Here is a 230,686-nt window from a genome sequence, read left to right as displayed (position 1 = left end):
CGGGCGGGGGCATTTGGACCGTGGGACCGGGCGCCGTGGTGAAGGCCGGACCGTCGGGCAAGCCGGCCGCCACGATCACCGGACGGGCCATCGATTTCCCGGAATGGTCCACCCACCGCGCCGACTGGCGCCATCGGGACCTGCGGATCTCCGGCGACGCCGACTACTCCGCCCGGTTCCTGGACTTCGTGAGGGTGGTATGAGCGTCTGCCCCTGACTCGGCAGTTGATCAGGCTCGGAATCCGGCCCATGGTCGGGGAGCCTCCCGTGAGGCCGAGTGAGGAGATGGATCCGCGCTGACGCTCCTCCAGCCCTTCTGCCCGTAGTTCTTTGCAGAAACTGGAGTTCGTCATGGATGGGTTTCATCCCTTCCGCGTGTTGCGGGCCCGCGGCCTGTGGATCGTCAACGGCGCCATCGCGGGCACCTTGGCCCTGCTGTTCGCGGTCCTCTATATCGGCGCCAACGTCGATCCGGTCCGCCACTTGCACAAGCTGCCCGTAGGCCTCGTCAACGCCGACCAAGGGGAGATCGTCGGAGGGGAACACGTCAACCTGGGGGCGCAGGCAATCCGATCGATCACGAAGTCCACCGTCGGTGGAGACAAGATCGAGTGGAAGGTGATGGACGAGAAGGAGATGAGGGAGGAACTCGGCCAGGGCAAGCTGTTCGGCGCGCTCGTCGTGTCCGCTGACTTCACCTCCTCCACCGTCGCGCTGACCAGCACCGCGGCCGACACGAACCCGACTCGCCCGCGGCTCAGGGTGTTGACCAACCAGTCCGCCAGCAGCCTGGGATCCAACATCGCGCGGTCGGCGGCGACGGAGGCGGCCGCTGACGTCTCACGCCAGGTGGGCCGGGAGTTGACCGCGCAGACTGCGGCGGAACAGACGAAGCCGACCGCCGCCGCGCGTCTGCTGTTGGCCGACCCGGCAGCCGTCACTGTGGAGGAAGGGCACCCGCTCAGCCCGCGCAGCGGCTTCGGCCTAACGGCGTTCTACTACGCGCTTGTCCTCGTGGTCGTCGGCATGCTGTCCGCCAACGTCATCAGCGGCCAGGTGGACCACGCCCTCGGCTATGCCGACAACGAGATGGGGCCACTTCGCATGGACCGCCCAGTGATCCGTGCGACCCGGGTGCAGACCCTCACCATCAGCAGCACCCTCATGGTCGGCCTCTCGCTGCTCATGGGCAGCCTGGTGCTGGCGGGCGCCGTCGGCCTCATGGGCATGGAGGCCTCTCACCTGCCGTTGCTGTGGCTGTACTCGGTATGCGCGATCGCGGTCGTCGGAATCGGCGCGCTCACCCTGCTCGCCGTCTTCGGCACGCCAGGCATGCTGCTCGTCACGCTGATCTTCATCGCTATGGCCGTGCCGACGGCCGGTGCCACCACGCCGATCGAGGCGCTGCCCGGCTTCTACCGCTTCCTCGCGGAGTTCGAGCCGCTGCGACAGATCACCGCCGGCGTCCGCTCGATCCTCTACTACGGCGCACAAGGCGACGCGGGCCTGACCCGGGGCTGGGTCATGATGGCCGTCGGTCTCGCACTGGCCGCGTTGTTCGGGTTCGGCGTGACCGGCTGGTACGACCGTAAGGGGCTGCACCGCATCCCCTCCGGCGAAGACAAATCGACACAGGCTGCGGTCCCGGCGGCCTGACCGGACATCGGTCGGGGAAGCGCTGCCAGGTCCGTTCTCGGGTGCAGTCGCGCGGTGGTTGGGCTTCGACTCAGGCGGGATGGATGACCTGTTCGGCCCATATGGTCTTGCCTGCGCGCGTATGGCGAGTGCCCCACCGCTCGGTGAGCTGGGCGACCAGGAGCAGGCCGCGGCCGCCCTCGTCGCTCAACCGGGCCCTGCGCAGGTGGGGGCTGGTACTGCTGCCGTCGGACACCTCACAGGTGAGAGTCCGGTCCTTGATCAGTCGCAGTCGGATCGGGCCGGTGCCGTAGCGGATGGCGTTCGTGACCAGCTCGCTGACGACGAGTTCTGTGACGAAGGAGGCATCCTCGAGCCCCCACTCGGTGAGACGGTCGCAGGTGCGTTTACGTGCCTCGGCCACGATCGCAGGGTCGCTGGGCAGGTCCCAGGAAGCCAGGCTCTCCGGGCGGAGGGTCCGGGTTCGGATCAGCAGCAGGGCGACGTCATCGCCGTCAACCGCGCGGTGTTGGCTGTCCAGGACCGTGTCGCAGAGGGCTTCGAGCGAGAGTCCCGTCCGGGCGAGTGCCTGGCACAGCCTGCGGTTGCCTTCGTCGAGGTCGTGACGGCGACTTTCGATGAGGCCGTCAGTGAACAGAGCCAGGAGGCTTCCTTCGGGCACCGTGAACTCCGCCGCTTCGAAGGGCAGGCTCCCCAGCCCGAGGGGAGGGCCGGCGGGCAGGTCGACGACACGGGCCGTTCCGTCCGGTCCCACCAGGATCGGGGCCGGATGGCCGGCACGGGCCAGCGAGCAGGTGCCGGAGACGGGGTCGTAGACGGCGTACAGGCAGGTGGCGCCGATGTCTCCGGGGATCTCCGACTCCGAGGGGGCGGAAGCGTCATCGATGTCCCCTGAGGGCCCGGAGTGGGTCACGATGTCGTCGAGGTGGGTGAGGAGCTCGTCAGGTGACAGGTCGATGTCGGCGAGGGTGCGCACCGCTGTGCGCAGGCGGCCCATGGTGGCTGAGGCGCTGATGCCGTGGCCCACGACGTCGCCAACGACGAGGCCTACTCGCGCGCCGGGGAGTGGGATCACGTCGAACCAGTCGCCGCCCACCCCGGCGCTGCCGCCCGCAGGAACATAACGGGACGCTGTCTCGACGGCAGGGTGGAGAGTCGGCCCCCGGGGCAGCAGGGACCGCTGGAGGGCCAGCGCGATGCCGCGCTCATGGGTGAACCGACGGGCGTTGTCCAGGCAGACGGCGACCCTGGCCACCAGGTCCTCGATGACGGTCAGGTCATCGGAGCCGAAGGGGTCCAGGGAGCCCGAGTCTCTGAGGAAGAGGGCGGCCCCGAGGATCACGCCATGAGCCCGGATGGGCACCGCGAGGACGGAGTGCGTCCCGAAGGCGCTGGCATACGCCGCATGGACGGGGTCCTCGGCAAGCCACCGAACGATGTCGGGGTCCTTGGCGCCACCAAGGACCGGACGGCCGTCGGCCTGGCAGCGGCCGATGGGGGACGACTGCGGATGTGTGTGGATCGCGCCGACGCCAAGCACCGCGTCGGGCGGGAGCGGACAGGTGCCACCCTGCGCCGCCCGTCGCAGCGAGACGGGTCCCGTGTGGGGGCCGGGACCGGGCAGCGCACCACGGAAGACGTCGTCCACCAGGTCGACGCTGACGAAGTCGGCGAAGCGGGACACCGTCACCGTCAGATCGACGAGTTCCTGGCTGGTGCCCGTCACATCCAGGCTCGCGCCGATACGCGTCCGGGCCTCGCTCAGCAGGGCCATGCGCTCGCGGCTCTGGTGCTGCTCCGAGTAGTCGCTTGCCACCAGGCCCACCGCGTGCACCCTGCCGTTCGCGTCCTTGAGAGGGAAGACGTCCACGGCCCAGGCGTGCGCTCTGGGTTCACGCGGGAACGCGTCGAAGAGTTCGGTGTACTCCGGCTCCCCGGTCTCACCGACCCGGAGGATCCGCCGCTCCGCCTCCTCGAACCCCGCACCTCGGAGGAACTCGGTGGGACGCCGACCGCGGACTTCACTCTGAACGAAGCCGACCGCCCGCCGGGTGGCCTCGTTCGCCCACAGCAGTCGCGCCTCACGGTCGTAGATCGAGAGGGACGGGGACTGCTGCTCCAGCATCCACCACATGAGGTCCTGAAGCTTGCCCGTCCCCGGTGACGGCACGGTTGTCACGAGGAAGTGCTGTTGCTGTGTCGTGCTGAGCAGTGGGCTCAGGTGGGCCCTCGTATCCAGCAGGCTGCCGTCGCGATGCCGGAACGTCGCGCCGTCGGCGGAGAAGAGGTCGTCCAAGGGGCGGCCGATAATCTCCGCAGGGGTGTACCCCAGAAGCTCCTGGGCCTCGCGGCTCCAGTAGGCCACACACGCGTTCCCGTCCGTCACGGCTATGGTGACGGACTCGTCGACGTGGGCCCCGTCCCGCTGACGTGCGCGTCGGTCGGGCGGCCCGCTGGTGCGATGCATGGCGCACCGGCCCTCCTACCTTGTGCCGAGGCACTGTCCACGATCGTCCCAGAAACGGCCGAGGGCAAGACGAGACGGGCGCCTTGCGTCCACCGGCCGGGGTGCGGTTCAGCCCTGCAGTCCTACGCCGCGCAGCAGCGTGTCGACGATGAGCGTGGCAAGTACGTCCGCGTTCTTTCGGACCTGATCCGGGTCCGGGTCTTGGTCCGCGCGGTTCCCATGCAGGGCCTCGTCGATGAGGGCGTAGTAGACCCGCTGTACCCATACAAGATCCGCGGTCGGGGCGAGGAGCCCCTCGCGCTGCGCCCGGGCAAGGAATTCGAGGGCGCCGTCGTTGATCTCGGACCAGATCATTGCGGTGAGCGGGGTGTCGGCCAGGGGGTGGCCGAGTGTGAACCGCCAGACGCTCTTGATCCGCAGTGTGTTCGCGGTGACGCGGTGCAGCGCCACGAGCGGAGGAGCGGTGTCCAGGTGAGCGTCCTCGATGGCCTCCATGAGCTGGCGCTTCGCCGAGGCGGCGAGTGCTTCGATGAGGGCCTGGCGGCTGGTGAACCGCCGGTGCACGGTCGTTCTGGCTACGCCGGCTGCCTCGGCGATCTGCTCCATGGACGCGCCGGGGTCTTCGGCGAGCACCCGCTCGGCCGCGTCCAGAATCGCGCGCACACTCCGCTCGGCATCGGCCCGCAGCGGTCGACCCATGACTCCTCCGATTCCGTTCTCTGCTCCTTGACTCAGCCAAAACCATACGCCTGAGCTGCAGTTTCTGAGGTATTGCGACCAACGTGTTGCGTGACAAACCAGAACTGCCACAGGTATGATGCAGGTACGCCGACTACCTGGTACCTTACTGTTTTAGATTATGGACCACTCTCTTGCGTTGGTTCCCCGGCTGACGATTCCTCAGGCAGCGGGGCGGGGTCCCTCTGGGCCTGCCGCAAGTGCCGGATGGCGACCCCCGAGGGGGCGAGTCTCACGGGCGAACCGGAGGAAAGACACGGTGGAGATCGAACTGCGGATCAACGCATGGGCAGAGGAAGACGTCCCGCCGCAGGTGAGCCCGCTTGACGCGCTGCGTGAGCATCTCGGCCTGAGGGGCACCAGGGCGGGTGCGGTGCCTGCACGGTGCTCGCCGACGGTCAGCGGATCAAGGTGCGCCTCGCGTCGGCGGTGCAGTACGAGGGGCGCGGGATCACGACCCTCGAGGGGGTCGACCACCTACCAACTGGCCGGCGACATTCCCCGCGAGCTGGAGCGCTTCGCTGCCGCCGTTGGCGGTCACCAGACCTCCACCCATCACGTGTAGGAGTATTGATGCGCAATTCGAGCCGAAACGTCTCGTCGTTGTTGACGGACTCCGCCGTTCTCTATCCGGAGCGTACGGCGATCGTGTTCGGTGAGGAGCGGATCTCCTATTCCGCTCTCGACTCATCGGCCAACCAAGTTGCGAACCTGCTCGTCGAGCGTGGTGTGCGGCCAGGGGACAAGGTGGCCCTCTCCTGCCCGAACATGCCGCACTTCACCACGATCTACTTCGGCATACTCAAGGCTGGCGCAGTCGTCGTGCCGCTGAACGTGCTGTTGACCGCGCGCGAGATCGCCTATCACCTCAAGGACTCGGATGTGAAGGCGTACTTCGCGTTCGAAGGCTCACCAGAGCTTCCCATGGGTGAGGCAGCCTGGGCGGGCTTCCAAGCAACTGACGGATGCACCGAGTTCATCCTCATTGGCACCGGCCGAACCTTGGCCGACTGCGTGACATCACAGCTCTATGGCCCGGCGGTCGCCGAACAGCCAGCACACTTTGAGACGGTTGAATGCGATGATGACGACACCGCCGTCATCCTCTACACCTCTGGCACGACGGGTCAGGCGAAAGGCGCCGAGCTCCGGCACCGCAACGTGTACGAAAACGCACGCGCGGGCCGCGACCTGTTCGCAGCGGATCCCCTGCGTCCAGACACTTACCTCTGCGTGCTACCTCTGTTCCATTCCTTCGGGCAGGTGGTGTTTCAGAACAGTGCACTCGCGTTCGGCGGTACGCTCGTCCTCCAGCCTAGATTCGAGCCGCGGGGTGCGTTGCAGCTCATGCTCGCCCACAACGTGACCTTCTTCGGCGGCGTTCCGACGATGTACTGGGGTCTTCTGTCGGCACTGGACGAGACGATCGACGTGGCCCGGGTGGCGGCGAATCTGCGAGTCGCCGTGGCTGGCGGCTCGGCCCTGCCGGCCGAGATCCACAAACAGTTTCAGGACCGATTCGGGATCACGATCCTCGAAGGCTATGGGCTCTCGGAGACCTCGCCAGTGGCGTCCTTCGCACGGTACGGAGAGGAACCTCGCGTCGGGTCGATCGGTGTGCCGATCACAGGCGTGGAAATGAAGCTGATAAACGACGACTGGTCCGACCTCAGCGGTTCATCCGATCAGATCGGAGAGATCGCGATCAGGGGCCACAATGTCATGAAGGGCTACTACAAACGTCCAGACGCCACGGCCGAAGCCATCCGTGACGGCTGGTTCCGTTCCGGCGACCTAGCCCGCAAGGACGAGGACGGGTTCTACTACATCGTCGACCGATCCAAGGACTTGGTCATTCGCGGTGGCTTCAACGTCTATCCGCGTGAGCTCGAAGAGGTGCTCATGCAACACCCGGCGGTCTCGCTGGTTGCGGTCATCGGCACGCCCCATAATTCGTTGGGCGAAGAGGTCAAGGCACTCGTGGTCAAGCAAGCTGGTGACAGCACTACTGAGGACGAGCTGGTGGCCTGGGGCAAGCAGCAGTTCGCTGCATACAAGTACCCCCGGATCGTGGAGTTCGTCGACTCCCTGCCAATGACCGCGACTGGCAAGATCCTCAAACGAGAGCTTTCCTGAGCTGTGAGGTAGCCGAATGCGGGGGCTTATCACTCGGCGCTTTCGAGCCGCAGGGCCGGCGATGCGTCGACCGGGACTGCGGGGAACATTAGCTCGATCGGGTCGAGCCTGCGGTGCAAGTCCCATTATCAACTACCCCTATTCATCTTGTTGACTACGAAAGGCGAGTTCATGCATCCCTTCTGCAAGGCTGTCGAGAGCGGTGACATGGATGCCGTGACCGCTCTGCTGGCCGACGACGTCGTCTTCACCAGCCCGGCCGCATTCAGGCCGTACCCGGGCAAGGCGATCACCGATCACATCCTGCGCAGCGTGACTGGCGTCTTCAAGGACTTCACCTACACTCGCGAGATCACCAATCCTGACGGCCGTGACCACGCCTTCGTCTTCACCGCCACCGTCTCGGGCAAGAACGTCCAGGGCTGCGACTTCATTCACTTCGACGAGAACGGCAAGATTGACGACATCACGGTGATGGTGCGCCCGCTTTCCGCCCTTCAGGCCCTGGCCGAGGCGATGGGTCCCCACTTCGAGCAGACCACCCTGGAGACTGCGAAGAAGTGAGCGCGGCAATCAACTCCAGCGCGATCGAACTGGAGCAGTGCCACCCACGCCGCAGCTCACAGAGCCCTGGCCCGTGCCGCAGTGGGCTCGCGGCTGCCAGCGCGAGTGTGGCCTGCGCTCGTCGTACTTCAGTGCGGTTGCTGGTAGTTCGTAAATCCGGCCGTAGAGATTAATGCCGTGTCTCCGGTGGTGACTGCGTCATCAGGCCTGGCATTCGGAGGGTGGGTCCTTGTCCATGCAGGCTTGCCACCACCGGTTCAGAGCGACGGTGGGGGTGAGCTAAGAACGAATCGCCCTTTCCACGGTCACGTGGAGCCGCCCGTCGATGATGCCGGAGCAGACCATGACACTCTCCCGATCGATCCTAAGCCCCACTGAGCTCCTGACAGCCGAAGAGGTCGACTTTCGCTGGAGGCTCGCCGTCCGTGACCGCCTTGCCGGCATGGACCTGCAGCCAAAAGGGCCACTGGAGGGCTTCGGATCGGTTCGGGAGCTGGACCTTGGAGACCTCCTCATCACCGACTGGGTGTGCCCGCAGGTCGAAGGGATCCGAGGCAGCAATTTCGTGCGCCACGACGATGACGCGCTGGTGCTCTTCACCGCTCACACCGGCCGGCAGATCATCGAGACTTCTGACGAGACAGTCATCCTCCAGCCAGGGACGCTTCTCCTCATGAGCACCCGCGCCACCGGACGGTTCGTGATCCCGGAGCACCTGAGCAAACGAACGGTCAGGGTGCCCATGACCGCCCTGTCCTCGTTCGACACGGGGGGCGGTCTGCCCGGTTGCCTGCTCCTGGAGACCGCTCAGAGCCCGCTGGCCAGCCTCCTCCAAGACTTTCTCATGAGCACGGACCGTCACGTCGGGCGGATGTCCGCGGCGGAGATCGAGGGCACACGCAACGCCCTCCTCGTCCTCATCGCCAGCGCGATCCGTGGCAATCGGCCCGACAGCGGTGACAGCGGGTTCCTGCAACTGCTCCGACGGCAGCTGGAGGCATGGATCGTCGACCACCTCACCGGTGGAGCGATCAGAGTCGCCGACCTCGCTGCCGCGCACAACGTAGCTCCGAGGACCGTCCACCGGGCTTTCGCATCGACCGAAGACACCGTCCAATCGGTCGTCCGCGCCCATCGCCTGGCAGCGGCCAGAGGTGACCTGGTGAACACGAACCTCTCTGTTGCCGCGATTGCCTACCGGTGGGGCTTCTGCGACGCGAGCCACCTCGGACGGGAGTTCCGTCGCAAGTTCTCGTTGTCGCCCAGCGACTACCGCGAAGCCCACGGATTCGCCTGACCGGCCTGATCACAGGCCGTGGCACAGCCATACCAGCACGCGGCGCAATCGTTCTATGTGCTCTGCCGGGCCGCACTCATAGAACATTTTCAGCGTGACCACCTATCAGGTGACAGCTCCGGCGCCTCTGGCGTCAAGCACTTGCCGGGGAGGCAGTCAGTTGAAAGCGTCGGTCATGCAGTCCACCCGGCAGTCGGCAGCCTCATAGCGCCGGCGGAGGGCGGCAGCTGCTTCTTCGCGCTCAACAAAGAGGTACCCGTACTGCTGGCGCGCCACCCTGGTCACGTCTCCGACCGTGACGATGGCCGGTTCGCCGTGTGCGGCCCCTCGACGCGCTCCGGCGATTGCCATGTCCGCAGAGCGCAGCAGGTTTCTGGAACGATCCCGGATCACGGCTGCCTGGGCGCGTTTCGCCGAGAGGGGACGCAGGACACGTCCTCTCCAGACGTAGCCGGCGGCGACAAGGATGAGACCGAGCGCTACGAACAGGAGTCCGCCTGGGGCGTGAGGTCGCATCTATCCAGTCTTCACCACTCGCGTGGTGATCGTCATGCCCGCGTCGGCGGCCGATTGTCGGAGCGACTTGGTGTCAGTGAGCCCTTGCGCAACGCACGAGGCTCCCGTGCCGTTGAGGGAGGTGTTCGAAGTCTCAACCCACAGGCACAGGAGCCGCGTTGGTTCCGTATTCTGCCGCACTCGACCCGCCTCACGCCCTGGTCGAGTGGGTCACCATGCTCATCGTCACCCGCGAGGGTGACCGCCGCTGCAAGCTCCCACGGCACCAGCGTGCCCTGGTCGGCCTGGTGTACCTGCGCCGGCACGACACCCTCGCCCAGCTCGCTGCCGGGTTCGGTATCTCCGTCGGCACCGCCCACGCCCACACGACAGCCGTCGTCGACCTGCTCGCCGACCGGGCTCCCGGCCTGCTGCGTGCTTGGCGCGAGACGGACCCGGACTACGTCCTGCTCGACGGCACCCTTGCCGAGTGCGACCGGGTCGGCGACAGCCGGGCCGACTACTCCTACAAGCACCGCCGACACGGGGTGAACGTGTAGGTGGTGACAGACCCCGCCGGGCGGCTGCTGTGGATCTCGCCGACGATGCCCGGCCGCGCGCACGATCTCACTGCGGCCCGCGCCCACAGGATCATCCGGATCTGTGAACGCCAGGGCGTCCCGATCCTCGCCGACCGCGCCTACATGGGAGCCGGCCCATGGGTGACAACACCCCTCAGACGCCTGCCGGGCCGTGACCTCACCCCGACCCAGCAAACCATCAGCCGAGCGCTGGCCACGGCACGGGCACCGGTCGAACGCGGCGTCGCACGGACTGAAGTCCTGGCGGATCTTCCGCAAGTCCCGGTGCAGTCCGAATCGAATGTCGTCAATCTCCGCGGCCGTGCTCACTCTGGAGCGGAGCGGCAACGCTGAAAGACCTCATAGATTGCGTCTGTCCGAGACCACAGCTTGAGAGACGGACCACTCCCAGGGCAAGAGGAGGCAGGCGCCCGACGTCCGCCGGTCGGCGTGTGGTTCAGCCCTGCGGTCCCACGCCGCGCAGCAGCGTGTCGACGATGAGCGTCGCCAGGGCGTCCGCGTTCTTTCGGACCTGATCCGGGTCCAGGTCTTGGTCCGCGCGGTTCCCGTGCAGGGCCTCGTCGATGAGGGCGTAGTAGACCCGCCGTGCCCATACAAGGTCCGCGGTCGAGGCGAGGAGCCCCTCCCGCTGCGCCCGGGCAAGGAATTCGAGGGCGCCGTCGTTGATCTCGGACCAAATCATCGCGGTGAGCGGGGTGTCGGCCAGGAGGTGGCCGAGTGTGGACTCGCACTAGCTGGTCTGAATGGAACGAGCCGTGTGAGTGGCCACAGCCATTCCTTGATGGCCGCTACGAGGACGGTCGCCACATAGCGGACCGCGAACTTGATGCCCCTATGGATGTCAAGCAACAGCTGCAACGCGGCCTTCGTGGTCACCAGTTGGACCGGTGGGGAATGATCAACGCCATGATCTCTATCGCCAGAATGAGCAGCAGCGACCAGACATGGGGGGTCATACGGGGATGCCCCTCGGATTCTGGCTGCGCACGAGTCGGGGGACTTGGAGAGCGGCGCGGCCCATGGACTGGTTCAGCGTGCTGATGCGACCGGCGGCGCGGGCGTTTCGTCCGCGGGGAGTGCGGGGGTGTCGAGTTCCTTGTGCGAGGTTTCGGGGAGAAGGGCGACGGCAAGGACGGCTATGCCGTAGGCGCTGCCCGCGAACAGGCCGATGCTGACCCCCATTCCGAGCCTGTCGCTGAGGAAACCGACGAGTGCAGGGAACGCCGCCGCGACGATGCGGCCGAAGTTGTAGCAGAAGCCCTGCCCGGTGCCGCGGATCGCGGTCGGGTACAGCTCAGCGAAGAGCGATCCGAGTCCGGCGGGGATGCCAGCGGAGAAGAAGCCGAGCGGAATGCCGAGGAAGAACATCTGGGTGTCGCTGATCGGCAGGAACAGGTAAGTCACGACCGAGATCAGGCACATCACCGCGAAGAACATGATGTTCCTGCGGCGGCCGATGCGGTCGGCCAGGGTTCCCGAGGCGAGGTATCCGAAGAAGGCGGCGGCGATGAAGACGGCCAGATATCCGCTGGTCTTGAGGACCGACAGGCCGTGGGTGGTCCGCAGGTATGTGGGCAGGAAGGTGGTCAGTGCGTAGTAGCCGCCGTGGCTGCCCAGGCCCAGCAGGGCGCCGAGCAGGGTGACCCGAAGCAGGTCCGGCTTGAAGATCCGCAGCAGGGACACGCGGTTCTCGGCCTTCGCGGCGCGCTGCTGGTAGAGCGGCGGGTCGGTGACCTTGCGGCGGATGACGAGGACCAGGGCGGCCGGGAGCGCGCCAAGCCAGAACATCGACCGCCAGGCCCACTCCTCCGGGATCAGGCTGAACAGGACGGTGTACGTCGCCAGGGCGAGGCCCCAGCCGAGCGCCCACCCGCTCTGTACGGTGCCCAGCGCCCGGCCGCGGTTGCGGGTTCCCATGTACTCGCTGACCAGGACAGCTCCCGCCGCCCACTCGCCGCCGAAGCCGAAGCCCTGAATGCTGCGCAGCACCATCAGCTGGGAGTAGTCGGTGGTGAAGCCGATGAGGACGGTGGCGGTGGAGTAGACGATGATCGTCCACTGCAGCACCCGGACGCGTCCGAAGCGGTCGGAGGCCCAGCCCGCGAGCCAGCCGCCGAACGCGGTGAAGATGAGGGTGACGGAGGCGAGAGTGCCGGCGGCTCCGGTGCTCAGATGCCAGGTGGCCAGCAGGGTCGGCAGGACGAGCCCGAACATCTGGGCGTCGGCGGCTTCGAGCGTCCAGCCTCCGAAGGCGGCCCAGAACGCTCGTTTTTGTGGTTTGTCGGTGTCCCGGTACCAAGCAAACATGGGGCGGCTCTTTCCGTGAGCGGGGAACGTGAGCGGAGCAGCGGGGATCAGCGGATGTCGATGCGGTAGCGGAAGGTGCGGGCCAGCCCGCGTGAACGGCGGTACTCCAGCGGCTTGGCGTCGTGAGAGCGAGCCACTCGTTCGACGATCGCGACGGGCTCCCCCCGTCCGCAGCCGAGAAGCAGCGCATCGGCCGCGGTGGCGGTCTCGATGGTGAGCTCCTCCGTGGCGGCCGCGACGATCTGTCCGCAGCAGCGTTCGTACGTCGGATACAGCAGGTCACCGAGGTCGTCGGTGCCGATGCGCTCCAGCGGCTCGAACAGGGGCAGCGGAAGCCAGATGTCCTCGACGAGGACGGGCTGCTCGTCGTAGAGCCTCAGCCGGTGAAAGTGCAGGACCTCGCTGCCGGCAGTGATGCGAAGGGCGGAGGCGATGGCCGGCGTGCTCACCTGCCGGGCGGCGGAGAGGATGCGGCTCTGGGGAAAGCCGCTCCCCGCGGTCCCGAACCGGAAGAAGCGGAAGAGGGAAGCGTCCAGGGACGCCCTCCGGATGAACGTCCCGGTCCCCTGGCGCCGCTCAAGTAGACCCTCGTCCACGAGATCGCGGAACACGCGCCTCATCGTCCCCAGGGACACCCCGTAGTACTCGACCAGGACGGACTCAGCGGGCAGCGGCTGATCGGGAGACCACTCCCCGGAGCGGATGCGCTCGGCAAGCACCTCCCGGAGCCGGGCGTGCAGCGGCAGGCGCGAGTCGGTCCGAGCGAGGTCGGCCGCTCCAGGACCCTCTGGCGTGGGCGAGATGGACTGCATGGCCAGAAAGCTAGGGCTTGAGTCCTACTGACGTCTAGTCCTTCATAGGACTATTCTTTGGTTTCGTGACTTCCACCGAACCTCAGTTGCCGCCCGCAGCTTTCGACACCCATGCCCACGTCTTCACACGCGGTCTGCTGCTGGCGGTTGAGCGGCGGTACACCCCGGACTACGACGCCGCGGTGGACGCCTACCTGTCACTTCTGGACGCTCATGGCCTTGCGGCAGGTGTTCTGGTGCAGCCAAGCTTTCTCGGAACGGACAACTCCTATCTGCTGAACGCCCTCGCCAAGGCGCCGGAACGCCTCCGCGGCGTGGCCGTCATCGACTCCCAAACGCCAGGGGAAGAACTTGACCGGCTCGCGGAGGCGGGCGTGTGCGGGATCCGCCTCAACTTGATCAGCCGCCCGGTGCCCCCGCTGGGCGAGCGACCCTGGCAGCGCCTGGCCCATGAACTCGCCACCCACGGTTTCCATTTGGAAGTGCAGGCGCAGCAGCGACAGTGGGAGGAGCTGGAGCCATGGCTGCTGCGCTGGCCCGGCGCGGTGGTCATCGATCATCTGGGACTGCCCGCGGCCTCGTCCCTGTCCTACCCCGGCTCGGCCGCGCTCTGTCGCCTGCTGGCCGCGCAGCACGTGTGGGTGAAGGCGTCCGCGCCCTATCGTTCAGCGCCGGAGGCGGCCACTGCGATGTTGCGAAGCCTGCTGTGCGCCGGAGGCGGCGAGCGGATGCTGTGGGGAAGCGACTGGCCCTGGACCCGCCATGAGGATGGCCGGGTCTATGGCACCACCCTGAGCTGGCTCACGGCGGAGCTCAGCGTCACCGAAGCCCAGCGGATCCTGTGCGCCAACCCGGCACGGCTGTTCGCCTGGACTCCTTGCATCGCGGGGGTCGACCGATGACGCACATCGCCGCACCTGGGCACAGCTGAGCAGGGGTGTACCGGCGACACAAAGACGGGCGGGGGCTGCGCGGACAACCTGGAAGGGTTCCGGAACTCGGATGATCGGAAAGATTCCCAGGCACCGATACTGGTGCCGCTACCCGGTTCCGCAAGCCGCAGCCTCGACCGCGGCCTTGAGGGCCTCGGCACCAACAAAGGAGCGGCAAGCCGTGCATCGAGCCTCGGCCGGCCCGACCGCCTGCTCCGGTTAGCCGACGTAACCACCGGCCTTCTCCGACCCGGACAACGGTCCCCCGTACTCGCCGACACGATTGCCTGCATCCAGGACGCGGATCGGGTTCCCGAAAGTGAGCCGACTGCGTCGCAGTTCATCGAGCACATGCGGAGCTGGTCATCGCCAGCGACCGGCGTCGGACCGGGTGGCCGCGGCGCGTCGAGCTTCCAGGGCCCTTCTGATGGTTCTTCGTTGGTGCAACACAGTGGGCATTTCATCAGAGGGCCGTACAACTGGAGCTCTAGCTTTCAGGGCTTGCGCCCGCGAGGCGGAGGGCGAAGTCGCCGTACTCCGGCTTCATACTCGGCGCGCAGGGCCAGTACGCGGCTGTGGTGCGGCTCGACGAGAGAGCGGATCTCACGGTTTCCGACGAAGGCATCGAGCCGGTGTCGGGCGTGGTAGCGAACGTGCGCCTCTGTGGCGCGGCGAAGGCGTGCCACAGAGCCTTCGCTGCTGGCGATGGCCGCGCCGCGGCACGGATGTCGTCGGCTCGACTCACCCTCACCTCCACTTTCAGGACTAACAAACGATAGCCGACTCGGTCAGCGACTGTGACATGCACCATGGTGCATGTCACCAAGCGACCTCTTAGAGTCTTGGCTAATACTCATTAGCCAAGACTGGGAGTCGCCATGGCAGTCGGCCTCACCCAGGATCCCGTCGCCGCGGACCTCGCGCGCCGCACCGCCGACTTCGTCCGCAACATGGTGATCCCGGCCGAGGAACAGCACCGTGGCGTCGCGCGGACCGAGAACGTCCGGATCGGGCTCCAGCGGGCCGCCAAGGATGCGGGTGTCTTCGCACCGCACGTCGGCACGGAGTTCGGCGGCCACGCCGTCGCGCCGCTCACCGCCGCCGGACTCCGTGCTCTGACCCACCTGGAGCCGCGATGACCAACGTTATCGATCTCTTCCGGCTCGACGGCAAGGTCGCCGTCGTCACCGGGGCGAGTTCCGGCCTCGGCGCCGGATTCGCCCGGGCGCTCGCAGAGGCGGGCGCCGACGTCGTCCTCGCCGCCCGCCGCCCTGACCGACTCACCGAGACTGCGAGGCAGGTCCAGGACACCGGCCGCCAAGCCGTTCGGGCCCGGTCAGCTGGCGGGAGGCGGATGATGTGACCGTCCCGGGGTCTCCAGGCAACCTGCCTGAGGCGTTCACCACATTCGTGGGCAGGCGTCACGACATCGCCGAGGTCTGCCGGATGCTCGGCTCGGTGCGGCTGGTGACGCTCACCGGGATGGGCGGCGTGGGCAAGACGCGGCTGGCGCTGGAAGCGGCCGCCGCGGCCAAGACTGCCTTTCCCGACGGGACGTGGCTGGTGGACCTGGCGCCGGTGCGGGACCCCTCGGCGGTGGCGGGCACGGCCGCCGCCGCGACAGGGATCACGGACCTGGGTGCCAGGCCGGCCCTCGACCAGCTTGCGGAGCAGCTGACCGGACGCCGGGCACTGATCGTGCTGGACAACTGCGAGCATCTGGTCGAGGCAGCCGCCGAGCTGACGGACACTTTGTTGTCGGCCTGCGCCGAACTGCGCGTCCTGGCGACGAGCCGCGAGACGCTCGGCATCGCCGGCGAGAACGTGTTCGCCGTGCTGCCCCTGAAAGTGCCGGACGAAGCGGTCGAACTCCTGCGGGACCGCGCCTGCGCCGTACGAGCGGACTTCCGGATCACCGACGCCAACTGGGACACGGTCACCCGGCTGTGTGCCGATCTGGACGGCTTGCCGCTGGCCATCGAGTTGACCGCGTCCCGGCTGCGTACGCTCACCGTCGAACAGGCCGTGGACCGGCTGGGGGATCGCTTCGCGCTGCTCACTGGCGGCAGTCGAACCGCCCGCCCTCGGCAGCGCTCGCTGCGCGCGGCGATGGAGTGGAGCTACGAGCTGTGCTCGCCGGCCGAGCGGCTGTTGTGGAACCGTCTGTCGGTCTTCGTCGGCGGCTTCGATCTGGACGCGGTCGAAGGCATCTGCGCCGGAGAGGGCATCCCCGTACGGGAGGTGCTGGACCTCCTGGACCGGCTGGTCGCCCAGTCCGTCGTCCTGCCCACGGAAGCCGAGGACGTGCCCCGTTACCGGCTTTTGGAGAGCGTCCGCGAGTACGGTGGGGAGCGGCTCGCCGAGTCGGGTGAGGAAGAGCGCCTGCTGTTGCGGCACCGTGACTTCTACCTCGCCCTCGCCACTCGTGTCGCCGACGGCTGGTACGGTCCCGGCCAGGAGAAGGCCCTGGTCGGCCTGCGTGTCGAGCACGCCAACCTGCTGGCCGCGCTGGCCCACGACGACGACCCGCAGGCTACGCTCGCGCTGGCGGCGGCACTGCGTTTCCACTGGTGCGCCGGTGGTTTCCTCGCCGAGGGGCGGCGGCAGCTCGACCGGGCGCTCGCCGCCGCGCCCGACCCCACCCCGGCTCGCGCCTGGGCGCTGTGCGCCGCATCCTGGGTGGCGCTGCTGCAGGGTGATCATGGGGCGGCCGACCGGTGGCTGGCCGAGGCCGGGGAACTGGGCGAGGAGCAGGACGATCGAGTGGTATGTGCGCATGTCGTGGGCTTTCGCGGCTCACTGACGGCGTTCCAGGGGCGGTTGGCGGAGGCCGTGCCGTTGCTCGAGCGCGCGGTCGAGGCGCACACGGCAGCCGAGGGAGAGGCCTCGGCGGTCTTCGCATTGTTCCAGTTGGCCGCGGTGCGGATGGAGCTGGGGAATCCGGCGGGGGCGGAGACCGCCCGACAGGTGGTCGCCTTCTCGGAGGCGCACGGCGAGCAGTGGGCACGCGCCCATGCGATGTGGACACTGAGCCGTTACGCCTGGAGACAGGGTGACCGCGCTGAGGCCCTGGCGCTGGTCCGGGCCGCGCTGGAGATCGAGCGGGGCTTCAACGAGCCGCTCAGCGCCGCGCTGATGATGGAGACACTCGCCTGGATCACCGCTTCCTACGGGGAGCACAAGCGTGCGGGCCTGCTCCTCGGCTCCGCCCGCAGGCTGTGGCGCGAAGTGGGTGCGGACCTTTCCGCGTTCGGCCCGCCGCTGGACGAGGACCACACCCGGTGCAAACAGTCGATCGTGCACGCTCTGGGCCCCGAGGCGTACGAGGGGGCACTCGCGGTCGGCGGCGGTTATGACAGTCCCCGTCAGGCCATCGACCACGCCCTGGGCGCCGAGGGCGGGTCGACTGTGCCGGCCCCCGCTCCCAACCCCTTGACGCGCCGGGAACGGGAGATCGCCGCGTTGGTGGCCAAGGGCATGAGCAACCGGCAGATCGCCACCAGGCTGTTCCTCTCGCCGCGCACGGTCGACTTCCACGTGGGGAACATCCGAGCGAAGCTCGGCTTCGGAACCCGCACCCAGGTCGCGGGCTGGTGGGTATCGACTCAGGGGCCGGTCGAGTGAGCGCGTTGAGGATCCCGTTGGTATCGGTCTCGTGCGACGTCCGCCGACGGAATCGGCGGATCATCGCGAGTGCCGGCTGACGCGTGATGGCGGAAGGGATGCAGACACGCCGTCCGGGTCTATCCGTCGGCCAGGACGATGTCCCACTGCTGGCAGGCGTGGTTGAGCTAGGAGCTGTCTTCAAATGTCACGCCCACATCAGGAGCGAGGCGAGGGTGACGGCTGCCTGGTAGGACTCGGCGGTCTTGTCGTAGCGGGTCGCGATGCCGCGCCACTGCTTGAGGCGGTTGAAGCACCGTTCCACGACGTTGCGCCGCTTGTAGAGCTGTTTGTCGAAGGCCGGCGGGCGCCCGCCTCGGCTGCCGCGCCGCAGCCGGTTGCGGATCTGGTCGGCCCGCTCGGGGATGGTGTGAGCGATGCCGCGGCGTCGCAGCCAGGTGCGTATCGCGCGGGAGCTGTAGCCCTTGTCGCCCAGCACATGAGCGGGCCGCACCCGCGGCCGTCCCGGACCGAGGCGGGGCACCCGGATTGCCTCCATCACGGTGGTGAACTGGGTGCAGTCGTTGGTGTTGCCGCCCGTGAGCACGAAGGCGAGCGGACGCCCGAAGGCATCGCAGGCCAGGTGTATTTTGCTGGTCAGGCCGCCCCGGGAGCGTCCGAGCGCGGGGCTGCGGCGCCCCCTTTTCGGGCCCCGGCGGCATGCTGGTGGGCGCGTACGACGGTGGAGTCGACCGACACCAGCCAGTCGATCTCTCCCGCCGCGTCCGCCCGGGCCTGGGCGGCCTGGAGCATCCGCTCGAAGGTGCCGTCCAGGGCCCACCGTCGAAAGCGGGTGTGCAGTGTGTGCCAGGGGCCGTACCGCTCGGGCACGTCCCGCCAGGCGGTGCCGGTCCGGAACTTCCACACGATCCCGTTGAGCACGGTGCGGTCGTCCAACCGCTTCCGCCCACGCAAGGACTCGGGCAGCAGCGGACGGAGGAACTCCCACTCCTCATCGGACAGTTCATGGCGACGTATCACCCGACCATGATCCACCACTCAAGATCAATTGAAGACACGACCTAGGTCCGCTGGTGCACCAGGGCATAATCGGCGGTTGAGCATTTACTCCCGGACACTGGACCTTCTACGAGGTCCGTGCCCGGATCGGGGCCCGTCCGGCGCGGGCCGCGAATCTCCCGAGCTGTAGGTCGGGACTGAACCGAGGCCGAGCGATTGGCTTCGGCACATACGCGGCGGCACCTGCCGAGCACGAGGAGACGCGGAACTGCGGCATGAAGGGAACCCTCATGCCGCAGCTCGAGAAGCGCGGGGCCTCAATAGGCCCGAGGCGGGGTCGCGAAGTCAGACCGGATTACTGGTCGTCCTTAGCCGTCGCTGGCCGTCGGCGTCGATGCCGGCTTGATCACGACCCGGTTTGGGTAAGTGGTCAGCAGCGGGTCGGTGACCGACGATGGGGCGTCGGTCTGCACCACGACGCGGTCGTTTGCTCCGTCGTAGTGGACGTCCACGCTGTAGTTGGTGGTGTCATTGCTGGCGCCCGCAATCTGGTCGACGGCCGCGGTCTGGATGCCCTTGATCTGGGCGAGGGTGAACTGGGGGCTTTTGGCGGTGGTCGGGCTCGGCCAGCTGACCGGGACCTGCCCGTACTGGTCGGTCCAGCCCGGCGGCTTCGTCAGATCGTTGATGTCGCCGGTGTAGTCGGAGGGGAAGATGACGACGGGCCCGATGTTGGGGTCATCGAATGCGGTGAGCGCGCAGTTGTAGTCGGCCAGAGCCTGGACCTGCTGCCACTGAAGCTGCGTCGTGACATCGTTGGTGCCGCTCGCGGGAGCCGCGTTCTCGCCGAGTGACTCGGCCATGGCGGTCTGGTGCGGCGCACACTTGCCGGACGCCACGGCGTCGCTCTTGACCACCAGCTGGCCGGCGTATTGGGTGGCCAGCGGGTCGGTGATCGACGAGGGGGCGTCGGTCTGCGCCACTACCTGGTCGTGCATACCGTCGTAGTAGATGTTCAGCCGGTAGTTGGTGCTGCCGTCCTCCGGCTGCACCGCCGTCATGACAGCGTCCTGGATGGTGGAGATCTGGCCGACCGTGAACTGCGGGCTCCTCGCTGTTGTAGGGGTGGGCCAGGAAGTGGGTGCGTTCCCGTACCCGTCGGTCCAGTTGGGCGGAGCCTCCAGGTTGTCGATGTCGCCCGTGTAGTCGGAGGGGAAGATGATGACGGGCCCGACGGTGGGGTCCTGGAATACATCAAGCGCCTGGTTGTGAGAGGCCAGGGCCTGGACCTGCGCCCACTCCTCCTCGGTCTCGTTCGCGACGGCCCGTACCTCGGCGGCCGGAAGCGCCCGGTCGTAGACGCGGAAGTCCCGCATACGGCCCTTGAAGTACTGGTCGTTCGCATACAGGGAACGGCCGATGTAGTCCGCGGTCGTTGTTCCGCCGCCGATCGCACCAGGGGTGATCGTCAGGTTGGACTTGCGGGCCTTCTCCACTCCGTTCTCGTACAGGATGCCCGTGGTGCCCGTCTGGGTGTACGTCACGTGCTTCCACATGCCGCGCGCCAGCTGGTAGGACGTGTTCGACGGCCAGATGTCCTGCTTGGCGGTGTAGTCGGTCATCGAGACCGATGCATGGAACGCATTACCGGTGGCGAACAGGTAGCCGTTGCCGTTGCTGCCGCTGGTGTTTCCGAAGCCGTAGAAAAAGTACGGCTTGCCCATGGCCGGGTCGATCCACACGTCGAAGTCGACAGTGATCGAGTTGAGCCCGGCCATGATGTTGTCGGGAACCTTGACGTAGGTGTTGCTGCCATTGAAGCTCAGCCCGGACGCGCCCTTCCAGTCGACGGTGCCGTTGACGGTGCCGTCGCGTCCGTTGCCGGAGGAGTCGTGGGCGACCGTGCCGGACGTCTCGTCCAGCTTGTAGCGCAACACCAGGCCGTCGGTGACATCCGCCTGCGCCGGCCCGGCAACCATCAGTGATCCCCCGCCGACCAGTGCCAGCGAGACGAAGGCGAGGAGACCGGCGGACAACCGCCGCCGTGCCGGGCGGGTCGGGCCGGAACCAGCTTGACGCACGGCGTCGGCCGGATTCTTTCTTCGCATGGTCTTCCCTTTCAAAGCTTTCGGTGGCTGTCCGCCTGGATGGCCGTGCTAAAGGGCTTTCTCGCCTCTCGAGGCGCACAAGAGGCCGGGGCGGGAGGCGCCCTTCGGGGGCCGCTGGCACCTTGCCCTGCGCAGGCATTGGTCTGTCGGCCCCGGTGCATGGGCAAGCGCCGTGTGCGGGAGTTGGATCAGCCGGAAGTCAGTTTCGTCCCTTGGACGTCCCGAGGATGTATCGCGCGTACTGGATCGCCGTGTAGAGGACGATCACCACGGCGCTGCCGTAGGCGTCCCGCCGGTAAGCAGTGAGGGGGTGGGGGTCACGGTAGCCCTGCGGGAAACCGAGAAGCCAGTTGAAGCGACCGCTCAGCCGGCCCCATTGATTCTCCTGCGCAGCGATCTGCGGTGGAATAGAGTAGATGCCGTTTGTGCCGATAACGGTGGAGATACTGTCCCGCAAGGGGCGGAATCGGGTGGCTTCGGCGACGAACTGGATCATCCTCAGCACTCCCCGCGCCATGTTCTGGGTGTTGTCGGAGTCGTAGAGGTACCAGGCGGCCGCGCTGATGGAGTCGCGGCTGATCGGCATGTTCGCGCGGCGTTCGTGAGCCGCGGTTTCGAGGCTGGGGTAGTCCTCCTGGAACGAGGCCCGGAACGCGTTGTCAGGAGGGCGGTTCTCACCGTTCTCCATCCGCTGGGCTTCCGCGCTGGTGCGTGTGACGGTGCGACTCCCCAGGTAGCGGTAGTTGTTGTTGCGGTCCCACCAGCCGAGCACGTACAGGTCCGACCGGCGCAGCTGCAGACGCACGAAGTGGGAGCTGCCCCACATCTGGATATCGACCTGGAGGTACGACGAGACGCTGTTGGGGTTGGTGTGCTGCACCATGTAGGTGCTACCAGCACCTGGCACCTGGCCAGTCTGGCCGTCGTTGACCCGTCGGCGGATGTCGTTGATGAACTCGATGTAGTCGTAGCCGAAGTCTTGCCCGACGCGGAACATCGGGTTGCCGTCGTTGGCACGCGCGGACTGCACCGTCCCCATGGGACCGACCAGTGTGGCAATCAGGGCTAGCACGAGGGCGGCCAGGACGGCGGCGGTCCGAGGCCTGGCGACGGCGCCATTGGCCAGGAACCAGAACCGGTTCGGTCCGACTGTCAGTTGGCTGCTTGGAGACTTCTCACGGGCTCTATTGCTTACCGGTTCGGCCATAGTTTCTGCACTCTCCAGATGGGTGGCATGCCACTTCGCGGATGGATGGGTAGCCGGTCGAGCCGGGACAGCTCTCCGTACTGGGCGCGGGCGAGTGGGGCCGCCGGGGAGTGACACATGAAACGACTCGGGCTGCGTGTGCGCGAACCCAGAGCCGTCGCGGTGGGCTTCAAGCCCGGCCGTGCGTCATAGCGACAATGATCAGGGCGGGGGTTCCCCGAGGGCTACCGGCTCTTTCGCCAGTGCGTCCTGTTCCGGGGCCCAGGTGGTTTTACGGGGTTGCCCTACGGGTGAGCGCATGATTCCCCGCCGAACGGGACGCCATCCGGGCGCCGGGTCCAGATGAGGATGGCGGCAAGGTGGAGTGCGGCCTGGTAGGAGATGGCGAGCTTGTCCGTCTGTATGGCGAGGTCGCGCCACTGCTTGAGTCGGGCGATGCACCGCTCGACAGTATTGCGCTCTGTGTATGTCTCGGCGTCGAAGCCGGGAGGGCGGTCTCCGGCGCGGTCTCGCCGCAGGCGGTGGCCGATCTGGTCGGAGAGCTGCGGGATGACCGCGCGGATAGCCGCGTCTGCAGAGGTGCCTGCAGATTGCGTGGGAGGAGTAGGCGCGATCCGCAAGGACAGACGTAGGGCGGGTTCTTGGCCTGCCGGGTCCTCCTCGCGGGGTCCGGATTCCGGCCCTGACCGCCTCGATGGCCGGCGCGTCGCCGGCCTGGCCTGCGGTGACGTGGATGGACAGAGGCCGTGCCCGGCTGTCACTGGCCAGGTGGACCTTCGTGCTCAAGCCACCACGAGAGCGTCCGAGTGCGTGGTCCTCAGGCTCCGATCGATCGGACACCCCGTTTTTTTTCCTGACTCCTGCCGAATGCTGGTGAGCCCGGCAGACAGTGGAGTCGACAGAGACTGTCCAGTCCGCGTCGTCATCGGCATCAGCCACTGAAAGGACCGCCGCGAGGACCTGTTCCCATGTGCCGTCCACGGCCCACCTGATCAGGTGTTTGTGGACGGTCTGAAACGGCTCGGGCTACTCCGGGAGGTCTCTCCAGGGTGAGCAGGTGCGGTACTTCCACGCGATGGCCTCCAAGGTGCGGCGGTGGTTGGCCCACCGTCGTCCACGGACCGGATCGGCCGGCATCAGCGGCTCGATCCGGTTCCCACATCGCATCAGTGATCAGTAACCGGACAGACACATCCGATCAAGGGATAGACCCGTCAAAAAGAGACACGCTCTAGGGCCATCACCGGGGTGTGCACCGCGGGTTCGCCCGGCAGGACTACCTGGAACCCTCTCGTCCGGGCTCACCTGCCGCTCGGCGGGCCTGTCGTGGTCGTCTGGGACAATCTGAATGTCCATCGCTGCAGCCTGACGGCAGCTCACCTGTCTGGCCAGGCGGGGAGCGAGGACTGCTGGAACGAAAAGCACGATCACCGTGGCGGACGGTCAGGCGGCTCGACCGCGTATCTGCCGGTCGCCAGTCTCGGATTCCTCTCAACACCGAGTGTTGTGCGAGGCGGCTCCGACAGGCTGCCGGGCTGGAGCTGACGCCTCATCAAGGGGCATGCGCGGTGGAACGCAACGACGGTCCGGAGCGTGAGATGTGGAACGAGGCGGGGTCAGCGAGAAGACGCCCCCGGCGTCGAGCTCACGCTGAAGCCCAGCCTGCCTATCGGACTGGTCTGCCGGACGAACGTCATGAGGCTTTCCGTAGGAATCGCGGCGGGGGTCATCTCAGCGGCGAAGTAGCCCGGCGCGACGGCATTGACGCCCGGCCGCCGCCACTCCCCTATCGGCTCTACGCGATGCAGACCGCCCCGCGTGACAGACGGTGTCAGTAGACACAAGAGCCATGGGCGGCTGTCACGCGGCGGCGGACGCCGAGCGGAATCGACCGGCGAAACGCGGATCCGGGGCGGCGGATCTCAGCGGCCGTCGGCGCTTCCGCTCGGGATGGGACTGCCTGGATGCGTGCCCAGGCGGCCCGGGGTCGGTTCGCCCTTAACCTCGCCGATGTACACCGTCATCTGCTGGCGGATGCGCTCGGCCGCGGCGCGGTCCCGCAGGAACGCGGGGAATCCGTCGATGCCGGCGTTGTCGTACTGCCAGACCTTCTTCAGTCCGGCGGGTGCGGCCACGTCGGTGCGGACCGACCAGAGGTCGCTGGTCTGCCGCTCCTTAGACAACTGCCAGTTGAGGAAGAGCTTGGCGGCGGCCGGATGACGGGCGTCCTTGAGAATCGACTCGCGCTGCCCCCAGGCGACGAACGGGTCGTCCGTGCGGGGAAGCATGCCGACCGTGGTGGCCTCGGGGTCGTCCCCGGAGTCGGGGGTGACCCAGCCGCCGAGGCCGATGGCCTTCTTCCCTTCCGCCATCTGGTTGCCGGCGGAGTCGGAGCCGCGCAGGAACTCGGTGTTGCCTGCCATTGCTGCCAGCCAGGCCCAGCCGAACTTCTTCACGTATCGGCTGTAGAGGTAGAGCGTCGCGTCGTCGTCGTTGGGGTACGCCGAGGCGATGCGGCCCTTCCACCGCGGGTCCGCGAAGTCCCGGACGCTGCGGGGCGCGCCCGTTCCCACGAGGTTCTTGTTGTAGGCCGCGCCGAAGGCCAGGACGTCTGTGGCGACCCAGGCGCCGTCCTTGTCCTTGAACTTGTTGTAGACCTTGCCGAAACCGGCGGGCTTGTACGGAAGCAGCACTCCCTCGCGCTTCCAGCGTTCGAAGTCGGGCAGCGTCTGCAACTGAACCACGTCGGGCACGAGGCTGTCCGTGGCGAGTTGGTTGTCGATGCGTGCGTTGTGATACTTGCTGTAGTCGACAACCATCTCCACCTTGATATTGGGGAAGCGCTTCTCGAACGCGTTCTTGGTGTCGTTCTGCTGATCTTTCCAGTCGCCGCCCGCGTAGACGACGAGCTTTCCGCCCTCGGCCTTGGCCTCGGCGTACAGCTGGTCGAGAGACCGGGTCTCCTCCCCACCGGTCCCGGCGTCGGAACGGGCGGTGCCGAGAGCCATTCCAGTGGCGACCACGCTCATCGTGACGGCGACCGACAGAAGAACGCGAGGAAGCAGCCGTCGAGGGCCGGGGTTCGGGCTAGAGAGAGGGCTGGACAGCATCGTGGAGCTCCGATCGCTCGAGTGAGGGGACAGGACGAGACAGGGGGCGCAGTGTGCTCAGCGGACGGTGGCCTTCCCCAGCACAGAGGGCCACGTCGGAAGAAGCGGGACCACAGCGTGGCGAACACGGTCACGGCGGCGATGAAGCTGAGCAGCACGTGCAGGGGCGAGCCAGGCAGTTCCTCGATGCCGAGAACCCGAATGCCGACGACGTGGAAGACGTACGCGGTCAGCGACATCGTGCCGACCGCAATGACCGGACGGGCCAGGCGGTGGACGCACGGGAAGGCGTCCACCGCAGCCAGGCATGCGACGAGGACGGCGAGCGCGACGCCAGTGTGGGCCAGCATCGACAGGGTCGTCTCACTGTGCGGCGAGGCCACCATCAGCTCTGCCAGCGTGACGCCGGACGGGAAGCTCCAGGTGTCGGACCACCAGGCCGAGGAGGCCGAGCCGGATCAGGCCCGCCACGCGCGGGTCATCTCTGGAGGCCGTGAACGCCGCACCGGTGCCGAAGGTGTCCTACGGCTTCATCGAAGGGGGCTCGTTTCTCTTGGTCAGGCTTGGCTTGGGCTACAGACGGTGACGGTCGTGGTGTTGGTGGCCGTGGTGCCCTTCGAGTTGATCAGTTCGGCCCGGTAGACGTAGGTGCCGTTGGGCTTATCCGTGAATGTCGTCTCGACTGACGAAGTGCCTCTGACCGCGTCGGGCACGCGCGCGGAGATGAGCTTGCCGTTCTCGTACAGGCGGTAGAAGCTGCCCCGGGTCCCGTGCCGGAGGTTCATCGTGACGCTGTAGTTGCCGTCGTGGCGGCCGTGCGTCCGTCGACTGGTGTTCGAGAGGGTTCCGGCGCCCGGTGCTGAAGTGTTCTCGACAAAGCTCTGCAGCGCGTCCCGGACGGCGAAGTAGGCCGGCTTGGGGTTGTAGTCCTCGTCGAACATGAGCGGCTTCGCGCCGGGCAGCCAGGTGTAGGCGTGCTTGTCGGTGAAGCCCCAGAAGCTGATGTCCCGGATTCCCGCCGCCAGTGCCTCGGCAACGATGTCCCCGTAGATCTGCGTCTGCTGGTCGACGTCGTAGGTGTGCACGTCGAGTTCAGTGATGGCGACGTCGAGTCCGAGAGCGTGGTAGGAGTTCGCCATCTGTGTGATGACCCCGGGCTCGGGGCCCGCCTGGGTCTCGTGCATCTCGAAGCCCACGCCGTCGATGGGGACGCCGTCGGCAACCAGGCCGGCAACGAGATCGTAGAGCTCTTGGCGCTTTTCCGGGTAGAACTCCACCAGGGATTCGTTGAGGAACAGCTTGGCCTCGGGATCGGCGGCGTGGGCGATGCGGAATGCTTCCGCGATGTAGTCCGCGCCGAGAACCTTGTAGAAGTCGTTCTTCTCTAGGCCCGTTCCGCCGAATGTGGAGAACGGCTCGGTCACGACGTCCCACCGGTCCATTTTGCCGGCGTAGCGGTCCATGATCGTGTTGAAGTGGGTGCTCATGACCGTGCGGAGTTCGTCCGGGTCGGTGATCGCGGTCACGTAGCCTGGGTTGCAGCAGCCTGAGATGAGGCCGTGACCCTTGACTACCATGTTGTTGTCTTCTGCGAAGCCGACGAGCCGGTCAAGGCCGGCGAAGTCGAAGCTGCCTTCCTGGGGTTGGACGAAGTTCCACTTGAGCTCGTTCTCGGGCGACAGGCTGGCGAACTGATCCGCCAGAACCTCGCCGAACTGAGATTCGTCGAGGTAGCTGGGGTTGATCGCCCCGGACCCGATGAGGATCCCCTCGCCCGCCGCTAGTTCTCGGAGAGTGGGGGACGAATTGGCTGAGGCGCTGGCGACTGGGATGGCCGCCGTCGCGAGTCCCATGGTCACGGTTACGAGCGCCGCAACGATGCGGTGCGTTCTCATTGAATGGTGCCTCACATTCATGTGTGATGGATGGCCCGAGAGCGCGGCAGCGATCCTGGGAGAATGGGTTGTTTCGCGGCAGGCGGTATCGCAAGCAGGTTTCGGCCGGGGGCCGCTACTCGGGGTTCGCCGGCTGCGGGAACTGACCTGATCAGTGCTGCGTCGGGCACATCGTAGTTATGCGGCTTCGTCATGTGGCCCCGACGTTGTGCAGGGTCCATCTGGACCCGCCCGGTCACCTCACTGATTGGCGAGGACCGGGACGACCTTCGTTGCACAGAACTCGGAGAGCCAGTGCGCGCTCAGCTTCGGAATGCGTTCTTGAGTGTCGTAGTCGACGCGGATGATTCCGAAGCGAGGACCGTACCCCTCAGCCCATTCGAAGTTGTCGAGCAGCGACCACACGAGGTATCCCACGACATTCGCGCCGCGCTCCCGAGCGCGGTGAGTCGCCGTTGCATGATCGATGAGGAACTGCGTCCGGTCGCGGTCCAGGACCATGCGCTGGCCGTTGGATTCGCTGACCACATCCGCGAATGCCGCACCGTTCTCCATGACCATGATGGGCAACTCGGGAAACTCCTTCGAGAGGGCGACCAGGTGGTCCTCCAGCCCTCGTGGCTCGATTCCCCAGTCCATGGCCGTTCGCTCCAGATCGCCTCGACGAACGATTTCGATGCGTTCCGAGCCAGGAAAGGCCGTACCGCCCGTGGCTTCGGTAGCGGGGTCGAAGTCCGGCTTCGCGCGTACGTGCATGACCTCGTAGTAGTTGACCCCGAGCAGGTCGATCGGTTGATGGCAGATCTTCACGTCGCCTGGGTGCACGAAGCTCCAGTCGGTGAAGGTACGGGTGTCGTCGAGAAGGTCGGCTGGGTACTCCCCGCAAAGCATCGGCCCTGTGAAGACGCGGTTGGCTACGGCATCGAAGCGACGCGCGGCCTCAGCATCCTCCGGGGTCTCGGCTTCGATGCGGAAGATGTTCAGCACAACGGAAATCTGAGCATCGGGGTGCTTCACGGTTCGCCGCAGCGCTGCCACCGCAAGCCCGTGCGAAAGGTTGAGATGGTGTGCGGCCTTGAGTGCATCCGCGTGGCTTTTCACACCGGGCGCGAACGCCCCACTGCCGTATCCGGCGAACGAGTTGTTCCACGGCTCGTTGTGCGTCGACCACATGGCGACCCGGTCTCCAAGGGCGGCGCCCACGATCTCCGCGTACTTCTCGAAGGCAAAGGCGGTCTCGCGTCCCCGCCAGCCGCCATAGCGGTCCTCCAGTACCTGGGGGAGATCCCAGTGGTTGAGCGTCACGATCGGTGTGATTCCGCGTGAGAGCAGGCCGTCGATGAGCCGGGAGTAGAACGCCAGGCCCTCTGGATTGACTGCACCTTCGCCCGTGGGCATCACGCGCGGCCAGGAGATGGAGAACCGGTAGGTGTCGAGGTTGAGGGAGGCCATCAGGTCGAGATCGATCTCGACCTGATGGTAGTGGTCCGCGGCGACGTCACCGGTTGCACCTTGGGCAGTCTTTCCCGGCGTGCGACTGAATGTGTCCCAGATGGACGGCCCCCGTCCGCCCTCGCCCACGCCGCCCTCGATCTGGTAAGCGGCGGTCGCGGCGCCAAGGATGAAGTCGGACGGGAACGTCAGGTGCCCGCGGGCGATCGAGTCGCGATACATGAAACAGCCTCTCTGGTGACGTGGCGCGCCAAAACCTAACACCTGAACTGTTATCGGCACAGGGGCTGAGCGAACTCTGGCGTCTCGCTCCCGGAAGGCCCGCACACTGCGGCTGCGTCCGGCGGCATCACAGCTGATCAGGGAAGCGTGAAGCCCGTTGCCTGAAAGGCATGACCGAGCGCCGTGGGCACGAACGGCCATTCCTTGAGGGGTGCTGCTCCAGCTAGTTGGAGCCTGGGGGCACTGAAGAGCGCGTGTAGGCGGAGGTGCGTGAGGTACTCCGCAAGCGCGACCCCAGTCGACGCCGACACTCTCTGGCTCAGTGCGTTGGAGGCTGCGGGCGTGCACATGACCCCGACTCCCTTGCAGGGTTCCGGCATGCGTCGGCAGTCCTGCCGTAGCTCCCTTCGACCGCGATCGCTGGCCAGCTCGTCAGGTAACCGAAGGGCGCAATAACGCGACTCGCCACTGCCACGGCGATGGAGGAATTGACCTAGCCGCCCCGACCTCAGCCGACGCGGTTCCTGCTAGCCGCGGGGCGGGTCCAACCTTGCCAGCTGCGCTCGCTTCGGACCACTCCCCCACCCCCAGCCGAGCACCAGCTCTGGACCGGTGCGCTTGCCCCAAACCAGCCCGACATCGCCTGCGCCGCGGGCCTCGACCACCATTCAGTCGGAGTCGTCGCCGTCGCCCCGGCCGGAATCTTCCGGCGCCGGGTGCTGCGACCAGTGCGCCCGGGCAGCTGCTACGAGGCGCCAGAAGGCGTCGACAGCCTCGACGACATCGAGGTCGTCCCGGTATCGCCGCTGGAGCTGCAGTCCATCCTGCACAGCGATTCCCAGGGTGGCGATCACCTCCGGGCTGACCAGGGCGTGCCCGGAAGTCTCGGGACCGGGATCGAGCGTCTGCGTCTGCGCCAAGCGGTAATGCTCGACGAAGTAGGTGTGCGCCGGGTGGTCGCGATCGATCGCCTCAGCGGAGAGGATGATGAACAGGGACGTCAGCCCCTCGTGCTCCGCGGAATGGCGCGCGACCTCCCGCGACCGGGTCGCGACATCGGTGGCATCGAGCTCCGACAGGTAGTCGGCGACCGACGAGTCGCGCAGACCGAGTACTTCTACAAGGAGTTCTTCCTTGTCGGCGAAGTGGTGAAGGACCCCTGTCTGCGTGAGGCGCATGCGCCTGGCGAGCTCGCGCATCGACGAGTGCGCGTATCCAGATTCAGCAAAGAGCTCGGCTGCAGCGGCGATGATCTCTCGGCGGCGCTGAAGCCCCTTGCGATAGGGCCCCCGAGGCCCGGTGCGTTCCGCCATGTCCTCAACATACAGCGAGGTGGTGTCGCGCTTGGCCTGGGTGCGGGCGTGACGATGAAACCTGAGCGAATACTTGTCACGTGAACTGTGTTACGTGATACTGGCCGCCACCGCGACATCCGAGACGACACCTCAGCTGGGGACGCAGCGGCTTGTGCGACCTTCGGGCGACAGGGTTCGGGCATGACGCAGGAGCGCGCAGCGGCCCAGGGCGGCCGCCTTGTCGCCGCGGAATCTAGGCACACCGCCTGAGACAAAAGGACTACAGATGCGATCCACCCAAAGAGCCATCGCTGTGCTTGCAGCGGCCTCGCTGACCGTCCTCGCTGCCGGTTGCGGATCCAGCGACAAGGGCGACGCTGACGGCAAGATCACCCTCAAGGTGTCGACGTTCAGCGAGTGGGGGTACGGCGACCTGCTGAAGGAGTACCAGAAGCTTCACCCCGAGATCACGATCAAGCACAACCGCTTCGCCACGAGCGATGCGGCCAAGGAACAGTTCCAGACCGCCCTCGGCGCGGGCTCGGGGCTCGCCGATGTGGTCGGTGTCGACAACAGCTGGCTCCCGCAGGTCTTGCAGCACCCGGACAACTTCGTGGACCTCTCCTCTTCGAAGGTCACGGGCCGCTGGAAGGACTGGACCACCAAGCTCGCATCCACCAACAACGGCAAGCTGCTCGGCTACGCGACGGACATAGGCCCGCAGTCCATCGCGTACCGCAGCGACCTGTTCAAGGCGGCCGGCCTGCCATCGGATCGCGAAGCGGTGGCCAAGCTGTTCGGGGGTGACAAGGCGACATGGGACGACTTCTTCGCCGTCGGCGAGAAGTTCAAGGCCGCCAAGACGGGCCCGGCGTTCTATGACGCATCAGCCTCGGTCGCGACCAGTTGGGGCGACCAGTACAAGGTGCTCTGGGAGGATCCCAAGACCGGCGACATCGTCGCAGGCCATAACAAGGATCTTCGGAACATCTACGACACGGTGACGTCGCACGAGAACCTCTCGGCTCACCTGGCGCGGTGGAGCGAGGACTGGGTGAGCGCGTTCCAGAAGGACAAGTTCGCGGTCATGCTCGCACCGTCGTGGATGCTGGGCGTGATCAAGGGCAACGCGGCCGGGGTCAAGGGATGGGACATCGCCGACGTCTTCCCCGGCGGCGGTGTCAACAGCGGCGGGTCGTACCTCACCGTGCCGACGCAGTCGGAGCACCCCAAGGAAGCGCAGGCGCTCGCGGAGTGGCTCACCGCCCCTGAGCAGCAGCTGAAGGCGTTCAAGGCGACGGGTAACTTCCCCAGCCAGGTCGAGGCCCAGAGCAGCGACCAGTTGCAGAAGGTGACCGATCCCTTCTTCAGCGATGCGCCCGTGGGGAAGATCCTCACCAACCGCGCGTCGGCGATCACCACGATTCCGTACAAGGGTGACAACTACTTCGCGATCACGGCGGCGTTCAACAACGCGATCAACCGTGTCTCGGTCGACAAGACCGACTCTCCGAAGAAGTCGTGGGACACGTTCGTCGACGAGCTGGACGCGCTGAAGTGACCGGTTCGTCCGCGCACTCGGGGAGGCCCGCCACGGCGGGCGTCCCCGAGTCACCACCGAAGGAAAGGCGCATGGTCCATTCGGCAGCGAGCGCGTCAACCCGCACAGGCGCCTCCCCTCCACGACTGCCCTCCTCCTGGCGTCAGCGTCTCGGCCGCTGGGACATGAAGGCGTCGCCGTACGCCTACATCTCACCGTTCTTCATCCTGTTCGGGCTCGTCGGCCTGTTCCCGCTCCTGTACACCGCGTACGTCTCGCTGCACGACTGGGACCTCATCGGCGGCCAGGGCGACTTCGTCGGGCTCGACAACTTCACCTTCGTCCTCGATCAGCCGGTCTTCTGGGACTCACTGGGCAACACTGTCAGTATCTTCCTGCTGTCGACGGTCCCTCAGATCGCGATCGCGATCGCACTCGCCAGTCTCCTGCATGCGAACATCCGCGCGCGGACCTTCTGGCGGATGGGGGTGTTGCTGCCGTACGTCATCGCCCCGGTCGCCGTGTCGCTGATCTTCTCGCGCATGTTCGCGGATCAGTCCGGCCTGGTCAACGCACTGCTTGAGCAACTGGGAATGGACCCGATCGGCTGGCACCGGGACAGCATGCCGGCGCACGTCGTCATCGCCAACATGGTCAACTTCCGGTGGACCGGCTTCAACACGCTCGTGCTGCTGGCCGCCATGCAGGCGATCTCCCGTGACCTGTACGAAGCGGCAATCCTCGACGGCGCGGGCCGGTTGCGGCAGTTCTTCTCCGTCACAGTGCCGTCCGTACGTCCGACGATCATCTTCGTCGTGATCACGTCCACGATCGGCGGCCTGCAGATCTTCGACGAGCCGCGGCTGTACGACACGCAGGGGCTCGGCGGGAGCTCGGGGCAGTGGAAGACGATCACTCTGTACCTGTACGAGCTCGGCTGGAATCAGCAAAGGCTGGGCCGTGCCGCAGCCGTCGCTTGGCTGCTCTTTCTGCTGATCGTCGTGTTCGCGCTGGTCAGCAACTGGCTGTCGCGCCGCATCGCCTCCGGCGACGATCCAGTCGCCGTCCCCCGAAAGGCGCGCCGCGCCGCCCGGCGAGACATGAGCGGGGCAGCAGCTGTCACGCCCGTCTCCTCCGCATCATCCGGTGACACTCCCGGGAGCAGCACGTGACCAGGCCCTCTATCCCGTACATCGAGCAGACATCCGGCCGCGGTGCCGCCCGGGCGGCACGCCGCCGTCGCGGGCGGGATCACGGTGCTGCGCGCCGCCCCGGATTGATGACCTACGTCGTCCTCACCGTGGTCGCGCTCATTTCGATCTTCCCGCTCTACTACACGCTCCTGCTTGCGTCGTCGACATCGGCGGAGGTCGCGCAGAACCCGATCCCCTCGCCGATCCCGGGCGGGCATCTGGGCGACAACCTCGTACGCGTCTTCGAGTCCGACATCGATCTGCCGCGCGCGGTCTGGAATTCCGTCTTCGTCTCGGTGACGACGGCGCTCGCGGTCGTGTTCCTGTCCACGCTGGCGGGCTTCGCCTTCGCGAAGCTTCGGTTCAAAGGGCGGGCAGGTCTTCTCGCGTTCGTCGTGGCCACCATGGCGGTCCCGACGCAGCTGGGCGTGGTGCCGCTGTTCATCGTCATGCGCGAGCTGGGACTGACGGGGAGCCTGTGGGCAGTGATCATCCCTGGTGTCGCATCCGCCTTCGGGGTTTTCTGGATGACGCAGTACCTTCAGGCGGCGCTGCCCTATGAGCTCATCGAAGCCGCACGTATCGACGGGGCATCGACGTTCCGGATCTTCCGATCCATTGTGCTGCCGGCCGCCAGGCCCGCGTTGGCGATGCTCGGACTGTTCACTTTCATCGGGGCGTGGACCAACTTCTTCTGGCCGTCGATCGTGCTCGGAACGACCAACCCGACGCTGCCCGTTGCGCTGCAGCTGCTGCAATCCGGGTTCTTCAAGGACATCCCCCTGATCATGACCGGTGTGCTCGTGTCGGTGGTGCCGCTGCTGGCGCTGTTCGTCCTTCTCGGCAAGCAGCTCGTCGCCGGCGTCATGCAGGGAGCCATCAAGGGGTGACGCTGGCGGCCGCAGCGCCCGACCGGATCGGAGTGCGCCATGGTGCGCTGCCGCTGAGTCCGAGCCCCCACCTTGCCGAGGCCGCCCCGAGGCCCCGGAGACGAAATTGAGAGGACCGACCGACCCCCCATGCACGACACGACCGCACCGGACCGCATCGAATTCCGCGACCTCAACGGCAACGGCCGCATGGACCCGTACGAGGACCCGCGGCTCAGCGCCGAGGACCGCACGGAGGACCTGTTGTCCCGGCTCTCGCTCGAAGAGAAGGTCGGTCTCCTCTTCCACACGGTCATCGAGATCGGCCCGCAGGGCACTGTCCTCGAAGAGCCCGGCGCGATCAGCAAGTCGCCCACCAGCGAGGTGATCCTCGACAGGGCGATGAACCACTTCAACGTGCACCGCATCGAAGACGCCCGGACAGCCGCACGATGGAACAACGCGATCCAGCGGCTGGCCGAGAAGACGCCGCACGGCATCCCGGTGACGATATCCACCGACCCGCGACACGGATTCCTGGAGAACGTCGGGGCGTCGTTCACGGCGGGCCCGTTCTCGCAGTGGCCCGACGGGCTCGGGCTCGCGGCGCTGCGCGACCCGGATGTGGTGCGCGAGTTCGCGCGACGGGCACGCGACGAGTACCGCGCGGTGGGAATCCGCATGGCGCTGCATCCCCAGGTCGACCTTGCCAGCGAGCCCAGGTGGGCACGTCAGCTCCAGACCTTCGGCGCTGACACCGATCTTGTGGTGGCGTACACGCGCGCGTACCTCGAAGGCTTCCAGGGCGACATTCTGGACTCGACGAGCGTCGCCTGCGTCACCAAGCACTTCCCCGGTGCCGGCGCGCAGCTGGACGGCGAGGACGCGCACTTCCCGTACGGCCGCGAGCAGGTCTACCCGGGCGGGGCGTTCGATGAGCACCTGCGTCCGTTCACCGCCGCCATCGAACACGGCACCGCCGCGATCATGCCGTACTACGGGATGCCCGTCGGGCTCGAGATCGACGGCGTACCGATCGAGGAAGTCGGGTTCGGGTACAACAAGCAGATCCTCACCGGACTGCTGCGCGACAAGCTCGGCTACGACGGGCTGATCATCACGGACTGGGAACTGGTGAACGACAACCCCGTCGGGGACCAGGTACTGCCTGCCCGCGCGTGGGGCGTCGAGGAGCTCGACGCCCGCAGGCGCCTGGTCAAGATCCTCGACGCAGGCGCGGACCAGTTCGGCGGCGAGCAGTGCACGGACCTGCTGCTCGAGCTCGTGCGGGACGGCGTCGTCGCGGAGAGCAGAATCGACGAGTCGGCGCGCCGCGTCCTCCTGGTCAAGTTCCGGCTCGGCCTTTTCGATGACCCCTTCGTCGACGAGGAGACTGCCGCGGCCATCGTGGGTAACGCTGAGACCCGTCGCGCCGGCTTGGAGGCGCAGTCCCGATCGGTCACCGTTCTCAAGAACTCCGTCGTCCACGGCTCGCCGCTGCTCCCCCTCTCTCGAGACGCGAGAGTGTACGCAGAAGGCATCGAACCGGAGGCCCTCGCACGGGCCGTCACTCCGGCGGCCATGCCACAGGAGGCGGACCTCGCCATCGTGCGCATCGACGCGCCCTTCGAGCCACGGGACGACCTGTTCCTGGAGTCGTACTTCCACCAGGGGTCTCTCGAACTGCCGCCCGGCCTCGTGCACCGACTGCGCATGATCGCCCAGCAGACCCCGCTTATCGTGGATGTCGCCCTGGACCGCCCCGCCATTCTCGCGCCGCTGATCGACGCCCTCGCAGGTCTCACGGTGACCTTCGGCGTCTCGGACGACGCCTTGCTCGCCGCCCTCACCGGGCGCATCGCCCCCCAGGGCAGGCTTCCCGTCGAGCTGCCACGATCGATGCAGGCCGTGCGAGAGTCCGCGCCTGACGCGCCGGCGAACACCCCCGACCCGCTGTTTCCCCTGGGATCCGGGCTGGAGATCTGATGTCCACTCGCGCGTGTGTATACAGAAGGAGCACATCATGACCGACGCACGGTCCCGGGCCCTCGAGTTGCTCGGTCGGATGACCATGCATGAGAAGGTCGCCCAGCTGACATCGCTCATACCGACGGTGCTCTTCGACGCGAAGGGCATCCGCCCGGAGGTCGCCGCGGCCAAGCTTGCGAACGGCATCGGCTACATCGAACCGCACATGGGCGGGTTCCCGGTGAACGCGGCTGAACTTGCCCGGCTGAACAACGCGGTGCAGCGCCATCTCGTGCAGGAGACCCGTCTGGGCATTCCGGCGATCATGCATATCGAGGCGCTCAACGGCGTGAACGCGCCCACCTTCACCTCGTTTCCCACCGCTATCGCTCTCGCCGCCACCTGGGACGCGGCCGGAGTCGGCGAGATGGCCGCCCTGACCCGCCGGCAAATGCGATCCGTGGGCCTGCACCACGCCCTGTCCCCGCTGCTCGACGTCGCCCGCGACGCGCGATGGGGCCGCGTACACGAGACCTACGGCGAGGATCCGTACCTGGTCAGTGCGCTCGGCGTGTCCTTCGTGCGCCACCTGCAGGGCGAGTCGTTCCAGGACGGCGTCATCGCCACCGGCAAGCACTTCCTCGGGTACGCCATGAGCGAGGCCGGTCTCAACATGGCGACCGTGCCGGTGGGAGCGCGCGAACTGCGGGAGGTGTACGCGCGGCCCTTCGCCGCCGCGATCCAGCTCGCCGGTCTCGGATCGATGATGAACTCGCTCGCCGACTGGGACGGAGTGCCCGCGGCCGCCGACCCTCGCGTCTTCCGCGAGATGCTGCGCGACGAGCTCGGCTTCGACGGCACCGTGGTGTCGGACTGGTCCTCGATCGAAAACCTCGTGACGCATCATCGCGCCGCGCGCGACGCACGCGAAGCCGGCGTACTGGGTCTACGGGCCGGCATCGACGTGGAGCTGCCCGAGCCGTTCGGCTACGGCGACAGCCTCGTCGAGGCCGTCCGCGCCGGCGAGATCCCCGAAACGACCGTCGACGAGTCGGTGGTGCGCGTACTGACGCACAAGTTCCAGCTGGGCCTGTTCGAGAACCCGTACGTGGAGAGCGACCCGGTCGAGATCATGTCCGTGGCTCAGGAAGGACGTGACCTCTCCCTGCGACTCGCGCGCGAGTCGGTCACCCTGCTCAAGAACGCCGGCGGAGTGCTTCCGCTGAGCGGCTCTCCCCGTATCGCCCTCATCGGGCCGCACGCCGACCGGATCGGCGCGGCCTTCGCGCCGTACACCTTCCCCTCCTTCATCGCGCTCACCCGTGCAATGCAGAACGGCGCGACGAGCTCCATGGTCGGTGTCGACGACATGGACTCCTTCGGCCCCGACGACGCCTACGTGCACCAGGAGATCGGCGACCTTCTCGCGATGGACGAGGACGAGTTCGCCCAGACGCAATACGGAGCGGTCTCCCTCGCAGATGCGCTGCGCGCCGCGCTCCCTGATGCGGACATAGTCGTTGCCGCAGGATGCGGCATCACCGATGGCGCCGAGAGGATCGAGGCCGCCGTCGAGGCCGCGCGTGAAGCCGACGTCGTGGTCCTGGCACTCGGCGGCCTGGCTCGGTGGTTCTTCAGCGAACGGACGGAGGGCGAAGGCGCGGACACAGCCGATGTGGGGCTGCCGGACGTGCAGCGCCGGCTCGTACGCGAGGTCGCCGCGCTCGGCCGGGCGACCGTCGGCGTGATCTTCTCCGGCCGTCCCGTCGCCCTCGGTGACGTCGAGCCGCAACTCGACGCGATCCTCCTCGGATACCACGGCTCGCAGTTCGGCACACGCGCCGTCGCGGACATCCTGACCGGCGCAGCCGAGCCGCAAGGACGACTGCCCTACACGATCCCCCGCTCCAGCGGACAGGTTCCCATCCACGCCGCCCAGCGGTTCGGCAGCGGATACCGTCGCCGCGAAGGCGACCCGCACGGCGGATACGTGGACGAGACGGCGGCACCGCTCTACCCGTTCGGCCACGGCCTCACGTACACACACTTCGCCTACTCCGACCTCAAGCTCAGCAGCACAGCGATCACGCCCGACGGCACCGTCGACGTCACCGTCACCGTCGAGAACAGCGGCGACCGCCCGGGTGTGGAGCTCGTCCAGCTCTACGTCGAAGACGACGCCCCCGGCATCGCGCGACCGGCACTCCAACTCACAGGGTTCCATCAGCTCGAACTGCAGCCAGGCGAGGAGGCAACGGTGACGTTCGCACTGGAGCTTCCTCTCCTGGCCTACCTGTCCCTGGACGACAGGTGGGTCGTGGACTCCGGACCAATGTGGATCTCTGTCGGCTCGTCGTCGAGCGACCTCCCCCTGCGGAGCCGCTTGGACGTCGTCGGTGACACCGCCGACGTCACCGAACGGAGGGTCTACCTGACCCGCTCCACCAAGGCCTCACGCCGCACGACCGGGACGTGACGCGCAGGGCCGTCGCCCGAAGCACCGCCGCATAGCCGGCCTACAGCAGCCCGTGGGGAGCGGCCCTGACACCGTTCCCCACGGGCCCTTGCGCACAGCGTGCGGGGCTGCGGCCAACCATCATCAAGGACAGTTGATGAGGCGCCAGACAGGGTCCCCGGGCCTGCCCACGACAGAGGATCTGACAGACGTCACGAGGTCTCCGTCCGCCTTTCGGGCGCGGCGCGCAGCAGGTCTCGGCCGCGTGTCTCGGACCGGCCGATGTCGGTCGGCCACTGAGGCGCAGTCCGCTTGGGCCGGTCGGCCAGAACACAACAAGTCAGGGCGACCGATCAACCTCGGTGGCGCACTGCTCGTAAAGCTCGGCCCAGGACTGGCTACTGTCGGGCTCCAGCACCGGCCGCTGTCGTCGCTGCTCGGGCACTGGCTGGTGCGGGTCTGCTGCTCGGGTGCGACTTGTCCTGCGGATCAGCCGAAGAGGCCACAACCTGGGGCTGATGCGAGAGCCGCTTTCATAAGCCCCAGGTATGCCGTTGCATCAGCTCCAGGGATGACGCCCCTGGTGAGACCCTTGGGAAACCGGGCCTGGCGTGGGCGCTGCCGTCCCCTCACCGCCCAGACGACCTCGTGCCAACACAACCCACCCGATCGCTGTATCGGCCATACGGCCGAGGCACAGCCAAGCCCAGCGATGCGATCCTCGTCCACGAGGCGAGCGAAGCGTGGTCCGCACGGCCCGCTGTCCTGTATCTCCTGCGCCACCGGCAGCCGGTCGGCACCCAGTGGTGTGGGCCTACCTAGCTGTTGTCGACACTGGCGGCCGCCCAACACCCCCCGCGGCCACTGTCTCACGTCGGCAAATCCCTGCTCCTCCCTCGCCCGCTACGGCCGAACACTCCTCACAGCCCGCTCGACTGACCCACAAGGGACCGATACTTGATCATCTTTGCTCCCGCGGGTGTCTTCTTCCTGGTGTTCGCCTGCAGCTTCCTGTACGACCGACGACTCGTACGCAACGGCGTCTACCTGTTCTTCTCACTCCTCTTCCTGGCCTTGGGGCTGCTGTACAAGCTGGCGTCAGTATCCGAGACCGCGACCCTGATATTGGTGTGGTCTCTCCACTTCCTCCTCGTCCTGCTGCCTTTCGTGCTCGCGGTCTTCCTGATCACGAACGGAATAACGATGCTCCGCCATGAGGGCAGGAGCCTGGCCAATCTGCTGTCGCTAGCGGCCGGCTTCGGCATCCTCATGTTTGTCATGCTGAAGGCGCTGGCCGACCGCACCCGATGGACGCTGCTGGACACCCCGATGGATGCGGTGGAGTTCGTCTTCGGTTACGTGTCACTGCTCTTCGTGTGCTTTCTGCTCTACTCGTTCGTCTACGGCAGGATCCGGCACCGCCGCGCTGTCGATTTCATCGTGGTTCTCGGCTCCGGGTTGATCGGAGGCTCGCGGGTCCCACCACTGCTCGCCAGCCGACTGGACCGGGGACGCGTCGCATTTGACGCCGAACGGGCCAAGAGTCCGGAGACGATGCTTCTGATGTCCGGTGGCCAGGGGCCGGACGAGGACCTTCCCGAAGCGCGTGCGATGGCCGACTACCTCATCGCGGCCGGCGTCCCGGCCGACCGGATCCTCATTGAGGACAAGTCCCGCACCACCCAGGAGAACCTGCGATACAGCAAAGCGCTGATGCAGGACCGCAAGTCCGACTACCGGGCCCTGGTGGTGACCAACAACTTCCATGTCATGCGTGCCGCGCAGATCGCGCGGAAGGAGAAAGTCACGGCACAGGTCATCGGCTCGCCGACGGCCCCCTACTTCTGGCCGAGCGCGACGATCCGCGAATTCGTGGCCATCTTCCTGTCCCACCGGTTCCTGAATTTCTGCATCTGCGCGCTACTGGCCGTCATCGGCTTGCTGGGCCCTTACTGATCCCACTTCTTTTGTGTGCCGTCGCTGGCATAAGGCCGCGACGCTGAGAGGAATCCGCTCGTGAGTACAAGGGTGGAGCCGGCCGTCTGGGCCGCCCTGTTGATGTCCGTGGCCGCGTTCGTACTGTTCGTGCCCTATATCGCCGTACGGTACCGGCGACGCGGCGAACTGGGCCTGGGCAACATGGCATTGGCGTTCGCCGGGCCTCTCTACGGCCTTGCTCTGTTCTTTTACGTGTTCGCCCCCTTCCCGCCCGTGGGGTCCGATTTCTGTGACGCCATCGGCGTTCGCCGACCGCAGATGATTCCCTTCAATTTCCTGCACGACATGGGGAAGTCGGCCACCGGCAGCGGCCCTATGGCCATGCTGCACAACCCAGCCCTGACGCAAGTGCTGCTGAACGTGGCGCTCTTCATACCGTTGGGCATGTTCGTCCGGTACATGTTCAGGCGCAGAGTGCCCGTCACCGCGGCCATCGGCCTGGGTGTGTCCCTGCTGATCGAGACGACACAACTGACCGGAGACTGGTTCATCTACCCGTGCCCGTACCGGCTGTTCGACGTGGATGACCTGATCGCGAACGGTCTGGGAGGTCTGATCGGCGCGCTGGCCGCCCCGTTGCTCAGTGCCGTGCCCGGTCAGCGGATGCACGCCGAACCGGGAGCACCGCGCACGATCACCTGGCGCAGGCGGCTGCTGGCCTCCGTGTGCGACCTGATGAGCTTCGGGTTCCTCTATCTGCAGACGGTCGCCGCCTGCGCGGCGATGGCGTGGGTATGGCACGGGGGCCTGTCCGCCGGGGGTACTTCTGCGTACTCGCATTTCCTCTTCGACGGGACCGTCGAACGTGTCGGATTCTGGGTGCCGTGGCTGATGCTCACAGTCGGAATCCCTCTGGCTGGCAGCGGGGCCAGTCTCGGGCAGCGCATCGTCAAGTTGCAGGCAGCCACCGCTGACGGCCGCCGGCCGGGCATGAAGGCGAGACTGGTACGCGGCCTGACGGGCGTCGGCGGTTTCCTGCTCCTCAACCACTTCGACTCGTTGACCGGTCCTGTCATCGTCCTGGCTGTGGTCTCGCTCATCGCGCTGTTCAAAACCTCTCAGCACCGCGGCTTCTCCTACCTCTGCGCGAGACTGACGATGACGGATTCCCGCAGGCCGAGCGGGCAAGCGGCATCGACCGACCTGGTGCATTGACTCGACCTTCCGAGTGAGGTACGTCGTCCAATGGCATCAATCGCTCGCGGCCTGCGCGCCTTGTCGGCGACCCGCCTGGCAGGCATCCACGCGAGGAGTCGAGTGCCACCCTGCCGGGATTCCCTCTGCTCACGGGCCTACATCTTCAGACGTATTCAACGCTCGCTGCTCGGCGACCGCCCGGCCTTCGACGAGCTGACCTTGTGCGGTACCGCGCGGTGCAAGCAACACCGCTTGCAAGGAGCACCACAGTTGCCCAAGCTAGGTCGCCGCGCGCGGCACCCTCTGGACATCGATGGAGGGGGAGGTGGTTAGCCGTCGGCTCCCGGCCCTCCCAGACGCCGTCCTGGTAGACGGCCATGTGATCGTGGAGGCTGACGGAGAGGCAGAGGGCCGCGTTGAGGGTGTGGTCCGGGTGGTGGCTGAAGATCGCGTCGGTGATTTACAAGGGCTCGACGCCGCACTCTATGAGGGGGTCGAGGATGAGCCTTCGGTTGGAGACCATGTCGGCCCAACGACGGCCATGGTGTCGCCCTCGCCGCGGCCGCCCCGCTCACGGTGATGGCCGGCGTTCCAACCATGCCGTTACCAGGTTGCAGGGACCGCTGACGATGGGGTCCCTGCATGTGTCGTCGGCCTAGCTGGCCGGCCGAGGCGCGGCTGACCAGTCCTTTTACAGTTATCGATGTGAACCTCCTGCTGGCGACAGACGCCCTCAACACGACGCGGACCCGACGGTTGGGCTGCCTGCGTGGGGTGGGCATCACCGCGCTGGTCCTGCTGGCCGTCGCGGACATGCTCATCGCCGTCGCCAACGGCACCCTCTGGCCGGTGCTCCTGCTCCTGTCGCTCGGCCTCGCGGCCGTCCTCTGGCCCTCCGCCCTACGGCCCGCGTGGCTCACTCCCAAACTGCGGGCCGCCGTACCAGCGGGCGCTTCCCTGGTCTTGACCGTCGTGGCCACGCTGACCGAGCACATGCGGACACTCGGCCCCGGTGAGGTGGCGGTGCTGCTCTGCCTGTTGTTGATCGGCGTCCGTACCTGCCCACCACGGTGGGCGTTACTGTGCGCCGTCCTCGCAGGCGGGGCGATCGTCGCGGCGCCGCTGCGCTTCCACGATGCCATCGCCAAGGAAGACGCGCTGCTGTTCATGCTGCCGTTGGCCCTGATGACCGGGATCACCGCCGGCGTTGGCGGATATCTGCGCACCCTGGACCTCAGGCGCGGCGTCGCGGTCGCAGAAACCCGCCGCTCAGAACGCCTCGCCATGGCGGCCGACCTGCACGACTTCGTCGCCCACCACGTCACCGGCATCCTGGTCCAGACACAGATGGCCCGCATGATGGCCACCACCGAACACGACCGCCTGGACCCCGTCCTGGCCGGTATCGAGCATGCCGCGGCGGAAGCGCTCAACTCCATGCGGCTGACCGTCGGCATTCTGCGCGAAGGACCACAGGGGACGCCCCGCCTGGACGCGGACGCGAACCGCCCGATGGACGACCTGACAGCCCTCGCGGACCTGGTCGACCGATTCGGCGGTCCAACCGGTCCGACGGTGGAACTGCGCCGCGACAACTCGGTGCCCCGCGACCTCCCCCATCCCGTGCAGGCTGCCGCCTACCGCGTCGTCCAGGAAGCCCTCACGAACGTACGCCGCCACGCCGCCGACGCGACCGAAGTCGCCGTCGCCCTTGCTCTTCGCGACGGCAACCTGCACGTGACGGTTCGCGACGACGGCCGCGGAGGCACGCCGATGCCGTACGCCGCCCGCGGTGGAGGCTTCGGCATCGTCGGCCTCACCGAACGCGTCACCGCCCTCGGCGGCACACTGCACAGCGGCCCGCGCAAGGATCACGGCTGGGAAGTCCTGGCACTCCTCCCCGCCAGGGGACGCACGGAGTGATCCGAGGGCATGCCTTAGGAGCATCGACCGGGGCCTGCCGCACCGTTCGTCGAGACGCCGGACCACTCCCCCGCTGGACCGCAACCTCAGGCACCGGGCTCCCTCGACGACGGGACAGACTCCCGTATGGCCCGGCGGGAGAGCGCCCGCCGGGCCATACGCCCGTACATCGAGGAAGGTCACGGCCGCTCGGACCAAAGCCGGTGTCTGTGTACATGCCGAAACGGCCTTCCCCGGGCAACCGCCCTCGCCGGCTTAGTTCGCCGACCCGCGCGGGACCGCAAGCACGGTATGCCTGCGGTCCCGAGGCGCCCCGCTCCGCCTATTCGGTCTTGATGGCGGTGAGCAGGTTCAGCCTTGCCGCGCTGCGGTCGGGCCACATGGCGGCCAGCAGGCCGACCAGCGCCGCCAGTAGCAGGAAGAGCCCGAATCGGCCCCACGGCAGCACCAGCGCGTATGCGGGGATGTCCGTCTTCATGCTCTCGCCGACGGCCCAGCCCAGAAAGGCACCGAGCCCGAGTCCGATCACCGCGCCGAAGAGGGAGATGACCACGGCCTCCAGCTGGATCATCCGTGTCACGCCCTGCCGGTCGAGCCCGACGGCTCGCAGCATTCCCACCTCCCGCTGCCGCTCAAAGACGGACATCGCGAGAGTGTTCACAACCCCCAGCACTGCGATGACCAAGGAGATCGCGAGCAGCCCGTACATGACGTTCAGCAGGGTGTCGAGGTACCCACTGAACTCGTCGCGGATGTCCTGCCGGTCGCCGATCTTGACCCCCGGGTCGCCGGCGAGGACGGCGGCGAGTGTGTCCTTGTTCGTGCTGCCATCCGCCTTGACGTAGATCTTTGTGATGGACGTCTTGTCCGCGTGCAGTCCGGTCACGTCCGTGGAAGCGACGACCGGCATGACGATGGTGTTGCTCTCGAAGACGGCCCCGACGGTCAGTTTGCCGCGCTTGGAGTCTTCGTACTCCACGGGCAGGGTGTCCCCCGCCTTCCAGCCGTGGGATCGCGCGACGTCATCGGCGACGGCGATCTGCCCCTTCGCGAGCGTGTCCAGCGAGCCGGAGACAACCGGGAGGTGGAGAGCCTTGTTGAAGTCCGCGGGAGTGACGCTGGTGACATCCTGCTGGCTCTGGTCGATCTGCATCCATGCCTGTTGCTCCTGCGACACGGCCCTGACGCCTGGGGTCTTCCGCAAGGCGGCGACCGCCGAGTCGTCCAAGCCCGCGCCGCTGTCCGTGACCATGTAGTCGGCCTTGACGACGTCCGTGGTCACCTTGTCCACAGCCTGACCAAGCGTGGCAGCGAGCACCGTCAGAGCGCTGACCAGCGTGAGCCCGATGGCCAGCGCCGATGCGGTGGCACCGGTACGGCGCGGGCTGCGTACCGCGTTCCGGCCCGCGAGCTTGCCGGAGACCCCGAAGCCGCCCTGCAGCAACGGCTGTACGACCGCGATCACGGGCCGGGACAGCAACGGGATCAGCACGAGGACACCCATCACCGCGAGGAACGCACCGGCCCCGACGATCACCGCGCCCTCGGAGTCACCGACCCCGGCGCCCGCGACGACGACCGTTCCGCCGAGCAGCGCGATGATGGCGCCAAGCACGTTCCGTAGCACCAGGGACCTGGTGGTGGCCGGCAGGTGCGCGCTGCCGATCGCCGCGACCGGCGGGATCTTCGCGGCGCGACGCGCGGGCAGCCAGGCGGCCACCATGGTGACCAGAACACCGACGACGACCGCGACCAAGAAGGTCGTCGACGTGATGATCAGCGCCCCGTCCGGGTTCTTCGCTCCGAAGACACCGACCGTGGAACGTGCTATGGCAGCGATGGCGGCGCCGAGCCCGAGCCCGGCGGCGGAGGCGACCGTGCCGACCACCATCGCCTCGATCAGTACGGACCGGGTGACCTGCCGACGGGAGGCGCCGACCGCGCGCAGCAGAGCAAGCTCGCGGGTGCGCTGGGCGGCCAGCATGGTGAAGGTGTTGGCGATCAGGAAGACACTGACGAAGAGCGCGACGCCGGCGAACGCGAGCAGGATCGCGCTGAGCGTCGACGCGTCACCTGCACCCCCCTTGGCCCTCTCCTCGGCGAGTTGCCGACCCGTCTTGACCTCCGCGTCGTCCGGAAGCAGCTTCCTGACGGAGGCGGCAAGCTCGGCGCTCGACGTGCCCGTGGCCGCGGTGACGGTGACGTACTCATAGAAGCCGGGCTGGAGGAAGAGCCGCTGAGCGACCGGCGTGTCGAAGAGCACCAGGCTGTCGCCCAGGGCCACCCAGGTGTCCTCGGTGGTGAAGATGCCGGAGAGCCTGTACGTCTTCGCCGGACCCTTGAGAGCGACGCGCACGGCGTCGCCGACATCGTAGCCGCCCTTCTCCGCGGTGTTCTTGTCGAGCGCGACCTGGCCGGGCTCGGCGGGTCCGCTGCCCTTGGCGAACACGTAAAGGGGGTCCTTGCCGTCCATCACCGGCGCGAAGTTGGCGCCCATGCCGGACGAGCCACTGCCGATGAGCCCGCCGTCCTTGTCTGCGACGCCGGCGATCCCGTTGACCCGCCCGGCAGCTGCAGCGACCCCATCAATTCGGGCGATCTCACCCAGCGCCTTCGCACTGATGCCGGGGACCTTGCCGGAGGGGTCGTAGGACCTGGCCTCGACGTCCACGTGGGCGTAACTCTTGGCCGTCTGCTCGCGGTAACCGTCGCTGAGGGTGTCGTTGAAGATCAGGGTGCCGGAGACGAATGCGACGCCGAGCATGACGGCGAGCACGGTCATCAGCAGTCTGGCCTTGTGCGCGAGGACATTGCGCAGGGCTGTGCGGAACATGATGGTGTGATCCTGGTGGGGTGAGGGGGGACGGAGCCGATCAGGGGCGGGTGTCGGTTCGACTCGGTTCGGCCGAGCCCGACTCAGCTCGTACGGAACTTGGGGGTGTCGAAGGACTTCATGAGTTCGAGGACCCCGTCCGCAGTGGGCTCGTACATCTCGTCGACGATCCGCCCGTCCGCGAGGAAGACGACCCGGTCCGCATAGGAGGCGGCGACCGGGTCATGGGTCACCATGACGACGGTCTGGCCCAGCTCCCGTACGGATGACCGCAGGAACCCCAGGACCTCCGCACCCGCACGCGAGTCCAGGTTCCCGGTCGGCTCGTCCCCGAAGACGATGTCCGGCCTGGACGCGAGCGCCCGGGCGACGGCCACACGCTGTTGCTGGCCGCCCGAGAGCTGGGCGGGGCGGTGAGTGAGCCGGCCCGACAGGCCGACCATCTGGATGACGCTGTCCAGCCACTCCTTGTCCGGGGTCCGGCCCGCGATGTCCATCGGGAGCGTGATGTTCTCGAGCGCGGTGAGGGTCGGCAGCAGATTGAACGCCTGGAAGATGAAACCGACCTTGTCCCGGCGGAGTTTGGTGAGCTGCCTGTCCGTCAGGGCTCCCAGCTCGGTGTCGCCGACGCGGACGGAGCCGGAGGAGAAGCTGTCCAGCCCGGCCACGCAGTGCATCAGCGTGGACTTGCCTGATCCGGAGGGCCCCATGATCGCGGTGAACTGGGACTGCCCGAAGCCGACACTGACCCGGTCGAGGGCGATCACCTGGGTATCGCCCTGCCCGTAGACCTTGGACAGGTCGGTGGCGCGGGCGGCCAGGGTGGGAGTGCGGGAAGCGGGCGGCAAGGTGGTCACGAGGTCGTGCTCCGATCGAGGCGCGGACAGCCCGGTGCGCGCGTACGGCGCGCACCGGGCTGGGGAGTCCTTCAATCGTCCGGTCCGCACCTCTCCCTCCGGATCAGCCGAACTACTGACCACCTCAAGCTGATGGCGGAACGGGCCTGGTCATCCTCAGGTATGGCGCTGCGTCAGCTCCGAGGATGACTCACAGGAGAAGCCGCCTGAAGGTGGAGGACCAAGAGCCTCAAACCGTCAAACTCGTCCCGTCGCCGTCTCAGCCATTCGGCCGATGCAGAGCCAAGCCAGAACGATCCGTCGGCCCGCGCGATCAGCAGCGTCACCGAACGGACCCCACCCCGCCTCGGCAGGGCATAGATACCTTTTCTGTTGGCGTGATTTTGCGGCGGTCTGATGGATCAACGAGCTTCTTCAGCGTTGCTGCTCCAGGGTGAGGACGGCAGCTAGCTAGAGGCCGCCGCCCTGGTAGGCGAGGTCTGCCAGGATGGGGATGCCCTGGCGCTCGCAGATGCGGATGATCCATCGGGTGTCGGCAGAGCTCAGGTCGTGAGTGTGGTCGGCCAGTGCGGGTGAGATCCACAGCAGCCAGCCGCCCGGATCGGTGACCACCTGCACGTTCACGCAGTGCTGGCGGTGCTTGTGGGAATAGTCGGCCCGTCCGTCGCCGCCCCGGTCGCACTTGGCGACGGTGCCGTCCAGCAGGACGAAGTCCGCCTCGGTCTCGCGCAGCCCCTTCAGCAGACCCGGCGAACGTTCGGCGAGCAGGTGGATGACCGTGCTCGTGTAGGCATGGGCGGTGGACTTGCTGATCCCGAACCTGGCAGCGATCTTCGCCAGGATGGTGTGTTCGCGCAGGCGCAGTCGCACCGGTGCGGCGTGCCTGTGCCGCGTAGCGCGTGTCGGTGCTCTCGATTATGCGGTGGGCGGCTGCGGCTACGGGTGGTGCTGGGGAGCGGCTGGCTGTTCATGGCCTGGAGGCTTCACTCGCCCTGGTGGGCCGCGCCGGCCGCCTGGCCGGCGGCTGGCAGCAGCGCGCGGACGGACTTGCCCGGTGTGCTTCCTTGGTCTCTAACGGGGCGGGGTGCCGTCGGGGTGGTCGTGGATCCAGGACAGCCCGCCCAGGTCGAGGCGCTGACGGGTGCGGGTGACGGCCACGTAGGCCAGGCGGGCTTCGGCGTCATCGATGGGGTCAGGTGGTGGTGTGTTGTCTGCCTGGTCGCTGGCGTTGTTGTCGTGGGCGCGCGCGAAGTCGTCCGCGATGAGCACGCGGGGCCATTCGCGCCCTTTGGCCTTGTGGGCGGTTGAGACGGTGACCTGGGCGTGCGGTTCGGGGGTGAGGTGGGCGACTGCTGTGAGGATGGCGTCGGTGCCGTGGGTGTCGACGAGGTGGACGAGCGGCTGCACGTCGCGGCCGGCCGGATCGTGTGCGGCGTAGTCCTGCAAGTCTCCCCAGCAGGGGAAGAGGATCAGTTCGGGGTGATGGGTGCGGCGGCCTTCTTTCAGGTCGCGGGCCGCGAGAGCCAGGGCCTGGAGGCTGTCTCCTCCCCCTGCCAGGGCGACCCGTTTGCCCGCCGCCATGAGGGTCATGACCTGGGCCATGGCGCCGACGTTGGTGCGGCACAGCACGGCGTCCGGCTGGGTGACGGGGCCGAGTTCGGTGGGCACGGTGGGGGTGCCGGTGAGGCGGATGGGGGCGTCGGCGAGGCGCAGCCAGCGGTTTGCCTCCGCGGCAAGGTCGGGGCCGAAGCGGAAGGACTGGGACAGGGCCAGCTGGGTGCCGTCGAAGCCGGTCATGACGTCTTTGGCGCCCCGCCACTGGTAGATGGCCTGGGCGGAGTCGCCGACCATGACCAGCTGGGTGTGGTCGCGCTGGGCGAGGAAGATCTGTTCGACGACGGGGTTGGTGTCCTGTGCCTCGTCCAGGAGCAGGAAGTGGGCGTCGATGCGGGGCCGGGTGAGTGCCCACATTTTCAGGTAGTGGTCGTGGTCGAATCGGACCGAACCGTCGTCGGGGTGCTGCAGGTCGGCCCAGGCTTTTTGAGCGAACGGCACGATGTGGCTGACGAGTTCGGCGTGGAGGTCTGTGTCTTCCAGGCCACGTAGACGGGGCACGTGGTGGCGGGTGATGGCCTCGTCCGCAGTGTGGCAGAAGCGGGTGACGGTGCGCAGGGTGGCATTGGCGAGGGCTTTCTGTGTCACGTCGCGTTCGCCGATGCGGATGTTCTTGGTGAGGCCGAGTGCTTGGCCGGTCTGCCACGCCGGGCGGCGGGGAGCGTTCAGGCGGCGGCTGTATTGGTGGCCGACGGCGGCGTAGGCGAGGGCGTGGGCGGTCTTGCACTGGACGGTGGCAGGGAAGCGTGCGCGTGCGTCCTGGGCGATGGCCCGGTTGTAGGCGAAGTAGCGGCCGCGGCGGGTGGTGCTGTGGGCGAGCAGGGCCAGGGTGGTGGTCTTGCCGGTGCCGGCGCCCGCCTGCAGGGCGAGGTGGTCCCCGGCATGGAAGGCGTCGGCGGCTGCGGTTTGTTCGTCGGTGGGTTTCATGGGGCGGGGCTTTCGGGGAGTCGGGTGAGCGCCTGGCCGACGGCGGACAGCAAGTAGGCGGGGTTGGTGTGGGCGAGGAGCCGGCGTACGGCGCGGTCGAGGCGGTCGGTCTCCTGGTCGGCGTGTTGGGCCAGGTCGCGGCGGACGGCCAGTTCCAGGAAGCGCTCGGGTGTCTGGGCTGCGTGTTGGGCCTGGGTCTTGAGGGCGGCGTGGACGGCCGGGGGGAAGGCCACGTTGAGCAGCACGGTGTGGTCGGTGTCCGGGTAGTGCGTGGTGATCACGTCGATGGGCAGCCGTGCCTCGAGGCGGTGGCGCAACCGGTGCAGGGCCCGGCTGGGGGTCTTGGCGGGCATGAGGGCCATGAGGCGGGTGGCGTCGTGGTTGGCCGCGAGCGGGAGGACGCGGGCGGCGCGGTGCAGGGCTGTCGGGGAGAGGGGGCGGGTGAGGGTGATCTCCAGGGCGTGGTGCGGCATGGTCATCCCTGCCGGCGCCGGCTGGCCGTGGGGTGGGGCAGGCGGGCGTGGATGTGGGCGGTGTGCCGGAGCGGGTCGAAGATCTGCCAGGTGGTCACGGTGAGGTCGGCGGCTGCGGTGAGGGCGGCATGGGCGGGGCAGTGTTGGGTGCGCCAGCGTCGCTGTTCGGTGTGGGGCAGGGAGCCGAGGTCGTAGACGGCCATCAGGGTGGCGGTAAGGGGCAGTTGGCGACGGTGCGGGCCGGTGGGCAGCAGTCTCCAGGTTCCGGCCGGGCTGGCGGGGTTCAGGACGGGCTGGGGGCATCGCTGCCGGTGGCGGGTCTGGGCCACGCAGCGGATGTGCTGGAGTGGGCCGTCGGCGAGGTAGCGGCCCAGCAGCATGTTCACGACCGGCCGGGGGGTGGGGTGGTCGGTGGCGGCGGGCAGGGTGTCGGGGGCCAGTGTGGTGGGGGTGAGGTGGCCGGTGTCGATCAGGCGACGGGTGCGGACGGCGAGGTGGCGGCGCAGCGCGTCGAGGTGTGGGCTGGCCTGGCAGTGGGGGGTGCGGGCCGGGCAGAGGGCGGCGTGGGGGATGCGGCACCAGTCGCTGCCGTCGTCGTGGGGGTGGGCGATGCCGCTGCTCAGGTGCCAGCGAGAGGCCGCCAGGACGCTCTGGGTGGTGAGTTCGGCGGGGTGCAGGGCGATGGGCCGCTGGTCGGGCCGCGGGTAGATGTCGATGCGGTGGCCGCATCTGCGACAGATGCCGCTTTGGCCGTGCCGCAGCAGGCGGCTGGGGCTGTGCGGGGCCACATGGAGGGAGCGGCGCGGAGGGATGGTGTGGGGGCTGCCGTCCCAGTGGCGGCTGGTGGGGGTGTGGTTGGGGCACATGGCAGGCACCGTGCCAGGCGGCATTCACCGGCGGGGCCTGTGGTGGCTGTGGTGTCCCCCGGACGGCCCCACCTGCTCGAACAGGTGAACTGACATGCTGTCACGTGTTCTAGCACGGTTCGCCGTTCGGGTGATTTTACGGTGCCCTGGTCGGTGAGGGGTGCGGGGTCAGGCGTCCTGCGTGCCAGGCGGGGTGTGGTTGTCGCAGAGGGCGCCGAGGAGTTCCCCGATGGGGACGTCGAAGGCGTGCGCGAGAGCGTGCCAGGTGGTGATGTTGCCGGCGCCGCGGCCGTGTTCGAGGTCGATGACGGTGCGCCGGGCCAGGCCGGTGCGGGCGGCGAGTTCGTCGAAGGTCCAGCCGCGGTCGTTCCTCAGACGCGCCAGTGTGACGCGCAGGGCGGTGAGGTCGGGCTCGGGCTGCAAGATCGGCACCCGACTATCCGACGGTCCCGTCCCCCGCGATGTCAGTGCGAATTTCTGCACTTTCGGTTTGTGCGAGAGGGTGCCGTTTACGATTTGGGAATCTGCCCGTCCGTGTGTCCGTCCAGGTGCCCTTCGCCGGCACGCACCGACCACGGCGGCAGTGAACGACAGGAGGGCAACCCGCCGATGAGGCTTGCCGGTGGGCACGTCGCGGTGCGGCGTATCTGGACGGTGCAACTGCACTCCCGGACAGGTGCGCCACGTCTTGTCTGTACGCGCTGTACCCAACAAGCGGCGCCTGTGGGGACGGTGTCCGCGCGGTCCGCCGCCCTGTCGCATCTGGCCTGCCATGCCAGCACCGATGTGCTGCCGGGACACCTGCGGATCTGCCAGTGCCGGGAGCGCGGGTGCTCGTGGCATCCGCGTCACCGCGGCTGCGCCGGCCCCGTTCTGCTCGCTCTCACCCGCGACCGCAGCGGCCGCACCTGGCGGCTGGCCGACGCCTGCGCCGCCTGCGCGGCCGCCACCAGCCACACCGCCATCGTGCCGGACACGACCCTCCTCCCCCGCCGGCCGCGGCCTTCCAGCTGCCCGCCGGCCCCCACACCCTCGAGGAGGCCCCCTGCATCCGATGAGCGGCTGCGCGTACGGGAGATGCTCACCTACCTGGCCACCGCACTGCCCAGGTTCTCCTCCCCCGGCGCCCGCCTTCTCGCCCTGCAATGCGCCCTGCGCGCCGACGCCCACGGTCGCCTGCTAGTGCCGCACGGCCTCCTGCGGGCCATGCGGCTGCGCGGGCACACAGAACTGTGGCAGGAGCTGGCCCAGGCCCACTGGCTTCATCTGCCCGACCTCAGATCGGCGCCGGTTCAGGTGCACCTGCGGGATGCCACACTCCTGGACCACGCTCCCGGCCGCCGCACACGCTGCCACGCCGCCCACTGGGCCCTGCACCCCGACCCGATGGCGGCGCCGGCCACCGCACCGCCGGCCGTGCGCCTGACCGCGCTCGTGCTGGCTGCTCACACCCCCGTCCGGGACCGCCACAGCGCCGACTTGGACGTCCTTGCCCGCCTGTGTGGACACTCTCCCCAGCAGACCACAGAACTTCTCGACCGGCTGGTCGCCGGCCGCACCCTGTCGGCCTGGCACCATCAGCGGGACACCGACGAAGTGCACTGGCAGCCGGCATCACATCACCACCCGCCCCTCGGCTCCGCCAGGACCTCTGCGCACTGAGGACTGAGTCTGCTCCGTCCCAGCAGACAACCGAGAACGGTGCAGGTGCCGTGCGTAGTATCACTGCGCAGACTGTGCGGCAGTAACTGCTACTGCACACGTTGGATTCGCAGACGCCGCGCACTCATCTGACCGCGGCGCCCAGAAAGGGTGTGAGCGCCATGTCCGAAACCACCGAACTGACCTCGCAGTACAGCGCGCAGGTGGCCGGCGACCTTGACCGCAACCTCAAGGAGCAAGACCGCCTCGACGGTGAAATCGAAGCGCTGCAGGCGCAGTTGGCCGCCCTGCGGCACGACCACACCGTCCTGGTGAACATCCAGCAGGCCCTCGGCATCCCCGCGACGACCGCCGCCCCTGAACCCGTCGCGACCGTGCCGAAGACCCGCAAGAAGGCAGCAGACGCAGCGGGCACGGCCAAGAAAGCGCCCGCGGCCGGGAAGCGGACCGGCAAGAGGGCCGCGAAGACGGCGGCCGCACCGTCAACATCGTCCACGCTCGTCGACCTCGTGCGCGAACACCTGGCGGGCCAGAGCGAACCCCGATCCGCTGCCGAGATCACCACCGCACTGGGACAGCAACACCCCCAGCGCACCGTCAAGACCACCGTCGTGCGCACCACGCTCGAAGGGCTCGTGGCCAAGAGCCAGGCCCAGCGCACCAAACAGGGTTCCTCCGTCTTCTACACGGCGCCCGACACGGCGCAGTCGGCACCCGCCGCCCAGAGCGAAAGCCAGCCCGAACCGGCCAACCCTTGAGCCGGGCCATCGATGCCACTCCCCTGCCGCCTGGCCCCTTTTATGCCGCAGTCTCCTGCACGGAATGCAAGGGAAGCCGACGAAGCAGCGATGCGCCGGGGGGCCTGCGAGGAGCGGCTCCCTTGTGTGCAGGCCGACATGATGATGCGCGCGAACGAGCCAGCGTCTGTGGCAACTTGGCAAGACCTTCGTGCCGCCCTCACCGATCCCGTCATCGGACTCGCCGGCGTCCTTGACCAACCCCGCCCACGAAGGGATGGCTCCTGCACTACGGCCGCGCCTGCCACCCGCCCCTGGGGGCGTACAGGCCCTGGAAGTCACGCCGAGGATCGGGCTGTGCCGCGCCGCAGCACCGCGGCCCGCAGTGCCGCCCTCGGGCAGGGGCGGCAGTCACGGCCCGGGGCTCTGCGCGGGCGGGGTCTGGAACCTGCCGAACTGGTAGGGCTGCAGGGCATGACCGATCCCGTACGCCCACGGGATGTCCTGGACCTCTCCCAGCACTGAATTGGTCACGTGGGCGAACAGGCGGGAGACGAGAACGCCCAGGGGCGACTCCGCCCGGTCGGGTGTGCCCTCGATGAGCATGAGCGGCTGTTGCAGGTCCTCGGGACCGAAGAAGGTGGCGACATTGGCTTCGCTGCTGCCCTGGGGGACCCATCCCCAGAGGTAGCAGACTTCGCCCAGGATGCACAGGCAGTGCACCATCTCCAGGCGGTTCAGGCGCCGGTTGACGGCCAGGAAGCGTTCGACGAGGTCGCTCAGCGGTGTGCCGGGGTCGCGCCGGGTGGCAACGATCGCGGAGAACAGGGGGTTGCCGATTCGGTTGCCGCCGCCTCCGAAACTCCGGTTCTCCACCATACGGCCCACCGGCATGAGCGGGCGATCAAGCCTGTGACAGGTGACGAGTTTTCCCAGCGCCTCGTCCAGGGAGCGCTGGGTGAGTGTCTGCTTCACCTCAATGACGGCGTAGGCGCCCTCGATCGGCATGACGTGCTGCCGGTCGTCCGCCGTGGCGCGCTGCTTGACGGTCGGGAACCAGGTGTCATTGAAGACGACAACGTCGCAGTCTCCTGCTGTGTTGCCCGAGCCGTCGGACAAGGTTCCGCAGGTCACCTGGTAGCGCCGGGGCAGGATCCTGCCGAGTTCTTCCCGGAAGATCGCTTCGATGGCCGGTCCCGACGAATAGTTGGCAGCCCTCATCCGGATCTCGGCCTCGGCGCGGACCTGGAGCATGGTCTCGACCCACCGGCAGCGCTCGGCGAAGGCACGTCGCATCACGTCGCTGGTCTGCTTGGGCTGCCAGGATTCCACCAGGGAATCCAGGTCGTCGTCTTCCACCGCTCACTCTCGCTTGCTCAAAGAGACAGCAGCGTAGCCGCCTCAAGCCAGGTCGGCCCTGCTGATGCTGTCGCCTGCATCCGGCGGCCGCCGGATGAGCCGGTGACACGGAAGCCGGGGGAACCAGCGGAGTCTGCGTCAGCGCTGGACAGTGTTTGTGCCGCGCCACTTCAGCGCTGCAACACCGGGGCGCAGTTGTGTCCGGCTGCAGCTGTCATCCGGCGTGGAGCTGGACATGCATCGCTGTGGTGATTTGCCCGCCCACTGGGCCCGTTGGACTGCTGGGGCGGTGGTTCGGGCTCACACGGCGCTGGTTTTGACGATGAGGTCGGCGAGTGGCTGCTGCTCGAGGTAGCGCAGGGCATTGTGCGGGTTGCTGAGGGCCGTTGCGGACGGGTTCGTCGCGGACGGCCGGAGCTACGGCCGCCAGTCCGCTCTGGGCAACAAGGTCACCGGCGGCGTGAAGGTTCCACCAGTCGATGCCGTCGGGCAGTTGAGTTGAAGGGAGCCGTCCTGTCCCAGTGAATGACGGATGGTGGGCCAGGCCAGGGGGGATCCGCAGGTGACGAGGGCGGTCAGGCCGTCGGGGCCGGGGCCGGTGTCGTCGCGGGTGAGCATGTCGAAGGCGATGACGCTGCCCAGGGAGTGCGCGATGACCAGTCGGGGCCCGGGGCGGTGCAGTTCGGTGCGGACCTCGGCGCGGATGCGCTCACCGATGTCGTGGTGCAGGTAGCGGTAGACCTGGCGGACGAAGGCCAGCAGGCGCCGCCCCATGTCACGGCCGATCTTGTGGTCGACGGCGACCACGGCCTGGGCGACGGGGCGGGGGATGTAGGGGATGCCCAGGCCGAGGGTTTCGGTCTCGAGCTGTTGGGGGTCGAGGTCGGGCGGGATGTACAGGGCGAGGGTGTCGAGGCCGGCGCCGGCTGACACGGCGAGGCCGGCGCTCTTGTCGTTGCGCACTGCGGTGATCCTTTTCATGGCCGCGGTCATCGGCGTCGGCGTGGGAGTGATCACCTTCTTCGCCAAGAAGTCGTGCCCCGAGGCTGTTCTTGCTGGTCTGTTCGCCACCGGAGCTTGCATGGTGGGCTGCACAACCTGGTCGGCTGACGCCCAGAGGGCGGTGGGAGGTTCTTGTGCCCGTCTTGTCCCGCGAGCCGCTGCCGAACCCCTGGGGTCGTCTCGTGAGCTGTGCAGGGCATACCGGTGGCGGGCGCTGGTGCTGGTTGCTGGGGCCCGGGCTGAAATGGGCAGGACAGTACAGGCACCGGCACGAGATCCTTGAGTGCATGACGTGGGCACCAGGCAGCAGGGCGGTTCGGGATCGGGAGTATGTGGCGCGGGTACGACGGCACCGACCCAGCGCCCTGCTGCCGCTGATCGCACAGGCATCGGCGTCCCATTCACTGGAGTCGTCGTGGCTGACCAGCCCGTCCCGCACGTACACGCCCTGGGCGCTGGCCGATGCCGCACGGGTATCGCTGGCGTGCGGGAACGAGTACCGCAAGGACGCGAGCGATGCGGACCTGCGGCAGATCTTGGACATGTACGTGCGGCTGGAGGACCACTTTCTGCACGACACCGACGAGGACGCTCTGGGCCGGTGGCTGCTGCGCGCCTCCGGGGAGCAGATGACCTATCAGGAGCCGGTGTACCAGGACTTGGCGCGGACCGCGGCGATGCTCACGCAGACGGCAGGGACGCGCCAGGCGCAGTGTCTGCGTCCGGGCTGGGAGGAGGAGCTGCTGGGTACGAGCCTGTCGCACTACGCCGGCATCGCCCAGTTGCTGTGGGCATCCGCGATCAGCTGCGGCGGCCGGTTCGACCCGGACTCGCTGGAGGCGCCCGGTGCAGAGCGGATCTGCGCGGAGATCCCGGCCACGACCATCCTGTCGGTGACCGAGGAGCACTTCGTGACCGATGCGGCAGCCTTCCGGCAGGACAACGAGCGGGCCCGGATGACCACCGATCCACTGCTGCGCCGCTATGAGTTCAACCCCCTGCGTGCCAAGCCCCTGGTGAAGGGATACGGCCCGGGTCTCCTCGCACCGGTCGGCCAGCTGATCGCGTCCAAGGCGAGCCCGCTGGGCATCTACTACACCGGCGTCGCCCGCTTCGGCGACGCCTTCGCGCAGGACCTGGGTGATCTGTTCGAGGCCTACGTCGGCCGCCAGCTGGGCCTGCTGCCCGACGCGACGGTCCGGCCGGAGATCGTCTACGGCCGGAACAAGGCCCGCAGCGTCGACTGGATCGTCGTCACCGCCGAGCTCGTGCTGCTGGTGGAGGTGAAGTCCGTGCGGCCCACCTGGCACCTGCGCCTGGCCACGGACAAGCGGGTGAAGGAGGTGAACCGGATGCTCGGCCGGGCCTACGAGCAGATCGACCACACCGCCGGCCTGATCGCGAGCGGGCAGAAGGAATTCGCCGAGGTGCCCACCGACCGGCCCGTGCACGGGCTGGTCGTGACGATGGAGCCGTTCCACATCGTCAACGCCCCCATGCAGCGACCCCAGTTGCCGGACACGACAGTGCCCGTCACGGTGTCCAGCATCAGCGAGCTGGAGAACATGGTCACCATCACCGACGCCCCCGTCGGCCAGCTGCTGCTGGAGCGGGCCGCCGACCCCCAGCGCTCCACCTACGCCCTGCGTGAGGCCCTGCCGGGACACACCCACCACCGCAACACCGTGCTGGACGCCGGCTGGGACAGCTACCCCTGGCGCCATGCCACGGCCGAGCAGGCGCCGTCCGAACCCGCCGCTCCGGCCCTGTAAGGAGGCGGGGTGGGAGCGAACACGGCCAAGGACCACCACCTGGTGCCGAAATACTTGCTGCGGGCCTTCGCCGAGGACGGGCACGTCCTCGGCCGGTGGCGCAGCGGCGCGGAGCATCGCACCCCTGTGCGGCGGGCAGCGGTGGCACGGCACTTCAACACCGACCCCCTCACCGAGGGCGAGCAGGGGACAGCGCTGGAGACGTATCTGGACCGCCACGTCGACAACCCGTCCGCGCCGGTTCTGCGTGCCCTGCGTGAGGGGCAGTGGCCACTGGAGCAGGCAAGGGAGGCGCTGGTCGTGGACTCGCTGGCCTGGCAGGTGGTCCGCACCCAGGCGTTCCGGTCCTTCGATACCCAGGTCGGCCGGCATGTGTTCCCGGCTGCGTGGGCGGCGGAAGCGGTCGACTACTTCGCGGAACGGATAGGGCGGCCGCTGTCGGAGGCAGAACGGATGGAGGTGTTCTGGGCGGCCCTGCGCACGGCTCCCGATCCCTCGGTGGTGGATGACCCGCGTTCGCCACTGCGTGCTTCGATCCGGGCGTTCGAACGCACCCGGGATGTCCTCGCAGCCCCGGGCCGGCGGCTGATGCTGCTGCACTCGGCCGAACCGCTGCTGCTGCTCCCCGACAGCGGCGTCGCTCTGCGCCACAAGGACGGCACCTTCTCCTTCACTCCCCCGCTGCTCCCAGGAGCAGTTGAGGTGTTCGCACCGCTGTCACCGACCTGCCTACTGATCTCCACGCCCCGCGCTCACTACCGCCCCCACCAGGGCCTCACCCGCAAGATCGCCGCCAAGGCCAACGCCGGGGCGGCAGCCTGGTGCCAGGACGCCGTCTACCGGCTGCCTTCCATGCCCTGGCCCGCCCGCCTGCGGCTCGCCCACACCCCGCTGCAGGTCCGGCCACCGCACCTGTCGGCCGCCCCCGCACAGCAGCAGTCCGGCCGCCCACCGTCTCACCCCGAGATCCGGCACAGCGAGCTGCGCGCCATCCTGGAACAACTCAGCCACACACCCGCACACCAGCCTCCAGCACGGCAAGACAGCTAGTCCGTGGGACAGTTCAGGGACCAGACCCTCACACCCGAAGCCGGCCCTCGCCGGGCGAGTCAGTCGTTGCCCGCAAGCGGCAGCGCCCTCCCGGCGCCAGTGGAATCGTGCGGAGTGGCGCGGCCCCGACGGCCTGACGACCGTTTGCGGCAACAGCGCCAACGGGTGGGTCCGTGCCGGCGGGATCGGGGGCGATGGCTGCCGGGATCGGCCGTCGCTCCTTGTCCCCGGCGGAGGGAGCGACCGCCCCTGGCCTCGTGGCCGAACACGAACTGATCCAGCTGCACGCCGAGTTCGCCCGCGTCCGCGTGCTTCCGCCGCCGGGCCTCATCGTGGCCGGTGCCGCCGGGCATCCGGCTGGGACATGCGCACGCCCGCTGGAGCCCAACCGCCCCACGCCAGCAGCCAGAGCAGTCCTCACCCTGGGGAGACAACGCTGAAATCGCTCAGTCACCGTAGTCCGGGGGCCAAGTTCAAGACGATGCGACACAGGAGCGCTCTGAGCGTGTCACGCTTCTTCTCAAGGGTGCGTCCTCGCCTCGCCCGGTCCGTGGGGCACCGAAGCAATGCGGCCACTGAGGTGACGCAATCCCCTCCTCGGATTCCGCTGGGCCATGGTCTTGCATCAGATCGGTGACACCGTTCCCGCTGGACGTCCGCGTGCGGCGCCCCGGAACTGCACCGTGCTCGGCCGACCGTCGGCCATCAACGCCTCCGACCGGTCGGGCAGTCGCGTCGGGGACAACGTCGTCCGCTCGACGTTCGCGGTGTCAGTCCGGTCATGGTCGTTCAGGGATCCTTCGTCGTCAGTTGTGCCTCCAGGATGCGGGGTCCCACTGACATCGGCCGACCGGATTTCATGCTGCCGGGTGGCGGGGCAGGCCCGCCACCTCACCACGACGGGAGCAAGTCACCGTCGGCGTCGGGGCCGTAGAGGGCCGCACCATCGTCGGGCGGTGCTCCTTGGCGCGGTGCGCCTGGCCTGCGAATCGCATCCGTGGAACCCCATGCGAGATGCCCCGGCGGACGGCTCCTGCCGCCGGGGCGTGATCTACTTGTCGCCCCCCGCGCCGGACTTGCGAGCGAGCAGCACGGCCACCGCCCGGGCGTGGTTGGCCATGGCGCGCAGGTGGTCGGTGATGGTCTTCGCCGGGTCCTTGGCGGACGGGCCGCAGGGGGCGATCGGATTGGACGCGAGAGCGACGAGCCAGAGGAACCCGAGCAGGGCGGGAACGATCTGGGCGAGGTCCGCGAGATGCGTCAACACGGTGGAGTCTTCCTCCCGTTGTCGTGATGTGGGTGCGCCGGGCGCCTCGGCACGGCTCAAGAATCACGACAGGGAAAACAAGATCGCAAACTGCGTTCCGGCAGGTCGCGGAGCCCTCTAAGGGGGTGGGGGTGGGTAGGTTCGCCCCCACCCAGTGGTTGGGGGCGAACCTACCCACCCCCACCCCCTAGGTCGTGTCTTCAATTGATCTTGAGTGGTGGATCATGGTCGGGTGATACGTCGCCATGAACTGTCCGATGAGGAGTGGGAGTTCCTCCGTCCGCTGCTGCCCGAGTCCTTGCGTGGGCGGAAGCGGTTGGACGACCGCACCGTGCTCAACGGGATCGTGTGGAAGTTCCGGACCGGCACCGCCTGGCGGGACGTGCCCGAGCGGTACGGCCCCTGGCACACACTGCACACCCGCTTTCGACGGTGGGCCCTGGACGGCACCTTCGAGCGGATGCTCCAGGCCGCCCAGGCCCGGGCGGACGCGGCGGGAGAGATCGACTGGCTGGTGTCGGTCGACTCCACCGTCGTACGCGCCCACCAGCATGCCGCCGGGGCCCGAAAAGGGGGCGCCGCAGCCCCGCGCTCGGACGCTCCCGGGGCGGCCTGACCAGCAAAATACACCTGGCCTGCGATGCCTTCGGGCGTCCGCTCGCCTTCGTGCTCACGGGCGGCAACACCAACGACTGCACCCAGTTCACCACCGTGATGGAGGCAATCCGGGTGCCCCGCCTCGGTCCGGGACGGCCGCGGGTGCGGCCCGCTCATGTGCTGGGCGACAAGGGCTACAGCTCCCGCGCGATACGCACCTGGCTGCGACGCCGCGGCATCGCTCACACCATCCCCGAGCGGGCCGACCAGATCCGCAACCGGCTGCGGCGCGGCAGCCGAGGCGGGCGCCCGCCGGCCTTCGACAAACAGCTCTACAAGCGGCGCAACGTCGTGGAACGGTGCTTCAACCGCCTCAAGCAGTGGCGCGGCATCGCGACCCGCTACGACAAGACCGCCGAGTCCTACCAGGCAGCCGTCACCCTCGCCTCGCTCCTGATGTGGGCGTGACATTTGAAGACAGCTCCTAGGACCCCACCCGCCACGCCGGTACGTGATACACCTCACATTGCGAGTTGAGGGAGCGTCAATAGATGTGCAGGTCAGGGCAGTTGGCCAGGACTTGGGCACACTGGTCCGCGCTGGGCCTGCCGGGCGGTTTCGGCCGCTCCGCTTCGGACTCCGACCGTACGCGCGGTGAACTCGGCCTGGATGACGCGAGGGCAAACTGCCACCTTCCGTGCTTCCGTGCACGGCAAACAGGGGTTCCCGGAGGTGCTCGAATGCGGCACGGAGCGGAAGGGAGAGGCGCCGCCTGCGCACTCACCGCGCGGTCAAGTGCTCACCTCGGCGATGGTGTCCGCGATCAGGACCGGCAGATGGGTGAGGGCGCGCTCCAGGAGCCGCTCGATCGGGACCGCGTGCTCGCTGTTGTCGACGCTGATGTTGGTCACCCAGCTCGCGGGTTCGTAGCGGGCAAGCATCGACAGGGCGTACAGCACAGCCCACCAGGCCATCAGCGGATGCAGCTCCCGCTTCAGCGAGGAGAGGACGGGCAGGAAGAACCGCAAGCCCACATAACCACGGGTCATGGCCCGCAGGTGCTTGCGGCGTTCTGCTGCGGTTGCCGACCCCTGGGGCATCGCCCAGTTGACCACCAGTTCGCCGCCGCCGTGGTCGTAGCGCGTGTAGTCGGGTGGTGCCGCCGGCCCGAGGCTGAGAGTGCGGATGGTCACGTAGCTGTCGTGCTGGGCGACGGCAGGGTATGCGGTGAGGAAGTCGGCCAGTGCCTCTCGGGTGCCGGCGTCGATGACTCGGTCGGGGATGTCGCACACGGGAACACTCAGCAGCGAGTGGTCCTCGTCGTGGATGCTGCTCGCGGCGGCGAAGAGCGGGGTGGTCCGCTCCCGGTTCGTGAGCGGATAAGTGAGATTCACTGGCAGCAGATCCCACAGGGCCTCAAGGCGCACCGGGTCCTTCTCCCACACCGGTGAGTCGAGTACCTGGCTGACCCGGACGAAGCTGCCATGGGTGCCTGGTGCGTCGGTGCGGAGCTCGATGTCGGGAAAGGGCTTGTCGAACCCGGAGGCCTTGATCCCGTGGGTGACGAGACGCCAGTCCTCGCCCCCGAGAGTCACCGCGGCGGCCGCGATGGCGCGCCCGGCCTGGCTGAGGCCGTAGAAGACCTGCAGGGGACGTGTCGCAGGTCCAACGGCCTTGGCCGCCCGGAACATCTGCTCGGCCTGTTCCAGGGCCGCTGCATATGTCTTGCGGCGGGATCCCGATCCGGCACGGCCGGGTGGATTCCAGCGGCTGGCCCGCAGCCGCTCCCACGCCCCATCGGCGTCCACATCGAGGTACATGGCCCGGGACGCTACCGGCCGCCGGGCAGCAACACGGGCGATTTTCCCCCTCGCGTACGCAGGCGCGGCCCGAGCGGACCCTGCCCCATGCCGGGATGACAGATGTCTAGCCGGCCAGAGGCTCAGCAGAAAGTCGAGACAGCACAGATCACTTCAGGATCGGTAGCGCGGCCAGGCTCGGCTGCGGCGGCCGCTTGCCGGCGCGCGGGGGTACGCCAGTAGGCGGCAGCGCACTCCCGGGCGCCAGCCTGATCGTGTGGAGTGGCACGGACTCGCGGCCTGACAACCGATTGCGCATCAACATCAACGCCTGACAGGCAAGAGCTACGGGCGGTTCCAGCAGTCGACGCCCGGTCCGGTGACGGACTCGAGGTTGAGCGGGTGACACGAGGGCGCCTGGGCCAGGTGGTGAGTCAGGGAGTCCTTGCGGTTGGCCAGATCGCGGATGACGCTCAGGGCCTCGCTTTCTGCCGCGCCCTGGGAGTACTGGATCTTGTGCCAGTTGCCCAGGAACTCCAGCAACATGTCGACGACTCCTCGTGCGGCGTGTGCGGTCATGGCGTCCGCTGGGGCCGTGAACTGCCCTCGGTGGATGGCGCTGTTCCGTGTGGCGTAGAGCCACTCAAGCAGTGCGTGAAGAACGTCTTGCTGGTCTTGGAGCCAGTCGGAAAGGAGCTTGGGGTCAGCCAGGCGAGCACGCCACAGTGCCAGGGTGTCTTGGGCGTACCCGCCGGCCAGCCGGGCCAGAGCGTCGATCGCCGCTTGTGCATCGAGTACGTCTTGTCCCGTCTTCGCCCGTGCGGGCAGCAGGACGTCGAGCCAGCCGTTGACATCGAGTTTCCAGCTTGTGAGGCGGAGGGGATGGCCGTTGTCTCCGTCTTTCAGCAGGACGCGGCGCACCACAGCAGCGTGCGAGGTCACGGTCTGTTCCAGCGACCGCACCGCCTGCTCCTGAGGGGCCAGCTGCTGTCGTGCCTGACGGGCCTGCTCGGCCAGCTGTGTGTGGGCTGCGCGTGCTGCGGGTTGGTCCTGCGTCTGTGTGCGTCCCACTGCCCGTTCCAGCTTGGCCAGGTCACTTGTGTCGTTGGCCAGCCGCATCTGCGCGGAGCGCAGGTGGTTGAGCGCCGAGTTCGTGACCGTCTGGTAGAGGGCGATGAGTAGCTGGCGGATGGAGTGCAGGGCGCAGGCCTTTGCGACGAGGTCGAGTTGTGTGGAGCCAACGTCCAACGAATCGATGGCGCTCCAGGCGAGAGCGGAGCTGGCCATTGGAGCGTCGAGTCGGGCAGCCAGGTGTGCGCTGCGCAGGGCAGGTCGTAGGGAGACGGGCCAGTGGGTGGTGAGTGGGCGGGCGATGGACGCCGAGGTACTCGTGAGGTCGTGCTGCTCTCGGCGTCCGGTGTCGTCGACGGTGATGTTGCGGGGGCCAAGGGTCAGGTCGACTAGCCGCTGACCGGCGGCGTACTGGTCGAGCGCTTCGCTGATCTGACGCCGCGCCCTGACGACAGCGGTCGCCGCATCGGCGGCGGCCACAGGCAGGTCGACCATGACTGCTGGCCCTTTGATGGCTGCAGCCCAGGCCGTCAGTTCTTGGGCCCCCACGGTGACGGGGCGGGAGGTGTGGAGCGGGCTTTGCCGTGCTCCCGGGAGGAGCTGGTCCAGGTGCTCGAGTTGGCTGGCACCTTGGACAAGGCTTGCGACGCGGTAGGTGCGCGAGGGCGGCCACAGCACTGCGGTGATCGAAGCGGCGCCCTGAACAGCTCTGGATCCCTTGCGGATCAGATCAACGTGCAGGGAGCGAGGATCTCGTCCGTCCAGGACTATGAGCGCGGCGACCTCTCCACGGGCTCGTGCCAGCACGTCGGGCGAAAGGACTGGACCGTCCCACACGGAGGTCACCCAGGTACGGATGTGGGCTGCCGTAGGGGCGATGTGAGCCTGGACGCGCAGAGCGTATGCGGCGGCCGTGGCCTTGCCGGCCGCGCCGGTGAGAAGGCCGGGGATCGAGGCAAGCAGCGTGTGGGCCTGCGTCGCCTGGTGCCCACCGCCCAGGGCCTGGTGCGCAGGGAGCCCCGCTGCCACGGTGGAGGCGGCCGTGGTCAGACACCGCCTGAGGAGTCCGAGTTGCGGCTGTCCGCTTGTGGCATGACCGGCAAGGGCCTGGTGCGCTCGTGTCAGGGCAACAACGGTGCTGTTAGCGGTGGAGACATGGTCGCTGAGGTAGGCGCCTGGTTCGAGGCAGAGCAAGAGCCCTTCAAGGAAGCTCCTTTGCTGACGCGTCAGCTGCCTGCGGTCAAAGTTGCTCCTGATCTCCTTGTCCCACACCGAGTAGCGCACGTGCGTACCTTAGTGCGATCGGCAGTGCGGGTTTGGCCTGAAGCGGTGAGTCCCACCAGCACCCCGCACGCCGCTCGCCACCCCAGGACGACCCCGCCGACCACCTACAGCGCTACGCGAACCCCGTCAACCACCACGAAGCGCTGGTGCGCGGGCCTTTCCCTGAACTCGGCCCCTCCAGCCCCTCATCGCGGACTTGCTGTCCCAGGCAGACGCCTCGTGTCTCGGCTCAAGTCCCGTAGAGGGCCGTTACTCTGGCGGCGCGCACGGCCAAGACCCCGCACGGCCAGCGACAGTGCCACGCTCCCCCACAGGTCTCGCACCTCTGACCAGCACAAACCCCGCACCTGCTATAGCAGTCGGCACGAGAATGACCTGGTCTTTCGTCACCCATGTCAGCAACAGGTGAGCACCATCCGTCAGCACCAACTACCAGGTCACTGAGGTTGCGCCACTGACATTCAGATGACGATGCCCAGCTGACACTTCCCCGCAGACTGTCAAACGGTCGGTGGAGCGCTATCGCAGAGGCGAACGCAAGCACCCGCCCCAGGCCATCGCCGAACGGATCGACGACGCGGTACGCCGGCGCTGGCAGCCCCGGGTACGCAGACGCCGCCGGAAGCAGGCCGCCGCCACCACGGGCATCACGGTGGAGACACGGGCCCGGTTCGGGTACACCGCACCCGTCGGCACCACCGACGACGGGCGCTTCCGCCGCCTGACCGTGCATCTCCCCCCGGCATACGCGCAGCGCCTGTTCGACGCCCGCAGCACCGGCGCCAGCGACCAGCAGATGCGCCAGATCATCGCCGAAGGACTGAAAGACATCTACTTCCAAGACGGCGGCAACCGCGCCCTCGGACTCTCCGACGTCACCCTCAACGACATCGACTACCTCGACCTCGACTACTGAACGCAGACTCGCCCTCGGCCGCCGTCCACCGACCGCTGAGCCGAAGCGCGATAGTCGTCACCAAGGCACGTTGTTGTCACCGCGGCCGACCCTCGCCGATCACAAACGGCAGATTGGGGGAATGTCTCTACTGATGCGCAGCTCGGAGGGCAGTGGGGGCCGGTGACACCCGTCAGCCGGTCGTTGAGCAGCGGCAGCAGGTCCGGCCGGCCGAGCGATGGCCGGATCGGCCGCGGCCCCGAGCGCGTACGGCAGGGCGGCCGGAGCCGAGGAGTAGACGCTGCCTCCCTGGTGGTGCAACACCATCAGGTCACCGGCCGCCCCGGCAGTCTTCTCCGGCCCGTGCGGGTCCCGCAGCATTCAGGGCACGTCCTCGACCGAACCGTAGGCGTGCCCCAGCCCCGCCTTGATGACCCGGGTGCCGTTCCGATCGCACGGCCGTGAACGTACGCTGGCTGCCTGTCAGACGCGTGCGAGTCACCGCTCGTATGGACGCACTGCCTTGGGGGAGACACGGTGCTCGACGAAACGCTGATGGCCTTGGCCGCGAGCGCGGGGACCGCGGTGGCCGCGGCCGCCGGTACGGATGTCTGGGAAAGCGTGCGGACGCGGCTCGGCGGTATCCTCCGGCGGGAGAACGAGGGTGACGCGGAGCTCGTCCTCGCCAGAGCCGACCGTGCGGCGGCGGAGCTGAGCGCTGCCGAAGACGAAGACGCCGAGCGGGCGCGCAGCCGTATCGAAGGTGTGTGGCGAGACCGGTTCGAAGACTTGCTGGGACGTCTGGACGCTGACGAGCGCGCGGAAGTGGCCGACCAGCTGACGAACCTGGCCTCACTTGCCCGCCCTGCCGGCGGAGTTTCGGCAGGGGACGACGGCCTGGCTGTCGGCGGGAACGTGAGCGTCCGGGCGGGCGACAGCTCGGTGGCCGCCGTCCGCATCGGGACGGTGAACATGGGAAACCCTCCCCCGCCGGGTGTGGAGTAGAGGCGACCACACCCGGTCTCGGTGTGCCGTCGCTCAATGCGCACACGGCGATCAGTGCTCAGCACGGTGGGCTGGCCGTGGGTAGCGTCGGAACTGTCATATTCCACGCGCCGCCGGTACGGGAAGTCTGGCCGCGCCAGATCGGGCTCGTCCCCGGCCAGGCGGACTGCTTCCAGCACCGGGAAGCCGCCGACCTACTGGACCAGGCAGTCGCCGAGGGCGGAACCGCCGTCGTGTGCCAGTTGCTCTCCGGGATGGGCGGAGTTGGCAAGACGCAACTCGCCGCGCACTACGCCCGCACGGCGTGGGAGGCGGGCGAGGTGGACCTGCTCATGTGGATCAACGCGACCAGCCGAGAAGCGATCACCGCGGCATACGCACGAGCGGGCACCCAAGTCGCCGACGCGGACCCCTCGGATCCCGAGGAGGCGGTGCGCCGGCTCCTGACCTGGCTGCAGACGACCGAGAGGAGATGGCTCGTCGTCTTGGACGACCTCGGCGATCCCGGCGCTCTCCAGGGCCTGTGGCCACCCGCGCGGCGCCACGGCCGAGCCCTGGTCACCACACGCCGACGCGACGCCGCGCTGAGCGGGCCGGGGCGCCGCCGCATCGATATTGGCCTGTTCTCCGCCGGGGAGTCCGTCGACTACCTGACCGCCAAGCTCGCCTCGGCACAGCGCGACGACGAGCCGCAGATCGCCGCCCTCGCCGAGGATCTCGGATACCTCCCGCTGGCGCTGGCCCAGGCGGTCACCTACCTGATCGATCTCGGCCTGAGCTGTGCCGAGTACCGGACCCGACTGGCCGACCGGACCCGGGAGCTGGCCAGCGTGGTGCCAGAGCGCGGGAACTTGCCCGACGACCACCACGACATCATCGCCGCAACGTGGTCCCTGTCCATCGAGCGTGCCAACGCCCTGCGCCCACAGGGGCTGGCCCGGCCCGTGCTGGAGCTGGCCTCGGTACTGGATCCCAACGGAATCCCGACCGAGGTCCTCACCGCACCACCAGTGCTCGACAGACTGGCGATCACCCGTAGAGCAATGATCCTCAAACGCGGGGACCGGAAGAAGGTGCCCAGGGTCGTCACGGAGCAGGAGGCGGCGGACGCGCTACGCTGCCTCCACCGGCTTAGTCTCGTCGACTTCGTCCCCGGTGCCCGCCATGAAACGGTGCGCGTCCATCACCTCGTGCAGCGGGCGACCAGGGAAGCCCACATGCAGGACGCCGAAGACGGTGCGGGTGGGCGGGAGCTGGGCGGTCTATTGGTCCGGATCGATGCCGAAACGGCTGCGGAGGCCGTGGAATACGTCTGGCCGGTCGAGGAGCGGGACGACACGCTCATGGCGGCGCTGCAGGCCAACGCCAAAGCGGTGGCCGAACACATGCCCGTGACGGCGGTAGTGGGAATCGACGGCTCCCACTACCGCCTCGGCCTGCGGCTGGGGGAGGCCGGACACGCTGCGGAGGCCCGGCACCACTTCGAGCGGCTCCTCGCCGGCCTCTCCGTCGGAGCAAAGCGAACCGAGCGAGGCAAGGGAATCGAGCAGCTCTTCGTCCGCCACAATATCGCGTGGTGGCAGATGGAGGCCGGTGACCCCGCAGGGGCGGCAACAGCCTTCGAGCGGCTCCTGGCGGACAAGGAGGACGTACTGGGAGCCCACCCGAGCACGTTCGCCACGCGTTACGGTCTGGCCCGGGCGCAGGGCGAAAGCGGAGACCCGGCGGCGGCCGTCGCGGCTTTCGAAGCACTGCTGGCCGACTGTCTGGACGCGTATACCTACCGGACCCGGTCCTTCTCGCTCCGCCGCACCGTCCGCTTCGCGCAAAGAGCCGCGGACCGGCAGATGGCAGTCCGCATAGAGGCGCTCAGCGGTGCGACCGACCGCAGTCCGGGCGCGCTGCCCAAGTGGGAGCCGCCCGCTCCGTCCGCCCGCTACGGCCTGGCCTGGTGGCGGGGTATGGCCGGGGAGCCGGTCAGAGCGGCGTGCGAGTTAGAAGAATTGCTCGCCGAACAGGGGGACCTACTCGCCGCCTTCGATCCGCTGCGACTGGCCACACGTCATGCCTTCGCCTACTGGAAGGCCGAGGCCGGCGATCCGGGCCGGGCGATCCCCCTGCTCACCGAGCTCTTGGCCGACCAGACCAGCATCCTGGGCCCCGAACACCCGCAGACCCTCACGACACGCCACACCCTCGCCCGCTGGAAGGGTGCGGTCGGCGACCGGGCCCGGGCGGTCGTTCTGCTTACCGAGCTCTTAGCCGACCAGACACGCATCCTGGGCTCTGAACACCCCCAGACCCTGGTGACGTGCCACACCCTCGCGCGCGGGCAGTCGCGGTCCGCTGGGGAGGATGTCTGAAGCGCTTCTCAGGGAAGCGTCAGCCGGGCACGGAAGCTGTCGGTGACAACGATTCTGCCGGTCCTGCCATTGGTGACAAGCAGCGTGCCGTTTCGGTGACTACTACGGTGCCTCGACGCCGGGAGGGCCACAGCTCAGTCGTCCTCTCTGGTGCCAACTATCGGGCTTCGGCACATCACGACCGACCGGCCGGGCAGCACCGCCAGCCCGGCCTCGCCGTCGCGCGCAAGCAGCCGGCGGGCGCCCGGTCCCGCGCAGCTCAGCCTGCGCCCCGGCCACGCCGTCAGCCGCCACGCGTCGTACAGGGCCGGGGCGTCAGCCGGCTCATCGGCCGGATCGATCAGTCCCGGCCGGTATCTATTGCTATGGCTTGTTTGTGCTGCATGGCGTGTGCAGGGCGCACCTCCTGCCCCATCGGCGAAGGAACTCCCCTCGCCGGGCCCTGCAGTTCCGTGGGCGGCGGGGCCCGCCGCGCCTCCCGGCTCCCCACGGGAGGCCACGCGGCTGCCCGTACGACGGTGCCCTACGTCCGCGGGCACCCCGACCATGGCAGGCCAGACCCTCATCTCTAGCTGGTCTCTTCCGGGACAACCGAGCATGGCGGAGTCAGCCGTGGGGGCGCGTCGTCGCGACACACCGCGGGCGACGGTGCAGAGCCGGAAGATCGACTAGACGTGATCAGGTTCGGAGCGGCGAAGCACCGGAGCGGGCTCCCGGTGTGCCGAGGGGCACCGGGAGCCCACTGTGTCAGCGGAAAGCGTTGAGGCGGGTGACGATGTGGGACGCGGCGCCCTCCATCAGGGTGTCGGCCACCGCCTCGACGGTTCGCGCCTGCCAGGGGTGCAGGCTCGTGCCGGCGACCACCTGGTTGAAGGCGCCCATCGCCGGTCCGCAGTGGACCAGGTAGTCGACCTGGGAGCGGGAGTCACCGGTCACGGCGAGACGGAAGCCGCGGTCGAAGTAGCCGCGCAGGACGGCCGTCAGCCGGGCCTTCGCGTCGATGTCGGCCGCCGTCGCCGCGGCCGGCGTCTCTCCGCCAAGGAAGCGGTCCATGATCTGGCCCCTGGTCGCCTCGTCGAGCTCGTCGAGTGAGGCGTGCCGACGCCACAGTTCGTGCAGGCGGGCCGCCCGGGCGGGGAAGAACAGCCCGCGCTTGAGGTAGCGCGCCCGTACGCCCAGCTCGAACATCTCCCCCCAGGGTGCGCTGTCCACGTCGTACTCGCGTGCCCTGACCAGCAGTTCCTTCACTTCAGCACTGGTGGCCGCCTCCACCGTGCACTGGTTCACCGATCCCGTCAGCACGAACTCCGCGCCGAGGAGGAACGCCGCCGCGGCCGCCTCAGGGGTGCCGATGCCGCCGGCGCAGCCGACGTGCACCCGCGGGCCGGGCAGCGCGTGCGCGTCCCGCAGCCGCAGTACCGCCGGGAGGAGGGCCAGCAGGTCCGCGTTGCCGCTCAGCCAGCCTCCCTCCGCCTCCACGCACAGGTCGTCCGCCATCGGCCGGGAGACCGCCGCCTCAGCCTCCTCCTCGCTAACCCTGCCCTCCGCGAGCAGACGCGCCACCATACGGGGCGGCGGCGGGACCAGGAACTCGGCGGCCACATCGGTCCGGGACACCTTCGCGAGGATCCGGCCGCCCTTCAGCCTGAACCGCACGAGAGCGGGCGTGACCAGCGGGAAGCCCGAAGCTTCCACGAGGTCCACGCCGTACCGCATGAGTACGTCGACCAGGGCGTCCTCCTGGTCCGGCGCGCCGTGCCGATAGAGGAGGTTGACGCCGAAGCCGCCGCCCGGGCCGAGGTCCCGCAGCATGGTCTCCACCTCGGCGAGGGGCAGGCCACCGGTCCCGAGGAAGCCCAGCAGCCCTGCCTTGTGCGCCGCGCGCAGCATCTGCGGGCCGGAAATCCCGCCGTACAGCGAGCCCAGCAGGTAGGCCTGGCTCAGCCCGTAGCGCTCGCGGAAGCTGCGGGCGCCGAGATCGCCGGCCTCGACGGTGGGGCTGGCCGGATCGGGCGCGGGGAACGCGGGCTGCTCGGGCACGGAGACAGCCGAAACGGTATGCGGATGCGCCGTGGCCTCCTGGCGGGCCGTGTCTCGCAGGGAGTTGGCCGGCAGCGGGTCCGCGTGGTCCCGGATGCGGGTGACCAGCTTGGTCAGCACCTGGCCGGGGCCCAGTTCCACGAACTCGAAGTCGCCCTGCCCCATCAGCCGGCGCACGGTGTCGGTCCAGCGCACCGGCGAGGCGATCTGGGCCGTGAGGGTCTCCTTGACGGCTTCGGGACGGTACGGCTGCGCGTCCACGTTGGCCAGCACCGGCACGGTAGGGGCACGCAACGTGAACCCGTCGAGGAAGCGGGCGAACTCCTCGGCCGCGCCGCGCATGTAGCGGGAGTGGAAGGGGGCGCTGACGTTGAGCCGTACCGCGCGGGCACCGGCGGCCTCGAAGGCGGCGCAGGCCGCGTCGATCGAGGCGGTGGGCCCGGAGAGCACCAGCTGGTCCGGGGCGTTGTCGTTGGCCACGTCCACGTCGTCGAGCCCGGAGTCGGCGAGGACGCGGGTGACGGTCGCCTCGCCGATGCCGACGACGGCGGCCATGGTGCCGCCGGTGGCCGCGGCCATCAGCTCACCCCTGCGCCGCACGATCCGCAGCCCCGTCTCGAAGTCGAAGACGCCCGCGGCGAACAGCGCGACGTACTCGCCGAGGCTGTGGCCCACCAGGAAGTCCGCCGGCGCCGGGTCCCGCTCCAGCCGGTCGAGGTAGGTCAGGGCGTTCACCACGTAGAGCGCGGGCTGGGTGAAGTCGGTGCGGGCCAGGCGGCGTTGCGGGTCGGTGGCGCACAGGTCGGCGATGGAGTAGCCGAGCACCCGGTCGGCTGTGGCGGTGTGCTCGGGGAACTTCTCGAACAGGCCCTGGCCCATCCCTCGCCGCTGCGAGCCCTGTCCGGGGAATCCGTAGACCTTCATGGCGGGTGCCCTCCTCTGGGCGGTGGGGGTGGCGGTGGGCCGTGGGGCCGCCGGGGCGGCCAGCTCCCGCGCCCTGGCCAGTGCGTCCGGGTCGTGTCCGAACGGGTTGAGCAGCGGCAGTGAGCGGGAACGCGTGCCCGGGGGAAGGCTGTTGCGGACGAAGTTGTGGAGGGTGCCGGAGGGGCCGAGGTCGAGGTAGAGGAAGTCTCCCCGGGCACGGAGCGCCGCCATGGCCCGTTCGAAGTCGATCGGCCGGCGGACGACCCGCCAGAAGTGGTCCGGATCGGGCCGCTCGACCGGTCCCCCGTCGACGCAGGACAGCCAGGGCAGACGCGGCGGCGCCATCCGCACTCCGTCGAAGACGGCGGCGGCCGCGTCCTGGATGTGGTCCATGAGGCGGGAGTGAAAGCCGTACTCGACCGGTACGCGTTGGTGCGGCACATTGGCGGCGAGCAGTTCGGTCTCGGCCCTGGCCAGGTCGGCCTCGGTGCCGGCGACCACGAAGTGGCCGGGGTAGTTGCGGGCGGCGATGTCGCAGGACCGCAGGGCGGGCGCCCGGTCCAGCGCTTCGGGGCCGGCGATCACGGCGAGCATGCCGCCGCGCGGCCCGCGCCGCAGGGCCTCGGCCTGCCGTACCAGCAGCCGCAGGCAGTCGGCGGCGTCGAGACTGCCCGCCTCGACGGCCGCCGCGTACTCGCCCAGACTGCACCCAAGGAGGTGGACCGGCTCGATGCCACAGGACCGCAGGGTCCTGGCCAGCGCCAGCTCCGTCATGACGATCGCCGGGTTGGTGAAACGGGTGTCGGTGAAGGGTTCGCTGCGAGCCCGCGCCGGGTCGAAGACGCGGTCCAGCACGGACTCGCCGAGTTCCTCTGCGACGACCGTGTCGTAGCCGCGCAGGGTCTCGCGGAACACCTCGTTGCCGTCGTAGAGCTCGCGGCCCATCTGGTGGTACTGCGATCCCTGCCCGGAGAACATGAAGACGGCGGGAAGGCCCTCGGCGGGCGCGGGAGTCATCTGCTCCTCCTCGGAATCGTCATGTCGGTGGCCTTCGTCATCGGTGGGCGTCCCAGAACAGGCCCGTGCCGGAGGGCGTGGTGTCGGGCCCGGGCGTACGGCGTCCCTCCCAGAAGAGGGCCCGGCCGGCTCCGCCCGCCTCGCCCCGGACCACGAGCCTGCGGTGCAGCGCGGGCTGCGGCAGCGGTGCACGGCCGCTCTCGCCGTCGGCGGGGGCGGGTGCGAGCAGCAGGTGGGCGTTGGTGCCGCCGTCCGCGAAGCAGTTCAGCGCGGCAAGCGGGGACGACGCCGGCCAGGGGGCGGTCTGTCGGGGGAAGTAGAGCGGTGAGGCGTTCAGGTCGAAGTGGGCCGGCGGCTCCTGACCCGACAGGAACGGCACCTGCTCGCCGTGGTGCAGCATCAGGACCACCTTGATGAACGCCGCGATGCCCTCCGCCGCGAGCGGGTGGCCGATGTTCGGCTTGACCGAGCCGAGCGCGACCCTGCGCGCCGGGTCCTTGCCGTAGACCGCCTCCACCGCCTTCAGCTCCAGCAGGTCGGTGACGACCGAGCCCGAGCCGTTCGCCTCCACCCAGCCGACGTCCTTCGGGTCGTGGCCGCTGCGCCGAAGCGCCTGGGTCATGACCGCCCGGTGTGCCTGGGGGTTGGGTGTGGCCGGGCCCGCCGTGCGGCCGTCGTTGTTGACCGCGAGGCCCTTCAGGACCGCGAGCACCCGGTCGCCGTCGGCACGCGCCGCGGCGAGCGGCTTGAGTACGACGACGCCGATGCCCTCGCCGAGTACCACGCCGGCCGCCCTGCGGTCGAACACGTGGAACCGCTCGCCCGGGTTCAGCAGGCCCCGTTGCCCGAAGACCCGGTGCGCCCTGTCGTCCGCGAGCAGACTCACCCCGGCGACGACCGCCGCCTCGATGTCGCCCGACCGCAGCGCCTGCACGGCCGTGTCCATGGCCACCAGAGCCGAGGAACAGGCGGTGTCGACGACCAGGCTCGGACCTTGGAGGTCGAAGAACTGCGAGACGTTGGCGGCGAGGTAGTTCTGGCCCGCGGCCACCACCGGGTTGGCCGCCGCCCGCAGTCTCCCTGCATCCGGAACCCGACTGGTGCGCCCTCCGACGTACACCCCGATGGGGCGCCCCTTCAGCTCGTCGGGACGGTGGCCCGCGTGGTGCAGCGCGCCGTTCACCTCCTCCAGGAGCAGCAGCGCCTGCGGGTCCATGGCCGCGGCGTCCGCCTCCGACAGCAGGAAGGCGTCCGGATCGACGCGCAGCACGTCCGGGAGCAGCCCGGCGTGGTGTCCGCCCGTGCCGGCGACCGACTCCGGAGCGGGCCGCAGGGCGCAACCGCCCTCCCGCAGCAGTTCCCAGTAGGCGTCCGCCGACTCCGCGCCGGGGAATCGGCACGACAGGCCGACGACCGCGACGTCCCCGGCGCCGCGGGCGGCCGGTGCGGCGGCGGGCGCAGGGACGGCGGGGCGGGCGACCACCGTGTCCGCACAGGACGCCGTGCTCCGGGAGTCCCGGTCGCCGGGGTCCGGAGCGAAGGCGGCCAGCAGCGCATCGGGATGGGACTGCGCCAGGTACTGGGTGAACGCGTCGGCCGTCGGGTGTTCCAGCAGGGCCGAGGGGTCGAGCGAGACGTCCAGCCGCTTCGCGGTCTCCTGGACGAGCTGGGCCACGACGATCGAGTCGACGCCGTAGTCCTGTACCGGCACATCGCCGGTCAGCCTGGAACGGTCGAACCGCAGTTCCGCCGCGAGCCGGCCCAGCAGCCAGTCCGCGGCCGCGTCGCTCACGGCCCGCAGCATCGTGTCCCCGGGCCCGGGTTTCGGCAGGCCGGCCGCAGTCTCCTCGGAAGCCACGGAAGCCTTTCCGCCTGGGTCCAGGTGGCGGTCCGTCAGCCGATCCGGCTGCCATACCGCGTCCGGCCGTGCCACGGCGGGCAGGACCACGCGGGCGCCGCTGCCCAGGGCCCGCTCCAGCAACGCGAGGCCCTGTTCATCGGAGAGCGCGGCCAGGCCGGCGACCCGGTAGGCGGCGGTGCGTACCTCGCCCATTCCGGTGTCCTTCCAGCTCGGCCACTGGATGCTCTGTATCGGCAGCCCGTGCGGCCGGGCCTCGGCGACCGCGTCCATATAGGCGTTGGCCATCGCGTAGTCGCTCTGTCCGACGGCCAGGGCGGGCACGGCGGCGGCGACCGAGGAGTACACGACGAACAGGCTCAGCGGCTCGTCGCGAAAACACTCCACGAGTGCGTCCAGACCGAACACCTTCGGGCCGACGACCCGGTCGACGACGGCCTGCGGCTTGCGGACGAACGCGGGGTTCTGGGCATCGTTGAAGCCCGCGCAGTGGATCACCCCGCCGGTCGGGCCCAGCCGTAGCCTGATGTCGGCGAGCGTCTTGGCCAGGGCCTCCTTCTCCTCCAGCCGGACGGCCAGAACCTCCAGCTCCACGCCCTGTTCCGCCAGTTCTACGAGCGGGCGCAGCCGCTGTCCGAGCGGCCCGCCCTCGGCGATGTGCGCGCCCCACTCCGCCCGGGGCGGCAGCTCCTCACGTCCGGTCAGGACGACCTTGCGCACGCCGTGCCGGGCGACGAAGTGCCGGGCCGTCAGCAGTCCGAGCCCACGGGTACCGCCGGTCACCCACAGCACATGCCCTTCGGGGAAGCTCAGCGGCGCGCGCGGGCCGTCCGGCAGGGGGCGGAGCGCGGCGCGGTGGCGTACGCCGTCGCGGTAGGCGATCTCGGCCGGGTCTTCGTCGCCGGCCAGTGCGCCGAGTTCGCCCACCATCCACCGGGACAGCTGCTCGTCGGTGCAGACTCCCGCGTCCAGGTGCCTGGAGCGGACATGCCCGTACTCGCTCTGCAGCATCCGGTACAGACCGGCCCGGGCCGCACCGCCCAGCAGGTTGGGGCCCCGCGAGACCAGCAGGGTACGGAGCTCCGGTCCGCCCCGGTCGACGAGGTGCTGCAGCCAGCGCAGCCAGACCGGCAGCGTGCCGTGCGCCGGGGGCAGCGCGGGATCGCCGCAGCCGGACAGGTCGGCCACGGCGTCATAGCGCTCCCAGCGGGTGCCGGGGTCGGCGAGGTCGGCCGCGAGGCGCTCCGGGATCAGCACCTCGCTCCCCGGGAGGGCGGCGCTCAGCCGGGCGGCCGCCGCCTCGGTGCCGGGCACCGTGAGGATCGCGGTCAGGCGGGGGAGTGCGGTGCCTCGTGCGGGCGGGGCCGGGATCCACTGCCGGGTCAGCAGCACTCCGGCGGCCGGGTCGGCGGGGGTGGTGTCCGGGACCCCGAGTTCGGCGTCGATCGCGGCGTGGCGGATGTGGTCGCCGGCGAAGGGATAGCCGGGCAGGGCCACCCTGCGGGGCAGCCCCGCCGGATACAGTGCCGGCCAGTCGACCGGCCGGCCCGCCATCCAGGCCTCGGCGTACACGGCCGGGTCGGCGGCCGGGGTGGCGGCCTCGACGGAGCGGCGCAGGTCCACCACTGCGCTGTGGCCGCCGGCCGGAGTACCGCCCGCCGCGAACTCCTCCAGACGGTCCGCCAGTTGAGGCAGGTCATCGAAGAGCACCGCGAACCGGTGCTCCATCGCCTCACGGCCCCATTGCAGGGTCCAGGCGACTTCCTGCGGAGCCGCCTGCGCGCCCTCGCCGCGCAGGTGTGCGGCCAGGCGGCGGGCCTGCGCCGCCAGGCGGTCGCCGTCGCGGGCGGAGAGTACGGCGAGATACGGGCCGGACCCAGCCCCCGGAACCGGTGCTCCCCCGTCACCGGACACGTCGAGGTGTTCCTGGAGGACGACGTGGGCGTTCGTGCCTCCGGCGCCGAAGGAGCTCACCCCGGCGGTTCGGGGACGGTGTGTGCCGTCGGCGAGGACGCGGCGCGGCCAGGGCGCCGCCTCGTTCTGCACGTGCAGCGGCGTGGCCGCGAAGTCGATGTTCGGGTTGAGCCGGTCCGCGTGCAGAGACGGGGCGAACTCGCCGTGCCGCATCTGCAGCAGCACCTTGGTCACGGCCCCGATGCCGGCGGCCGATTCGGCGTGGCCGATGTTCGACTTGACCGAGCCGATCGGCAGCCGTTCGGGCAGGTCGCCGCCGAAGGCGCTCAGCACTCCGGCGACCTCGATCGGATCGCCGAGGGCCGTTCCGGTGCCGTGCGCCTCCAGGTAGTCGAGGTCCGCGGGACGCATCCCGGACCGTTCCAGCGCGGTGCGCAGCAGCTCGCCCTGCGCCTTGGGGCTGGGCACGCTGAACCCCTTGGCCGTACCGCCGTGGTTGACGGCCGAACCCCTGATCACCGCGAGGATCCGGTCGCCGTCCGCCACCGCCCGGTCCAGCCGCTTGAGCAGGACCGCGCCCGATCCCTCGGCCGGCACGTATCCGGTGCCGCCCTCGCCGAAGCTGCGGCAGCGTCCGTCTTCTGCGAGGAAGCCGCGGTGTGCGAGCTGGAGGTATTTCACCGGGTGGGTGGAGACGTTGACGCCGCCCGCCACGGCCGCGTCGCAGTCGCCGTTGCGGATCGCCAGCCACGCCTGGTGCAGTGCGACGAGGGACGACGAGCACATCGTGTCCAGGGCGATGCTCGGTCCGGTGAAGCCGAAGAAGTACGACACGCGGTTGGCCACCGAGGCGTGCGACGAGGAGGCGGCCAGGCCGGTGCCGCGCAGCGCGTCCCGAACGCCGTACAGCTGGTAGTGGCCGTAGGTCACGCCGACGAACACACCGGTGCGGGTGGCACGCAGCCGCTCCCGCGTGCAGCCGGCGTCCTCCAGGAGGTGCCAGACGGTCTCGAGGAAGACACGCTCCTGGGGGTCGACGTGCTCGGCCTCCAGCTGGGACATCCGGAAGAACAGCGGGTCGAAGCGGTCGGCGCCGCGCAGGAAGCCGCCCCAACGGCCGTACGTCCTGCCGACGGCCGACTTGTCCGGATCGTAGAACCTGGCGTGGTCCCAGCGGTCGGCCGGGATCTCCTCGATGCAGTCCCGGCCCTCTCGCAGGTTCTGCCAGAACTCGTCGATGTCGTCGGCCTGCGGGTAGCGGCCGGCCACGCCGATGATCGCGACATCGGCCTGGGCCGTGGCGTCGACCACGGGAGCGGGCGCCGGCGGCTGCACGCCGACCGGATCCCCCGGTTCCCCCGGCTCCTCCCGCTCGGCGAACGCGTCCGGGCGGGCCGCCGCCAGATGGTCGGCCACCTCACGGACCGTCACGTACTCGAACAGCAGGGTCTTCGGCAGCGGGCCGACGTGTTCCTCGAGCCGTCGGACCAGGCTCATCGTGATGAGGGAGTCGACCCCGTAGTGGTCGAAGGGCTCGGTGACGGCGATCTCCCGCTCCGGGAGCCTCAGTTCGGCGGCGAGCAGCCGTAGGACCAGCCGCTCCGCCCGGAGGCGGAGCTCCGCCCCCGGTGCGGGCGCCGCAGACCGCGGCCCCGGGGAACGGTCGTCGAGCGCTGCCAGGATGCGCGCCGGGTCGCCCGGGGCGAGCAGCAGCCTGGGCGCGTTCCCCGCCAGCGCCCGCTCCAGCGCCACGAGACCGGCCGCCGTGCGCACCGGCCTCATGCCGAGTTCGCGCGCCATGTCCTGCTCGGCGGCTGCGGTGATCCGCATTCCACCGTCGGCCCAGACGGGCCAGGCGGCGGCGAGGGTACGGCCCCGTCGTGCCCCCTGAAGGCGCAGTTGTTCCCGCTGCTCGGCGAAGTGGTCGAGGAAGGCGTTGGCGAAGGCGTAGTCGGTCTGGCCGAGGTTGCCGAAGGCGGCGGCCGCGGAGGAGAACGCCACGAAGTAGTCCAGCGGTTCGTCCCGGGTGGCCTCGTCGAGCAGGACCGTGCCGTACACCTTGGCGGCGAGCACGGCCTCCGCGTCCGCGCGTGCCTTGCTGCGCAGCAGACCGTCCCGCAGCACTCCGGCCGCGTGGAGGACACCGCTGACCGAGCCGTACGTCGAACGGGCGTCGGCCACGAGTGCTCGAACCGAGCCGGGGTCGGCGACGTCGGCCAGGACCACGCGGGCTCCGGCCGCCTCGATGCGGGCGCGGGTCTCGGGGCCGGGCGCGGAACGGGCGACGAGCATGATCCCGGCGTCCGGCAGCCCGGCGGCCCGGCGGCCGGCGGCGATGTGCTCCGCCAACAGCAGGCCGAGGGCGCCGGCGCCGCCGGTGATGATGTGCGCGCCCTCGCCCGCGAACGCCGTCCCTGACGCGGCGGGCAGCGCCGTGTGCCGCCAGGCTCGTCGCGTACGGCCGTCCTCGCCGACGCGGACCTCCGGGGCGCCGTCGGCTCCGAGTTCGGCGGTCACGGCGTCGGCCACCGGACCGGCGGCGACGGCCAGGACCCGTACGTCGGCCGAGGGATGCTCGCGGCGCACCGAGCGGACGAAGCCCGCCATGGCGGGCTGGGCCGGCCCCGAGGCCGGGTCGCGGTGGACGTAGAGCAGATGCGGGGTGCTGCCCCGGCGGTGCCGCTGCCAGGCCCGCAACAAGTCCGAGGCGGCGTGGAACCCGTGCTCCACGGCCGCGGCCGTGCCGGTGTCCTCGCCCGCCAGCAGCACGACGTGAAGCCGGCCCGGCGGCACGGCGTCGAGCACGGCCCCCGGCTCGAACCCCGCGTTCAACGACACTCGCCGTACGACGGCCCCGACAGCGGTGAGCGCGGCGGCCACCCCCGCACCGTGTTCACCGGTGTCCAGAACCAGAACCGTGCCGGTGACGGCGTCGGCGGGGGTGTTACGCGGGTCGGGCTCCCAGACCGGGGCGAAGGCGGACACCTCGTCGGCGGGTGACCCGGCGCCGGCGAGCGATCCGGTGCCTGCGGCTGACCCTGTCGAGGCAGACGGCCCGGCGGGAACGGACGCCCCGGAGAGGGCGAGCGCTCCCCCGCCGACGGCTGACCCTGCCGGCGCAAGAGCCCCGGAGACGGCCGGTGATCCGGAGACGGCCGGTGATCCGGCGTCGGCGAATGCCTCGGCGCCGGGGGCCCCGGCGGGCTCGGTGGGCGGTGGGGTGGCCGGGGTCACCCAGTGGCGGGTCCGGGCGAACGGGTAGGTGGGCAGGTGTACCCGGCGTCGGACCTCGTGTCGGGGCGTCCAGTCGACCTCGGCCCCGGTGAGCCATGCGGAGGCGACCACGTGCGGCTCCGCCGTCGCGGCCACGGCCGGTGTCCGGCCGCCCGGCTGGACCAGGCCCGTGCGGACGGCGGATGGGCGGCCATCCAGGTGGGCGGTGAGTTCGGCGCGCAGGGCGTCCGTGTTCGGGGCGACGACGGCGAGGCGGTGGGCCATCGCCTCGCGGCCCGTCTGCAGGGTGTGGGCGAGGTCGCCCGCCGGGATGTCGTGGTGGGACAGGTGATCGACGAGCCGTCGCGCGGAGCGGCCCAGTGCCTCGGGGTCGCGAGCGGAGAGCACGAACACCTGCTCGTGCTCGGGTTCCTCGCAAGGCTCTGGCACGGTGGGCTCCTCCAGCACGATGTGCGCGCCGGCGCCGCCGAAGCCGAAGGAGCTGACGCCGCCGTTGCGGGGCAGTTCACGGCCGTCGGCGGCGCGCGGACGCGGCCAGGGACGAGTGGTGCGGGCGACCTCGAACGGGCCGCCGTCCAGCTCCAGATGGGGGTTCGGCTGTTCGAAGTGCAGGCTGGCGGGGATGGTGCCGCTCCGCAGCGCGAGCACCGTCTTCAGCAGCCCGGCGATCCCGGCGGCCGCCTCCAGGTGGCCGATGTTGGTCTTCACCGAGCCGATCGCGACAGCCGGTCGCCCGTCGGACTCGGCCTCGCCCCGGTTCGCGCGCAGCCGGCGGAAGGCGGAGCTCAGGCCGATCGTCTCGATGGGGTCGCCGAGCGCGGTGCCGGTGCCGTGCGCCTCGATGAGGCCGACCGTCCACGGCTCCACCCCGGCCCGGTGGTACGCCTCGACGAGCAGGTCCGCCTGGGCGTCCGGGTTGGGGGCGGTGAGCGAGGTCGTGCGGCCGCCGTGGTGGACCGCCACGGCCTTGATCACGGCGTGGACGGCGTCGCCGTCGCGGCGGGCCCGCTCGTCCGGCTTGAGCAGGACCAGACCGGCGCCCTCGCCTCGGACATAGCCGTCGGCCCGGCGGTCGAAGGCCTTGCAGCGGCCGTCGGGGCTGAGCATCTCGCCCCGGCTCAGCGCCTCGTACACGGTCGGCGCGAGCATGAGGCTGACGCCGCCCGCGAGCGCCAGGTCGCAGGTGCCGTCCCGCAGTGCCGCGACGGCCTGGTGGACGGCGGTGAGGGAACCGGAGCAGGCGGTGTCCACGGCGATGCTGGGGCCGCGCAGGTCCAGCAGGTAGGAGATGCGGTTGGGGATGACCGACAGCGCCGCGCCGGTCAGCGTGTGGCCCTCGATGCCCCGACCGGCGGCGCGCTGGACCTCCAGGTAGTCGGAGTTGGTGACGGCCACGAACACCCCGACGCGCTTGCCCGCGAGGTCGGAGGGCCGGTATCCGGCGTCCTCGATCGCCGACCATGCCGTCTCCAGCATGAGGCGCTGCTGGGGGTCCATCAGTTCCGCCTCGCGCGGAGAGATCCCGAAGAACGCGGCGTCGAAGCGGTCCACGTCCGGGACGAAGCCGCCCCAGCGGGAGCGGGAACCCGACTGGGCACGCCAGTCCCAGCGGTCGGCGGGGATCTCCGTCACCAGGTCGTCGCCGGCCACCAGATGGTCCCAGAACTCCTCCAGGTCCGTGGATCCGGGGAGCCGGCCGGCCATGCCGATGATCGCGACGTCCCCGCCACGCCGCTCCTCCCCCACGGGCTCGGCCGCGGCCACGGTGGGACGGGGCGCGGCGGCCGGACCGAAGTGAGCGCCCAGCGTGTCGGCGTGGTGTTCCCATAGGTGGTCGGCAAGCGCGGCGAGGGTGCTCCGGCGGTAGAAGAGGGTCGGCGGAACGTCGATGCCGTACGCGGTGCGCAGCTCCACGCTGAGCGTGGTGAAGGTCACCGACGTCATGCCGGCCTCGCCCAGCGGGGTGTGGGCGCCGATGTCGCGGGGGTTGGTCCCGGCCAGGCGGGCGACCGTGCCGGTGAGTTCGGCGAGCAGCGCCTCGACGCGGTCGCCGGTTTCCCCGGCCTCGGCGAGGGGCGCGGGAGGCGTGTGCGGTTCGGAGGTGGTCGTACCGAAGCGGGCCCGCAGTTCGGGCAGCGGCAGTGTGGCCAGGGCGGTGCGGTCGACCTTCTCGTTGAGGGTGCGGGGCAATCCACGCACCCGGACCAGCACGTCCGGAACCATGTGGGTCGGCAGCCAGGCCGCGAGCCGCTCACGCGTCGGCTCAGCGGCGCCCTCCTCGGAGACGAAGCAGGCGAGCAGCGTACGGTCGCCGCCGCTGCCGCGCGCCACGGCCACGGCCTCGCGCACCCCGTCGAGCCGCCGCAGCGTCGCCTCGATCTCCTCCAGTTCCACCCGGAAGCCGCGCACCTTCACCTGCGAGTCGATCCGGCCCAGGTAGACGAGCCGCCCGTCGGCAAGGCGGCGCACGAGGTCGCCGGTGCGGTACATGCGCCCGCGGGGCTGCGGGGCGAACGGGTCGGGCAGGAAGCGCTCGGCGGTCAGATCCGGACGGCCGAGGTAGCCGTCGGCCACGCCGTGGCCCGCGATGTACAGCTCCCCGGCCACGCCGGTCGGCACCGGTCGGCGCGAGCCGTCGAGCACGTACAGGGCGGTGTTGGCGATCGGGGCGCCGAGGGTCACGGGCTCATTCGGGACGAGTCGGCTCGCCGCCGACCAGATGGTCGTCTCGGTGGGCCCGTAGAGGTTCCAGACCTCGCCGTTGCCGGCGAGGAGCGCCTCGGCGGTCTCGGCGGGCAGTGCCTCCCCGCCGGACAGCACCTTCAGACCGGGGTGCCCGCGCCAGCCCGCTGCCAGCAGCATCGTCCAGGTCGCCGGGGTCGCCTGGACGATCGTGGGCGCGATGCGCTCGACCGCCTCCCGCAGCCGCAGTCCGTCGCGGGCGCTGTCGGCCGGCAGCACCTCGACCGTGCCGCCGGTGACGAGCGGCAGGTAGAGCTCCAGGCCCGAGATGTCGAAGCAGATGGTGGTCAGGGCCAGGAGCGTGTCACCCGGCCCGCATCCCGGTTCGCGGGCCATCGACCAGAGGAAGTTGGTGAGCGCGCGGTGGGGGACGCGCACCCCCTTGGGCCGGCCGGTGGAGCCGGAGGTGTAGATGACGTAGGCGGGGTCGTCGGGCCCGGCGGGTCCGGGTGAGGGGGCTGCGGGCGGTTCGTCGGCGCCGTCGGCGAGGAGACTCGGCGTGCTGCCGTAGGCGCCGGGCACGGTGGAGTGGGTGAGCATGAGGTGCAGCCCGGCGTCCTCGGCCATGTAGGCGAGCCGCTCGGTCGGGTAGGCCGGGTCGAGCGGGACATAGGCGCCGCCCGCGGCCTGGACGGCGAGCAGGGCCACCGGCAGATCCGCGTCGCGCGGCAAGAGGACACCGACGGTACGGCCCCGGCCGACGCCGGCCGCAGTGAGCCGGGCCGCGAGCGAGTCGACCCGCTCCTGGAGTTGACGGTACGTCAGTTCGGTGCCGTCGCACCGCACGGCGACCGCGTCCGGGCGGGCCTCGGCCTGGCGGCGCACCAGCTCCCAGACCAGCGTGTCCGACGGGTAGTCGGCGGCGGGCCCGGCCAGCGCCTCGTACTCCTCGGCGGTCAGCGGGTCGAGGCCGCCGACCGCCGTGCCGGGCGCGGCCACGGCGCCGGCCAGGAGTGTGGTGAAGTGGGCGCCGAAGCGCTCGGCCGTGGCCTCGTCGAACAGGTCCGGGTCGTACTTGATCGAGTAGCGGCAACCCTCCGCCGCTTCGACCACCTCCAGGGTCAGGTCGAACTCGCCCTCCTGGTGGACTCCGTCGACCGGGGCCAGCACCAGGCCGCTCTCTCCGAGTCCGCCGCGTGCCCAGTTCTGGAAGTAGAACGCCACGTTGAACGGCGCGGCCGGGGCCGCCGGGTCCGCTCGCTTCAGTTCCTCGGCGAGCGTGATCAGCGGGTACTCGCCATGCTCCAGCGCCTCCAGGACCGTACGGTGGACACGGCGGGTCAGGGCGCGGAAGGGCTCCTGCGGGTCGATGCGCTCGGCCAGCACCACCATGTTCATGAAGTAGCCGAGCACGTCCTCGAAGCCGTCAGCCGGACGGCCCGCGGTCGGGGTGCCGACAGCCAGGTCGCCCTGGTCGGTGTAGCGGTGCAGCACCGCGAAGAAGGCCGCGAGCAGGACGCCGAACAGGGAGGTCTGCTCCGCCGCGGCGAGCGCGCGGGCGCGCTCGGCCACGTCCGGGGGAATGTGTCCGTCCACGCTCGCGCCCCGGAATCCGGGCACGGGCGGACGCGGCCGGTCCAGCGGCAGCGCCACCGCGGTCTGCCGGCCGCGCAGCCGTCCCAGCCAGTAGGCGCGCAGGCGCTCGCCTCGGGCGCCGGCCAGTGTCTCCCGCTGGCGAGCCGTGAAATCGGCGTACGTCCGCGCCGGCCGGTCCGGCGGAAGGGGGCGGCCGTGGGTGACCGTGCGGTAGCCGCGCTCCAGTTCCTTCAGCAGCGCGGCGATGGACACCCCGTCGAACACCATGTGGTGAAAGGTCAGCAGCAGCGCCTGGCGGCCGTCGCCCAAAGTGTAGAGCGTGGCCCGCACCAGTGGTCCCCGGGCCAGGTCGAAGGGGACGCGCAGGTCGGTGCGCATCCGGTCGCGCAGGGCGTCGTCCGCGACGGCCGTCAGGAACACCTGCTGGAAGGGCAGTTCGGGCTCGGCGGCGATCGACACGACCGGACCGTCGGTGCTGGTGCGGACCGTGGCACGGAGTTCCGCGTGCCGGTCGACCAGGTCCTGCAGCACCACGCGCAGGGCGAGCAGGTCGGCGCCGGGGTCGAGCCACAGGGCGAGCGGCAGGTTGTACGCGTACGTGCCGGGCGCGATCTGTTCGATGACCCACAGCGCCCGCTGTCCCTCCGACAGGGGGTGCGTGGCGGCGACGGCGTCGGAGCGGGGGCGCAGCACGGCTTCGGCCGCGACGCCGGCGGTCGGCGAGGTGACGGCCCCCGCCGCGTCCTGGCTCTCCGGTACGGCGGTTCGCGTGACGTCGGCGAGCCAGGTGGCGGTCAGATGGGCGGACAGCTCGCGCAGCGTGGGGCGCTCGAAGAAGTCGCCGAGCGGAACGGTGACGCCGAAGGCCTCGTCTACGGCGGACACGATCTTCATGCCGCTGAGCGAGTCGAAGCCGTAGTCGGCCAGCGGACGGTCGGGGTCTATGCGCTCCTCCAGCTTCAGCACGCCCTCGACGAGCCCGCGCAGTCGCTCCGCCGCCTCGTCGGCGGCGGCGCCTCCAGCCGCGGGTGGCGTGGGCGCCAAAGCCGTGACCGGGTCAGGGGCCGGGGGCGCCGGCGGGGTCGCGGCGAGCACCAGGCCGTCGCTCTCGGCGACCAGCACACTCTGGCCCAGGGCGGTGTCGTCCGAGCCGAGCGCTCCGACCGGCGCGTAGCCCTCTTCGTGCAGCAGTCGGATCCAGGACTCGGGCGAGGCCAGCGGCGAGTCGGGCAGGCGCAGTTCGCCGTCCTCGAACGCCCACCAGCCCTCCAGCGGACCGCCGCCGATGGTCAGCAGCGGTCTGACTCCGGTGAGTTCGTTGAGGACGAGCCAGCCGCCGGGCCGCAGCAGGGCCTTCGCCCTGCGCAGGGTGGCGCGCAGGTTGCGGGTGGCGTGCACGACGTTGGTGGCCACGACCAGGTCCGCCGAGGCGGGGATGAAGTCCTGTTCCAGCAGGCCCCGTTCGAGGTTGAGCACCTGGAAACGGGCGAACGGGTAGCGAGCGGCGAAGCGTTCACGGCCGTGTTCCAGGAAGCGGGGCGAGATGTCGGTGAAGGTGTAGCCGACGCGGTCCGCGTGCTCGGCCAGGACCGGCAGCACCCGCTCGCTGGTGGCGCCGGTGCCGGCGCCCAGCTCGACGACATCGACCGTGGCGCCGGCCGGCAGGTGCGGCAGGCGCAGGTCCAGGAAGCGGCGGACGGTCTCGCCCACGAGCACGTTGAAGGAGTCGGTGAGCGGGTTGCCCTTGTAGAAGTTCTGCACGAGCTTCATCGACGAACCGGGGAACATGATCTCGGTGGCGCCGACCTCGCCGCGCAGGATCCTCGGGTACTCCTCCAGGAAAAGCCGGTTGAGGGTGACGGTCGGCTCGATGTCCGGGTAGGCCGCGCAGATCCGGCCGAACTCCGCCTCCCGGTCCCCAGGGGTCTTCTGCTCCACCGCGTCCACCGCGGCGGCGGTGACGACATGGTCGCCGTCGCGGGTGAGGTACCCGGCGTCGGTCAGGATGTTCAGCAGCGCCTCGTGCAGGCGCCGGTACTTGTCCTGGATGCGCAGCCGACCGTGCAGCTCCGCGCGCTGGTGGCGCTCACCCGCGTGCCGGAAGACGCCCATGCGCCGGTAGACGTCGAGGAGCGCGGGCGCGGAGACGGTCTCCAGTTCCTGGTAGCCGGCGACGACGCGGGCGGCGGCCGGATCGACACCGGTCTGCGAGCGCAGACCGGCGAACGCCTCGGCCAGGGCGGGCGCGTGGCCGCCGGCCATCGCCTCGCCGTCGTACGCCGGATCATGGCCCATGGCCTCGAGCGCGCGATGGCCCGCACGGATCGGCATGACCTGCGCCAGGCTGCTGTGAAGGACCCGGCGCAGCGCGGCGATCCCCTCCGCCGGGGTGAAGGAGCCGATGCCCAGGCCGGCGAAGATCTCGGCGAGCCCGGACCGGGTGCCGGAGCCGACCTGGCCCCAGTAGCCCTGGTTGACGACGGAGACCGGGAACGGCAGCCGGTCGCGCAGGAAGTGGGCGTAGGCGTCCTCGGTGGCGGACGCACAGGCGTAGGCGCCGTTGCCGGCGAAGCCGCCGAAGGAGCCTGCGGAGGAGAAGTAGGTGAGGAAGTCCAGCGGTTCGCCCGCGACGGCGGCGGCCAGCGCCGCGGCACCGACGCTCTTCACGGCGGTCACCGCGGTGAACGTCGGGTCGTCGAGATCGGCCAGGGCATGGTTGTCGAAGACCATCGCGGCGTGCACGACGCCGTGCACGACGCCGAAACGGGAGTGCGCCTCGGCCACGGCCGCCGCCAGGTCGGTGGCGGAGCAGGCGTCGCCCCGGACATGCGCGACCTCACCTCCGTACGCCCGGATCCGCGCGATGTCCGCCTCGAGTGCGGGCGTGAGCGCGCCGCGACTGAACCAGACCAGCCGGGCCCGGTGCCGTTCGGCGAGGTGCAGGCTCAGCTCGCGGGCGATGCCGCCGGTGCCGCCGACCAGCAGGTAGACGCCGCCGTCCCGGAACACCGGCTCCGCCTCGGGCAGTTCGACCCTGCCGAGCCGGCGCGTGTAGCGCACCCCGGCGCGCAGTGCCACGGTGCGGCCCGTGCCGTCGAGCGGTTCGGCAAGGAGGGCGTCGACCAGTGCTCCCGGGTCCCGTTCGGCGTCGGCCCAGGCGAAGTCGAGGCCGACCGCGCGGAGCCCGGGCCGTTCCTTGGGCGCGACCTGGAGCATGCCGTGCAGGCCGGCCGCGAAGGGGTTGCGCACCGTGCTGCCCGCGACCCCGTACGCGTCGCTGGTGACCACGACCTGCTGCCGCGCGCCGCCGTCCCGCAGCAGCCGCAGCAATGCGAGGGGGCCCGAGCGCATCTTTCGCGCGGCCTGTTCCTCGCCGAGCCCCTCCCCCGGTCCGGGGTGCACTCCGCCGAGGTGGTAGACGAGGTCGGCGCCGGTCGTGCGGGCCGTCCAGTGGTCGCCTGCCGGTCCGTCCAGCCTCACGCACTCCACCCGGCCGGCGGGCAGGCGCGCGGCGAGCGCCTCGCCCAGCCAGGCCGAGTCCTCGGTCGTCAGGACGACGACCCGCCGGGGCGGTAGCGGGGCCGGCTTGGCCGGCGCCTCGGCGCGCACCCATACGGGGCGGTAGAAGTCCGGTGGTTCCAGGGCGGATCGCGCGGGCTCCCGGGTCTCGGGACGCGGTGCCGACGGGGCCGGGATCCAGCACCGGCGACGGGCGAAGGGGTAGGTCGGCAGGGCGATCCTGCGTGCGCCGGGCGGGGTGACGCGCGACCAGTCGGGCTCGGCGCCCACCACCCAGTGCGCGGCCACGGCCGTCAGGTCACGGACGGTCAGCGCGCGGTCCAGGTCGGCCGTGTCGGCGGCGGAGCGCGACGTGCGGGTGGCCTCGGCCCGGCCGGTGACGAGCCGCGGGTCGGGGCGTCCCGCCGCGTACGTCTCCAGCAGGGCGGCGGCCTCGGCAGGCGAGGCGGTCGTCAGGGCCAGGCGGAACTCGTGGGCCGTCCGGCCCGACCGCAGGGTGTGCCCGATGTCCGCGAGGCATGGGCCGTCGTCGGTCGCGGGTGCTCCGGGGTGGAGCACGGCGACCGCCCGGGCCACGGCCTCGACGGTGTCCGCCGTGGTGGCGGCCGGGGGCAGCCCGGCCCCGAACTCGGCGGCGAGCAGGGCGTGGTAGCGGGCGCGCTCGGTCACGCCGAACCCGTACTCGGCGAGGTCGGCGGCGGGGCTGATCAACCGCGGCTCCACACAGACCGTTTCGGCCGCGAGGCGCAGGCAGACGGAGCGGACCTCCGCCGTCGCGTCCGGTTCCGTGACCGGGCCGCGCGCGGCGCTGCGGCGCAGCCAGGCCGCCAGGTCGGCCGTGTAGGCGCGCAGGCGCTCCTCGGTCTTCGCGGACAACACCAGCAGGTGTTCCCCGCCGTCCGCCGGGCGGTCCACCGATTCCGTCGGCAGGTACTCCTCGACGAGCACGCAGGCGTTGGCGCCGCCGCCGCCGAACGAGCTGACGAGCGCACGCCTCGGCAGCTCCCGCCCGTCGTCGGTCCCGTCCGGTCCGGGCAGGCGCGGCCACTCCGCGAGACTCTGCTGCACGTGGAAGGGCGTGGTGGTGAAGTCGATCGCCGGGTTGGGGCGCTGCGAGTGCAGCGACGGGGCCAGCTTGCCGTGCCCGAGTTGCAGCAGCACCTTGGTCAGGCCGGCGATGCCGGCGGCGGACTCCAGATGCCCGATGTTGGTCTTCACCGATCCCACCGCGACGGTGGGCCGTTCGGCACGCCGTCGCGGATCGATCCGCCCGCCGAAGGCCTCGACCAGGCCTGTGATCTCGATGGGATCGCCGAGCGGGGTGCCCGTGCCGTGAGCCTCCACGTAGCCGACCGTGTCGGCCGTGACGCCGGCGCGGCGCAGCGCGGCGCCGATCACCCGGGACTGGGCCGCCGAGCTGGGCACGGTGTAACCGCCCGTCTTTCCATTGGCGTTGACGGCCGAACCCCGGATCACGCCGAGAATCCGGTCCCCGTCCGCGACCGCTGCCCGCAGCGGCTTCAGCAGGACGGCGCCGACGCCCTCTCCGTCGACGAAGCCGTCGGCGTCCGCGCCGAAGGCCTTGAGCCGGTCGCCGCGCGAGATCATGCCGTGCTCTGCCAGCGAGCCCAGGTGTCCCGGATGCAGGATGAGGTTCACGCCGCCCGCGACCGCCGCGACGCAGTCCCCGCTGCGGATGCTCTCGCAGGCCAGGTGGACGGCGGTGAGCGAGGCGGAGCAGGCGGTGTCCACGGCCAGGCTCGGCCCGGTGAAGTCGAGGACATAGGAGACCCGGTTGGCCACCGAGTAGTGCGCGGAGCGGGCGCCGTTGGCAGCGCCCAGGGCGGTCGCCTCGCCGCCGAGCCATTCGTAGTCGTTGTTCATGACGCCGACGAACACACCGACCGGGCCCCGGGCGGCGAGGGTGGCCGCAGGGATGCCGGCGTCCTCCAGGGCGGCGGACGCGGTCTGCAGGAACAGCCGCTCCTGCGGGTCCATCGCCTCGGCCTCCGCGGGCGAGATGCGGAAGAACAAGGGGTCGAACATGTCGGCCTCGTCGATGAAGCCGGCCCACCTGCTGTCACCGCCGCGCGTCCCGCCGGGGCCGTGGTGCGCGTCGGCGTTCCAGCGGTCGGCGGGCACCTCGCGTATGCAGTGGCGGCCGTCGGCCAGGTTGTCCCACAGTTCGGTGACCGTGCCGGCCAGCGGATAGCGGCCGGCGACTCCTACGATCGCCACTCCCTCGCCCGCCGGGGCCGGGGCGGTGGCCTTCAAGAGGCTCAGCAGCAGCTTTCGCTTGTCGTCCACAGTTGCTCTCTCTCACGAACCTGGCGGGCAGATTTCTTGTTCACTTCGGCTTGCTCAGTTCGCAGAGCGCAGCCGTGAAAGTTCGGATTCCGGATGCGCCGCGATGTCCCGCAGCAGCCGTTCGTAGGACCGCGCCATCTCCTGTGCCGTGCTTCGGGCGAACAGGTCGGTGCTGTACTCCAGTTGTCCGAGCAGCCCGTCGGCGGTCTCCCGGACGACGAGGTTGAGGTCGAACCTTGCGGTGCCGGCGGTGGCCGGCAGGGGGACGATGCCGAGCTCCGCCGCGCCGCTCTCATCGCCGCCCGCTGTCGGGAGCAGGTTGAACATCACCTGGAACAGCGGGGGGTACGCCGCGTCCGGTTCCGGTACCAGGGCGCGGACCAGGTCGGCGAAGGGCAGGTCCTTGTGCTCGTGGGCCTCGGCGGTGACGCGTCGGGTCTCGGCCAGCAGGTCGGTGAAGGCGCGGTGCGGGGTCACGTCCAGCCGGAGCGCCAGCAGGTTGACGAAGTAGCCCACGACCTGGTCCAGGTCGGTCCGCGGCCGGTTGGTCACGGCGGCCCCGATGGCGATGTCCTCGTCCTGGGTGCGGCCGCCGAGCAGGACGGCGAAGGCCGACAGCAGGGTCGTGTAGAGGCTGACGCCTCGCTCCTTGCTCAACTGCTGGATCCGGGAGAGGAGTTCGGCGGGTACCCGCAGCTCCACCGAGGAGCCCTGGTGGGTGCGCACCGGGCAGCGCGGGAAGTCGGTGCGCAGGGACAGACACGCCGGCAGCCCGTCCAGCCGGTCACGCCAGTAGGTCTCCTGCCGGGCGAGTTCCGCGCCGTCGACGGTTCGTCGCTGCCAGCGGGCGAATTCGGCGTACTCCAGTGCCGGCGCGGGCAGTTGCGGATCCTTCCCACGGCTCAGCGTGCCGTACAGCAGCTGGAGTTCGGCGAGCAGGACGTTCACCGACCAGCCGTCGTACACGCCCCAGGGCCGGGTGAGCACGGCGATGTGCTCGTCGTCCGAGAGGGCCAGCAGATGGGCCCTGAGCATGTGCCGCCCGTCCGGGTCGAAGGGACGCAGCCGTTCGGCCCGGAGCCATTCGGAGATGTCGTCCTCGCCGGTGTGCAGCACGGTGACCTCGAAGCCGGATGCGTCGTGGACGCGCTGGACCACGCTGTCGCCGCGCCGGAGGTAGCCGGTTCGCAGCACCGCGTGGCGTTCCACCAGGGTCCGGACGCTGCGGACGTAGGCGTCGCGGTCCAGGCGTCCGCTCATGCGGAAGGCCTGCTGCACGTTGTCGTGGGCGGCGCCCAGGTGCGCGGGGCGGTGGAGGAACCACAGGTCGCTCTGTTGCAGGGAGATCGGCGCTGCCTCGGGTGTCGCATCGCGACCCTCCTCGGGCGCCTGTGCGGCCACCGGCTCCCCTTCGAGGAGAACGGCCAGTTCCGCCACGGTGGCCCCGCCGAAGACAAGATGCAGGGGCAGTTCGGCGCCCGTCTCCTTGCGGACCCGGAGGGTGAGACGGGTGGCCAGCAGGGAGTGGCCGCCCAGGTCGAAGAAGGTGTCCTGGAGGCCCACCTCGGTGAGCCCGAGCACCTCCCCCATGATCCGGCACAGGGTGCGCTCCGCGTCCGTGCGCGGCGCGACGTAGGCCTCCTTGGCGATGTCGTCCTCGTCCGGTTCGGGAAGCGCCCGCTTGTCGATCTTTCCGTTGATCGTGACGGGGAGTTCCTCCAGGAGCACGAAGACGCCGGGGACCATGTAGTGGGGCAGCAGTCGCGCCAGGTGGTCCTTCAGGTCCCGGGCCATGGCCGGGCCCAGCGCTCCGATCTGCGGGGAGTTGGCGAGCCGTGTCGCGCGGTAGGGGGCGCGGGCGCGGGCCCGCGGCGCTTCGCCGCGGGCGAACACGAGGTCCAGGCCGTCCAGGCGGTCCTGCGAGCAGGTGGCGGCGACCCGGTGGCCGAGGGTCTCGGCGTGCCGCAGGACGGCCGCGAGTTCCCGGGTCTGCGCGACGGCCCGGTGCGCGTCCGGGAGAGGTTCGGCCTCGTGGGCGGGCGACCGGCGCCGCAGGTCCTCCCAGGCCCGCACGTCGTCCGTGACGCGGGGATCGGTCAGCCCGCTCACGCCGAACTCGTCGGGGGCGCCGGCGTCCAGAAGGGCCCGCAGCCGGGCAGGGGTGGTGGCCTCCAGCCAGGTCAGGGGGGCGGCCTGGGGCACGGGTCCCTTGGTCAGGACGACGTCGTAGTGGTGAGCGGGCGTGTCCTCGTCGGCCGCGGCGCGTTCGAGCACGAGGTCGACGGCGCCGAGTTCCGGGAACCGTTCGGTCAGCGCGGCGAAGTACGTGGGGCTGACGAGGAGTGCGGTCTCCCGTCGCCGACGGCGCGCCGCGCGGGCGGCCAGTTCCCCGGCCGTGACACGGCCCTGCGCCCCGGCGCGTTCCGCCGCGTAGGCGCGGGCCGATGACAGGTCCAGGTTCTCCACGCCGCCGATGAGGAGGCGCCCGCCGTCCCCGAGGAGAGGCAGCAGACGTGCGAGGGCCTCCTCCAGGTACGGGAGGCTGGGGAAGTACCGCACCACCGAGTCGAGCACGATCGTGTCGTACGTCTCCCCCGCGAGGTCCGTCACGGACAGCGCGTCGCCCCGGCTCAGGGTGACGTGGGTCCAGCCGTGCCGGTCCACCTCTCGGCGGGCGGTGTCGAGTGCCGCGGCCGAGAGGTCGAGGGCGTGCACCGAGACGCAGTCGCCCGCGTACCGCGAGAGCAGCCGGCCGCTGCCGCAGCCGATCTCCAGCACCCGCTGGGGGCGCAGTCGCTCGATGAGGCGCGCGATGCCGCCGGCCGGCCCCACCGCATCGGCGTCCGTTCCCGCGTACTCCTCGTCGAAATGCCGCCGCCGGCGGTCGAGGTGGTCGTCGGCCGTCTCGCGGGCAGCGGTGTCGAGCCACTGCCGGGTCGGGCTGACGTAGGCGGCCAGGGAGCGGGCGGCGCCGCTGCCGCGCGGCAGGACCACGGCCCGGTGGACGGCCGGGTGGGCGAGCAACGTGCTCGCGACCTCGCCCGGCTCGACGCGAAAGCCCCGTACCTTGACCTGGTCGTCGGCGCGGCCGAGGTAGTCGAGGACGCCGTCGGGGCGCCACTTGGCCAGGTCTCCCGTGCGGTACATCCGGGTGCCCGGCTCGAACGGGTTGGCGACGAAGCGTTCGTCGGTCAGCTCAGGCCGGTCGAGGTAGCCGTGAGCGAGGCCGTCGCCGGCGGCGTACAGCTCACCCGGCACGCCCGGCGGCACCGGGCGCAGCGACGTGTCCAGGACGTACGCGCGGATGTTCTGGACCGGCCTGCCGATGGGCACGCTCGTCGCGTCGCTCTCGGGCCGGTACCGCCATGCGGTGGTCGCTCCGACCTCGGTGGGCCCGTACAGGTTGTGCAGTTCGGCGTCGGGCAGCAGGCGGGTGAAACGGTCGGCGAGGTCGACGGGGAGTGCCTCGCCCGCGGCCTCCACGCGGCGCAGCGCGGTGCACTCGGCGGCGGCCGGTTCCGAGAGGAACTCGGCGAGCATGGACGGCACGAAGTGGACGTCGGTGACGTGTTCGTCGCGGATCAGCCGAGCCAGGTACTCGGGGTCGCGGTGGCCGTCGGGGCGGGCGATCACGAGGCTCGCGCCGACCTGGAGCGGCCAGAACAGCTCGGGCACCGACACGTCGAAGCCGATCGAGGTCTTCAGCAGCATGCGGTCGCCCTCGGCCATGCCGTAGCAATGCTGTTTCCAGGCGGTCCAGTTCAGTCCGGCGCGGTGCGGGATGACGACGCCCTTGGGGCCGCCGGTCGACCCGGAGGTGTAGAGGATGTAGGCGGGGTCGTCCTTCGTCGCTTTCGCCGGCGGGTCGGTGTCCGGGTGCGTGGAGGTGTCCGGCAGCTCCTCCAGGACGAGCAGGGGCCTGCTGTCGGCGAGCATCTGCTCGACGCGCTCTGCGGGCAGGTCGGTCTCGATCGGCAGGTAGGTGGCGCCGGTCTTGAGCGTCGCGTAGACGGCGGTCACCAGGTCGAAGGAGCGGGGCATCCGGATGCCCACGCGGGTGCCGGGGCCCGCGCCCCGCTCGGCCAGCCAGTGGGCGAGCCGGTTGGCACGCGCGTTGAGGGCGCCGTAGGTGAGGGTCTCGCCCTCGTGGACCAGGGCGGTGCGGTCCGGGTGGCCTGCCGCCCTGTCCGTGAAGGCCTCGGTGAGTGTTTGCGTGCCCACCTCCACGGCGGTGCCGTTCCACTCGGTCAGCAGGCGTCGGCGCTCGGCGGCGGAGAGGACGTCCACGTCGAGGGCCGCCGTGCCGGTGCCGTCGTTCTCGGCGAGCGACTGGACGACGCCCGCGAGTGCGCTCTCGACGAGGTCCGCGACCGTCTCGCCGGGAATGCTGTCGTCGGCCAGTACTTCCAGCGAGAGTTCGGTGCCGAAGTCGTCGAGCGACACGGTCAGCGGATAGTTGATGGCGTCGGCGGCGGTCAGGAAGCGGATTCCGTGGTCCTCGATACGGCAGGCGGCCGCCTCGTCGAGGCCGGGTTCGAAGTGCCGGTAGTTGACCACGGCGCTGAACAGCGGTACGTCGCCGTCGAGACCGCTGCAGCGCTGGGCGAGGCTCAGCGGGCTCTGTTCGCGGACGACCAGCTCCCGCAGCCGGGTGTCGACCTCGTCGACCAGTTCCCGGACCGTGCGGTCGTCGAGCCGGGTGCGCAGGGGCAGCGTGTTGATGAAGTTGCCCAGCATCCGCTCGACGCCCGGGATGCCCTGCAGCCGGCCGGAGAGGACGGCGCCGAACACCACGTCGGAGCGGCCGCTGGTGGCGGACACGACACAGGCCCAGGCGGCGTGGAAGAGGCAGGCGGGGCTGAGCCGCAGCCGGCCGGCCTGGGCGCGCAGGTCGCGGGTGAGCCCTGCGGGCAAGGTGCGGCGCAGCCGGCCCACTCCACGGCCGTCACCGCGTACGTCGGTGAGTCCGAACGGGGTCGTCGGCTCGGCGACGTCGCCGAGTGCCTCCCGGAAGTACGTCTCGACGTCGTCGTCCGCCTGGCGGCGCAGGGTGCGGGCGACGAAGTCGCGGTACGGCGGAGCGGGCGCCAGCAGGTCGGTGCGCCCGGCCATGTGGACGCCGAGTTCGCCGAGCATCAGCCGCAGGGAGGTGGCGTCCTCGATCAGGTGGTGGGCGTTCAGCAGCAGGTACCGGCGGCCGGTCACGGTGTCCTCGGCCACGAGCAGCCTGAGCAGCGGGGCCCGGTCGAGCGGCATCCGTCCGAATCCGTCCGCCAGCGCCCACACCTGTGTCTCGGCGTCGGTGTCCGGGTCCAGGCGGGTGCGCTGCACCGGTGGTTCGGCGGTGCGGTGGACGACCTGGACGGGCTCGGGGAGCCCGGCGGTGAGGACGGCGGTGCGCATGACGTCGTGCCGGTCGACGACAGCCCGCAGCGCCCGGACGAACGCGGTGACCGCCGCCTCGTCGTCGGCGAGGTACAGGGTGGTGACGAAGTAGGGGTCGTGGTCGGGGTCCATCAGGTGGTGGAAGAGGATGCCCTCCTGGGTGGCGACCAGCGGGTACACGTCCTGCACGTTGGGCGCACCACCGGGAACGGTCGCCACCACCGCGTCGATCCGCTCCTGGTCCAGGTCGACGAGCGGAAGCATCGACGGGGTGATGCGCTCGCAACCTAGGGGGATCAGCGGGGCCGGGATGTCGGGGCCGGCGTCCCGCTCCGCCGTGTCGATCAGGGTGGCCAGGGCGGCCAGCGTGGGCGCGCCGAACACGTCGCGTACGGTGACCGTGCGGCCGGAGGCGTTCAGCCGGGCCACCAGGACGGGGATGAGCAGGGAGTGGCCGCCCAGGGCGAAGAAGTTGTCGTCGGCGCCCACCCGATCCTCGTCGAAGCCGAGCAGTTCGGCGCACAAGGACGCCAGGAACCGTTCGGTCGGCGTGCGGGGAGCGGTGTGGCCGCGCGGGGCGAAGGCCTCGATGCCGGGGGCCGGCAGGGCCTTGCGGTCGAGTTTCCCGTTGGCGGTCACGGGCAGGGCGTCGAGGGTGACGACGGCGCCGGGCACCATGTACTCGGGCAGTGCGGCGGCGAGATGGGCGGTGAGTTCGCCGCGGAGGTCGGCGGACCCGTCACCGTGCGCCGGCACGACGTACGCAACCAACTGCGGGTTGCCCGGCTGCTCCTCGCGGACGACGACCGTGTTCGCCCGGACCGCCGGGTGTTCGGCCAGCCGGTGCTCGATCTCGCCGAGTTCGATGCGGAAGCCGCGCAGCTTGACCTGGTCGTCGATCCGCCCCAGGTACTCCAGGGCGCCGTCGGAGCGCCAGCGGGCCAGATCGCCGGTCCGGTACAGGCGGCCGCCGGGCTCGGCGCCGAAGGGGTCGGGCACGAACCGTTCCCGGGTCAGCTCCGGTTGGTGGAGGTAGCCCCGGGCCAGGCCGGTGCCCGCGATGTGGAGGTGGCCGGGGGTGCCGATGCCCTGGGGGCGCAGGGCGTCGTCGAGGACGTAGAGCCGGAGGTTCTGGATCGGCCTGCCGATGGGGACGGTGCGTACGGGCTGTCCGGCGGGGACGGTCCAGTGGCTCACGTCGACGGCGGCCTCGGTGGGGCCGTACAGGTTGTGCAGGGCCCCCGGATGCCGTTCCTGGTGGCGGGCGCACAGGTCCGCGGGCAGGGCTTCGCCGCTGCAGAAGACCTGCCGTACGGATGTGCAGTGCGACCAGCCGGGCTCGGCGACGACGGCCCGGAGCATGGACGGCACGAAGTGCAGGGTGGTGACCCCGAACCGTCGGATCGCGGAGAGCAGGTACTCGGGGTCCTTGTGTCCCTCGGGCTCGGCGAGGGCCAGCCGGGCGCCGTACAGCAGGGGCCAGAAGAACTCCCACACCGAGACGTCGAAGCTGAACGGGGTCTTCTGCAGGACGACGTCGTGCTCGGTGAGCCGGTACTCGTTCTGCATCCACTCGATGCGGTTGACGGCCGCCCGGTGCTCGATCATGACGCCCTTGGGACGACCCGTGGAGCCGGAGGTGTGGATCACGTACGCGAGGTGGCCGGCGGTGACGTCCAGATGCCGCGGCGCGGCGCCGTCCTGTTCCCCCGGGTCGCGGCCGTCGCGGTCCGAGATCCGCCCGTCGTGGTGGAGGGCCAGCAGGTGCGGCACGGCGTCCAGCGGGCCGGTGGCGAGGTGCGGCTGGGTGAGCACCGCCTCGGCGCGGGAGCCCTCCAGGAGGTCGGCGATGCGGGCGGCCGGGTAGGACGGCTCGACCGGCATGTAGGCGCCGCCCGCCTTGAGGATGCCCAGGATGCCGGCCACCATCTCGGCGGAGCGCTCGGTGTGCAGTCCGACCGGGGTGTCCGGGCCCACCCCGCACCGGCGCAGCGCACGGGCGACGTGGTCGGCCCGGGCGTCGAGTTCCGCGTAGCTCCAGGAGTTCTCGGCGTCGACCAGGGCGACGCGGTCCGGGTGGCGGCGCACCGCGTCCTCGAACAGATGGTGCAGACAGCGGTCGTCCGTGAAGGCGCGGACCGTGTCGTTCCACACGTCCAGGACCTGGTGGCGCTCCCGGGCGTCGAGCATGCCGAGCCCTGCCAGCGACGCACCGGGGTCGGCTGCGACGGAGGCCAGCAGCCGCGTGTAGTGGCCGATGAAGCGCCGTACGGTGTCCCGGTCGTAGAGGTCGGTGTCGTACTCGACGGCTCCGGTGAGGCCGTCGGGGGTCTCCCGCAGTTCCAGCGTCAGGTCGAACTTGGTGGACGCGACCTCGATGTCGACGCCGGTGACCTCAAGGTCTCCCGCCCGGTAGGAGCGCTCCGTGCGGGCCTCCTGGAGGACGAACATGGTCTGGAAGACGGGTGAGTGGCTGAGGCTGCGCTCCAGGTCGAGGGCGTCCACCACGGCTTCGAAGGGCACGTCCTGGTGGGCGTAGGCGTCGAGCGCCGTCTTCTTCACCCGGGCCAGCAGCTCGTGGAAGGGCGGGTCGCCCGACAGGTCGGTACGCAGCACGAGGGTGTTGGCGAAGAAGCCGATGAGCTCCTCCACCTGGGGCCGGTTGCGGCCGGCGACGACCGTGCCGACGGCGATGTCGGTCTGCCCGGTGCAGCGGTGCAGGACCACCTGGTAGGCCGCGAGCAGCGTCATGTAGAGGGTGGCTTCGTACCGGGTGGCGACGGCGCGCAGGCCGTCGAGGAGCTCGGCCGGGCAGTGGAACTCCTCGCGGGCTCCCCGGTAGGCCTTCACGGGTGGACGTTCCCGGTCGGTGGGGAGGGTCAGCCGCGCGTCCGTTCCGGCGAGCTGCCGGGTCCAGTAGGCGAGTTGACGCTCTTGCACTCCGTCGCCGAGCCACTGGCGCTGCCAGTGCGCGTAGTCGGCGTACTGCACGGGCAGCGGGGGCAGGGGGTCGGGGCGTCCGGCGTGGAACGCTTCGTAGAGCGCGCCGACGTCGCGGACGAAGAGGCCCACCGACCAGCCGTCGGAGACGCTGTGGTGCATGGTCACCAGCAGGACGTGCTCCCGCTCGCCCAGCCGCAGCAGCCGCATCCGCAGCAGGGGGTCGCGGGACAGGTCGAAGGGCTCGGCGGCCGCCAGGGCGCAGACGGCGGGCAGTCGGTCCGGGTCGGTGAGTTCCTCCTCGCGCACGGTGATGTCCCGGCCGTCACCGACGTGCTGGTAGGGAACGCCGTCCTGGTCGACGAACCGGGTTCGCAGCACTTCGTGCCGCTGGACGACCGCGTCGAGCGCGCGCAGCAGCGCCGGGCGGTCCAGGGTTCCGCGCAGCCGGATCGCCATGGGGATGTTGTAGGCCGCGTCGGTGTCGTCGAGTTGGGCCAGGAACCACAGGCGCTGCTGGGTGAAGGACAGCCGCACCGGCCCGTCGTCCGGACGGGCCATCTCCGGGTCGCCGGCGAGGAGCGTGGACAGGTCGACACCCTGCCGCTTCAGCAGCGCGGTCAGCGCGTGCCTGCGCCGGGCGGGCAGGGCGCGGATCCTGCGGACCAGCTCCTGCGTGCTGAGGTCACTGCCGGCAATGTCACTGGTGGCGCTCATGGGAGTTCCTCTTCCGCCTAGTTCTCGCTCGTCAGGGCGTCCAGATCGGCGTCGCTCAGGGTCTCGACCAGGCCGAGGCTCCTGAGGACCCGGTCCGTGTCGAGGGCGGGTGCGTCCTCGACGGCCGGGGCGATGCGGCGGAGTTCGCCGGCCATGTCGACGAGCTTCGGGTGGCCGAAGACGGCCTGGACGGGCAGATCCACGCCGAAGTCCTGCCGGATCAGGTTGGTCAGGCGGGTCGCGAGGAGCGAGTTGCCTCCGAGCGAGAAGAAGTCGCTGCGGGCGTTGAGCCGTTCGACGTCGATCTGCAACAAGGCCGCCCAGGTGTGCGCGAGTTCGTGTTCCGCGTCGGGGCGAGTGCCGTTGTGCGGACCGGAAGCGACGGTGGCCGCGGGCGCCCGGGTGGACTCGCCGGCCGGTCGCGCGCGGTCGCGGACGAGCCAGTGACTGTCCGGTTCGAAGGCGGTCGGCGGCAGGGGGACGACGCGGCGGGGGCCGGAGTGCAGTTCCCGCCACGGTACGTGCGTCCCTCGCACCCAGAGCCCGGCGAGGCGTTCCAGGTCCCCGTCCTCGACCAGACCCGACAGGAACTGGGCGCCCCGGGTGCCGGAGAGCATCGCGTCCAGGGGGCCGGCGTCGTCGTCGGCGTTGCCGCGCAGGACGACCGGGGGCGGGGCGCCGTGGTCGGCCTCCGGCTCGCCGCCGAGGCAGTCGGCGAGGGCGGCCCTCAGTTCCTCGTGGGAGGCGGCCACCACCGCCAGCCGCTCCGGGAGTGCCTCGCGGCCCAGCTGGGTGGTGTACGCGAGGTCCGCGAGGCGGGGCGCGTTCCCGTCCGTCAGGAAGTCGCGCAGTCTCCGTACGGCGGTGTGCAGCCGCTCCGCGTCACCGGCCGAGACCACGACCACCTGGGGTCCGTTGTCCTCGGTCGGCGGCTCGGCCGCCACGGCCGGCGGCGGTGCCTCGACGACGAGGGCGACATGACTGCCGCCGGCCGCCACGGAGTTGACGAGGGCGCGGCGCGGCAGCGGCCGGCCGTCGGCGTCGGTCGTGGCCCGGGGCTCCCAGGCGGCGAGGCCGGTGCACAGCCGGAGCGGGCCGTCGTCGGGGTCCAGCCGGGGATTGGGGTCGCCCGCCTCGACCAGCGGCGGCAGCTGCCCGTGCCGCAGTTGCAGGACGACCTTGGTGAGCTGGGCGATGCCGGAGGCCGCCTCGGGATGGCCCAGGGCCGACTTCACGGTGCCGACGGCCACGGGCTCGTCGACGTCTCGGAACACCTCGCCGAGGGCCCGCAGTTCGACCTCGTCGGTGATGGTGGTGCCGTTGGCGGCCGCCTCGACGTACCCGATGGACTCGGGTGCCGCGCCGGCCCGTTCCAGCGCGCGCCGCATGACGCTCACCTGGGTGCGGAGACTGGGCGTCATGAAGCCGTTGGCCCGGCCGCCGTGGGCCGTGGCGGTGGCCTTGATCACGGCGTGCACGGTGTCGCCGTCACGCAGTGCGGCGTCCAGCGGTTTCAGCAGGACGGCTCCGACGGCCTCGGCGGGCAGATAGCCGTCCCCGTCCCGGAAGCTGCGGCTGCCCGGGTGGCTCCCGAGGAGCTGCATCTCGGACAGCGCCACGTACTTGGCCGGGTCGACGGTGAGGTTGACCCCGCCGGCCACGGCCAGTTCGGCCTCACCGCGCTGCAGGTCGGCGCAGGCGAGGTGGATGGCCGTGGCCGACGACGTGCACATGTTGTCCACGGCCAGGCTCGGGCCTTCCAGGCCGAAGAAGTAGGAGACACGGTTGGCGATGAGGTTGTACGACGTGGTGGCGGTGAGTGCCGCGAGGACGGGGTCCGAGTCGTCCGCGCGGTACATCTGGTAGGCCGCCCCGACGTAGACGCCGACGCGGCGGCCGTAACGATGCTCCAGTGCGTCCTGGGTGACGCCGCTTTCTTCCAGGAGGTGCCATACGGTCTGCAGGAACAGCCGCTGCTGCGGGTCCATGGCAGCGGCCTCACGGGGCGAGATGCCGAAGAGCAGCGGGTCGAAGCGGTCGATGCCGTCGAGGAACGCGCCCCAGGTGCCGCGCGTCGGACCGGCCTCCTCCGGGCTGGCGCCGTAGAGACGCTCCCAGCGGTCCGCGGGGATGCGCGTCACGCAGTCCTTGCCGGACCGGAGGTTGTCCCAGAAGGCGTCGAGGTCGTCGGCCTGGGGGTAGAGGCCGCTGACGCCGATGACGGCGATGTCGGTGGCGGGCCGCTGCGGCGCGGATACGGCGGCGGGCTGCTGGGCGGCGGCCGCCACGGCGTCGGGAGCCTGCGCGGCGGGGGAAGTGGCGAGCGCCGGTTCGGGGGCGGCGGGTTCGCCGAGCAGTGCGCGCAGGGCGTCGGGGTGTTCGGCCATGACGTACCGGGCCAGTTCACGGACCGTCTGCGCCTCGAAGAGCAGGGTGCGCGGGAGCGGGCCGAACTCCTCCTCCAGGCGGGAGGTGAGGGTCACGGCGATGACGGAGTCCATGCCGTACCGCTCCAGCGGGGTGTCGGCTCCCAACCGCTCGGGGCCGAGTTTGAGGGCCCCGGCGATCACGCGCCGCAGGTGGGCGGCGGCCCGCTCCTCCAGGACGCCGTCCGCCACCGGCTCCGGTGTCACTGCGCTCTCCTCGCGGTCGGGGGCGCCGGTCACCGGCCGGGTCACCGTTTCGGGGGCGGCGGGGCCGAGGAGTCCGGGTGGCAGCGCCTCCCGCCGGCCCAGGAGGACGAGCAGCCTGCCCTCCCCCAGTCCGTTGTCGTCGGCGGCCTGTGCGCACCGCAGTGCCTCGAGCCCCCGGGCGGTGTCCAGCGGCGCGAATCCGAGGTCGCGCAGCCGGGCCCGGAGCGTGGGGTCGGCTCCCATGCCGCCCTCGTCCCAGAGGGGCCAGCCGATGGACACGGTCCTGCCGCTGCGCAGCCCGGCGTCGACGAGGCGGTTGCGGTGCGCCGCGTAGGCGTCCAGGAAGGCGTTGGCCGCCGCGTAGTCGGCCTGGCCCACGTTGCCGAAGGCCCCGCTGGTGGAGGAGAAGCACAGGAACGTCTCCAGCGGCTGGTCGCGGGTCAGCTCGTCGAGGTGGACGACACCGGCGACCTTGGGCGCCAGGACCCGTTCGAACTGCTCGGGGGTCTTCCTGATCAGCAGGCCGTCGTCGAGGACGCCGGCGCTGTGCACGACGCCGGTCAACGGGCCGTGGCGGTCGGCCACGTGGGCCAGAAGCCCGGCGACGGAGTCCCGGTCGGACACGTCCGCGCGCCGGTGGTCGACCGTCAGGCCGTGCTCGCGCAGCGCGTCCAGAGCGGCGCGCTGGGCCCCGGTCAGCGGGGAGCGTCCCGTCAGGACCACCGTCGCGCGGGTCGTCCTGGCGGCGATGTCCCGCGCCACGATCAGCCCGAGGCCTCCGGTTCCGCCGGTGATCAGATAGACGCCGCCCTCCTTCCACTGGCGGGTCACCGGCCGGGGGCCGGTCAGCTCGTCCATCCGTACGACGTGGCGTCGTCCGGCGCGGTAGCGCACTTCGGGCTCGGCGCCGTTCTCGGCGACAAGCCGGGCCGCGACAATGGCGGGAGCCGCTCCGTCGAGGCATTCCACGTACTGCGCGTGCAGCCGGGGGTCCTCCAGACGGGCCGTTCTGAGCAGGCCGGCCAGGCCGCCGAAGCAGGCCATTCGGTCCCGTTCGGCGTCCGTGCCGGGATCGCCGGTCAGCACGACCTGGAGCAGTACGGGACGCCGTGCGCCGCCGGAGAGGATCTCGCGCGTGAGGGTGAACACCTCGCGCGCCACGTCGGTGTAGCGGCGGTCCAGGGGGCCCTCGTCGAGGGGCAGGAACCGGCAGACGGCGCCGGCGGGCAGGACGGTCCGCAGCGCGTCGTCGTCCCGCTCGCCCAGTCGGCCGAGCACCACGACGTAGCGTGCGGAGAACTCCTCCCCCGTCACGGCGGGCGCGCCCTCGCGTTCGGTCCAGACGGGGCGCAGGAGCATCAACTCGTCGCCGTTCGCGGCCGGCGGGGTGGGGCCGGAGGGCTCGGAGGCGGGGCCGGAGGGCACGGCGTCGTCGAGGTCCAGCCAGCACCGCTCCCGGGCGAAGGGATATCCGGGCAGGCTGACGCGCCGCGCCGACCGGGCCGGGGGTTGCAGTGCCGCCCAGTCGAGTGCAGCGCCCTCGGTCCACAGGCCGAGCAGCCTGTCGTACGTCCCGTGCGCGGACCATGCGGCGAGGGCCGCGCCCAGTTCCGTCCGGGTCTGCTCGGGGGTCGGCGCCTCGGGGCCGGTGCGGACGGCGCCCCGGATCCATGGGCCGGGGCGGGACGGTCCGGCGGCGAACTCCGAGAGCCGTTCCCTGGCCTGGCGGACGGACCCGGCGGCGAGGGCGAACCGTTCCTCCAGGGGCATCCGGCCGGTCTGGAGTGTCCAGGCGACGTCGGGCAGGTCCTGGTCGCTCAGCTCGCCCAGCCGGACCGCCAACCGCCTTGCCTGTTCGGCCAGTTGCTCCTCGCTGCGGGCGGACAGCACGAGCAGCGAGGGCCGGCCGGAGGCGTCCGGTTCCGGTGTGGGACGCGGCTCGAGGTCGGGCTCGGGGACGTACTCGGTGACGACGAGGTGTGCGTTGGAGCCGCCGGCGCCGAAGCTGGAGACGCCTGCGGTCCGGGGATGGGTGCGGCGTTCGCCGTCGAGCTCCAGCACGGGCCGTGGCCAGGGCTCCAGGCGCTGCTGCACGCGCAGCGGTGTGCGGTCGAAGTCGATGTGCGGGTTGAGGGTCGCGGAGTGCAGGCTGGGCACGAGTTCGCCGTGCCGCATCTGGAGCAGCACCTTGGTGAGGCCGGCGATGCCGGAGGCGCTCTCGCCGTGCCCGATGTTCGACTTCACCGAGCCGATGGCGCAGCGCTCCGGCAGACCGCCCGCGCGCTGGAGCCCCTTGGTCAGACCGGCGATCTCGATGGGGTCGCCGAGGGCCGTGCCGGTGCCATGGGCCTCCAGATAGCCAAGGGTGCGCGCATCGACGCCGGCGGCGACGAGCGCGTCGGCGATGACCTCGCCCTGGGCGACCGGGCTGGGTACGGAGTATCCGGGGGTACGTCCGCCGTGGTTGACGGCGGTTCCCTTGATGACGCCGTGGATGTGGTCGCCGTCCGCCACGGCCTGTTCGAGCGGTTTGAGCAGGACGGCTCCGACGCCCTCGCCGGGCACGTAGCCGTCGCCGCCCTCGCCGAAGCTGCGGCACCGTCCATCGCTGGAGAGGAAGTTGCGCATGCCCAGCAGGAGGTACTTGTTCGGGTGGGAGCTGAGGTTCACGCCGCCCGCGAGAGCGGCTCCGCACTGGCCGGAGCGGATGGCCTCACAGGCCAGGTGGATGGCGGTCAGCGAGCCCGAACACATGGTGTCGAGGGCCATGCTCGGGCCCGTGAACCCGTAGAAGTACGACACCCGGTTGGCGATCGTGGCGGCGCTCCCGGACAGGGCGACCCGGTGGCCGCGTTCCTGTGCCTGGGCGCCGAACAGCTGGTACTCCTGGTACATCACGCCGACGAAGACGCCCACCTTGCCGGGTGCCCCGCTGCCGGGCCCGGCAGCGGCCCGGGACAGCTCCTCCCCCGTGTAGCCGGCGTCCTCCAGGGCGTGGTGGGCGGCTTGGAGGAAGAGCCGTTCCTGGGGGTCGAGGTAGTCGGCCTCCAGCAGCGAGATCTGGAAGAACAGGGGGTCGAAGCGGTCGATGCCGTCCAGGAAGCCGCCCCATCGGGCCGGTGTCCCGGCGCCGGCGGCGGGGTCCGCGTACCGGCGAGGGTCCCAGCGCTCGGACGGGATCTCGCGCACGCAGTCGCGGCCCGCACGGAGGTTGGCCCAGAACGCGTCGAGGTCCTCCGCCTCCGGGTAGCGCCCGCTCAGGCCGACGATCGCGATGTCGGCGAGTGTCCGTCTGGAGGGCGCGGCGGGTACGAGGGGTGCTTCGACGTGTGGGGCCGTGTGCTGCGGTCGCAGGGTCCGGGTGCTCAGGCCGGTCAGTTCCACGCACACCCGGCCTTGCTCATCGAACACCGTGATGTCCAGCGCGGCCGACGCCGTGCGGGGCGGGCGGTGCGGCTGCGGCCGGATCCACGCGTACGCGCGTGCCGGTGTGGCGGCGACGGTGTCCAGATGGCGCAGGGCGAAGGGCAGAGCAGGCTGTGCTCCTGCGTCGCCGCCGGGTCCGGCGCCGACGGGTCCGGCGGCCATCCGCAGGCCGACCGTGGCCTGGAGGGCGCCGTCGAGGATGCTCGGGTGCAGCAGGCAGCCGTCCAGCGGTTCGGCGGCGACGGGCAGGCGCAGTTCGGCGAGCGCCTGGGGGCGGCCCGTGTCGTCGGTGCCGGTGTGGAGGCGGACCAGGGCGCGCTGGGAGGGGCCGTAGTCCAGGCCCGCACCGGAGTACAGACCGTAGACGTCGTCGGCGGTGAAGGTGGCGCCGGTGCACACGGCCCTCGCCTCGGCGAGTCCCGGCCGCGCAGGACCGGCCGGGGCCGGACGGCTCGCGCGGCCCCGGCCGCACAGGACCGGCTCATCGTCGGGTGCGACGGCGTGGATCTCGTACTCGGCGTTGTCGTCAGTCAACCTGCTTATGGTGACGCGCAGTTCGAGCCCGGTGGGACCGGAGACCGCCGGCCGTAGCCATACGACGTCGTCCAGCCGCAGGCCGGCCGCCCGCTCCTGGCCCAGCGCGTCCGCGACCGCTGCCCGGGCCATCTCCAGGTGGACGACGCCCGGCAGCACGCGTCCGCCGCGCACGACGTGATCCCGCAGGTAGGGCTCGGTGCCGTCGAAGCGTGCCGTGTAGAGCGTGCCGGCACCGTCTGCGTCGGCCCGCTCCAGCATCGGGTGGAGCTGTGCCGGGCCGCCTGGCGCGACCGGGGCGGCCGCGAGGTGCGCCGCGACCGCGCGTACCGTGCGGTGTTCCTGGAAGACGGTGGGGGCGAGGGCCCGCCCGTGGCGCTCGCCCAGCCGGTCGGCCAGTTGGGCGAGGCCCGTCCAGTCGAGGCCGAGGTCCTCCAGCGCGCCGTCGGGGGCTACCTCCTCGGGGGGTACGCAGAGCAGTTCGGCCACGGTGGCGCGGACCGCGGACAGCGGTTCCTCCGGAATGTCCGCGGCGACCCGCGGTTCCAGCCAGGCCGCGAGTTCGGCGACGGTCCGGTGCTCGAACATGACCGTCGGCGAGAGGTCGAGGGAGAGCCGGTCGCCCAGCCGGGTGACGACGGACAGCAGGTCGGCCGACGCGAGCCCCATGTCGTAGTAGCCGGCGTCGACGTCGACCCGCTCGGGCGTCATGTCGAGGCGCTCGGCGACCAGTTGGCGTACGACGCCCAGCACGCCGATATCAGGCAGGAGCGTCGGCTCGGCCTGCGGGGTCGCCTCCGGGGAGGCCGCGGTGGGAGTACGCACCCTCTTGCCGACGTACTGGCCGACCTCGGCGAACTTCACTCCGGCCGGGTCGTAGAACTCCATGGCCAGCCGCACGAGTTCGTCGTCGCGGGAGACCGACGCGGCGGGGATGCGCACGTAGCAGTGGGAGCCGGGGGACGCGGTCGCCCGGAAGGACTCGATGACCAGGGGCAGGTAGAGCTCGAACCGGCTCGGCAGGAACAGTGTCCGGTCGTCGGCAGTGCCGTCCTCGGGGGTGCCGTCGTCGTGGGGCAGACCGCTGGCCACTCCACCGCTCAGCAGCGCTGCCTCGAACAGGGCCGGATGGAAGACGAAGGCATCCGCGCTGTCGCGGTGTTCCGGAGCCAGTTCCAGTGCGGCGATCCAGTCGCCGCCGCACCGGTGGAGCGTCCCTGCGGCCTTCATCAGGTCCGAGTGGACCAGGCCGTGCTCCCGGCACCAGGCGAAGATATCCGCGAGGGATGCGCTCCGGTCCGACGCGGCCAGGGGCAGGGACAACCGGTCCGGGAATGCCTGGGCGGTCGTCGGATAGGCGGTGACCACGGCATGGGTGGTCTCGGTGCTGTCCTCCGCGTGCCGGCCACGTACCTCGACGCGGGTGCCGCCGCCGGACGCGCCACGGCCTTCGACGGTGACGAGGACCTGCTGGCCGGGGGCGACGGTGAGCGGCGCGAGCACGGTGAGGTTGCGCAGGACGACGTCGGGGAGTGCCTGTCCCTGCCGGGCGAGGACCTGCAGAACCAGGTCCACACAGCCGACGGCGGGCAGGAGCCGGCGACCGTCGACGACGTGACCACGCAGCAAGGGGTTGTCTGCGGTGACGGTGAAGGTCTCGGTGAACCTGGGTGAGTCGGTCATCTGTCCATTCCAGAACGGCGTCGAACGGGCGGCGACGGGCATGACGAAGGCCACTGTGGGCGGTGTCGGCGCGAAGGAACCGGGAGAGCGGTGGGCCGGCCATCGGCCTGCCGGAGGGGAGCGGGGTGCGCTCACTGGAGCGCGGTCACCACCGCACGGTGTCCGTCGGGGGCACGCCTTGGTAGAGCCGGGCGAGTTCCACTCGGGAACCGATGCCGAACTTGCGGTAGACGTTGCGGAGATGGAAATTGACAGTGTTGGGTGACAGGTCGAGCTGTTTCGCGACCTGCCGGTTGGTCATTCCCTGGACCACGAGTTCGGTCACCGCCCGTTCGGAACCTGACAGCAGGGGCTGGTTCCCGGTGGCGCGCGGCTCGGGTGTCTGCGCGGACAGCGGACCCAGCCCGGCGAGGGTGCGGCGGGTGCGTTCGGCGCCGGACATGTCGCCCGCCTTCTCGTACTGGTGACGGGCCCTGGCCAGTCCCAGGGCGAAGGCGAGACGGTTCGGTGCGTCCACGCCCGCCAGCAGGCCGATGAGATCCTCGACCGCCGAGGCGGCGGCCCAGGGGTCACGGTGTTCCCGGTCGGCGCGCTCGAGCAGCTCCGGGTCCCGCCGCCACAGCCCCTCGGCGTGCAGGGCCGAGGCGGCGACGGGCGCGAAGTCGGAGTTGGCGTCGGCGAGCCGGCGCACTTCGGACGCCACGTCCCGGGCCAGCCTGCCGGCGCCGGCCGCGAGCGCGGTGCGCACCATCCAGGGCGCGGCGCCGGGCTCCTCGATGAACAGCGCCGGGGTGGAGATGAGGTGGGCGTAGCGGCCGAGCAGCAGCTCGGCCCCGTGCACCGGTCCCTGCCGCTGCGTCGCCACCTGCAGGGCGACCCAGTCGGGCAGAGGGGTGCCGGACATGGCGCCCGTCCACTCGTTCCACTTGTAGCGCGCCACCAGCCGCTCCGCGCCGGCCGCCTGTCCGGAGCGTAGCGCGGCCTGGGCCTGGACGGCCCAGCACAGGGGCAGGGCCTCCCTGAGCCCCGCGGCGTTGACCGCGTCGGTGATGTCCTCAGCGGCCTGGGCGGCCAGAGGGGCCTCCCCCCACCGGAGCAGGAGCCTGGTGCGGGCGAGACCCGAGAAGAGGTCCGCCGTTGGCTCCTTGGCGTCCGAGTGGGAGGGCAGGGGGTAGTCGGCGGATTCCAGGAGCCAACGGGGTATCTCAGTCTCGCCGAGCAGGGACAGTTCCAGCGCGACGAGGGGTGCCAGGCGGGCGAACGCGCCGCGGTCCCGCATGCCGAGGGCGAGTGACGCGGCCTCACGGCCACGCCGCAGGGCCACGGAGGGCTGCCCGCCGAGCCGTGCGCAGGCGGCGAGGACCAGCAGGGCCAGGACCCGGGCGGCGGTGTCTCTGAACGGGCGGCTGGCGCCTAGGAGGGAAATGGCGAGGTCGTGGGCCTCGTCCATCCGGCCCTCCAGTACGCACAGCTGGATACGGCGGGTCAGGACGACCGTCCGGTCCACGTCGGCGGTGTGCTCGGGGCCGCCGGAACGCTCCGCGACGGGTGCGGCCGTGCGGGGCCCGACCCGCTGTGGGGACCGGTCGAGGCCGCCGCGCAACGCCGACGCGGGCTCCTCGAACACCTTCTGCCGTACGGTGGGCGGGGTCGTCTCGGCGATGACCCCGCGGACCAACTCGTAGCAGAAACCGAGTTCGTCGCCCCGGCGTTCGATGATTTTGGCGTCGATGGCCTGCTGGACGCTGGCGGCGAACCGAGCGGCGGACCCGGTGAACACGGCGGCGAGACTGTCGACGCTGCAAGCGGGGCCGAGGGCGGCGGCCGTCCGCACCAACTGCTGTGTGTCGTGATCGAGTTCGTTGAGCATGCAGGTCACCGTGGTGCGCAGCCGACTCGGCACGGCGGTGTGGTCGTACACCGCCAGGCCCCCTCTGATCGCCACCCGGCCGTCCTCCAGCAACCCCTGCGCCAGGGACACCGCGAGCAGCGGGTTGCCGGCCGCGTTGTCGGCGACCTTGAGCAGGTCGGCGTCCGGCGGTGCGCCGAGAATGTCCGTGATGACGTCCCGGATCGCGTCGCGGTCGAGTCCCTGGAGTTCGATGCGGGTGCACCCGGCCTCTTCCAGACCGGAGACGAACTGGTGGCCCTCGAGGCCGTAGGTACCGCTGCACAGGGTGATCAGGCTGAACCAGGGCCGGCCCTGGCGTCGCGCCAGCGTCGCCCGCATCCGGGCGAACACCTCCGGATCCGCACTCAGCAGGGTGTCGTCCAGGACGGCCAGGACCGGCCGGTCGGGGAGGTCCGGCTCATCCCCGAAGTCCTCCGAGCCGAAGGACACGACGACGAACCCGTTCTCCTCGGCGGTCCCGCTGACCTCCTGCACGAGGCGGGTCTTGCCGTACCCGCGCGGGCCGAGGACCAGCGCTGTGCCGCCCTGCCCTGCGGCCGCCTCGGACAGTGCCGTCCGCAGGACTTCGGCCTCCCTGTGTCTGCCTCGCAGAGGCCGACTACCCTGCATGGCGTCGCGGAGTTCGTCCGGGGACGAGGCCATTTCGCCGAAGTGCGGGGAAAAGAACGTCTCGCATGGCGTCGCGGGATCCACTGGTAAGGCAGTATGAGGCGAAGTTACCCTAATCTTAAATGAGTTACCGGTGGTGGCCGTGCTTTCTTCTCCTTGCGCGCTCATTCGGCGACCGCCGTTCCGTTCGCCGCCGCGTGGTGCGGCGCCGCACCGCGGTCGGTGGGCTTCAACGCCCGCAGCAGTTCCTCGACCTGGCCGTCGGACAGGGCGTCGATCATGTGCTCCAAGTCTGCGGCCACCGGCTCCTGTGGCGGAATCGGCACCCGAACCCCCGGTTCGGGCTTCGTGTCAGGCACGGCTTCCGGCCGCTCGGCGAGGAGCCAGCGGGCGAGCCGGCCGATGGTGATCTGCTCGAACAGCAGCGTCGTCGGCACCCGGCCCACGTGCTCCTCCAGCGCGGTGTTCAGCTGCAGCACCACCAGGGAGTCGATGCCGTACGTCTCGAAGGTCGCGTCCGGATCGAGCTGGTCCGGCGCCATCTCCAACACGCGGGCGAAGACCCCTCGTACCAGCTCTTCGGCGGCCGCGTACCGGTCGGAGGCGGGGGCCGCCGTGTCGCTCGGGGTGCGACCGCCCGGCGGCGCCGGGGCGGTGTCCGCCCGCCCGTTGAGGGGGGCCGTGTCCCGGTGGACGACGAGGCCGTCGCTGACGGCCGCGACCAGGCTCTGGACGGCCGGACCCTCCTGCGGCAGACCGTGGGTGACGACGTGCCGGAAGCCGCAGTCGGTCATCACGTCGCGCCAGGCCGCAGCGCTCAGCAGCGGGGTGCCGGGGATCCGGTGCTCCGGGTCCTCGAAGGCCCACCAGCCGTCGGTCAACCCGAAGACCAGCGTCATCGCGTGATCGGCCCAGGTCCCCTCGCTTGCGAGGAACAGCCCATTCGGCCGCAGCAGGGACTTCACGTGCTCGACGGTGCGGTGGATGCGCCGGGTCGCGTGGAAGACGTTGGTGCCCAGCACGATGTCGAACGCGCCCGGCGCGAAGCCCTGTGTCTCGGGGCCGGTCTCGATGTCGAGGACCCGGAAGTCCGTGAACGGGTGGCTGTCCGCGAACAGTTGCGAGCCGTGCCGGACGAACCCTGCGGAGACGTCGGTGTAGGTGTACTCCACCCGTCCGGCGAAGGGCGCGAGCGCGGCCAGCACGTCGCGCGTGGTGCCGCCGGTGCCGGCCCCGACCTCCAGTACCCGGATCCGCGCGCCCGGATCGGCGGCCAGCCGCTCGGCGGCGTACCGGCCCACCACGGCCGCCAGGTGTGCGCCGATCCCGTCGATGACGGCGTTGCCGCGGTAGACGGCGCCCACGGCGTCGAGCGATCCGCCGGGGAAGAGCACTTCGGTGGCGTCGGTACGGCCGGCCAGGACGTCCGGTAGCTCCCGCGTGCAGCGCAGCAGCAGGTCGGCCACGGCGGTGGTCCACGGCCGGCCGGACGGCAGCCGCCCGCGCACAGCGTCGGGGTCGGCCAGGGCGAGTCGCGCTTCCTCTTCCTCCACCACGGGCAGGACGACGATCCCGTCCCCGTCGCGGCGGACGAACCCGGCCGAGACAAGCAGTTCCAGCAGCACGCCGTACAGGCGCTCGTGGCGGTCCACCACGCCCAGTGCGCCGCGCAACTCGGCGACGGTACGGCGTTCCCCGGCGTGGCACAGGACGCCCGCTCGCTGCCACGCGGCCAGCAGCAGGACCCGGCCGAGCCGGTCCAGCGCCCGCGAGTCCTCGAGCTGCTCCCCGACCGTTCGCTGGCCGCTCTCGTCGATCCGCGGCGGCTCGACGGCGGCGGTCACGGGGAGCGGTGACGCGGGCAGCGGGCGGACGCGTACGTCCGGGTCGGCGCCGAGGCCACGAAGGATCGGCTCGGTGGCCCTGGTGGCCAGTATCTGCGGCAGTCCGGAGGCGAGGAAACGCTCCAGTGTGTCCATGCCCTCGCGGGCGCCGATCGGACGGATCCCGGCGGCCACCAGCCGACGCAGGATCTCCTCCCTCTCAGGGTCCCCGCCGGCGTGCCAGTAGCCCCAGTTCAGGACGCGCACGGGATGGCGGGCCGTGCGGGAGAGGTGGCGGGCGAGGGAGTCCGCGAAGGCACAGCCCGCCGCGTATCCCGCCTGGCCGTTGTTGCCGGCGAAGGAGACGCCGGACGAGTACAGGAGCAGGAAGTCCAATGGCTCGTCCCGCACCGCCCGGGCGAGGTTCCACGTCGTGTCGGTCTTGCCGGCCAGGGCGGTGTCCAGGGCGTGCTCGTCGAGGTCCCGCACGGGCGTGGCGCCGAGGACCATTGCGGAGTGGATGACACCGTGCAGCGCCCCGAACCGCTCCTTGGCACGGACGACGGCCTCGCGCAGGGCCACCGGATCGGTCGCGTCGCACACCAGGTGCATCACCTCCCCGCCGGAGCGCTCGATCTCGGCGATCCGCGCCGCTTGCCGCGCGTTGGGAGCGGTGCGGCCGAGGAGGACGAGCCGCGCCCGGCGGGTGCGGGCCAGGTGGTGCGCGGTGTCGAGGCCGATGGCGCCCAGGCCGCCGAGGATGAGATACACGCCTTGGTCGCGGAAGCGGATGCCGCTTTCGGCCGGCGCGGGCAGGTCGACGGGTTCGAGGTGCAGGGTGCGGCGCACTCCGCCGCGCAGCGACACCGCGCGGACGCGGCCGGCGAACGGTTCTGTGACGACCTGCGCGGCGAGGTCGGCGGCCTCGTCGCCCCGCAGGTCGACGTACGCGGTCCGCAGCGCGGGGTACTCCTTGTCCAGCACGGAGCAGTAGCCCCATAGCCCGGCCGACCAGGGCCGCGACGGCTCGTCCTCGCACAGCGGCAGGGCGCCCACGGTGACGACCTTCAGGCAGGACTCCGCTCCCCGTAGCGGTAGGCCCCGGACGAGGCGGTGGAGGGCCACGACCTCCGCGCGGGCCGCAGCGGCCGGCGCCGTGCCCTGTTCGGTGATCTCTTCGGTACCGGCGAGGAAGTACACCAGGTCCGGGACGGGCTGCCCGGTGGCCACGGGTGTGGCCGTGTCGTCGGCCGACCGCCACAGATGGCGGACCACGTCGCCCAGGTCCCGGTGCTCCCGGCCGAGCGTGAGGGCCAGGTCCCGCGCCGACTCGGGAGCACTGAGCAGGACGGTCCGCCCGCCGGTGGGAGTGTGGCCGGGCAGCGGGGCGGTCAGTGGGGCGGGCGCCCAGCGCGGCCGGTACGCGAACGAGTCACGCGCCGCGTCCGTCTCCTCGCCGCGCTCCACGGGAACCGGGCGGCAGGCCACGTCGCAAAAGCGCACACAGACCTGGCCGGTGTCGTCCAGGAGCGCGACGTCGTATCGGTGTCCACCCAGCGCGATCACATGCGCCCAGCCGTCGGCCGGCACCTGCCGCAGCAGGTGTACCTCGTCGGCGGAGAAGGGCATCAGGACACCGTCGTCGGGTCCGAGCAGACCGGCGAGGGTGTGCAGCGCGGCGTCCGCCATGCCCGGGTGCAGGGCGTGCCGTCCGCCGGGAGCGCGGTGGGCCGACGGCAGGCTGAGCCGGGCCAGCGCCTCTCCGTCGCCCGTCCACAGCCGCTCGACGATCCGGAAGTAGGGGCCGTAGCCCAGCCCGCGTCCCGCGAGATCGGCGTACAGCTCGTCGCCGGTTCGGGCAGCCCGGCAGCGTTCCCGGACGGCCTGGACGGACACACGCGCGCCGTCCGGCGAGTCCGGCTCGGCCAGGACGCCCTCGGAGTGCAGGACGTCGCCGCCGTGGATCTCGTAGCGTACGGCCTCGCCGTCCTGCCGGGTGCTCAGGACCAGTTCGGCCGCGGTGGCGTCGACGACGACGGGCGTGCGCCAGCGCACGTCGCGCAGTGCGCGGGGCGGGCCGGGCAGCTCGGAGAACACCAGGTCGAGGTGGGCGACTCCGGGCAGGACGCTCCGGCCGCGCACCAGGTGGTCGCGCAGGACCGGGTCGGCAGGGTCCAGGGTGCGTCGGCGCACGCCCGGTTCACCGGGGGAACGCGCGGGGCCCACGGCGGGACGAACCCTTTCAACGGTTTCCCCGGCGGAGCCCGCCGGTTCGTCCCGGCGAGGGGTGAGCCAGTGCCGTCGGCGCTCGAACGGGTAGGTCGGCAGGGTGATCCTGTTTGCGGTGCGGCCCCGTGCCCGCTGGAGCACGGCCGCGTCCAGGGACATCCCCGACACCCACAGTCGGCCGAGCCGGTCGAAGTCGCCCGAGGCCGCCAGGGCGTACGTCAGGTCACGCCCCTCCGCGATCCCCGTGAGCAGGTCGCTGACGGCCGCATCGGCCCTTGCCCCGCCCCGGACGACCCGGTCTCCGGCCTCGTCGCGGGCGAACGCCTCCAGGACGTCCACCGTCTCGTCGAGGCCGTACACGGTGACCGCCAGCCTTTCGGCCATGGCCTCCCGGCCCGCGAGCAGGGTGTGGGCCACGTCGGCGAGCGCGGGGGGCCGGCGGGCATCGCGTTCCCGGCGCAGGAAGGAGGCCAGCCGGGCCGCTTGGGCGCGCAGCCGGTCCTCCGTCCGGGCGGACAGCGTCAGCAGTTCGGGGCGGCCGGCGTCCGGGTCGGCGGGGCGGTCCTCGGCCCCGGCGGCGACGTACTCCTCGACGACCACGTGGGCGTTGGCGCCGCCCGCGCCGAAGGAGCTGACGGCGGCCCGGCGGGGGCCGTCGGCGGGCGCCTGCCAGTCGGCGAGTTCACGCTGCACCCGGAACGGGGAGGCGGTGAAGTCGATGACCGGGTTCAAGTCCCGTGCGTGCAGCGACGGGACGAGCTGACCGTGCCGCAACTGCAGGACCACCTTGGTGAGTCCGGCGATGCCCGCCGCGCCCTCGAGGTGGCCGATCACCGACTTGACCGAGCCGAGGGCGCAGAAACCCTGATCCTCGGTGTGGGTGCGGAACGCCCGCTCCAGCCCGGTGTGTTCGATGGGGTCGCCGAGCGCGGTGCCGGTGCCGTGCGCCTCGACGCAGCCGATCGTGCGGGCGTCGACGCCGGCCCGATGCAGGGCCTCCTCGATCAGCGCCTGCTGGGCACGCGGGTTGGGCACGGTGAGTCCGCTGGTGCGCCCGCCGTGGTTGACGACGGTCGAGCGGATCACGGCGTGGATGCGGTCGCCGTCCGCCTCGGCCTGCGACAGCCGCTTGAGCAGCACCGCGCCCACGCCCTCGCCGGGTACGTAGCCGCTGCCGCCGTCGCCGAACGACCGGCATCGGCCGTCCTTGGCGAGCATGGTCATCCGGCTGAGGTGCACGTACTTGTCCGGGTGCACCGCCACGTTCACCCCGCCCGCGATCGCCAGGCCGCACTCGCCCCGGCGGATGCTCTCGCAAGCCAGGTGCAGAGCGACCAGGGAGGAGGAGCACGCGGTGTCCACCACGAGGCTGGGGCCCCGGAAGTCCCCGAAGTACGACACGTGGTTGGCGATCGAGGAACGGTTGGCGAGGACGGTGACGGGGTTGCCCCGGAAGGACTCCTCGGCGGCGAGCACCGCGTAGTCGCCCCACATCACCCCGACGAACACGCCGACGTCACGGCCCTCGGCGCCGAAACGCGGCCGGGGCAGGGCGTCGAGCGGACACCCCGCGTCCTCCAGGGCGGACCAGGCGGTCTCCAGGAAGAGCCGCTCCTGCGGGTCCATGACCTTGGCCTGGGCAGGCGAGAGCCGGAAGAAGAGCGAGTCGAAGGCGTCGACGTCGTCGAGGAACCCGCCCCAGCGACTGTAGCTGCGGCCCGCTGCCCTGGGGTCCGGGTCGAACAGCGCGTCGGAGTCCCAACGGTCGGTCGGCACCTCGGTGACGCAGTCGCGCCCGGCGCGGAGGTTCTCCCAGAACGCGTCCAGGTCCCGGGCCTTGGGATAGCGCCCGCTAATCCCGATGATCGCGATGGGCTCGTCGGCGGTGGGGCGGAGGCCGTGACCGGCCGGGGACGGAGTGACACGGGCGGTGACGGAGGCGCGCCGGGAGGCGGGGGACGCGGCCGGAACCGGAGCAGGGGTCTGACCGGGTCCCGTCACCACCGGTCCTTCGGCCTCCCGTGACTCGTGTTCGCCGAAGCGCCGGGCCACCGTCCCGGAGTGCTCGCGTATCAGGAAGTCGGCGACCTCCTCTACGGTGCGGTACTCGAAGAACAGCGTGCCGGGCAGTCCGGGGAAGTCCCGGCCGAGCAGGGTGTTGGCCTCCATGACCATCACCGAGTCCAGCCCGTAGGAGTCGAGTTCGGTCCGTCCGTCCAGCCTGGCTGGGGCGAGCCGCAGCACACTGGCGAGGCGGGAGCGGACGTGCTCCACCACCCGGGAACGCAGGGCGCCCACGACGGGGGCGGGTTCCCCGGCCGGCCGCGGATCCGGTTCCGGTACGGCGGACTCGCGGGCGCCGGTGTCATCGATTCCGAGCGCCCGGTCGGCAGCGGCGGCGTCGGCGATGGCCGGCAGCAGCAGCGGCGCCTCGTGGGTCCAGGCCTGCTCGAACAGTTCGATGCCTTCGTCTGCGGTGAGCGGACGCATCCCGGTGGCGGCCCGGTAGCGCTCGACCTCACCGGGATCCAGCGCGGAGTCGACTCCGCCGACCGCCCACAGCGGCCAGGCGAGCGACAGGGTGCGGCCGTGCCGCCGCCCCTCGCGCACCCACCGCGCGCGGGTGTCGGCGAAAGCGTCGAGGAAGCGGTTGGCGGCGGCGTAGCTGCCGGCGCCGAAGTCGCCGAGCTCGGCGGAGACGGACGAGAAGAGCACGAAGAGCTCGAGAGGTTCGTCCCTGGTGAGCAGGTCCAGATGGACGGTGCCACGGGTCTTGGCCGCGAGGACCGTTTCGAAGCGGGCCCGGTCGGCGCCGTGCACCGGAGTCGGGTCGAAGGTTCCGGCGGCGTGGAAGACCCCGTCGAGCCGTCCAAACCGCTGCCGGGTCTCGGCCAGGGCCCGCCGCACGTCATCGGCGTCCGCGACGTCACCGCGCACCGTCAGGACGTCGGCACCCAGCGCGGTGAGCCGGTCGACCTCGGCGCGGGCGGCGTCGGCGAGGGGGCGGCGGTTCATCAGCACCAGCCGGGCCCGGTACCGCTCGGCGAGGTGGCGGGCGAAGACCAGGCCGATGCCTCCGCTTCCGCCGGTGATGAGGTAGACCCCGCGCTCCCGCAGAGGGACGGCGCCGGCCCCGGTCGCCGGCCCTGACGCCGCCCGGCGCGCCACGCGCTCCAGGCGTCGGCCGTCGGCGTCACAGCGGAGTTCGGCCGTCCGCCGCGCGGGGCCGGCCGCGAACTCGGCCGCCACCGTGCGGGCGAGTTCCCCGGCCGACGGGACGGGAGCGTCGTGGCGTACCGCGCGGAACCACAGTCGCGGCCGTCCGCCCTCGGCGGCCCGGGCCAGGCCGATGAGGGTCTCCTGTTCGGGGCGCCCGGTGTGCGCGTACAGGACGCGCAGGGTGTCGTGGCCGCCGGCGCGGGCCGCGTGGAGCAGATGCAGCAGCGGAAACAGTCCGGTGGTGAACGCGGCGTCCGGCAGGGCGTATTCATCGGTGGGACCGGGGGCGGCCAGGTCCCACAGGTGAACGACGTCCGGGGCGGGGCGGGCGCCGTGACCGGTGACGTCGGCCAGCAGGCGCCGGAAGTGGTCGGGGGCTGCGGGGTCCAGAACGTACGCGTCCGCGCCGTCGGTGCCGTAGCGGTCGCCGGGGGACACCTGGACCACCCGGGACCAGCCTCCGGTGCGGGCGAGCTGCCGGACCTGCTCGGGGTCGGGGGTGAGGGCGAGCAGAGTGTCCGCGACACGCCCGTCCGGGCCGGTGACCGTCGGCGGCAGGGCCCGGGGCTCCCATCCGAACTCGTAGAACAGCGGTTCGCCGGCCGGGGACGCGGAGGTCGCCGGGGTGGTGCTCAGGACGCGTCCGGCGAAGTCGCGGATGCGGACGGCCTCCGTCCCGTTCTCGTCGGTGATCACCACGTCGAACCGCTGTACGGCCGCGGCCCGTGCCCCGCCGCCGGCCGCAGGCACGGCGTGGGCGAGGCAGACCGGCGGGAGCGGTCCGAGGATGTCGATCTCGCCGAGGGAGAAGGGCACGACCAGGTCGTCGGCGCTCGGCGCGGTGTGCCGGTTCATCCAGTGCACGGACCGAAGCAGGCCGTCGAGCAGGGTGGGCGGCAGCACGAAGTCGCCCTGGGACAGCTCCTGTTCGGGAAGCTGCGCCTCGACCAGCACCTCGTCGGCGCCGATCCGTACCTCCCGCGTCACCTGGAAGGAAGGACCGTAGTGGAAACCGGCCCGCCGGTAGTCATCGTACGTCTCGGCGGCGCTTCGGGTGACACCGCAGCGACGGCGCGTCCCCTCGATGTCCCGTAGCGGTCCGGCGGGGGCGGGGGCCGTGGTGACGGCGGTGCCGCGTACGTGGGTGACGCGTCCGCCGTCGTCCGTCCGGCTGTACACCTCGAACGCCATGGCGGCGCCGGAGTCGGCGGAGTCCGCGCCCCCCTCGGCGCGGAGCGCGACGTAGACGTCGAGGGTGGCGGCCACGACCTCGACCGGCCGTCCCCACACCACGTCACGCAGCCGTCCGGGAGCCCGGCCGACAGCGCGTTCGACGGCGGCGCGGGTCATCTCCAGCAGCGCGGTTCCGGCCAGCAGCCGGCGTCCGGCCACCTCGTGGTCGGCGAGCAGGGCGTCGTCGCGGCGCAGGGTCGTGCGGAACCTGGTCTCCGTGAGGGTGGACTCGTTGGCGTGCAGCAGCGGGTGGAGGAACGCCGCGCCGGGTGCGGTGGCCGGGTGGGCGGTCAGGGCGTCGCCCAGCCAATACCGCTCTTCGGCGAACGGGTAGCCGGGGAGCGGGACCCGGCGCGGCGTGCGGGCGCCGGCGGGCGGGGCGACGGGGGACCCTTCGGGGTCCGCTCCGGCGACCCATCGGCCGGCCTGTGTGAGGGGATCGGCATCCGGTGCGAAGGTCCCCTGCCGTGCACCAGCGCGACCGTGCCACAAGCCGGCCGGGACGGCGGTGCCCTCGGCGAAGGCGGTCAGGGCGGCGGCGAGGGCGGCGCCTTCGTCGGTGACCACGGCCAGTCGCTGGGCCATCGGCTCGCGGCCCCACAACAGCGTGTGCGCCACATCGCCGAGGTCGACGTGGGCGGTGTGCAGGAAGCGGGCGAGGCGGCCGGCGTGGACGCGCAGCCGCTCCTCGTCCCGGGCGGACAGCACGTACAGCAGTGGACGCGCGGTGCGTTGTGCGACAGCGGCCCGGTCGGCCGCGGGGGTGGTCGCCGGCGTCTCGGAGACGACGACGTGGGCGTTGGAACCGCCCGCACCGAAGGAGCTCAGCGCGGCCCGGCGAGGTGCGTCGGCGGGGGCGGGCCAGTCGGCCCCCGCCCGCTGCACCCGAAACGGTGAGCGGGCGAAGTCGATGTTCGGGTTGGGGTGTTCGGAGTGCAGGGAGGGCACCAGTCGGCCGTGCCGCATCTGGAGCAGCACCTTGGTGAGCCCGGCGATGCCCGCGGCGGCCTCCAGATGACCGATGTTCGACTTCAGCGAGCCGATCGGACAGTACTGCGTGGCCGGGCCGTCGCCTTTTCCGCGGGCGACGTCCCGCTCGACCGCCTCGAAGGCCTTGCGCAGCCCGGTGATCTCGATCGGGTCGCCGAGCGAGGTGCCGGTGCCGTGCGCCTCGACGCAGCCCAGGTCGCGGGGGGAGACACCGGCCTGGCGCAGGGCCTGTTCGACGACGCGCTGCTGGGCGTTGGGGTTCGGGACGGTGTAGCCGTTCGTACGGCCGCCGTGGTTGACGGCGTGGCCGACGATCACACCGTGGATGTGGTCGCCGTCGGCCAGGGCACGGCGCAGCGGCTTGAGGAGCACCGCGCCTACGCCCTCGCCCGGCACGTACCCGGTGCCGCCGTCGCCGAAGGACCGGCACCGGCCGTCGGACGAGGCGAACCGGCCCTGGCTGAGGTAGACGTACTTGTGCGGGTGGAGGGAGAGGTTGACGCCACCGGCCAGGGCCAGTTCGCTCTCGCCGTCGCCGAGGCTCCGGCAGGCCAGGTGGAGCGCGGTCAGGGAGGAGGAGCACATCGTGTCGACGGCCATGCTGGGGCCGGTGAGGTTCAGTACGTACGACACCCGGTTGGCGATGGAGGCGTGCAGCGAGGCGGGCACGGGTCCCTCACCGCGCAGGACGCGCTCGGCGCCGTAGAGCTGGTACTCGGCGTACATCGCGCCGACGAAGACGGCGACGGGGCGTCCGGCGAGGTCGGCGGGCCGGTAGCCGGCGTCCTCCACCGCGTGCCACGCGGTCTGCAGGAACAGCCGCTCCTGCGGGTCCATCAGCTCGGCCTCGCGCGGCGCGATGCCGAAGAACAGCGGGTCGAACCGGTCCACGCCGTCGAGGAACGCGCCCCATTTCGTGTACGCACGGCCGGGTGCGGGCTCGCCCTCCTGGAAGTAGCGGCCGTGCTCCCAGCGCTCCGCCGGCACCTCGGTCACGCAGTCGCGGCCCTCGACCAGGTTCTGCCAGAAGGCGTCCAGGTCGGCGGCCTGGGGGTAACGGCCGCTCAGGCCGATGATGGCGACGGCGTCCTCGGGGCAGGTGTCGCGGGCGAGCCGGCCGTCACGGAGAAGGAACGCCTGCGGTTGCGCGGGCGGCGCGGCATCGGGCTCGGGCTCGGTCACGGGTGCGGGTTGCGCGGCCGGGGCGAGTTCACGCAGACGGTCCGCGTGCTCCGCGACGAAGTGGTCGGCGAGTTCGTCGAGGGTCGTGTACTCGAAGAAGAGGGTCTTGGAGAGTTCCCCGAAACTCTCCTCCAGGGCGGAGTTGAGCTTGACGATCAGCAGCGAGTCGATGCCGTAGCTGTCCAGTGGCGTGTCGGCTTCGATGCCTGCGGGGTCCAGCTTCGTCTGTGCGGCGAGCAGGGCGCGCAGCAGGTCCCGGGCGACGGCTCGCAGGTCGGGCTCTGTCGCGGACGGCGTGGCGGGCTCGGTCACGGCGTGGGCCTCCACGGCCTCGGATACGGGAGCGGGTGTCGTCGGCGCGGTCCCGGAGTCGGTGTGCGCGACGCGTACCGCGCCACCGGGCAGGGTGAGGGCGGTCTCGAAGGCGGCGAGTCCGACCGGGGTGGGCAGGGCCGCGGATCCCAGGGCCTTCTCCAGCAGGGCCGCCGAGGTGTCGTCCGGTCGCATGCCGCCGGCCTGCCACAGCGGCCAGCCGATCGACAGCGACCGGCCGCTGCGCCGTCCGTCCGCCACCAGGCGTTCGCGGACTGTCATGGCGTGGTCGAGGAAGGCATTGGCGTAGGCGTAGTCCGCCTGGCCGACGTTGCCCGAGGACGCGACGGCCGACGAGAACGTCACGAAGAAGTCCAGGGGATGACCGGCCGTCAGCCGGTCGAGGTGGACCGTGCCGTGGACCTTGGGAGCGAGTACCGTCTCCAACTCCTGTGCCGTCTTGCCGACCAGGAAGGAGTCCCGCAGCACCCCGGCCGCGTGGATCACGCCGTGCAGCGTGCCGTGCTCGGCGGTCACCGCCGACACGATCCCCCGCACGTCCTCCTCCCGGCCGACGTCGGCCCGCAGGTGACGGACCGTCGCGCCGGAGGCGGCCAACGCCTCGATCCGCTCGCCCGCGGACCCGTCGGGGGCGCTGCGGCTCACCAGGACGAGACGGGCCCGCACCCGGGCGGCGAGGTGCTCGGCGAGCAGCAGCCCGAGCCCTCCGGTACCGCCGGTGATCAGATACACACCGTGCTCGCGCAGGGGTGATTCGGCCGGTCCGGCGTCGGCCAATGTCGCGACGGCCCGGTCCCGGCGGGCCAGGCGGATGCCCGCCACGTACCGGATCTCGGGCTCCCGCCCGGTGCCGGCTCCGAACTCTCGCACAAGGAGTGGCAGTTGGGTGGCGAGGGCGTCGGCTGCCACGCCAACCGCCCGGTAGGCGAGGGCGGGGTTCTCCAGCCGGGCGGTGCGGGCGAAGGCGGCGACCGCGGCGTAGGCAGGCACGGCTTCGCCGCCGGCGTCCAGCGGGTGGAGGAAGAGCAGCCGCACCGGCCGGACGGGACGCCGGGCCAGCAGGGCTTTGGTGAGGTGGAACAGGGAGCCGATGCCGGTGTCGAGCCGACCGGCGCCGAAGGCGTCCGACGCAGCTGCCGTGAGGCTCCAGGCGTGCAGGATCCGGCCCGGGGCGATCCCGTCGGCGTCCAGAGCTGTCAGGAGGTCGGCGAGGGAGGAGGGTCGGGCGGCGTCCACTTCGTACGTGTGACGGTCGACGCGGCGGAATCCGGTGCCCGGCAGCGCCAGTACGACCGGGGTGTCCCGGTCACCGCGGTCCCGCAGCTCCCGGCCCAGGGCCTCGCGGCAAGCATCCGCCTCGGCGAGGAGCAAGACGGGACCGGTGCCTATGTCGTCGGCGTCGACGGGGAGGAGCGCGGGAGTCCAACGGGCGCGCAGGAAGGCCGTCGCCGGCTCCGGTTGTGGGGGTGGCGGCGAGGCGGCGGGTACGCGGCGCAGCACGAGGTCCGTCACCCGGACGGCGACCGTGCCGTCCTCCTTGACCAACTGCAGGTCCAGATGGGCGACTTGGTCGCGCCGGGTGCCGCGCTCCGAGCGGTTCACCCGCACGGCGCACCGCCGACCGGGGTCGGCCATGAGCCGCAGCTCGCCGATCCCCATCGGTAGATATCCGCTCCCGTCCGCCTCGTCCGAGGCCGCGAGCAGACACACCGCTGCCTGGAGCGCCCCGTCCAGCAGGGCCGGGTGGAGCAGCAGTGTGCCGGGGCCGGCGAAACCGCCGGCGGCCAGCGAGGTCTCGGCGGACGCGGGCACCTCGATCTCGGCGACGGCCTCCTCCCCCGCGCGGTGGGCCAGGCCCCGGAGCGCGCGCAGGCTCGGGCCGTGGACCAGCCCGCGCCGCCGAAGCAACGCGTAGCAGGCGTCGGGGGCGAGCCGGGTCGTGCAGCGTTCGCCGACCTCGTCGAGGTCGGCGTGCTCCGGGCGGGGCGGGGTGCCGTCCGCGACGAACTCGCCGGTCGCGTAGGCCGGTTCGCCGGCTTCGGCCGCCGACCCGCTGTCGGCGGTCACGGTGAAGCGCAGGACGGCCGTGTCCCGGGGCTCGAGCGTGATCCGTACGGTACGAGGGTCGCCACGGAAGGAGAGCTTGCGGTTGAAGCCGACGTTCCGGAGCGACCCGGTCCGTGCTCCCGTCGCCGACTCGCCCGCCGCGCGGGCCAGTTCGAGGTGGACGGCCGCGGGCAACACGTGAACGCCGTGCACGACGTGGTCGGCGAGGTACGTCTCGTCCCCGCTCAGGACGATCTCCTCGCGAGCCGGGACCGACACCGGCACCGGAACCGGATCGGGCTCCGGCTGCGCCTCCGGCGCGCTCGGGGCGGCCGACGCGACTGGCTCCAGCCAATAGCGCCGCCCCTCGAACGGATACGTCGGCAGGGGCACCCGGTGCCGCCGCTCCCCACGGTAGAACCCCGCCCAGTCGACCTCCGCACCGGCCAGCCAGGCCTCCCGCAGGGCGGCCTGCGGAGAGGTACGGCCGTCCGCCGTGAGGACGACCCCGGCGTGGGCGGTGCCGAGATCGCCGTACGGCAGGACGCGCGGACCAGGTTCGGGGCGGGCCCCCCGCTCCAGCGCGGCGAGGGCCTGCCCGAGGGAATGCCTGCCGGTGAGGCAACCGGCGACGAGTTCCCCGACGCCTTCGGCGTAATAGGTCTCGGGGAGCAGACCCCAGTCCTGCCAGAGGCCGGCCAGGGCGTACTGGAGGGCGAAAGCCCGCCCCGGCGCCCCGAGCCGCAGGGCTCCGGCGGCGGTGCACGCCTCGTATGCCTCGGCGAACGCCTGCTCCTCGGCCCATCGCACAGCCGAGGTCGCGAGTGCGTCGGGGTCCGTCGTATCGATCCCCGGGAGGGCGAACTCGACGGCGGGCGGGGTGAGTCCGGCGCGCCGTGTGTGCGCACCGTGTCCGGAGGTGTCCTCCAGCAGGCGTACGGCGTCGTCGGCGTCCCGGCACAGCAGTGCGCGCCGGTGGCGGTGGGCGGTGCGCCCGACGGCGAGCGTGTGGGCGACGTCCGCGAGCGGTACGTCGGGGTCCGAGCGCAGGTGCGCGGCGAGGCGGGCGGTGGCGTGGTCGAGGGCGGACGGCGTGGCGGCCGACAGCAGCAGCAGTTGCTCGGGGCGCGAGGGGCCGGACGGCTCGCGTTCGGGTGCCTGCTCCAGGACCGCGTGGGCGTTGGTCCCTCCGACACCGAAGGAACTGATGCCGGCCCGCAGCGGCCCCTCCTCCACCGTCCACGACCGCAGCCGCGTGGCGACACGGAACGGCGATTTCCCGAACTCGATGGCGGGGTTGGGGCGTTCGTAGTTGATGCTGGGCACGATGGTTCGGTGGCGCAGCATCAGCGCTACCTTGATGAGACCGGCAACACCCGCCGCAGCGTCCAGGTGACCGATGTTGGGCTTCACCGTGCCGATGGCGCAGTAGCCGGTGGCTTCGGTGGTGCGGCGGAAGGCGCGGGTGAGGGCGTCGACCTCGACGGGGTCGCCGAGCCTGGTGCCCGTGCCGTGCGCCTCGACGTAGCTGATGGCTCTGGCGCCGACGCCGGCGGCGGCCTGGGCGCGGGCGATCACCTCGGCTTGGCCGTGGCCCGAGGGCGCGGCGTAACTCACCTTCTGCGCACCGTCGTTGTTGGTGGCCGTGCCGAGGACCACGGCGTGCACGGTGTCGCCATCCCGTACGGCGTCGGACAGCCGTTTCAGGACGACCACGCCGGCGCCGTTGCCGAAGACCGTGCCGCTCGCGTCGGCATCGAAGGCGCGGATGTGCCCGTCGGCCGACAGGATCGTGCCCTGTTCGTACAGGTGGCCCTGTGCCTGGGGCGCGCGCAGCGCCACACCGCCGGCGAGCACGAGATCCAGTTCACCGCCGCGCAGCGCCTGGCAGGCCAGGTGGACGGCGACCAGTGAGGTGGAGCAGGCGGTCTGGACGGTGTAGCTGGCGCCGGTCAGGTTCAGCTTGTAGGCGACGCGGGTGGCCAGGTAGTCCTTGTCGTTGGCGAACGTGACGCTGAAGGACTGGGAGGTGGACGTCCGGTCCGTGGCACCGAGGACGTTGTTGTGGAGATAGGTGTTGGGGGCGGCGCCGCCGAAGACGCCCACGGATCCGGGCGGACGGCCGGCGTCATACCCGGCGTGCTCCAGCGCGGCGTGGCAGGTCTGCAGGAACAACCGGTGCTGCGGATCGGTCAGTTCGGCCTCGGCCGGGGTCATGCCGAAGAAGGGGGCGTCGAACAGCTCTCCCCCGGACAGCGCGCCGTACGCCTTCACATAGCGCGGGTCGTGAATGAGGGAGGCGGGGACGTTGGCGGCGGCGAGCTCCTCGTCGCTGAAGCGCGCTATCGCCTCCCGGCCGCCGGTCAGCAGATTCCAGTACTCGTCGAGGTCGCCGGCGCCGGGGAGGTGGGCTGCCATGCCGATGACGGCGAAGGCATCGCGGTCTGTTCCTGTGCCGCCGTCGGTGTTCGTTCCCGTGCCGGAAGTCTCTGCCGCTCTCTCCGGTACGGGGGCCTCGCCTGCCCGGCGGCGCTGTTCGTCCGCGAGGTGGCGGGAGAGGCCGCGCGGTTCCGGGTGGTCGAAGACCAGGGTGTGAGGCAGCCGCAGGCCCGTGTCCCGCGCCAGTCGGTCCCTGAGTTCCACCGCGAGGGCGGAGGTGAATCCGAGGGCGCCCAGCGAGCGGGCCGCCCAGTCAGGGGCCACGGTCTCCGGTGCGTCCACGCCGAGGAGCGCGGCGACATGGGCGCCGACCAGCTCAAGGAGTTCGCGATCGGTCGCGGCTGATGAACCGTCGGCGGTCGCCGCGCGCCGGGGAGCGGCGGCCTCGACCTCGGCCTCGGGCGCGGCGTCGCCTTCGGAGTCGGCGGTGTCCGCGGTGCCGGCCCGCCGGTTCCGGCCGAACGGCTCGGCCCCCTCCACCGCCGCACCGCGCACGTACAGTTCGGACAGCATGGCCAGCAGCGTGCGCTGGCCTCGCTGTCCGCGTCGCAGGGAGCCGACGGCGATCGCCTCGACGTCGACTCCGGCCGCCTCCAGGACGCCGTTCACCCCCATCACCAGGACGGGGTGGGGACTGATCTCGACGAAAACCCGGTAACCGTCCTCGACCTGGGCACGGACGGCGCTCTCGAACTCCACGCGGTCCCGCAGGCTCCGGCACCAGTAGGCGGCGCCGAGCTGGGTGCCCCGCAGCAGTGCACCGGTGACGGAGGAACGGAACGGGATGGTCGTCGGCCGCGCCTCGACGGAGGCCAGGTCGCGCATCATGCGGTCGGTGATGCGGTCGACGTGCGCCGAGTGCGCGGCCAGGGGCACCCCGGCCACGCGGGCCGAGGCGCCGTCGGACTGGACGTCCTCGACGAACCTGCGCACCTCGTCCCGGTCACCGGAGACGAGCACCCAGTCCGGGCCGTTCACCGCGGCCAGCTCCACCCGGCCCCCATAGGCGGCGAGACGCTCCCGCACCGCCTCGGGCGGCAGCTCCACCGAGGCCATGGCGCCCACGCCGGCGATGGTCTGTTGGATCCTGCTCGCCCGCGCGGACACCAGGGCGGCGTCCTGGAGCGACAACGCGCCGCTGACGTATCCGGCGACCATGTCGCCGATGCTGTGCCCGATCACAGCGTCCGGGCGCACGCCCCAGGAGCGCCACAACGCCGTGAGTGACGCCATGACCGTGAAGAGGGCCGGTTGGGCCACGTCCACCCGGTCCAGCGAGGCCGCGCCCGGCCGGTCGCGCAGCACGTCCGTCAGGGACCAGTCGAGGTGCGGTGCGAAGGCTTCGGCGCACCGCTCCGCCTCCGCCCGGAACGCGGGGCTGGACTCGAACAGGTCCGCGGCCATGCCCTGCCACTGGGAGCCGTGGCCCGGGTACACGAACACGATCCGCCCGTCCGTCACCGACGTGGTGCCGCGCACGACGCCGGCGTCGGGGCGGCCGGACGCGACGGCGGTGAGTCCGCGCAGGAAGTCCTGCGGCCGGCGGCCCAGCACCACGGCGCGGTGCGGGTGCCCGGGCTGGGCGGCGGTCCGGGCGGCGTCCGGCAGCCCGGACGGGCCATGGGAGAACCGCGCGGGAGCGCGCTCGACCAGATCCGCCAGCTCGCTGGCCTGCTGGGCGAGTGCCGTCGCGGTCGGAGCCGACAGCGGCCAGGGCCACTCCGGCTCGTCGGCGACGGTCGTCTCGGTGGCATCGGCCTGCCGACCGGACTCCACAGCCCCGTGCGCCCGGTTGAGCGCCGGCAGTCTGACGCGTCGCCGCCGCTCGCCCTCGTACACCGCCGTCCAGTCGACCTCCGCGCCCGCGAGCCACGCCTTCCGCAGCGCTTCGAGGGGAGTGTCGGTATCGGGCCGCAGGACGAGGGGGTCGTCGGGGAAGTCCATGTCGCGTTCCAGGGGCTCCACCGTGAAGCGTGCCCTGCGTCGGCGGCCCTCGCCGGAGTCCGGCACACCGTGCGGGGAGTCGAGCAGGGCGACAGCCCGGCCCAGGGCGAGCGACTCCGCGGCCACCTCGGCGGCGAGTCGACCTATTCCGGTCGCGTACACGGTTCGAGGAGACAGTCCCCATCGCATCCAGAGGCGGAGCGTGGCATACGCGAAGGCGAAGACAGCTCCGGCATGACCGTGGTCCAGGGCGCCCGCGCGACGGCAGGCCGCGTGGTGGCGTGCGAAGCCCGGGTGGACCCGCGCCGCCTCGGCAGCCAGCCGCTCGGCGTCCGGGATGTCAGCGGGCAGGACGAACACGAGCGGCTGCCCCGGGCTGGGGGCGCCGTCGCATCCGGCCCCAGCCGACAACTGCTCCAGCGATCGTGCGGCCTGCTGCGCGTCCCGGCTCACGACTGCGACTCGGTACGGGCGAGCCTTCCTCGCCACGGCCAGGGTGTAGGCGGCGTCGGGGAAGCCGTCCGCCTGCAGCCGCCGCAGCCGGGCCGCGGTCTCGGCGGTCGCCCTGTCCAGTGCCACGGCGGTGCCTGCGGACACGACGAGGAGGTATTCGCGGCCTCCGGCCGCTGCGACGGTCGTGGACACAGCCCAGCTCTCCCCACGTCATGGACGGTCCGGCACCGTTACCGGCCCACAAATGTTTGCGCTTTCAAGATTCATCGCGAATGCGGCGGCCGTCACCACCCAACCGAGTAGCTCACGGGCCGTTTTCTCAAGTCAGGAGCTACTCATCCGGGTAGTCGCACAAGGCGTGCCGCCAGCCCCGACCCCGCACAGCCAGGGGCAACGTGGCCCCCGGACACAAGATCGATGACCGTCACCTGCAGCGGCTCGCGGTGATCTATATCCGCGAACCAGTGCCCTCGTCACAGCCTGACCCTTGTCTCTTCATCCTGTCCGCCCCGCTGCAAGCACCCTCCTGAGGCGATCAACCTGCCGCCGGCCCGGCAACGGGAACTGCGCCAGGCGTCCTGGCCGCCCTTCTCGTCTGTCGGCTCGGAGATGACGATGCCGTCCACGCCCTGATCAAGGAGCGAGCCGTCAGCGCTGGCGATGCCCGCGGCGTCACCCTCCGTCGTGTTCAGACCGAAGAGTGCGTAGCCGACCTCGCGGAGGGCACCTTCGACTCTCGTCAGCTGCGCGGCTGGGCTGTACAGACCAGTTCTGAGTCTCACCACTCCGACGGACCAGGTCCGTCCGGAGGCCTGAGTCCGGTCAGCATGGTTCAGCCGGTACCCGCGCCCTTCAGCGCCTCCGAGAACGCGTCGGCGCACCTCACCGAAGACGTGCTCCTTCCCGTTCATGACCCGGGACACCGTCTTCTGCGAGACACCCGCCACGCGCGTCACGTCGAAGCTACGAGGTGCGGTACCTGCGCTGCGACTTGCCAGTCGTGCCATGGGTGTCTCCTGATCTCCGGCAGTCGGCACCGCCGGTCTCCTATGACCGCGCTGTCATGACTGCGCAGACATATCTACGCACTCGAAGGAGGGACGTCAAGAGTGACTATCCCCTCGTAGCGTGGAGCCCGCGATTGCAGGGGAAGTTGGGGTTCATGGGTCCAAGAAGAAACCGCCGTACGACGCTGAGTTCCGTGAGGGCGCCGTGCGCATCGTGGTCGAGACCGGGAAGCCGGTCGGGGAGGTTGCCGAGGAGCTCGGCATCAACCCGGGAACGCTCCACAGCTGGGTGTGGGTCTGTGTAGCGAACTCACCGTACAGACCCCCTCCCGCAGGAGCCTTCCCGTCAACCGGCCGCAGACGACAGAACGCAGCCCGGATTGTGCAGGCCTCCACACGCACGTCGTCAGTCCGGCCATCTGCTGCGCTCATGGCGAAAGAGGAGGGAGCCGGCCGATTTGGTCTCAGGCCTACCGGTCCAAACCGCCAAGGACTGCAGCGCCACAGACGCACGCCCCCTCCCGTCGTCAGCCGGGTTCTGCGGGCAGGCAGTATGCGGCGGGGCTGCGCCAGGACGAGCAGCGGGCCGTCCGGCTGTGCCGGGCCGGCGTGCCGACCTGGACCATCCACGCCGAGAAAGGCGACGGCGGGCTCACCGACGCCGAGCGCAGCACCCTGCAAGCCTGCCCGAACGCCCGTCTGGTGACGATCCCGGGCTCGGTGTTCTTCCTTCCGGTGGAGGCCCCCGAACCGCTGGCCGCGGCCATCGCTGAGGCCGTCGCCCTCGCTACCCGCCCGTAGCCGGCCACCCCGCCGGCTGCATCACCCACCTCGCAGGATCAGGCGGGCCGCCCGCGGCTGACGGCACCGCCATCGAGTGAACCGACAAGAACGCCAGGGGGCTCCTGGACGGCCGGCATCACGACTCCGTCCCACTCCCCTCCGATGAACGGCATGACCGGCCCGTGTTCCACGAGGGTGTCGGTGCCGGTCGTGCCGTCGTCGGCGGCCGGTCGCGGGCGGGCCGGTGGGGTCTGGTTTGCGGGCGGGGTCAGGCCGGTGTGTTCCAGTCCTTCGGTACGGCGTCGGTGTCGGCGCCCGGGGTGGGTGCCGGGCGGGGGGCGGGGGGCCGCGTGCGGGAGAAGCGGGGGGCGGGGGACGGCTGGGGGCGGCCGGCGACCTCGGTGAACGTCGCGCGCTCGCGCAGGGCGGGGTGCTCCGCGGCTTCCTCGGGGGTGAGGACGGGCACCACACAGGCGTCCCGGTCGGCGAACACCTTGGCCCAGTGGTCCCGGGGGCGGGTCCGGAACGCTTCGGCGAACCGGTCGCGCAGGGCCGGCCAGTTCGCCTGGTCGTCGCGGTCGGGCAGGGCGGCCGCGTCCAGGTCGAGCTGTGCGCACAGGGCGTCGTAGAACCGCTGCTCGATCGCGCCGACCGCCACGTGCCCGCCGTCCTGGCATGCGTACGTGGTGTAGAACGGCGCGTCGGTCACCGTGACGTTGCCCGGGTTCTCCCGCCACTGGCGGACCATCACCTCCAGCAGGGCCGCTCCGTCGGCCATGGCCGCGTCGACCACCTGGCCGCGCCCGCTGCGCGAGCGCTCGTGCAGCGCCGCCAGGACACCGAGGACCTGGAGCAGGCCGCCGCCCGCGAAGGTGGACAGGTAGGTCGAGGGGGGCGACGGGTTGCCGGCGGCGTCCGCGTCGGTGTCGAGCACTCCGGCCAGGGCGAGGAAGCTGATGTCGTGACCGGAGCGCTGTGCCCAGGGTCCGCTCTGGCCCCAGCCGGACACCCTGGCGTAGACGAGCCGGGGGTTGGAGTCGTCGAAGGTCTCCGGGCCCAGGCCCAGACGCTCGCATGCCCCCGGGCGCAGGCCTTCGAGCAGCACGTCGGCGCGGTCCACCAGGGCGCGCACCCGGCGTATGTCGTCCGGGTTCTTCAGGTCGGCCGTGACCGAGCGGCGGGAGCGGCCGAGGGGGTCGGCGGGCCCGAATGTGCCGGCGCCCGGGCGGTCGATGCGGACGACGTCGGCGCCCAGGTCTGCGAGGAGCGTGGCGGCGAAGGCGCAGGGTGCGCCGCTCGCCAGCTCGACCACACGTACACCATTGAGTGGCCCCACGAGGCTCATCTCCTTTCCAGTGACTTCTAGGATCAGTATTCACGGATCAATTGACGATTTGCGCTTCGGGATTCCGTATTGTTTCTCCTCTGATTTCCTCCCTATCTTGCGAGTGTTTTTCTTCTTGCTTTCCCGGATGAGAAAGGGCAGGAATCGTGACGGTTCTCTACACGGCTGAGGTCACTTCGTCGGGAGACGGCCGCAAGGGCCGGGTCAGCTCCTCGGACGGCGTGCTGGAACTGGGGCTGGACGCGCCCAAGGAGGTGGGCGGCTCCGGGGAGCGGACCAATCCGGAGCAGCTGTTCGCCGCCGGGTACGCGGCCTGCTTCCACAGCGCGCTGCGGCTGTCCGCACGTGAGGCGCGGGTGCCGCTCGACGAGGAGCCGGCCGTCACGGCCCGGGTGCACCTCGAGCGGAACGTCTCCGGTTATGGGATCAGCGCCGATCTGACGGTGCGGATGCCGGGAGTGGCCGCGCAGACGGCGCGGGAGTTGGTGGACCGGGCTCATGCCCGCTGCCCGTACTCGCGGGCTGTGCGGGGCAACATCCGCGTGGGGATCGAGCTGGCCGGCTGAAGGCCGGTTCCCCTGTGGCGCGTTCGAGGGTGTCGGACGCGTTCGACGGGACGCTCTCGGTGTGTGCCGCCGGAGCCGGACGGGGTCCGGCTCCGGCGGCGTCCGCGTGTGCGGAGCGGCTCACGCCGCCGGGGGTACGGCGGCCGCGGCGGCCCTGGCGGCCTGCGGAAGGGCCGACACGATGCGGTCCACGGCCCGGTCGTCGTGCGAGGCCGACACGAACCACGCTTCGAACGGCGACGGCGGCAGGTAGACGCCCTGGCGCAGCATCGCGTGGAAGAAGGCCCGGTAGCGGAAGGCCTCGCTCGCCCTGACGTCGTCGTAGTCGCGGACCGGCCGCTGCGAGAAGAACACCGAGAACATCGTCCCGGAGTACTGCAGCACGTGGTCGACGCCCTCGGCGGAGAGCGCCGCGGACACTTCGGTCCCGATCGTGGCGGACACGGCGTCCAGGCGCTCGTAGACCGCCTCGGTGCAGTGGCGCAGGGTCGCCAGGCCGGCGGCGGTGGCCACCGGGTTGCCCGCGAGCGTGCCTGCCTGGTAGACGGGGCCGGCCGGGGCGAGGTGGGCCATGACGTCGGCCCGGCCTCCGAAGGCCGCGGCGGGGAAGCCGCCGCCCATCACCTTGCCGTAGGTGAACAGGTCCGCCGCCACGCCGTCCCGGTCGTACCAGCCGGCGCGGCCGGCGCGGAAGCCGGTCATGACCTCGTCGGAGATGAACAGGGCGCCGTGGCGCCGGCACAGGTCCTTCAGGCCGGCGTTGAAGCCGGGCAGCGGCGGGACGGCGCCCATGTTGCCCGGCGCGGCCTCGGTGATCACGCAGGCGATCTCCGAACCGTGCTCGGCGAAGACTCGCTCGACCGCGGCCAGGTCGTTGTACGGCAGGACGAGGGTGTCGGCGGCCTGGGCGCCGGTGACGCCCGGGGTGTCGGGCAGGGCGAAGGTGGCCAGGCCGGATCCGGCGGCGGCCAGCAGCGCGTCGACGTGGCCGTGGTAGCACCCCGCGAACTTGACGATCTTGGATCGGCCGGTGAAGCCGCGGGCCAGGCGGATCGCGGACATGGTGGCCTCGGTGCCGGAGGTGACCAGCCGGACCTTCTCCACGGGGGCGACGCGGTCGACGATCTCCTCGGCGAGGGCGATCTCCCCCTCGGTCGCGGTGCCGAACGAGGTGCCCGCGGCGAGTGCGGCGCCGACCGCGTCGAGGACCGCCGGGTGCCGGTGGCCGAGGATCATCGGGCCCCAGGAGCAGATCAGGTCGACGTACTCCCGGCCTTCGACGTCGTAGAGGTACGGGCCCTGCGCGGAGGCCATGAAGACGGGGGTGCCGCCGACGGAACCGAATGCCCGCACGGGGGAGTTGACGCCGCCGGGGATGACCGTCGCGGCCCGTTCGAACAGCGAGGCCGAGGCGGCGCCGGCAGAGCCGTCGAGGGCGGCGGGTGCAGGGGTTGAGGACATCGGTCGGTGCCTTTCGCAGTCGGAAGAAGAGAAGCGGGGAGAGCGGGGCGGGGGTGGGGGGCCGGGCGGGGCCGGTGGCGGGGGGAGGGCCAGGGGCCCGCCCGGCAGGGGCGACCAGGAGGCCGTCCGCTGAGGGGCGGCCGGGAGGCCGCCCGTCAGTGGGCCGGGGTGGTGCCGGTGCTGAACGCGGCGTCCAGGACGATCGCGCCGTGCGGCAGCACCCGCACCGGGTTGAGGTCCAGTTCGAACTCGCCGGGCCAGTCGCGGATCGCGTCGGACAGCCGGTACAGCAGGTCGGCCAGTGCCGCGGTGTCGAGCTCCGCCGTGCCGCGGGCCCCGCGCAGCAGGGCGGCGCCGCGCAGTTCGGAGATCATGCGCTCGGCCTCGCCGTCGGCGAGCGGCAGCACGCGGTGTGCGACGTCGTCGAGGACTTCGGTGAAGATGCCGCCGAGCCCCACGGTCAGGACGGTTCCCAGCGGGCTGGTGCTGACGCCGACCAGCGCCTCGACCCCGTCCGGGGCCAGTTCCTCGACGAGTACCTCGCCGCCGAGCGCGGCCAGGTCGGCGAAGGCGGCCGGCGCCTCCTGTTCGGTGACGCCCACCCGGACGCCGCCCGCCTCCGACTTGTGCAGCAGTCCGGGTACGACGGCCTTCAGTACCGCGCGGCCGCCCAGCTCCCGCACCAGCGTGGCCGCGTCGTCGGCGTCGCGGGCGCCGCGCCCCTTCGGCACGGTGATCCCGGCGGCGGCGAGCAGCTGTTTCAGCTGCGGCTCGGTGGCCTGTGGCGCGGGCGCGGGGAGCGGCGCCGTGAGCGCCTCGCGGTGGGTGTCCGGGCGGGGTCGGCTGACCTGCCACAGTGCGGCGGCGGCCTTCAGCGCGCGGGCCGGCGTCGGGTAGTCCGGCAGTCGGGCGTCGCGGAGCATGGCGGGGGCGTCCGGCGCGAGGAAGTCGGCGCCGGTGCGGGCCACCAGGATCGGCTTGCCGCCCTTGCGGGCCGCCTTGGACAGGGCGGTGACCGCCTTCTGCACGTCGGGTCCGGCCATGACGCAGAAGCAGGCGATGATGATGTCGACCGAGTCGTCCGCGAGCAGCACGTCCAGCGACCGGTCGAACAGGGTGGGGTCGCTGAGCACGGTCGCGGTGATGTCGACGGGGTTCTCCACCGCGCCGAACGGCGGCACGATCTCGGTGAGCGCCGCGATGCTCTGCGGTGACAGCCGGCTCAGCTCGAGACCGGAGTCCTCGATGGCGTCGGCGGCGAGGATGCCCGATCCGCCGGAGGTGGTGACCACGGCGACGCGCGGGCCCTTCGGGCGCAGGGGGACCTCGAACGCGGCGGCGGCGTCGAGGAGTTCGTCGATGTCGTCGACCCGGGCGATGCCCAGCCGGCGCAGCGCCGCGTCGAGCACGCGGTCGTCGGTGGTGAGGGCGCCGGTGTGGGAGGCGGCGGCGCGGCCGCCGGCTTCGGTGCGCCCGGACTTCAGCAGTGCCACCGGTTTGCCGGAGGCGCTCAGGGCGCGCAGGGTGTCCAGGTCGGGCACGTCCTCCAGGTAGCCGAGCAGTCCCTGGCACTCGGGTTCCTGGGCCAGTTCGCGCAGCACCTCCAGCGCGGTGACGTCGGCGTCGTTGCCGGTGCTCACCACCCAGCCGGGGCGCAGTCCGCGCTGGAGGGCGAGGCTCGCCGCGCCGAAGCCCAGGGCGCCGCTCTGGCTGACGAACCCGAGGGTGCCGGGTTCGAAGGGGACGCTCTCGGCGCCGAACAGGGGGCTGAAGGTGGCCAGGACACGGTTGTTGAAGCTGACGGCGCCGATGCAGTTCGGTCCGATCAGGCGCAGTCCGCCCGCGCGGGCCCGGGCGACGATGTCGTCCTGGAGGGCGGCTCCGTCGGCCCCGGTTTCCGCGAAGCCGGAGGAGGCGATGATGGCGAGGGGTATGTCCGCTTCGACGCAGTCGTCGACGGCGCCGGCGACGCGGTCCGCGCCCACCATGATCAGCGCCAGGTCTATCGGGCCGGGCGCCTCCTTGAGCGAGGCGTACGCGGGGACGCCGAGGATGCTCCCGCCCTTCGGGTTGATCGGCAGGATGCGGCCCTTGTAGCCGTGGCGCAGCAGGAAGTCCATCGGCTTGCGGCCCAGCGCCCCGGGGCGTTCCGTGGCGCCGATGACGGCGATCGAGTCGGCGTTCCACAGGGCTGAGATCGCGCTCATGCCATGACCTCCTGGGCGGACGCGGGGGCGGCGGGTGCGGGGTGCGGGGCGAACAGGACGTGCAGGGCGTCGACGTAGACGTCGCCGTCGGAGCGTCCGGCCAGTTCGCGGGCGCGGACGGTGGGCTGGTGGAGCACCTTGTCGACGATGCGCCGGACGGTGCGGGAGACCTCCTGGAGGGTTTCGCCGTCCATGGCTTCCAGCCGCTTGCCGAGCCGGGTGAGTTCGGCTTCGGTGGCCTCGGCGGCGGTGGCGCGCAGTGCGGAGAGGGCGGGGGTGGCCCGGGCGGCGCGGCGGGCGGCCTTCAGGGCCTCGACCTCGGTGTCGACGATTCTGTGCGCGCTCTCGACGCTGGCCACGGACAGTTCGTCGTCGCCGCCTTCCTCGGCGATGCGCTGGAGGTCGACGAGGGTGGCTGCGGGGACCTGGCCGGCTTCGGGTTCGATGTTGCGCGGCAGGGAGAGGTCGAGCAGGTACAGGTCGCGTCCGCCGCGCGGGCCCATGGCGTCGGCGACCTGGTGGGCGCGCAGGAGGGGTTCGGTGGCGGCCGTGCAGCTGACGACCACGTCGACCTCGGTCAGCAGGCGGGGTATGTCCTGCAGCGGGTAGCCGCGGCCGTCGGCGGTCTCGGCGAGGCGCTGGGCCTTCTCCGGGGTGCGGTTGGCCATGTGCACCCGGCTCAGGCCGGAGCGGCGCAGCGCGGCGAGGACGACCCCGCCGAACGAGCCGGCGCCGATGACCAGGGCGGTCTTCCCGTCGAGCGATCCGACCAGGCGTTCGAAGAACGCAAGGCCCGCGGTGGCCAGGGAGCGGCCGGCCTCGTTCAGGCCGGTCTCGTTGCGGGCCCGCTTGCCGGTGCGCAGCGCGGCCTGGACGGCCTGGTTGAGGGTCTTGCTGGTGGCGCCGACGCGCTGGGCGCGCTCGAGGGCCTCCTTGACCTGGCCGAGGATCTGGTCCTCGCCGAGCACGACCGAGTCGAGGCCGGAGGCGACCTGGAACAGGTGGCGCAGGGCGTCGTCGTCGTGGCGCACGTACTGGTAGGGGGCCAGTTCCTGGGCGTCGACGCCGGTGTGGTCGGCGATGAGCGCCTCGAGGCCGGGCACCGGATCGGTGTCGGAGGCGGTCTCGACGTAGACCTCGAGCCGGTTGCAGGTGGACAGGATCAGTGAGGCGGACAGGCCGTCGGCGTCCGCGATGCGCTGGGCCAGGTCGTCGAGCGGCTTGGGGCTCTCGTAGAGCTGTTCGAGCAGGTCAAGGGGGGCGGTGGCGTGGCTGATGCCCACCGCGAGGAACCGGTTGTCGTCCGGTGTCGTTCGTCGCACGTTCCTTACACCTCGATGGATGACGTGGGGCGGGCGCCCGGCCCGGGGGGCCGGGCGTGGCGGGGGCGGGTCAGCCCAGGCGGGGCGCGAACTCGGTGGCCCAGTACGTGATGATCTGGGAGGCTCCGGCCCGGTGGATGGAGGTGAGGCTCTCCACGATGGAGCCGTCGCGCTCCAGCCAGCCCCGGGCGGCGGCGGCTTCGATCATCGAGTACTCGCCGGAGACCTGGTAGGCGGAGACGGGCACGTCGACGTGGTCGGCGATCAGCCGGACGATGTCGAGGTAGGCCAGGGCGGGCTTGACCATGACCATGTCGGCGCCCTCGGCCAGGTCGAGGGCGACCTCGCGCAGGGACTCGCGGATGTTGCCGGGGTTCTGCTGGTAGGTGCGGCGGTTGCCCTGGAGGGAGGACTCGACGGCGTCGCGGAAGGGGCCGTAGAAGTGGGAGGCGTACTTGGCCGAGTAGCCGAGGATGGCCACGTTGTGGTGGCCGGCCGCGTCGAGGGCCGCCCGGATGTGTCCGACCTGACCGTCCATCATGCCGCTGGGGGCGACGATGTGGGCGCCGGCGTCGGCCTGCACGACGGCCGCCTGACCGTACAGCTCGACGCTGGCGTCGTTGTCGACGTCTCCGTCGGGGCCCAGGACGCCGGTGTGGCCGTGGGTGGTGTACTCGTCGAGGTTGATGTCGCCGATGACGACGGTGGCGTCGCCGACCTCGGCGACCACGTCGCGCAGTGCGACCTGGAGGATGCCGTCGGGGTCGACGGCGCCGCTGCCGCGCTCGTCCTTGTCCTGCGGGATGCCGAACAGCATCACTCCGCCCACGCCGGCGCTGACGGCCTCGACGGCCGCCTTGCGCAGGGTGTCGCGGGTGTGCTGGAAGACGCCCGGCATGGAGGGGATCTCCCGGGGGGCGGTCAGTCCCTCGCGCAGGAACAGGGGCTGGATCAGGTTGCTCGCGTGGACCTGTGTCTCGGCGGTGAGACGGCGCAGGTGGGGGGTGCGGCGCAGCCGGCGGGGGCGGTGCAGCGGGGCGCCTGCGGGCGTGCTGACGGGGGCGGGGCCGATGGTCGACTGGATGGTCATGCGGATCACGCTCCTTGGAGGATCGAGCCGAGGAAGACCTTCTCGAGGTGCTGGGAGATCTCGGCGGGTGGGCGGTGGAACCAGTAGCCGGCGTCGGAACGGGAGAAGATGCGCAGGTCGCGCAGGGTCACGGTGAGTTCGGCGAACTTCACGGCGAGGCCGGCCGGGTCGATCACGGGCATGCCGTGCAGGTCGCGGACGCCGAGGTGCCAGAAGATCTCGTTGGGGATGCCCTCGGCGGGGATGATGATCTCGGCGCCGGCCTTGCGGGCGCGGGCGGCGGCCTCGGTGTACGCGGTGAGGAACTGGTCGCAGTCGCCGTCGAGGGCGCGGTGGACGCCGTCCCAGCCGCCCGGCACGACCTCGTAGGCGGCCATGGACCGCTCCAGGCCGTACCGGGAGACGTTGGCCCGGATGGGCTCCTCCAGCGGCGGCATGAAGCCGAGCAGGCCGAAGCGGTGTCCGGTGAGGGCCGACAGGAAGAACGCCGTCTCGCCGTAGCCCAGCGTGGGTACGGCGGCCAGGTGGCGGGCGTCGCGCAGGCCGGGGTCCTGGCCCGCCGCCGTGATCCAGGCGTCGTAGCCGGCGCGTTCGGCCTGGAGGGCCGAGTGCGCGAAGTGTTCGCTGAACAGGACCTGGGCGGCGTGGTGGCCGACCAGGCCGAAGGGGGTGTTGTCGGGGTAGGTGTCGGCCGGCAGCGTCTTGATGTCGATGACGGTGCCGGGGGCGGCGATCGCGTCCAGATGCTCGCGATACCACTGGTCGAGCAGTGGCAGCCGTCCTTCCACGGTGTGTTTGTGGAACCAGATGCGCATGGCGCTTCCGTCCTCTCGGCTGAAAACAGGCAGGGGGAGACACGGGATGGGCGGGGTGAGGAAGAGGGGCAGGTCGGTGGGTCAGTGGGTGAGCTGCGGCCGGGGGGCGCAGTCCAGGAGCGAGGCCTTGAGCAGGTAGTCGGTGGTGCGCTGCGGGTCGGCGGCGATGCGGCCGACGCTCTCCAGGGCGCCGCGCAGACGGGCCGGGTCGTCCAGGCCGGCCGTGCGGGCCTCGCTGCGCGGGATCACCTTGTCCGTCACCGCCTCGCGCCGTTCGGCGGCGACCGAGGCGAGGATGCGTTCGCCGGCCGCGCCGCGGTGCAGCCGGGTCAGCGCCCGTCCCCAGGCGACGGCGTCGTGCAGTCCGCAGTTCATGTTCATGCCGCCTGCGGTGGAGGTGAGGTGCGCGGCGTCCCCGGCGAACAGCACCCGGCCCGCCCGGTAGTCGGGCAGGACGAAGGAGGCGAGCCGGTAGGTGTGCGCGTCGGCGATCTGGACGTCGGCGGCGCAGGAGGGCAGGGCCCGGCGCAGCAGGGCGTTCACCTCCGCCCGCTCGACGACCTGACGGCGCGGCACGTCCGCCGGCATGCGGAAGATGAGCCGCCAGTGGTCGGGCATGCCCAGGATGCTGAAGGACTGCCGGCTGTCCCGGACGTAGGCCAGGGGCGCGAGGTCCGGCAGCAGCCCGTCGAGGGCCGTGTGCGTCACCACGCGCAGGGCGTACGAGGGGTATTCGGTGGCGCGGGAGGGCAGTTGGAGGGCGGCGCGGACGGTGCTGCGGCTGCCGTCGGCGGCCACCACGTAGTCGGCGTCCAGCGGCGTGCGCAGTCCGGTGGGCCCGTGCAGCCACAGCCGTACGGCGTCCGTGCGGGGCCGCACGTCGAAGACGGTGCTGGTGAAGCACACTTCCGCGTGCGGGTGCTCCTCGAGCGCAGACAGCAGCAGCGGGGTGAGCCGTGACTGTTCGGCGTGCACCCGGTAGGGGTGGGCGGTGCGGCCGTTCAGGGCGTCGTAGCCGATGCGGTGCAGGACCCGCTGCCCGAGGTCGCGCCACTGGATCTCGTGCACCTCCCGGCCCGCGGCGCGCAGGGGGGCCGCGACGCCCAGTTCGTCGAGCAGGTCCAGGGTGGAGGGGTGGAAGGTGGAGGCGCGGGAGGCCGTGGACAGGTCCCGGGAGGATTCCAGGACGGTGACCGGCACGCCGCCCCGGGCCAGGACCAGGGCCGTGGTGAGCCCGACCGGTCCGGCGCCGACGACGACCACCGGGCGGCGGCGCACGCTCATGCCGTCCCGCCTGTGCGGGCGGCGAGCCGGCGCAGCAGGCCCGTCTCCTCCGCGGGGTCGGCCGGCAGGCCCGTCTGCTTCAGCGCCCAGCGGGCCGAGCAGATGTTGGAGGTGAGCAGGACGCGGTCGTTGCCTTCGCCGATCTGTCGCAGGGCGTCGAACGTGAACATCCCGGTGCCGGTGAGCAGCAGGGCCTCGTCGTCGCCGAGGCCGGCCTCGGCGACCTGGCGGACGAGGTCGTCGGTGGAGACGTCGTAGGGGGAGAAGCGGTCGCCGGCCCGGATCGGGACGACGCGCGAGACGGTGAGGCCGGCCTGCTCCCAGAAGGTGCGGGACAGGTCGGTCAGCCAGGGCGCGTACGGCGAGACGAGGACGATGTCCTGGACGCCGAGGTCGGCGCAGGTGTCCAGGGTGGCGAGGGTGGAGGAGGCGACGGGCCTGCCGCCCGCGTCCGCGAGCTTCTCGCACAGGGCCCGGTCGCCGTCGGGGCCGAGCAGGTAGTGCGAGCCGCTGCACGCCACGACGACCGCGCCGAGTCGCAGACCGCCGAATCCGGCGACGACCTCGTCGAGGCCCTCGTTGTAGGTGTCCAGCCGTTCGCGCAGGGTCCGCCCGGGCAGGACCGGGAAGCGGGAGGTGTGCACGTTCATCGCGGGCCGGACGAGGCTGCCGATCTCCGGTTCGGCGGCGGCGTTGCCGGAAGGAACGACGACCCCGAGGCGTTCCGCAGATTGCAAGGACATCTTTCCCCTTTTCCGAGGCGTTTTTCCGAGGCTTTTCGGGACTTTCCCGGGACGGCTTCTTCCGTGCCGGGACGTCCGGTCGCGGGCTTTTCCCGACGCCTGGAACGCTAGGTGGGGAGGGCGGCGCGCGGCACTACGGAATCACGCAGTGAGGCGTTCCTGCTGCGGAATTCCGAAGTGGGGGACGGTGGCGCCCAGGGCGGCGGCGAGCTGGGCGCGGCGGCTGATCGACAGTTTGCGGTACATGCGGGTGAGGTGCTGTTCCACGGCCCGGCAGGACACGTTCAGCCGTTCGGCGATCCGCTGGTTGGTCATGCCGGAGAGCACCATGCGGGCGATGCGCGACTCGTGCGGGGTGAGGACCACGTCGGGGGCGGCGGCGGGGTCCTCGGGCTCGCGTCCGGTGAGCGCGCTGTGGCCGTACTCGACGTTCCAGGAGCGGATCGTGGTCCGGGCGATCAGTCCCTGCCGGACGAGGGGGTCGGCGCGCAGGATCCGGTGCAGGGAGACCTCGTCGGACACGGCGATGACCAGGATGTCCCCGTTTCCCGTGCCGGCGAGGCCGCCGCCGACGAGGATGCCGCGGCCGGACAGTGCGCGCAGGTGCGCGACGTGGTCGGGCCAGGCCTGCTGCAGGCGGGATTCGGCGGGGTGGAAGGTGCGTTCGACGACGTACGGCATGGGGTCACCTCAGCGTGGGCGCGGCGCGGTCGCCGGTGGCGGTCCGGGTGGTGGCGGTCCCGTTCCGGTCGGCGGTGGACGAGGAAGGGTGAAGCGGAGGGGCGAAGCAGGGGGCGAAGCGGAGGTGAGGCGGAGGGGCCGGGGCGGGCGGGCTTCCGGCGCGGTCACGGCCGACGGGACCCGGCGGGCCGGTGGTGTCACCGGCCCGCCGGGTCCCGTCCAGGGGTGGTGCGTGCGGTGAGGTCCGCGGGCCTCACTGGGCGCCGGCGGTCAGACCCTTCGCCGGTGCGGGGGCGGCGGCGGGGGTGGCGCCGGCGGGGGTGGCCGCGGCCTGCGGCGCGGGCTTGTCCACGGGCTTGCGGCGCAGCAGCGCGATCGCGACGAGCACGGCGGCGGTGCCGAGCAGGACGCTCCAGCCGAGGGACTCGCCGAGGAAGACGGCGCCCAGGACGACGGACACGACAGTCATCAGGTAAATGACGGTGGCCGCGGCCGCGGGGCCGTCCTTGGTGATGATGACCGTGTTGAGCAGGACGGCGAAGCCGGTGCACACCACGCCGAGGATGATCAGCGCGATCACGGAGTCGGTGCGCCACTCGACGGGCTCCAGGCCGATGAAGGGCACGGCGAACAGGGTGAGCACGGCGGCGATGGTCAACTGCCCGCCCGCCAGCATGAAGACGGGGATGCCGCGGCCGGCGAGGAAGCGGCCGACGTAGGCGAAGCTGCTGCCGAAGCTGACGGCGCCGAGGACGAAGCAGATGACGCTGCTGGTGGAGGCGTGGGTGCCGGGGCTCCAGGGAGCGGCGACCAGGACCACGCCGAGCAGACCGACGGCCATGCCCAGGATGCGGGCGGCGCCCAGCCGCTTCTCGGAGCCGAGCAGCACGGCCGCGCCGAGCGTCCAGACCGGGCCGGTGCCGCTGATGATGCCGGCGACGTTGCTGGAGCCGGTCACCTCGCCCTGGGCGAACAGCAGCCAGGGGATGGCGTTGCCGAGCAGCGCGGCCACGGCCATGTGTCCCAGGAGTGTGCGGTCGCGGGGCGGGCGCTGCCCCCGGGACAGGCCGATGGCCATCAGGACGGCGGCCCCGAGGACGAGCCGCACGAAGACCATCTCCACGGGCGAGAACCCGTACCCGGAGATCTTGATCCAGAGGAAGACCGAACCCCACAGCAGGCTCAGGCCGGACAGTCGCAGCAGCGCGCCGGATTTCATGGCGGACCCTCACATTCAGCGGACGACAGGGGGCGACAAGGGGGAGGAGGCGGGGGCGGAACTCGTCCGCCGACCCGCACCAAGAGCGTCGCCCGTGCCGCCGCCCGGGGTCCAGCAAGTAATCTTTCCGATGAACATGAAGGCAGACTGAAACATTCGATCCTTCGGTCAAATGCGGCCTTCACCCTATGAAATCACGGCCCGGGCGCCCCTTTCAGCTCCGACTCCGCCGCCTGCGCCGCCTCGCTCAGGGCCTCCAGGACCGCCTCGATCTGGGGCACGCCCCCACTGCCGGGCCGCACCGCGGCGAACACCCGCCGCCAGGGCGCGTCGTCGAACCGCCGCACCGTGACGCCGGGCTGCGAGGACCGGCGGGCCAGCCGGGGCACCAGACAGATGCCCAGACCCTGCCGGACGGCGGCGAAGGTGGCGTCCCAGTCGCCGATGACATGGGTGGCCTGCGGGGTGAAGCCGGCGGCCGCGCAGGCCGCGAGAGGGATCTCCTGGCACATGCCGACCGTGGCGAAGATCCACGCCTCGTCGGCCAGCTCCCCCAGGGTCAGCGAGGGCGCCTGTGCCAGCGGATGCTCCTCGGGCAGCGCCACGTCGAACACCTCCGTCATCAGGGGCCGCTTGTCGAAGCGGGAGTCGAGGGCGGGCGCCGCCGGCGACTCGACGGCGATGACCACGTCCGTGCGGCCGAGCTCCAGCAGCTCGAAGCTGACGGGCGGATCGACCTCCGCCAGCGTCGTGCGCAGCTCGGGCAGGCGCCGCTTGAGGATGCCGGCGGCCGGCAGGATGAGCGGCGAGAGCGTGGTGCCGAACCCCGACACCGACACCTCGCCGCGTTCACCCCCGCTGTGCTCGGCCAGAGCGCGGTGCAGCCGGTCGATGCTCTCGAAGATCTCCTCGGCGTGCCGCAGCACCACCTTCGCCGCGCCCGTGAGCCGCAGCCGGCGCCCCACGGGCTCGGTCAGCGGTACCCCCAACTCCTTCGCCAGACCGGCGAGTTGCTGGGAGACGGCCGACGGAGTCAGATGCAGCGCGGCCGCCACCGCGCTGACCGTGCCCCGCCGGTCCAGCTCCACCAGAACCCGCAGCTTGCGCAGATCGAGTTCGCTGCCGTACGGCTTGGCCGTCGCAGCACCCTTGTCCATGCCCATGCCTGGCGCAACGTCAGCGCAGGCGTCCGTGTTCCAGGTCGATCACCTCCTTCGCCAGCCGCTCGAACGCGGCGAGGTCGGCGGCGTCGCGGTCGGCGTCCCGCCGCTGGCCGGGGAAGGTGGGGTCGAGGACGACCGTGTCGGCGCCCAGCCGGTCGAGCAGGACGAGGTCGTCGTGGATCTGCTCCAGGCTGCCCTCCCCGAGCACCCGCCCGGCGGGCAGCGGCCGGCCGGTCAGCCGCAGCTTGATCCGCGGCGCGAGCGCGGGCACCGCCAGGTTCAGTCGCTTGGCGGTGTCGCGCAGCGCGGGCAGGCCGACGTGCACCAGCCAGTCGGCGGTCACGGAGGTCGGGTGCCAGGCGTCGCCGTAACGGGCGGCCCTGCGCAGGGCGCCCGCGCTGTGCCCGCCGATCCACACCGGCGGCCCCGAGGGCTGCACCGGGCGGGGCCCGGTGTGCACGGGACCGAACCTGACGAACTCCCCGTCGTACGCGACGACGTCCCGCGTCCAGAACGCCTTCATCACCCGCAGGTACTCGTCGCTGCGAGCCCCCCGGCGGGCGTACGGCACCCCGAGGGCGGCGAACTCGCCCGCCGCCCAGCCCGCGGCGGCCCCGAACACGAACCGGCCCCCGCTGAGCTGGTCGATGTTCGCCACCTGACGGGCCACCAGCAAAGGGTGGCGGTACGGCAGGATGGTCACCGTCGTCCCGATGCGCACGCGGCTCGTGACGCCCGCGAGCCAGGCGAGCACGGTGAACGGGTCGTAGAACGGGGCGGGGAACAGGTGCTCCACCTCGGGCGTGGGCGCCACGTGATCGGACACCATCAGCTGGTGGTAGCCCATCTCCTCCAGCCGCCGGGCCCAGTCCAGCATGGTCCCCGCAGTGGTGGCCGGACCGTAGTTGGGCAGGTTAGCGCCGAACTTCATGGGAGTCTCCGTTTCGCTGGGACCCCGGACGCGGACGTCCGTCCGGGGCTGGGTGGGGCACGCTGGGCAGGAACCGGCGGCCGAGGAGGTGCAGCCCGCAGGCCGCGGCGGCCACGGCCGCGGCGAGCGGCGGCAGCCGGCCCGGCGCGATCCCGGCCGACAGCACGGCCCCGCCGAGCGCCGCGCCGGCCGAGCCGCCGAGATAGGTGGCGGAGCTGTTCAGCGCGAGAACGGCCGCGCCACCCGAGGGCCGCAGACCCAGCAGGCGGTGCTGCTGCGGCACCACGAACGCCCAGCCGGCCGCGCCCCACAGCACCAGCAGCGGCAGTACGGCCGCGCCGCTCAGCAGCCCGAGCGGGGCCAGGCACAGGGCCAGTGCGGCGAGCAGCACCGCCACCTGGGCGCCGGACCGGCCGGTGCGGTCCAGCAGCGGCCCGGCCAGGAAGCTTCCCGCGACCCCTCCGGCACCCCACAGCCACAGCGCCGTCTGGTGCGCGGTGACACCGGACGCGTCGAGCACCGGCACCAGGTAGGTGTACAGGCCCAGGCTGGCCACGGTCTGCAGGAACGTCGTCAGCACCGCCACCCCGACCCGCCGGTCCGTCAGCTGGGCGCCGCGCTCGCGCAGTCCGGGCATCGCGGCGCCGGACACCGCCGGCAGCAGCAGCGCCGCACCCGCAAGCGACACCACGCCGATCGCGGTGACCAGCCACAGCGCGGCCCGCCAGCCCGCGTGCTGGGCCAGGAACAGCCCGCCCGGCACCCCGAGCACGGTGCCCGAGCTCAGCCCGCCGAGCACCACCGCGAGCGCCCGGCCCCGCCGCTCGGGACCGGCGAGCGCGGCGGCCGCGGTCGCCGCCACCGGCATGAACACGCCCGCGGCCACCCCGGCCAGGCCGCGCGCCACCATCAGCGCGGCCAGCGAGGGCGCCAGGGCGGAGGCGGCGTTGGCCAGGCAGAACAGGCAGAGCGCCGCGACGAGAACCTGCCGGATGCCCCATCGCGCGAGGGCCGCGCCCACGAGCGGGGCGAGCAGCGCGTAGCAGAGCATGAAGACCGTCACCAGCTGGCCCGTCACGGAGGCCGGCTCGTGCAGGTCCCTGCCGACCGCGGGCAGCAGTCCCGCCGTCACATAGGCGTCGGTCCCCACCGCCAGCGCTCCCAGCCCGAGCAGCAGCACGCGCAGCACAGTGTCTCCTCCCTCGTCGGCGTCCGCATGGGTCAAGCCTCACCCGGGACCGGCGGGAAGGGGCGTTCGGACGGACCGGGGGTTCGGGTTCCCACACCCCCCGCGCCGCCGGACGGCTCCGGCCCGGCCACGGCGGCCTAACGTCGACGTCCCGACGGGGCAGTGGCCCAGCCGGCCGCCGTACCGAATCGACGTGACGGAAGGGATGAGCCATGCAGGACCGTGCCATCATCGACTCCTGGTTCCCCGCCGACCTGTTCGCGCCCGCTCACTGGGAAGAGCGCTACACGCCGCGGGAGCTGCCGCCCGGCGCCCGAGTGACCCGGTTCGCGCCCAGCCCCACCGGCTCGATGCACCTGGGCGGCCTGTACGTGGCGACACTGGCCCGGGATCTCGCCCGGCGTTCCGGCGGCGTGTACCTGGTGCGGATCGAGGACACCGACAAGGACCGTGAAGTGGCGGGCGCCGCGCAGGAGTTCGCCCGGACCTTCCGCTACTTCGGTCTGGAACCGGACGAAGGTGAACAGGAGGGCCGCTGGGGCCCCTACCGGCAGTCCGACCGCGCGGACATCTACCTGTCGTACGTGCGGGAGCTGATTCGCGAGCAGCGGGCCTACCCGTGCTTCTGCTCCCCCGAACGCCTGGAGGAGAACGCCGGGGAACAGCGGCGGTCACGCTCCCCGCTCGGCTACTACGGCAAGTGGGCCCGCTGCCGTTCGCTGTCCGTGCGGGAGGCCGGGCAGCGGATCGCGGCCGGCGAGCCGTACACCGTCCGGCTGCGCTGCCCCGCCGGCCTGCCGGGCCGGGTGCGCTTCCGCGACCTGGTGCGCGGGGCGCTGACGATGCTGGACAACGGCAACGACGTGGTGGTGCTGAAGTCCGCGGACGCCGAGGGCCGCCGGTTGCCCACCTACCACCTGGCCCACGTGGTGGACGACCATCTGATGCGGGTGAACCTCGTGGTGCGCGGCGAGGAGTGGATCTCGTCGCTGCCGCTGCACCACCAGCTGCACCGCGCGCTCGGTTTCCGCACGCCGGAGTACGCCCACGTCGCGCCGTTGATGAAGCTGGACGGCTCCAGTCGGCGCAAGCTGAGCAAGCGCAAGGACCCCGAGTCGGCGGCCGGGTTCTACGAGGCGGCCGGCTATCCGGCGGCGGCGGTCGGCCACTATCTGCGCGGGCTGGCCAACAGCCGTGTCGCCGGGCTGCCGACCGGCCCGGCGCTCGCCGAGCCCCTGCGGCTGGCCGAGATGGGGGCCGCCGGCCCGATGGTGGACCTGCTCAAGCTGCGCTCCCTGAGCCGCGAGTACATCGCCTCGCTGGAGCCCGAGGAGGCCCTCGCGCAGCTCGGCGACTGGGCGGCCGGGTACGCGCCCGAGTTGCTCGCCGTCCTGCGCAAGCACCCGGATCTCGCGCTGGCCGCGTTCGAGATGGCGCGGCGCGGCAACGGCACGCCCCGCAAGGACCTCGCGTGCTGGCAGGAGTTCACGGCCGCCTACGGCTTCTGCTTCCCCGAGCTGCACGAGATGGTGGACCAGCCCGACGACGGCCGGTTCGGGGGCCTGCCCGGCCCGGCGGTGTCCGCCCTCGCCGCGGACCTGACGGCGTCCTACCGGCACGCGGGTCCCGCGCAGGACTGGTTCGCCGTGCTGCGCGCGGTGGCCGAGCGGCACGGCTTCGCCCCGGACGTGCGCGCCCACCGGGCCGATCCCGGCGCCTACCGGGGCTCGATCCGGGACGTGGCCAACGTTCTGCGGGTGTGCCTCACGGGCAGCCGCCGCAGCCCGGACCTGTTCCAGGTGGCCCAGTCGCTCGGGGAGGAAGAAGTGCTGCGCCGGCTCAGGCCGCTCGCCACCGGGACGCCGGCCGGCCGGTGCTGAGACGGCTTCCGCCGGAAGAAGGCGGGTGAGACGGCGTCCGGCGGCAGGACGCGGGAAGGGCCGGCGGCCGGCGGCGGAACCCGGGTGACACGGCGACCGGCGGCAGGACGCGGGAAGGAACGACGGCCGGCGGCACGACGCGGGTGACACGGCGGCTGGTGGCAGGGCGCGGGTGGGACAGCGCGGGTGGGACGGCGCTGTCGCCGCGGTGGCCGGTGCCGTTCGGCGGGCGCGGCCCGTCCCGGCACGGCGGGCGGCGGGCAGGGGGCGGCGGGAGAGGAGGGTGCCCGGGTAGTGGGAGAGCAGCGGCGCAGGCGAGAGGGAGACGGCGGCCCGGTGTCCGGGCCGCCGTCCGGGGTGTACCCCCTCAGCTCGCGAGCAGCCGCTCGCCGCGCAGGGCGACCGCCAGCTGCGCGCGGCGGCTGATCGACAGCTTGCGGTAGATGCGCGTGATGTGCTGTTCCACCGCGCGCGGCGACACCATGAAGTGCTCGGCGATCTGCCGGTTGGTCAGTCCGTCCAGCATCATCCGGGCGACCCTCAGCTCATGGGCGCTGAGCCGCCCGTCCGGCTCGGTGTCGTCGGCGGCCGGGCCGGCACACTCTGCTCGCTCCTCCGCTCCGAGCAGATCGTCCAGGCCCTGGACCGTGACGTCCACGGTCAGCCGCTCCTGGGTGTAGGGGTCCGCGCCGAGCAGCCGGTGCGCCGCGGCCCGGTCCTGCGCCTTGACCACGAGCACCTCCCTGCGGCCTTCCTCCCAGCTTCCCCCGCCGAGCAGCACGCCCTGATGCATGAGCCTGCGCCAGTACGTCCGGTGCGCCGGCCGCAGCCGGTGCAACCGGGGATCGTCCTGGAACGCACGGCTGATGATGTACCGCACGGTCACCGCCTTCTGACGTGTCTCATCTGGCTCCGCCTCCTCACGCGGCCTGGGGCACGGGCCGGGGCGGGGCCTCCTGGGCGGTGGTCCGGCGGACCACCCGGTTGACCGCGTCCGGCACGGGCCGCCCCGTCAGGGCCAGGCGTACCGAGCGGGCGACGGCGATGCCGGCCTTCTCCTGCGCCTCGTCGGTGGACGCGCCGAGGTGCGGGGTGGCCACGACCTGGTCGAACTCGAACAGCGGGGAGTCCGTGCAGGGCTCCTTGGCGTACACGTCGAGACCGGCGCCGGCGACCCGGCCCTCCTTCAGCGCCGAGTACAGCGCCTCCTCGTCGACGATGCCCCCGCGCGCGGCGTTGACGATGCGCACGCTCGGCTTGACCTTGCGCAGCGCCTCGTCGCCGATCAGACCGACCGTCTCGGGGGTCTTCGGCAGGTGGACGGTGATGAAGTCGGCGACCTCGAGCAGCTCGTCCAGCGACAGGACCTTCACCCCCATCTGCGCGGCGCGCGCGGGCTGCACGTAGGGGTCGTAGGCGACGACCTTCATGCCGAAGCCGGACATCCGCTGCGCGACCAGCGCGCCGATACGGCCGAGACCGACGACGCCGAGGGTCTTCTCGGCGAGCTCCACGCCGGTGTACTTGCTGCGCTTCCACTCGCCGTTCTTCAGCGCGGCGTTGGCCTGCGGGATGTGGCGGGCGGTGGCGAGCAGCAGACCGCAGGCCAGCTCGGCGGCGGTCACGATGTTCGAGGTGGGGGCGTTGACGACCATCACGCCGGCCTTGGTGGCGGCGGAGACGTCGACGTTGTCCAGGCCGACGCCGGCTCGTGCGACGACCTTCAGCCGGTGCGCGGCGGCGATCGCCTCGGCGTCGACCTTGGTGGCCGAGCGGATCAGGATCGCGTCGACGTCCGCGAGGGCCGGGAGCAGTTCGGCTCGGTCCGCGCCGTTGCAGTGCCGGATCTCGAAGTCCGGGCCAAGCGCGTCCACGGTCGCGGGCGACAGCTCTTCAGCGATGAGTACGACAGGTCTGCTCATGGGAGGTTCCCTTCCTCGATGGGGGCGGGGCGGGCGGGAAGACCTCAGCCACCCGCCGGGTACCGGTCCCCCGCGTACAGCACTGCGGGCGGCCGTTCGTCGGCGCGCGACCAGGTCACGGCGCCGGCGACGAGAGTGTGGTCGAACACGCGGACAGAGCTGCTGACGTGGCACACCGCGGCCACCGAGGCCGCCGCCAGCACCGGGACGCCGTGCTGCGGGTGCCAGGACACGCCGCCGAAGCGCTGGGCCGCGGTGCCCGTCGCGAACTGCCCGGCCAGGTGCCGGTCGCCGAACGCCAGCACGTTCACCGCGAAGGAGCCGCCGGCCAGGACCTGTTCCAGGGTCCGGCTCGCCGTGGACAGCGAGACGAGCAACGCCGGTGGGCGCAGCGACAGCGACATGACGGCGCTCACGGTGCAGCCGACCGGCCCGTCGGGGCCCTGTGCGGTGATCACCGCGACGCCCGTGGGCAGCCGGGCCATCGCGTGGCGGAACGCCTCGCCCGACACTGCGGGGGGCGCGGACAGCAGGCTCTCGGTCGTCATCGGTGCCCCCCGCCTTCGGGGCCGGCGGTGTCACGCAGGGTCCGTTTCATGATCGTCCTCTCTGGGGGGAGGTCCGTGCCCAGGGCTTGCTGAGCGCTCAGCACCTGCTCGAGCGCGCGGTCGACGACGCCGGGGCGGGGCCGCCCCCGCGCGGCGGACTCGGCCGCGAACCGCAGCGTCCGGGGCAGTTCGCCCCAGGCCGCCGACGCGGCCGCGCCCGACTCGGGGTGGAGCCGGCCGTCGGCTACCGCGAACGCCAGCGCGTAGGTGTGGTGGCGGGCGGCCGCCCACAGGTCGTCGACGTAGCGGGCGAGCACGGTGGCGTCGGTGCGGAAGGCGCCGGCGATCGCCGCCAGCGACGTCTCCAGACGAAGGCTCCAGGTTCCCGGGCCGGGTGCGGCGCCGTCGTGGGACGGCCCGGCCTGCCAGGTCAGCCAGCGGTACTGCCCGGCGGGCGGGACCGGTGTCTCCTGGCCGAGCGCGAACCGGTCGCGGCGCACCACCTCCGGCGGCGGGTCCGGCACGGGGGCGAGGGCCGCGGCCAGAGCGGCGTCGTCGATCCAGCCGTGGAAGGGTTCCTGGTCGCCGAAGGGGGTCAGGGCGGTGAAGTGGTCGGCGATCCGCCAGCGGCCCGCCCGGTGCTCGTGGATCAGCAGCCAGTGCGGGGCGTCCGCCCGCCCGTGGGCCGCCGCCCAGGGCAGATGGCGGGTGTTGCCCGCGGCCAGGACGCGCCGCTCGTGGTGCAGGGTGTCGAGCAGCGCGGCGCGGGCCGCCGGCCAGTCGGCCGCGCCGCGGTAGGCCAGCTCCCGGCCGTCCTGCGTCCGGTCCACCCGGGGATGGTGGGAGAAGGCCAGTTCGCCGGGGGGCAGGTCCAGGCGTACGGCGAGCCGGACGCCTTCGGCGAACCGGCGCCGCACTCCCGGCACGTCGGGCGCCAGGTGGGCGAGGAGGTTCGTCGTGTAGCAGCTGAGGTCCGGCATCGTGGCCGGCGCGGCGGTCGGGTTCACGAGGTGTCCAAGTCGTGGCGAGGGGCGGAGAAGGCGCAGCTCAACGGCGTCCGCGAGCGATCGCGCAGGCTGATCCACTGGAATTCGTGCCACTGTCCGCGGCGGCGGCCGGGCTGGATGTCGATCGCCCACGGCCGGCCGGACAGCCCGGTCCCGGCCGCTTTGACGCAGGCTTCCTGTGCGGTCCACACCCAGGCGAACTCGGCTGCCCGGGTGCGCTGCGGCAGTGTGGCGACCTGCGGGGTGTGGGTGCCGAGGCAGCGGCGCAGCAACGCGTCGGGGACGCTGTCGGGGGGCTGCTGGACGTCGACGCCGACCCGGCGGCTCCGGGCGACGGCGACGGCGACGGCGTCCCCGTCGTGGGAGATGCTGATGCCCGTGCCGGGGGCTCCGGCGAGGACGGGGCGTCCCTGCTCCTCGGCGAGCACCGGCTCGTCGGCCAGTTCCGGGAGCGTGGTGCGCAGCAGATGCCGCAGCAGGGCGCGGCTGGCGAGGAACTCCTCCACCCGCCACCGCGGCAGGACGGCCGCGGCCGCCCGGTCGTGGGGGTGCGGGTCGGGACGGGCCCACTGGCCGCGTTCGCCCCGCGCCACCCAGACACCTGGTGTGACCTGGAGCGTCAGAAGAGTCATGAGCGCAACTCCGTGAGTAGGGTGTCCGCGTGATCGGCCACGGCGGCCAGGACCACCTCGGTGACGCCGCCGCCGATGCCCAGGACGCCTGCCTCGCCGCGGACGGTCTGGGCGCCGTCGCGGGCGAAGCCGTCGGCGCCCTGGAGCTGGGCGCAGGCGGCCAGCACGGGGTCGGCGACGAGGCCCGCCGCGGATTTCAGCAGGGCGGCCGCCGCGAGGTCCTGCCGGCGGGTGACCCGTTCGGCGAGGCTCTCGCACAGCGCGCGCAGCTGCCGCACCTGCACCAGGCAGGCGGCGTAGCGCTGGCGCACGGCGTCGTGGTGCCACAGGGGCCGCCCGTCGCAGCGCCGCCGGGTCAGCCGTTCCCTGGTGTCGGCGAGCACCCTGCTGGTCAGCGCCACCGCCCACAGGGCGCCCGCGAGGCGTTCGGTGCCCATGTGCCGGGCGAAGACCGCCATGCCGCGTCCGGGCCGCCCCACGAGGTGGTCGGGCGGCAGCCGTACGCCGTCGAGTTCGACGTGCCCGGTCGCCGAGCCCCCGAGCAGGTCGCTGTCGGCCGGGCGCACGCGCACACCGGGCGCCGTGGCGGGCACGAGCACCCAGGTGAAGCTGGTGAAGTGCCGGCCGGGCCGGTGCCGGGCGAGGACCAGCAGCCGGTCGGCGGCGCAGGCGGTGGTGATCCAGCGTTTGCCGCCGGTGAGCAGCAGCCCGTCCGGTGCGATGTCCACCTCGGTGCCGAGGCCGGCCAGATCCGAACCCGCCGCGGCGCTGTCGGTGGCGGCGAGCGCCACCGTCGCCGACCCCGACAGCGCCTCCTCGAGCGCCTGCCGTACGGGTCCCGTCGCGGGGGCGCAGGCGGCGAGGAGCGGCAGTGCGGAGGCCGCCTGGACCAGCACGCTGAGGGTGACGCCGTTGTCGCCGCGGGCGTCCACGGCCCTGATGAGGTCGGCGAGCCGTGCGGGGTCCAAGGTGGCGGCGGTCCCGGTCCCCGGGCCGGGGTCCGGGTCCTCGTGGTCGTAGAGGTCGGTCAGGACGCCCGCCGCACCGAGCGCCGCCCACACCTCGGACACCGGTGCGGCCACGGGAAGCGCGGCCAGCGCGGCGGCCGCGCGCGGGCGGTGCCGCGCGGTCGGGGCGCCATCCGCCTCGATCAGGTCAGGCAAGGCGCACCTCCGCGTCGAGCATGGCGAGCTTGCCGTCGACCAGGTGCAGGCGGTCGTTGCTGTAGTTCAGGGCGGCCGAGCGCAGGTCCCGCAGGCTGTGTTCCAGGCGGGTGGGTGAGTCCTTGAGGTAGCCGTGCCGCATCCCGACGGCGTCGACCAGGTCGTCGACGGCCCGGTGGCACTCGTCCGCCGCGGTGATCTTCAGCGCGTTGAGCAGCAGCTGTACCCGGGGCACGCTGAGGTCGTCGGCGGTCGCGACGACCTGGCGGGCCCGGTCCAGCAGTGCGTGCACCGTGTCGATCCGCTGCCGGGCCCGGGACAGCCGGGTCAGCAGCAGTTCGGAGTCCAGGTCGACGCGCCCGCGGTTCTGCGGGGAGCGCAGCAGTTTCACGACGCGGGAGAGCGCGCCCGCCGCGGTGCCGAGCCAGCACGCCGACCAGCCCAGATGGGCCATCGGCCCGAACACCGTGGTCACGATGGTCCGGAACGCGCCGTGCTCCCCCACCACCTGATGGGCGGGGACCGTGCCGGTCAGCCGCAGGGCGACGCTGTGGCTGGCGCGCATGCCGAGCGGCTGCCAGTCGCCCGACCGTTCGACGGTGAGCTGGTCGCGGTGGGCGTAGACCAGCGACACCTGGTTCGGGGAGGCCGGGGGCGGGCTCTGCATGGTGACGAGGAAGCCGTCGGCGTACTCGCCGCCGGTGACGATCGGCGCGAAACGGTCGAGGACGAGCTCGCCCTCGCGTGCGGCGAGCGCCGACTCGCTGCTCAGCAGGTGGCCGCCCTTGCCGGCCTCGGTGGTGACGGACGCCAGGTACATCCGGCCCGCAGCGATCTCGGGCAGCAGCTCGTCCCGCAGCCTCTCGTTGCCGTAGCGCACCACCGCGGCCACCTGCTGGCAGTGCATCACGAAGATCATCGCCACGGACATGTCGACCCGGCCGAGGGCGATGCCGGCGGTCACCACGTCGTCGGTGCTGCCGCCGAGGCCGCCGTGCGACGCGGGGACGAGCAGGCCGAGCAGGCCGCTGCGGCGCATCTCCTCCAGCGCCTCGACCGGGAACGACGCGTCCCGGTCGGTGCGTTCGACGTGCTCGGCCGCCACGCCGGCGACCCGGGCCACCCGGTCGGCCAGTCCCGCGGCGGTCAGCGGCTCGGCGGCCGGGGCCGGCCGGGCGGGGGCGAACGTCGGCGCGCTCACGCGGCCGTCACCTGGGTCCCGTCCGTGGCGTACTGCGCGTCGAGCGCGGCGCGCACCACGGTCCACAGGCTGCCGGCGGTGGCGAACGTGTCGTCGTTCATGTCGTCGTCCGGCAGGGTCACGCCGAAGGCGTCCTCGATGGCGAAGAGCAGCTCGATGGCCTGCATCGAGTCGAGGCCCAGCTCCCTCAGCGACGCTTCGGGGGTGATCTCCTGCTCGCCGAGGAACTTCAGGAACGGCGTGAGCAGTTCGGTGAAACGGGCGTCCATCACTTCACTCCAGGGTCGGTGCCGGCCGGGGCCGGGACGGTGGTGCGGGTCAGGTGGATCCGGGTGACCTCGGGGGCCGTGCCGGGGCGGTCGCCGTCGACGACGGCTTCCGCGGGCAGCGGATGGCCGAGGAAGGCGACGAGGCTCGCGCTCAGCCCGTACGCGCCGACGTTGGGGACGGCGACGAGGTCGCCGGGGGTGAGCGCGGGCAGCTTCGCGGCGCGCGCCCAGGTGTCGAGCGGGGTGCACAGCGGGCCGGTGACCAGGGTGTCGAGGAGCGGACCGCCGTCGGCGTCGGGCCGGGCGCCGTGCGGCACCAGGCGCGGGTTCAGGGCGGGCAGCCGCCGCAGCCCCGACATGCCGCCGAGGTGGTTGATGCCGGACTCCAGGACGACGACGTCCTTGCCGTGGGACCGCTTCACGTCGAGCACGGCCGTCAGCAGGATCCCGGCGGTGCCCACCAGGTAGCGGCCCGACTCGAAGACGACCCGGGTGCCGTCGGTGTGCCGGCCGGGCAGTTCCGCGTCGAGCAGCGCGGTCAGCCGCGGCCGCAGTCCCGCCAGGTCGATCCGCTCGCCCTCCGTCGCGAAGGGCGCGCCGAAGCCGCCGCCGAGGTCCAGGACGCGGATGCGCGTCCCGTGCCCCGCCAGGGCCGCCGTCAGGGTCTTGGCGGTGCGCAGCGAGCGGGCGAACTGGCCGACCAGCGAGTCCACTTCGCCGAGGTTGGTGCCCATGTACAGGTGGAGGCCGACGACTTCGGCGTGCGGCCGGCTCGCGAACAGTTCGGGCCGGTCGAGCACCCACCGGGTGTCGGCGCCGAACTGCGAGGCCACACCGGTCATCGCCAGGCCCTGGCCCGGCACCGGCTGGTCGTCGTTGACGCGCAGCAGACACCGCGCGGCGGTGCCGGCCCGGCCGGCCAGACGGTCCAGCTGGCCGATCGCGTACGGGGAGTCCACGGAGAACGTCCGCACGCCCAGCCGCAGCGCGTGGCCGATCTCCTCGTCCCGCTTGCCCGGACCGGTGTACAGGACGTTCGCGGCCGGCCAGCCCGCCCCGAGCGCGGCCTGGAGCTCGCCGGTGGAGCACACCTCGGGCAGCGCCCCGCGCTCACGCAGCACGGCCAGCAGGGAAGGGTGCGCGTTGGCCTTCAGGGAGTAGTAGAGGCCCGCCCCGTCGGGCAGCGCCTCCACCAGCGCGCCGTGGTTGCGCCGGACCTCGGCCAGGTCGTAGACGTAGGCCGGGGTGGGCAGGCGCGTCAGGACGTCGTCCGGCACCGGCGGGGCCGGCCGGACGGTGCTAGCGGGTGCGGACACGGGACGCCTCCTGCGCCAGGGCGGCGAGCGCCTTGCGGTCGACCTTGCCGTTGCCGGTCAGCGGCAGCGCGTCGACGACCAGGCAGTGGCGGGGGATCTTGAACTCCTCGATCTGCTCGCGCAGGCCCTGGAACACCTCGGCGGGCGACAGCTCGCCGACCGCGAACAGCACCGCGGGGCGCGGGCTCTGCGGCGGCAGGACGGCGGCCGCGCCGACGGCCGGGACGCGGCGGGCGGCGGCCTCGACCTCGGTGGCGCTGACGCGGAAACCGTTCTCCTTGTAGATGTCGTCGCGCCGGCCCTCGAAGTACAGGTAGCCCTCCTCGTCCACCCACCCGTAGTCACCGGTGTGCAGTTGCGGCAGCAGGCCCTCCACCCGGTGGAAGCGCTGCGCGGTGAGCTCCGGGCGGCGCCAGTACCCCGCCATGACGTTCGGACCGCGCACCACGATCTCGCCGACCTCGCCCGGAGGCCTGCGGCGGCCCTCCTCGTCGACGACGAACACCTCGGTGCCCGGCAGCGCGCGGCCGCTGGAGCCGGGCCGCTCCAGGTCGGCGTCGGGCGGCATGATCGTGGCCCGCTTGCACTCCGTCAGACCGAACATCAGCTGCACCCGCAGCCCCGGTAGCGCCGAACGCAGCGCCTCGAGCGTCTCGGCCGGCATCGCCGCGCCGGTGTTCGTGAGCAGCCGCAGCGGCGGCCGTTCCCGGGAGGTCCGGCGCAGCAGCCGGGCCAGGGCGTCGGCCACGGACGGGACGGCGGCGAGCACGGTGGCGCCCGTGCGCACCAGGTTGCCCAGCAGCGCCGGACCGACCTCGGCGGGCCGGCCGATCACCACGTGGGCGCCGGCCTGCGCTGACAGGAACAGCTGGTAGAGGCCGTAGTCGAAGGACAGGGGCAGCGGGCTGTAGACGACGTCGCCCGCACGGTATTCCAGCACCGACTGGATGGCCGTGGCGGCGAACGTCACCTGCTGGTGGGTGCTGACGACGGCCTTGGGCAGCGAGGTGGTGCCGGAGGTGTAGATCAGGCACAGGGGGTCGACCGTGAGCGGGCCGGGCGGCGCGTCCCGCGGCACGGGCGAGCCGGTGAAGGCCACCGCGGCGACCGCCCGCGTGTCGGCCGTGCGCACCCCGCGGCGCTGCGCGGCCGACTGCGAGTCCGGCGCGTCGGTGACGAGCAGGGCGGGCTCGCAGTCGTCGAGGACGTGGTCGAGCTGGATGCCGTGGACCTGCTCGTGCAGCAGTGAGAAGGCCACTCCGGCCCTGGAGGCGGCGTACACCAGCGCGGGCTGGGCGGTGGACCCCGGCGCGCAGATGACGAGCCGGTCGCCGCGCCGCAGTCCGCAGGCGTGCAGCCAGGCGGCCAGCCGCCGGGAGGCCGCGTCGAGTTCCCGGTAGCTGAGGGTGTGGCCGCCGCTGGTCACGGCGGGCCGCTCGGGCCACCGGGCGGCTGCCCGGTCGAGCAGTTCGTGCAGCAGGTCGGCGTGGGCGGACATCAGTTCCCTCCGGTGCGTGCGACGGGACGGGCGGGCTGCGGTGCCGCCGTGCCGGCGGGCAGGGCGCGCAGCACGATGCGGCAGATGCCGTCGACGTGGTGCAGGTTCTCGGGGACGAGGTCGTCGGCGTCGAACTCGACGGACAGCTCGCGTTCGAGGCGTTCGACGATCTCCACCACCCTGAACGAGGTGAAGCCGGGGACGTCCGCCAGCGGCCGCCCCTCGAGCAGGGCCGCCGGGTCGGCCTTGAGCACGGCGCCCGCGGCGGCCGCGACCCGGACCCGCAGCGGGGCGGGCACGGGTGTCGCGTCGGCCGGACGCGGCACGGCCGCGGGGACCGTCGCGGGGCCGAACGCCTCGCGGTCCCGGCCGAGTCGCTCCGTCAGGCGCGTGAAGACCTCGCGGGTCTCGGGCCGGCCGCGCTCCACCCGCCGGTAGCCGAGGTAGACGCTCTCGGCCAGCGACTCCCACGCCTCGACGTGCGCGAGGGCCGCGCTGTCGTCGGCGAGCAGGCCGCGCGAGCTCAGGAAGCGGGCGTGCAGCCTGCGGGAGCGGGCCAGCAGCCAGGTCTCCAGGGTGAGCCGGTCGAGGGCGGCGCGCCGGTCGGGGTGCTCCGCGTACGCGGCGACGTACCGGGCGGCCGTCTCCTCGTCCGCCAGGTCCACTTCGGCCGCGGCCGGGGCGGGGGGACCTCCGGCCGGGGCGAGGGTGACCACCAGCGCCGGACCGGGCACGGCGGCGGCCAGTTCGGCGCGGCTCAGCGGGCGGCGGAGCGGGCGGGCGCTGCCCCAGGGCGTCTCGTTGTGGTAGCCGTCCACCACGACGGCGTCCGCGTCGCCAGCCGGCTCCAGCAGGAAGCTGTGCTCCATGTGCCGCCGCCCGGCATACGGCACCCACGGCAGGTGGAAGGCGTCGGCCACCACGTAGCGGCCCTCGGCCGGGGTGACGGCCTCGCCCGGAGCGGTGGTGCGGCCGTCCAGGACGGCGAGCCCGAGGCGCTGGGCGGCCTCGGCGAGCTGGTCGGCGGCGGAACGTTCCACCGTGGGCAGTCCGTCCGGCCCCGGCAGCGGGCGGAAGCGCAGCACGGCACCCAGGTCCAGCGGAGCTCCCGGGCCGTGCCAGCGCTCGGCCAGGATCGCCAGGTTGACCTGGACGCAGTCGAACAGCGGCCATTCCACGCACGCGGGGAGGGATGCGGAGGCGGGAAGGGTCGCCGAGACGGGGGCGGGCACGGCGGCGGGGGCGAGGTCAGCGGACATGAACGGCTCCCGCACCCGCCAGCTGCTCCACCGGCTCCAGACCGCTCACGGCGCGGCGCAGCGCCTGCGGGTCGGGCGCCTCGTCGCTCAGCTCGCCGTCCAGGAACTGCTGGTAGGCCCCCAGATCGAGGTAGCCGTGGCCGCTGACGCACACCACCACGCCCTTCTCGGCGCGCAACAGGCCGTTGTTCCCCTCGGCTCCGGCGCCCGCGAGGCGCGCGGCCGCGGCCAGCGCGTGACCGGACTCCGGAGCGGGCAGCACCATCTCGCCGCGGGTGAAACGGCGGCCCGCGTCGAGCGCCTCGACCTGACCGACGGCGGTGGCCGCGATCTGGTCGCGGTGGCGCATCGCCGAGAGCACCTTCGCCGCGCCGTGGAAGCGCAGCCCGGCCGAGTGCGAGTCGGGGATCGGGTAGGAGCTGCCGATGGTGTACATGGCCTCCATCGGCCCGGTGCCGGTGGCGTCCGTGCGGTCGTAGGCGTACGTGCCGCGGGTCAGCTTGGGCGTCGTGCTGGACTCGGCGGCCACCAGCAGCGGCGGCTCGGCGCCCGCGGCGGCCGCGGCCGAGAAGAACGGCAGCGCGATCCCGCCGAAGTTGGAGCCCGCGCCCACGCAGCCCACCACTGCGTCGACCGACGCGTCCAGGCCGGCGAGCTGGTCGGCGGCCTCCAGACCGATCACCGACTGGTGCAGGATGCTGTAGGTCTCCCCGCTGCCGATGCAGAACGCCGCGCCCTCGGTGCGGGCGGCGTACTCCACCGCCTCGCCGATGGCCAGCGACAGGCTGTTGACGTCGCCCCCGGCCTGCCGGGCCACCTCCGTCAGCGGGCTGGGGCTCGCGTGCACGGTGGCCCCGAGGGTCCGCATCAGCGTGCCCCGGTACGGCTTGCGTCGCAGGCTGCCCCCGACCATGAAGACGGTGCACTTCATCCCGAACATGGCGCAGGCGGCCGCCAGGGCGGTGCCCCACTGCCCGGCGCCGGTGCCGCTGACGAGTTCGCGCACACCGGCCCGCGCGTAGTAATAGGCCTGCGCCAGGGCGGTGTTGAGCTTGTGACTGCCGGAGATGTTGCCGCCCTCGTACTTCACGTAGATCGGCACCCGCGCGCCGACCGCTCGCTCGAAGCCCCGGGCCCGCCACAGCGGCGTGGGCCGGAACGCCCGGTAGGCGTCGGCGACCTCGGCCGGGATCTCCCAGTGCTCCTTCAGCTGCACGCTCTGGCGCACCAGCGCCATCGGCAGGTTGACCTGCACGGTGCCGCCGCCCGCGGTCTCGGGCGTACGGTCCGCGGGCAGCCGCTCGTCCAGGTGCGGCAGGACGCTGCGCCAGCGGGCGGGCAGTTCGACAGGGCTCATCGGGACGCCTCCGCCGCGGACAGGACGATCTCGATCAGGTCGTGGACGGTCCGGAAGCTGCGCCCGACGAACAGGTCGTCGGGCAGGACGATGTCGAGTTCGTCCTCCAGGCGCACCAGCATGCCCACGAAACCTAGGGAGTTGACGCGCAGGATCTCGCCGTTGAGCGGCTCGTGGTCGTCGATGTCGGCAGGCCGCAGGGACAGCCGGGACTCGGCGATGACCACGCGCTTGACGGACTCGGTGACCGCGGCGCGGTCCAGTCCGGTGATCATGGTTCCTCCGTGAGGGGTCGGGAAGGCCTGGAAGGCTCCGGGAAGGCCGGGAGGGCCGGGGAGGGCCCGGCACGCCCGAGAGGTCAGGGCCGGGACGCGGTCAGGGGGCTGCGCAGCGTGCCGCGCGCCTCGACGACCCAGCTGTGGGTGACGAGCGAGCCGAGGGTGACGGGGCCGCGCACGTGCATGCGGCCGGTGCTGATGGAGATCTCGGAGCCGAGGCCGAGCGTGGGGCCGTCGTGCAGCCGCAGCGAGCCGTTGACGACGATCGCCGCGGCGTCGACCCGGCGGGTGAACTCCTCGCTCACACCGGCGTCCCGGGCGAGCACGCCCTCGGTGTGCCCGGAGCCGTACCGCCGGATGTGGGCCAGCGCCTCGTCCGGGCCGTCGACCGCGCGGACGCCGATCGTGGCGTCCAGGAACTCCCGGCCGAGGTCGTGCTCGCGCAGGTCCTCGATCCGCCAGGGCCGGGCGCCGGCCCGCCCGTCGGGCCGGGGCACCCGCGGGTCGAGCCGCACGGCCACCTGCCGGTCGTCGCGCTCGGCGGCGCGCAGGATCGCGCGCACCAGGTCACCGGCGACCTCGGCGTCGACGAGCAGCATCTCGGCGGTGTTGCAGGCGGTCGGCTCCGGCAGCTTGCTGTCCAGGGCGACCTCGGCGGCGAGGTCCAGGTCGGCGCTGCGGTGCACGTAGACGTGGTTGACGCCGCCGCCGCTGGCGATCACCGGGATCGAGGAGGCGCTGCGGCAGTAGTCGATGAGCGAGGGACTGCCCCGCGGGATCAGCACGTCGACGGCGTCGGGCCGCTTCAGCAGGGCGCGCAGTTGCGTCCGGTCGGGATCGTCGAGGACGGTGACCAGCCGGGCCGGGAGTCCCGCGGCCTCCAGGGCTTCACGGGCCACGACGGACAGCGCCTCGTTGGTGCGGGCGATCTCCTTGCCGCCGCGCAGCAGCACGGCGTTGCCGACCGCGACGGGCAGCAGGGCGCCCTCCACGGTGACCGTGGGCCGGGCCTCGTACACCATGAACACCACGCCGAGCGGCTTGGGCGTCCGCAGCCGCACCCCCCAGTCGCCGACGGGGACCCCGGCCTCGGGGGCGGTCACCTCGGCCAGTTCGGACAGGACAGCGCGGGTCAGCTGCCGCAGCCCGTCGAGGTGGGCGTCGGTCAGGCGCAGCCGGTCGAGCAGGACGGGGGACAGGCCCCGCTCCGCGGCGAGGGCCACGTCCTGCGCGTTGGCCTTCAGGACGGCCGGCCAGTGGTCGGCCAGGCGGTCGGCGAGTTCACGGCAGTAGCGCGCGTACGCCGGGTCGCCGGTCGGCGGCGCGGCCGCCAGGGCGGCGCGGGCGGATGTGAGCAGTGCGTCGGTCATGATCTCCTACCACATGAACTGGCCGCCGTCGACGATCAGCTTCTGGCCGGTGACATAGCCGCTGAGCGGGCCCACGAGGTACTCCAGGGCGTCGGCGATGTCGTCGGGGGAGCCGATGCGACGTTGCGGGATCTCGGACAGGACGGCGGCACGGTGCCGGGGTTCGTTCAGCCGGAACCGGGTGACGAGCTCCTCGGTCCCGGTCATTCCGGGGATCAGGCAGTTGACCCGGACGGCGGGTGCCAGCTCCAGGGCCAGGCACTTGGTGAGCTGGAGCAGCCCCGCCTTGGCTGCCGCGTAGTTGACGCCGTTGAGCCGGGGGCGGATGCCCGTGGTGGCGCCGACGTTGACGACGGTGCCGCCCCCCGCGGCCAGCATGGCCGGGGCGAACGCCTGGGTGAGGTGGAAGGGTCCGGACAGGTTGGTGTCCAGGACGCGCTGCCAGTCGGATGCGGTGAGGTCGAGGAACGGGCGGTCGATGTTGACGCCGGCGTTGTTCACCAGCACCCGCGGCGTGCCGTGCTCGGCGAGGACGTGCCGGGCGGCCGCGCGTACCGCGTGGCTGTCGGCGACGTCGGCCCGCACGGCGATCAGGCCGTGCTCGCCGGCGGCCCGCAGGGCGGCCTCCTCGTCGGCCCGGTACAGGGCGACGGTGCGGTACCCCAGGCGCACCAGGCGCTGAGACATGGCCAGTCCGATGCCGCGGGTGCCGCCGGTGACGACGGCGAGCGGACGGGATTCGGTCATCGCGCGTACTCCTGTGCCGCGGAGGTCGTCCGGGAGAGGAACTCGTCCAGGTGTCCGAGCAGAGCGGCCTGGTGAGCGGGGTCGAAGACCTCGAAGTGCCCGCAGTCGAGGTGCCGTACGGCCAGCCGGTCGGCCAGGCTCCGCCAGCGGTCGATCTGCCGGGCGCGGTGCTCGCTCTCGCAGGCGACCAGCAGGGCGGGCCCGGCGCCCCGGACCTCGGTGCGGTGGGCGGCGCTGGCCCGGATGTGCGCCAGCGCGGTGGCCCGCGCCCGGTCGGAGTCCCGGCCGCCGCCCAGGGTGGCGACGGACCGTTCCACGGCGGACAGCAGGTCGGCCCGTACGGTGTCGCCGGTGCTCTCCCGCTCGGGGAAGCTGTCGATGAGGACGACGGCGGGCGCCGGCCCGTCCTCGGCGAGCCGGGCCGCCAGCTCCCAGGCGATCACGCCGCCGAGCGACCAGCCGATCAGCAGGTTCGGCCGGCGCGGCAGCCCCGTCACCAGGCCGAGGTACCTGCGGGTCATCTCCGGGACGCTGTCGTCGGGTTCCTCACCGGCCAGCAGGCCGTCGGCGCGGATGCCGTGCACGCTGCCGTGCCGGGCGAGCCGGCTCGCGACGCCGAGGTACTGGGCGAGCCCGCCGCCCGCCGGGTGGATCAGCAGGCTGTCCAGCGGACCCGGCCGCTGCGCGAGCAGGACCAGCAGGCGCGTGTCGGAGGCGGGGGCGGTCATCGCGCACCGTCCCGGGAGCGGGTGATCCAGCCGGCCTGGGCACGGATGGTCGGGTCGAGGAAGAAGTCGAGGACCGGGATCTGCACGCCGTGGCGTTCCTCGATCGCGGCGCGCGCGGTCATCACGTTGAGCGAGTGGGCCCCGTAGTCGAGGAGCGAGCGGTCGACGGGGACGTCGGCGCGCCCGAGCAGCTCCTGCCACAGGTGCTGGAGCCACGCTTCGAGCGGGTCCTGCGCCGTGGTGACGGCCCCGCCGCCGGACGCGGCCTCCTCGCGGACGGCCTTTTCCGCCTCCTTCAGCAGGGCGGGGCGGTCCACCTTGCCGTTGCGGGTGACGGGCACGGAAGCGACCTCGAACACCCGCGAGGGCGCCATGTACCCCGGGACCGCGCCGGTCACCCGGCGCCGCACGTCGTCGGGGAGCGGCGAGCGGCCGTCCTCCGGCACGAAGAACAGCGCCAGCTGCCGGTCGGCCCCCTCCCCCAGGACGGCGGCCACCGCGAGGCGCACGTCGGCGTGGGCGGCGGCCGCGGTCTCCAGTTCGCCGAGTTCCACCCGGTAGCCGCGGATCTTGACCTGGTCGTCGTCGCGGCCCAGGAAGAGCAGCGTGCCCTGCTCGTCGCGGAGCACCTGGTCGCCGGTGCGGTACATGCGGGCGTCGTCCCGGCCGCCGCGCGGGTCGGGCAGGAAGCGTTCCGCGGTGCGCTCGGGGTCGCCGACGTACCCGTGCGCGGGGCAGGCGCCGCCCAGGTGCAGCTCGCCCGGCACGCCGAGGGGGGCGAGGTGGCCGGTGGCGTCCACCACGTGGGCGGTCGTGTGGGTGATCGGGCGGCCGATCGGGACGTGGTTCGGCAACGGCCCGGCCCCGGTGAGCCGGTGTGTGGTGACGGCGTGCGTCTCGGTGGGGCCGTAGAGGTTGACCAGGCTGATGTGCGGCCGGTCGGCGAGGAAGCGCCGGATGCCGTCGTCGAGGAGCAGCTGCTCCCCGGAGACGCACAGGTGGCGCAGCTCCGGCAGGTCGTCCCCGGCGTCCTGGGCGGCCCGGGTGAAGGGGCGCAGGGCGGCGACGGGGAGGTAGACGTGGGAGATCCGCAGCGCGCTGACCCGGGCCAGCACCGCGGGCAGGTCCCTGCGGTCGGCCGGCTCGCGCGAGACCAGGGTCCCGCCGGCCACGAGGGTGGGCACGATCTCCTGGAAGGAGACGTCGAAGCCCAGGGGGGCGTACTGGAGGAAGCGGGTGCGCTCGTCCATGTCCAGCGCGTCGAGCTGCCAGGCGGTGAGGTTCACCAGCGGACCGTTGCCCATCAGCACGCCCTTGGGGCGGCCCGTGGAGCCGGAGGTGAACATGATGTACACCCCGTCGTCGCTGCCGTCGAGGACGGTGCTGCCGTCGCCGCCCGCCGCGGCCTCGCCGGCCGGGGGCGCGGCGTCGTCGCCGGCGGCGGCCAGTTCGCTCAGCGCCACGACCCGGGCGCCGTCGACGGCGCCGTGGCCGACGACCAGCCGGCAGCCGGCCTTGCCGGTCATGTAGGCGAGCCGCTCACCGGGCAGGGTCAGGTCCAGCGGCAGGAACACGGCCTGCCGCTCGAGCACGGCCAGAACGGCGACGACCGTGTCCCCCAGCGTCGGCGTGGTCAGGCCGACCACGGTGCCGGGGCCCACCCCGTGCCGGGCCAGACCCGCCGCGGCGGAGCGGACCAGCTCCTGGAGCTCGCCGTAGGTCACACGGCGGCCGTCCTCCTCGACCGCGGTCGCCTCGGGCCGCCGGGCCAGGGCCGTGCGCACCCAGCGGCGCAGGTCCGGGTGGGCCGGCCGGCGCCAGAAGCCGTCATGGGCGCGGGACTCGTCCGACGAGGCGTCCTCGAAGAGTTCGGCGAGGACTGTGCCGGGGCGTTCGACGGCCTTCTCCAACAGGCCGGTCAGTGAGTCGGCCAGCGCGCCGACGAGCGGTTCGGGCAGCAGCTCGCGGTCGTGCTCCAGCTCGAGGAGCCAGCCGTCAGGACCGGGGGTGACGCCCAGCCAGAGGTCGAACTTCGCGGTGCCGTTGCCGTGCTCGCGCACCCGCAGGACGGCGGAGCCGGGTTCCGCGTCGGTCGCGTCCTGCATCGCGAGCATGCAGGAGAAGACCGGGTTGCGGTTGGTCGAGCGGTCCGGTGCGGCAAGGCGTACGACGCGGTCGAAGGAGACCGCCGCGCTGCCCTTCACCCGGTCCGCCTCGGCGCGGACCGTCTCCGTGACGAAGACGTCGAAGGGCTGGTCCCAGTCGACGTCGACGACGAGCGGCAGGGTGTTGACGAAGAAGCCGCACAGGTCGAGCGAGCCCAGCGTGCGGCGGGCAAGCACCGGGCTGCCGAAGACCACGGGCGTGTTGCCCGAGTGCCGTGCGAGGAGCGCCGCGTAGACGGCCGAGAAGAAGACGAACGGACTGACGCCGAGCTCCGCGCAGACCTCGCCGAGGGCCCGGGAACGCTCCGGAGAGAGCCTGATCTCCCGACGGGCCCCGGTGAAAGCCGTGGTCGCGGGGCGGTTCGGCCGGGGGTGGAGCACGGTGGCGGGCGCCGAGCGCAGCCGGTCGGCGAGTTCGGCGGCCGTCCGCTCGACGTGCTCCTCGTCGGCGGCCGACTGCTGCGCGGCCAGCTCGCGGCACAGGGCTCGTTCACGGGCGACCCGCACCCGGTCGACGTCGAGCTCCGCGCGCAAGGCCGAGGTGAGGTCGCGGACGAACTGGCGCAGCGAGAAGCCGTCGAAGACGAGGTGGTGCACCACCAGCAGCAGCGTCGAGCGGGACCGGTCGACGGTGTGCAGCAGGACCGTCCGCAGCAGCGGGGGCCGCTCCAGATCGAAGGCGTGGCCGCCGAGTTGCTCGAGCAGTTCGGCGCGCCGCCGGTCGAAGCCGTCGGCGTTGGTCGGGACCACCCGCAGCGGCGCCTCGTCCGGGACGGTTCCCAGTTCGGCGTGCGGGGCGGGCCGCTCGCGCACGGCGAGGCGCAGCGCGGGCTGGACGGCCAGCACGGCGCGGAGCGCCGGGCCGAGGTCCGCGGGGGCGAGCGCCGGGTCCAGTTCCAGCTCGGCCAGGACGTTGTAGAGATGCGGGACCGGCACCGAGCCGTGCACGACGAGCAGGCCCTGCTGGGCCGCCGTCAGCGGCAGGGTGGCGAGCTGCGGCGCGACGGTCATCGCACGCTCTCCGCGGGCACGAGAAGCCCGTGCAGCCACTGCTGGAGATCCCCGACCGTGCGGACCGCGGCGAGGCCCGACGGATCGATCTCCTGATCCGGGTCGGGTATCAGCTCACTGGCGATCCGCACCAGGGAGAGTGAGTCCAGTCCGACCTCGGCGAGCGGGGAATGGTCGTCGAAAGGCACACGCACATGCCTTTTGACCGCCGAAAAGATGTCGCCGCCGGTCACGTCGTCCGTACGGTTCATTAATCAGGCTCCTCAGGGCAACGGTCACTTTTATGACGCTCGAAAGATGATTCAACGATTGCCGAAGAGCGGTCAAGCAGCGTCTGCGAGGGCATCGAGTTCTTCGATGGGACGCCATCGGATTACTCGATGGGACGTCATCAGGTTTCTCGATGGGACGCCATCGAATTCCTCGATGGGACGCCATCGCTTTTCTCGATGGGAAATCCCGAAAAGGGTGGCCGAGGAATGCGCGAACGGGGGTTTCGCGAGAGGGAAGGCGGGCCGCGGGTGCGGCGGATCCGGTGCGGCCGGCGGGGTGCGGCCGGTGGCGCCGTCAGGGGGCGCCGTCAGGCCTGCCGGTCCGCTGCCACGGCGGCCTGCTTCGCTGAGTGCCGACGGGCCTTGGCGCGGTTGCCGCACACGCGCATCGAGCACCAGCGGCGGCTGCGGTTCTTGGACACGTCCCAGAAGACCCAGGCGCAGGCGTGCTCGGCGCAGCGCTTCAGCCGGACGGCCTCGCCGGTGACGACCAGTTCGCTCCAGGCGATCGCGAGGCCGGCCAGAGCCTTCCTGACCGGCGTCAGGTGCGGCGCGGGGGACAGGACACCGCCGTCCCGGCCGGCGCCGCGGACCGTGATCAGCACGGGAAGCTCCCGCAGGGCCTCGTCGGCACCGGCGAGGAGCGCCGCGTCGGCCGTGTCGCCGACGTTGACGCCCAGTTCCTCCCGGATGCCGGTGCGCAGGCGCAGGCACACGGCGTGGTCCTCGGCGCCGATCCGGCGTTCGCGGTCGAACAGCCCGCGGTCGACGAGCCATGCGGACAGCGCGCCCGGCGTAGCCAGCTCGTCGGTGCCGAGCTCCACGTCGACGGTGTTGGCGAAGGCCTCGATCAGCTGGGCGGACGGCGGGGCTTCGGACATGAGTCATCTCCTCGCAGAGACTCCAGCGTACACCTCGACCTAACCGGCTAACAGCTTGACCGGGTAGCGGACATCGCTCCGGGCGTGCCAGACTCGCCCTCTCGGGAATAACCACTGAAGTCGATAGCCAGTTAGGGGAAGTGATGAGCGACCAAGCCGTCCAGACCGCGAAGGCCCCGGTGGCAGCGGTTGCGGACACCCGGACGGAGCCCGCCGCGCGACACGGCGGCCGCAACGCAGCCGTTCTCCTCGCCTTCACCGCGATCACCAACCTCGCGGACGGCGTCACCAAGATCGCCCTGCCGTTGCTGGCCACCCGCGCCTCCGCCTCGCCGGCCCAGATATCGGCGGTGTCGCTCACCCTTTCGCTGCCCTGGCTGCTGGTGGCCCTGCACGTCGGCGTCCTGGTCGACCGCGTCGACCGCCGGCGCCTGCTGTGGGGGGCGAACGCGCTGCGGCTGCTCGCGCTCGGCGCGCTCATCGAGGCTGCTCTGGCCGGCCGCGTCACCATCCCCGTGCTCTGCGTCGTGGGCGCGGTCCTCGGCGTGGCCGAGGTCATCGCGCTGACCTCGGCCACGGCCCTGATCCCGGCCCTGATCCCGCCGGAGGGCCGCGAGCGGGTGAACGCCTGGATCGCCGGGGCCGAGACGGTCTGCAACGAGTTCTGCGGCCCCTTCGTCGGCGGCCTCCTGCTCGCGGCGGGCACCGGCTTCGCCCTCGGCACGACCTGGGTGTCCTACCTGGTGGCCGCCCTGGTCCTGCTCCTGCTCGCCGGCCGGTTCCGCGCCGCCGGAGACACCTCGCAGGCCGGCGCCGGCGAGAGCGTCAACCGGCAGATCACCGGCGGGCTGCGCTACCTGTGGCAGCACACGCTGCTGCGCACCATGTCCCTCATCCTGACGGTCCTGTGCGCCTGCTGGGGGGCCTGGCTGGCGCTCATGCCGCTGTTCGCCACCGACGTGATGCAGCTCAGCCCCCGCCAGTACGGGACGCTCCTGAGCGCGCTGGGCATCGGCGGCCTGACCGGCGCCCTCGTCGTGACCCGGGTGAACCGGACCCTCGGACGCCGCTGGGTGATGTTCGCCGACCTGGTCGGCACCTTCGCGATGATGGCCGTGCCCGCGCTGACCACCGGCCTCTGGGCGGTCGCCGCCGCCGCCTTCGTCGGCGGCATGGGCGGCACCCTGTGGACGGTGAACGCCCGCACCATCGGGCAGCGCCTCGTCCCCGACTCCATGCTCGGCCGCTACACCGCCGCGAGCCGCCTCTTCAGCTGGGGCGCCATGCCCATCGGAGCCGGCGCCATGGGCCTGCTCGCCGAATGGCTCGGCCTGCGGCTCGCCTTCCTGGTCTTCGCCGCGTCCGTGGCCGTGACCGTCGTCCCCTTCCTGCGCGTCCTGACCCGTTCCGCCCTGGCGGAGGCGTACGGCGACTAGCGGGCCTCCCGCCGCGCCCTCCCGAACGGAATTCGCGCCTGCGAGCCTTCGTGGGCGCGGCCGGCCCGCCACCGAGCGGGCGGCGCTCTCATGGGCCCTCACTGATACTCCTCGGAAAGGCCGCCCGCGACACGTACGGAATTCAGAATTTCTATGGTCACGCGGCAAGGGACGGGCGCACCCTTGCGTCCTTCCGGGCACCCGCGCATATCGTTCTCGCTACGCCTCGACAGAACATTCCATTTTCTTGTCGCGAAGCCGAGAGCTGTTCCGGCGTCATGCGACGCGTCACGGAAGAGGACCGGACATCATGAACGCCACCTGGACCATGTACGACTGGTTCGCGGCCTCCGTAGCCGAGCACGGCGACCGGCGGACCGCACTCGAGGTCGCCGGGGAGCACCTGACGTACGCCGAACTCGACGCCACCGCCCACCGGCTGGCGGCCGTACTCCTCGCCGCACACGGCGGCGTCCCCTCGCGGGTGGGCCTGCTGGCGGCCCGCAGCACGGCCGCCTACGCGGGCTATCTCGCCGTCCAGCGGCTCGGTGCCACCGTCGTCCCGCTCAACCCGGCGTTTCCTCCCGCCCGCAACGCCACGATCGCCCGCGACGCCGGTCTGGACCTCGTGATCGCCGAGGAGGGCGCGCCGGGCCACGCCGACCTGCCCGTCCCGGTCGTCGTGCTGTCGGCCGAGCGGATGCGGGCGCTGCGCGGCGGCCCGGCGCCCGAACTCCCGGCCTCCACGGCCGGACCCGACGACCTCGCATACATCCTGTTCACCTCCGGGTCGACGGGACGGCCCAAGGGCGTGCCCATCGCCCACCGCAACGTCTCTGCCTATCTGAGCCACGTCATCCCGCGCTACGAACTGGGTCCGGGCGCCCGCGTCTCCCAGACCTTCGACCTGACCTTCGACCCGTCGGTCTACGACATGTTCGGCGCCTGGGGCGGCGGCGCCACCCTCGTCGTGCCCGGCAAGGAGGACCTGCTGTCGCCGGTGCGGTTCGTCAACCGCCAGGGCATCACGCACTGGAACTCCGTCCCGTCCGTGGCGTCCATCGCCCGGCGGCTGCGCGCGCTGAAGCCCGGCGCCATGCCGACGCTGCGCTGGAGCCTGTTCTGCGGCGAGGCCCTGATGCTGAGCCATGCACGGGCCTGGCAGGCCGCGGCCCCCGGCTCCGTCCTGGAGAACATCTACGGCCCGACCGAGATGACCGTGACGTGGACGGAGTTCCGGCTGCCGGCCGACGCCGACGACTGGCCCCGTCCGGCCAACGGCACGGTGCCCATCGGGATGCCCTACCCCGGTCAGGAGCACCTCGTCATCGGCGAGGACGGCCGCCCGGCCCTCGACGGCGAACTGTGCGTGCGCGGCTCGCAGCGCTTCCCCGGCTATCTGGACCCGGCCCACGACATCGGCCGGTTCCTGTCCTTCGACGGCGAGCGGGCCGTCCCGTACGACGGTTCGCAGCCGCTGACCGCCGCACACTGGTACCGCACGGGCGACCGGGTCACCACCCTCGACGGGGCGCTCGTCCACCTCGGCCGTCTGGACCACCAGCTCAAGATCCGCGGCTACCGGGTGGAACTCGGCGAGATCGAGTCCGCCCTGCTCGCACAGACCGGCGTGACCGAGGCCACCGTGGTCGCCCTGCACGGCCCGGACGGCGACATCGAGCTCGCGGCCGTGTACACCGGCTCCGCCCGGGACGCCGAGGCCCTCCTCGACGACCTGCGCGAGCGGCTGCCCGCCTACATGGTGCCGACCGTCCTCACCGCGCTGGACGCACTGCCGCTCAACGCGAACGGCAAGGTCGACCGCGGGGCGCTGGCCACCTTGCTGACCGCCCCGGCCGCGGCCTGATCCGCTCCCCCGGACGGCCCCGGCGGCCGGGCTCCCCCGCGCGGGACCCCGGCCGCCGGCGCGTGGACGCGCCCGCCGTCCCGGTGACCCCCGATGCGGCGAGCGCCGTCCGGTGACGCGCGCCCGCACCGGCGTTGTGCCCGCCACGTTCCCGGACCGCCCGCCCGCGCGCGGCCCGCGCCGGACCGTCCGCGCGCGGCCTCCCGGGGCGCGGCTCCCCACGCGGGCGGGCGACCTCGACCGCGACCGCGGCCCCGGCCGCATCCGCGTCCCTGTCCGTGTCCGTGTCCGTGTCCGCATGGTCAGCAGACCTCTTGCAGCGCCGGCCCGGCCGCCGTGTCCGACTCGGCCAGCACCTGCCGGGCCGTGCCGAGCACCGTGTGGAACACCGGGTCGTCGTCGAGGCCGCGGCGCCAGACGCACTGCGAGTACACGGTGAAGGGCGGCCGCCAGTCCAGACGCCGCAACTGCCCGAGACGCAGCTCCTCGGCGACCGCGACGGTGGGCAGCAGCGCCATGCCGATGCCCTCGCCCACGCTGCGCTTGACCGCGTCGACCGAGCCGAGGACGAGAATCCCGCGGGCGACGGCGCCCGCCTCGACCAGCGCCCTCTCCAGGCCCCGCTGGTATCCGCTCTCCCGGTTGGCGCAGGCCACCGTGTGGGGGGCGAGGTCGGCGGTGGAGAGGACGGGCCGGCCGGCCAGCGGGTGTTCGGGGTGCGCCACCAGGCTCAGGCCCTCCGGGCGCAGCACGCGATGGTGCACGTCGGCGGCCGCCGTGCGCGGGCCGATGAAGAACGCGCAGTCGATCTGCTCCTCCCGCACCAGCCGCACCGGGTCACCGGCCAGCGCCCGCAGCGACAGGTCGAGTTGCTGGTGCCGGAGGTGCAGGTACTCGATGAGCGGGACCAGGCGGTACGTGACGATGCACTCGGCGGCCCCGATCACCAGCGCGTCGGGGGCGTCGGCGGGGTCGCACACGGACTGCTGGGCCAGCTCGCTCAGCTGCACGATGCGGCGCGCGTAGCGGTGCAGCCGCCGTCCGGCCGGGGTGAGGCTGGCTCCGGAGGCCGTACGGAGCAGCAGCGGTGTGTCCAGCGTCTGTTCCAGGGACTTGATCCGGGCGGTCACGGTCGGCTGGGCCAGTCCGAGGATGCGGGCCGCCTGCGTGAAGCTGCGGGAGTCCGCGACCGTCAGGAACGCGCTGAGGTGCTTGATGTTCATCCGGCAGCCCCCGTCCAGCGCGCCGAGCGCGGCGAGTGCGCGGACCCGTATGCGGATCGAATCACGCCAGTCCTCCATCTGCTCCGTGTCCGGTAACTGATCTGATGCCGCGGGTACGGCGCCGCGCCGGGCCGACGACAGCCGAGCCGACGACATCAGATAACGTACAGAACGTTCGCTATGTTTTTCTAGTATGGAAGGACAGCTACCGCATCCGGGGACCGGGGAGGGCTCAGAACTTCCCGGCCGCCGCGCCGCGCAGGACCAGCCGCCAGATCTGTTCCAGCCGGTCGGCGACGCTCCCGGCACCGCCCATCGGCGCGCCACCGCCCGTACGGATCTCCGACTCCGCACCGGCCAGCAGGTACACGACCAGAGCGGCGAGCGTCTCCGGACAGTGCTCCGGCCGCAGCTGACCATCCGCCCGGGCACGGCTCAGCAGGTCGAGCACGGTCGGCAGCCAGGAGCCCGACCACTGCTCCATCACGTCCGGCTGCTCCCGGGCGACCCGCGCGGCCGCCCGGGCGGCGACGTCCCGTTCCAGCAAGGACGCGAGTGCGACGGTCAGGTCGACCACGGCGCGCAGCCGCGAGGTGCCGGCCGACAGCGCCCGGTTCACCACGGCGTCGACACCCGCCACGCCCTCTTCCCGCACCGCCTCGGCCAGCGCCTTCTTGGTCGGGAAATGAAAGGTCACCGCCCCCATGGAGGCGTCCGCGACCTGACACACCCGGGACAGCCGCGCCCCCTCGTAGCCGGACCTGTCCATCTCCAGCGCCGCCGCCCGGACGATCCGGGCGCGCGTCCGCAGGGCCCGCTCCTGCTGCCTCATGCATCTCCTCCTCCTGGTCACGACCGGACGGCCGGGAGCGACCCCCGGCCGTCCGTGAGGTCAACTTAGCAAAACGATCGTTCTCTATGTTTTGCTTCGACGCAACGCCGGTACGACGTCAGGGGGAGGTCCTGCACGTGCGCCGCGAGGCGCACGCGCGCGCTACACGGCGGTCGAACCGCCGTCGACCGCCATGGCGGAACCCGTGACGAACGACGAACGGTCGCTGCACAGCCAGGCCGCGGCCTGCGCCACCTCGTCCGGCCGCGACATCCTGTGCTGAAGCGAGTCGGCGAGGAATACCTCCTCCAGCTCCGGCAGCTGCGCGATGACGCCGTCCATCATCTCGGACCGGGTGGCGCCCACGACGAGCGCGTTGACGCGGATGCCCCGCCGGCCGTAGTCGTAGGCCGCCGCCCGCGTCAGGCCGATCACCGCGTGCTTCGAGGCGACGTACGCGGCCGAGGCTCCGGTGGCCTTCAGACCCGCGACGCTGGAGGTGTTCACCACGGCCCCGCCGGCGCCGGAGTCGAGCATCGCCGGTATCTGGTGGGACAGGCAGTTCCACACCCCCCGCACATTGACATCCATGGTCCGGTCGTACGTCTCCGCGTCCATCTCGTGCAGCGGGACTCCCGCCGTGCCGTACCCAGCGTTGTTGAAGGCCGCGTCCAGTTTGCCGAACGTGTCCACCGCCGTCCCCACGGCGCGGGCGACGTCACCCGGCACCGTCACGTCACCCGCCACGGCCGCGGCCCGCCCGCCGTCGCCGCGGATGCTCTCCACCAGTTCGGCCAGCCGCTCCGCACGGCGGGCCATCAGGACGACCGCCGCCCCCTCGTCGGCGAACAGCCGGGCGGCGGCCGCGCCGATCCCGCTCGACGCCCCGGTGATCATGGCCACCTTGCCGCTCAGCAGCTTGTGTTCGTCTCCCACGGCTACTCCCCCTGTGTCACATCTGTCTCGCTTCGCCACATGCCGGGCATCCCGCACCGGCCGACCCGTCGATCCTGCCCGCGGCAACGACCGCTCAGACCGGCCACACCGTGCCGGCGGCGGCCTCGGCGTCGACCGACCGCAGCAGTTCCTCGTCCACGGCGTGCAGCGAGTCGACCTGGTACCGGACGCCGGCCTCGCACATCAGCTGCCGCTGGAAGCTGTGCTCGAAACGGCTGGGGTGACCGATGAAGGGCATCCCCAGCGATCTGGCCGTCTCGGCGACCGTCGCGACGTCGTCGATCACGAGCACCTGGTCGTGTTTCAGACCGAAGTACTCGATGGCGATCTCGTGCAGACCCGGCCGGAACGCGTCGGTGCAGATGTAGCCGGGGTCGTCGAACAGGCCGGCGTGCTCACCGAGGAACGCGTCGAAGTGGCTCTGGTCGAGACCTCCGTAGCAGACCGTGCGAAGACCCAGCCGCCGGAGCCTGCGGACCAGGGTGATCGCCCCGTCGTTCACCCGCACCGGGTGCGCGGCCACATGGCGGGCGCGCTCCTCGAAGTACGCGTCGAGCGCCTCCTCGCCGGTCATGGGCTCGCCGACCGCCTCGGCGAGCAGCCGGCCCGCGACCGAACGGGGCCGGGAGAAGATGCTCCGCTCGACCTCGGCGGTGTAGGCGCAGCCGCGGCTCACCAGGAAGTGGTGGATGACCGGGCTGAAGGAGTCGTCGAGCATGACGCCGTCGATGTTGACCGCGCACAGGCGCAGATGTGTCAGGCCGTGAACCATGTCTTCTCCCCTGTGGATACGGATTCTTCACGCTGTCCCACCGCGCCCGCCCGCCTGTGCCGCCAGCCGGTGCCGCCGGGCGCGCCTGGCGGCACGGCGCGTGTCGCGCCCGCCGTCACCCCCGGTCGTGCACGCGCGGCCGGTCACCCGCGGTCGATCTCACGGTCGGTCGTACTGCTGTCGGTCGCGTGCTGTCCGCGGCCGCGGTCGGCGTCCGCGGTCAGCCCTGCGCGCCGCCGGAGCCCGCCGAAGCGGAGGCCGCGGCGGACGCGGTCCGCAACAGCTCCTTCGCGCGCGCCTCACTCACTTCGGTGTGGGCGATGACCGTCGGCACGGCGATGCCCGGAAGCAGCAGCCGCCACATCCGTACGACCCGGTCGCCCAGGTCCGCCCGCCCCTCGCTCGCCACGGCGGAGTAGGTCTGCATGCCCGTACACGCCTCGACGACGAACTCGGCGAGTTCCTCCGGAGCGACGCCGGCCTGCAGCTCGCCCTTGTCGGCCGCCACGCGCAGACACTCGGCCATGATCGCGCCCCAGTCGCGGTAGGGCTTGGCGTCCCGCAGGCCGAACGCGCCCTGTTCGGTGGTGAGGCGTACACCCGCCCGCAGCAGCGGGTCCGTCCTCAGCTGCTGGGACCAGACCAGGGTGATGTCGACGAGCCGCTGGAGCCCCTCCGACTCCAGCCACGGGACTATCGAGTCGGGCTGCGCGTTCATGACCGCGCGGGCGAGCGCCTCCTTCGACTCGAAGTGGAAGTACAGCGCCCCGGCCGTGAGTTCGGCCTGCTGAAGGATGTCCTTGATGCTCGCTCCGGCGAAACCGGACTCGTCGAACACCTCTGCCGCCGCCCGGAGCAACTGCCTCCGAGTCTGCACTCCCCGTTCCTGCCTGGGCTGACGAACCACCAGTACCTCCTAGCGAAACCGAACACTCTTTACGGTATCGGCCTCAGCTCCCGAACCTGCCAGATGTCGAGCAAGACACAAGCCCACCAGCCGGAAAACTTCCGTTTCGCCCCTTCTCGCACCATGCTCTTGACCTAGTCGTGATCTCATCTTTACTTAGACATGACAGAAAAACAAAACGAGCGCTCTCTATATTGTTCTCGACAGTTCACCGCGCCAAACACACGAGGTCAACCACATCCCTGGGGGATCCACATGACCGTGACTGCCTCGACGCGAGTCATAGAGCGCCCGTCGGCCACCTCCGTTCCCCGCGAGTACGTGCACAAGGCCGCCGCGTCGGAGGTTCTGCTGACCGGGCTGTCCCCGACCGGACCCGACCGCTTCCACGTCACCGCCCGGTGGCCGTCACGGCACCCCTTCTACGGACCGAAGGGCGGCTTCCACGACCCGCTGCTCGTCGCCGAGTCGGTCCGCCAGAGCGTGCCCCTGCTCAGCCACGTCGCCTACGCGGTCCCCTTCGGCCATCGCCAGTCGTGGAGCAGCCTGCGCTACGAAGTCGACCCCGTCGCCCTGACGTTCACCGGGAACGACGCGCACGTCGACCTGCACGTCACCTGCTCCGAGACAGTCCGCCGCGCCGGCCGGCTGGCCTCGCTGCGCATGCAGGTCGACCTGTACATCGACGACCGTCCGCTGGGCGTGGCGGAGACGAGGTTCTGCAACCTGTCCCCCGCCGTGTATCCGCGCCTGCGGGGTCCCTACGCCGACGCCGCCCAGGCCGCACGGCGCGCCGTCCCGCTCGCGCCCGCCATGGCACCGGCCCGCGTCGCCCGCACCCGCACCCGGGACGTGGTCCTGTCCTGCGCCGGCGCCCGCGATCTGTCCCCCGGCCCGGCTCCCACCCGCGCCCAGTTGCGCGCCGACCTCTCTCACCCCGTCCTCTTCGACCACCCGGCCGACCACGTCCCGGGCATGCTGCTGCTCGAAGCCGCCCGCCAGAGCGCCCACGCGGCGGCCCACCCGCTGCCGGGGCTCGCGACCGGCCTCGACGCCGTTTTCACCCAGTACGTCGAGTTCGACGCCCCCTGCTGGATCGACCGCGCGCCGGCCGGGGACCGCGGGGACGCCCACCGGCTCGTCCGCGTCCGGGCCGTACAGAACGGCACCCCCGCCTTCACGGCGACCGTCGCCCTGGCCTCGCCCTGACGTCGCCCTGCCCACGCCCTGCCCACGAGAGTTCCGTCCGCTCCGGCGGCGAGCACCCGGTGCGTACAGTGTTCTCCTCCGGGAAGGAAAGCCACAGGTCAGCCGTCGGCGGCACGGGTGGCCGGCGAGGCCGTCAGGTGCGGGCGGTCTGGATCTCGCCGGCGTCGATCAGCGCCCGGCGCAGCCGCTCCGTCTCGGCCGGGCGGTCGGCCGCGGGCAGGGCTACGGCGGCCTCGAGCAGGGTTCCGGCGTGCCGGCGGACGTCGGCGTCGTACTCGAGGTCGGGGGCGGGCCGGGTAAGCAGGTGCGCGGCCAGGAGCAGGGCATCAGAGCTGCGGGGGTGGCCGGCGGCGCGTTGAGCGACGGCTTCGGCTCTCTCCTGGGCGGGGGTGTGCTCGGCGCTGCGCCGGGCCAGCGCCAGCCACACCTCGTCCGCGAGGGCGAGGTGAGCGAACTCGCCGGCGCCGGCGAGCGCCGGGCGGCAGGCCTGCCTCGCGCGCCCCCGTCCACCACACGTGCGCGGTGTCCACGGCGGCGCGGTCGGCCGAAGCCGGGGCGGCGCCGCCAGGTATGTGTGAACGCTCTGGCTTGAGTCGGGTGAGCGTCATGAACAGGAGGGAGAGCGCCTCGGCGCCGCCGGGGCCGGCGGTCAACTCGCGGCACGCGGCCGCGGGGTCGCCGAGCAGGTCGTGGTGGCCGGCCAGCAGCGCGTGCCCTACGTGGAGGGCGATGGCGCGGGGACGGTTCTCGCGCAGGGTGGTCAGGAGCTGGCCTCGGTCCAGGGCGGCGAGCAGCTGCGGATCGGGGCGGCCGCGGCCTGCGCTCCCCTCGCCCGTAATTCATCCGCGACTTCGTCGACATGAGCGCGGCCCTGCACGACCTGTACGAGAAGGCCGGCTCTCCGACGCTGCGCACCATGGAGCAACGGGCGGGTAACTTCGGCGTCCTGCCGCACCGTACCGTGCACCGCATCGTGACCAAACAGGCGATGCCGCACAGCAAGCGCCAGTTCCAGGCGTACCTGCAGGCCTGCGAGGTTCCGGAGACGGAGTGGCCCAGCTGGGAAGCCGCCTGGACCCGTGCATGGCGCCACGAGAAGCAGGACGACTTCGCAGCCCGGGGCCTGTCTCCTGTGTCCACGCCGCTACGGGATCTCCTCTCAGCGACCGAGACCGCGCAGGGGGAGGTCGTCGTGCAAGCCTGGGCAATGCCGAGGGTGCGCGAGCAGGCCGTTCGGGCGCTCGCTCAGCATGAGCGCCTCGCCATCGGTGAGGACGTGACGCACAACGTCCTGCGCCAGCTGGCTTCGGAGGGGGTCACTGCCCCCGGAGGAACAAGGCAGCCCTCCGCACAGATGAAGCGTCGTGAGCAGTCTCCGTCCCAAAAGCGGCGGTCGCGACGGGCAGCGCGCCAACGGCCCGTGCAAGGGGAGCTGAACTTCACCCTCGCAGAACCGGCGTCCAAGCCGGCCGCCCTCTTCTGACGCCTGACAGCCCCGGTCTGCTCCGGGTGAGCCTCCTGCCGCGGGAGCCCACCCAGAGCAGTGCGACCGGCCGAGCGGGCCGGGGGACGGCGTCCCGGCGACACCCGGCCGTAGTGGCCTGACAGACCCTTCGACCCCGTTCCGCCAGAGGACAATATGGTCCCGTGCCACGTCCGTCGGTGCAGGGCCTCGCCGTGCGGGGCATCTGGCAGACGGCGTGCTCGTTGGGCGGGACATGAAACTGGAAGAGGCCGGGCCGGGCGTCGAGGAGCGGGCGGCGGCGGTGGCCGATACCGTGTGCGAGCGCCGGATCCGTCCGGTAGGAGTCTCACGACTTGACCTACACGCCCATCAGGCCGGCGGCCTGCCGCACGCCCAGCAGATCCGCCTCGGCGTCCGGCAGGGGCGGTACGGGTTGGCCTGCCCGCCATGCGTCGAGCTGGCCGACGTCGTAGAGCAGCGCCCGCGCACCGCTCACCGGATCGGGGGCCCTCGCAGCGGTTCGTCCGACGGTTGCGACAGGCGCCGCGGGGACTCGGCGGACCCGTGGATTGCGATCGCCTTGTCCCATCGGCCCATCCGTTGCCGTCACTGCCCTGGTTCGGAATCCATCAGAGCGTCCCCCGCCCCGCCCCGAGCCGCCGGTCAGAACCCGGAAGGCGCCCCGATGTTCGTGCTGATCTTGCCGTGCTGGGACTGCGACCCGTAGGCGACCCTGATGAAGATGTTGGAGCTGCGGCCGTTCAGCGTGGCGGTCTTCGTCGTCCAGACACCGTCGCACTCGCTGAACGAGGCGCTCTTCCCCGAGTCGGATGCGATCGCGTTCGCCTTGGCGCACACACCGTCGGTGTCGTCGTCGAGCAGCTGGAACTTCACGGTCTGCCAGTAGACGTTGTCGTGGATGTTCTTGCCCCAGGTGACCGTGCAGTTCCTGGTCCTGGCGTGGACCGTGCCGCCGCTGTCCGACACGTACAGCGATGCACAGTCGACGGTCCTGGTGCGGTCGCCGGTGTCCGCGGAGGCCGTTGTCGGCGCGACGGCCGCACCGACCAACGACACGGTCAACGCCAGACCGGAGACGGCCGCGAGCCTCGGCCGTGACGGGCGGGGCGAGGATACGGACGAGGAAGCGGACATGAGAGTCCCCTTTCTGGAATCACTGATTACTGGGATCACCACGAAGGCCATGCCCGCGCGGGCTCTCAGAGGTCGCGCGGCGCATACGTGCATCGTGCCGCCAGGACCTTGCGGAAACCTTGTGGCACGCGTGCCGCACCCGGTACGGCGCCCGATGGCATCCATGGCCGCGGTACCGGAATTGCTCCACCACCGCGGCGGTGCGGTCGGTTTCGGCACAGCGCGGCGCTCAAGCGGAGCATCGTCACCGACATCCTCGGCCTGCTGCTCGGGGTGGTGCTGGTCACGGCCGCGAACGTGCAGGACTCCGGCCGTCCGCGAAACGCTCCGTCGCGCCGTCGACGAAGTGTTCCCTGCTCAGGGCACCTGACCGGCCGCCGCTCCTCACGGTCTACGTTCCAGAGAGATCGACGACGCGTTTGCCCCGGGCGTGGCCCGACTCCACCGCGCGGTGCGCTTCCTGGATTGGCTTTGTTCACGAGAACAGGCTCTGGCTCAATTTCCGTGATCGCGTAGCCGAGAGTGACACCGGCTGGGCAGGCAGCGGGGATCGATCCGAGTACGCGTGCTGCCCGCATGTCGACCGAGCTGCGACGAACGAGTCTCAGTCGACAAGGTCTCTCGCTTCGTAGCTGGCCAGCCCCATGGCAAGCAGGGGCGGTACCAGTGCGTTCAGATACCACGCCATGTCAGTCAGGGCTGGTGCTCCGGAGAGCCTTCGCCGGTCGATCGTCGGGATGAAGGAACAGTGCGATCGGCCAGCATGAAAAAGTAACTGGCCACCGGTTTCCGCAGTTGAGTGATAGATGGAGACGCCGACGTGGTAGTCGACGTTGCCCGGTGAATCCACCACGGTCAGGACCTCAGCTGCCTGGTCGGTTGAAGCCGACTGCCAATCGAACAGGTCGTCGTTGTTGACCATGTAGGAGATACCAAGCGGTTCCTGCAGCGACCACCCCGTACCGGCCAGAGCTCGCACCACGGCGTCTACGGTGACGGCACGTGCGAACACGAGATCGATGTCGGCGGTCCTGGACATTCGCGGCTCCTGCGGTGGGGTTGATCGATGCCGGAAGCGTTTCACGTGTTGCCATCGGTCATGGAGCGAGGAGCACTCGTTTCCTCAGGAGTGCGAAGCCGGCTCGGCCGAACATCTGGCGTTTGAGCATCTTGATGCGGTTGACGTGCCCTTCCACTACGCCCGAGCTCCAGGGCAGCGTGAGCCCGGCGATGACCGCGGCCCGGTCGCGATCGATGCCGGCGGCGAGGGTATGGAGGCCGGGCAGGTCGTCCTGGCGGACTGCGTCGAGCCATTCGGGCAGCTGTTGGCCCTGTCGCTCGGTGAGGATCTGGGCGAAGGAGCGGACATGTCCGATGAGGGCTTCCAGTTCGGGGCAGTGGGCCAGGACGGCTTTGAGCCGGAGCTGTTCTACCTCGGAGAGGGAGTCGGGGTGGCGCAGGATCCAGCTGGCGACGGTTCGGGGTGAAGGCGGGGGTGCGGTGACCGGATCGGCCGAAAGGCGTTTGGTGCGGAAGTAGGCGCGAACTCGCTGGTAGCTGCCTTTGTAGCCGAGTGGCACGATCTCCTCCCATGCCTTCCATGCGTTGGTGCAGCCCTGGTTCCAGCGGTCGTCCAGGTAGGGCTTGTACTCGTCGAGGACGGAGGGGCGGCCCTGCCACTGGCCGTGGAAGAGGTCTTCCGGGGTGGTGGCGTCGGCGAGGAGCTTGACCGTGCGGTAGGTCATCCCGAGCTGGCGTTGGATCGCGCGGCGGCTGTGGCCGGCCGCCAGCAGGGCGTGTACGGCGGCATGGTTGGCCCGGGTTCTGTCGGCGAACCGGTGGCCGGTGGGCCACGGCGAGCCAGAGGGGTCAGCTGGTTCTTCTGGTTCCTTGACCTGTTGGGATGGCTCGGGTGCGGTGCCTCGCAGGCAGCCCCGATGGTCGGCGACGCACCGTTCGGCGGCTTCGCTGAGGTTGTGCCACAGGTGCCAGCGGTTCGCGACCTGCACTGCCTGCGGTGCCCCGACGGTGGCGCCTTCGGCGAAGAACGGAGCCCGGTCCCGGCAGACGACCTCGGTCCCTGGCCTCTTGGCCGGCCAGGCGGCCAGGCTGGATGCCTCCCGGTCTGGCAGCAGGTCCACCGGCCGTCGCGTTTCGACGTCGACCAGCACCGTGCCGTAGTGCCGGCCTTTGCGCGTCGCGTACTCGTCGACGCCGACCACTCTCGGGGCTGGCAGATCCGGTTCGGGCAGCGCCTCGACGAGCCGCAGCACCGTGCTGCGGCTGACGGATACCCCAAAGACGCCAGCCATCCGAGCTCCCGCCCGGCCGGCCAGGGCAAGGCCGACCGCCTCCAACGCCGAACGCAGACGCTCGGTCCACCGGCCGTACCTCCGGGTCAATCCCGGCACCTGCTCAACGAACGTCCGTCGTCCGCACGAAGCGACTGGGCAGGCGAAGCGGCGGACCCGCAGACAGAGCACCACCCGGCGCCCCGCGCTGGGAACATCCGCAGGAAACCGCAGGTAGGAGCTATGAACCCGGATCGACCAGTTCCCGCAGCCCGAACACGCCGAACCGGCCGTTGTGCTGCGGGCTTCGACTCGTATCGTCTCGTTGCTCACGTCCACCGACACCACCGACACGTCCGCGATCGACGGGAACAGCAACTCCTCCAGCCGGAGGACCACTTCTTCCACGGTCCCGAACTGTCAGGTACCCGAGGTCACTACTGATCATTTTCGGGCGACTTTCAGGAGCCCAACACGACCACGAAGCGTGACTCAGCGTGCGCAGGTCACGGAAGTTGAGCCAGAACCCGAGAACAGACAGCAGATGTCCATCACTTCGAGAGGCGCTCGAGCAATGGCGGGAATCGAACGCCCGAGAGCAGAGGTGCTCATAGGACCGAGCCGAGGGACCTTCGCAACCGTCCGTCAGCCCATGCCGAGCGCGCGCCGCAGCCTGCCCTTGGCGGGAGGCTCGGCGTCCGGCGTCTCGCTCTGGTGTTCCAGCTCGGCGACGGAGATCCGGACGTGCGTTTTGGACGTGACGGACTTCTTGAGGTAGTCACTCCAGTACGAGTGGCCGACCTCCACGAGCCAGTCCGCCTCCCCGTTCCGGAACACCCGCCGGCCGTACGCCTCGGGGTTCTGAACTTCCCGGCCGGACTGGTCGCACTTACGGGCCAGCTCAGCGGCTTGCGCGACGGCGTGCTCCCGGCCGCCGTCGACAGGGGTCGCCCGGGTCAGCTCCCAGCGGGAATCTCCCCCCACGGGTGCCTCCACCAAGATCCACCAGCCCTTGCCGCCACTCATCTCGGCTGCCTCTGAATGACCGTCAGCAGCACCGTGAAGGCTCTCGGCCGAGCGGGGAAAAGGTAGCCCCTACGGTGCAGTTGATCTTGCTCGACGGACTCGGCGGCGAATCTGCGCTTGTCTTCCAGAACAACGTTCATCCTGTGTAACGCTCGCAGATTCGGCCCTGAAAGTCAGCAGTAGACTCGAACAGCCGCCAACCGGGGTGCCTCCCGACGTAGTGGACATCTGCTGTCCGTTCTCGTGGACAAAGCCACTGGATGGACTCCAGCGGATACACCCGGTCGATGATCGGTCGGAGCACACCGCTGTCGACGTCCCGGGCCAGCTCTTCGAGATCGCCCCGTCGCGCCCGTGCCACGCTGATGCGGTACGGGGACCCGGCGTGAAATATGAGGCCACTGCGCCAGTTGGATGGCGACGCTGCCGACGCCGCCGCTGGCCCCGACGATGAGCAGTCGGTGCCCCGGCCGCAAGCGCACCACGTTCCGCAGGACGTGCAGTGAGTGGAGTCCACCGGAGTGGAGTCCACCCGATGTCGTGCATCGGCACTGGATGCTGAACATCGTGGGCTCCACTCGGTGGACAATGCCCGGCATCGTCACCACAGCCATGCGGTGGAGTGCCGTACCCGGGACAAGGCGCGGGCATCGCGGCGCGCGGCCGCGTTGTCGATGCGGCCGCCTCAATCGACATGCAGGATCGCAGTTCAGGTGTACTCCCCTCCCCCGAACCGCATGTCAAGGCGGTCGCAACACATCAAGGCGGGGTGAATTGGACTCCCGGTGTGCGATCTCATCGATGCTGCGGTACCGGTCGCGTGACACCTTTCCGGGCCTGTCCTCGCCACCGTCTTGGACACTGACTCCCAGCCGCATGCCCACCCAGTCCGGGCCACCGGCGCTCACCTCGGTGATGACGGCGGTCAGGGTTGCGGTGCCGGGTGCGGTCACCAGGCAGTCGACCGTGCCGGTGGCCGTGGCTGTCCTGCCCTCCCCGGGTGCGTAGTGGGAGATCCTTACCGTCCCGTAGGCGTCGGTCGGTAACCCACTGGCCGATTCGGGGATCGGTCTGCTGTAGGGAGCGGCATGTGCTTCCACCGTGATCGAACGGATGTGGTCATCGTCCAGATACGGCAGCCGGAACTCGGCGGTCCCGGTCACGCTCGCGTGCAGCGGCCGTTGTGCCGACTTCCCGGCCGCCGTCGCGCCGGTGACGCCGGTGACGCCGGTGACGCCGGTGACGCCGGTGACGCCGGTGGCGCAGACCGCCAAGGCGGCCGCAGCCGCCATGGATGCGGCCTTGCGTGTCGGGAAAAGTGACCGCACGGGTTTCATGGAGCCTCCAGTATTCGTGTCGTGCAGGGGAGGTCTCCCCCGCTCGCATTGATCCTCGGCTTCACACGGTCGCCAGGCCGTCGGTCCTGAGAAGCAACCGCCCAGCGCGTGTGTGGTCCTGTGGTCGCACTCGGTTTCAGGGGGAAGGCCGATGCTCGCGCAGCGGCCGCGAGGTCTGCCAGCGGCTGATTTGCGCCCGATCAGCGACAGCCGCGACGGCGAACGTAGGGCTGCAGGCCGGTCCGGGCTCGGGCCCAGGTCTCCGTCGGATCGAACGCGTCCGAGCGCCAGGTGGTGGAGGTCAGGGCACCTCTCCCCCGGTACGCGCGCATGATCTCGACGTGTGGCGGCCAGGCGACGAACCGTTGCAAGGCAGTCTCGTCGCGCCAGACAGCCACGGCACCACAGCGACGGGCGGTGGGGCGCGCCCAGAGCCACATCCCGTACGCCCCTTCCAGCTCTGGCCAGCCCCTCGCGAGTCTGCGGGCCGCGCGGTGGATCCCGGGCAGGTCCGCGACCCTGTCGAGCCTGAAGTCGGTGACGCTGACCAGGACGGGGCCCTCGCGGTCGTGGTCCGGCCCGGGTATCCATGGCGACCTCAACATATTCGTAAGCATTCGCTTACGATCTACTTGAGCATACGATTTGTCAACGGGCTACTTTCATCCACATGAACGCAGCTCCCGGGAACGCGTCCCGCCTTGACCTAGCCGCGATGGTCGTCCCCCTGGGCCGTGCTCTGTTGGCCGCTGAACAGCCGGTCCTCGACGCCCACGGTCTGACCATGTGGGCGTACGCGGTGCTTTCCTACCTCGATGAGACGCCGCTGCGCACCCAGGCCGCACTGGCCGAGGCCATCCATGCTGACAAGACCCGGATCATCGCCGTACTCGACGACCTGGAGTCCCGCGGGCTGCTGACCCGTCGGCTTGACCCCAAGGATCGCCGGGTGCGCCTGCTCTCCCTCACGTCCGAGGGCCGCCAGCTCCGGGACCTCGTCCGAGCCGCCGTCCAAGACCGCGAGGAACGCATGCTCGGACAGATTCCAGCCGCTGACAGGGAGACATTCCTGCGGAGCCTGCGCACACTGTACGAGGTGAGCCAGAGCCGTCCAGGTCGCTGAACGGCACCTCACCCCCACCGCCCAGGTTGTGCGTGCCCATGACACGTCGCACCCGTTTCCTGGTCAACGAGCACCCGGCCATCGCCGCCCAGTGGCATCCGGACCTGAACGCCGACCTGGACCTGGCGCAGATCGGTCCCGGCTCCCACAAGGCCGTGTTCTGGCAGTGCGAGGACGGGCACGTCTGGCAGGCCCAAGTCCATTCCCGTGTCGCCGTAACCGGCTGCCCGCAGTGCGCCGGGTACGTGCCCCGTGGCCGGACCACGCTCAGCGAGCACTCCCACGACTTGGTAGCAGAGTGGCACCCGAGCAACGACGCTTCACCGGACCAGTTCGGGCCCGGCTCACAGCGCAAGGTCTGGTGGCGCTGTCCGGCCGGGCACGAGTACCAGGCGCGAATATCCAACCGCAGCCGGGCACCGGCCAGGTGTTTGGCCGGCGTGCCCGAGCTGTTCGCGCAAGTGGACCCCGACATCGTACCGGCCGGAGGTAGCCCAACTGCTGGTCAACTCCCGCGTACGGCTGGGATGGCGCCGTTCCAGGGGCCACCGCTGGGAGGCGAGGTGAGCCACCGGACCGTCGCCGGATCGGGCTGCCCGGCCTGCGCCCGCAGGAAGCGTGCTCCCGCTCTGCCCGAAGCGCGCCGTACCCGGTCACGTGCCCGGCCGCCACGGCTTCCTCCAGGACGGCGAACGCGTCCCGGATCGCGCGGCACAGGGCAGGGCGATCGCCGGGGTGGGCGCGCTCTGGGTTGTGCAGCAGAACCAGGTCCAGCCGGTCGCGCCCGAGTTGCTCCCGGTTGCGGCCGGTCTGCCAGCGCATGTAGTCGGGGGCCGAGGCTGTGCCCGGCGGCCTGCCGCCACGAAAGTGCCGTCATCTTGGTCGCCGTGGAGCACCGACCCGCTGCCTGCGTGCGGTCGGCCGAGGCACTCCCCCGGTGATTCCCGGTCCGAGACGCACCAGCGGTGTGCATGCACTGCCGTCCAGTTATGCCCGTGACACCGGGTTGCCTACCAGGCGAGCCTGTCGTGAAGCGCATTGAGAGGCCATGGGCGATGCCTCGTTCAGATCGCGCTTTCAGGAATGCTCGTCAGCTTGGTCTTCGAGGGACTGGTCCTTGAGGAATCTGACAAGGGCCGAGGCGACGAGGGCGACAGCGCTGTCGTCGTCGTGGGCCAGTTGGCGCAGGACCTCCTGCGCGGTGGTTCCCGCGAGCTCGACCAGCGCCTGGGCGAGGCGGATCCGCGTCGCGGAGTCCGCTGTGGACGCGGCCAGTTCATCGACCAGGGCGGTCGTGATCCGATCCGTGCACGCCGGGGCCAGGGACAGCGTTCCCAGAACCTCCGCCGCGTCCACGTCGTGAAAGCCCTCCACCACCATGCTGACGAGTGTGGGCACGGCCGCGGCATCGCCCTGCCTGCCCAGAGCCAGAGCAGCGTGCCTGCGCACCGTCGGGTCCGGGTCCCCGAGGGCGTCCGCGAGCACCTCCGCAGCACCCGGAGCCTCCGGCATCTCGGCGATCGCCAGCACCGCGCGCTGCCGAATGTCGGCATCCTCCGAGTGCGTGCCGGCGGTCAGCGTCGCCACACCGTCGCCGCCCGATCGGGCGAGCGCCCAGCGCAGGGCGCCTGCGACGTGGGGGTCGGATTCGGTCAGGACCGCCCCGGCCAGCAGTTCGGCGGGTGCCGACACGTCCTCCGGCCGGGCCAGGACGGCCTGCTGTCTGCGCGCGGCGTTCGTCGAGTTGAGTTCCCGCATGAGTTCGACGGTGCGCAGCACTCCCTGCCAGTCGTTGGGCGCCGACGCGTCGATCGCACGGAGTCGCTCGAGCAGCTCCTGTTCCCGCTCCAGGCGGTTCTCCGTCCGCCGGATGAGGTCGCTGACCAGGTCGGACGGGGTGAAGGCCGGGTCCTCCAGCGCGCGCCCGATCTGCTTGAGCGAGAGCCCGAGGGACCGCAGGCTCTCCACGTGGAAGATCCTGCGGACATCCTCGACGGAGTACTCGCGGTAGCCACCGACAGTGCGGCCTGTGGGCCGCACCAGTCCCAGGGCGTCATAGTGCCGGAGCATCCGGGTGCTCACCCCGGAGCGACGGGCCACATCTCCGATCAGCAATCCGCGCCCTCCGAGGCCTCTGCCGCCTTCGTGGTCTCCATCGGCTCGGTCGTCTCCGCGGGCTCGGCGGTCTTCGAGGTCTCGGTGCCTGCTGACGCAGCCGCAGCTCGTTGCGGGCCGAGTGCGACCACGCGCTTCGCCTCGTCGAGGGCCACGTCGAAACCGGTCTCCGGGTTCTGCCGGAGCAGTTCGGTGGCACGGGCGTGCGCGGCCACCGCCGGGTCGGAACCCTCGGCGGCCCGCTCCAGCGCGGGCTTGATCATGTCACCGAGGTCGACCAAGGCCCGACTCAGACTCAGCTGCACGTTGCGGTCGCCACGGCCGAGCTGCAGAACCAGCTCGCCGGCCAGGTCCTTCTCCTCGTCCTCAGGCACAAGGACGACCGCTACGCGCCACGCGGTCCGTGCGACCTCGTCGTCGGCGTCCCGCAGCATGTCGCGGGTGATCCAGGCCCACGTGCCCTTGTCGCCGATCTTGGAGAGTGTGTGCAGCGCCTGGCTGCGGGCCTGGGCACGCTCGGAGTCGAGCTCCTGGCGGATCCGGGGCAGGCTGATCTCTGGCGGGAGACGGGTCAGCGCCCAGGACAGCATGTCTCGTACAAAGAAGTCCGGCTCGACCGCGCACCGCTCGACGAGCAGCTCCAAGAACGCGGGGGCGGGGTTCGAGCCTACCGCCAGGGCCGCCTGAAGCCGGATTGACGAGTCCTCGGCGCCCAGGGCGTTGGTCACACGGGTGTTCTGCGGGGTTACGCCGGTCGCGTTGATCGGGACCACCTCCTGCGGCCAAGTGAAAACCTTGTCATCGTGTCAAGGTCAAGTTCGTGACCGGCGAATCAGGAATCCGCTGGTCACAAGATCTTCTCGGGCCCGCCAACCTGAGGCTGAGATCGGCAGACGGAAGCTCACGTTGACGCTGTGCAGTGGGCGGTTGACAAGATGCGTGCTGACGGGATCCCCGCTTCCGCCGGAAAACTGTTCGTTGCCATTGCACCGGATCGGCTCCAGGCACTCTGGGTGGCGGACAGGCGGTACAGCACGGCGCTGACGATGTCGCCGGCGGCGTCCAGCAGGACGAGGACCGTGCAGATCCCGGTGAGGCTGAGCGCGGCCTTGATCCAGTTGGTTCTCCAGACGCTTCTTATGTGTCTCAGAAAGCCTGCGAAGCAGGTCGAGGCGTACGTGGAGCTCCGGGACCGTCGTTCGAACGGTGGCACGACGTCTGGCCCAGCCGCTTTGCCTGATCGGTGGCTCGTCACTCCGAGCCGTAGTACAACAGGAGGAACTCCTCCATCGCCGCGTCAACGCCGGCGCGGTCACCGGTAGCGAGCAGGTCGAGCAGCAGACCGCGGACGGTGGCGAGTCCCAGCCTGGCCCGGTTCCGGGCCGCGTCAGGCTCCGCCCCCGCACCGACCTCGGCGGCTACGAGCGGCTCCAGCCAGTCCGTCACCAGCCCTTCGAGGACCGGGGCGGCCTCGGGGCGGCCGCGCAGCGCATGCCCGCAGATTTCGAAGAAGAGCCGCTCCTGACCGGCCAGCCGAGGGTCCGTCAGTTGCCGCCACAGCATCCGCGCGACATCGGCGGGCGAGTGACCGGGCTCCAGGCGGAGCCGGGACAGCACATCGCGCTGGCGCCGCTCCGACGTCCGGACGATCTCAACGAGCAACCGTTCCTTGGAACCGAAGTAGTGGATCAGCATGCGGTGACTGACACCGATCGCGGCGCCCAGCCCGCGCAGGCTCAGGTCCGCTATGCCGTGTGCCGCAACGTGGTCGACAGCCGCGTCCACCAGTTGTGCGCGCCGATCCCCATGCGTGCCTTGCTCGGCCCCGCCCTCAGGGTGCGAGTCATCCATGGTGTCCACGTCACGACTGTACCAATCGGTACATGCCGCATGTACCGTGTGGTACATGAAGCCTGTCACCGTGTCGATCGACGTACCTCAGACTCCCGAGCAGGTCTACGGCTTCCTCGACGTCATGGCCCACCACGAGCGGTTCACCGACCACTACCTGACCAACTGGCGCTACAGCGGGCCCGCCCGGGGCATCGGATCGTGCGCCACCGTCACCGCCGCGCTGAGCGGCACGAAGACCGATGTCACTATCAAGGTCATCGAGGCCGATGCGCCGCGGCGCATCGTCGAACACAACGTCAGCGCGGCCGGTCGGCGACTGGCTCACGGCACCTACGCCATCGAGCCGCTGCGAACCGGTGGGACCCACATCTCGTTCACGTACACGTGGGTGCACGCCCCTCTCGCCGACCGGCTGCTGGCCCCAGTCGTGCGGCCCACGATGCGGCACGCCAACCGCACGGTCATGCGACGCCTTGCCACCGAGTTGGCTCGCCACGTGTCCGCCGCCGAATCCTGACGGCTGTATCTGCCGCCCCTTCTCCCCAGCGCCGGACTGACACCCACGGGGGCCCTGCCCTCGGGGGCAGACGCCTGTACATGGCACTGCGTCCCCCTTTCGCGTCGCCGAGTTGGAGAACACCGACCTGCCCGACTCTGGCGCCCACGGGATCGTGTGCGTGGACGCCTTCGGCGGTGCCGCCGACCGCAACGCAGCACTGCGTGAACCGAGGCGTGCGCTGGTTCCGGGCGGCCGGCTGGTGATGGCCCGGGCAGCGCGACTTGGCACCGCCCCGGCCTGGAAGGAGCAGGCCCGCGCCGCCGGCCTCACGATCGAGCACGTCGACGAGCGGCCCGCCGAACCCGCGCTGTGCTCGTTTGAGGTTCCCCCGCTGCACGGGAGGTGCTGATCAGCTGGTCAGGGCGGGTTGACGGGGTTTCAGGTTCGTTCGTTCGGCCGTTGCCTGCTCGACGTAGTGTTTCTCCTCGAACTCGATCGGGCTGAGGTAGCCGAGCCGTTTCTGGATGCGCCGGCTGTTGTAGAAACCGTCGATGTACTCGAAGAGCGCGAGGTTCGCCTCGGCCCTCGTCGGGAAAACGCGACCGCGGACGCACTCGGTCTTGACGAGCATCCACCGATTCTCCGCGGGGGCATTGTCGTAACTGTCCCCGACCGACCCCATGGATGCCTCAATTCCCGCACACACCAGGCGAGTTGTGAGCTTGATCGACGTGTACGGCGGGCTACCGGTCCTGTTCGCCCTCACCGGTGCGAAGGCCGACGAGCGCGAGACACTGCGCGACATGCTCGATGCCGCACCCGACGTGGCGGCCTCCCACCCGGGCCAGACGATCATCGGGGACAAGAACTACTACGGCCGCGGACAGCACCATGGCGGCGCGGGCGTGGCCGCGGGCCAGCGTGCGACGGTAAAGGCCGGCGTGCTGGTGCATGAGACTGTCGGACATGTCCCCGATGGACGCGGCCCCTTCATGTCGAGCAACTGCAGCCGGTGGACGTGGCGTCCAGGTGGAAGCCCGGTGCATGGACGAGGAACAAGGCCTGCTCAGGCTTCGCTGCGTGCCCAGTCGCTACGCGATCTGCTCACCCCATGTGGCGTGGGGCCGGACAGGATGGTGTCCGGCCCCGTGCCGGTCGGTCAGCGCCTCTCGGTCAACCACTGGGCCAGTGCCACGGCAGCGGGGCCGATCGCCGCGGCGAGGGCCAGAACGGCCCGGCGGCACGCCTCCCGCCACAGCGGGGCCGTGCTGGGCGAAGGCTTGCCGTCGGCGGGGCGGCGGGTACGGCACGCGGACATGATGGTGCTCCTTCTGTCGATCGGTGTGGATGGCGGCCGGGCCCGGCGCGATGCCTCGAATCTGCTCTGCGGCGACCCGCTTTGTCCGCAGTAGCGGGCGCTGGACCGACCGGATGCCCTACGGTGCTGGTCACAGGCGAGTACGAAACCTGCCCGGCCTGCCCGAAACGGGCGCGGGCCTGCGGAGGTCGGTCACGACGAGACAGCCAGAGGAATGGCGGAACGAGTGGGGCCCCAAGCAGGTGATCTCTACGCCAGGTTGCGCGGTTTGAGGGAACGGGCGGAGGAAGCACGGCACCGTGAGAATGCGTCCTTCAGCCAGCGCACGGTTCAAGACGAACTGCGAAAGAAGCACCCCCGCTTTCGGGGGCAGTCGATCAGTGACTGGGCGCCTGAGGACTCGAGTGCCTTCAAGGTCCCCCAGCAGGGCAGCGACGACCACGTCGTGGCACTGGTCCTTCTCTGGTCGGCTTGGGCCGGCGAGGGAGCGCCCGACGGCCGTTGGTGGCGGAACCAACTGGATCGGGCACGCACGGAACGGGCCGCCGAACTCCGTGGCCGGACCACGGCGGTCGAGCAACCGGTCGGCGGACTGTGCGCGGAGACCCTTGTGACGGTCGGCGCGCTGAACCTGGAGGTGCATCGCACCGTCACCGCCCCGCAGGACGACAGCGCGCCCTCACCGCCCGACCTCACGCCGTACTTGGCGCGAACCCACGACGCCGACCTGCGGGCCGCGTTAGAGCCCGCTCTGGCCGGCGGTCCGTCTGTGCTCGTGATGCTCACCGGTGACTCGTCCACCGGCAAGACCCGCGCCCTGTACGAAGCCCTGCTGGCCTTGGCCCCCAACCAGCCGCTGCTGCGCCCGGCAACCGCAGAAGACCTCCTGGATCTGCTGCGATCCGACCGGATCACGAGCGGAACGGTGCTGTGGCTGAACGAGTCACAGCGCTTCTTGTTCGGCGACGACGGCGAACGCGCCGCCGCGGCCCTGCGCCGGCTGCTGGAACGGCGGCTGGGAGTGGTGGCCGTGGGCACCCTGTGGACCGACCCGTACTGGCACGAGCTCACCCGGCCCGCAACGATCGGGCACGATCAGTCCCGCGCCCTTCTGACCGCCCCCGCCACTCGGCGGATCCCGGTCCGCGGCGCCCTGTCGGACCGGGAACGGGCCGACTGGGCTGAACTCGCCCGCCTGCAAGGAGACCGACGGCTGTACGAGGCGCTGGCCGCCGGCACCGGCGACGGCCGGGTGGTGCAGCACCTCAGTGGTGGCCCCGAGATGCTCACCGCCTACATGGAAGGGCCCGATGGCCATTTCACCCCGGTCGAACACGCGCTCATCACGGCCGCACTCGACGCCCGCCATCTGGGTCACACCGAGAGCCTTCCGGAGACCGTGCTCGCCGACGCCGCGGACGGCGCGTTGCACCCCCACCAGCGCCCAGCCGATCCGGACTGGGCCAGGAAAGCGCTGGAGGCCCTCAGCACCGGGGAACGGGCCGACGGCAGCCGTACCGACGTCCGCCGCTCGCTGACCGCACTGACAGCGGTCCGCCCGCGCTCCGGTGCGCCGGCCCGCTACGAGCCGACGGACTACCTGGACCAGCGCATCCGCGAGCTACGAGACAGCCGGAACGCGACGCCCGCCCTGTGGCAGGCCCTGACCGACCACACCACCGCCCCCGACACCCTCTTCGGCCTGGCGCAGTCGGCAGACAGACACGCCCTGTACCGGCAGGCCGTCCTTCTGTGGCGCAAGGCGGTCCGGCTCGGGCACCCGTGGGCGTCCTCCGAGCTCTGCGGTCGCCTCGCCTTGTGCGAACTCGGTGATCACGACGCCTTCTTGTGGATCGCCGAGCACGCCGACCTCAGCGACGCCCACGCCGTCGCCCATCTCATCGACACCCTCACGCGGGCCGGTCGGCACGAGGCGCTCAGCGTGCTGCTGCAGCGTGAGCCAGCGTCGCGCGTCGACCTCACGATAGCGGCAACCGTCGGCGCCCTGATCACCGTCCTCCGGGACTGCGACGAGGACGACGCTGCGGACGCCCTGTGCACCCGGGTCGCCGTCGACGTCCCTGCGGCCGACACCGGGGCCTGGCTCCTGGAACTGCAGAAGGCCGGGGCACACGAGGCCGTGACGGTGCTGCTGGGACGCGACCCGGTCAGCAGCGCAGACATCACGAGCCCTGCCGGCGTGCTGGAGTTGCTGACCGCGCTGCACCATGCGGGCGCGGACGAGGACGTGTGGGCATTGCTGGCCCGCCGTCCCGAGGAGAGTGCCGACCTCACCAATCCCCGAGCCGTCGCGCGGCTGATCGGGAAGCTGCTGGCGACGGGAGCCGGCGAGGCCGCGCATGCGCTTAGTCGCCGCGCGGCCCGCTATTCACCCCTGGTCGACCCCGCCGCTCTGGCTGACTTGCTGCAGGCGCTGAAGCAGGCCGGCGCGGACACCGAGATCGTCACCCTCAGTCGCCGTGCCGGAGCCGAGGCCGAATTCGGCGACCGCATGGGCGACGTCGGGGTGTTGGTGGACGCGCTGCAGCGGGTGGGCGCCGACGAGGACGCCGCTGTACTCAGCCACCGCGCCGCGGCCTACGTCAACCCGGCCTTCCCGGACGACGTGGCCGACCTGTTGGAGCAGTTCCGCAGGTCCGGTCAGTCCGCAGCCACGGCTGTGCTGCTGTCCCGGCGTCCCGAGGCCTGTGCCGACCTCAGCTGGCCGCAGGCGACCGCCGCTCTGCTCGGAGCCCTGCATGACGCGGACGAGACCGAGGCGGTAGCGGCGCTGCTCGACCGTCGTCCCGAGGTCAAGTCCGAACTCCGGGACGCCTACGGGGTCGCCGTTCTGGCACAGGTCCTGGAGGACCTCGGCGCGCACGAGGCGATGACCACCCTGAATCGTCGCGTGGTGGCGGAGGCCGACATCGAGTTCGTCACGCTGCTGCTCGACGGGTTGTCGGAATACGGCGCAGACGAGGCCACGGCCGACCTCGCCGTCCACGCCGCGACCGGTGTCGAAACCACCGACGCGGCCGCCGTGGCCGTCCTGCTGCGTCTGCTGCGGACAATCGGGGCGGACGAGGCCGTCGCCGTCCTGAGCAGTCGCGCTGAGGACCGCGGGGCAGCCGCCATCGAGGCCAGGCGATTCGGACGTGAGGCCAACGGGGAGAACGCCCGGCCGTGGGGTTGGCGCGATCTCCCGCCGCCGCCCTGATGGCATCCCGGGCACCAAGGTTCTCCGATACCCGCCACAAGCACGTCGCCGAGGAACCGGCCCTCGATCGCGTAGGACTCGTCGGAGCACCGCAAGCGGGTCCCAACTGTCCCTGCGGCCATCGATGCCCAGGGCGGGGGACTGCCGCACGGCGGGCAACCGCCGCCGTCCCGTCGGCCGAAACAAGGCATGCCGCCGCCCCGCGACGGCCTACGCGCCTGCACCGACTGACGCCCCGGCACCCAGCTCGACATCATCGAGTTAAGCCACCGGCCTGTTTCCCGATCTCAGCTCTTTTGCCCCTACACCCCGCGATGAACAGCACACCCCATCCGATCCCATGGAGTGCAAGACCACCTGCTTCAGGGCCGCCTGGTTCCCAACTCGACCGCCGTTCGTAGGGGCTCATAGGCGTTCTCACGACATCTGCGGCCGTCTCGATCGACATGCAGGATCGCAGTTCAGGTGTACTCCCCTCCCCCGAACCGCATGTCAAGGCGGTCGCAACACATCTGCGGGACCGCAGGTCGCAGCCGCCCGGCTACCGCAGCATCGATGAGATCGCACAGCCGCTCTGGCGGGCGGGGAGCGGCTGTACGGACAGACGATGGCCCCGTTCGACCTCGCCGTCGTCGACGAAGCCCACTCCACTGCGGGTGATCTTGGGCGCCCGTGGGCGGCGATCCACGACAACACCCGCATCCCGTCGGACTTCCGGCTCTACCTCACCGCCACCCCCCGCATCCTCGCCTCCCCCGGCCGCAGAGAGGCAAGGACGGCCAGGAGGTGGAGCTCGCGACGATGGCCGACGACCCGGACGGCCCGTACGGCGAGTGGATCTACGAGCTGGAGTTGTCCGAGGCGATCGAGCGCGGCATCCTCGCCGGTTCGAGATCGACGTGCTGGAGATCCACGACCCCTCCCCCGTCCAGGCACCGTCGGAGGAGGCGCAGCGGGGCCGGCGCCTCGCCCTGCTGCAGACGGCGCTCCTGGAGCATGCCGCCGCGCGGAACCTGCGCACGATCATGACCTTCCACCAGCGGGTCGAGGAGGCGATGGCGTTCGCGGAGAAGATGCCGCAGACGGCCGCCGAGCTGTACGCGGCCGAGGCCTGCGACGAAGCCCTGGCGGACGCGGACGCCCTGCCGAAGTCGTCGATCGACGCGGAGTTCTACGAGCTGGAGGCCGGCCGTCACGTACGCCCGGACCGGGTGTGGTCGGCATGGCTGTGCGGCGACCACCTCGTAGCCGAACGACGCGAAGCCCTACGGCAGTTCGCCGACGGTATCGACGCCGCGGGCCGCCGCGTACATCGGGCGTTCCTCGCCTCCGTCCGGGTGCTGGGTGAAGGCGTCGACATCGTCGGTGAGCGGGGCGTTGAGGCGGTGTGTTTCGCCGACACCCGCGGCTCCCAGGTCGAGATCGTCCAGAACATCGGCCGGGCCTTGCGCCCGAACCCCGACGGCACGAACAAGATGGCCAGGATCATCGTGCCCGCCTTCCTCCAGCCCGGCGAGGACCCCGGCGACATGGTCGCCTCCGCCTCGTTCCGCCCGCTCGCCGCGGTCCTGCAAGGCCTGCGCTGAGCAGGTGAGAGCCGGCGTCGACGCGGAGGGCCTCCGTGTCGGATCGGTCATCTCAGCAGTCGACGAGCATTCGAAGGAGTTCCAGGCCCGCCGGCCAGTCACCGAGGTCGCTGTCGGCATTGATGTGGCCGTGGCTTCCGATGAGGTGGCCTGATGCCTGCCACTGGTGCGCGAAGGAGGCTGACGTCGTCGGGTCGCAGTACGCGTCGTCGTCGCTGGCCACCATCAGGCTCGGGCACGGCAAAGGGCAAGCGGACAGGCCCAGGAACGTCGATGCTGCCTCATATGGGAACGCCGGTCCCTGCGGATTGGGAGGCGCGACCAGGAACGCGGCCACCGCGTCGGGTCGCGCCTGCTCCAGCCAGTGCGCAGCTGCCCAGCAGCCAAGGCTGTGAGCCACCAACGCCACCTGGCTGTCACGCTGGGAAGCGATCTCGTAGGCAGCCTGGATTGCGGCAACCCAGTCCGGCAGGTCCGGCCGGCTCCACGAGGCCGGTGCGATCCGGACCGCCGAGGGCCCCCATCGCTTCTCCCACAAGCTCTGCCAGTGCCCCTCATCCGAACCGTCGATCCCAGGGATGATGACGTACGCGACCATCGCCTACCGCCCTTCCAGTCGTGCCCCTCACACATCGCGGGGACCCCTGGGGCGATTCTCGATGGACCAGCGGCAACGATCGGGCTCAGCAAGTGATCTCTAAGAAAGTGGGGGTGACAACGATGGAATCACTCGACGAGATCGACCGTGCCATCTTGGAACTGCTCCAGACCGACGGCCGGCTCACCGGAGCCGAGGTCGGACGCCGAGTCGGGCTGTCCCAGCCAGCAGCCAGCGCCCGCATCCAACGCCTGGAGAAGAACGGGATCATCACCAGCTACCGTGCCGTCGTCGCCCCGGCCGCAGTCGGATTGAACATCCACGCCATCGTCCGGCTCCGCACTGCCCACGCGCAACTGTCCCAAGCACTCACCCTTGCCGCCCAGACTCCCGAGGTCATCTCGACGCTCCGTGTGACTGGCGAGGACTGCCTGCTGTTCGACGTGCACTGTTCTCACGCCGAACGCCTTGAACAGGTCGTGGACTCCCTCGCCCGTTACGGACCGGTCACCACCTCACTCGTCCTGCGCAGCTACCCGCCCAAGTCATTGCCAACGGCATCGTCAACAACGTCCTGACCCGCAACACCTAGTTCTCACTTGGGTTCGCTACCGCACTGTTCCAGTGCACTGCTGGTCCACGGGCCGACGAGCCTGTACTTCCATGGCTTGACTTCTAAGCTTTCCTTTACGCTCAGTCGTTTCAGCACCGGCCCTCGGCGCCATTGGACGGAGCTGCGGTCATAGAACGTGAGATAGTCCATCCGGAACTCGGGAATTACGAAGACGTTGGGCGCAGGTGATTCGCCGAAGGCGTCGCGGACTTCTATGTCCGCTACCCTCACCACCTTCTGGGTGCAAGGCGGGACGGTGGCAAGGTCCATCGGCGCCAGAACATCCCTCTCGGCGTCCTCAAAATGGATCGTGCCGTTCTCGCCGAAGGTCAGAGCCAGTTCAACGTTGTTGACGGGGTCGAGCGACCTGTTGACAACGTGAATCTCCGTCACGGAAGCATCGGACGAGCCGTCTTCGAACTGCATCCAGTAGTTTACGAGTTGGGCCTGGGCGGACGCGGCGCGCTGCGCATCTTCCTGGGACTGCTCGAGTTGGTCTCGTGAGACTGCGGCCTGGTAGTACGTCGCCAGGGCAGTGAACAAGAGCGTGATGACTCCGGCGAAGATACCGAAGACGGTGCCCCATTTAACCCAGTCGATGCCGCGCCACCCGCCTTGGTGCGGGCCCGGCCGAGGGGAGCGCACCCGAGCCGGTCCTGGCCTTCGGCGAGCCAGCCGCACGCGCGCAGCTCTCTGCCTGTTGGTCCTTGTCACAAGCCCCCGCTTTCCCGACCGCCTGGCAGCAGCGTCGGCGATCAGGTCAATCCCCCAGTCGTCGGCGATTCTAGGGCCGAGCCATCTTTCGGGAGCAGAAGGAGTCGCGTGCGCAGAGGCCGAGGGCGACCTTCCGCAGCTCGAAGTGGGCCAGGAAGTCCTGCCATTCCTGCGCGGTGGGCTCGCGGTACTCCTCCCGGGTCGCAGCGCCCGGCGGCGGGCGATGAAGGACCGGTGGTGGTTGATGACGTCCTCGGGATAGATCGCGGCATAGCCGAGAGTCGTGTCGACCATCCGATGGCCACAGATGCGGGCGGCGACGTGCGGGGCAGGCCGGAGCGGAGGGCATCGGGCACGAAGATTCTCCGGAAGTCGTGCGGCGTGTATCGCAGCTGCTCGTTGCCGGGTCCGGTCAGCCGGCTCCGCGGCGAGGGCGTCGTTGAGGCAGGTGGAGATGTAGTTGCGCGGGATGGCCCGGTCCTCCGGGCCGCAGCGGCGCTGGAAGAGGAAGGGCATCGGTGCACTCCAGAGCCGTTCCAGACTGTCGTAGGCGGAGACCAAGGGCATGGCCCGCTGCCCGCGCCGGACGCGATGAATGATCGCAGTGAGTACCTCGCCGAGCTCTGGTGAGACCAGCAGCAGCCGCTCCTGGTCGAGTTTGGACGGGGCGACCTGGAGCATGGGCACGATCTCGCCGGTGGTGGGCAGCTGGTAGGCGACGAAGCTGTGGTGGGTGAGTTCGAGTGCTTCCTCGATGCGCATGCCGGTGTGGCGAAGGACTTCGACGATGGCCCAGGCCCAGAAGGCGCGTTCCTCTTCCACGGTCAGGTCCCGGTGCCGGCCGGTGGCGGGGACGTCGGCGTAGATGCGGGAGGACACCCCGGCGCGGCGGAGGAGGTTCTCGCCCGCCGGAGTGGTGAACGGGGCTCCGGCCGGGGTCTCCCGCCCGGTGGCGAGACAGGTCTGGGCGTCCTTGAGCTGGTGCTCGACGGCTTTGACCAGGGCCGGGAGTGCGGGAAGCAGGGTGCGGGTGCGCTGGTCCATGGCCGCCTTGCGGCGGGCGCGGTTCTTGCTGTGGTCGGTGTCGTTGTCGCGGCCTGGGCAGGGTGCCACCCACGGGCCGCAGCGCGTCGGTTCGTCGGCGGCCCAGCGGGCGAGATCCTGGCAGAACATGCGGACCCGGCTGAACACGGTGTGCGCGTCGACCTGCGGTCGGATGGGGGTGCCGGGCCTGTTACGGACCATGCGGACGCGCTCCCGCCAGGCGGTGACGATGTCGACGTCCAGCCGCAGCGAGTCGATGCCCGTGTGGTGTTTCTCCAGGTCGCGCCAGAAAAGTCCGGCCAGGGTGCGGGCCATGTCCTCCGGCGTGGTGTAGTCGACGTCCACCGCGCGCTCGGTGAGGTAGTCGACCAGGAGGTCGCGTATCGCGGTGCAGGTGATGCTCTGCCGGTCGACCGGGGCTGCCGGTGTCAACTGCCCCGGCAGCATCACCGTCTTCAGCCGTGCCGGGGCGTCGGGGCCGAAGACGCCGAGGACCGCGAGGAGCGCGTAGAAGAGGTGCCAAGCACCGCCGGTACGGGGTGAACATGCAGGTGGTCACCGATCCGCAGGCCGAGATGCTGTGGTTGTCCCCGGCTCTGCCGGGAGGCCGGGCGCGCGGTCGGCCAGGGGATCGCTGACCGTGCTGGTGTAGGCGATCCTGGTGGACCGCGCCTACATCGGTTCCGGCGCGTGGGTGACCGCACCGGCCAGAAGACCTGCGGGAGGTGACCTGTCGCCCGCCCAGCAGACCGTCAACAGGGCACTTTCGACGACGCGGGTCCCGGTTGAGCGTGGCGTTGCCCGTCTGAAGTCCAGGCGGATCTTCCGCAGGGCGCGGTGAAGCACGAATCGAATGACGTCAATCGCCGCAGCGGTCCTCAATCTGGAGCAGCAACGCTGAGAGACCTCACTGTCAACTCCACCCCTCGGAACCGTAAGCACATGTGCGTGGCTCCGCGCCCGTCGTGCACACGTCGACCCAGACCCGGGTTTGCTCCGGAAGGTCACCGGTTTTCCAATCCGTACAATAGGGCGAAGCGTGACCTGAGGTATCGGCGGTGCGAATGACTCTGCCGGTGTCTCGATTAGTCAGCGTCGCCTTTATGCCACGGCCATCGGCATACAGGTCGCAGGCTTTCAGCGCATCACCGGGAAGACCCCCGCTCGGGTCGGCATGGAACCACCCGTACCCTGCAGAGGGACAGAACTCGAATCCGCACCGCGGAACATGGACAGTAACATCTTGACTTGCAAGGGCCGGAGATGCATCAAACACCACCAACCCCGCAGTCGCTATCGCCGCCGTTAGTGTGCTCTTCATGAAACGAGAAATCCGCATGGGTTCCCTCTCTACTGACGGGTTGGCTGAGCTGCCCGCATCGGTCTTGAAGTGAGGGGCCTGCCCTGTGCAAGTCCCAGACATCTCTGCGGCGATGACAAGGATGTACGGCGCTCCCTCCCCTGTCATTTGCACACCGTCCACGGTTACTTGGCACACCGTCCACGGTGTACGGGCGCGGTCCGTCAGGGCCGGACACACGGCGGTTCACCGGCGTTCTCCCACACCCATCACCGCGATACGGGAAGCGGGTCCCGCACAGCCGGTCCAAGTCCGGCGCTCGTACCGGCCCGACCCTCACAGCGGCTGACCGCCCTCGTTGTCAGCGGACAACCCCGGGTACGGCGCAGCAGCGCCTCCCGCAAGTCGTCCGGAGACCGTACCCGCAGCGGGCCAGGGCGGCCCGGTCGGCCGGCGCGCAGCCAAGAGACGGTCCTTTTCCGACCCATCGGCAGCGGGTGGTGGGTGGGGGGGGAACCCTGGGCAGTGGGGGCGCGGCCGCCTGCCCCGTTATCTTCTTCGCTGTCCTGCAAGAGGGCCGCCGGCCTCCGGGCCCGGTATGGCTGTTGCCCCCTGTCGACGCGGTGATGACGGGATGACCTGGAGGGTCGCCGGGTCCGAGGGGTGCCGTCGGAGACGCTGATCAGAGGTCGGACCGCCGCCTGGCCGGGCGCAATGCCCGGCCGCTTGCGGGCGGCAGGTCTGCATAACGTGGATGCGCGCGAACGGCCCCGGCTGCCGAGGCCAGCACGCATCGACGCATGTGGGGGCGCGATGGTCGACATCGACGCGGTGAACATCTTCCTGGGCCTGGACGTCGGCAAGGCAGCCCATCACGGCCACGGGCTCACCCCGGCCGGCAAAAAGGTCTTCGACAAGCAACTGCCCAACAGCGAGCCGAAACTGCGCGCGGTGTTCGACAAGCTCCGGGACAAGTTCGGCACCGTCCTGGTGATCGTGGACCAGCCCGCCTCCGTCAGAGCCCTGCCCCTGACGGTCGCCCGCGACGCGGGCTGCCTGGTCGCCGTCCGCGCTGCCCGTCGCCGTCCCGGCCGCGGCTGCACCAGCCGGGCACCCGATCCCGGGCCCCGCCATCCCTCGCGGCCACCGCACCGGCGCCGGCCGCCGCCCAGGACGTGCCGCTGTTCCAGGCCCTGGAGTGGCTCGGCGAGGCACCCGAGAGTCAAGACGGCCACAGCCGGGAGAAGTTCAAGAATTGGAAAGCGCCTCGCCCCGCCGACGGATGTGACAGCCCGCTAACGCGAGCCGTACATGTCGTGAGCAGGGCCCGTGCACATCGGCCCTTCATGAGTAGAAACAGAGGCGCCGTGGGCCTCGCGCCGGGCGGAGGTCCAGGCGGAGGTACCACGATCGCCAGGAGCCGACGTACCGCAGGCCCCCGCAACGCCCGAACCGATTCCGGCGGCAGAGCGCCGGGCTCCGGCGCCGGCTGAGTTCCTCCATCCATCCCCCGGTCACGACCCATCCACCGCCAGCCAGCGGATCAGAACTCACAAAACTGAGACAGCGTCACACCTCAAGCGATAAGCCCCCGACAGCGCAGATCCACCCATCTCTCACGTGGACGGCGGGTGGCTTCCTGCGTTTCGTGGCCGCCTGCATGGAACGCCCGGCGCTCCTACTGGCCGACGTCTGATCCGGTCCGCTCCAGCTCGTCCCTTGCCTGTCTCCTGTCTATCCCTCGTCCGTCCCCTGCCCCGGGGCGCACCACACCCATCCACCGACCCGGCGTTCGGCCTGGAGTTCTCGGAGGTCAAGTTAAGTGGTTTCACGTATGCGCTGCGGGTGCACGACATGTCAGGTTCGTGCGTGATGGGGCCCTTGCGGTGCACGTGCCTACAGGAGTCCGGCAGCGTACGGAGACGGAGGGGGAGGGTCTGTGCGGCTGATGCGCTCAGAGCGCTGGGGGGCGGGCGGCCGTCCAGGTCCGGTCGGCCGGCTCCGGTACATCCTCTGGCCCGCTGCCTTCCCTGACGCTTCCCGGGCCCGCGTCCCCGCACACGCGCTGGCCGTACTGGTGGTCGTCACCTCGGTGTGCACCTCGTTCAGCCTCTTCTACTGGGCCGACGACCCACAGGTCGTCCACGGCGTGGGCGGGGCAGCGGTATTCATGCCGGTGCCGCTTTTGCTGATGTGCGCCACGCTGGTCGGCGCTCTGCGGGGCTGGCGCAATGTGGGGTATGCGCTCCTGGTCGCGGTGGCCTGGGCGGTGTCTGCGCTCATGGCCCCGTTCACGGTGCTGCTTGCCTCGCTGTCGAATGACAGCGACTACTGCACAGCGAATCTCCCTACGCATCCACTCGCGGGAAATGTCGTACCGCTGTGCCTGGTGGCGGCGCTGGCCGCCGGATCGTCGGCTGCGTGGATCGCGTGGGTGCTATCACGTCGCCGGGCGGGGCCCGTGGCGCTGTACGCCGTGTGGCTCGCCACGGTCGCCGCCGCCAACGTGGTGGCCTTGGCCGTGCCGCTCCACACGGCTTCGACCTGCGGCCCGTCCGGGATCGGATGAGGGCTGTCGGTCACGTCCGTTGGTCGACCGCCGCGGCCCCACTCCTTGCCGGCATCCTCGGCGAGGGTGTGAGCGACGAGGGCGTTAGCGTGCCAGTGTCCCAGACGCAGCGCCGCTCAACGCCTGATGTCCTCGGTGACCGACGGCCTCGAGACAAGCGGGCTACGCACCGACGCCACCGCCGCCGCCTACGCACAGATGCTGTGTACCCTGGCCTACACCGCTGCCCGGGCCAGGCAGCGCACCGAGGCCCTGGCGATGGTGGAGGAGGCCTGCCGCGCCGCCCGCCGACTGCCCCAGGCCGCTCCACCTGGCCGGCTGTTCGCGATCAGCCCGGCCGCCGTCGACCTGTACGCGGTCAGCGTGCACTGGGCACTCGGCGACGCCGGCGCCGCACTCGAGGCCGGAAAGAACCTGCGGCCCGAGCAGTTCCCGACAGCCGAGCGCAAAGCCCGCCTGGGCACCGACATGGCACGCGCATGGTGGGCCCGGCAACGGCCCGAACAGACCGCCCACTCGCTGCTGGACGCCTACCGCGCCAGCCCCGGCGAAGTCCGCGACCGGCCCGCGATCCGCCGCATCGTCACCGAGCTCACCGAGCGGCACCCGCGCACCAGCGGCGTACGCGAACTGCACGCCGCCGTGACACGGGCGTGATCGCGTTCATCAACGTGGTGATGGCCCCGGTGCGCTACGTTCAGCAGCCGCACACGTTCTCGCGCCGGCAGACGACCTCAACGAGGTCCTCGTCCATGTCGGGCTGCGGGTGAACGACCAGGGTCAGGTTGCCAGGGGGCCGACGGCTGCCACGTTGAGCGAGGCCGCACGGCACGCCAGTTCCCTGCGGGCCGAGCTGCGCCGCCGCTCCACGCATCCAGAGGTGCTGCGCTACTGCACCCTGGAGATCCTGGCCAAGAACCCCTTCCACGCCAGCCTGGAGGCGGTCAAGTCAGTGACCGACCGGCTGCGGCAGCTCACCGACCAGCGCCTGGACGGGGCGCGGCTGGTCGACGCGGTGGTCATGCCTGGCCAGGGAACGGCCCGGGTAGCCATCAACGCGAACGCCACGGGGCCCACGCGATCATCTCCCGGGCAAGTCGGCCAGCTCCACCCGACCGTGCGGGGATCTGCAAGACCTCCGAGGCAGGAACCGCCCGCCCACCCTCCCGTCGTTTCAAGTGATCCCCAAACGGAAGCGTGCCGACCGGCGCCGCCTCTTCTTCACCGTCTCCCGGCCGGTGCTCTGGTCTCGGTCGCGGCGCTGCCGCCACCGCCGACTCACCCGAGCCGGTCGGAGGTGCGTCGTCGTCCGCATCACCGCATAGAGGCGCCCACTGGCGGACGTCCTCAAGGCTGCAGCGTGACCTCCTCACTTTCCGTCGGGCGCGCAGCTCCTTGTGAAAGGCTGGGAGCATGATGGGCGGACCGTCCGAGAACCCAGAACTCTGGGCGTTCCTGGAATCACTGCACTGCGGCGAGATACTTTCCGGGTTCATCACGATCCCCGAACTGTCCTGGCCTCGCATCGAAGCCGCCTTCGACGTTGTGCAGGTCGGGCAGCGCGTCTCAGCCGAATTCCTTCAGTTCGACACATGGAACCTGGAGGCCAGACTGTCCTTGCGGGCAACGCAGCCGGACCCGTTCCAAGCATTCGCCGACCGCACAGCGGTGGGGCAGAAACTGCACGGACAGGTCGCCAAGCTGGTCCCGTTCGGCGTCTTCGTCCAGGTCACCGACGGGATCGAGGGACTGGTCCCACGAGCATCCAGCGATCTCCGTCCGCGGTCCGCGCTGCCCAACCGGTACCGCGGTCGCCGCGCGGCCTCCTGGCCGGTCTGTCGGCGCTGCTCGCGGCCGTCGCCCTCAGCGACCTGTTCGCCGTCTACGCCGGCGTCCGGACATACACACTCTCGACGTCGAAGCCCTGCGGGGTCTCCGAAAGGCCCGTCATACCGAAGCCCGGCAGCCGACTGCTCGGGCTGCTCCACCGACGAGAGCGGACGCGGGCTGTTCCGGGGCGACGTCCGGCCCCGGCTGTCAGTCCGGGTGGTTCGGGATGCTGAGGCGCACCTCGTAGCCGCCGTGGGCGGTGGGGCCCGATTCGAGGGTGCCGTCGAGGAGTTCGGCGCGTTCGGCGAGGCCGATGAGGCCCTGGTGGGAGCCGGGCAGAGGGAGGGAGGGGCGGGTGGGGCGGGTGTTGGTGACGGTGACGCCGAAGGCGGTGCCGTCGTCGGCGCACCAGAGGCGGACGGTGGCGGGGGCACCGGGGGCGTGTTTGCGGACGTTGGTGAGGGCTTCCTGCACGGTGCGGTAGACGGCGCGCTGGGCGCGGGTGCTGATGTCCGGGGGGAGTTCGCCGGTCAGGTCGGCGTCGATGCCGCTGGTGGTGACGAGCCGGTGGAGATCGGCGAGGGTGGGCTGCGGGGTGAGTTCGGTGGCGCGGCCGCCAGCGGCACGCAGCAGCGTGACCATGTGGCGCAGTTCGTCGAGGGTGTCGACGCTGAGGGAGCGGATGGTACGGACTCCCTCCTTGAAGTCCGGCTCCCTGGCGGCGACTTGGAGGGCGCCGGCCTGGACAGCGATCAGGCTGACCTGGTGGGAGACGACGTCGTGCATCTCGCGGGCGAGCTGGGCGCGTTCGCGGGCCAGGACGGCCTGGGAGTGCAGCAGCCGTTCGTGTTCGCGGGCCTCCTCGATCTCCACGAGACGACGACCCAGGTCCCGGCGTGCCTGCAGGAGTTGACCCAGCAGGACGGGGGCGGCGGCGGCGAGCATGTAGAAGAAGTTGACCAGGGTCCAGGTGCGGTCGCGTGAGGAGAGGTCGTCCAGTGGCCAGGGCGCTGCGGAGGCGAGGGCGAACAGCAGCGCGCCCACGGTGAGCAGCCGGCGGTTGCGGGAGCGTTCGGCCAGCGTGAACAGGGCCGCGAACGGCGCGAACACCATGTCCTGCATCAGGGTCGCCGGGAGGGTGCAGACGAACACGGCGAGCGGGAAGCGCCGGCGCAATGCCAGCGCGGCACAGCCCGCTGCGGCCACCGCCACAGCGAAGGGGGAGTCGTCCCAAAGGTTGAGCCGGACGTCCGCGGCCGCGATCGCGACGACCGCTGCGTCGACGACCGGATCCGGGATGCGCGCCCACCACGCTGGCGGCGCGGTCACCGCCCTGGCTCCGTCCGCCGCTGCCGGCCTTCGTCGAGCAGCCCGGCCCGCTGGGCGAGCAGGGCGGCCTGCACCCGGCTGGTGACGCGCAGTTTGGTGAGGATCGCGCTGACGTGGTCCTTGACGGTGCCCGCGCTGAGGTGGAGACGGCCGCCGATGTCGGCGTTGGACAGCCCCTCCGCGATCAGCACGAGCACCGCACGCTCACGCTCGGTGAGCCGTCCGACGCGGGCGGCCTCCTCGTCGTCGACCGTGGCCGCCCCCGGATGGCTCTGCCACACGGCACGGGACGCCTTCGGCGACATCACGACCCCGCCCGCCGCCAATGTCCGTACCAGCTGGGCGAGTTGATCGGGCTCGGTGTCCTTGAGCAGGAACCCGGCGGCACCGGAGCGCAGCGCGGTCAGGATGTACTCGTCGGCGTCGAACGTTGTCAGCATCGCGACCACCGGCGGCTGCGGCAGCGCGCGCAACTGCCGCAGCACGGTCAGTCCGTCGACGTCCGGCATCCGGATGTCCAGCAGGACGAGGTCCGGACGCTCCCGCCGTACGGCGTCGACCGCCTCCGCACCCGCCGCGGTCGCGACGACCTCGATGTCGTCGGCCACACTGAGGATGAGCTTGAAGCCGGACCGCACCAGGGCCTCGTCGTCCACCACCACTACCCGGATCACGTGTGCTCCGCCTCGCTGCCCTGGTGCGCACGCCCGCGGCGCACGTCGATGTCGATCGTCACTGTGGAGACCGTAGAACGGCAAACGCCTCTTGTGACCGCTCGGCTCGGCGCTCCCGCCACCTGGGGGGAGGGTTCCAGCCGGACGGCGGGGGCGGGCCGGACCATCGCCGGATACTCCGGATCCCGGCTGCTCTCCAGCCTGGAGAGATGACCCCGAACGCAGACGACACGGCGCTCGCGACGCCGACCACCGCCCTTGCCGGCGAACAGCCCGAGAGCTCAGGGAGCGGACGAGTCCCGGTCGGCCGCCTGATCGGTGTGGACCTCGCCCGAGGGCTGGCGGTCTTCGGCATGTACGCCGCCCACGTCGGCCCCGATCCATCCGAGGGCGGCGTCAGCGGCCACCTCATGGAGCTCGCGCACGGCCGTGCCTCCGCGCTCTTCGCCTTCCTGGCCGGCTTCTCGATCATGCTGATCACCGGCCGCCGTATGCCGAAGACGGGCCGGGCGGGCCGGCAGGCCGTCGCCAAGGTGGTGATCCGCGCGCTGGTGCTGCTGGCGCTGGGCACCGCACTGACCATGACCGGCACCCCGGTCGAGGTGATCCTCGCCTTCTACGGCCTGTACTTCCTGCTGGTCCTGCCCCTGTACCGGCTGAGCGCCGTACCGCTGGCAGCCATCGCCGCGGCCGGCGCGCTGGTCCTGCCACAGATGCTGTACGTCGTTCAGGGCGCCCTGAACTCCGCGGACGGAGGGCCGGGCGGCATCTGGGCCTGGCCCGCGAACGGCGACGGCCTCGTCTCGCTGCTCTTCACCGGCAACTATCCGGCCCTGACCTGGATCCCCTTCGTCATCGCCGGTATGGCGGTGGCCCGCCTCGACCTGGTCTCCACCGTCGTCCGCAGGCGTCTGGCGATCACTGGCGTCTGTCTCGCCGTGCTCGGCTACGGCGGCTCCTGGCTGGCCCTGCACCTGGTCCCCGGTGCACTCAAGGCGATCGGCTCCTCCGGCTGGGGCGAGGGGGGCTCGGCCGCGTCCGCCTGGTGGTCCGACACCTGGGGGTACCCGGGCGGCGACACCCCGGCCGCCCTCCTGGTGGCCTCCCCGCACAGCGAGACGACCCTCTCCATCGTCGCCAACACCGGTGTGGCGATCGCGGTCCTCGCCGCCTGCCTGGTCGCCGTCGACACTTTCCCGCGCTTCCACCGCCTCGCCCGCCCCGTCATCGCGGTCGGCTCGATGTCCCTGACGGCATACGTCTTCCACATCGTCGGCATCCGCTACCTCGGCATCGAGGAACTCCCCGGCTCTCCGCTGCACGTACTGCTCGGCTTCATCGTCGCCGTCGCCGTGTTCGCGACGCTGTGGTCCCGCCGGTTCCGCCGCGGGCCTCTGGAGTGGCTGCTCGGCAAGACGGCCAAGCCAGCCGAGCTGGTGCGGTGAGCGGTCCGCCGGGCGGCCTCTGAGGACCGGGGTGGCTGACGGAGGTCCCAGTCTCGCCGCCTCAGGCCGGCACCTGTGCGCCGCCACGCACCGGGACATCGACGCCGCGGCCCGGCGAACTCCCCTTTGGCACGGAGACCTGTTCGTGGCCGCGGGCCTGTGCGAGGCGGTCCGAAAGGTCCTGGACGAACTGGGTGCACGCGGCGAGCTGGACTGGTCCTGCTGTGCGATCGGCGCAGAACCGTCCGCGATGTCGAGGAGCTGGACGCGGTCACCCCTCGGCAGGGGCCCGGCACGGCGATCGTCATCCATGCCAGGGCTGGGATTCCAGTCGCCCCGTCGGGTGATCCTCATGGTGGCGCCGTCACCGCGGGCGTCGCGCAGGGAACGCTCTTTCGGTACCCGCCAGCCAGGAAGGAACGACCACCGTGGCCACAGCATCATTCCCGGTGACCGCTGATGAGCCCGAGCGCCTCCGTGTCCTTGAGCGGTACGGCATCCTGACGGCACCGGCCCCGCCGGACCTGGCGTCGATCGTGGAACTCGCCGTCTACACCTGCGAGGTCCCCCACGCGGTGATCAACATCATCTCCGCCGAGCACGCCAACCTGGTCGCCGCCATCGGCTTCGAACCGACGCAGTGCGCCCGCAGCGATTCCATGTGCGCGGTCACCCTCGTCGAGCCGGCCCCAGTGATCGTCCCGGACGCCCGTGTGGACCCACGCTTCGCGGACAACCCCTACGTCAGCGGGCTCCTGGGCGACATCCGCTTCTACGCCGCATCCCAGCTTCGGACCCCCGAAGGACCAGTCCTCGGCACCCTCTGCGTCTTCGACACCCAAGTCCGCCTGCTGACCGCCCCACAGCGCGACGCCCTGGACAAGCTGGCCCGCATGGTCGTCGACGTCCTCGACCTGCACCGTCACCAGCGGCTGCTTCATCAGGCACTGCGAGCCGCCGACGAAGCACGCGTCGAGCTCGAACGCTCCAACAGCGCCCTGCAGCAGTTCGCCGGACAGGTCAGCCACGACCTGAAGAACCCGCTGACCGGCATCCTCGGACACGCCCACAACCTCATCGACATTCCGGCGATCGCCAACGACCCCGACGCCTCGTTCTGCGCCCAACGGGTCGTCAGGTCCGCCAACCGCATGCGCACCATGATCGAGGACGTGCTCGCCCTGGCCAGCGCGGGCGGACAACTCCACCTCGAAACCGTCGACCTGAACGCCCTCGCGCACGCCGTCGTCGAGGACCTGGCCGGCCTCATCCGCACCAGCGGCGCGCGCGTCACCATCGACAGCCTGCCCCTCGTGGTCGCCGACCTGACCCAGCTGCGCGTGCTCCTGCAAAACCTCGTCAGCAACGCCCTCAAGTTCCGCAATCGAGAGCGACGTTGCCGGATCGCCATCACCGCCGAAGTGAACCGGCACGGCTCGGACATCTCTGTCATCGACAACGGCCGCGGCATCCGGCCCGAGGAACGGCAGCACGTGATGGAGATGTTCACCCGGCTGGACCACAACGTCGAGGGCTCCGGCATCGGACTGGCCACCTGCCAGCGGATCGCCGCCGCCCACGCCGGCAGCCTCCGCCTCGAAGAAACACCCGGCGGCGGCACCACCGCCGTGCTCACCCTGCCCAGCGACCCCACCCCGGACCAGGAGTCCTCATCAAGATCATCGGATGGAGCATCACGGTCGGGGTGACACCAGGCGTCCCGCTGCTCGGATCCACCTGACATCGCGGACCTTCGCGCTGGGGCTGGCCCAGTACGGGACCACGAGCATGACGACCAGGATCTGGCTCGGCTCGTGCGGAGCCGTCACACCCCGTCAGACCAACAGGACTCGTTTTCGCAGGAGTTCGAATCCGGCGCGGCCCAACATCTGACGCCTGAGCATCTTGATGCGGCTGACGCGGCCTTCGACGACGGCGGAATTCCATGGCGTGGAGAGTCCGGCGGCGGCGACTGCGCCGAGGCCGCGTTCCAGACCGTCAGCGAAAGCGTGTCCACCGCGCTCATCCTAGCGCTTGGTCAGGTCCAGGACGTCGGCCTCGGCCGGGGGCCGCACGGTCAGTGGCTCGTCGAAGTCGCTGAATGACGTCGTGGTCCGGTACTTGGGGCCCTTGTAGGCGACCTGGAGGATGTACGGCTTGCCCTCGGCGGCGATGTAGACGGTGTACGTTCCGCCCTTGTCCGCCTTGTCGGTGACCGTCACCGGTGTGGCCGGTGTGCCGTTCACCTTGGCCCTCTCGCCCTTCGCCCCGACAGTCCCGAAGGAGCTGAACGTCCAGGTGCAGTCGGCGAGGCCGTCTCCCGGGGTGGAAGTGCTGGACGAGGTCTTGATCCAGCGGTTCTGTTCCCCGGTGCTGGTCATGTTGCGGCCCGATTCCTTGAGGTAGGCCCGGTTCGGTCGGATGTAGTCCGTGGCGCCGACGCGGATCTGCTCGAGGACTGCCCCGCTCTTGGAGGTCGTCCTGAAGGTGCACCTGTCCTTGAAATTGGTCGTCAGACGGGAGGTGTGGCCATCACCGGTGGATGCACTGGTTGTGTCCGAGTTGATGGTCACCGACTTCAGCGCCGACATCGCCTTGTCCGCGTTCCGCAGCATCTGCTGTGCGGACGGCTCCTTTGCGGCGGAGTCGTCCGCACAGCCGGTCAATGCGGCGCCCGCCGCAACCGACGCCAGGACAACTCGTACGGCAGCTGAAGTTGTTCGCATGATCCCCTCCCAAGTCATGAGCAGATCAAGCTACCGGACGGCGCGACGGCGACATCTCTCGCGGGAAGTGCGGCCGGCCGGCGAGCAGGATCCCGTCGATCGGTGTCAGCTGCTCGGTGATGCGCGAGGCGGCGTCCGGGATGAAAGGACACAGTGCGTCCGCCAGCACGTGGCATGCCGTGACCAGGGTGGCGACTCGAGGTCACCGGACCCCGGCGTTGTGGAAGATCACCGCGTTCATGAGCAGAGCATTGAATTTCGCGGTCTTCTCCTGTTCGACGGGACTCGACGTCGACTTCACCCGGCTCCGCGGCCAGGTCCTGCGCGCCGAGGGGTTCGGGACCGCGGCCTGACCGGGCGAGGCCGGAACCGGCAAGCTCACCCAGGCTGCAATGCGGCCTCGGCCTGAGCCGTCCACTGCGGGGGGCCACGACTCACCGCATCGGGGTCCACTGCGGATCGTCGTCCCCGTCCTTGTCTTCCCCTTGGGTATCAACGTTTTCGGCGTACAGATCGTCGGGGCTCTCGAACCAGTCAGGCAGGGAACCTCTCGACTCATCCGGACCATGTCTGGCCTCCACTCACCAGAGTCAGGGATCTTGGCGAGTCAAGGGGAGCAACGTGACCTTAGCTGTGGGCATCCACGCGATGGCCTCGAGCGTGCGGCGGTGGTCGGCCCACCGCCGCACGCGGACCGGATCGGCCGGCATCAGCGGCTCGATCCGGTCCCACATCGCATCAGTGATCACTAATCGGACAGAGACTTCCGATCAACCGATGAACCCACCAAAGAGGCACGCTCTCTAGCCCCGGGACCAGGCGCTCAGCACCCCACCCCGCCGACACCACCCCATGCCACCAACGCGCCCACCCACAGCGACCTGGTGCAGGCGCGGCGCTGTGGGACCGGCAAAGAGCCGGTGTGGGCTGCAGAAGTTCGAGGCCACCGAAGCCGCCGCAGCAGTTGTGTGCTCGGCACCAGAGGGAGGGCGCGGGCGGGCGGGGAGGGACCCGCCCGCCCGCGCGTCCTCGTCAGCCGGCCGAGGCCATGGACCACTTCTGGTTGGGGTTGCCGGTGCAGCTCCACAGCTGGATCTTCGAGCCGTTCGCCGTGCCCGTGCCGGTCACGTCGAGGCAGAGGCCGGACAGGTCGTTGGTGACGCTGCCGTCCGCGTGGAAGGTCCACTTCTGGCTGGCGCCGCCGTTGCAGTCCCAGGTGACGACCTTCGTGCCGTTGGTGGTGCCGTTGCCGTACGCGCCGAGGCACTTGCCCGCGACCTGCAGCTCACGGCTTCCGGAGTACAGGTACTGCTGGTTGGTGTTGCCGGAGACGCAGTCCCAGATGTACTGCTGAACGCCGTTGGCCGGGTTGCCGGTGTCGTCGAGGCAGCGGTTCGAGCCCTGGCCGACGATCTGGCCGGCGGCGGTCTGCGCGCTCCGGGTGAAGGTGACCGTGGCGTGCGAGGGGAGGGTGTAGGTGAAGGAGCCGGCGTTGTTCCAGGTGGTGGTGAACGTGGTGGCGGAGGAGTTGTTGTTGTAGGCGGCCAGGACCTCACCGCCGTCGGGGTTCTTGTAGGCCTGTGCCCAGATCCCGCCGCCGTCGCTGTACCCGATCCGGGTCGCGCCGGGCACCACGAACTTGGAGAACTGGCCCAGCTGGTAGTAGTTGTCGGTGTAAGTGGCCTTGCCTGTGGCCTGGTCGATGGTGACCAGGCCGGTGCAGTTGTCGCAGCCGACGCCCATCTTCGGGCCGCCGTCGGTGTCGAGGGCCAGGTTCCACAGCAGGGCGCCGTTGGCCCAGTTGAAGGTGGACTCCAGGGCGAGCTGGGCGGCGTTCATCGGGGCGATGCCCGGTCCGGTGGAGCACTCGCTCTCGTAGATCCGCTTGTCGGGGTAGGAGTTGTGGATGGTGGTCATCCTGCCGAGGTCGTCGCGGTAGCAGTGCCATGCGGTGCCGTACATCGCGTCGCGCGCCGCCTGGTTGCCCATCAGGGTGTTGGCGTAGTTGGTGTCCACGTGGTCGGCGTCCCCGCCGAGGATCTTCGTGTCGCTCAGGCCGGCCTGCTGCAGCGCCGGGGCGAGGTTGCCGGCGATGAACTTCGCCTCGTCACCCGCGGCCCACAGCATGGCGGAGTACGTGGAGGGGGAGATCGTCGGCTCGTTCTGCGGAGTGATGCCCCAGACGTTGACGCCCTTGGTCTGGTACTCCTGGAGGAACTTGACGTAGTACTGCGCCAGCGGCCCGTACATGTCCGAGCGCAGGGTGCCGTTGTTCGTGCCGAGCATGGTGTTGGTGGTCTTCATCCAGGCCGGCGGGCTCCAGTTGTTGGCGAAGAGCTTCATCGACGGGTTGAGCGCCTGGGCCTGCTTGATGACCGGGATGACATAGGCGTCGTCGTGGGCGGTGGAGAAGTTCGCCAGAGTCGGGTCGGCGACGCCGCCGTTGTCGTCGTAGGAGTAGGTGCCGGGGCTGCCCGCGGGGGTGGCGGTGTAGTCGGAGGAACCCATCGGCGTCCGCATCAGCGACAGGCCGATGCCCGGGCCGCGGGTGAACAGGTCGCGCATCACCCGGTCACGGGTGGCCGCGCTCAGCTTGTTCTGCAGAAGGTAGGCCGAGGTGTCCGTGAACGCGGCGCCGAAACCGTCGATGGTCTGGAACGACTGAGTGTCGTCCACCTTCAGATTCACACTGCCCGAGGACACCGGCCCCAGGGCGATGCCCGGCTGCGGAGTCAGCGCCTGGCTCAGGTCGGACGTCGTCAGGGTCGCCCCGATCACTGTGCTCGCGGCATGGGCCTGAGCCGGCCCGAGTACTGCCATCCCGCCCACGGCGGCCACGGCCAGCGCCGTGACCTGCGCACCTGCTCTGCGGAGTCTGTGTCTGAGAAGCATGGAAGCAGTCCTTCTTCCCGCCTTGGCCCTAGCGACTCCCGTCCAGGAGCCGGTCATTTGTCAGGGCCATTGACTAATTGGCCCACACTATTGAGACCCGAAGTGGCCGAAGTCAAGACCCGCGATGCGGATGATGACCATCGAGGCGAAGCCGCTCACTGACCGGCGCGACGGCCTCCAGCGCCGAGCAGCACCGGTCACGGCGCCCCCTCACCCTTGAACCAACTGCACCGTTCCGGCGCGCCCGACTTCACCTTCCCTCTCGTCGCCGGAACGGATACCGCCCGCGGAAGTCCGGCGGCGGCTCCGCAACCCGGTCGACCGCCACCCCTCCCCTGCGTCAGAGCGGCAACATCCGGCCATTCAGGCCTCGTCCGAGGTCGACCGGGGAGGGGGTCGGAGCACACCGCCCGTCACATGATTGTTATGGCCGTTAACAAATTCTCCCGTCGCACCCCTGGTGCGCAGCCGCGGAATCATCGTAAGTTCCCGCTCACAACATTCAGTCGGGGCGGATCATCCGAAGCCCGGCTTTCCTGCCGAGGCCACACCTCTCGGCACCTCTGGTCCCCCTCCTCAGCACCCTCGTGCGTCCGGTCGCCCGGCCGTATCCAAGAAAGGACCCTGCACATGCGCAAGGGACTCCTCCTCACCGCTGCCTCGGTGGCGCTGGTCGGCTCGCTCACCGCCTGTGGTGGCGCCTCCTCGTCCAGCGCCGACGGCTCCGGCTCTGACTCCGGCGGCAAGAAGCCGAAGATCGGCGTGATCCTTCCGGACAGCAAGTCGTCGGCCCGCTGGGAGACCGCGGACCGCAAGTACCTCTCCGAGGCGTTCAAGGCGGCGGGTGTCGACTACGACATCCAGAACGCGCAGGGGGACAAGCAGCAGTTCCAGACCATCGCCGACCAGATGATCACCAACGGTGTCAACGTCCTGGTGATCGTGAACCTGGACAGCGGCACCGGCAAGGCCGTACTGGACAAGGCCAAGGCGCAGGGCGTCGCCACGATCGACTACGACCGTCTCACCCTGGGCGGCTCCGCCCAGTATTACGTCAGCTTCGACAACTCCGCGGTCGGCGAGCTGCAGGGCCAGGGACTCAGCAAGTGCCTGAGCGACATGAAGGCCACGAAGCCGGTCATCGCCACGCTCAACGGCTCACCGACCGACAACAACGCCGCCCTGTTCGCCAAGGGCTACAACGGCGTCCTCGACCCGAAGTACAAGTCCGGCGAGTACGTCAAGGGGCCGGACCAGTCGGTCCCGGACTGGGACAACGCCCAGGCCGGAACCATGTTCGAGCAGATGCTCACCAGTCAGCCCAAGATCGCAGGTGTGCTCGCCGCCAACGACGGCCTCGGTAACGCGGCGATCGCGGTACTGCGCAAGCAGAACCGCAATGGCCAGGTCCCGGTCACCGGTCAGGACGCCACCGTGCAGGGCCTGCAGAACATTCTCGCCGGCGACCAGTGCATGACCGTGTACAAGGCGGTCAAGAAGGAGGCCGACGCCACCGCGGAGCTCGCCGTCTCCCTCGCGAAGGGCCAGAAGGGGCAGACGAACGCCACCGTCCACGACCCCGAGGGCAACCGTGACGTGCCCTCCGTGCTGGAGACCCCGGTGGCCGTCTTCAAGGACAACGTCAAGGACGTCGTGGCCGACGGCTTCGTCAGCAAGGACGAGCTGTGCACGGGCACTTACGCCGCCCTGTGCGCCCAGGCCGGCATCAAGTAGCCCCCGACCGGCCGGTTCGACGGGATCCCGCGCTCGGCCGGCCGGCCGCGGACCCGGCGCTCCCGCCGCCCCGGACCCGCGACTTCACGACGTAAGGAGCCGTCTTCCATGACAGCGACCCCGATCCTTCGACTCCGCGGAATCGACAAGAGTTTCGGCCCCGTGCAGGTACTGCACGACGTGTCCTTCGACATCCACCCGGGCGAGGTGACTGCCCTCGTGGGCGACAACGGCGCGGGCAAGTCCACCCTGGTCAAGTGTGTCGGCGGGATTCATCCGATAGACGCCGGTGAGTACTGGTTCGAGGACGAACGGGTACAGGTGCACAGTCCGCGGGACGCGGGGGCCCTGGGCGTCGAGATCGTCTACCAGGACCTGGCGCTCTGCGACAACCTCGACATCGTGCAGAACATGTTCCTCGGCCGCGAAAGACGTCGGGGCCTCGTGCTGGACGACGCGACGATGGAGGAGATGGCCGCAAAAACCCTCAAGGCTCTGTCGGTTCGCACGGTCAAGTCCATCCGCCAGCAGGTCTCCAGCCTCTCCGGCGGCCAGCGGCAGACCGTGGCCATCGCCAAGGCCGTGCTGTGGAACAGCAAGGTCGTCGTTCTCGACGAACCGACCGCAGCACTCGGTGTCGCCCAGACCGCGCAGGTTCTCGAACTGGTCCGGCGGCTCGCCGACAACGGCCTCGCCGTGGTCCTGATCTCGCACAACATGAACGACGTGTTCGCGGTGTCCGACCGGATCGCCACCCTGTACCTGGGCCGGATGGCAGCCCAGGTCAGGACGTCCGACGTGACGTACTCCCAGGTCGTCGAACTCATCACCTCAGGACGCAGCGGGGACCTCGGCCTCGCACACAACAACGGAGCTGCCGCATGAACGCCGCCGTCGCCCCCGATAGGCCGGAGAGTCCGCGGATGCCGAACAGCGCCGACGCGTCAACGAAGGAGACAAAAGCAAGTGCCGTGAGCTTGCGCTCCGTGGCCGTCACCTACAAGGAGCGGGTCCGCGGCGGCGACCTGGGGGCACTCCCCGCCGTCCTCGGTCTCATCGTCCTCTGCGTGTTCTTCGCAGCCCTGCGCCCGGTCTTCCTGTCCGAACTGAACTTCGCCAATCTGCTCACCCAGGGCGCCGGCAGCATCACCATCGCGATGGGCCTGGTCTTCGTCCTCCTCCTTGGTGAGATCGACCTGTCCGCCGGGTACGCCAGCGGCGTCTGCGCCGCCGTCCTGGCCATCCTGCTCACCGACCACGGGTGGCCCTGGTACGGTGCCGCCGGCGCGGCGATCCTCACGGGCACGGTCATCGGCCTGCTGATCGGCGTCCTGGTGGCGAAGATCGGCATTCCGTCCTTCGTGGTCACACTGGCCGCGTTCCTGGGCTTCCAGGGCGTCGTGCTGATCCTCCTCAAAGAGGGCACCAACATCTCCATCCAGGACCGGACCATCCTGGCGATCGCGAACAACAATCTGCCCCCCGCCTTCGGTTGGGTCCTCCTCGCGTTCTGCGTCGCGGCTTACGCAGCCATCCAGATCCGGCAGAACCACAACCGAGGCCGCCGCGGGCTCACCACCGCTCCGCCCGCCCTGCTCGCGGTCCGGATCGGCGGCCTGGCGGTGCTCGGCGCACTCGCCGTCCACACGCTCAACCAGGAGCGCAGCCGCAACGTCATCGTCGACTCCCTCAAGGGTGTGCCGATCGTGGTGCCGGTTATCGCCGTCCTGCTCGTCGTCGGCACGTTCCTGCTCCAGCGCACGCCCTTCGGCCTGCACATCTACGCGGTAGGCGGCAACGCCGAGGCGGCGCGCCGCGCCGGCATCAACGTGGCCGCCATCCGCGTCTCAGCGTTCGTCATCTGCTCGTCCCTGGCCGCGGTCGGCGGCGTCATCGCCGCGTCCCGAGGCAACTCGGTCGACCCCAACACCGGCGGCAGCAACGTGCTGCTGCTGGCGGTCGGCGCAGCAGTGATCGGCGGAACCAGCCTCTTCGGCGGGCGGGGCAGAGTGGTGGACGCGGTGCTCGGCGGCATGGTCGTCGCGGTCATCCAGAACGGCATGGGTCTGATGGGCTACAGCTCAGGCGTCAAGTACGCTGTCACGGGTTCGGTCCTGCTCCTGGCCGCAGGCGTGGACGCCCTCTCCCGTCGCCGGGCCGTACAACGATGAGGTCTTCACCAGCATGAGAGCCGGTCCCTCACAGGAGGAGATCCGTCGGCACAACCTCGGCACCCTGCTCCGTCATGTGCACATCGGCGGCTCCGTGTCGCGGGCGGTTCTGGCCGACCGAATGGGCCTCAACCGCAGCACCATCCTCGGCCTCGTCAGCGAGTTGGCCTCGGTCGACCTGGTCCGTGAGGAACTGCCCCGGGACACAGGAAAGGCGGGCCGGCCCTCCCTGGTGGTCCGGCCCGAGTCCGACCGGGTGTACGTCCTCGCCTTCGACGTGGGTGTGGACCGGCTGACTGCGGCACGCATCGGCCTCGGCGGCGTCTTCCTCGACCGGAAGGAGACCCGCACGCATCCCGACCGCCGCGGTGCCGGTGAGATGGCCGAGGTCCTCGCCGGTCTCGCCCGGCACATGGTGGACACGGCGCCGAAGGCAACCGTCTGCGTCGGTGTCGGCGCCGCCGTCCGCGGGCTGGTGCGCCAGCCCGACGGCCTGGTCCGTGCGGCCCCGTACATCGACTGGCATGACGAGGACTTCGGTGCGGATCTCTCCCGTCGGCTGAGCCTCGGCCTTCCCGTCTCGGTCGGGAACGAGGCCAGCCTCGGCGCCCTCGCCGAACACCTGCGCGGTTCCGGGGCCGGCTGTCAGGACCTCGTGTACCTGCACGGAGACATCGGCATCGGCGGCGGCGTCATCACCGGCGGCCAGCTCCTGCTCGGTGAGAGCGGATACGGTGCGGAGGTCGGACACATGGTCGTCAACCCGAGGGGCGGCAGACGCTGCGGATGCGGCGCGCACGGCTGCCTCGAGGCCGAGGCCGGCGAGCGCGCCCTGCTCCAAGCCGCGCAGCGCGACCCGTCGACAACCGGCCGCGAAGCCGTACGCGCCGTCGTCGAAGCGGCCGACCGGGGCGACGTCACCGCCCGCGCCGCCCTGCAGGACGTGGGCGACTGGCTCGGCATCGGCGTCGCCACCCTGGTCAACATCCTCAACCCGCGCACCGTGATCTTCGGCGGAACGCTCCGCGAGGTCTTCCTCGCGTCGGCCGCGCAGATCCGCAGCCGCGTCAACAGTCATGTTCTCGCAGCCTGCCGCCAGAACCTGCGGCTCCGCGTCGGCGAACTCGGCGACAATGCCGTTCTCATCGGCGCCGCAGAACTCGCCTTCTCCGCCATCCTCGCGAACCCGGTGGAGACACTGGCCCGAACCGACACGTAGTCGGCATGGCTCCCCGGCTGCACGGGGAATGTGACAGCTTGTCATTTATGGTCGGCCGGGCGTCAGTTCGTATCAGGCCCATGGCGCCATCGAGAAGACACGTCTCGCTCTCACTCATGGACGGGTCGGCTGCCCGTCTCTTCCTGGCTTCCATGAGGCATCCGGCGTCGGTACTCATCTCCACGGCCTCTGGCTGGTCACGTGTACTCCTTGGTCGGAGCGCATGATCAGCCCGAGGCCGCCCGCACGTCCTACGAATGCCCAGGCGAGCGCTTGTGTCCGAGTCGCATTTCGGACCGAGGCGTCAGACGACTGGCTCAGTAGAAGCGGCGGACGAAGACGTCCGACTTGCCGTTGGTGTCGCCGGGCACGATGTCGTCGGCCGTGGACTGGAAGACCACGTCGCGCCCGCCGGCGCTGACCGCGTCAATCCCGGCCGAGGCGGGCCGGTTCGAGACGATCTCGTCGGTGCCGGTCTGCAGATCGCGCAGCGCGAGCGACGGTCCGTTCGTGTCGTGCGGGGCGTACAGCAGATAGCGTCCGGTCGGATCAATGGCCACGCCTCGCACGTCCGGCACCAGTTGGTCGGTGCCCGAGCTCACGTCGTGGACGTAGGTGTCGGAGCCCGACAGGTAGACGACCTTGCCGCCGTCCTCGCTGAGCTGGACGAGAGTCGCCGCCTTGGACGGGCCCTCGATCGGGTCGGATGTGGTGCCGTCGGTCCGGTCCCACACGAAGACGTCCTCCGCCTTGCCGTCCTGGTAGGCGACATAGCGGGCGTCGCCGCTGATGGACGGCAAGGACGGGAGGGTGTGGTCGAAGTTGGCGATGGCCCGCTTGGTGTTGTAGTCGTCATAGTCCAGAATCTCGATGCTCTGGCTGGACGACTGTGGCTTGTAGCGGCGTTCGACGAGGGCGATGTAGCGGCCGTCCGCGCTCAGCGACGGCTGGTTGCAGCTGTACCAGCAGTTGGCGGAGATCTCCCATGTCGTCCTCACCTGAACCTGGCGGATCCGGTTGTTGTTGAACCACATGTGCGGATAGGCGAGATATTCCCCGTCCCCGCTGATCACCGGGGGCTGGAGTGGGCTCTGGTACCCCATCCGCTTGGTCTGTCCCGTCCGCTGGTCGCGGAGGAACACCTTGTCGCCTGCCGTCGTGTCGCCGGGTATCAGGTTCGTTGCCGACGACGCGAAGACGATACGGCGGCCGTCGGTCGTGATCGAGGCGCCGACGGAGTTGCCGTCGGCCTGGGTTCCGTCGTCCGCGACACTGATCCTCTCGACACCGGCACCGCCGTCACCCGCGATGCCCATGGACTCGGCTGAGGCCACTCCGTGCGGCACCGCCGTGACCCCGCAAACCGCGACCGCCGCGGTCAGGGCGGCCCGCACACGTCTGGTGGTGCTCCAGTTCGCGTTTCCCCTCATCATCTTCCCCCTATGCAGGACACGGTCTCTCCTCCAGTTCCCCAGTGGAGGCTCACAAGCATGCAACCTTGACATCCTCCCCCGGCTGAAGCCGGGGGATTCCTGGCTCAGGCTGCCTCCGGGAGCGGCGCTCCCGGGGGGCTTCCACCATCAGCACCGTCCGGGTTGAGACCAGCCCGGACGAGCATCACACGTGCGGAGTTCTCGTCCCGGGGGGACACGGCTCCGCACGCGGTGCACGCATACGTTCGTTCAGAGAGGGGAAGTGCGTGCTTGGTTCTCGCACCGCACTCGGAGCAGTCCATCGTGGTGTGGGCCGGGTGCACCAGGTGCACGATCCGGCCGTGCTTGCGGGCCATCTCGGTCAGCGCGGTCCTGGTCGCGCCGATCGCGGCGTCGGCGGCCTTGCGGGCCATGGTGGACTTCGCGAGGAACTTCGGCTTGAAGTCCTCGACGGCGAGCTGGTCGAAGTCGCGCACGATCGCCTTCGCCCACTTGCGGGCGGTGTCCTGGCGCTGACGGGCGACCTTCTTGTGGACCTTGGCCGCCGCGCGGGATGCCGCCCGGTAGCCCTTCGAGGCGGCCTTGCCGCGTGCGGGCTTCCGCCTCGCCGTCTGCTTTTGGTAGCGGGCCAGCTTCGCGGCGGCGGTGCGGCCATGCCGGGCGTGCGGAAGGTCGTGCGCGTCCGAGGTGGTGGTGGCGGTCTCCCTGACGCCCCAGTCGATCCCGATCGCCCGGCCCGTCGAGGGCAGCGGCTCGGCGGCGGTCTCCACGACGAACGAGGCGTACCAGTGGCCGAGGCTGTCGCGGTACACCCGGACCGACGTGGGGTCGGCGGGCAGGTCACGGGACCACACCACGGTCAGGGCGATGTCCCCAGCGAGGTGGAGACAGCCGTCCCTCAGCCGGAAGCCGCGCCGCGTGTAGTTCAGCGACGGCAGGGCGTCGCGCTTGCGTTTGATCCGGGGCATCCCGGCGCGCGGACGCATCGGCAGCCCGGCCTTGATGTCCTTCAAGGCTTTGGCGCGGGACTTGCCGAAGCCGCGGACGGTCTGCTGCTGCGGCACCGAAGCACCTTCGCGCAGCCATCCCATGGCGGTGCGGGCCTCGGTCAGCATCTTGTCGCCCTGCGGGGCGCTTCGTCTGGCTCTGGTCACCATGCGGTGATGACCGGCGCGTCGGGTTCGAGCTGCCGCCAGGCCTCGTTGAGGCGCGCGAGCCGCACCCCGGCGGCGATGCCGTGCAGGGACGCGACCTTGTCGTCGGTGACTTCGAACGCCACGGCACCCACGACCCGGTCGTCGACCACGGCGAGGACGGCCGGGGAGCCGTTGACCAGCGCGATGTGGAACGCGGGGGAACCGCCGGCCAGCCGCCGCTTCGCTGGCGTGGGCTTGAAGCCGGACCGCACGTAGGCGGCGATGCGCTCGCGGGTGTTGTACCGCAGCAGCCGCCTGGCCAGTCCGTAGCCGTCCGAGACCGCAGTCGCGTCGTCGGTGAGCATCGCCACCAGCCGTTCGGTGCGCCCCGACGTGGCGGCGGCGAGGAACTCCTCGACAATCCGGCGCGCGGACGCAGGGTCCACCTCGTCGCCGCGACGCTCGGCGGTGACCCGGCGCCGGGCCCGGTGGACATGCTGTTGGCTCGCGGACTCGGTGATGTCGAGGATCCCGGCGATCTCGGCGTGGGGGTACGAGAAGGCCTCGCGCAGGACGTAAGCAGCCCGCTCGACCGGCGAGAGGCGCTCCATGAGGATCAGTACGGCCAAGGACACCGATTCGCGCTGCTCGAAAGTATCGGCCGGACCGAGCATCGGGTCGCCCTCGAGGAGCGGCTCGGGCAGCCGTACACCGGCCGCTCGCTCGTGGCGCGCCTGCGCCGAGCGGAGCCGGTCAAGGCAGAGATTGGTGACGACCTTGGTCAGCCACGCTTCCGGCACCTCGATGCGTTCCCGGTCCGTGGCCTGCCAGCGCAGGAACACGTCCTGCACGGCGTCCTCGGCGTCGGCGGCCGAGCCGAGCAGACGGTACGCGAGCGAGGCCAGCCGGCCCCGGCTGGCCTCGAACCGATCGAGGGCTGCGCTGTCCATGCGGAGCAGCCTATGCGGCGGCCCTCACGCCAGCCCGGTCAGACGAGGCGGCCAGGCGGTGCCTGCGCTTGGGCATGCCGAAGGTCGGGTGGGCGATGCCCCACCCGGCCCCCTTGAGTACGCCCGACTTGAGCCGCGCGGCCATCCGGCCGCCCAGGTACCAGGACTTCGCCCGGACGTCTGCGTCCACCATCTGGAAGATCGCGTCCCGTCGCCCGAGGCTGATGTGATTGCCGTAGTGCTTCAGCCCGGCAGTCGGGACCGTGCTGCCTGTGAGGCGCGCGATGATCGCGGCGGTCGCCTGCATGTTGGTGACGCCGGCCGAGGCGCAGGACATCGGCAGCGGCCGGCCGTTCTCACCGATCGCGTAGGCGCAGTCACCGGCGGCGTAGACGTCCGGATGTGAGACCGAGCGCATGCTGCCGTCGACGACGATCTGGCCGGTCTCGGCGACCTTCAGACCGCTGCCGGCCGCGATGGGGTCGACGGCGAACCCGGCAGCCCACACGGTCACGTCGGCCGGGATGGACGTGCCGTCGGCGGCGATCGCCCGTACCGGCTCGACGGCTTCGATGTCGGTGTGCTCGTGGACGGTGATGCCGAGCCGGCCGAAGGCCTGGTGCAGGTGACGGCGGGCCTTCGGACAGAGCCAGGCGCCCAGCTCGCCGCGGGCGGCGAGCGCGACCGAGAGGTCGGGCCGGGACTCGGCGAACTCGGTAGCGGTCTCGATGCCGGTCAGCCCCTCACCGACGACCAGCACGGCGCCGCCCTCGCCCAGTCCGGCCAGGCGCTCGCGCAGCCGCAGCGCCGAGGACAGGCCGGTCACGTCGAAGGCGTACTCGGCCACGCCCGCGACGTGATGGTGGGCTACGGAGCTGCCGAGCGCGTAGAGAAGCGTGTCGTACATGAGCTCGTCCTCGCCGTCCTCGCCGGTCACGGCGACGGTCCGGCGCTCGGGGTCGACGCCGGTGACGCGCGTCAGGCGCAGGCACACCCTGGTACCCGCGAATACGTCGGTGAGCTTCCGGAACGTGAGGTCCTGGCCGATTGCGAGCTGGTGGAGCCGCATCCGCTCAACGAAGTCGGGCACGGCGTTGACGACGGTGATCTCGGTGTCGGCCGGAGAGAGTCGGCGGCCCAGATTTCCCGCGGCGAAGGCCCCGGCGTATCCGGCGCCCAGTACCACGATGCGGTGCTTCATGGCGTTGCTCCTGTCTCGTTCGCGTGCCCCTTGAACGAGATGGCGCCCCGATTACTGACAGGAGCTGGGTGTGACGCCGGTCACCGAACCAAACGAGCCGCTGAGCCTCCGACAGGTGCGTGGGCCTGTGTTGGGCAGTCGAAACGGAGCGATGGCCGACCACAGATCGGCGTCGCAAATGGGCGGGGCGGGCTGGGGCGCCAATGCCCGGGCACCGGCTCACACTCGGGAGTGCCCTGGGCCTTCTGGGACTTCCGGCCTCAGCAACGGGCATGACCGCGAACCAGCGGAAAGCCCCTGCGCCCAGCTCACCGGCCCGGTCCCAGCACGCGCGTGGGAACAACCTTCCGAAGAAAGGTTAGTTGGTCGGCGATCACCGATTCGAACAGCGGCGAGACGTAGGGACTGAAGTGACCGCCGAGGTAGGAGCGGAACGTCGATGACCTGATAAGGGCAGCGGCCTTCTTGGCTGACCGTGCAGGAGCGATGTTGTCGTCGGTAGCGACCTGTATCAGAGTCGGACACGTAATCCGCGCTGCGCGCCGGCCTGGGGAATACAGTCCGACTCGCAAGACCACCCTGGCAGCCACGGTCTCTACGCGACTGTCGCGTCGAACGCCGGACTCCGCGTACATGCGCTCGACGCCGTCATCGGCTCCTGGCGCAGTCATCACCGCGACGCTCCCCGCAACGCCGACTGAGTTCACGTAGATGGGCTCACCGCGGCGCAGAGCCCGCCACGAGTCGTGCAAGGCTTTGGGAAGCAGCCGCATCGATGCCCGCAGCCCGGCCGCTCGAAGCGCCGCCACTCCGCTGGTGTGCGGAACTTGAGCAATTACTGCCGCGAACTCATCACCCTCGGCGCCGATCGTCAGCACGTGGCCACCGGCAAAAGACGTCCCCCAGCCGACAACCCTGCTCGCGTCAATGCCAGGCAGGTTGCGCGCCCACTTGACGGCCGAGCGCCAGTCGTCGAGCTGCGAGTCGATGTCCAGCAGCTGCCGCGGTTGCCCGTCACTGTCCCCGAAGTACCGATAGTCGAAGAGAACCACCGCATAGCCCGCAGCGGCGAACGTCTCGGCATACGCAGGCAAACGCACGGTTCGCACACCGCCGAAACCGTGCGCCATCACGATCACCGGCACGGGCTCAGTCACTGAAGGGCGATATATGCGCGCAGCACAGCGTGTTCCGTGCGAATGAAATCCGGAGTCAATCGTTTCGAAGGATGCTCCTGCGGTTGAGGTCATCCCGTAGCTCCTCTCCAAGTCGTCACCCGGGAGGCGACGCCAGTGAGTCATGCTGAATGCGACAACTCTCCCGAGCGTTATGCGACCGCACATTGTCCGATGACCTGCCGGCCGCCGCTAGGAAACGCGCAGGTGCTCGTTGACGCCCATGCTTCCCTGATATCCTCAGCGGTCGGCTAGGCAGCAGACTGCTGCCGGATCCGAAACACGTTGAAAAACTTGGTGAAAAGCTTGCGGTCGCCGTGCACTACCACCGCTTTGTTCTTCAGGCTTTGCGACGGTGATAGCCGGCCCTCGGCCAGGGCGCCGAAGGTCTGCAGATCGGTGTCGATGGTGAGATCCGGGCCGATCTCCGCGCCCGAGGAGACTCGTGCGCCGGTGTCGTCGGCCGTGACCGCCATCACCTCGTCATCGACTCGAATCTCGATGGTCGCGTTGAGCGCGGCCACGTCTTCCGGCTTCGCCATCGCCGCCATGGCCATCAGTGCCCAGGAGGCCCGTGCTTCGGCGTTGTCGGCCACCGGTAGCGGCAGGCGGTATCCCCACAACGCGAGCTGGCTCAGGATGGATTGAAGCTGCTCTCCATAGTCGGTGAGTTCGTAGGCCCGCGCCGACGCCGGGGGTGGCAGCAGGACCGGTCGGATCACATGGGCCGCTTCGAGCGTCTTCAGACGTGCGGCAAGCATGTTCGTCCCGATACCGGACAGCGATTCGAGCAGATCCTTGTATCGCCGCGGACCCATGGCCAATTCCCGTACGATGAGCATCGTCCATCGTTCACCGAGAACGTCCAGGGCCCGTGCGAGCCCGCATTGTTGACGGTACGAACGCGACCCACTCATACCGACGAGCATAGCTCTGTGCTTTCGAATCGTATAGCGAGGGCTTCGGGCCGCGTCACCCAGAGTGGTCGAGGCGTCACGGACGCGCGGGGTCGACGACGTCCGCACTCTTGGCGTGTTGTGCAGAGACCATCAGAGTGGCCGGATTGCCGTGGTCGGGGTAGCGCGCTTGCATCGCCTCGATCAGTTCCGGGGCCGTCGCGACTTGGGCGGCGAGCCGGGTGAAGTCGCGAAGGTACTCGCGGGTATTGGCCAGGATCGCCGCACCATCGTGATCGGATGCTTCTGGCTTCCTGTGGCCGGCGACGACGATCTTGGGCTGCAGGGCGGCGACGGCGTCGACGCTGGCGGCCCACCTCACCCACTCGTCGGGCCCGGTGGCGGCGAGGTACTGGTGGATGCCGTTGTACGCGAGGTCGCCGGCGATGACGGCGTCAAGCTGTGGAACGTGCAGCGCTGCCACCGGCGACATGTCGGCCTGGTCGACGGGGAGGACGTTGAGGCGGTGGCCTTCGATGGTGAAGCCGTCCTCGTCGAGAGGTTCGAGTGGCGTCGTCGGCATGACGAGATCATCGCCGAACCACGCCGAGAACGCCTCTTCCTGCTCGGCGCCGTGCACGGCGATGTCGGCGACGACCTCGCGGGTCGAGACCACGCGGACGCCGGGAAACCGTTGCACGAGTTCACCGATGCCGAAGTAGTGATCGGCGTGCCCGTGCGTGATGAAGATCGTCGTAAGTGTCCTGTCGAGAGCATCGATGGTGTCAGCGAGGTCAGCGACGTCGCGCTTCAGATACTGTGCGTCGACGAGCACCACTTCGCGCTCGCCGTAGATCAACGATGATGTGGTGGGGGAAAAGGTCAGGCCGGTTTTTCCGATGGGGTTCGTCGGGCTGACGAAAACCTTGAGGTTCAGGTTGGCGGTTGCCGGGGCGTCATTGTTCTCGTGGGCGCCGTTCGCATTCACGGGGAAGTCACTCCTTCTTTGTGGGTGTATTCGGTGTGGTCGGCGTTCGTGCACTGCTGGGGCAGGGTTGTGGTCGGCGGCCTTGCGGTAACCGTCAGCGGGGTCTCAAGATGACGACGGGGATTTCACGGTCAGTCCGGTGTTGTCACCTACCGAAATCGGAGAAGGCCTCGACCAGGTGGGGCCACAGCCGGGTACGTTCCTATCGAACGTCGCATCGCGCTCCTGGCGGTAGGTATCCGCTGTGCGGAGCGGACCTTGCTTCGATGACGCCCACTCGCGCACTACGGCGCGCGCGTTCACGGGCCGAAGCGGTGCCTACCACTCCGGCCGCACCTGTCTCGAGCACCCGTCGACCGCGCAATGACTCCGCTCTCACGCTTTGTACGCTAGCAGGAACTATAAGATTTTTATAGTTCACTTCGTTGTTTGTTAGCAGTCAGGTGGTGCGCGCAGGGTTCCGTGCGGTGGCATGGCGCGGCGGCCGGCTGGCTGGCGGCGCCGGCTGATGTTCGTGTGGGCCGACGGGGCTCAGGTGGGTGCGGGCAGGTCCGGCATCCAGGGATGTCCGAGGACGGCGTCACGCAGGACGGTCCTTTTGTCGAAACCGTTCGGGCCACCGGCTCTCGTCCCCGTGGGCTGACGCCAGGTTGACGCACACCGGATCGCCCGCGCGCAGCCGCACGCCGCACAGTTCCGTGTCGGTGGTGCACCGGCGCTGGACCCGGGTCAGCGGGCACTCCCACCGCCAGCACTCCTGGATCACGGCCGGGGCGAGGGATGCGTCTGCGCGGACGGCCTCCGGCCCGCGACTACGAGACCCTCCCCGCCCGCTCCGAATCCGTGATCCACATCGCCCACCTGCTGCGGCTGGCGTCCTAGACCCTGCGCGGCGTCCTGGCTCGATTCGGTCTGGCCGGGCTCACCCAACCCGTGGGCACCGCCGCCGCGGCGGTCGCCGCGGGGGTGGCGCTGGAGGACGTGGCGGCGTGGTCACGCCTGCCCGTCCATGACCGTCGCCGGATCAACGCAAGCGGCACGCGGGCCGGACAGTCCCTCTGCCGGGGGCTGTTGGTCCCCCTACGAGAGCGTCGATCCGGACCGTTCGGCCCACCCGCGTCAGGCGCTTCGGCCGAGGCGCCGCCCAGAGGGCGGATCGTAGCGTTCATCTCCATGGACAACGGCAACAACGCCGGGGTTTCGGAGACCCGCGACGGGGGTGCGTGTCCAATGGCTGCCTGGCAGGGACCGGCACGATGTCAATTCCTCGCGTTCGGGCGGCTGTCCGGTCCGTGCATCGCGGCACGGCGGTGACAGCCGCCGTCGGCCCCGGCACGACACCGCTTCGCCCCCTTGCCGCCCAGCGGCCACATGCCGCGACCGGCCTCACAGAAGGACGCGCATGATCTTCGAAGATCTCCGGACGGCCTGCCGCAAGGACCCTGCCCTGCACGGTGTCCACGTGGTCGAGGTCCTGCTGTATCCCGGCCTGTGGGCGATCTGGACCCACCGGATCGCGCACCGGCTGTACCGGCTCGGTGTGCCGCTGCTGCCCCGGTTGCTGTCCCAGCTCTCCCGCGCCGTCACCGGCATCGAGATCCACCCGGGTGCGGTCATCGGTCGCCGTTGTTTCATCGACCACGGCATGGGCGTGGTCATCGGCGAGACCGCCGTCCTGGGCGACGACGTGATGCTGTACCACCGCGTCACCCTGGGCGGCACCGGCTGGTGGTCGGACGCGAAGTCGGCCAAGCGGCACCCCACGATCGGCGACCGGGTGGTCCTCGGCGTCGGCGCCACCGTCCTGGGCCCGGTCCATGTCGGCGACGGCACGATCGTCGGCGCGCACTCCCTCGTCCTGCGCGACGTCCCGGCCCACTCCTGCGTCCGCACGGCACACGCGGCCTCCACCACTCGCCCTCACCACACGGCAACGGCGCCCCCCGCCGGGCTCTTCACTCAGGCAGACGAAATTCAAGGACGACCATGACGGCCACACACCCCTCGATCGCTCCCTCCGTCACCGCGCTGATCGGCCGCACCCCCCTGGTGGCACTGCGCCGCTACGGCGCGCAGCTGCCCGCGCGTCTGGTCGTCAAACTCGAGTCCGCCAACCCCGGCGGCAGCGTCAAGGACCGCATCGCCCTGGCGATGATCGAGGACGCCCAGGCCACCGGCGCGCTCCGGCCCGGCACCCGCCTCGTCGAACCGACCAGCGGCAACACCGGCATCGGTCTGGCCATGGTGGCCGCGGCCAAGGGGTATCCGGTCACCTTCACCATGCCCGAGAGCGCGAGTGCCGAGCGGCGCGCCCTGCTGCGTGCGTACGGTGCCGAACTCATCCTGACTCCGGCTGCCGACGGCATGACCGGCGCCATCGTCCGCGCCACCGAACTGGCCGAGCACCACGGCTGGTTCATGCCGCAGCAGTTCCGTAACCCGGCCAATCCCGACGCCCACCGCCGCACCACCGCTCAGGAGATCTGGGACGACACCGCCGGGCAGGTCGACGTCCTGGTGGCCGGCGTCGGCACCGGCGGCACCGTCACCGGCGTCGGCCAGGTGCTGAAGCAGAAGAAGCCGGAGGTCACCGTGGTGGCTGTGGAACCGGCCGAGTCGGCCGTCCTGTCCGGCAACTCCCCCGGCCCGCACCGTATCCAGGGCCTCGGCGCCGGCTTCGTCCCCGACGTCCTCGACACCGACGTCTACGACTCCGTGCAGCGTGTCTCCGCGCCCCGGGCCCGCGCCGAGGCACGCCGCCTGGCCCGCACCGAGGGCATCCTCACCGGCGTCTCCGGCGGTGCCGCCCTGTGCGCGGCCACGGCTGTCGCCCGCCACCCACAGCACAAGGGCGCCCTGATCGTCGTCGTTCTGCCCGACACCGGAGAGCGCTACCTCAGCACGGACCTGTTCCACGACCAGTAGGAGGCGCCGCGGAGCCGGAACACGCGGAGACGGCCGCATCGGTGCTGGAACAGGCTGCCGTGACTTGCCCACTGGGCCCCTCGATCGGGACCTTCGGCCCCCGCACAGCACCGACATCCCAGGTTAGGTTCGCCTTAGTAGCAGCGGTGCAGGCAGAGAGTGAGGCAGGACGATGGCATCAACGGACCAACAGGCCCTGCAGACGAGTGTCCCCGTTCCGGGCGACGGCCTGGACACCGCCCGTATGCCCGGCCACTGGCTGCTGGCCCGCCTGGGAAAGCGCGTACTGCGCCCCGGCGGTGTGGAACTGACCCGGTGGATGCTGGACGCCCTCGGCGTGGATCCGGAGGACCGGGTGGTGGAGCTGGCCTCCGGCCTGGGAGCCACCGCGCGGCTGACCCTCGCCCGCCGTCCGGCCGCCTACACCGCCGTCGACCGCGACGCCGCGGCCGTGGCCGCGCTGAGCGCCCTCGCCGCCCCCGGCCCGACCAAGGTGCGCGCCATACGGTCGGACGCCGCGGACACCGGGCTGCCGGACGGCGACGCCACCATCGTGTACGGGGAGGCGATGCTGACGATGCAGCCCTACCCCGCCAAACGGCGCGTCGTACGGGAAGCACGCCGCCTCCTCGACGACTCCACCGGCCGCTACGCCATCCACGAACTGTGCCTGCTGCCCGACGACCTGGACCCCGCACTCGCCGACCGGATCACCGCGGACCTGCAGGACGCCATCCACGTGGGCGCCCGCCCCCTGACCCCCACCGGCTGGACCGAACTCCTCGCCACCGAGGGTTTCACCGTCACCGCCCGCACGACGGCCCCGATGGCACTGCTCGAACCCCGCCGAATGATCGACGACGAAGGACTGATCCCGGCCCTGCGCATCGTCGGCCGGGCACTGCGGAACCCGGCCGCGCTGCGCCGCCTGCTGCACATGCGCCGCGTCTTCCGACGCCACAGCGCCCACCTCGTCGCCATCAGCCTGCTCGCCGTCCCCACCCCGACCGAAACCCCCACCGAACCCTGAGGAAGCGCCCCATGACCGCCACCGTGATCACCGACCTGGCCGCCGAACTGGCCGTGCCCGAGGACGGCACCCTCAGCCGCGTCCTCTACCGCGACGACCGCCTGCGCGTGGTCGGCTTCGCCTTCGCCACCGGCCAGGAACTGACCGAACACACCTCCGCCCTCCCCGTGGTCATACAGGTCGTCCAGGGGCGCCTCGACCTCGTCCTGGGCGACGAGAAGACCGAGGCGACGCCGGGGAGCTGGATCCACCTGCCCGCACGGCTGCCGCACACCGTGCGCGCCACCGAGCCGAGCGTCATGCTGCTGACCATGCTGCCCGCCCCCGAACCGTCCGGACCAGCGGCGCCTTCCGCAGCCTGACCCGCTCCTGGACACCACCGGGCAGTGCGAGCGATGGAGCAGGGTGTGTGCGACCGTGCCCACCCGCTCCACCCGCGGGCGTGGCCGGTTCGGGTGCCGGCGGGTGCCGATGACGACGACAACCTCACGGGTGGCGTCCAGCAGTGCGTGCGCCGGGCCGGTACGAACAGTGCCGGCCCGGACGGCGGCTTCGGGGTACTGCTCGTGCGGCTGGGCCGGCGTGAAGCGCGGTACCGCCTCCTCAGCCCGGTCCCACTGGTCGAGTTCCCGCTGGCCGGGACTCGTGGCGGGCATCGGCGACGGCATCTCGGGGGTGATGGCCGGTGCGTGACGGTGTGCAGGACGCGCAGCCACGCACCGGCGCCGCGCCGCCTCCTCGAAGGCGTAGGCGGCGGCATCCGTGTCGGCTTCACTCTCCAGGGCGAGCAGCGCCTCGCGGCCGTCGTCGCACGGGCGGTCGCCGCGGACTACCAGCAGCGGGCCCTGCGTGCGCGCGGCCAAAGGCAGACTCACCGAGCCGAACAGCAGGCCCGCTGATTCCGCCGAAGCCCCGGGTGCCGACGACGGTGACGGCCGCGGCCTCACCCTCGCGCGCCGGCATCTCCACGGGGCCTCCCTCAGCGGCACTGGTCAGCACCGACAGGCCGCGGTGACGCTCGCGAACGCGTCCGACGGCCGAGGCGAGAATCGGCGCGGCCTCGTCCCGGTGGGGCACGGCGTACACGACGCGCGGCCCGGCACCGCGCCGCGCCGCCTGCGCGGCGGCCCAGCCGAGTGCGCGTACGGCGACCAGCGGGCCGTCCACCCTCGCGGACTGCGGCGTACGGCATTCGGTGGCCTCCGTCGATACACAGACGGGCAGCAGCGGTACGGCACACGGGCAACGCCGCAACCGCTGTGCTGCCCATGCCATGACCGGCCCGTCGGCGGGGCTGTCTGCCCCTGGCGCTCTTGGTGCAGTTCGGCCCGGGCGGG

142 protein-coding genes and 17 pseudogenes (1 of these 159 running past the window's edge) are annotated in these 230,686 nt (G+C 70.8%); 58 read left to right on the top strand and 101 right to left on the bottom strand.

Translation table 11 applies throughout. From position 1 onward, the window contains the following. Together C6376_RS41115 and C6376_RS41110 are read left to right on the top strand one after the other, a co-directional pair. Positions 1-203 carry the end of a maleylpyruvate isomerase family mycothiol-dependent enzyme gene (locus tag C6376_RS41115; RefSeq protein WP_107448293.1) on the top strand. 568 nt of this gene lie to the left of the window's left edge, so only the last 203 of its 771 coding nucleotides appear in the window; its start codon lies off the left edge, out of view; its stop codon occupies positions 201-203. A gap of 148 nt (positions 204-351) precedes the next feature. Continuing rightward, complete coding sequence (locus C6376_RS41110) at positions 352-1,656, top strand: DUF3533 domain-containing protein (RefSeq protein ID WP_107449470.1); 1,305 nt, start codon at positions 352-354, stop codon at positions 1,654-1,656. 70 nt (positions 1,657-1,726) lie between these two features. Here C6376_RS41110 and C6376_RS41105 read toward each other — a convergent pair whose 3' ends face one another. Together C6376_RS41105 and C6376_RS41100 are read right to left on the bottom strand one after the other, a co-directional pair. Then, a complete protein-coding gene (locus C6376_RS41105; protein ID WP_107448292.1) occupies positions 1,727-4,123 on the bottom strand; it encodes a SpoIIE family protein phosphatase in 2,397 nt (798 codons plus the stop codon). A gap of 108 nt (positions 4,124-4,231) precedes the next feature. Continuing rightward, positions 4,232-4,822: a TetR/AcrR family transcriptional regulator gene (locus C6376_RS41100; RefSeq protein WP_107448290.1), complete on the bottom strand. Its 591-nt coding sequence runs from the start codon at positions 4,820-4,822 to the stop codon at positions 4,232-4,234. 612 nt (positions 4,823-5,434) lie between these two features. On the opposite strand from C6376_RS41100, the gene C6376_RS41090 reads away from it, so the two are divergent. The 3 genes from C6376_RS41090 to C6376_RS41080 all read left to right on the top strand — a co-directional run bounded on the left by C6376_RS41090 (position 5,435) and on the right by C6376_RS41080 (position 8,858). Further along, a complete protein-coding gene (locus C6376_RS41090; RefSeq protein WP_107449469.1) occupies positions 5,435-6,997 on the top strand; it encodes a long-chain fatty acid--CoA ligase in 1,563 nt (520 codons plus the stop codon). A gap of 171 nt (positions 6,998-7,168) precedes the next feature. Beyond that, positions 7,169-7,561: a nuclear transport factor 2 family protein gene (locus tag C6376_RS41085; RefSeq protein WP_107448288.1), complete on the top strand. Its 393-nt coding sequence runs from the start codon at positions 7,169-7,171 to the stop codon at positions 7,559-7,561. 343 nt (positions 7,562-7,904) lie between these two features. Further along, positions 7,905-8,858 carry a helix-turn-helix domain-containing protein gene (locus C6376_RS41080; RefSeq protein ID WP_107449468.1) on the top strand — a complete coding sequence of 318 codons (954 nt, stop codon included), beginning with the start codon at positions 7,905-7,907 and terminating at the stop codon, positions 8,856-8,858. Positions 8,859-9,014: 156 nt separating this feature from the next. On the opposite strand, the gene C6376_RS41075 is transcribed toward C6376_RS41080, so the two are convergent. After that, on the bottom strand, positions 9,015-9,374 hold the full coding sequence (locus C6376_RS41075; RefSeq protein WP_173985826.1) for a hypothetical protein: 360 nt from the start codon (positions 9,372-9,374) through the stop codon (positions 9,015-9,017). A gap of 158 nt (positions 9,375-9,532) precedes the next feature. On the opposite strand from C6376_RS41075, the pseudogene C6376_RS41070 reads away from it, so the two are divergent. Beyond that, a pseudogene (locus tag C6376_RS41070) lies at positions 9,533-10,328 on the top strand (transposase family protein). 63 nt (positions 10,329-10,391) lie between these two features. Here C6376_RS41070 and C6376_RS41065 read toward each other — a convergent pair. The 3 genes from C6376_RS41065 to C6376_RS41055 form a co-directional block, all read right to left on the bottom strand. Then, entirely contained in the window at positions 10,392-10,637 is a 246-nt protein-coding gene (locus C6376_RS41065) for a hypothetical protein (protein WP_216825674.1), read from the bottom strand. Between the two features lie 347 nt (positions 10,638-10,984). Continuing rightward, positions 10,985-12,262 carry an MFS transporter gene (locus C6376_RS41060; RefSeq protein WP_107448286.1) on the bottom strand — a complete coding sequence of 426 codons (1,278 nt, stop codon included), beginning with the start codon at positions 12,260-12,262 and terminating at the stop codon, positions 10,985-10,987. 47 nt (positions 12,263-12,309) lie between these two features. Beyond that, positions 12,310-13,074, bottom strand: a complete 765-nt coding sequence (locus C6376_RS41055) for a GntR family transcriptional regulator (RefSeq protein ID WP_107448284.1) — start codon at positions 13,072-13,074, stop codon at positions 12,310-12,312. Positions 13,075-13,139: 65 nt separating this feature from the next. Between C6376_RS41055 and C6376_RS41050 the strand changes: the two genes are divergently transcribed. Beyond that, positions 13,140-13,976: an amidohydrolase gene (locus C6376_RS41050; protein WP_216825673.1), complete on the top strand. Its 837-nt coding sequence runs from the start codon at positions 13,140-13,142 to the stop codon at positions 13,974-13,976. Positions 13,977-14,500: 524 nt separating this feature from the next. On the opposite strand, the gene C6376_RS41045 is transcribed toward C6376_RS41050, so the two are convergent. Continuing rightward, positions 14,501-14,692 carry a hypothetical protein gene (locus tag C6376_RS41045; protein WP_254076284.1) on the bottom strand — a complete coding sequence of 64 codons (192 nt, stop codon included), beginning with the start codon at positions 14,690-14,692 and terminating at the stop codon, positions 14,501-14,503. Between the two features lie 192 nt (positions 14,693-14,884). Here C6376_RS41045 and C6376_RS41040 point away from each other — a divergent pair, with 192 nt between their 5' ends. The 3 genes from C6376_RS41040 to C6376_RS41030 are packed head-to-tail and all read left to right on the top strand — an operon-like array spanning position 14,885 to position 17,630. After that, the gene (locus C6376_RS41040; RefSeq protein ID WP_216825672.1) at positions 14,885-15,145 is read left to right on the top strand and encodes a hypothetical protein; all 261 of its coding nucleotides are present in this window, start codon (positions 14,885-14,887) and stop codon (positions 15,143-15,145) included. Next, positions 15,142-15,369, top strand: a complete 228-nt coding sequence (locus C6376_RS46290) for an SDR family NAD(P)-dependent oxidoreductase (protein ID WP_301554734.1) — start codon at positions 15,142-15,144, stop codon at positions 15,367-15,369. Before C6376_RS41040 ends, C6376_RS46290 begins: the two co-directional genes overlap by 4 nt. A 47-nt stretch (positions 15,370-15,416) precedes the next feature. Next, positions 15,417-17,630, top strand: a complete 2,214-nt coding sequence (locus tag C6376_RS41030) for a LuxR C-terminal-related transcriptional regulator (RefSeq protein ID WP_254076283.1) — start codon at positions 15,417-15,419, stop codon at positions 17,628-17,630. 187 nt (positions 17,631-17,817) lie between these two features. Here C6376_RS41030 and C6376_RS41025 read toward each other — a convergent pair. From C6376_RS41025 to C6376_RS40980, 9 genes and pseudogenes are all read right to left on the bottom strand, one after another. Then, a pseudogene (locus C6376_RS41025) lies at positions 17,818-18,647 on the bottom strand (IS5 family transposase). Positions 18,648-18,997: 350 nt separating this feature from the next. Next, entirely contained in the window at positions 18,998-20,737 is a 1,740-nt protein-coding gene (locus C6376_RS44900; RefSeq protein WP_216825671.1) for a LamG domain-containing protein, read from the bottom strand. Between the two features lie 199 nt (positions 20,738-20,936). Beyond that, positions 20,937-21,776: a ribosome-inactivating family protein gene (locus C6376_RS41015; protein ID WP_159083443.1), complete on the bottom strand. Its 840-nt coding sequence runs from the start codon at positions 21,774-21,776 to the stop codon at positions 20,937-20,939. 452 nt (positions 21,777-22,228) lie between these two features. Continuing rightward, a pseudogene (locus tag C6376_RS41010) lies at positions 22,229-23,136 on the bottom strand (IS5 family transposase). 730 nt (positions 23,137-23,866) lie between these two features. Continuing rightward, on the bottom strand, positions 23,867-24,973 hold the full coding sequence (locus tag C6376_RS41000) for an ABC transporter substrate-binding protein (RefSeq protein WP_107448279.1): 1,107 nt from the start codon (positions 24,971-24,973) through the stop codon (positions 23,867-23,869). Between the two features lie 158 nt (positions 24,974-25,131). Next, positions 25,132-25,509, bottom strand: a pseudogene (locus C6376_RS40995) (DUF418 domain-containing protein); the annotation flags it as partial. 102 nt (positions 25,510-25,611) lie between these two features. Then, a complete protein-coding gene (locus C6376_RS40990) occupies positions 25,612-26,949 on the bottom strand; it encodes an endo-1,4-beta-xylanase (RefSeq protein WP_254076282.1) in 1,338 nt (445 codons plus the stop codon). Between the two features lie 240 nt (positions 26,950-27,189). Next, positions 27,190-28,623: a GH1 family beta-glucosidase gene (locus C6376_RS40985; RefSeq protein WP_173985825.1), complete on the bottom strand. Its 1,434-nt coding sequence runs from the start codon at positions 28,621-28,623 to the stop codon at positions 27,190-27,192. A 668-nt stretch (positions 28,624-29,291) separates the two neighbouring features. Next, complete coding sequence (locus C6376_RS40980) at positions 29,292-29,936, bottom strand: TetR/AcrR family transcriptional regulator (RefSeq protein WP_107448277.1); 645 nt, start codon at positions 29,934-29,936, stop codon at positions 29,292-29,294. Positions 29,937-30,204: 268 nt separating this feature from the next. Here C6376_RS40980 and C6376_RS40975 point away from each other — a divergent pair, with 268 nt between their 5' ends. From C6376_RS40975 to C6376_RS40940, 8 genes are all read left to right on the top strand, one after another. After that, positions 30,205-31,479 (top strand): ABC transporter substrate-binding protein, encoded by a 1,275-nt coding sequence (locus C6376_RS40975; RefSeq protein ID WP_107448275.1) that lies wholly within the window; start codon positions 30,205-30,207, stop codon positions 31,477-31,479. A gap of 71 nt (positions 31,480-31,550) precedes the next feature. Then, positions 31,551-32,630, top strand: a complete 1,080-nt coding sequence (locus tag C6376_RS40970) for a carbohydrate ABC transporter permease (protein WP_254076281.1) — start codon at positions 31,551-31,553, stop codon at positions 32,628-32,630. Further along, positions 32,627-33,541: a carbohydrate ABC transporter permease gene (locus C6376_RS40965; protein ID WP_173985824.1), complete on the top strand. Its 915-nt coding sequence runs from the start codon at positions 32,627-32,629 to the stop codon at positions 33,539-33,541. Before C6376_RS40970 ends, C6376_RS40965 begins: the two co-directional genes overlap by 4 nt. Positions 33,542-33,670: 129 nt before the next feature. Next, positions 33,671-35,506, top strand: coding sequence for a glycoside hydrolase family 3 protein (locus tag C6376_RS40960; RefSeq protein ID WP_107448270.1), 1,836 nt, complete (start codon positions 33,671-33,673; stop codon positions 35,504-35,506). A gap of 37 nt (positions 35,507-35,543) precedes the next feature. After that, the gene (locus C6376_RS40955; RefSeq protein WP_107448268.1) at positions 35,544-37,964 is read left to right on the top strand and encodes a glycoside hydrolase family 3 N-terminal domain-containing protein; all 2,421 of its coding nucleotides are present in this window, start codon (positions 35,544-35,546) and stop codon (positions 37,962-37,964) included. A 972-nt stretch (positions 37,965-38,936) separates the two neighbouring features. After that, positions 38,937-39,899 carry a YdcF family protein gene (locus C6376_RS40950; RefSeq protein ID WP_254076280.1) on the top strand — a complete coding sequence of 321 codons (963 nt, stop codon included), beginning with the start codon at positions 38,937-38,939 and terminating at the stop codon, positions 39,897-39,899. 60 nt (positions 39,900-39,959) lie between these two features. Beyond that, positions 39,960-41,096, top strand: a complete 1,137-nt coding sequence (locus tag C6376_RS40945; protein WP_254076279.1) for a VanZ family protein — start codon at positions 39,960-39,962, stop codon at positions 41,094-41,096. 687 nt (positions 41,097-41,783) lie between these two features. Then, on the top strand, positions 41,784-43,001 hold the full coding sequence (locus tag C6376_RS40940; RefSeq protein ID WP_254076278.1) for a sensor histidine kinase: 1,218 nt from the start codon (positions 41,784-41,786) through the stop codon (positions 42,999-43,001). A 322-nt stretch (positions 43,002-43,323) separates the two neighbouring features. Here the strand turns inward: C6376_RS40940 and C6376_RS40935 are convergent, their stop codons facing one another. The 7 genes and pseudogenes from C6376_RS40935 to C6376_RS40905 all read right to left on the bottom strand — a co-directional run bounded on the left by C6376_RS40935 (position 43,324) and on the right by C6376_RS40905 (position 51,003). Continuing rightward, entirely contained in the window at positions 43,324-45,834 is a 2,511-nt protein-coding gene (locus C6376_RS40935) for an ABC transporter permease (protein ID WP_107448262.1), read from the bottom strand. 83 nt (positions 45,835-45,917) lie between these two features. After that, the gene (locus C6376_RS40930) at positions 45,918-46,691 is read right to left on the bottom strand and encodes an ABC transporter ATP-binding protein (protein WP_107448261.1); all 774 of its coding nucleotides are present in this window, start codon (positions 46,689-46,691) and stop codon (positions 45,918-45,920) included. Positions 46,692-47,147: 456 nt separating this feature from the next. Then, positions 47,148-47,549, bottom strand: a pseudogene (locus C6376_RS40925) (transposase family protein); the annotation flags it as partial. Between the two features lie 213 nt (positions 47,550-47,762). Then, positions 47,763-49,232 carry a UvrD-helicase domain-containing protein gene (locus C6376_RS40920; RefSeq protein WP_107448259.1) on the bottom strand — a complete coding sequence of 490 codons (1,470 nt, stop codon included), beginning with the start codon at positions 49,230-49,232 and terminating at the stop codon, positions 47,763-47,765. Further along, complete coding sequence (locus tag C6376_RS40915) at positions 49,229-49,711, bottom strand: hypothetical protein (protein WP_107448258.1); 483 nt, start codon at positions 49,709-49,711, stop codon at positions 49,229-49,231. Before C6376_RS40915 ends, C6376_RS40920 begins: the two co-directional genes overlap by 4 nt. Continuing rightward, positions 49,708-50,571, bottom strand: coding sequence for a DUF6083 domain-containing protein (locus C6376_RS40910; RefSeq protein WP_107448256.1), 864 nt, complete (start codon positions 50,569-50,571; stop codon positions 49,708-49,710). The genes C6376_RS40915 and C6376_RS40910 overlap by 4 nt, the downstream gene beginning before the upstream one ends. A 168-nt stretch (positions 50,572-50,739) precedes the next feature. Beyond that, positions 50,740-51,003 carry a helix-turn-helix transcriptional regulator gene (locus tag C6376_RS40905; protein ID WP_107448255.1) on the bottom strand — a complete coding sequence of 88 codons (264 nt, stop codon included), beginning with the start codon at positions 51,001-51,003 and terminating at the stop codon, positions 50,740-50,742. Between the two features lie 300 nt (positions 51,004-51,303). Here C6376_RS40905 and C6376_RS40900 point away from each other — a divergent pair, with 300 nt between their 5' ends. Together C6376_RS40900 and C6376_RS40895 are read left to right on the top strand one after the other, a co-directional pair. Beyond that, positions 51,304-52,233, top strand: coding sequence for a hypothetical protein (locus C6376_RS40900; protein WP_254076277.1), 930 nt, complete (start codon positions 51,304-51,306; stop codon positions 52,231-52,233). A 161-nt stretch (positions 52,234-52,394) separates the two neighbouring features. Beyond that, complete coding sequence (locus C6376_RS40895; RefSeq protein ID WP_107448253.1) at positions 52,395-52,991, top strand: hypothetical protein; 597 nt, start codon at positions 52,395-52,397, stop codon at positions 52,989-52,991. 390 nt (positions 52,992-53,381) lie between these two features. Here C6376_RS40895 and C6376_RS40890 read toward each other — a convergent pair whose 3' ends face one another. Next, positions 53,382-54,329 (bottom strand): DUF6602 domain-containing protein, encoded by a 948-nt coding sequence (locus C6376_RS40890; protein WP_107448252.1) that lies wholly within the window; start codon positions 54,327-54,329, stop codon positions 53,382-53,384. 417 nt (positions 54,330-54,746) lie between these two features. Then, positions 54,747-55,400, bottom strand: a complete 654-nt coding sequence (locus C6376_RS40885; protein ID WP_159083442.1) for a hypothetical protein — start codon at positions 55,398-55,400, stop codon at positions 54,747-54,749. A gap of 218 nt (positions 55,401-55,618) precedes the next feature. Here C6376_RS40885 and C6376_RS44630 point away from each other — a divergent pair, with 218 nt between their 5' ends. Both C6376_RS44630 and C6376_RS40875 read left to right on the top strand, forming a co-directional pair. Beyond that, positions 55,619-57,103 carry a hypothetical protein gene (locus C6376_RS44630; protein WP_173985823.1) on the top strand — a complete coding sequence of 495 codons (1,485 nt, stop codon included), beginning with the start codon at positions 55,619-55,621 and terminating at the stop codon, positions 57,101-57,103. A gap of 9 nt (positions 57,104-57,112) precedes the next feature. Then, entirely contained in the window at positions 57,113-58,153 is a 1,041-nt protein-coding gene (locus C6376_RS40875) for a DUF4238 domain-containing protein (RefSeq protein ID WP_107448250.1), read from the top strand. 1,051 nt (positions 58,154-59,204) lie between these two features. Here the strand turns inward: C6376_RS40875 and C6376_RS40870 are convergent. Further along, a complete protein-coding gene (locus tag C6376_RS40870; RefSeq protein WP_159083441.1) occupies positions 59,205-59,420 on the bottom strand; it encodes a hypothetical protein in 216 nt (71 codons plus the stop codon). 235 nt (positions 59,421-59,655) lie between these two features. On the opposite strand from C6376_RS40870, the pseudogene C6376_RS40865 reads away from it, so the two are divergent. Beyond that, positions 59,656-60,485: pseudogene (locus tag C6376_RS40865) on the top strand (IS5 family transposase). Between the two features lie 323 nt (positions 60,486-60,808). Here C6376_RS40865 and C6376_RS40860 read toward each other — a convergent pair. Then, a complete protein-coding gene (locus tag C6376_RS40860; RefSeq protein WP_107448247.1) occupies positions 60,809-61,837 on the bottom strand; it encodes a YaaC family protein in 1,029 nt (342 codons plus the stop codon). A gap of 324 nt (positions 61,838-62,161) precedes the next feature. Then, positions 62,162-64,171: a hypothetical protein gene (locus tag C6376_RS40855; RefSeq protein ID WP_107448245.1), complete on the bottom strand. Its 2,010-nt coding sequence runs from the start codon at positions 64,169-64,171 to the stop codon at positions 62,162-62,164. 505 nt (positions 64,172-64,676) lie between these two features. Between C6376_RS40855 and C6376_RS40850 the strand changes: the two are divergent. From C6376_RS40850 to C6376_RS40840, 3 genes and pseudogenes are all read left to right on the top strand, one after another. Further along, a pseudogene (locus C6376_RS40850) lies at positions 64,677-65,087 on the top strand (XRE family transcriptional regulator); the annotation flags it as partial. Between the two features lie 516 nt (positions 65,088-65,603). Next, a complete protein-coding gene (locus C6376_RS40845) occupies positions 65,604-66,071 on the top strand; it encodes a hypothetical protein (RefSeq protein WP_107448243.1) in 468 nt (155 codons plus the stop codon). 77 nt (positions 66,072-66,148) lie between these two features. Beyond that, the gene (locus C6376_RS40840) at positions 66,149-68,434 is read left to right on the top strand and encodes a tetratricopeptide repeat protein (protein ID WP_159083440.1); all 2,286 of its coding nucleotides are present in this window, start codon (positions 66,149-66,151) and stop codon (positions 68,432-68,434) included. Between the two features lie 747 nt (positions 68,435-69,181). Here the strand turns inward: C6376_RS40840 and fabD are convergent. From fabD to C6376_RS40795, 7 genes are all read right to left on the bottom strand, one after another. Beyond that, positions 69,182-72,415 carry an ACP S-malonyltransferase gene (fabD, locus tag C6376_RS40835; RefSeq protein WP_107448239.1) on the bottom strand — a complete coding sequence of 1,078 codons (3,234 nt, stop codon included), beginning with the start codon at positions 72,413-72,415 and terminating at the stop codon, positions 69,182-69,184. Positions 72,416-72,452: 37 nt separating this feature from the next. Further along, positions 72,453-89,525, bottom strand: a complete 17,073-nt coding sequence (locus C6376_RS40830) for a non-ribosomal peptide synthetase (RefSeq protein ID WP_216825670.1) — start codon at positions 89,523-89,525, stop codon at positions 72,453-72,455. Positions 89,526-89,579: 54 nt separating this feature from the next. Further along, the gene (locus C6376_RS40815) at positions 89,580-98,567 is read right to left on the bottom strand and encodes a non-ribosomal peptide synthetase (protein WP_107448237.1); all 8,988 of its coding nucleotides are present in this window, start codon (positions 98,565-98,567) and stop codon (positions 89,580-89,582) included. A 17-nt stretch (positions 98,568-98,584) separates the two neighbouring features. Further along, entirely contained in the window at positions 98,585-106,843 is an 8,259-nt protein-coding gene (locus tag C6376_RS40810; protein ID WP_107448235.1) for an SDR family NAD(P)-dependent oxidoreductase, read from the bottom strand. 145 nt (positions 106,844-106,988) lie between these two features. Further along, a complete protein-coding gene (locus tag C6376_RS40805; protein WP_159083439.1) occupies positions 106,989-109,397 on the bottom strand; it encodes a LuxR family transcriptional regulator in 2,409 nt (802 codons plus the stop codon). A gap of 131 nt (positions 109,398-109,528) precedes the next feature. Further along, a complete protein-coding gene (locus tag C6376_RS40800; RefSeq protein ID WP_107448232.1) occupies positions 109,529-127,447 on the bottom strand; it encodes a type I polyketide synthase in 17,919 nt (5,972 codons plus the stop codon). A gap of 281 nt (positions 127,448-127,728) precedes the next feature. After that, positions 127,729-128,262, bottom strand: a complete 534-nt coding sequence (locus C6376_RS40795) for a LacI family DNA-binding transcriptional regulator (RefSeq protein ID WP_107448230.1) — start codon at positions 128,260-128,262, stop codon at positions 127,729-127,731. Positions 128,263-128,383: 121 nt separating this feature from the next. On the opposite strand from C6376_RS40795, the pseudogene C6376_RS46655 reads away from it, so the two are divergent. Further along, positions 128,384-128,494, top strand: a pseudogene (locus tag C6376_RS46655) (transposase); the annotation flags it as partial. A 377-nt stretch (positions 128,495-128,871) separates the two neighbouring features. Beyond that, positions 128,872-129,063 (top strand): hypothetical protein, encoded by a 192-nt coding sequence (locus C6376_RS44625; RefSeq protein WP_173985548.1) that lies wholly within the window; start codon positions 128,872-128,874, stop codon positions 129,061-129,063. A gap of 250 nt (positions 129,064-129,313) precedes the next feature. Here the strand turns inward: C6376_RS44625 and C6376_RS40785 are convergent, their stop codons facing one another. Next, entirely contained in the window at positions 129,314-130,390 is a 1,077-nt protein-coding gene (locus C6376_RS40785; RefSeq protein ID WP_107448228.1) for a CaiB/BaiF CoA-transferase family protein, read from the bottom strand. A gap of 146 nt (positions 130,391-130,536) precedes the next feature. Between C6376_RS40785 and C6376_RS40780 the strand changes: the two genes are divergently transcribed. Further along, positions 130,537-130,956, top strand: coding sequence for an organic hydroperoxide resistance protein (locus C6376_RS40780; protein ID WP_069770963.1), 420 nt, complete (start codon positions 130,537-130,539; stop codon positions 130,954-130,956). Positions 130,957-131,076: 120 nt separating this feature from the next. Here C6376_RS40780 and hemL read toward each other — a convergent pair whose 3' ends face one another. The 12 genes from hemL to C6376_RS40720 form a co-directional block, all read right to left on the bottom strand. Further along, on the bottom strand, positions 131,077-132,417 hold the full coding sequence (gene hemL, locus C6376_RS40775) for a glutamate-1-semialdehyde 2,1-aminomutase (RefSeq protein WP_107448226.1): 1,341 nt from the start codon (positions 132,415-132,417) through the stop codon (positions 131,077-131,079). A 155-nt stretch (positions 132,418-132,572) separates the two neighbouring features. Then, complete coding sequence (locus C6376_RS40770) at positions 132,573-134,624, bottom strand: acetate--CoA ligase family protein (protein ID WP_107448224.1); 2,052 nt, start codon at positions 134,622-134,624, stop codon at positions 132,573-132,575. Beyond that, a complete protein-coding gene (hemA, locus tag C6376_RS40765) occupies positions 134,621-135,946 on the bottom strand; it encodes a glutamyl-tRNA reductase (RefSeq protein ID WP_107448222.1) in 1,326 nt (441 codons plus the stop codon). Before hemA ends, C6376_RS40770 begins: the two co-directional genes overlap by 4 nt. A 70-nt stretch (positions 135,947-136,016) precedes the next feature. Then, a complete protein-coding gene (gene hemB / locus C6376_RS40760; RefSeq protein WP_107448220.1) occupies positions 136,017-137,036 on the bottom strand; it encodes a porphobilinogen synthase in 1,020 nt (339 codons plus the stop codon). 5 nt (positions 137,037-137,041) lie between these two features. After that, on the bottom strand, positions 137,042-137,851 hold the full coding sequence (locus C6376_RS40755; RefSeq protein ID WP_107448219.1) for an aspartate/glutamate racemase family protein: 810 nt from the start codon (positions 137,849-137,851) through the stop codon (positions 137,042-137,044). Between the two features lie 81 nt (positions 137,852-137,932). Beyond that, entirely contained in the window at positions 137,933-139,135 is a 1,203-nt protein-coding gene (locus tag C6376_RS40750) for an NAD(P)/FAD-dependent oxidoreductase (RefSeq protein ID WP_107448217.1), read from the bottom strand. Continuing rightward, complete coding sequence (locus C6376_RS40745; RefSeq protein WP_107448216.1) at positions 139,132-139,878, bottom strand: arylmalonate decarboxylase; 747 nt, start codon at positions 139,876-139,878, stop codon at positions 139,132-139,134. Before C6376_RS40745 ends, C6376_RS40750 begins: the two co-directional genes overlap by 4 nt. Before the next feature lie 141 nt (positions 139,879-140,019). After that, positions 140,020-140,559, bottom strand: a complete 540-nt coding sequence (locus C6376_RS40740; RefSeq protein WP_107448214.1) for a LuxR C-terminal-related transcriptional regulator — start codon at positions 140,557-140,559, stop codon at positions 140,020-140,022. Between the two features lie 253 nt (positions 140,560-140,812). Then, positions 140,813-141,778 carry a DMT family transporter gene (locus tag C6376_RS40735; RefSeq protein WP_107448212.1) on the bottom strand — a complete coding sequence of 322 codons (966 nt, stop codon included), beginning with the start codon at positions 141,776-141,778 and terminating at the stop codon, positions 140,813-140,815. Positions 141,779-141,972: 194 nt separating this feature from the next. Beyond that, positions 141,973-142,935: a LysR family transcriptional regulator gene (locus C6376_RS40730; RefSeq protein WP_107449462.1), complete on the bottom strand. Its 963-nt coding sequence runs from the start codon at positions 142,933-142,935 to the stop codon at positions 141,973-141,975. 19 nt (positions 142,936-142,954) lie between these two features. Beyond that, complete coding sequence (locus tag C6376_RS40725; RefSeq protein ID WP_107448211.1) at positions 142,955-143,872, bottom strand: TIGR03619 family F420-dependent LLM class oxidoreductase; 918 nt, start codon at positions 143,870-143,872, stop codon at positions 142,955-142,957. Continuing rightward, entirely contained in the window at positions 143,856-145,061 is a 1,206-nt protein-coding gene (locus tag C6376_RS40720) for an MFS transporter (protein ID WP_107448208.1), read from the bottom strand. Before C6376_RS40720 ends, C6376_RS40725 begins: the two co-directional genes overlap by 17 nt. A gap of 212 nt (positions 145,062-145,273) precedes the next feature. Between C6376_RS40720 and C6376_RS40715 the strand changes: the two genes are divergently transcribed. Continuing rightward, a complete protein-coding gene (locus C6376_RS40715; RefSeq protein ID WP_107448206.1) occupies positions 145,274-146,941 on the top strand; it encodes a glutamate--tRNA ligase in 1,668 nt (555 codons plus the stop codon). A 367-nt stretch (positions 146,942-147,308) separates the two neighbouring features. Here the strand turns inward: C6376_RS40715 and C6376_RS40710 are convergent, their stop codons facing one another. The 19 genes and pseudogenes from C6376_RS40710 to C6376_RS40620 form a co-directional block, all read right to left on the bottom strand. Further along, positions 147,309-147,821 (bottom strand): LuxR C-terminal-related transcriptional regulator, encoded by a 513-nt coding sequence (locus tag C6376_RS40710; RefSeq protein ID WP_254076276.1) that lies wholly within the window; start codon positions 147,819-147,821, stop codon positions 147,309-147,311. 103 nt (positions 147,822-147,924) lie between these two features. Beyond that, positions 147,925-148,863, bottom strand: a pseudogene (locus C6376_RS40705) (hydroxyacid dehydrogenase); the annotation flags it as partial. A 44-nt stretch (positions 148,864-148,907) separates the two neighbouring features. Beyond that, positions 148,908-149,411, bottom strand: coding sequence for a flavin reductase family protein (locus C6376_RS40700; RefSeq protein ID WP_107448205.1), 504 nt, complete (start codon positions 149,409-149,411; stop codon positions 148,908-148,910). Next, complete coding sequence (locus C6376_RS40695) at positions 149,408-150,418, bottom strand: hypothetical protein (protein ID WP_216825669.1); 1,011 nt, start codon at positions 150,416-150,418, stop codon at positions 149,408-149,410. The genes C6376_RS40700 and C6376_RS40695 overlap by 4 nt, the downstream gene beginning before the upstream one ends. Continuing rightward, complete coding sequence (locus C6376_RS40690) at positions 150,415-151,050, bottom strand: 4'-phosphopantetheinyl transferase superfamily protein (RefSeq protein WP_216825668.1); 636 nt, start codon at positions 151,048-151,050, stop codon at positions 150,415-150,417. The genes C6376_RS40695 and C6376_RS40690 overlap by 4 nt, the downstream gene beginning before the upstream one ends. Next, positions 151,047-152,213: an acyl-CoA dehydrogenase family protein gene (locus C6376_RS40685; protein WP_216825667.1), complete on the bottom strand. Its 1,167-nt coding sequence runs from the start codon at positions 152,211-152,213 to the stop codon at positions 151,047-151,049. Before C6376_RS40685 ends, C6376_RS40690 begins: the two co-directional genes overlap by 4 nt. Then, complete coding sequence (locus C6376_RS40680) at positions 152,206-153,414, bottom strand: acyl-CoA dehydrogenase family protein (RefSeq protein WP_254076275.1); 1,209 nt, start codon at positions 153,412-153,414, stop codon at positions 152,206-152,208. Before C6376_RS40680 ends, C6376_RS40685 begins: the two co-directional genes overlap by 8 nt. Next, positions 153,411-153,683: an acyl carrier protein gene (locus C6376_RS40675; protein WP_107448203.1), complete on the bottom strand. Its 273-nt coding sequence runs from the start codon at positions 153,681-153,683 to the stop codon at positions 153,411-153,413. The genes C6376_RS40680 and C6376_RS40675 overlap by 4 nt, the downstream gene beginning before the upstream one ends. Further along, positions 153,683-154,999 (bottom strand): type III PLP-dependent enzyme, encoded by a 1,317-nt coding sequence (locus C6376_RS40670; protein ID WP_216825666.1) that lies wholly within the window; start codon positions 154,997-154,999, stop codon positions 153,683-153,685. Before C6376_RS40670 ends, C6376_RS40675 begins: the two co-directional genes overlap by 1 nt. Further along, positions 154,983-156,497, bottom strand: coding sequence for a class I adenylate-forming enzyme family protein (locus C6376_RS40665; protein ID WP_107448201.1), 1,515 nt, complete (start codon positions 156,495-156,497; stop codon positions 154,983-154,985). The genes C6376_RS40670 and C6376_RS40665 overlap by 17 nt, the downstream gene beginning before the upstream one ends. Next, positions 156,497-157,756: an acyl carrier protein gene (locus C6376_RS40660; RefSeq protein WP_216825665.1), complete on the bottom strand. Its 1,260-nt coding sequence runs from the start codon at positions 157,754-157,756 to the stop codon at positions 156,497-156,499. Before C6376_RS40660 ends, C6376_RS40665 begins: the two co-directional genes overlap by 1 nt. Further along, positions 157,746-159,113 (bottom strand): TrpB-like pyridoxal phosphate-dependent enzyme, encoded by a 1,368-nt coding sequence (locus C6376_RS40655; protein WP_107448199.1) that lies wholly within the window; start codon positions 159,111-159,113, stop codon positions 157,746-157,748. Before C6376_RS40655 ends, C6376_RS40660 begins: the two co-directional genes overlap by 11 nt. Further along, complete coding sequence (locus tag C6376_RS40650) at positions 159,110-159,388, bottom strand: acyl carrier protein (protein WP_069770947.1); 279 nt, start codon at positions 159,386-159,388, stop codon at positions 159,110-159,112. Before C6376_RS40650 ends, C6376_RS40655 begins: the two co-directional genes overlap by 4 nt. An 83-nt stretch (positions 159,389-159,471) precedes the next feature. Beyond that, on the bottom strand, positions 159,472-160,761 hold the full coding sequence (locus C6376_RS40645) for a glutamate-5-semialdehyde dehydrogenase (RefSeq protein WP_107448197.1): 1,290 nt from the start codon (positions 160,759-160,761) through the stop codon (positions 159,472-159,474). A gap of 6 nt (positions 160,762-160,767) precedes the next feature. After that, entirely contained in the window at positions 160,768-161,508 is a 741-nt protein-coding gene (locus C6376_RS40640) for an SDR family NAD(P)-dependent oxidoreductase (protein WP_107448195.1), read from the bottom strand. Then, the gene (locus C6376_RS40635) at positions 161,505-162,236 is read right to left on the bottom strand and encodes an alpha/beta fold hydrolase (protein ID WP_107448193.1); all 732 of its coding nucleotides are present in this window, start codon (positions 162,234-162,236) and stop codon (positions 161,505-161,507) included. Before C6376_RS40635 ends, C6376_RS40640 begins: the two co-directional genes overlap by 4 nt. After that, entirely contained in the window at positions 162,233-165,412 is a 3,180-nt protein-coding gene (locus C6376_RS40630) for an amino acid adenylation domain-containing protein (RefSeq protein ID WP_107448192.1), read from the bottom strand. Before C6376_RS40630 ends, C6376_RS40635 begins: the two co-directional genes overlap by 4 nt. After that, complete coding sequence (locus tag C6376_RS40625; RefSeq protein WP_107448190.1) at positions 165,409-165,663, bottom strand: acyl carrier protein; 255 nt, start codon at positions 165,661-165,663, stop codon at positions 165,409-165,411. The genes C6376_RS40630 and C6376_RS40625 overlap by 4 nt, the downstream gene beginning before the upstream one ends. Positions 165,664-165,992: 329 nt before the next feature. Next, positions 165,993-166,565: a CGNR zinc finger domain-containing protein gene (locus tag C6376_RS40620; protein ID WP_107448188.1), complete on the bottom strand. Its 573-nt coding sequence runs from the start codon at positions 166,563-166,565 to the stop codon at positions 165,993-165,995. Between the two features lie 143 nt (positions 166,566-166,708). Here C6376_RS40620 and C6376_RS40615 point away from each other — a divergent pair, with 143 nt between their 5' ends. Both C6376_RS40615 and C6376_RS40610 read left to right on the top strand, forming a co-directional pair. After that, the gene (locus C6376_RS40615) at positions 166,709-168,001 is read left to right on the top strand and encodes an MFS transporter (RefSeq protein ID WP_107448186.1); all 1,293 of its coding nucleotides are present in this window, start codon (positions 166,709-166,711) and stop codon (positions 167,999-168,001) included. 310 nt (positions 168,002-168,311) lie between these two features. Continuing rightward, the gene (locus C6376_RS40610) at positions 168,312-169,868 is read left to right on the top strand and encodes an amino acid adenylation domain-containing protein (protein WP_107448185.1); all 1,557 of its coding nucleotides are present in this window, start codon (positions 168,312-168,314) and stop codon (positions 169,866-169,868) included. Between the two features lie 302 nt (positions 169,869-170,170). Here the strand turns inward: C6376_RS40610 and C6376_RS40605 are convergent, their stop codons facing one another. From C6376_RS40605 to C6376_RS40585, 5 genes are all read right to left on the bottom strand, one after another. After that, positions 170,171-171,169, bottom strand: a complete 999-nt coding sequence (locus C6376_RS40605; protein WP_159083438.1) for a LysR family transcriptional regulator — start codon at positions 171,167-171,169, stop codon at positions 170,171-170,173. 154 nt (positions 171,170-171,323) lie between these two features. Further along, positions 171,324-171,923 (bottom strand): TetR/AcrR family transcriptional regulator, encoded by a 600-nt coding sequence (locus tag C6376_RS40600; protein WP_107448181.1) that lies wholly within the window; start codon positions 171,921-171,923, stop codon positions 171,324-171,326. 162 nt (positions 171,924-172,085) lie between these two features. Next, positions 172,086-172,859 (bottom strand): SDR family NAD(P)-dependent oxidoreductase, encoded by a 774-nt coding sequence (locus C6376_RS40595; protein ID WP_107448179.1) that lies wholly within the window; start codon positions 172,857-172,859, stop codon positions 172,086-172,088. Positions 172,860-172,953: 94 nt separating this feature from the next. Further along, positions 172,954-173,652, bottom strand: coding sequence for a haloacid dehalogenase-like hydrolase (locus tag C6376_RS40590; protein WP_107448177.1), 699 nt, complete (start codon positions 173,650-173,652; stop codon positions 172,954-172,956). A gap of 220 nt (positions 173,653-173,872) precedes the next feature. Beyond that, entirely contained in the window at positions 173,873-174,529 is a 657-nt protein-coding gene (locus C6376_RS40585) for a ScbR family autoregulator-binding transcription factor (protein WP_254076274.1), read from the bottom strand. A 285-nt stretch (positions 174,530-174,814) separates the two neighbouring features. Between C6376_RS40585 and C6376_RS40580 the strand changes: the two genes are divergently transcribed. Continuing rightward, entirely contained in the window at positions 174,815-175,768 is a 954-nt protein-coding gene (locus tag C6376_RS40580; RefSeq protein ID WP_107448174.1) for a ScbA/BarX family gamma-butyrolactone biosynthesis protein, read from the top strand. Positions 175,769-175,901: 133 nt separating this feature from the next. Here the strand turns inward: C6376_RS40580 and C6376_RS40575 are convergent, their stop codons facing one another. Further along, a complete protein-coding gene (locus tag C6376_RS40575) occupies positions 175,902-176,195 on the bottom strand; it encodes a hypothetical protein (protein WP_107448173.1) in 294 nt (97 codons plus the stop codon). Between the two features lie 265 nt (positions 176,196-176,460). On the opposite strand from C6376_RS40575, the gene C6376_RS44265 reads away from it, so the two are divergent. Both C6376_RS44265 and C6376_RS40570 read left to right on the top strand, forming a co-directional pair. Then, a complete protein-coding gene (locus tag C6376_RS44265) occupies positions 176,461-176,631 on the top strand; it encodes a hypothetical protein (RefSeq protein WP_159083437.1) in 171 nt (56 codons plus the stop codon). Further along, positions 176,628-177,251, top strand: coding sequence for a hypothetical protein (locus tag C6376_RS40570; RefSeq protein WP_107448171.1), 624 nt, complete (start codon positions 176,628-176,630; stop codon positions 177,249-177,251). Before C6376_RS44265 ends, C6376_RS40570 begins: the two co-directional genes overlap by 4 nt. Positions 177,252-177,591: 340 nt before the next feature. Here C6376_RS40570 and C6376_RS44260 read toward each other — a convergent pair whose 3' ends face one another. The 7 genes from C6376_RS44260 to C6376_RS40535 form a co-directional block, all read right to left on the bottom strand. Continuing rightward, complete coding sequence (locus tag C6376_RS44260) at positions 177,592-177,729, bottom strand: hypothetical protein (protein WP_159083436.1); 138 nt, start codon at positions 177,727-177,729, stop codon at positions 177,592-177,594. A 167-nt stretch (positions 177,730-177,896) separates the two neighbouring features. Further along, positions 177,897-178,388: a hypothetical protein gene (locus C6376_RS40565; RefSeq protein WP_159083435.1), complete on the bottom strand. Its 492-nt coding sequence runs from the start codon at positions 178,386-178,388 to the stop codon at positions 177,897-177,899. Positions 178,389-178,992: 604 nt separating this feature from the next. Continuing rightward, the gene (locus C6376_RS40560) at positions 178,993-179,427 is read right to left on the bottom strand and encodes a hypothetical protein (protein WP_107448169.1); all 435 of its coding nucleotides are present in this window, start codon (positions 179,425-179,427) and stop codon (positions 178,993-178,995) included. Between the two features lie 58 nt (positions 179,428-179,485). Continuing rightward, complete coding sequence (locus C6376_RS40555) at positions 179,486-181,087, bottom strand: ISL3 family transposase (protein ID WP_216825664.1); 1,602 nt, start codon at positions 181,085-181,087, stop codon at positions 179,486-179,488. 237 nt (positions 181,088-181,324) lie between these two features. After that, entirely contained in the window at positions 181,325-181,663 is a 339-nt protein-coding gene (locus tag C6376_RS40550; protein WP_159083434.1) for a hypothetical protein, read from the bottom strand. 782 nt (positions 181,664-182,445) lie between these two features. Continuing rightward, entirely contained in the window at positions 182,446-182,997 is a 552-nt protein-coding gene (locus C6376_RS44255; RefSeq protein ID WP_159083432.1) for a hypothetical protein, read from the bottom strand. 245 nt (positions 182,998-183,242) lie between these two features. Then, positions 183,243-183,647: a hypothetical protein gene (locus tag C6376_RS40535; RefSeq protein ID WP_107449455.1), complete on the bottom strand. Its 405-nt coding sequence runs from the start codon at positions 183,645-183,647 to the stop codon at positions 183,243-183,245. A gap of 65 nt (positions 183,648-183,712) precedes the next feature. On the opposite strand from C6376_RS40535, the gene C6376_RS40530 reads away from it, so the two are divergent. Both C6376_RS40530 and C6376_RS46650 read left to right on the top strand, forming a co-directional pair. After that, a complete protein-coding gene (locus C6376_RS40530) occupies positions 183,713-184,165 on the top strand; it encodes a MarR family winged helix-turn-helix transcriptional regulator (protein WP_107448166.1) in 453 nt (150 codons plus the stop codon). 38 nt (positions 184,166-184,203) lie between these two features. Continuing rightward, a pseudogene (locus C6376_RS46650) lies at positions 184,204-184,536 on the top strand (zinc-ribbon domain-containing protein); the annotation flags it as partial. On the opposite strand, the gene C6376_RS46025 reads toward C6376_RS46650, so the two are convergent. From C6376_RS46025 to C6376_RS40500, 4 genes are all read right to left on the bottom strand, one after another. After that, the gene (locus tag C6376_RS46025) at positions 184,433-184,987 is read right to left on the bottom strand and encodes an aldo/keto reductase (protein WP_254076273.1); all 555 of its coding nucleotides are present in this window, start codon (positions 184,985-184,987) and stop codon (positions 184,433-184,435) included. The pseudogene C6376_RS46650 and the gene C6376_RS46025 sit on opposite strands and share 104 nt — an antisense overlap. Before the next feature lie 255 nt (positions 184,988-185,242). Then, entirely contained in the window at positions 185,243-186,280 is a 1,038-nt protein-coding gene (locus tag C6376_RS40515) for a HEAT repeat domain-containing protein (RefSeq protein ID WP_107448165.1), read from the bottom strand. Further along, a complete protein-coding gene (locus C6376_RS40510; protein ID WP_107448164.1) occupies positions 186,274-187,053 on the bottom strand; it encodes a HEAT repeat domain-containing protein in 780 nt (259 codons plus the stop codon). The genes C6376_RS40515 and C6376_RS40510 overlap by 7 nt, the downstream gene beginning before the upstream one ends. Before the next feature lie 478 nt (positions 187,054-187,531). Beyond that, positions 187,532-188,131, bottom strand: coding sequence for a TetR/AcrR family transcriptional regulator (locus C6376_RS40500; RefSeq protein WP_107449454.1), 600 nt, complete (start codon positions 188,129-188,131; stop codon positions 187,532-187,534). A gap of 55 nt (positions 188,132-188,186) precedes the next feature. On the opposite strand from C6376_RS40500, the gene C6376_RS40495 reads away from it, so the two are divergent. Together C6376_RS40495 and C6376_RS40490 are read left to right on the top strand one after the other, a co-directional pair. After that, complete coding sequence (locus C6376_RS40495; protein WP_107448161.1) at positions 188,187-188,651, top strand: SRPBCC family protein; 465 nt, start codon at positions 188,187-188,189, stop codon at positions 188,649-188,651. 103 nt (positions 188,652-188,754) lie between these two features. Continuing rightward, a pseudogene (locus C6376_RS40490) lies at positions 188,755-189,042 on the top strand (hypothetical protein); the annotation flags it as partial. Here C6376_RS40490 and C6376_RS44250 read toward each other — a convergent pair. Continuing rightward, a complete protein-coding gene (locus tag C6376_RS44250) occupies positions 189,043-189,438 on the bottom strand; it encodes an IS3 family transposase (RefSeq protein WP_301554733.1) in 396 nt (131 codons plus the stop codon). It abuts the pseudogene before it with no gap. On the opposite strand from C6376_RS44250, the pseudogene C6376_RS44245 reads away from it, so the two are divergent. From C6376_RS44245 to C6376_RS40475, 3 genes and pseudogenes are all read left to right on the top strand, one after another. Beyond that, positions 189,374-189,514, top strand: a pseudogene (locus C6376_RS44245) (IS982 family transposase); the annotation flags it as partial. The gene C6376_RS44250 and the pseudogene C6376_RS44245 overlap by 65 nt on opposite strands. A gap of 882 nt (positions 189,515-190,396) precedes the next feature. Then, positions 190,397-193,171 (top strand): hypothetical protein, encoded by a 2,775-nt coding sequence (locus C6376_RS40480; protein WP_159083430.1) that lies wholly within the window; start codon positions 190,397-190,399, stop codon positions 193,169-193,171. 568 nt (positions 193,172-193,739) lie between these two features. Then, a pseudogene (locus C6376_RS40475) lies at positions 193,740-194,754 on the top strand (helicase); the annotation flags it as partial. 55 nt (positions 194,755-194,809) lie between these two features. Here the strand turns inward: C6376_RS40475 and C6376_RS40470 are convergent. Next, positions 194,810-195,355, bottom strand: coding sequence for an alpha/beta hydrolase (locus tag C6376_RS40470; RefSeq protein WP_107448154.1), 546 nt, complete (start codon positions 195,353-195,355; stop codon positions 194,810-194,812). Between the two features lie 122 nt (positions 195,356-195,477). Between C6376_RS40470 and C6376_RS40465 the strand changes: the two genes are divergently transcribed. Next, positions 195,478-195,933, top strand: coding sequence for an Lrp/AsnC family transcriptional regulator (locus tag C6376_RS40465; protein WP_107448152.1), 456 nt, complete (start codon positions 195,478-195,480; stop codon positions 195,931-195,933). A gap of 17 nt (positions 195,934-195,950) precedes the next feature. Here the strand turns inward: C6376_RS40465 and C6376_RS44895 are convergent, their stop codons facing one another. Further along, complete coding sequence (locus C6376_RS44895; RefSeq protein WP_216825663.1) at positions 195,951-198,071, bottom strand: hypothetical protein; 2,121 nt, start codon at positions 198,069-198,071, stop codon at positions 195,951-195,953. 316 nt (positions 198,072-198,387) lie between these two features. Here C6376_RS44895 and C6376_RS40445 point away from each other — a divergent pair, with 316 nt between their 5' ends. The 5 genes and pseudogenes from C6376_RS40445 to C6376_RS46645 all read left to right on the top strand — a co-directional run bounded on the left by C6376_RS40445 (position 198,388) and on the right by C6376_RS46645 (position 203,012). Beyond that, positions 198,388-198,567, top strand: a complete 180-nt coding sequence (locus C6376_RS40445; protein ID WP_159083428.1) for a transposase family protein — start codon at positions 198,388-198,390, stop codon at positions 198,565-198,567. A gap of 1,272 nt (positions 198,568-199,839) precedes the next feature. Next, positions 199,840-200,091: pseudogene (locus tag C6376_RS40440) on the top strand (transposase); the annotation flags it as partial. Between the two features lie 883 nt (positions 200,092-200,974). Beyond that, positions 200,975-201,595 (top strand): hypothetical protein, encoded by a 621-nt coding sequence (locus C6376_RS44890; protein WP_216825720.1) that lies wholly within the window; start codon positions 200,975-200,977, stop codon positions 201,593-201,595. A gap of 114 nt (positions 201,596-201,709) precedes the next feature. Further along, positions 201,710-202,252 (top strand): annotated as a pseudogene (locus C6376_RS40430) (transcriptional regulator); the annotation flags it as partial. Positions 202,253-202,361: 109 nt separating this feature from the next. Next, positions 202,362-203,012, top strand: coding sequence for a TIGR02391 family protein (locus tag C6376_RS46645; protein ID WP_367881078.1), 651 nt, complete (start codon positions 202,362-202,364; stop codon positions 203,010-203,012). Positions 203,013-203,632: 620 nt separating this feature from the next. Here the strand turns inward: C6376_RS46645 and C6376_RS40420 are convergent. Both C6376_RS40420 and C6376_RS40415 read right to left on the bottom strand, forming a co-directional pair. After that, positions 203,633-204,754 (bottom strand): sensor histidine kinase, encoded by a 1,122-nt coding sequence (locus C6376_RS40420; RefSeq protein ID WP_254076272.1) that lies wholly within the window; start codon positions 204,752-204,754, stop codon positions 203,633-203,635. Continuing rightward, complete coding sequence (locus tag C6376_RS40415; protein ID WP_107448145.1) at positions 204,751-205,428, bottom strand: response regulator transcription factor; 678 nt, start codon at positions 205,426-205,428, stop codon at positions 204,751-204,753. The genes C6376_RS40420 and C6376_RS40415 overlap by 4 nt, the downstream gene beginning before the upstream one ends. Positions 205,429-205,637: 209 nt before the next feature. Between C6376_RS40415 and C6376_RS40410 the strand changes: the two genes are divergently transcribed. Both C6376_RS40410 and C6376_RS40405 read left to right on the top strand, forming a co-directional pair. Further along, positions 205,638-206,873, top strand: a complete 1,236-nt coding sequence (locus C6376_RS40410) for a DUF418 domain-containing protein (RefSeq protein ID WP_107448143.1) — start codon at positions 205,638-205,640, stop codon at positions 206,871-206,873. 428 nt (positions 206,874-207,301) lie between these two features. Then, a complete protein-coding gene (locus tag C6376_RS40405; protein WP_159083426.1) occupies positions 207,302-208,582 on the top strand; it encodes an ATP-binding protein in 1,281 nt (426 codons plus the stop codon). A 318-nt stretch (positions 208,583-208,900) separates the two neighbouring features. Here the strand turns inward: C6376_RS40405 and C6376_RS40395 are convergent, their stop codons facing one another. The 3 genes and pseudogenes from C6376_RS40395 to C6376_RS40385 all read right to left on the bottom strand — a co-directional run bounded on the left by C6376_RS40395 (position 208,901) and on the right by C6376_RS40385 (position 212,491). Beyond that, positions 208,901-209,599: a hypothetical protein gene (locus C6376_RS40395; RefSeq protein ID WP_107448139.1), complete on the bottom strand. Its 699-nt coding sequence runs from the start codon at positions 209,597-209,599 to the stop codon at positions 208,901-208,903. A 641-nt stretch (positions 209,600-210,240) separates the two neighbouring features. Then, a pseudogene (locus C6376_RS44620) lies at positions 210,241-210,333 on the bottom strand (IS5/IS1182 family transposase); the annotation flags it as partial. A 298-nt stretch (positions 210,334-210,631) separates the two neighbouring features. Next, complete coding sequence (locus C6376_RS40385) at positions 210,632-212,491, bottom strand: ricin-type beta-trefoil lectin domain protein (protein ID WP_159083425.1); 1,860 nt, start codon at positions 212,489-212,491, stop codon at positions 210,632-210,634. A 630-nt stretch (positions 212,492-213,121) separates the two neighbouring features. On the opposite strand from C6376_RS40385, the gene C6376_RS40380 reads away from it, so the two are divergent. From C6376_RS40380 to C6376_RS40365, 4 genes are all read left to right on the top strand, one after another. Further along, positions 213,122-214,225, top strand: a complete 1,104-nt coding sequence (locus C6376_RS40380) for a sugar ABC transporter substrate-binding protein (protein WP_107448136.1) — start codon at positions 213,122-213,124, stop codon at positions 214,223-214,225. A 108-nt stretch (positions 214,226-214,333) separates the two neighbouring features. Then, positions 214,334-215,110 carry an ATP-binding cassette domain-containing protein gene (locus tag C6376_RS40375; protein WP_107448134.1) on the top strand — a complete coding sequence of 259 codons (777 nt, stop codon included), beginning with the start codon at positions 214,334-214,336 and terminating at the stop codon, positions 215,108-215,110. A gap of 86 nt (positions 215,111-215,196) precedes the next feature. Next, on the top strand, positions 215,197-216,396 hold the full coding sequence (locus C6376_RS40370) for a sugar ABC transporter permease (RefSeq protein WP_254076271.1): 1,200 nt from the start codon (positions 215,197-215,199) through the stop codon (positions 216,394-216,396). Positions 216,397-216,409: 13 nt separating this feature from the next. After that, positions 216,410-217,615, top strand: coding sequence for an ROK family protein (locus tag C6376_RS40365; RefSeq protein ID WP_107448130.1), 1,206 nt, complete (start codon positions 216,410-216,412; stop codon positions 217,613-217,615). Positions 217,616-217,932: 317 nt separating this feature from the next. Here the strand turns inward: C6376_RS40365 and C6376_RS40355 are convergent, their stop codons facing one another. From C6376_RS40355 to C6376_RS46640, 8 genes are all read right to left on the bottom strand, one after another. Next, positions 217,933-218,949: a TolB family protein gene (locus C6376_RS40355; RefSeq protein ID WP_367881077.1), complete on the bottom strand. Its 1,017-nt coding sequence runs from the start codon at positions 218,947-218,949 to the stop codon at positions 217,933-217,935. Positions 218,950-219,152: 203 nt separating this feature from the next. Beyond that, positions 219,153-220,205: a transposase gene (locus tag C6376_RS40350; protein WP_254076270.1), complete on the bottom strand. Its 1,053-nt coding sequence runs from the start codon at positions 220,203-220,205 to the stop codon at positions 219,153-219,155. Next, positions 220,199-221,134 carry a sigma-70 family RNA polymerase sigma factor gene (locus C6376_RS40345; protein WP_107448127.1) on the bottom strand — a complete coding sequence of 312 codons (936 nt, stop codon included), beginning with the start codon at positions 221,132-221,134 and terminating at the stop codon, positions 220,199-220,201. The genes C6376_RS40350 and C6376_RS40345 overlap by 7 nt, the downstream gene beginning before the upstream one ends. Before the next feature lie 10 nt (positions 221,135-221,144). After that, on the bottom strand, positions 221,145-222,335 hold the full coding sequence (locus C6376_RS40340; RefSeq protein WP_107448125.1) for an NAD(P)/FAD-dependent oxidoreductase: 1,191 nt from the start codon (positions 222,333-222,335) through the stop codon (positions 221,145-221,147). A 308-nt stretch (positions 222,336-222,643) separates the two neighbouring features. Next, positions 222,644-223,585 (bottom strand): alpha/beta hydrolase, encoded by a 942-nt coding sequence (locus C6376_RS40335; protein WP_107448123.1) that lies wholly within the window; start codon positions 223,583-223,585, stop codon positions 222,644-222,646. Positions 223,586-223,761: 176 nt separating this feature from the next. Further along, positions 223,762-224,427: a winged helix-turn-helix transcriptional regulator gene (locus C6376_RS40330; protein ID WP_301554732.1), complete on the bottom strand. Its 666-nt coding sequence runs from the start codon at positions 224,425-224,427 to the stop codon at positions 223,762-223,764. A gap of 76 nt (positions 224,428-224,503) precedes the next feature. Continuing rightward, positions 224,504-225,394 (bottom strand): MBL fold metallo-hydrolase, encoded by an 891-nt coding sequence (locus C6376_RS40325; RefSeq protein ID WP_159083423.1) that lies wholly within the window; start codon positions 225,392-225,394, stop codon positions 224,504-224,506. 580 nt (positions 225,395-225,974) lie between these two features. Next, on the bottom strand, positions 225,975-226,160 hold the full coding sequence (locus C6376_RS46640) for a cytochrome P450 (protein WP_159083422.1): 186 nt from the start codon (positions 226,158-226,160) through the stop codon (positions 225,975-225,977). A gap of 636 nt (positions 226,161-226,796) precedes the next feature. On the opposite strand from C6376_RS46640, the gene epsC reads away from it, so the two are divergent. From epsC to C6376_RS40300, 4 genes are all read left to right on the top strand, one after another. After that, positions 226,797-227,384, top strand: coding sequence for a serine O-acetyltransferase EpsC (epsC, locus tag C6376_RS40315; RefSeq protein ID WP_107448116.1), 588 nt, complete (start codon positions 226,797-226,799; stop codon positions 227,382-227,384). Further along, positions 227,381-228,319 carry a cysteine synthase A gene (cysK, locus tag C6376_RS40310; RefSeq protein WP_107448114.1) on the top strand — a complete coding sequence of 313 codons (939 nt, stop codon included), beginning with the start codon at positions 227,381-227,383 and terminating at the stop codon, positions 228,317-228,319. The genes epsC and cysK overlap by 4 nt, the downstream gene beginning before the upstream one ends. A gap of 172 nt (positions 228,320-228,491) precedes the next feature. Then, on the top strand, positions 228,492-229,349 hold the full coding sequence (locus C6376_RS40305) for a methyltransferase domain-containing protein (protein ID WP_107448112.1): 858 nt from the start codon (positions 228,492-228,494) through the stop codon (positions 229,347-229,349). Between the two features lie 11 nt (positions 229,350-229,360). Beyond that, positions 229,361-229,711 carry a cupin domain-containing protein gene (locus C6376_RS40300; RefSeq protein ID WP_107448111.1) on the top strand — a complete coding sequence of 117 codons (351 nt, stop codon included), beginning with the start codon at positions 229,361-229,363 and terminating at the stop codon, positions 229,709-229,711. Positions 229,712-229,783: 72 nt separating this feature from the next. Here C6376_RS40300 and C6376_RS46635 read toward each other — a convergent pair. After that, positions 229,784-230,224: pseudogene (locus C6376_RS46635) on the bottom strand (universal stress protein); the annotation flags it as partial. Positions 230,225-230,686: the final 462 nt, after the last annotated feature.

It is taken from the genome of Streptomyces sp. P3 (genome assembly GCF_003032475.1).
In the GTDB taxonomy this organism is placed as follows: domain Bacteria; phylum Actinomycetota; class Actinomycetes; order Streptomycetales; family Streptomycetaceae; genus Streptomyces.
The sequence above is the reverse complement of the archived record's forward strand: the minus strand, read 5'-3'. Positions and strand labels throughout refer to the sequence as shown.

Bases quoted from the DNA above. Each gene is read 5' to 3' on its own strand.
- C6376_RS41110 (WP_107449470.1), top strand. From the start codon at position 352: ATGGATGGGTTTCATCCCTTCCGCGTGTTGCGGGCCCGCGGCCTGTGG.
- C6376_RS41105 (WP_107448292.1), bottom strand. From the start codon at position 4,123: ATGCATCGCACCAGCGGGCCGCCCGACCGACGCGCACGTCAGCGGGAC.
- C6376_RS41100 (WP_107448290.1), bottom strand. From the start codon at position 4,822: ATGGGTCGACCGCTGCGGGCCGATGCCGAGCGGAGTGTGCGCGCGATT.
- C6376_RS41090 (WP_107449469.1), top strand. From the start codon at position 5,435: ATGCGCAATTCGAGCCGAAACGTCTCGTCGTTGTTGACGGACTCCGCC.
- C6376_RS41085 (WP_107448288.1), top strand. From the start codon at position 7,169: ATGCATCCCTTCTGCAAGGCTGTCGAGAGCGGTGACATGGATGCCGTG.
- C6376_RS41080 (WP_107449468.1), top strand. From the start codon at position 7,905: ATGACACTCTCCCGATCGATCCTAAGCCCCACTGAGCTCCTGACAGCC.
- C6376_RS41075 (WP_173985826.1), bottom strand. From the start codon at position 9,374: ATGCGACCTCACGCCCCAGGCGGACTCCTGTTCGTAGCGCTCGGTCTC.
- C6376_RS41065 (WP_216825674.1), bottom strand. From the start codon at position 10,637: ATGATTTGGTCCGAGATCAACGACGGCGCCCTCGAATTCCTTGCCCGG.
- C6376_RS41060 (WP_107448286.1), bottom strand. From the start codon at position 12,262: ATGTTTGCTTGGTACCGGGACACCGACAAACCACAAAAACGAGCGTTC.
- C6376_RS41055 (WP_107448284.1), bottom strand. From the start codon at position 13,074: ATGCAGTCCATCTCGCCCACGCCAGAGGGTCCTGGAGCGGCCGACCTC.
- C6376_RS41040 (WP_216825672.1), top strand. From the start codon at position 14,885: ATGGCAGTCGGCCTCACCCAGGATCCCGTCGCCGCGGACCTCGCGCGC.
- C6376_RS46290 (WP_301554734.1), top strand. From the start codon at position 15,142: ATGACCAACGTTATCGATCTCTTCCGGCTCGACGGCAAGGTCGCCGTC.
- C6376_RS44900 (WP_216825671.1), bottom strand. From the start codon at position 20,737: ATGCGAAGAAAGAATCCGGCCGACGCCGTGCGTCAAGCTGGTTCCGGC.
- C6376_RS41015 (WP_159083443.1), bottom strand. From the start codon at position 21,776: ATGGGGACGGTGCAGTCCGCGCGTGCCAACGACGGCAACCCGATGTTC.
- C6376_RS41000 (WP_107448279.1), bottom strand. From the start codon at position 24,973: ATGAGCGTGGTCGCCACTGGAATGGCTCTCGGCACCGCCCGTTCCGAC.
- C6376_RS40990 (WP_254076282.1), bottom strand. From the start codon at position 26,949: ATGAGAACGCACCGCATCGTTGCGGCGCTCGTAACCGTGACCATGGGA.
- C6376_RS40985 (WP_173985825.1), bottom strand. From the start codon at position 28,623: ATGTATCGCGACTCGATCGCCCGCGGGCACCTGACGTTCCCGTCCGAC.
- C6376_RS40980 (WP_107448277.1), bottom strand. From the start codon at position 29,936: ATGGCGGAACGCACCGGGCCTCGGGGGCCCTATCGCAAGGGGCTTCAG.
- C6376_RS40975 (WP_107448275.1), top strand. From the start codon at position 30,205: ATGCGATCCACCCAAAGAGCCATCGCTGTGCTTGCAGCGGCCTCGCTG.
- C6376_RS40970 (WP_254076281.1), top strand. From the start codon at position 31,551: ATGGTCCATTCGGCAGCGAGCGCGTCAACCCGCACAGGCGCCTCCCCT.
- C6376_RS40960 (WP_107448270.1), top strand. From the start codon at position 33,671: ATGCACGACACGACCGCACCGGACCGCATCGAATTCCGCGACCTCAAC.
- C6376_RS40955 (WP_107448268.1), top strand. From the start codon at position 35,544: ATGACCGACGCACGGTCCCGGGCCCTCGAGTTGCTCGGTCGGATGACC.
- C6376_RS40935 (WP_107448262.1), bottom strand. From the start codon at position 45,834: ATGTTCCGCACAGCCCTGCGCAATGTCCTCGCGCACAAGGCCAGACTG.
- C6376_RS40920 (WP_107448259.1), bottom strand. From the start codon at position 49,232: ATGAAACCCACCGACGAACAAACCGCAGCCGCCGACGCCTTCCATGCC.
- C6376_RS40915 (WP_107448258.1), bottom strand. From the start codon at position 49,711: ATGACCATGCCGCACCACGCCCTGGAGATCACCCTCACCCGCCCCCTC.
- C6376_RS40910 (WP_107448256.1), bottom strand. From the start codon at position 50,571: ATGTGCCCCAACCACACCCCCACCAGCCGCCACTGGGACGGCAGCCCC.
- C6376_RS40895 (WP_107448253.1), top strand. From the start codon at position 52,395: ATGTCCGAAACCACCGAACTGACCTCGCAGTACAGCGCGCAGGTGGCC.
- C6376_RS44630 (WP_173985823.1), top strand. From the start codon at position 55,619: ATGACGTGGGCACCAGGCAGCAGGGCGGTTCGGGATCGGGAGTATGTG.
- C6376_RS40860 (WP_107448247.1), bottom strand. From the start codon at position 61,837: ATGTACCTCGATGTGGACGCCGATGGGGCGTGGGAGCGGCTGCGGGCC.
- fabD (WP_107448239.1), bottom strand. From the start codon at position 72,415: ATGACTCCCGCGCCCGCCGAGGGCCTTCCCGCCGTCTTCATGTTCTCC.
- C6376_RS40815 (WP_107448237.1), bottom strand. From the start codon at position 98,567: ATGAGCGCCACCAGTGACATTGCCGGCAGTGACCTCAGCACGCAGGAG.
- C6376_RS40810 (WP_107448235.1), bottom strand. From the start codon at position 106,843: ATGACCGACTCACCCAGGTTCACCGAGACCTTCACCGTCACCGCAGAC.
- C6376_RS40805 (WP_159083439.1), bottom strand. From the start codon at position 109,397: ATGGCCTCGTCCCCGGACGAACTCCGCGACGCCATGCAGGGTAGTCGG.
- C6376_RS40795 (WP_107448230.1), bottom strand. From the start codon at position 128,262: ATGGCACGACTGGCAAGTCGCAGCGCAGGTACCGCACCTCGTAGCTTC.
- C6376_RS40785 (WP_107448228.1), bottom strand. From the start codon at position 130,390: ATGAGCCTCGTGGGGCCACTCAATGGTGTACGTGTGGTCGAGCTGGCG.
- hemL (WP_107448226.1), bottom strand. From the start codon at position 132,417: ATGTCCTCAACCCCTGCACCCGCCGCCCTCGACGGCTCTGCCGGCGCC.
- C6376_RS40770 (WP_107448224.1), bottom strand. From the start codon at position 134,624: ATGAGCGCGATCTCAGCCCTGTGGAACGCCGACTCGATCGCCGTCATC.
- hemB (WP_107448220.1), bottom strand. From the start codon at position 137,036: ATGACCATCCAGTCGACCATCGGCCCCGCCCCCGTCAGCACGCCCGCA.
- C6376_RS40755 (WP_107448219.1), bottom strand. From the start codon at position 137,851: ATGCGCATCTGGTTCCACAAACACACCGTGGAAGGACGGCTGCCACTG.
- C6376_RS40750 (WP_107448217.1), bottom strand. From the start codon at position 139,135: ATGAGCGTGCGCCGCCGCCCGGTGGTCGTCGTCGGCGCCGGACCGGTC.
- C6376_RS40745 (WP_107448216.1), bottom strand. From the start codon at position 139,878: ATGTCCTTGCAATCTGCGGAACGCCTCGGGGTCGTCGTTCCTTCCGGC.
- C6376_RS40740 (WP_107448214.1), bottom strand. From the start codon at position 140,559: ATGCCGTACGTCGTCGAACGCACCTTCCACCCCGCCGAATCCCGCCTG.
- C6376_RS40735 (WP_107448212.1), bottom strand. From the start codon at position 141,778: ATGAAATCCGGCGCGCTGCTGCGACTGTCCGGCCTGAGCCTGCTGTGG.
- C6376_RS40730 (WP_107449462.1), bottom strand. From the start codon at position 142,935: ATGGACAAGGGTGCTGCGACGGCCAAGCCGTACGGCAGCGAACTCGAT.
- C6376_RS40725 (WP_107448211.1), bottom strand. From the start codon at position 143,872: ATGAAGTTCGGCGCTAACCTGCCCAACTACGGTCCGGCCACCACTGCG.
- C6376_RS40715 (WP_107448206.1), top strand. From the start codon at position 145,274: ATGCAGGACCGTGCCATCATCGACTCCTGGTTCCCCGCCGACCTGTTC.
- C6376_RS40700 (WP_107448205.1), bottom strand. From the start codon at position 149,411: ATGACGACCGAGAGCCTGCTGTCCGCGCCCCCCGCAGTGTCGGGCGAG.
- C6376_RS40690 (WP_216825668.1), bottom strand. From the start codon at position 151,050: ATGACTCTTCTGACGCTCCAGGTCACACCAGGTGTCTGGGTGGCGCGG.
- C6376_RS40675 (WP_107448203.1), bottom strand. From the start codon at position 153,683: ATGGACGCCCGTTTCACCGAACTGCTCACGCCGTTCCTGAAGTTCCTC.
- C6376_RS40665 (WP_107448201.1), bottom strand. From the start codon at position 156,497: ATGTCCGCCCACGCCGACCTGCTGCACGAACTGCTCGACCGGGCAGCC.
- C6376_RS40660 (WP_216825665.1), bottom strand. From the start codon at position 157,756: ATGTCCGCTGACCTCGCCCCCGCCGCCGTGCCCGCCCCCGTCTCGGCG.
- C6376_RS40655 (WP_107448199.1), bottom strand. From the start codon at position 159,113: ATGAGCCCTGTCGAACTGCCCGCCCGCTGGCGCAGCGTCCTGCCGCAC.
- C6376_RS40650 (WP_069770947.1), bottom strand. From the start codon at position 159,388: ATGATCACCGGACTGGACCGCGCCGCGGTCACCGAGTCCGTCAAGCGC.
- C6376_RS40645 (WP_107448197.1), bottom strand. From the start codon at position 160,761: ATGACCGACGCACTGCTCACATCCGCCCGCGCCGCCCTGGCGGCCGCG.
- C6376_RS40640 (WP_107448195.1), bottom strand. From the start codon at position 161,508: ATGACCGAATCCCGTCCGCTCGCCGTCGTCACCGGCGGCACCCGCGGC.
- C6376_RS40635 (WP_107448193.1), bottom strand. From the start codon at position 162,236: ATGACCGCCCCCGCCTCCGACACGCGCCTGCTGGTCCTGCTCGCGCAG.
- C6376_RS40630 (WP_107448192.1), bottom strand. From the start codon at position 165,412: ATGACCGTCGCGCCGCAGCTCGCCACCCTGCCGCTGACGGCGGCCCAG.
- C6376_RS40625 (WP_107448190.1), bottom strand. From the start codon at position 165,663: ATGAACCGTACGGACGACGTGACCGGCGGCGACATCTTTTCGGCGGTC.
- C6376_RS40620 (WP_107448188.1), bottom strand. From the start codon at position 166,565: ATGTCCGAAGCCCCGCCGTCCGCCCAGCTGATCGAGGCCTTCGCCAAC.
- C6376_RS40615 (WP_107448186.1), top strand. From the start codon at position 166,709: ATGAGCGACCAAGCCGTCCAGACCGCGAAGGCCCCGGTGGCAGCGGTT.
- C6376_RS40610 (WP_107448185.1), top strand. From the start codon at position 168,312: ATGAACGCCACCTGGACCATGTACGACTGGTTCGCGGCCTCCGTAGCC.
- C6376_RS40605 (WP_159083438.1), bottom strand. From the start codon at position 171,169: ATGGAGGACTGGCGTGATTCGATCCGCATACGGGTCCGCGCACTCGCC.
- C6376_RS40600 (WP_107448181.1), bottom strand. From the start codon at position 171,923: ATGAGGCAGCAGGAGCGGGCCCTGCGGACGCGCGCCCGGATCGTCCGG.
- C6376_RS40590 (WP_107448177.1), bottom strand. From the start codon at position 173,652: ATGGTTCACGGCCTGACACATCTGCGCCTGTGCGCGGTCAACATCGAC.
- C6376_RS40580 (WP_107448174.1), top strand. From the start codon at position 174,815: ATGACCGTGACTGCCTCGACGCGAGTCATAGAGCGCCCGTCGGCCACC.
- C6376_RS40570 (WP_107448171.1), top strand. From the start codon at position 176,628: ATGAGCGCGGCCCTGCACGACCTGTACGAGAAGGCCGGCTCTCCGACG.
- C6376_RS40565 (WP_159083435.1), bottom strand. From the start codon at position 178,388: ATGTCCGCTTCCTCGTCCGTATCCTCGCCCCGCCCGTCACGGCCGAGG.
- C6376_RS40560 (WP_107448169.1), bottom strand. From the start codon at position 179,427: ATGTCCAGGACCGCCGACATCGATCTCGTGTTCGCACGTGCCGTCACC.
- C6376_RS44255 (WP_159083432.1), bottom strand. From the start codon at position 182,997: ATGGCGGCTGCGGCCGCCTTGGCGGTCTGCGCCACCGGCGTCACCGGC.
- C6376_RS40535 (WP_107449455.1), bottom strand. From the start codon at position 183,647: ATGTTGAGGTCGCCATGGATACCCGGGCCGGACCACGACCGCGAGGGC.
- C6376_RS40530 (WP_107448166.1), top strand. From the start codon at position 183,713: ATGAACGCAGCTCCCGGGAACGCGTCCCGCCTTGACCTAGCCGCGATG.
- C6376_RS46025 (WP_254076273.1), bottom strand. From the start codon at position 184,987: ATGCGCTGGCAGACCGGCCGCAACCGGGAGCAACTCGGGCGCGACCGG.
- C6376_RS40500 (WP_107449454.1), bottom strand. From the start codon at position 188,131: ATGGATGACTCGCACCCTGAGGGCGGGGCCGAGCAAGGCACGCATGGG.
- C6376_RS40495 (WP_107448161.1), top strand. From the start codon at position 188,187: ATGAAGCCTGTCACCGTGTCGATCGACGTACCTCAGACTCCCGAGCAG.
- C6376_RS44250 (WP_301554733.1), bottom strand. From the start codon at position 189,438: ATGTCGCGCAGTGTCTCGCGCTCGTCGGCCTTCGCACCGGTGAGGGCG.
- C6376_RS40470 (WP_107448154.1), bottom strand. From the start codon at position 195,355: ATGGTCGCGTACGTCATCATCCCTGGGATCGACGGTTCGGATGAGGGG.
- C6376_RS40465 (WP_107448152.1), top strand. From the start codon at position 195,478: ATGGAATCACTCGACGAGATCGACCGTGCCATCTTGGAACTGCTCCAG.
- C6376_RS44890 (WP_216825720.1), top strand. From the start codon at position 200,975: ATGCGCTCAGAGCGCTGGGGGGCGGGCGGCCGTCCAGGTCCGGTCGGC.
- C6376_RS40410 (WP_107448143.1), top strand. From the start codon at position 205,638: ATGACCCCGAACGCAGACGACACGGCGCTCGCGACGCCGACCACCGCC.
- C6376_RS40395 (WP_107448139.1), bottom strand. From the start codon at position 209,599: ATGCGAACAACTTCAGCTGCCGTACGAGTTGTCCTGGCGTCGGTTGCG.
- C6376_RS40385 (WP_159083425.1), bottom strand. From the start codon at position 212,491: ATGCTTCTCAGACACAGACTCCGCAGAGCAGGTGCGCAGGTCACGGCG.
- C6376_RS40380 (WP_107448136.1), top strand. From the start codon at position 213,122: ATGCGCAAGGGACTCCTCCTCACCGCTGCCTCGGTGGCGCTGGTCGGC.
- C6376_RS40375 (WP_107448134.1), top strand. From the start codon at position 214,334: ATGACAGCGACCCCGATCCTTCGACTCCGCGGAATCGACAAGAGTTTC.
- C6376_RS40365 (WP_107448130.1), top strand. From the start codon at position 216,410: ATGAGAGCCGGTCCCTCACAGGAGGAGATCCGTCGGCACAACCTCGGC.
- C6376_RS40350 (WP_254076270.1), bottom strand. From the start codon at position 220,205: ATGGTGACCAGAGCCAGACGAAGCGCCCCGCAGGGCGACAAGATGCTG.
- C6376_RS40345 (WP_107448127.1), bottom strand. From the start codon at position 221,134: ATGGACAGCGCAGCCCTCGATCGGTTCGAGGCCAGCCGGGGCCGGCTG.
- C6376_RS40340 (WP_107448125.1), bottom strand. From the start codon at position 222,335: ATGAAGCACCGCATCGTGGTACTGGGCGCCGGATACGCCGGGGCCTTC.
- C6376_RS40335 (WP_107448123.1), bottom strand. From the start codon at position 223,585: ATGACCTCAACCGCAGGAGCATCCTTCGAAACGATTGACTCCGGATTT.
- C6376_RS40330 (WP_301554732.1), bottom strand. From the start codon at position 224,427: ATGAGTGGGTCGCGTTCGTACCGTCAACAATGCGGGCTCGCACGGGCC.
- epsC (WP_107448116.1), top strand. From the start codon at position 226,797: ATGATCTTCGAAGATCTCCGGACGGCCTGCCGCAAGGACCCTGCCCTG.
- cysK (WP_107448114.1), top strand. From the start codon at position 227,381: ATGACGGCCACACACCCCTCGATCGCTCCCTCCGTCACCGCGCTGATC.
- C6376_RS40305 (WP_107448112.1), top strand. From the start codon at position 228,492: ATGGCATCAACGGACCAACAGGCCCTGCAGACGAGTGTCCCCGTTCCG.
- C6376_RS40300 (WP_107448111.1), top strand. From the start codon at position 229,361: ATGACCGCCACCGTGATCACCGACCTGGCCGCCGAACTGGCCGTGCCC.